We start from the raw sequence: 230686 nt of genomic DNA on the forward strand, positions 1-230686 counted from the left end.
GTTCGTCCGGCGGGTGATGACGATTTTCTGGTGACGGATATAGGCTTTCAGTATTTGGTGCAAGCCGACTTGCATCGGACGGCGCTCGTCGATAGCGACCATATTGAAGTTATAGTTCACTTGCAGATCCGTATTTTTAAGCAGATAGTTGAGGATCCCCTCTGCATTCGCTTCTTTTTTCAATTCGACGACGATCTGCAGCCCCGAGCGGTCTGATTCATCCCGCACTTCGGCGATCCCTTCGATTTTGCGGTTGATGCGGATTTCGTCCATCCGCTTCACTAGTGTCGCTTTATTGATGTCATAAGGGATTTCCGAAATGACGATCTGCTGTTTGCCGCCGCGGATGCTCTCTATGGAAGTGCGCGAACGGACGACAACTTTTCCTTTGCCGGTGTTATAGGCGTCCTTCAGGCCATCCAAGCCCTGTATGATCGCCCCGGTAGGGAAATCGGGTCCTTTTACATATTTCATGAGTGCTTGGAGCTCCGCCTCAGGGTGATCGATCAGATGCAAGGTCGCATCGATGACTTCGCCTAAATTATGCGGTGGGATATCGGTCGCGTAACCGGCGGAAATACCGGTGGCGCCGTTCACCAGAAGATTCGGGTAGCGAGCCGGCAAAACGGTCGGCTCCTGGTCAGTATCATCGAAGTTCAGCACAAAGTCTACCGTTTCCTTGTCGATGTCGCGCAACAGTTCAGCGGAAATTTTTGACAATCGGGCCTCGGTATACCGCATCGCTGCGGCTGAGTCCCCATCCATACTCCCGTTATTGCCGTGCATTTCGACCAATACTTCCCGCATCTTCCAATCCTGACTCAACCGGACCATCGCTTCATAGACACTGGAATCGCCATGCGGATGGTAATTACCGATTACATTCCCGACAGTTTTAGCCGATTTGCGGAAGCCTTTGTCCGAAGTGTTCCCGGCAACATCCATCGCGTACAGGATCCGCCTTTGGACAGGCTTCAGTCCGTCGCGGATATCAGGCAAAGCACGCTCTTGGATGATGTACTTCGAGTATCTTCCGAAGCGGTCCCCCATTACGTTTTCAAGCATCAGCTCTTTGATTTCCAGATTATCCACTATAGTTCACCACTTTCAAAATCTAACGAAATTTGCTCCATGTCATGAGCGGTCTGCTGATCCGAAAATTCCTTCTTCACTTTCTCCTGCAGATGCGCCTCCCCACTATCGGACGCTGGTGCAATGTCTTCCTCAAGAATGCTCTTATTGTCGGACATCGAAAACTCGACATGCTTCTCGATCCATTTCCTTCGCGGTTCGACTTTGTTCCCCATCAGCGTCGTTACCCGGCGCTCCGCTTGGGCCTTGTCATCGATCAGCACCCGGATCAACGTCCTGGTTTCAGGATCCATCGTGGTATCCCACAGCTGATCCGCGTTCATTTCCCCGAGCCCTTTGTACCGTTGCAGGATATAGCCCTTGCCGATGATGTCGATTTTTTCCTGCAGTTCCTTTTCGGTCCATGCGTACTGGATTTTTTCGTTCTTGCCGAAGCCCTTGGATACTTTGTATAGGGGCGGCTGCGCCAGATATATTTTCCCGGCTTCCAGCAACGGTTTCATGTAACGGTAAAAGAAAGTCAGCAACAGGATCTGAATGTGCGCACCATCCGTGTCCGCATCCGTCATGATGATGATTTTGTCGTAATTGCAATCCTTAATGTCGAAATCCGCCCCGACCCCTGCACCTACTGTGTAGATGATCGTGTTGATTTCCTCGTTCTTCAAAATATCCTGCATACTCGCGCGTTCTGTATTGATGACTTTCCCACGCAACGGGAGTATCGCCTGGAACTTGCGGTCGCGCCCTTGTTTGGCGGATCCGCCGGCGGAATCACCCTCGACCAGATACAGTTCGTTCTTTTTCGGGTTTTTGCTTTGTGCAGGCGTCAGCTTGCCGGACAACAGCGATTCGTTTTTTTGGCGTTTTTTGCCGTTTCGCGTCTCTTCACGGGCTTTACGCGCTGCATTCCTGGCCTCTCTGGCTTTGAGTGATTTTCTGGCAAGCATTTGGGCTGTTTCGCCATTTTCTGTCAAGTAAATGCTCAATTTTTCGCTGATGAGGCCATCAACGGCTGCCCGCGCTTGCGGCGTGCCTAATTTTTCCTTCGTCTGGCCTTCGAACTGGAGCAGATTCTCCGGTACGCGCAGGGACAATACTGCCGAAAGTCCTTCGCGGACATCGCTGCCTTCGAGATTCTTTTCCTTCTCTTTGATCAGGTTCATTTTTCTCGCGTATTCATTGAAGGCTTTGGTGATGGCTGTCTTTGCACCGGTTTCGTGTGTGCCACCATCCTTTGTGCGGACGTTGTTGACGAATGACAGGATCGTTTCCGAATAGCCGTCGTTGTACTGGAATGAGAACTCGATCTCGATCCCATCGGCTTCCCCGTTGAAATACACAACATCATGCAACGTATCCTTTTCTTCATTTAAGTAAGTAACGAATTCCTTGATTCCTTCTTCGAAGAAAAAAGTATCGCTTTGTTCGGTCCGCTCATCCTTCAGCGTGATGGTTAAGCCTTTCAACAAAAAGGCTGATTCCCGGAACCGTTCCGCCAGCATATCGTAGGACAGCTGCGCTGTTCCGAAAACCTCTTTGTCAGGCAAAAAATGAATCAACGAGCCGGATGCTTTAGCAGTGGTTTTTGCTTTGGTCAATTTACTGGCAGGTTTTCCGCCATCTTTGAATTTCATTGTATAGAGTGTGCTCTCCCGGATGACCGATACTTCCAGCCATTTGGAAAGGGCATTGACGACACTCGCGCCCACTCCGTGAAGACCTCCTGAAGTTTTATAGCCGCCCTGGCCGAATTTCCCTCCAGCGTGAAGCACGGTGAAAATGACTTGGATGGTTGGCACCCCTGAAGCGTGCAACCCGGTGGGCATGCCGCGTCCGTTGTCTTTGACGCTGATGCTCTGGTCTTCATGGATCGTGATGTCGATTTTATCAGCATAACCCGACAAGGCCTCATCTACCGCATTATCGACTATCTCATATACTAAATGATGCAATCCGCGGGCATCAGTCGAACCGATATACATCCCCGGCCGTTTTCTGACTGCTTCAAGACCTTCCAACACTTGGATGGAATCATCATTGTATTTATTCTCTTTATTTTGTGCCATAAAAAAACTCCTTCGTATCTGTTCTAACCGAACATCTATTCTATCATACTGTATAACTTTCACTTTGGAAAGTATAAAAAACGAGACGGAATTCTGCCTCCTATAGGAAAACTGCGGATAAAATGGTAAAATGAACTGCAATTGTATATTAACTGAGTATCAACTTAGGAGTGAAGTGAGAATGACAGCAATCGTCATCGTCCTGGCCTATCTTTTGGGTTCCATCCCGTCAGGCATTTGGATCGGAAAATATTTTTATCAAACAGACATCCGCAAATACGGCAGCGGAAACAGCGGAACGACCAACACCTTCCGCGTATTAGGAAAAAAAGCCGGCAGCATCGTCCTGATCATGGACATGCTCAAAGGCTCGGCGGCAACCTTATTGCCGATTTGGCTGGGAGTCGAAATCCATCCCTTATTGGCCGGGGTTGTTGCAGCCTTAGGGCATACGTACCCCCTTTTCGCTGGATTCAAAGGCGGCAAAGCCGTTGCCACCAGCGCGGGTATCATGTTGGCCTACAATCCGCTTTTTTTTGGGGAAGCAATCATCGCTTTCGTCATCTACCTCTACTTCTCCAGAATGGTCAGCCTATCCAGCATCCTGGTCAGTTTTACAGCGGTCGCTCTTTCCTTCTTCTTTAACGATTGGCCATTGACGCTCGTTACGATCCTTTTGACGATCTTCATCATCTATCGCCATCGTTCCAATATTTATCGGATCAGAAATGGAACGGAAAGCAAAGTGCCTTTCGGCTACAAATCGAAGAGCGCTAAAGAAAAATAACAGAATAAGGCGGGGCCGTAAATCATCGTTGATTTACGGCCCCGCCTTTTGTCAGGTCCAAAGACAAACGCTGCCTGGCCTATCAGACGACTGAATTAAAAGAAATCGACCCGATGGACATAATAACGTTTATTCCCGGGTTCAAGCGATTGGATGGCTGTTTTCCGTTCCAGTTCCCCGTCCGAATCCGACCGGTCAGCAAGTCCGCACCAAGGTTCCAAACAAACATAAGTGGCGTCTTCCTGAGGCTTCGTCCAGATGCCCAAGTATTCGAAATCCTCATAGGACATCGTGACCCCATGCTCACTTTTATCGGAAGCCAGCGTCACGGTTGTCGGTTCCGGCGTTTTGAAAATGATGGCATCATTCAAAAAGAGATCCCTTTGCAGTGGGAATTTGTTCTGTGCCACTTCAACCGTTTTGTCAGTCGCAAGGTAAGGACCATCCAGGAACAAGCGTTGGCGGGAAGTTTCCGGAGTCATTTTGATGTAGTAATCCTCGAATGTTTCCCCTTCCGTCAATGGCACATTAAAGCCCGGGTGTCCGCCGATCGAGAAATACATCTTGTTTGCATCAAGGTTCTTCACTTTGTAGCTGATCGACAATTGACTCTCGAACAATTGATAAGTCAACTGCAGTTCAAATGAAAATGGATAAACATCTTTGAAATCACCATTCGGCGCAAGGATGAAGGTAATGCTGTCAGTCAAACGCTCATGCACCGAAAATTTCGAATCGCGCGCAAATCCGTGTTGCCCCATTGTGTAAGTTTTATCGTTATGTCGGAAGGTATCATCCTTCAGGCGTCCGACAAAAGGGAACAGGATCGGCGCATGTCTGTTCCAAACTTTTTCATCAGCCTGCCAAATATATTCGATGCCGGTTTTCTTTGCGATTACACTGGTGATTTCTGCACCTTTATCTTTTACGGTTACTTTAAGGTGCTGATTTTCGATTACAAACTCCATGACATTTCCCCCTAGTTTGGCTTTACACCATTTTGCTTACTGATCATTTTTTGGATACAAAGCCCTTTTTAAAGCATCAAGCAATTCTGCAGAAACGACTCTGATGAAGGTTCCCTTCATACCGAGCGATCTCGTCTCGAGAATACCGGCTGATTCCAGTTTTCTTAAGGCGTTCACAATGACGGAACGCGTAATATTTTTTTCTGCCGCAATTTTTGATGCGGTGATGCGTTCCTCCAAGGATGGAAAAGTCTCAAAGATCGCTTTTACCGCCTCCATTTCGCTGAAAGACAGCGATTTTATGGCGATCTGGACCAGTGTGGTCACGCGCGTTGCCTCTTGCATGCGCAAATTGATGGCATGCAGCAATTCGATGCCGATAACGGTGGCACCATGTTCGGCAAGGATCAGATCGCTGCTGTCAAAAACGGGAAACAAACGCGCCAAAACCAAGCTCCCCAAGCGCTTGCCGGAAGCAAAAATCGGAACGATCGTTGTGACACCCGTAATGAACAGGTCCCTGCTCTCGATCGGAAAAGCCGTAAAATCGGATTCGATGCCGATGTTTGCGGTCGTCTGAAACAACGCTGACAGATTGTGGGCATACTGCTCCGGAAATTTCTTGTCCTCCAGCATTTGTTTGATGCGGGCATTGTTGATATCGGTCGCCTCGCTGTAACCCAGTAAATTGCCGGACAGATCGATCAGATACGTGTTGGCGCGCAGTATGTCGCCGAGCACGCTTGCCATTTCCGTAAAGGGCAAGGCCGTCGCTTCATCGCTGACGGCAACGAAGCCCCCTTCTTTTTGCAGCATGTAGTTGATCCTTCTCAACTTTTCTAATAATTCGTCCATGTTTCCCCCCTACGATCATCCATCAGAAAATATCCGCAAGGTTCATCCAACCTAAAGGGGATTTTTTTATGCTTAAAGGATATATCTTCTTAAATCTTTGTTTTCTACAATTTTCTCAAGTTTTTCATCCACGTAATGTTCCGTTATCGTGATATCTGTCCCGGGAATTTCGGAAGCTTCAAACAGCAGATCCTCCAGCAATTTCTCCATGATCGTGTGCAGTCTTCTGGCACCGATGTTATCGGTTTCCTGGTTGACTTCTGTCGCGATGACGGCCATTTTCCGGATGGCTTCCTGCGTGAAGGTGATGTTGACGTCCTCCGTTGCCAACAGCGCGATGTATTGCTTCAGCATCGCGTTATTGGGCTCTGTAAGGATGCGGACGAAATCATCTTCCGTGAGGTCGTTCAATTCCACCCGGATCGGGAAACGGCCTTGCAGTTCCGGGATCAGATCGCTTGGCTTGGAAACGTGGAACGCGCCGGATGCTATGAAGAGGATATGGTCCGTTTGGATAGCCCCATACTTAGTGGAAACTTGGCTACCTTCGACGATCGGAAGGATATCCCGTTGCACACCTTCGCGCGAAACTTCGCCTGTGTTTTGTGATTTGGAAGTGATTTTGTCGATTTCATCGATGAAGATGATGCCGTTGATTTCGGCCAGCTTCAAAGCTTCCTGCGAAATATCATCCTTGTTTACCAATTTGTCGGTTTCTTCCTGCACGAGCACCCCGATGGCATCTTCGACCAAAAGTGTCCGCTGGATCTTCTTTTTCGGCGTCATGGATTCGAATGCCGACTGCAGCATCATCATTTGTTCGTTGTTTCCGCCGCCACCTAATGGATTGGCTTGTTTTTCCTCCACTTTTATGGAGACTTCACGTTTATTCAGCAAACCTTTGCGCAATTGCTCGATGATTTCCGCTCTGCTCTGGGCGATTTCGGCAGTCACTTCTTCGGTTTCCTCTTCCTGATTTTCCGGCAGAGGCATTCCCAGGTTTTTGAACATATTTTGCCAGTCATTCATGCCTTCCTGTTTGGGCTTGGCTTTTTTGATCCCCGGCTTCATGACTTTGGCCAGGCGTTGCAATGCCGCTTCATAGGCTTTGGCATACACGTCGCCGCGTTTTTGCTTTTCGACGATCTGAAGAGCGTTCTCCACCAGGTCGCGGACCATCGATTCGACGTCGCGGCCGACATAGCCGACTTCCGTGAATTTGGTCGCCTCTACCTTAACGAAGGGTGCTTCTACCAACAGTGCCAAGCGTCTCGCCAGCTCCGTCTTCCCTACTCCGGTCGGTCCGATCATCAGGATATTTTTCGGAGTCACTTCTTTTTGCATGTCGGCGTCCAGTTGCTGTCTCCGGTAACGATTCCGCAAAGCGACAGCGATCGCTTTTTTGGCTGCGTCCTGGCCGATGATATAGCGGTCGAGCTCCTTGACGATTTCTCTGGGTGTTCTGTTGTGCTGTTCCTTCATTATATTAGCCACCTATCTAAAATTCTTCAACAATGATGTTGTCGTTAGTAAATACGCAGATTTCTGAGGCGATTTTGAGGCTTTCGTAGGCGATTTCCTTAGCGGAAAGATCGGAGCCTCTTCTTTTTAGGGCTCTTGCTGCAGCCAAGGCATAATTCCCGCCTGAGCCGATCGTAAGGATCCCGTCATCCGGTTCGATGACTTCCCCGCTTCCGGAAACAAGCAGCATCTGTTCCTTGTTCATGACGATCAGCAACGCCTCCAGCTTCTGAAGGGCACGGTCGCCGCGCCATTCCTTGGCCACCTCGATGGAGGCGCGCATCAGGTTGCCTTTGTATTGATTGAGTTTCTCTTCGAATTTGTCTTCAAGGGTGAAGGCGTCAGCTACGCCGCCAGCGAAGCCGACGATGACTTCATCATGATAGATGCGTCTGATTTTTTTGGCGGTCCCTTTCATGATGACGGATTCGCCCATCGTCACCTGGCCGTCCCCCGCCATGGCTGAACGTCCGTTGTGCTGCACTGCACAGATAGTTGTCATATGTTATTCCCCCTGTTTCTTGCTGTCCCGTTTCGCCCGCGGATGGAATTGGTTGTAATTCCGTTGCAGGGCGTCTTTCGTCACGTGTGTATAGATTTGAGTGGATGACAGGCTGGCATGTCCCAAAAGCTCCTGAACGGTCCGCATATCCGCTCCGTTATTCAACATATCGGTCGCAAAGGTATGCCGCAGCATATGCGGATGCAATGTCCCGGTCAAACCGGTTTTTTTCATGATCTGTTTCAGTATATATTCAATGCCGCCTGCCGTAAGCGGATCGCCCAAGCGATTCACAAAGAGATGGTCATGGCTGCGTTGGTGCTTTGTCATCAATTCCGACCGGGTCATTTCCAGGTATTCCTGGATGGCTGCGGCAGCATAATGCCCGAACGGCACATAGCGCTCTTTATTCCCTTTGCCGAAAATCAGAATGACGCCCAGGTCGAAGGAAATATCCTGCAGCTTGATGTTCTTGCATTCGCTGACGCGGATTCCGGTCGCATACAACAATTCAACCAACGCCCGGTTCCGATAGTCCAGTATTTCGGTCCCCTCGGCTGCGCGCAAGAGTTTTTCCAATTCTTCTTCGTACAAGTACTGCGGCAAGCGCAGCTGCTTTTTCTTGAAAGAGATATAGGATAAAGGGTTTTCATCAAGAAGGTCGTTGCGGATCAGGAAATGATAGAACCCCCTCAAGCTCGACAACGTGCGCGAAATGGTGTTTCGGCTCAGTTTTTGTTCATCCAAAAAACTCAGATACAGGCGGACATCGTACAATTGTACCGCCATCAAGTCGCTGGTTCCACTTTCTTCGAGAAAGGATTCGAATTTTTTCAGGTCAAACAGATAGGCTTTGACCGTTTCGTCGGAATAGCGCCGTTCAATTGCCAAATAGTTTATGAATCGATCGATTAATTCTTGATTAGACAAAAAAATCCCTCCAACATCTTATGACTAAATTTATCACAATGTTGGAGAGATTTCAATGTAAGCTGACGAACTTAAATCGTTTGCACGAATTCGTCCAGGGCAGCCAACGCTTTATCGGCTATCATTTGGTTTTTAAGCTGTTTATCACGGATTTTCTTGCCGCCCAACGGTTCGATGATGCCGAAGTTGGCGTTCATCGGTTGGAAGTGCTTGCTGTCTGTGTTCGTTATGTAGTGCGACATGGCACCGATCATCGTTTCTTTCGGGAAGACGACACATTCCTGCCCGCTCGCCATTCTGGCGGCATTAAGGCCCGCCAGCAAGCCGCTGGCGGCACTCTCGACATATCCTTCCACGCCGGTCATCTGGCCAGCGAAGAACAAATCGTCGCGTTTTTGGCTCTGATAAGTGGAGCGCAGAATTTTCGGAGAGTTCAGGAACGTATTCCGGTGCATAACACCATAACGCACGATTTCAGCATTTTCCAGTCCCGGGATCATCTGCAGAATCCGCTTTTGCTCTCCCCATTTCAGGTGCGTCTGGAAACCGACGATGTTGTAAAGGGAGCCGGCAGCATTGTCCTGACGGAGCTGCACAACTGCGTAAGGAATCTTTCCGGTCTTCGGATCTTCCAGCCCGACCGGTTTCATCGGACCGAACAGCAGCGTTTTTTCGCCTTTTGAGGCCATCACTTCGAAAGGCATGCAGCCATCGAAGTATTTTTCCTCCTCGAATTCCTTCAGAGGGGCCACTTCAGCAGCGATCAGTTCGCGATAGAATGATTCGAATTCCGCTTTAGACATCGGACAGTTCAGGTAGGCGGCTTCGCCATTGTCGTAACGCGACTTCAAGTATACCTTTTCCATATTGATGCTGTCTTTTTCCAGCACCGGTGCGGCGGCATCATAGAAGTATAACCCTTCCATCTCAATAAAGCTCTGGATCGATTGGCTCAATGGTTCCGAAGTCAAAGGGCCTGTCGCCACCACCGTGATCCCTTCCGGCAATGCCGTCAGTTCATCCAGATGGATTGTGATATTGGGATGGTCTTCCAATGTTTTCGTCACATAGGCTGAAAAATTGTCGCGATCGACAGCCAGTGCGCCACCCGCCGGCAGAGCGGTCGCATCTGCCGCTTTGATGATCAGGGAATTCAAATGACGCATTTCTTCCTTTATCAAACCCGCGGCGTTTGTGACTTGGTTCCCCCGCAGGGAATTGGTGCAGACCAATTCCGCGAAACCTGAGGTATGGTGGGCAGGCGTCATCTTTTTCGGTCTCATCTCATAGAGATCGACGTGGATCCCCTGCTCCGCTATTTGAAAAGCCGCCTCGCTTCCGGCCAAGCCGGCTCCGATTACGGTAACTGTTTTATCTGTCATAGTATGCCTCCATAACGTTATTTCTGTACATCTTCCTCGTATTCACAATGACTGCATTTCACTTGGATGCCGCCTTTGACCTTCTTCTCAACAAGATAATGTTGACATTTCGGGCAATCGCGGCCGATCGGTTTGTCCCATGAGATGAATTCGCACTCTGGATACTGATCGCAGCCATAGAATATCCGGTTCTTCTTGGATTTCCGTTCGATGACCTCGCCTTTATGGCATACAGGGCACGTCACGTTGATTTTCTTAACAATCGGTTTTGTGTTCCGGCATTCCGGGAAATTGCTGCAAGCATAGAACTTGCCGAATCTGCCGATTTTGATGACCATCGGATGTCCGCATAATTCGCAATCGAATCCGGCAGGTTCATCTTTGATCTCGATTTTTTCGATCTCGACTTCCGCTTTCGCCAACTCTTCGGCGAATGGTTTGTAAAAACGATCGACTACTTTGACCCATTCCATATTGCCCTCTTCGACGCTGTCCAGGTCCTGCTCCATCCCGGCAGTGAAGGAAATGTTCACGATATCCGGGAAATAAGTCGAAATCAAGCCATTGACGATCGTACCCAGTTCAGTTGGTTCGAAACGTTTTGCCGTCACTTTTACGTAATAGCGTTTCTGGATCGTTTCGATTGTAGGAGCGTAGGTCGAAGGTCTTCCGACACCGTTCTCCTCCAGAGCCTTGATGAGCGTCGCTTCCGAATAACGGGCCGGCGGTTGCGAGAAATGCTGATTCGGTTCGATGTCCTTCGAGAACACAGTATCGCCGACAGCCATTTCCGGCAGAAGGTTGTCTTTTTCTTTGGCGGTGCCTTCTACGTAGACTTTACGGTAACCGGCAAAGTTTTCTTTGGAACCCGTCGCCCGGAACATGACGTCCTCGTGCTTGAGATCGACCTTCATCGTATCGAAGACCGCTGGCGTCATCTGACTCGCCAAAAAGCGCGCCCAGATCAATTGGTACAGCTTAAACTGGTCCTTCGTCAAAAAGGCTTCGATTTCGCTTGGAACCCTTAAAACACTGGAAGGACGGATGGCTTCATGGGCATCTTGTGCCGATTGGGCCTTTTTGTTCTCGCGCTGTTTTTCGATGGCATATTCCGGGCCATATGTGCCCGTGATGTATTCGTGCGCTTCCTCTATCGAGCCGGCCGACACACGTGTCGAATCCGTTCGCATATAGGTAATCAATCCCACTGAGCCTTCTTTGCCAAGCGGAATCCCTTCATAGAGTTCCTGCGCGATCATCATCGTTTTCCGCGTACGGAAATTCAATTTGTTGGCGGCTTCCTGTTGAAGACTGGAAGTCGTGAACGGCTGAGCCGGGTTACGTTTTTGCTGTTTCTTCGTTACATCGGAAATCTCAAAAACATTGGAAGTGATCTTCTCGAAGACCGCATCCGCTTCCTCTTTGGTATTCAGCTTCAGCTTTTTCCCGCCCAAGCCATAAAAGGCTGCCTGAAAAACATGTTTGTCCTTCAGGAAAGTGCCATCAATCGTCCATGACTCCACAGGTTCGAACCCGGCAATCTCCTCTTCGCGGTTGACGATCAGTTTCAGGGCAACGGATTGGACCCGTCCGGCACTCAAACCTTTTTTGACTTTCTTCCATAGTATTGGTGAAATGGAGTATCCGACCAGACGATCCAGTATCCTTCGGGCTTGCTGGGCCGAAACAAGATCCATGTTGATTGGTCTTGGATTTTTTAGTGCTTCTCTGACTGCATCTTTGGTTACTTCATTATAAACGACGCGGATATTGTCTGCTGGGTCCAAGCCCAACAAGTGAGCGAGGTGCCACGAGATGGCTTCCCCTTCTCTATCCGGGTCGGAAGCCAGGTAAATTTTTTCTGCCTTATGACCATATTTTTTCAATTCTTTAATCAGGTCGCCTTTACCACGAATGGAGATATAATCCGGCTGATAGTCATTTTCGATATTGATTGCCATGCGACTCTTTGGTAAATCGCGCAAGTGGCCTTTGCTTGCTACCACTTTATAGTTTCTGCCAAGATACTTTTCTATCGTCTTGGCTTTGGTAGGTGATTCCACGATGACTAAATATTTATAAGCCAAAGAAACGACTCCTCTCAACGAAATATTTTGTATGTATATTTCTGTCATTTAAATCGTTTCCCATCTTATGCCATAAACTAGGTGTTTGTCAAATGGAAGTTATTTCGCGGGTGCATCAGTTCCACTGCGTTTTCATTTCTTCCAGTACGTCAGTCGCGTTCAAAACGCAAGCTGCGCCGGCCTTTATCAATTGATTGGTGCCGACACTGAGCCGGCTGGTTATATTTCCGGGAACCGCATAAACATCCCTATTTTCCTGCAAAGCCAAATTCGCGGTTATGAGGCTGCCGCTCTTTTCCGTCGCCTCGATCACCAACGTGGCCAACGAAAGGTTGGCGATCAAGCGATTGCGCATCGGAAAATGAAAACGTTCCGGTTTCGAGCCTAAAGGATATTCACTGATGACCAGCTGCTCAGCCATCATTTGCCGCTGAAGGGCGGCATTTTCCCTTGGGTAAGTAACATCCAGGCCTGACCCGATGATGCCGATTGTGGCTCCGCCGTTTCCAATGGCACCGGAATGAACCATTTGATCGATGCCTTTGGCGAGCCCGCTTACCAACGTGACGCCTTCCGCAACCAACGGCGGAATCATTTCGTCCAAGACCGCCTTTCCGTAGGCGGTCGGACTGCGGCTGCCGACGACGCTCAAACAAGGCTTCTCCAATAAACGGATATTCCCGGCACAGAACACAACGACAGGCGGCAGATAGCTGTTCAGCCAGCCTACCGGATAGCCGTTGTCCAGAATCGTCAAAACCTGGATATTTTTGATCCGATACAGCTCCTTCAGCTCTCCATAAGGCATCTTGCTGCATGCCGTCTCGAGCGCCATCTTCAACTTCTGTTGTTTGGTTTCATTGGTCATCGGCACATAACTGCTTACGATTTCTTCTATTGAATAGAAAGGATCCCTTGCCCAGGACAGGTACAGATGCTTCATAAAATTCGGCGTGCACACGCCGGTCATTGCATGATAAATCAACTTATCCCGGACCGTCAGATCCTCGCGGTTCATTTCCATAAAAAAACTCCTTTGCGTACCATCTGTTAAGATAATACGCAAGGAGTCGGATTCTGCTTTTTATGTTGTTTACTTTAATGACAGAGCGCATGCCACCCGGGAATCTTCATTGATCTCTCAGCATGCTTTTGATCGGATCAAATGTCTTTCGGTGGATAGGCGTGATGCCATGAGTATCCAAGCCGGATAAATGCAGTTGGGTGCCATAGCCGGCATTCTTCTCAAAACCGTAGTGCGGATATTGCAAGGCATATTCGGACATCAGGCGGTCACGGTATACTTTCGCGACAATGCTAGCGGCAGCGATCGAGACGGATTTGGCATCGCCCTTGATGATGGATTGCTGTTCGACCGGCAACGGCAGCTTCATGGCATCGATGAGCAGGCTGTCCGGCTCTTGCTTCAGATTGGCGATTGCCTGCATCATCGCCAGTTTCGTGGCTTGATAAATATTCACGGCGTCGATCGTTTCTGGCGAAATCAATCCGATCCCGACATCGGCAATGGCCATGATTTGATCATAAAGTTGCTCTCTTTTTTTGGCGGAGAGTTGCTTCGAATCGTTGACCGGAAGGAAAGGGAGCTCTGCCGGCAGAATGACGGCTGCAGCAACCACAGGACCGGCTAAAGGGCCTCTGCCGACTTCATCGATGCCTGCGATGGCAATACGGCCTTTCGCCTTCAGCTCTTCTTCGAAGGCCATCATTTGGATTTGCCGCTCTTTTAAGGCAAGGTCGAGTTGGTAATTCCGCTCCCAGGATTTGACAGCAGCTTGGACACCTTTGCGGGCATCGGCTCGGATCGTTTCCCAACGTTGATCTTCCAATGATTCGATTCCCTGCAATTGCTCCTTGATGGCAGCGATGCTCAGTGGTTTGTTCATTCCGCTAAGCCCTCTCCTGTCTCCGCTGCCTTTACGGGAACCTGGTCCAGCGTATATGGACCCAATTTGCCGCCACGGATGTCAAAAATGATTTTTTCGCTGGCTCGGCTGTAATCCTCACCAAAGCGCAGTTTTGTGGTCAATTCCATCAACAGGTCCGGAACGGCACCTTCAAAGTCTTTTTCGTCCACCTTATAGAACGCCTGCAATCTGCCCGGATAATGCTGCATAAAATGACGCAACGCGAATAATGCGACGTCATCCTTATGGAAGACGGTATCCTTGATCGCTCCGGTCAGGGCAAGTTTTTGCCCGATCAGCTGATCCTCAAATTTGGGCCAGAGTATCCCCGGCGTGTCCAGCAACTCGAAATCGCCGCCGATTTTCAACCATTGTTGCCCTTTGGTTACACCGGGCCGATTGCCCGTCTGCGCGCGGTTTTTCTGCATCAACTTGTTGATCAAGGTTGATTTCCCGACGTTCGGGATACCAAGGATCATCAAGCGGATGGCGCGGGGTTTGACGCCTTTATTGATCATCGCCTGCGTTTTGTGGGCCATCATCTCTTTCAGTTCTTTTTTGATGTTCTCTACATCTTTATTGTTCAGCGTCGACATCGAAACGGCCCGCTGCGCTTTCTTATCCTGCTTGAAGTATTCGACCCATTCTTTTGTGGCTGTCTTATCTGCAAGATCGGCCTTGTTAAGGACGATCAGTCTTGGTTTGTTTCCGATGATGTCATCGATCAATGGGTTTCGGCTTGATACCGGGAGGCGCGCATCCAGCAATTCAATCACCAAATCGACCAGTTTTAATTTTTCCAACGCTTCACGTTTCGCTTTTGCCATGTGGCCTGGAAACCATTGTATTAACATATTGACACTTCCTTTTCTGAGTGAATCCTTTTGCTTCCATTCAAGACAAAACACAAGTGCAAATACACTTGTGTGCGATTGTCCCTTTATTCTTCTGCACCATTGTCATCGATGATGCCTATTTTGTTCAGCGGCCACAACCTTAAATCAGCTGTTCCCTCGATCTGTGCTGCCGGGATGAACCCGAAAACACGACTGTCTTTGGACACGTTGCGGTTGTCCCCCAAGACGAAATACATATCTTCTGGGACGGTTGCTTCCCCTGTCAGGCTGAAGAGCGTGAAATCCCCGGTCAAAGCCTGATCTGAAGCTTCTCTCAGCGCCTCCAGATAGTGCTCCTCGATTTTTTCGCCGTTGATGTACAGCTCATCCTGGAAATAAGTGATTTCGTCCCCGGGCAGCCCGATGATGCGCTTCACATATTCTTCATCGGTCCCGTCAGGAGCAGGGAACACCACGATATCAAAACGATCGATTTCAGCCAATTTATTCAGGATCAGCCGGTCTCCGGTCTCCAAAGTCGGCACCATCGAATCGCCGACAACCTGGAACGGATAAAACAAATAAGTCCGGATGACAACGAACAGCACAAAGGCGATTGCCACCGAAAGGATCAGGTTCAGTGCTTCCCGCAAAAAACTGCCTCGGTTTTCTGGTTGGATTTCTTTCTTTTGATCGACCCCGAATCTTTCGTTCCTTGAAACAAAACCAGAGTCTTGGTCTTCATGATTTTTATTGCCAAATGACATCGAATCACCCTTTCTTATAAATCCAGCTGATAGTTAATTTTGAATAAAGCCAAAATCCTCAAGCGGATAGTACACCATCGCCGCTTTGCCAGCTATATCAGCCTGCGCGACAAAACCGAAGATCCGGCTGTCCCTGCTGCGCACTCTGTTGTCCCCCAACACAAAATAACTGCCTTCCGGGACCGTCTCCATTCCTGTCAAAGACAGCAAATCAAAATCCGAAGTGAAAACATCCATCCCCTGCTGCTTCTCCGTCCCCAGAAAAGACTCTTCAACAGTCTCACCATTCAGGTACAGTTGATCCTCGCTGTAAGCGATGGAATCGCCCGGCAATCCGATGACCCGCTTAATGAGCGTTTGCCCTTCTTCATTGCTGAAGATGATGATATCAAAGCGATCAATCTCTGAGAACGTCTCATATAAGAGATAGTTGCCCTGTGCCAGCGTAGGGCTCATGGAGTCGCCTTCCACTTTCAGCGGGATGAATACAAAAAAACGGATGATGATAACCAACAGCAAGGCAAAGTTGATCGCCTTCATCCAATCCCAGAGACCATCCTGCATCTTTTTATCTACTTTCATCGGTATCAACCTTTTTGGTTATAGTATGTGCTAAAACAACACTCATAGTTTAGCACATTTTACGCATAAAAAGAATCGCAACCGGTCCAAAGGCGAATATTCCAAGCAACACCAAAAAGGTTCGGCACTTCGTAAGAGCTGCCAAACCTTTCGGATTATTCGTTCCCTATCAATATTTCCACAGCCTTATCGTACTGTGTGTCGTTCTCCGTAAGGACTTCCCGCAATTGTTCGACTATCGCCAATGCCGTGTCGCCCGTTACGATACCGGTTGTTTCCAGCTCGTTTGCAGCTTGGAACGACGCTACCTGCTCGGCAGTGTCTTCATCATAGTAACCGTCCGCCTCGACTGCATAGCCGATGGCATTCAGCATCGCTTCGACATTCTTGACCTCTTCCGAGACGGTTCCTTCTTCATAGGTCGCTGTGGAATCGATGATCGTCAATGTGGCGTATTCAGGAAGTGCGACTTCGTAGTCGACTGCGATCCCTTTTTCGTGGATCCAGTTGCCGTTCGGCGTAAGCCACTTCGCTACGGTCAATTTCAATTCGCTGCTTTCGGTCAACGGATACACTGTTTGTACAGTCCCTTTGCCGAAGGTCGTTGTCCCGACCAATGGTATCTCGGAAGACTCCTGCAGCGCCCCCGCAACGATTTCCGAAGCGCTGGCGCTTCCTTCATCGACAAGCAAGACGGTTGGTTCGGTTATCTTGAAATCTCCGAACTCGCTTGCGTTGGCTACGATTTTATTTGGCTCGGCATCTTTTTCTTGCGTCTGCATGATGACGTCTCCGTCGTTAAGGAATATATTGCTGATTTTCAAAGCCTGGTCCAATAATCCGCCTGGATTCTGCCTGAAATCAAACACAAAGGATGTGACCCCCTGTGTGCGCAGATCCGTTACAGCACTGACGATATCGTCATAGGTCGGCGTTGAGAAACTGGAAACATGGACGATGCCGATTTCCGGATGTTCTTCATCGAGTTCAAATGTCACCGTTTCGATCGGAATCGTGTCCCTGATGATATTCACTTTGAAAGTCTGATCACCGCGGACTATTTCCAGAACCACTTCACTGCCCTTTTCGCCCCGGATCAAAGCGACTGCTTCACTAGCTGTCAGGCCCTGCAATGCCTGGCCATCCGAACTGAGGATGATGTCATTCGGCAAAAGCCCCGCTTTTTCGGCAGGCGAGCCTTTGATCGGTGATACAATGACGATCTGTTGATTCAAGGACATGATTTCAGCTCCGATGCCTTCGAATGAGGCGGAGATCGTCTCGTCCAAGTTATCGCTCGCTTCTGTGTTCAAGTATTGACTGTAGGGATCGCCGACCGCTTCCACCATGCCGCTCAAGGCGCCTTCGATCAGCTCTTCTTCATCGACACCTTCGACATAGTTGTTGAGCAGCGTCTGGTAGACGGCTCCGATGCGGTCCGCTGCAGCCGCATCCAACGTCGAACTGTTTGTCCCTTGGATGATCTCCTCCGTGGAGGGAAGCGTGACGCTTCTTCCGATCCACGCATACGTTCCGCCGATTGCCGCAGCAGCGACGATGAGCAAGGAAAGGAAATAGAAGGAGAGTTTGACTCCACGTTTTTTGCCGTTTTTAAGTTTATGCCCGTTGTTGCCCATTCATACTACACCTCTTTAGATTATAAGATAGATTCCAAAGCAACAAGCATCATGTCGTCGAACGTTGTTTCACGCTCTTCGGCAGTCGTTTCTTCCCCGGTCAGGATATGGTCGCTGATCGTCAACAAAGCCAATGCTTTCCGGTTGTATTTGGCGGCCAGCAGGTACAGTCCGGCAGCTTCCATTTCCACAGCCAGAACGCCATAGTCAGCCAATTTCTGTTTATCCAACTCTTCGTTGTAGAAGCGGTCCGAGGACAGGACATTGCCGACGTGGACGGATAATTTCCGTTCCTTCGCGACCATATAGGCGTTGTGCATCAGTTCAAAGTTGCAGATCGGCGCAAAGTTGACTTGACCGTTGAACGTATTGCTGACGACGCTGGAATCTGTTGTCGCGCCTTGCGCAATGACGATGTCGCGGACATGGATATCTTTTTGGATCGCCCCTGCCGAACCGACACGGATCAGATTCTGCACGTTGTACTCGGTGATCAGCTCATTGGCGTAGATCATGATCGAAGGCAAGCCCATGCCAGTGCCTTGGACAGAGACGCGCTTGCCTTTATATGTCCCTGTGTAACCAAACATGTTCCGGACCGAATTGTACTGCTCGACGTTCTCCAGATAAGTCTCCGCAATGTACTTCGCTCTTAATGGGTCGCCCGGCAACAGGACTGTTTCCGCGATTTGCCCAGGTTTTGCTGCGATGTGTGTACTCATTTCATTTCCTTCTTTCTTTATCTAATTTCTGTTCCTCTCGACGTATACGTCAAACAACTCATCAAAAACGGACATGAACTCTGTATATTCTCCACTCAACTCCAGGTAATCGGCAAGTTCGTGGTATTCGGTCATTTGCTTCGGAAACCCGATATCCTCGGAAACCCGATTCGCGAATGCTGTTTTGTCGTCTTTTTTATATGGGTCTCTATACGTGAGAATGAAAAGGTAAAAAGATTGTCTCATAAATTAGGCCTCTTTCTATTCTATCAAATTTTCTGTTGGTATGCTTACTTCAAATGAATATTCTTTCGTCCCTTTATCGATGGAAAGCAAACGGATGGCACTTTCTTTCGGCAGGTCCATGCTGGCCAAGTTCATCAGCACCGTTTCCGAATCCGCATCCAAGCTGACGAATGCAGGGAGTGTCAAAAATTGAGCCAAAAGACTCAAGGCTTCTTTTTCGGGCAAAGACAACCCGCCCAGGGAAATGCCCGTCACCTTCATCTGCAGATTGCCGTCCGTTGTCGCATGCGGCTCCCCTGATAAAGCAAACGGAATCGAAAGCCCCAGCAGCACGGTTTCACCTTTTAAAGTCACCACATCCGTGATTTCCACCGAATATCCGGCCAGGCTCTCCTCGGATTTCATATATTCGTTGGCGATGACAGCCAATTCGGCATTGCTCAAGGAAACTCCTACCGAAAGCTGATCCTCTGCTTGCGCCGTGACTTGTTCGTCAGTTGCAGTTTGAGCGGGTTGTTCCATCGTGATTTTCGAGAATAGCCAAACCACTGCGATGACCAGCACGAACGACAAGGTGATGAAAGCAATTTTCCATGGATTCGGGCTGTTTTTCACACTTCTTTGTTGATTGGTTCCCATTCTATTCGCCCCTTTCAAAATATTCCCGTGAAGCTTTCTGTCATTTTCAGGTGGGAGAGATACTGCTATTTTCTTAAATCTTACCATTTAATGTGCTATAATGCATTCAGAAGGACGTTGTTGGAGACTGTTTTTTTCTTTGGCCAAAAAACAATTGCTGACAGGCAACAAGGAGGAATGAATGTGACTACTTTTCCGCAAACAGAAGGCAGACGCAAAATCATCGTAAACGAAGTGTTGAATGCCGTAACACATGGAATCGGAACCTTGCTTAGCATCGCAGGATGCGTCTTACTCATTTTGAAAGGGTCCCAATCAGGAAACGTTACAGAAGTCGTTGCCTATGCCATTTATGGTGCTTCGATGATATTACTTTTTCTGTCGTCGACGCTCTACCACAGCTTCAGTTTGACCCGGTTTCAAAAGATTTTCCGCTACATCGATCACGCAGCCATCTATTTGTTGATTGCGGGTACGTATACGCCGTTTTGTTTGATCGCGGTCCGTAACGGCCAAAGCAGAGCCTTGTTCATTGCCGTCTGGGCAATCGCAATCATCGGCATTATCCTGAAGATCTTTTTCGTCGGAAAATTCAATCGGATTTCCACCCTCTTATACTTGGGCATGGGATGGATGGCGCTGTTCATCATTCAACCGATGTACCAGACACTCGGCCTGAACGGCATTGTGCTCATCGGCTTGGGCGGTTTGAGTTACAGTTTGGGGACTATTTTTTACTCGAACAAAAAATATGGGTTTATGCATGTCATTTGGCACCTCTTCGTTCTGGCAGGCGCCGCTTTCATGTACTTCGGTATCCTATTGTACGTCTAGAAAAATCAAAAAATACAAAAAGCGGGCTGACTCCAAAAACATCGGAGTCAGCCCTTTTTGCTTATTCCACCCGTTTGAACACTTTGAATTCATGTTCATAGCGGTTTTTGTCGTCGACAACGCCTGAGGTTGACGAGATTAATTCCCACTCGTTCCAGTCTGTTGTCGGAAAATAAGTGTCTCCGTCAAAGTCGGCATGGATGACGGTCTGGTACAGGATATCCGCGAAAGGCAGGAACAGCTCAAAGATCTCGCTGCCGCCGATGATGAAAAGCGTGTCCTCTGCATTATCCAGCGCCAATACTTCTTTGATGTCATGAAGGACAGTAACACCCGGATGCGTGTAGTCGGTTTGCCTCGTCAGGATGATGCTTTCCCTTTTCGGCAGCGGGCGTGCCCCCATCCCCTCGAACGTTTTTCTGCCCATCACGATTTTGTGGTTCAGTGTTTTCTCTTTGAAATACTTCAGATCACTCGGCAGGTGCCATGGCAACGTGCCGCCTTTTCCGATGATTCCGTTGTCGTCTTCAGCCCATAATAATGCGATCATCTTATGTTTTGCCGCGCAGCCGAGCCAACGCCCGGATCTCTCAGGAACTATGATGGAACCTGATGGCGGCAGCCTCCTTTTCCTCGATATGATGAAAAATTTATACAGCGATCGGTGCTTTGATGCCAGGGTGACTCACGTAGCCTTCCAGGACGATATCTTCTTTTTCCATTTCAAAAATGGATTTCTCCGGATGCTTCAGCACCAACTTAGGCAATGCGAAAGGCTCTCTGGAAAGCTGCAGCTCGATCTGTTCGATATGATTCAGGTAAAGATGGGCATCCCCGAATGTGTGGATGAATTCCCCGACTTCAAGACCCGTTTCATTTGCGATCAAATGCGTCAACAGGGCGTAGCTGGCTATGTTGAACGGCACCCCCAAAAAGATATCCGCGCTTCTTTGGTACAGTTGGCAGCTGAGCTTCCCATCCGTCACATAAAATTGGAACAGTGTATGGCATGGCGGCAAGGCCATCGAAGGGACGTCTTCCGGATTCCAGGCCGAAACCATCAACCTTCTCGAATCAGGGTTCGTCTTGATCATTTCGATGACATCGCTGATCTGATCGATGAATTCCCCTTGCGTCGTTTTCCAGCGGCGCCATTGGGACCCATAAATGTTGCCCAATTCGCCGTGTTTGGCTGCAAAGGCTGCATCCGTCAAAATCGCTTCCCGGAATTTGGCCATTTCGGCAGCATAGATTTCTTTGAAGCCTTCTTCCTTCAGGACCCTATGGCCGAAGTCTTCCATATCCGGCCCTGTGTAATCTGCTGATTTCACATAGCGCTCGAATGCCCACTCATCCCAGATGTGGTTGTTGTTTTCCAACAAGTATTTGATGTTCGTGTCGCCCTTCAGGAACCACAGCAGCTCGCTTTTGATGAGGCCGAAAGCGACTTTTTTGGTCGTCAGGATCGGGAAGCCTTCAGCCAGGTCGAAACGCATTTGATGGCCGAAGATGCTTTTCGTGCCGGTGCCGGTGCGGTCGTGTTTCGTTGCGCCTGTTTCCAGGACGGTTCTTGCTAAATCCAAATATTGTTTTGTCATCTTTGTTCTCCTATATACATTAATCTTTGGCGAATTGGCTGAGATATTCCCAGCGTTCCCATTTTTCGGCAAGCGCAGCTTCCGTGTTGTCCAGGTCCTGTTGCAATTGGGTCAAATTTTCAAAGTTCGAAGCATTTTCGGCCATTGCGCTCTGCAATGTCTGCCCTTGTTCCTCAAGTGCGGCAATGTCGTCCTCGATTGTTTCCCATTCTTTCTGCTCCAAGTAGGTCCATTTGGTCTTTTCCGTGACCGCATCCTGAGACGGGACAGGTGCTGCCGTTTTTTTGTTTTGCTGTTTAGCGGTTTCGCTTTCCTTTTGACTGGATACCAGCAAATATTCGCTCATGTCCCCAAAGAATACGTCCGGTTTGCCTTCATCGTTCAGGATCAACAGCTTGTCGGCCACTTTATCCAAGAAATAGCGGTCATGCGAAACAGTGATGACGGCTCCGCCGAAGCTGTTCAAGTAATCCTCCAATACCGTCAGCGTATCGATATCCAAGTCGTTCGTCGGCTCATCCATCAGCAGCACATTCGGTTTTGTCATCAGCAACTTCAGTAAGTAAAGGCGACGTTTTTCCCCTCCGGATAACGAACTGATCAGGCTGCCATGCGTTTCGCGCGGGAAGAGGAACGTTTCCAGCATCTCCTTGACGCTGACGATGATGCCGTCGCTTAATTTCACCTCTTCGGCGATCTCCTGCAGGTAATTGATGACGCGCTTGTCGTCAGGGAGCACTTCGGAAAGTTGTTTGTAGTAGGCTATTTTGACGGTCTCTCCGATGATCAGATTCCCGCTGGCAATCTCTATTTCGCCTGCCAACATATTCAGCAAGGTTGTCTTGCCTGCCCCATTTTTGCCGACGATGCCGATGCGATCGTTCGACTGGAATATATAGGAAAAATCGTTGAGGACTTGCTTGTCTCCCGCAAAAAGCGAGATATGCTCCAGATTGAAGACGCGTTTGCCCAAGCGGGAACCATCCAATTGGATTTCGAGCTTGGCATCGGTCGTGCTTTGTTGCGTGACCTTTTCCAAATCCTCAAATCGGTGGATCCGTGCCTGTTGCTTAGTCGTCCTCGCTTTGGCGCCCTTGCGCATCCATTGCAGTTCGCTCTTGTAGAGTTTCAGCTGTTTCTCATCCATTTTTTGCTGAATGGCTTCGCGTTCGCTCTTCTGGAACAAATAGTCTTCGTAGTTTCCTGTGTAGACTTCCACTCCGCCGTTCTTCAGTTCGATGATTTTCGTTACGGCATTCTCGAGGAAGTAGCGGTCATGAGTCACCAAAAGGACGGAGCCTTTGTATTGGGCGAGATAGTTTTCCAGCCAAGTGATCGAATCCATGTCAAGGTGGTTGGTCGGTTCATCCAACAACAACAGGTCCGGCGCTTGGATCAGCACCTGCGCCAAGCCAACGCGTTTCCGTTGTCCACCGGATAGCTCGCCTACTTTTTTCGTGATGTCATCCAAACCCAACCTGTTCAGGATGGATTTGATCTGAACCTCTGTTTGCCAAGCATTTTGCGCATTCATGTCAGCTTCGGCCTTGCTGTATCGGTTCTGATAATCCGGATTCAGACTGTCGTTCACCAACAATTCCAAAGCTTCCTCGTAGGCGCGGACCGTCTTGATGATGGGCGCTTCGCCTTCATAGACCGCTTCAAAAACAGTCGATTCCTTGTTCAATTGTGGTTCTTGCGCCAAGTAACCGACACGATAATCACTGGGCACGTCCAGGCTGCCGGCATCCGGAGTTTCGATTCCCGCGATGATCTCCAGCAAGGAACTCTTGCCGGTTCCGTTCTGACCGATCAGGCCGATATGTTCACCTTCACGGATCGTGAAGGATATTTTATTGAAGAGTTTCTTCATCCCGTAGGATTTTTCTAACTCAATGGCGTTAAAGTCTTTCATATGTGGCATTCATCCTTTGTTTTCAATCCATGTCGTTTTATGTTCAGGGATCTTGATAGTCTCTTGACATTGTAACATATCCGGCTGGGCTGCGGGACATTGAAGGCCCAAAAATCAAACCGTATTTCAGGAGCGCTTTTCGTTAAAAAAAATAGAGAGGTTTCCCTCTCTATTTTTACGAGTTTTATGAAATTAGAACAATCCGGTAACGACTCCGTCTTCAGTGACGTCCATGCGCAAAGCAGCCGGTTCTTTCGGCAGACCCGGCATGGTCAGGATATCCCCCGTCAACGCAACGACGAACCCGGCTCCGATTTTCGGAACAAAGGAACGGATGGTGATGTCGAAGTTTTCCGGACGGCCGATCGCTTTCTGATCATCGGACAAGGAATACTGTGTTTTTGCCATACATACAGGCAAACGGTCCCAGCCATTCTTCTTGTACTGACGCAGTTGGTTTTTGGCTTCTTTGGAGTAGATGACACTTTTGCCGCCATAAATTTTGGTGACGATCGTTTCGATTTTTTCTTCGATGCCGCTGTCTTCCGCAACATATAGGGGAACGAAAGCTTTTGTGTTTTCATCGATTGCTTTGACGACAGCGTTCGCCAACGCTTCTCCGCCTTCAGCGCCTTTTGCCCAAACCGCTGTCTGGATGCATTCGACTTCCTGCGCCGCACACAAGCTGACGACTGCTTCGATTTCCGCCGCGGTGTCGTTCGTGAATTCATTCAGCGCCACAACGACAGGCACACCATACTGTTGCATGTTTTCGATGTGCTTCTGCAGATTAGCGAAGCCGGCTTTGACCGCTTCGACATTTTCGCCGCTGTTGAGGTCTTTCACCAAGACGCCGCCATGCATCTTCAATGAGCGCACGGTCGCTACGATAACGACTGCATCCGGGCTCTTGCCTAGTTGCGGTACTTTAATGTCCATGAACTTCTCAGCACCCAAGTCGGCTCCGAAACCGGCTTCCGTAATGACGTAATCGGCTAATTTCAAGGCTGTTTTGGTTGCCAATACGCTGTTGCATCCGTGCGCGATATTGGCGAACGGTCCACCATGCACAAATGCCGGCGTATGATACAACGTTTGGACCAGATTCGGCTCCAACGCATCCTTCATCAACAAGGTCAATGCGCCTTCCACTTTCAAGTCTCTGACAGTGACCGGTGCGCGGTCAAACGTATAGCCGATGACAATGTTCCCGATCCGGTTCTTCAGATCCATTAGTGAAGTTGATAAGCATAGGATTGCCATGATTTCGCTCGCTACAGTAATATCGAAACCGTCTTGGCGGGGAACGCCTTGGATCGGTCCGCCCAACCCAATGACGATGTTGCGCAAAGCACGGTCGTTGATGTCCAATACACGCTTCCAGGTGATCCGGCGTTGATCGATGTTCAAGGCATTGCCTTGTTGGATATGGTTATCGATCAAAGCTGATAAGGTATTGTTCGTTGCTGTGATGGCATGCATGTCGCCTGTGAAATGCAGGTTGATGTCCTGCATCGGCTGCACTTGCGCGTAACCGCCGCCTGCCGCTCCGCCTTTGACACCCATCGTCGGCCCTAATGAAGGTTCGCGCATCGCGATCATGGCTTTCTTGCCGATGCGTGTCAGCGCATCGCCTAGGCCGACCGTTACGGTTGATTTGCCTTCGCCAGCCGGAGTAGGATTGATGGCAGTGACAAGGATCAACTTGCCGTCTGCCTCTTCACTCAAGGAATTGATTTTCTTGATGTCCACTTTTGCCTTGTATTTGCCGTACAGTTTCAGATCATCTTCTGTCAGGGAAAGGGTTGCCGCTACTTCTTTGATCGGAAGCATCTCATTTGCTTGAGCTATCTCGATATCCGTCTTCAAAACCATCACTCCAAATTCTTCATGTTTACATACATTTTAGCACATAGACCAAGAGAAAGAACGTGTTTTATGGCCATTCCATTGATAAAACTGCTTACATTTACGGCAAATCAAAAAATCCAGAAAGGAATTCAAAATGAAATCCCTTTCTGGATTTGAGCTTATTGGCGGATCAGGTGATCGAATGCGCCCAAAGCGGCAGTCGCTCCAGCGCCCATCGAGATGATGATTTGTTTGTACGCACTGTTTGTGCAATCTCCGGCAGCGAATATGCCTTCCAGATTGGTTGAACCATGGTTGTCGATGATGACTTCGCCACGTTCGTTCAAGGCAACGCCGGAATCCTTCAACCAAGCCGTGTTCGGAACCAAGCCGATCTGAACGAAGACACCTTCAAGGGCGATGGTGTGCTCCTCATTCGTAGCGCGGTCCACGTAGGAGATGGCTTCCACTTGATCGGTCCCGGTGATCGCTTTCGTCGCCACATTCGTTATGACTGTGACGTTCTTCAAAGCATGGACACGGTCCTGCAATACTTGATCAGCTTTCAATTCCGGCAAGAACTCGAGCACGTATACGTGTTTTGCCAAACCGGCCAAATCGATCGCCGCTTCTATGCCGGAATTGCCGCCGCCGATGACAGCGACGTCTTTCCCTGCAAACAACGGGCCATCGCAATGCGGACAGTTGGTGACGCCTTTCGTGCGGAACTCTTCCTCACCCGGGACGTTGACATTGCGCCAATGCGCGCCGACTGTAAGGATAGCGGTCTTGGCTTTGAGCACTGCCCCGTTTTCCAGTTCGACTTCAATCAGGCCTTTTTTGCGGATACTTTTGGCGCGTTGGCCTTTCATGATGTCGACCTTGTACTGATTCACATGTGCTTCCACTTGCGCCATCAGCTTCGGTCCTTCCGTGTAAGGCGTCCCGATCATATTTTCGATGCCGACAGTGTCCATGACTTGTCCACCGTAGGTCTCGACGACCATGCCGGTGTTGATGCCTTTACGGGCAGCATAGATGGCCGCGCTGTTGCCTGCGGGGCCTCCGCCTACAACCAGGACGTCGAAGATGTCCTTGTCGGAGAACTCATCCGCACTTGTCGGACCGGCGGCTTTATCGATCAATTGCTCGATCGTCATACGGCCGCTGGCAAACTCTTCCCCGTTAAGGAAAACAGTCGGAACAGCCATTATTTTCTTCGCTTCGATTTCATCCTTGAACATGCCGCCCTCGATCATAACGTGGGAGATTTTCGGGTTCAGCACAGACATGATGTTCAATGCTTGGACAACATCGGGGCAGTTATGGCACGTCAAGCTGACATAGGTTTCGAAATGGAGCTCTTTGTCGATCGCTTTGATGCGCTTGATGATGCCGTCATCCACTTTAGGTGCTCTTCCGCCTACCTGCAGCAAAGCCAGGATAAACGAAGTGAACTCATGGCCCAACGGAAGACCGGCGAACGTGATGCCGCTTTCCGTTTCCGGACGTGTGATCGTAAAACTGGGCGTACGGGTCAAGGTTGCTTTTTCGAAAGTAATCTTCTCAGACATACCGGCGATTTCCTGCAGAAACTCGCTGACTTTGCCGGAATTTTCATCCTCGCCCAGACTGGCTTTGAAAACCACATCCGATTCCAACAGTTCCAGATATTGGCCGAGTTGCCCTTTGATTTCTGTATCTAATGCCATGGGAAGCCTCCTTAAATTTTACCTACCAAGTCCAAGCTAGGTTTCAATGTTTCCGCGCCTTCTTTCCATTTCGCAGGGCAAACTTCGCCTGGATGGGTGCGGACATATTGGCCTGCACGGATTTTGTCGATCAAACCGCTTGCGTCACGGCCGATGCCGTCAGCATTGATCTCCACTGCCTGCACGATGCCGTCCGGATCGATGATGAATGTTCCGCGTTGTGCCAAGCCTTCTTCGTCCAAGACATCAAATCCGATTGAAATCGCATGCGATGGATCTCCGATCATGGTGTATTCGATTTTTCCGATGGCTGGTGAATGGTCGTGCCATGCTTTATGCGTGAAGTGTGTATCGGTTGATACGGAATAAACCTCTACTCCCAATCCTTGCAAAGTTGGATATTGGTCTTGAAGATCTTCCAATTCAGTCGGGCAAACGAAAGTGAAGTCCGCAGGGTAAAAACAGACGATGCTCCATTTTCCTTTCAGGTCTTCCGATGAAACTTCAATAAATTCACCTTTGTGATAAGCATTCGCTTTAAATTCCACTATTTCTTTTCCGATTAATGACATTTCAATTCCTCCAATTAGAATAATTATTTTAGAATAATCCCTATCAATAACTATATAGAATCCGTCATTAACGGTCAAGTTTTAACACTTGAGAACTATAATTATTTTTTCATTTTTGGAAAGAGTGGATTTCGCCATCCAAAAACCTTTGAATACATAGAGATTCCCGATTCAAAAAGTTGCCTGCCCTTCAGGTGGCTGTCATTGGAAATGTAATATTAGACGAATTCTTGCTTTATCAGAGACGGAAGCATGCCGAACAGAATAAGCGTCATTCTCAATTAGAGCTACAAATTCTCAATTGAAAAAGAACGTACCTGGATTGTATGCTTATCCAGGTACGTTCTCTAATTGTATTTATTCCAAAGAATCTGCAGACTCCCTTTTGGGTTAGTCCTCATCCATCTTCAGAACGGCCATGAAGGCTTCTTGAGGGACCTCGACGGATCCGACTTGCTTCATGCGCTTCTTGCCTTCTTTTTGTTTATCCAGCAATTTGCGCTTACGGGAAATATCTCCGCCGTAACATTTAGCCAGGACGTTTTTGCGCAATGCTTTGATGGTAGTCCGTGCCAGGATTTTGTTGCCGATCGTCGCTTGGATCGGAACTTCGAACTGTTGGCGTGGAATCAATCCGCGCAGTTTTTCTGTGATGATCTTTCCGCGGGCATAGGCGAAATCGCGATGCACGATCAAACTCAAGGCATCGACAGCTTCCCCGTTCAAGAGGATATCCATCTTGACCAGTTTGCTTGGACGGTAGCCGATCAATTCATAATCAAGGGAAGCGTAACCCTTCGTGCTTGATTTCAATCTGTCGAAGAAATCAAAGATGATTTCTGACAGGGGCATTTCATAGACGACATTGACGCGGAAATCATCCAAATAATCCATCGTGATGAAATTGCCGCGTTTCTTCTGGGCGATATCCATGACGGCACCGACATAATCGTTAGGCACCATTATGCTTGCTTTGACATACGGTTCTTCGATGCTTTCGATGGTTGTCGCATCGGGCATTTCCGAAGGGTTGTCGATCTCCAAAAATTCGCCATCGGTTTTATTGACGCGATAAATAACCGATGGAGCCGTCGTGATGATATCCAGATCGAATTCGCGCTCGATCCGTTCCTGGATGACGTCCATGTGCAGCATGCCCAAAAATCCGGTACGGAAACCGAAGCCGAGTGCTTGCGAAGATTCCGCCTCGAACTGCAGGGAAGCATCGTTCAATTGCAGTTTTTCCAAAGCTTCGCGCAAGTCATTGAAGTCCGATGCATCAACTGGATAGATACCGCAGTACACCATCGGGTTCATTTTGCGGTAGCCGGCCAAAGCTTCGCTGGCAGGATTGTTCGCCAACGTAACCGTGTCGCCGACCTGTGTATCTTGGATCGTTTTGATGCCGGCAGTCAAATAGCCGACGTCCCCGACCATCAAAAAGTCGCGCTTGATCGGTTTCGGGGAGAAAATCCCTACTTCGATGACTTCATACTCTTTGCCGTTAGCCATGAATCTGATCATGTCGCCTGGGCGGACCACACCATTTTTGATCCGGATATTCAGTACGACTCCCCGGTATGGGTCATAGATCGAGTCAAAAACCAAGGCTTGCAAAGGTGCTTCCAGATCACCTTCCGGAGCCGGGATTTTTGCGACGATTTGTTCCAGCAACTCAGGGATACCCAAGCCGATTTTCGCGCTCGCCAAAACCGCATCGCTGGCATCGATCCCGATGACATCCTCAACTTCAGCCCTGACGCGTTCAGGATCTGCGGCAGGCAAATCGATTTTGTTGATGACAGGCACGATTTCCAGGTTATTGTCCAAAGCCAAATAAACGTTGGCGAGGGTTTGGGCTTCGACCCCTTGCGCAGCATCCACTACCAGAATAGCCCCTTCGCAAGCTGCCAAACTGCGGGATACTTCATACGTAAAGTCGACGTGTCCCGGTGTGTCGATCAGGTGGAAGATGTAATCTTCTCCGTCTTCGGCCCTGTAAGTCAATTCGACGGCGTTAAGTTTTATGGTGATGCCTCGTTCTCTTTCGAGGTCCATGGAATCCAATAATTGTGCTTGCATATCACGATCGGCGACTGTATCAGTCATCTGGAGAATTCTATCCGCCAATGTGGATTTCCCATGGTCAATATGGGCAATGATGGAAAAATTTCTGATCCTTTTTTGTCGTTGTTTCATCTCTTCTAAGTTCATTATCGTTGCTCACTTTCTCTGACGTCCATTCGTTCACTTGAAAATTATACCAATCTAAAGCATTTATGACAAGACGCCGACTCAGATTGGCAAGTCTTTCTCGCTTTTGTTTGGATAATAAGCGAAAAAAGAATCCGGAGTCTCCCCACCGGATTCTTTCCCATTGAAATTTAAAAAGCATCAATGATATTTTGCAACGCTTGGATGGATTCATCAGGCAGCGGCATACTCGGGTGGGCAGCATTGAATTCTTCCAAGAAATCTTCCCGCAGCTGCATGCGTCTTCTCACCAACTTCGTATAGTCTTTGTCTTCAAAATCGGGATTGAAGCCTTCCACCGGCAGATAGCTGAGATGCGGTGCAGTACCGAATGGCACGAATGATGCTGTCCCTTCAACGACACTTTCGATAACGCCCAAGGACACTTCCTTCGGTATTTTTTTACCCATGAAAAATCCGGTATTGATGATGTAGCAGTCCACTTCTTCGTGAGCCAACAGTTCTTTGAAACCGTCATAATCCTCCACCAATGGATAGACCCGGAACGGATTTGCGAATGGCTCGATGACCAGTGTGTCGGTCGATTCACCTTTCTTCAGCGTTTCCGCAGTCGTGCGTTTCGTGGCCAGCGTCGTGCCGAAAGTTGCCGCCAAGACCGCATCATCCACCTTCACCAAAGGCGGCAAGGCATCGTCCTTCATGATCCAGTAGACAGCATTGATCGGTTCTTCGAACTTATCAACGCGGTTCGGCGTGGAATAGCGTGATTTGACTGTACGTCCGTTGCCGTTTCGGATATCTTCGGTGACCAGCACAATTTTGCCGTCGTTATCCTTTGTCACTCCCACATTCTGGACAGTAACGAAATAGTTCTGTTCAGGGTGATCGGCGGGATAATCCTGGGTTTTATCGAAATAGGAAGGTTCCAGCGCGATGGATGAGCCATCCGTCAAATCGATCAGGAAGGCATCGTCATGCAGCACTTTCACTTCATATTTGTTGTCGTGTTTCGAATGGGTCAAAGTCGATTTGCCTGACCCCGAAAGTCCGAAGAAGGAAGCGACATACGAACCGCCATCAGGCAGGCGGAAATGTTTTTGGCCACCATGGCAAGCAACAAAGCCATTGCGATGACCGGTTCCCCAAGCAAGCGTCAGTGTACCCTTTTTGAATTCACCGAAATACTGCATTCCGAGGATACAGGCCACGTTTTTATCGGGCTCGAAGATAGCCACACCGAGCGGATAATCCGGATGGCGCCAGTCTGGATCCGTGTAGATGTAGATATCGCCTTCGTTGTAAGCTTTCGAATGTGCATACATTTCCTGATATTCCGGGCTATTCCACTGGAAGTTCAATAACCAGGAGTAAAGATTGTTTTCGTTTCCTTCGGGAAAGGCGATGTGCGCTTTGATGATGAAATCTTTATCCAAGCCTACATACCCTGTCGCTTTATAATAATGGCGCAGTCTGTTTTTATAAATGACATCCATGATGATGCCTTCAAGTATTTCGTCTTCTCCTTTGTTCTCTCCGATGATCCGTTTGGCGCGGGCAGTACGGCCGATGATTCTGCCGCCGTTCTCGACAAGGACCTTGGCATCCTCCGGCAAGCCCAATTCTTTTGCATGGAGCACAGGCAGGTCGGTCACGACCACACCTGCAGCATTCAGCGCGAGTTCATAGGCTTCCGCCATGTCCGTGACTTCCTGCATGTTTTTGCCATAAAAAGCTGTTTCGACCGTTGTCCGGAATTTCGTAAGTAATGGGTTGGACTTCTTTAATTCGGATCTATTGAACGATTCTATAGTAGCCATTTAAGTCACCTCTTTTATTTGATAATTCCATTATAATCCTATTTCCCCGAAATGTAACCCCTTACATACCGAAATTAGCGAATATTTACTCTTTTTCTATAAAAAAAGTGTTGTTTGCCCTCATGTTAGTTACAAAAACTCTAACAGAATAGTCTAGGGACAAAAAAAGAACCGATGCTGTGTTGTTTCCAACGCATCGGTTCATTCAGCAAACTTATTTTTTATTTTTGAAGGCGTCCTTTACTTTATCAAAAAAATTGGCGTCATCTTCCACCAACGTATCGCCGCCTGCTGCTGCGAATGCGCGGATTGCCTCTCTTTGCTTCTCGCTAAGGTTCTTCGGTGTGACGACAGTCACTTTGACGTGCTGATCACCATTTCCGGTTCCACGCAAGCGTGGCGCCCCTTTGCCTTTCAGGCGGAAATTCGTGCCCGTTTGTGTCCCGGCAGGAATCTTCAGCTTGACTTTTCCGTGCACGGTCGGCACTTCAATCTCATCACCCAAAGCTGCTTGGGCGAAGCTGATTGGAAGCGTGTAATGGATCTCTGTCCCTTCGCGATCGAAAATATCGCTTGGTTCCACTTGGAAAACGACATAGAGATCGCCATACGGGCCGCCATTGCTGCCGACTTCGCCTTGGCCGTTCAAGCGCATCTGTTGCCCATCGTCGACGCCTGGAGGGATGGTGACTGCCACAGAGTGGTCAGTTTCGACATGCCCACGTCCGTGGCACGTTGTACATTTATCCGTGATTTCCTTGCCTGTTCCGCCGCAGACATCACAGACCGCTTGCGTCATTACGCGGCCGAAAGGCGTATTCCTTTCGACACCGACCGCTCCTGAACCATGACATTTCGAGCATGTTTTCGGTTGCGTGCCCGGTTTTGCTCCGGATCCACTGCAGGTTTTGCATTCTTCATCCCGTTTGTAACGGATGGTTTCTTTCTTACCGAAAATCGCTTCTTCGAATGTAAGGTGGATACGGTACTGTAGATCAGAACCTTGACGGGGGGCATTCGGATTCCTGCCGCGACCGCCTCCGCCGCCGAAAAAGGAATCAAAGATATCTTCAAAACCGCCTGAGAAACCGCCGAAGCCGCCGCCACCATAACCGCCGCCTGCGCCGAAGTTGGGATCGGTGCTGGCATGGCCGTATTGGTCATAGGCCGCGCGTTTATTGCCGTCACTCAAGACTTCATAAGCCTCAGCAAGCTCCTTGAATTTGTCCTCTGCGCCCGCTTCTTTGTTGATATCCGGGTGGAACTTCTTGGAAAGTTTCCGGTAAGCTTTTTTTATCTCATCGTCTGTGGCATCCTTCGACACACCCAAGACATCGTAATAATCTCTTTTCGCCATTGTTTCGCCTCCATTGATTGGCTTCATCTGAACATTTTATCTCTATACAGTGAGAGAAGCCAATGCAGTTATGCGTTGGCTTCCTCTCGTTAGAGTTGACTATTTGTCGTCTACTTCTTCAAAATCGGCATCAACGACACCGTCGTCAGTTGCTGTATCATGCGCGCCTTCTTGTTGTTGCGCTTGAGCAGCTTGCTCATAAAGTTTGACAGTCAGGTTTTGGACAAGCTCATTCAAAGCATCACGCTTCGTTTTCATCTGTTCCAAATCATTTGCTTCGACTGCTGCTTTCAGTTCGTCTCTAGCTTCTTCAGCTTTCTTCACTTCATCAGCGTCGACTTTTCCGTCAAGCTCTTTCAATGTTTTGTCAGTCTGGAAGATCAATTGATCCACTTCGTTGCGCAATTCAACTTCTTCTTTGCGCAATTTGTCTGCTTCAGCGTTAGCTTCTGCATCTTTCACCATTTTTTCGATTTCTTCGTCAGTCAGACCGGAAGAGGATTTGATGGTGATTGTTTGTTCCTTTTGAGTTCCCAAGTCTTTCGCGCGAACATTGACGATACCGTTTTTGTCGATATCGAATGATACTTCGATTTGCGGAACACCACGAGGAGCTGATGGAATATCCGTCAATTGGAAACGACCCAATGTTTTGTTGTCGTTTGCCATCGGACGCTCACCTTGCAGGACATGCACATCAACAGCTGGCTGGTTGTCGGCTGCAGTCGAGAAGACTTGTGATTTGCTAGTAGGGATTGTCGTATTGCGGTCGATCAATTTAGTGAACACGCCACCCATTGTTTCGATACCTAATGATAAAGGTGTTACGTCCAATAATACGATGTCTTTAACGTCACCGGAGATGACTCCGCCTTGGATAGCAGCGCCCATTGCGACTACTTCATCCGGGTTAACGGATTTGTTCGGCTCTTTGCCTGCTTCTTTACGGACTGCTTCGATGACTGCAGGGATACGTGTTGAACCGCCGACAAGGATGATTTCATCGATTTCGGAAGTGGACAGACCTGCATCCTTCAAAGCTTGGCGTACAGGACCTTTTGTACGTTCAACCAAGTCATACGTGATTTCATCGAATTTAGCGCGGGTAAGCGTCAATTCCATGTGCAATGGACCTGCATCGCCGGCAGTGATGAACGGCAAGCTGATTTGTGTTGAAGTTACGCCTGATAGATCTTTTTTGGCTTTTTCAGCAGCGTCCTTCAGACGTTGTTTCGCCATTTTGTCGTTGGAAAGATCGATTCCGTTTTCTTTCTTGAATTCCGCAACCAAGTAGTCGATGATTTTGTTGTCGAAGTCATCTCCGCCTAATTTGTTGTCGCCGGCTGTACTCAATACGTCGAATACGCCATCGCCCAATTCAAGGATGGAAACGTCGAATGTACCGCCGCCCAAGTCGAATACAAGGATTTTTTCGTCTTTTTCCGTTTTGTCCAAACCGTATGCCAAAGCTGCAGCAGTCGGCTCGTTGACGATACGCTCTACTTCCAGACCGGCAATTCTTCCGGCATCTTTAGTTGCTTGACGCTGGGCATCGTTGAAGTAAGCAGGGACTGTAATAACGGCTTTATCAACTTTTTCGCCTAGGTAGTCTTCTGCGTAGCCTTTCAGATATTGAAGGATCATCGCTGATACTTCTTGTGGTGTGTAGCTTTTGCCTTCCACTTCCACTTTGTAGCCAGCATCGCCCATATGGCGTTTGATTGAGCTGATTGTGTTAGGGTTTGTCACTGCTTGGCGTTTTGCGACCTCGCCCACTTGGATTTCGCCATTCTTGAATGAAACGACTGATGGTGTCGTGCGATTTCCCTCTGGATTTGGGATGATTTTAGCTTCTCCGCCTTCTAATACAGCGACAGCTGAGTTTGTTGTACCTAAGTCAATACCGATAATTTTGCTCATGATGTTATTCCCCTCTATAAGAAATTTTTATGTTTATCAATAAAATTATTCTGCCACAATAACCATTGCGGGTCTTAAAACGCGTTCTTTCAAAGTGTAGCCTTTTTGGACTACCGCAACGACTGTATCAGGCGCTTGACCTTCAGCAGCCGGCTGCATTTGAATGGATTGATGGAAATTCGGATCGAAAGGCTGGTCGATCGGATCGATTGGAGAAATCCCTTCTTTGGCGAAAGCTTCCGTGAATAGGTTCATGACCATTTCCAACCCTTTTTTCAGGTTCAAAGATTTTTCATCTTCCACTTCAATCGCTAATGCACGCTCCAGACTGTCCATCACCGGCAACAATTCCTGTGCCAATGACTGGGAACGGAATTTCGCCGCATCCTGTCTTTCTTTCGCGTTGCGCTTCTGGATATTGGCAAGTTCAGCCTGCAGGCGCAACAAGCGGTCTTCCGTTTCGGACAAGGTTGCTTTCAAGGTTTCAACCTCACTTGCTTCCGTAACCGTCTCTTGACCCTCGACAACCGTTGTATCAACGGTCGCTTGTTCCTGGTCCACTAATTCTTCGTTATTGTCCACTTCAAAATCTCCTTTGTCGTGCTTATTTGTTCAGATCATTCAAGCTATCAGAAAGTTCGTAACGCATAAATTTCATGATACTGATCATTTTTTGATAAGGCATATTGGTTGGCCCCAGTAATGCAATCAGGCCCTTACCGTTGCCGGCCGTGTCATAGGTAGCCGTGATCAGGCTAAAATTATGCAACAGCTCATTGTCCAATTCCGTTCCGATCTTGACGCCGACGCCATCGTTGGGGTTAGAAAAAAGCGCATGGATGTCCGGAGACCCATTCAGCATGCTTAAAATGGCTTTGACTTTATTCTTGTCCATCGTCGCATCCAAATGGTTCAGGAGGTTCATGCTGCCGCCTACATGGAAGCGGTCATGCTCCAACTTCGCCACGATGTCATTGAAGATCGCTGTGAAATCGATTTTTGCATCGACGTACTTCCGGATAATCACCGGAATGTCCGTTTGCAGTTTGATGAATACTTCCTGCAGCGTGCGGCCTACAAGTTCCTGATTGAAGATGTTGACGATTTTTTCTATCTCAGAGGCTGAGAAGCCTGGCGAAACAGAAAAAATCTGATTTTCCACATGCCCTTTATCAGTCACCAAGATGGCCATCACATGGCCTTCATTGAGTGCGACCAATCGGAATCCCGTCAATCGGCTGTCCTTTGTTTCGGGGCCGATCGCCAAAGCGGTATAATTCGTCAAAAAGGACAGCATTTCAGCTGATTTTTCGACGACCTGCTGCACTTCCCGGTAAGGATTCTGAAAACCATGCTTGATCGTCTGTTTGACGTCGTCAGCGACTTCTTCGCTTTCTTTGCCCAAAAGTTGATCGACATAGTAACGGTAGCCTTGGATGGACGGTATCCTGCCGGATGAAGAATGCATTTTTTCCAGGAAGCCCAGTTCTTCGATCCGCATCATTTCGTTACGGATCGTGGCGGAACTCAAGGACAAAGCTGATTCCTTAAGAAGCGTCTTCGAACCGATCGGCTCCTCGAATTCGATGTAATGCCTGACAATTAAATCCAAAATTAGCAACTGTCTTTCTGTTAACAAGATTTTCACCTCACTTTAGCACTTGACCATAATGAGTGCTAACCATAAATAAATTTATCACGGGTTACAGGCTTTGTCAACGGAATACAATCATTTTTCATAACATTATCGGCACCCCACTGGCATCGAACGCATTTCACATCAAGAAAGAACGGAATACTTCATTGCCGAGGAAAACACCTCTTTGGGTCAAGCGGATCCTGTCGCCATCGACCAGCAGCAATCCGTCCGCAACCAAATCCGCGATGACGGCAGCATACTGGTCCAACAGCGGAGTCTGGAATTTATCGGCAAAATGTTTTTGGCTGACGCCAACCATCGTACGCAGACCCAGAATCATTTCTTCTTCCATCTGTTCCTGTTTCGACAACCGCTGTTGCCGGATGATCGGCAGATTATTTTCGCGCAATGGCGCCAGATACTGCTGGATCGGTCCATGATTGTGGTAGCGGATCCCATCGATATAGCCGTGGGCACCTGCCCCGAAACCGAAATAGGACTCATTTTTCCAATAAGTGAGATTGTGCTGGGATTCATAGCCCGGCAACGCAAAGTTGGAGATTTCGTATTGATTCCTGCCGTTTTTTGACATCGTCTCGATGGCAAGGGCGTACATATCGGCCTCTGTGTCTTCCGAAGGCAACGGCAGTTTCCCCTGACGCATCAAGTTGTAGAAAACCGTTTTATTCTCGAGGATCAAAGCGTAGATCGAGTAATGCGGCAAATCCAATTCCAAGGCTTTTTTCAGACTGTCTTCAAAATCGGCCATCGTTTGGTTCGGCAGGCGGAAGATCAGATCGATGGTCATGTTTTCGAATCCGGCTCTGCGGGCATCGGCCACAGAAGTGTACACTTGCTCGGCTGTATGGATGCGGCCGATTTTTTTCAGGATGTCGTTATTGAATGATTGGACCCCCATGCTCAAACGGTTGACCCCATAATCACGCATGATCTTCAGCTTCTCGAAAGAAATACTTTCGGGATTGGCTTCCATCGTGAACTCGGCGCCTTTCGGCAAGGAATAAGTGGTTCGGATTCCGTTCAAAAGCTTCTCCAGCTGGCGCTCATTCAATGTCGTTGGTGTGCCGCCGCCGATATAGAACGTGCTGATTTCTTCTTTGGGATGTCGCTGCTTCGACAGCTGCATTTCCTTTATCAATGCATCCACATATTCATCGACCGGCTGGCCTTCCAAGAACACTTTGTTGAAATCGCAATAGAAACAGATGTGTTCGCAGAAAGGGATGTGCAAATAAGCCGCTGCCATTTAGAGTGTCACCTCATCCAATGGGTGTTCCTCAAAATAGGCGATTGTATCTGCTTCATCACTTTTAAGCTGCGCGATCAGTTGGTCGACGCCTGAAAATTTGATTTCGCTGCGGATAAAATGATGCCATCTGACAGTTACATCCTCACCGTAGATCATTTTATCGAAGTCCAGTATATATACTTCCACGGTTTTATCGCGGCCAGCTTCAAAAGTGATGTTGTGGCCGATTGAAGCCGTGCCGCGGTACCAGGTTCCGTTCACTCTGATGCTCACGATGTATACGCCGTTCCTAGGCAAGCGTGTGTGTTTTTCGGTCTGGATATTGGCAGTCGGGAAACCCAATAGTCTGCCTCGCGCATCGCCATGGATGACCGTGCCGTCGATCTGATAGATATAGCCTAAGTATGCATTCGCTTTTTCCATATTTCCCTCGGCTAATGCTTCCCGGATATGCGTGGAGCTGATTTTTTCGGCTTCGTTCTTCAATTCGGCAACTTCGATGACTTCGAAGCGGCCCTTTGCATAATTCACCAATTGCTTCATATCCGCGATTTCTCTGGGCCCATAGGTGTAATCGAAACCGGCAACGACTGCGGCAGCATGTAGGCCGCTGATGTATTGGTCGACAAATTCCTGCGGTCTCAAAGAGGCAAAGGCAGATGTGAATGAGATGACGAAGAAATAATCAACGCCCAAGCTTTCGAATATTTCGGCTTTGCGGTTGACGGTCGACAAGTACTGCATCGTTTCCGGGTTCATCTTCTGGAAAACGATGCTCGGATGATGATTGAAGCTCATGACGGCAAGTTTGAGGTTCTTCTTTTCGGCAATTTCCTTTGCCCTTTTAATCACTTCTTGATGTCCTCGATGGACGCCGTCAAAGTATCCCAACGCCAACACGACTTGCTCGTCCGGTATCAGTTTTTGGTCATAGGGATGATGTATATGCATTATTTCCATTGCTAAGGCAACTCCTTGGTGTTTATGATAGGAACATTTTTCTGGGTTTGATGAAACCGGATTTGGTCGGATGCGGTTCGTACATCGCCACGATTTTGCCCTGGTGGGTGAACAAAACGGGGGCTTCCATGGTTTCGAATGGTCCCTCTTTAGGAAGAACCGCACCATTTTTCACCTTATCCCACAGTTCATCGTCAAGCGCAATCTGATGATACGTTTCGAATACCGAGTCTATCGGCTTCAGATGCGCGTCAATTTCGTTGTTTGCCATTGCTTCAGCCACTTGCTGCAGCGTGAGGCAATCATCCTTCGTGAAGGATCCGCTCATCGTGCGCGTCAGGCTGGACATGTACGCCGGATAACCCAATGATGCGCCCAAATCGACAGCCAAGGTCCGCACATAGGTCCCTTTTCCGCAAGTTACCCGGAAGCTCCAGGACATTGTTTGCTCTTCCGCATGATAGACGGGTTCTGAAATCCGCTCGAAACTCATGACGTGGATGCTTCTTTGCGGCCTTTCGACGGTCAAACCTTTGCGGGCGTATTCGTACAGCCTTTTTCCGTTCACCTTGACCGCGGAATACATCGGAGGAACTTGGATGCTTTCGCCAACCATGGCTTCCATCGCAGCATCGATTTCAGCCAAAGACAGGTCTTGCGCAACCGGCGCCTTCGCGATCGTTTCGCCTTGGCTGTCCTCAGTCGTTGTGGCGACACCGATAGTGATTTCCCCTTCGTAAGCTTTGTCCGTGTCAGTCAAAAATTCGACGACTTTGGTGGCTTTTCCGATGCAGATCGGCAAAACGCCATCAACTTCCGGATCCAGTGTACCGGTATGCCCCACTTTTTTAGTTTTCAGTATTTTTCTAAGTTTGAATACGCAGTCGTGACTTGTCATGCCGCGTTCTTTCCATAAAGGTAATATTCCGTCCATATGTCTGTAACCTACTTTCTTCTACAACTAACCTATTATAGCATAATCTATTCTACACGAAAAAACATCAACATTAGAAGAATATGCTTACAATCATAGTGATAACTGCGTTACTTTTCCTGGAAAATCTGCTATGCTTAAGGAAATAAGACTGCAATGAAGGAGAATCATCATGCCAAACTTCAAAATTGTGACCGATTCCACAACGGAATTGTCCGCAGAAGAAATTGACAGATATGGAATCACCGTAATCCCGCTTTCATCCATGATCGATAACGTGCTGTATTACGACGGCGTCACCATAACCAAACCCGAGTTTCTTGAAAAAATGATGAACAGCAAGGAATTGCCAAAATCATCCCAACCAGCCATGGGCACATTTTTGGATAAATATAACGAATTGACGGCTGATGGCAGCGAAGTTTTGTCCATCCATGTAACCGAAACACTGAGCGGAACCGTGAATTCTGCTCACCAGGCGGCTAAACTAGCCCATGGCAAAGTCACCGTCATCGATTCGAAGTTTTGTGCCAGAGCCGCCGCCTTTCAAGTATTGGAAGCGGCCCAGTGTGCCGCTGAAGGATTGACAGTGGCGGAAGCATTGCCTCGGGTCACTGCCGTCAAGGATCGCACCCTGCTTTACATCTGCATCGTCAACCTGGAAAACATGGTCAAAGGCGGACGCATCGGAAAAACGATGGGCCGCATCACAACGCTGCTGAACATCAAAGCCAACCTGAAAATGATCGACGGCGCATTGACTACCGACATCAAAGGCCGCGGCACAAAAGCAATCGTCAAGCGCTACGAAGAGATCATCGGAGAGCTGAAGCAGAAATACCTGGATGTTGAAGCAATCGGCATCACACACGTCGGCCTGTCGGAATATTCGAACCAAATCATCGACATGCTGAAGGCTGCGTTCCCCAACGCCCAGATGTACACGTCCTACGCCAGCGCCAGCGTCATGACCCACGCCGGCCCCGAAGCCGTATCCCTCCAATTCCTGATGAAAAACAAATGAAAAAAATGCCGCTATCTCCCGAATGGGAAATAGCGGCATTTTTTGTTTTCATAGGTATAAGAAGTAGGATGTTATTCCTGTTAAAACAGTTCCCAAAGCGAAGACTACCTTGAAACTCAGGTGTTTCGTCTTATGGCGGAAGTGATGCATCCCCAGCAGTCCGCCCAGGCCGCCACCGAAAAATCCGAGCAGGAGCAGATTGCGTTCCGGTATGCGCCAAGCTTTTTGCCGCGCTTTCTTTTTATCGATGCCCATCAAAATGAATAGCACGAGGTTCGCCAGGATGAAGTAAACGAGCACTGGATTTCTCATTGTTCTCCGTATCCTTGACTTTGTCTGATGATTTCCACGATGACCGCAACGGCCTTTTCCATTGATTGGACAGACACAAATTCGTAACGTCCGTGGAAATTTTCTCCCCCGGCAAAAATATTCGGAGTGGGCAGACCCATGAAGGACAGCTTGGATCCGTCCGTCCCGCCGCGGATCGGTTCGATGATCGGGGTGATCCCCACTGACTTCATCGCTGCTTCCGCCAAATCGACTGGACGCATATCCTCTTTCAGCACTTCACCCATGTTGTAGTACTGATCGTGCATTTCGATGGTGATGCGTTCTTCAGTCAATTCCTTGTTCATGCGTTCAGCCAGCGTAAGCATGGTCGTTTTCCTGTTCTCAAAAAGCTCCTTGTCATGGTCCCTGATGATGTAGGTCATCTTGCTTTCTTCCACATTGCCTTCAATGCCCAACAGATGATAGAACCCTTCGCGCTTTTCGGTTTGTTCAGGCACTTCATTTTGCGGCAAAGCGCTATCGTACGCGATGGCCAATTTGATTGCATTCACCATCGTGTCCTTGGCAGTGCCTGGATGCACATTTTTGCCATGGATCGTCACAATAGCTTGCGCTGCATTGAAGCTTTCAAATTCAAGTTCTCCCAATGGTCCGCCATCCATCGTATAGGCAAAATCGCAGCCGAAGCCAGCCACATCAAAAAGATCAGCTCCACGGCCGATTTCCTCATCCGGTCCGAAAGCGACTTTGATGTCCCCGTGTTCCAAATTATCCGCTGCTTTTATTGTTTCCAACGCTGTGATGATTTCGGCGATGCCGGCTTTGTCGTCCGCACCCAGCAACGTTTTCCCGTCAGTAGTGATCAAAGTCTGGCCGATGTAGTTCTTCAAAGAAGGAAAGTCCTTCGGTGAAAGAATCAGCTGTGTTTCAGCATCCAAGATCAGATCGTTGCCAGCATAATGGTCCCAAATAAGCGGATTGACATGGGCTGCTTCAAAATCAGCTGTATCCATATGGGCGATGAACCCGATTACAGGGAACGCTTTTTCGGAGTTGCGCGGCAAAAGTGCCGTCACGAAGCCATTGGAAGGATTGTATTGGATATCCGAAAGTCCGATGGCTTCCAGTTCTGGAATCAAAACAGTTTTTGCGAATTCCACCTGATTTTGGGTAGAAGGCACTGTCGGGCTTTTTTCATCCGATCTTGTCTCGAATTTAACGTATTTCAAAAAACGGTCCACTAATTTTCCTTGCATTCATTGACATCCTCTCACAATTGACTGTCGAAAATGAAAGGATCCGTGTTGATTTCGGAAGCGATGACTTCCAGATCCCATTCATTTTCTTTTTTCCATACATTGAATAATTCCAATAATTTCGGTTTGCAGATCTGTTCGATGTGATGACCCGGGTCGATGACGGTCAGCCCATCAGCCTGCATATCGTGGGCCGTGTGATAGTAGACATCGCCGGTGATATAGACATCCGCACCCTTTTTGATTGCTTTCCGGTAATATTTGCCGGCATCCCCGCCGCAGATGGCAACGCGGGTGATTGTCTGATCCAAATCGGCTGCGATGAAGCGCATGCCTTCGATCTGGAAAACATCCTTCACGTACTGGATGAAGGAACGCAGCGACATCGGCAAGGCTAAATTGCCGACCCTTCCCAGACCGTATTCGCGCTGGAAATTATTGATCGTGTAGATTTCGTAGATGGGTTCTTCGTAAGGATGCGATTCATACAGCGCCTCCAATACTTCCGCCAAGTATTTGTCTTCGACGAGCATCTCAATTTTCTTCTCTTGCACCGCTTCAGGTTCATTGATGTGGCCGATGGCAGGTTTCGCGCCTTCAAGCGGCGTGAAGCGGCCAACTCCTTGCGCTTCGTAAGAGCAATGGCTGTATTCGTCGGAAATGTTCCCCGCGCCAGCATCTGTCATGGCCAAACGGACATGATTGCATTCCGCATTCGGCACGCAGACGGATATTTTTTTCACTGGCACGCGCTTCGTGACGTCCATGATTTCCACATCCAAAAGCCCCAACGCCTCAGAGAGCCAATCGTTCATCCCGTTGTTCGCATTGTCCAGATTCGTGTGGGCCGCATAGACGCTGATGTCATGTTTCAGCAGATCCACGTACATCTTTGTTTGCTTGTCTGAAACGTCCAGATTTTTTAACGGTCTGTAGATCGGCGGATGATGGGAGAAGATGAAATCGACTTGCTTCTCGATGGCCTCCTGAACGACTTCCGGACGGACATCAAGCGTCACCAATATACGGCGGACCGGACGGCTCAAGTCGCCCAGATGGAGGCCTACCGGATCCCCCTCCTCTGCCAGCCAAGTCGGAACATGCGATTCGAATAACTCGATGAATTCATAACCAGTAATGCTTTTCATGATTTCAGCACCTCTTTAATTTCATTGATTTTATTGATCACTTGCTGCTCTTTTTCGTTCAGATCATTGCTTGCTTTTTGCATGCTGTCCAATATGTATTGGCACTTGTCGATTTCGGATAACCATTTTTTGCGGAACGTTTCATTTTTTGTCTGAAGCAGGAAACGGCCGAAACTGTATTCCAGATCAGTGTAGTTTTCTGGCGTCTCTGCCTTTTCGGCAACAATGATTTCATAAATCTTTCCGTTTTCTTCCAAGATCGTTTCGTCGATGATTTTGTATTGGTGGGCAATCAACCATTCACGCAGTTTCTTTTCTCCATTATTGGGCTGAAGGATCAACCGTTCCACACCGACCAATTTATCTTTCAGTCTGCCTTTTTCCAGAATTTTGGAAATCAAGTCCCCACCCATCCCGCAGATGGTGACGACGTTTATATGATCCGTCGGCTCAATCACATCCATGCCATCGCCAAGTCTGGCGCTGACGCGATCGCCGACTCCTGATGTTCTGATTTGCTCCGCTGCCGATTCGAAGGGGCCTTTCACAACTTCCCCTGCCAATGCGTAACTGATGACGTCGCGCGCTGCCAAAACACAAGGCAAATAAGCGTGATCCGAGCCGATGTCCGCCAGTCTGGCGTTTTCCGGCACAAAACCTGCGACCGTCTCGAGTCTTACGGATAATTGTTGATTGTTCAACCTTATCCCTCCATTTCCATTTTTGCTGATAATTCTATTTTAGCATAATTCCATTTCATATATCCCATTAATCCTAACATCGTTCCGAAAAATGGCATAAGAAAAACCCGAGTGCAATACCTCGGGTTAGGGCGCTTATTACTCAAGAAAATCTTTTAATTGTTTCGAGCGGCTCGGGTGGCGCAGTTTGCGCAAAGCTTTCGCTTCGATTTGACGGATCCGCTCGCGGGTAACGCCGAATACTTTCCCCACTTGCTCCAAAGTCCGCACGTTGCCGTCATCAAGGCCGAAACGCAGACGCAGGACGTTTTCTTCACGGTCGGTCAAAGTGTCCAACACTTCCTCAAGTTGTTCCTTAAGAAGCGTTTGGGCAGTATGGTCAGCCGGACTCAGGACTTCCTGATCTTCGATGAAATCGCCTAAATGGGAATCATCTTCTTCCCCGATAGGGGTTTCCAAGGAAACGGGCTCTTGAGCGATTTTCAGGATTTCTCTGACTTTTTCAGTCGGAAGGTCCATTTCGGCACCGATTTCTTCCGGTGTCGGTTCGCGTCCCAGATCCTGCAGCAATTGTCGTTGGATACGAACCAATTTATTGATAGTTTCAACCATATGCACAGGGATACGGATTGTTCTGGCTTGGTCGGCGATGGCACGGGTGATGGCTTGACGGATCCACCAAGTTGCGTAGGTGGAGAATTTGAACCCTTTGGTGTGGTCAAATTTTTCGACAGCTTTCATCAGACCCATGTTCCCTTCCTGGATCAGATCCAAGAATTGCATCCCGCGGCCCACATAACGTTTTGCGATGGAAACGACCAGACGTAAGTTGGCTTCAGCCAATTGTTGCTTCGCTTCTTGATCGCCTTCTTTGATGCGGAGAGCCAAATTGACTTCTTCCTCTGCGTTCAGCAAAGGCACACGGCCGATTTCCTTCAGGTACATGCGGACCGGGTCGTTGATTTTCACTCCGGGAGGCACAGCCATCGGGTCTTCTTCTTCATCCTTTTTGGCTGCTGCTGGTTTTTCAGGCTTCACTGTTTCTTTGGCAAGTTGACGGGCAGTCGGACCGCCGTCTGCGTCTACGACACTGACACCGCCGTCTTCCATTTTTTGTATCAACTTATCCATTGCATCCGCGTCCAATTGGAAAGGTGTAGCTATCTTATCGGCCAATTCGTCGTAGAAGACGGACCCCAATAATTTGTGTTCTGCGATCAGCTTTTTGGTTACCTGTTCTAACGTGAAACCTTGATCATTTTTTTCGATTGCCATAAAATGATTCCTCCATTCGATGCGGGTTATTTCTTTGTTGCTTTTAATTCTTTTGAGAGGGAAACGATTTCCAACATGATTGTCTTCAGACGCTCGTTGTCATTTTTCTTTCGGGCTTCCTTCATTTCTGCCTGTTTCTTGGTCAGTTGGTCCTGAAGGGACGACTTATCGCGGATGATATGGACGAGATCCTGAATTTCCTGATAGGTGACTTCCGAATCCAATTGGAACCATTCAATCTCCGTAATCACATTTTGAAGAGCTTGATTGTTGATGCGGTCCAAAAATTGGTCGATATTCCCGACCAACCCAGTCTGCCTGAAAAACTCTTCATACAGAATGTAGATCGTCTGATAGTCATCGTGGATGAAATTGAAATTTGCGTCAATCTCATTCAGATACGACCAGACTTCCTCGAAATGAAACAGACGGTAAAGCAGTTGCTTTTCACTTTGCTCTGCCTGGCTCACTTTGCGTTTGTTCGTGCTTGGATACATTGCATGAGGGGCGGCATCATGCGGCGCGGTTCGCCTGACCGGCTCGCGTTCAGGCCGCTGCTGGAGCACTTCTTGTTGGTACCCCTTCAATTGCTTCTGCAGGATATCCACCGGAATGCTGAATTCATCCGCGATATCCTTCATGTAAAGCTCTCTTTCGATCAATGAATCCAAGGGAGCCAACGCCTTAAGCATGGTTTCGATATAAGTGATGCGATTTTTTTCGGAATCCAGGTTCAGGTTCATCTTGAGGTAGCGTGAATAGAACTGAATGACTGTTTCCCGGCTGTTTTTCAGTGCCTTGACGAATGCCTCCGGACCTTTCTGCTGGATGTATTCATCCGGATCCATACCTGCTTCCAGCGGAAAAATCGAGATATCGAAGTGCTTGTTGCGTTCCAATATTTCTATGGCGCGCTTGGTCGCTTCAACACCGGGACGATCGCCATCATAGGCAATGACTATTTTATCGGCCGTCTTCGTCAATATCCGGTTCTGTTCATCCGTCAGGCTGGTTCCCATCGAGGCGACGCCATTTTTAACCCCCGCTTGCCAAGCGGATATGACATCCATGTACCCTTCGAAAAGGATCACTTCTGAATGTCTCCGGATTTCACTGCGGGCTTTGTCGAAGTTGAAAAGGAAATCCCGTTTGTTGAACAACAGTGTTTCTGGGCTGTTAAGGTATTTTGCTTCATGGTAACCTGTGTCATCCGCAGGGGTAGCCTGCAGAATCCGGCCGGAAAAAGCGACAGTCTTTCCTTTTGCGTTCCGCAACGGGAAAATGATCCGGGCTGAGAATCGATCGAAAAGTTCGTTTTGGCCTTGCCTATCCGTGAAAATACCACTTTCCTGAAGGAGTCCTTCATCGAACGCCTTCGCTTTCAGCATTTGAAAGAGCGCCGTCCGATTGGATGGAGAAAAACCTATTTGATATTCTTTCAGTGTCTCCGGCGTGAAGCCGCGTTGGATCATGTAATCCAGCGCAGCTTGCCCCGTAACGGTATTCATGAGGACTTGATGGTAAAAAGCCGCCGCTTCCTCATGGATTTGGATCAGTTTTTCTTTCTTTGACTGCAGCGGATTATCCTGCGCATGGTTTTCGTACGAGAAATCCAACTCAATGTTGCTCAATTCGGCTGTCTTAATGACTGCTTCAACGAATGAAATACCCTCGACATCCATCAAAAAAGTAAAAACATTCCCTCCTCTTCCGCAGCTGAAACAGTGGAAAATCTGTTTTTCTTCTGCTACAGAAAAAGAGGGGGTCTTCTCGTCATGGAACGGGCAAAATCCAAAATGATTCTTGCCTCTTTTTTTTAGTTGTACATATTGGCTGACGACATCAACAATATTAGTTTCGGTTCTGATCTGCGCTAATTTTTCTTCTGAAATACGTTCTGCCAAATGTCTCCCACCTTGAAGAAATATCTTCATTTTATAAAAACGCGCATAAAGATGCAAAATAAATTTTACCACATCTGTGCAACACATGCAAATATTTTCTCAGACGGTCGTCAAAGCGGTTAAATCTGCTGTTCTCCTTGCAGAACCGGGGCTTTCACAAAAAACAGCAGTATCCCGCCGATCACGAACAGGATGATCAGGGCAAAAACCCCATCCAACGAGTTACCGGTCAGCTGCGAGATGAGTCCTACAAGCAGCGGGCCGACCACAGCCGCAAATTTCCCGAAGATGTTATAGAATCCGAAGAATTCGTTCGCTCGCTCTTTTGGGATCAGTTGTCCGAATAAGGATCGGCTCAACGCCTGCACGCCTCCTTGGGCTGTACCCACAAGCAGAGCCAAAATGATGAATGTCAGCAATGAGTCCAACTGCAAAGCGTAGATGCAGATGAAAATGTAGGTTACAATACCCACAAAAATCATGTTCTTGTTGCCGAACCGTTTGGATGCTCGGCCGTACAGGATGGAGAACGGGAAGGCCACGAACTGGACAACCAGCATGACAACGATCAGTTCATTCGAAGAGAGGCCGATGTCCGACCCGACCGCAGTCGCCATTTTGAAGATGGTCCCAACCCCGTCGATATAGAAGAAATAAGCCAACAAAAATAAAAAGGCTTGTCTGTATTCCTTGATGTTCTTCAGCGTTTCCCATAACCTGATGAAACTCTTGCGGATCACGCGCGGTTCTTTTTCGATGTAGTAGTTCTGTTTGACATTCTTCCAATAAGGGATGGTGAAGACGAACCACCAAAGCGCAGTAAGGATGAAGCCACCCTTCACGATGCCGCTCGTGCCCACCGGCAAAATGCCGGTCAATTGGAAAAAAATGAAGATGACGAAAGGGATGGAACTGCCGATATAACCCCAGCCGAATCCCGCAGAGGAAATGCGGTCCATCCGTTCATCGGTCGTCACGTCCATCAAGGAGCCGTCATAGAAGATATTCGCTCCGGAAAAACCGACAACAGACAACATGTACAGTCCCAACAGAAACAGCCAATTTGCAGCAGGCACAAATACGAACCCGATCGTTGCGAAAATACCGGCCAATGTAAAGCCCGTAAACAGCGGGTTGCGGAAGCCTTTGTAATCCGCGACAGCTCCCAGTACAGGCGCAAGCAGCGACACAACAAGAGTAGCGGCCGCATTCGCATAGCCCCAATACGCCGTCGAGTCAGCGTCCGTCAATCCGCCACTTTCCGCGATCGACTTGAAATACAAAGGGAATACCGCCGTTGTGATCATGATGGAGTATGCCGAATTCGCCCAATCCTGCATGATCCAACTTTTTTCTTCAGTCGTGTAACGGCTTAGTTTTTTTTCAGTCCCCATATTACCCTCCCCTGTCCTATTCGTTTGACGACAAGCACCTTGTCTATCCCATCATAACGAATGAACGAAGAATGGGCAACATCCAATAGTAGGATATTGCCCATTATTTTTCTCTTGTTTATCTCTATTCCTGTGCCGCTTCATCATACTCAGCCAATATTCCCTCAATGAAGGTCCAGGCTTTTTCAAAACCTTCACCCGTCTCCTTTGAGAACATGATCAAGGACTCATCACTCGGAAGATTCAAAGCTTTTTTGATGCGGTAGAAATGTTGATTCCATTTCCCACGCGGTATTTTATCGCATTTGGTGGCGATGACCGAATAAGGAAGATTATAATATTCGATGAAATCCTTCATTTGAATATCGTCTTCGGTAGGCTCGTGACGAAAATCGACAATCAAAAAGACATGTCGCAACGTATCCCTTTGCGTGAAGTACGTCTCCAACATTTGGCCCCATTTCGCCCGTTCCGTTTTCGAAACTTTCGCATAGCCGTAACCCGGAACATCCACAAAATAAAATGAATTATTGATCAAGTAGAAGTTTAAAGTCTGGGTCTTCCCTGGTTTGCTTGATGTCCGTGCCAACGCTTTGCGATTGATCAGTTTATTGATGAACGATGACTTGCCCACGTTGGACCGTCCCGCCAAGGCGATTTCAGCAAAGCCGGTGGTTGGATATTGTTTGGGATCGACCGCGCTCATTACGATTTCCGCATCTTTTACGTGCATTTATTTCCACTCCTTTTCAAAGCCGTCTGCAATTGAAACGACGCTTAAAACTATTTCTGCAACCGACTGCCCTGATTATGCGAAAAAATCCGGAAATCAGATTGGAAATTGTCTGATTCGCCGGACTTCAAACGCAAGCTCATGTTTAGTTGACCTGTTTGCCGTCTTCATCGAACAGCATCGGCGCACCGATGCCGTTCACTATGTTATCCGTTATGACGCACTTCACGACATCATCTCTGCTAGGGATATCAAACATGATGTCCAGCATGATGTTTTCGATGATGGAGCGCAATCCACGGGCACCCGTGTTTCTTTCCAGTGCCTTTTTGGCGATGGAGCGCAATGCGTCATCTTCGAATACCAATTCGACGCCATCCAACTCAAGTAATTTTTTGTATTGTTTTACCAAGGCATTTTTTGGTTGTGTCAGAATATGAACCAAATCGTCTTCTGTCAACTTTTCCAACGCAGCCATTATCGGTAAACGACCGATGAATTCAGGGATCAAACCGAATTTCAATAAATCCTCCGGTATGATCTGCTGCATGATGCTCTTGTCTTCCAAATGTTTGGCTTGAGGTGAGCCGAACCCGATGACTTTCTCGCCAAGACGCTCTTTCACGATCGTTTCGATGCCGTCAAAGGCACCCCCAACGATGAACAGGATGTTCGTCGTGTCGATTTGGATGAACTCTTGCTGCGGGTGTTTTCTGCCGCCTTGCGGTGGAACGTTCGCAACAGTTCCTTCCAAAATTTTAAGCAGCGCTTGTTGAACCCCTTCGCCACTTACGTCTCTTGTGATCGATACATTTTCACCTTTACGGGCGATTTTATCGATCTCGTCGATGTAGATGATTCCCCGTTCAGCCCGTTCGACATCGAATTCGGCAGCCTGAAGCAACTTCAAGAGGATATTTTCGACATCTTCCCCAACATAGCCGGCCTCCGTCAAACTTGTCGCGTCTGCAATCGCAAATGGGACATCCAGGATACGCGCCAATGTTTGGCCAAGGAACGTTTTACCCGAACCTGTCGGGCCTATCAAACAAATATTACTTTTTTGCAACTCTACATTATCATCTTCTGACATCATGCTCATTTGGCCGATACGCTTGTAGTGATTATAGACCGCTACAGACAGCGTCCGTTTGGCTTTTTCTTGGCCAATCACATATTCGCCCAAAATCTTTTGGATTTCCTGCGGCTTTGGCACCTCGGTGAATACGGCTTCGCTTGGTGCATAGATCTCTTCTTCGATGATCTCTTTGCATAGATCTACACACTCATTACAAATATATACATCCGGCCCCGCAATGATCTTTTTCACTTGGTCCTGAGATTTTCCGCAGAATGAACAATGTATTGTCCCGACACTTTCATCATGGAACACAATCATTCTCCTCCCTATATACTTACTTTCCGATCCAGCAGAACTTACCAGGATCCGCCAATAGTTGTTGCGCGCTGATCCTGACCGCTTTCGAACGGTTTACATCTTAACACAGAAAGGAAAAATTGAAAAAGAATATGATTCGTTTACCTTGTGGGGTTACAGCCCGAATATATCCCTGAATATAAACAGATGGGACACTGACTATGGAAGACAATGTCCCGATCTCTTTATTCTGTTTCAATTTTTCTTATTCTTCGATTGCTGAATCAGTGATGATGCTCATCGCTTTCTTCATTTGGATATCGTTAGTCAACATATCAGGGCTGACCAATCCGCGGACACGGTCTGCATCCATGTTGTATTGTTTTGCTAACTCTTCGATTTCTGCAGCGACTTCTTCTTCAGAAACGACGATGTTTTCGTCTTTGATGATTTGTTCCAACACTAGTGATGTTTTCGTGCGTTCATCAGCATCAGCTTCCATTTGGACGTGCAAGTCTTTTTCAGTAGTACCTGTGATTTGGTAGTACAATTCAGGAGAGATTCCTTGACGTTGCATATCATTCAGGAAAAGATCCATTTGACGGTGCACTTCATCGTGAACCATTACGTGCGGCAATTCAACGATTTCAGCATTTGCCACTGCTTGTCTCAAAGCCAGGTCCTGAACAGCTTCATCAGCTGCAGCCGTTTTGCTTTCTTCCAATTCCTTGCGGATTTTAGCTTTCAATTCGTCCAATGACGCTACTTCTTCGTCGACATCTTTTGCGAATTCGTCATCCAAAGCAGGTAATTGTTTTGTTTTGATTTCGTGTACGATCACTTTGAACGTAGCTTCTTTTCCTTTAAGATCTTCAGCTTGATAATCTTCAGGGAAAGTCACGACAACGTCTTTTTCTTCTCCAGCTTTAACGCCGACCAATTGTTCTTCGAAACCTGGGATGAATTGATTAGATCCCAACTCTAAAGAATGGTTTTGGTCTTTGCCGCCTTCAAAAGCCACACCGTCAACGAATCCTTCGTAGTCGATTACAGCTGTGTCGCCAAGTTCTGCGCCTTCTTCTTTAAGGACTAATTCAGCTTGACGCTCTTGTTTTTCTTTCAAGTTGTTTTCTACATCCTCATCTGTAACGACGCGGTCTTGTTTTTCAACTTTAAGATTTTTGTATTCTCCAAGCTTCACTTCAGGTTTCACTGTAACTTCAGCAGCGATGACCCAAGGTTGGCCTTTTTCCATGCTCTTGATGTCAATTTTTGGTTGAGAAACAGGATCCAATCCAGCTTCTTCGATAGCTTGTGAATAAGCATCAGGCAAAGCGCCATTCAATGCATCTTCGAATAAAGACTCCTCACCATAGATATTGTTGAATACGTGACGAGGAACTTTACCTTTACGGAATCCAGGAACGGAAACGTTCTTTTTCACTTTGTTGAAGACCTTATCCATTTCTTGTTTGATGATTTCTTCTGAAATTTCAAATGTTAAGACACCATCGTTAGTGCCTGTTTTTTCCCAGTTTGCAGTCATTTACTTTCCTCCAAAAATCTTGATTTTATTGCAATTAATTTGATATTGCACACTCTCCAATACTACACTAGAAAAGCGGTGTTGTAAACAAAAAGTGCTTAATTATTCCGTATTCGTGCAAAAAATGTGCCCGCTATCAACGCTTTGGCCTTCGATTTTAATGCTTTCTTAGATTTCTTTCAGCATATGTTTTTGGTATAATCATTCAATGGGGGTGATCGTCAGTGGCCGTAAATTATCCGAACGGCAAAAAGTTCCATGCCGAGTCGCATATACCGAAAACTGCAAAGAGGAAAGACTTCGTATACAGCAATCGGGGAATGACGCTTGAAGAAGAGATCAACAGCAGCAATGAGCATTACCTTTCATCAGGGAAAGCCGTCATCCATAAAAAGCCGACGCCTATCCAAGTCGTCAAAGTGGATTACCCCAAAAGAAGCGCAGCCGTCATAAAAGAAGCCTATTATCGGCAGTCCTCCACTACCGACTATAATGGCGTCTATAAAGGGCTATATCTTGACTTTGAGGCGAAAGAAACAAAAAATAAGACAGCCATACCTTTGAGCAACTTCCACGAGCACCAGATTGTCCACATGAAAAGGTGTATCCAACAGCAAGGAATCACGTTCGTACTGATCCGTTTTTCCTGCTTTAACCGCGTTTTCTTGCTGAACAGTTCCTATCTGATTGACTTTTGGGAGAATACATTGAATAATGGCCGTAAATCGATTCCATTGGCTTTTATTGAGGACAATGGGATCGAAGTGGCATACGGATTCAATCCCCGACTGGATTATCTGGATGCAGTGGATAAAATGCTTGAACGCACTATCAAATAATTAAGAGGTGAACCACATGCCGAATGAAGGCAATAATACACGATCACGCGCAAACAACAGGAAGAAGAACGGAACAACACAGGGCCCACGCAAAACGGCCGTGAAAGCGAAAACGAAAACGAAGGCGAAGAAAACTGGGATGCCGCTCTGGAAGAAAATTTTCTTCGGTGTTTTGGCCTTGGGGATTATCGGACTCGCTTCCGGAGCAGGCCTCTTCTTCTACTATGTTTCTTCCGCTCCCGAACTGACCGAAGAGAAGTTGGTCGGAACGGTGGCATCGACCATTTTGGACGCGGACGGAAACGAGATCAAGGAAATCGGAGGCAACGATCAGAACCGGACATTGATCACGGCTGAAGAAATCCCGCAAGTCTTGAAGGACGCCATCGTATCGATAGAGGATCAGCGTTTCTACGATCATAACGGTGTCGATCCAATCCGGATCATCGGGGCCCTGTTCGCGAACCTCCAGCAAGGCGGCATCTCGCAAGGCGGAAGCACCATCACCCAGCAATTGATAAAATTATCCTATTTTTCAACCAGTTCCGAAGACCAGACATTGGAACGAAAGGCGCAGGAAGCCTGGATGTCCATGCAGCTGGAACGCGAATATACGAAAGACGAGATTTTGGCATTCTACATCAACAAAGTCTACATGTCCAACAACGTCTACGGCATGGGCACAGCCGCTGAATACTTTTTCGGAAAATCCATCACCGATGTGACGCTCGCTGAAGCAGCCACTTTGGCGGGCATGCCGCAAGCCCCTTCACTGTATGACCCGATCAACAATCCAACGGACACGCAAGCCAGACGCGACCTTGTTCTGGACATGATGGTAGAGAACGAAAAAATCACCGCCGAGGAAAGCGCTGAAGCTAAGACTGTTCAGATAGAAGGCAGCATCATCGATCACACCGGCGATGTCAACACGTCACTGGTGATCGACCCTTATATCCAACTTGTCATCGATGAAGTCACGGAGAAAACCGGCTTGGACGTCTACGAAGGCGGACTGACGATCACGACCAACATCGATATGGATGCGCAACAACATCTGTACGATATCGTGAATACTTACGACTATATCGAATTCCCTGACGATCTGCTGCAGACCGGTGTTTCCATGGTCGATGTCAACACCGGCGCCATCCAAGCGGTCATCGGCGGGCGCAACCAGAATGTCCAGCTTGGACTCAATCGCGCCTCCACACTTGAGCGCAGCATCGGTTCGACAATGAAACCATTGGCGGTCTACGGACCGGCAATCGAATACTTGGATTACTCGACAGGCACATTGGTCGTCGACGAGGAATACAGCTACTCCGATGGCAGCGAAATAAACAACTACGACAACGAGTACAAAGGCGACCAGACCATCCGTGAAGCCTTGGTCGATTCGCGCAATATTCCGGCATTGAAGACTTTCCAGGAAGTCGGCGCGGATAACGCCTTTTCGTTCCTGCAAAAATTGGGCATCACGATCACAAACGATGACCAGGAATATTTGGTTGAATCCAATGCCATCGGCGGCGAAGCGACACCGATCGAGCTTTCTGCAGCTTATGCTGCCTTCGCCAACGGGGGCACTTACTACGAGCCTTATACGGTCCAATCCGTGACGACTGCTGAAGGCGAAGAATTCACCTTCGAACCGACCGGAACCGAAGCGATGAAGGAATCCACGGCCTACATGATCACCGACATGCTGAAGGACGTCATCACCGAAGGAACGGCTAAGAACGCCCAGATATCCGGCTTGCCTCAGGCCGGTAAAACCGGTACAACCAACTACACGGATGATGAATTGGCGGCAGTCGGCGGGACGAACGTGCCTTATGCCGCTCCTGATGCTTGGTTTGCCGGATATTCGACAAGTTACTCCATTTCGGTATGGGTCGGTTATGACAATTCCAAGGAATACGGAAACTTTTTGGATTACCAGACTCAAAGTCTGACGCGCGATATTTATCGTGAGTTGATGTCCTATGTCTCCGAGGATACCGATTATGCCGATTGGACACTGCCCGCATCGGTCAGCCAAGTCTCAATCGAAAAGTACACGGATCCGATCATGAAGCCCGGTCCAAATACGCCGAGCAGCCTGATTGCCACAGAACTTTTCGTCAAAGGAACGGAACCTACTTCCACATCCAAGAAATACGGTGTGACGTTATTGGCGCCTTCCGGATTGAAGGCCAGCTACAATACCGACAAGGACGAATTGACCGTCGAATGGGATAAATATTCAGCCAGCGGCACCGACTCCAACGCACAAGCGCAATACACGGTGACAGCAGGCGGCGCATCCGAAACGACAACAGACACCAAAGTCGTCATTGATAATCCTGACAAAGGCACAATCACGATTTCGTTGCTCGTCAAAGTCGGCTCAAGCACATCCCCTGCTTCAACCATCCAGTTGACCATCGCCGATCCGGCGCAAGAATCATCCGAAGAGGATGACGAAGATAAGGACAAGGCATCAAGCGACTCCTCATCATCATCTTCATCATCCAGCTCTTCAGCGGAAAGCGATCAAGCATCCTCCGCTGCACAAGATGACGAAGAAGCAAACCAGAATCCATAAAAAAACAGCCAGCTCCCGATAAAGGAGATGGCTGTTTTTTTATTCCGGATGCCGAAAGCTACTCAGATCCGTTTCATTTCAAACCCAAACGCTTCTGCCCTTCCTGGCACATCGAAAGCAACGGGCAAATGTCGCACTTGGGGTTTCTGGCTGTGCAATGATACCTGCCGAAGAAGATCATCTGGTGATGCGCATCGGACCATCGCTCCTTCGGAATTTTTTTCATCAGCAACTCTTCCACTTCCAGAACCGATGCTTTCTGGGGAGCGATGCGCAGTCGTTTGGATATCCGTTCCACATGGGTATCCACCGCGATCGCCGGGATATGGAAACCGACACTCATGACGACATTTGCTGTTTTGCGCCCCACTCCGGGCAACTTGGTCAATTCATCAAGAGTGCGCGGTACTTCGCCGCCAAAGTCCTCCAGCAGCATTTTGCAGCATTTTTGGATATTGGCGGCTTTGGTCCTGTATAAGCCGATCGTCCTGATTTCTTGCATGATCGACTCGAGCGGGGCCGCAACGAAAGCCTCGGGCGTGGGGAATCGGCCGAACAGGCTTGGCGTAACTTTGTTGACGGAAACGTCCGTTGCCTGGGCGCTGAGAAGCGTCGCAATCAACAGCTGAAACACGTTCCGATGAAGCAGTTCGCATTGCGCGTTCGGGAACAGCGCCGCCATCTCATCCAGTGCTTCTACAGTCTTTCTTTTCGATAACATATTTCACCCCACCTATGCGTCCGCGTCAGTGTCCAGCCAATTGTACAGCGGCACTTCCATCGGCGCATCCGTTCTTGCTTTTTCATCGAACTTGTCCTGATTGCTTTGGGGCCGCGTCGATTGCTGCTGGATCAGATCTTTTACGCTCTTGATGTTTTTCTTCTCCCAGGCCAAAAGGATGCGGTCGATGTATTTCAGGCTGTAGACGCGATTCAACACCGCTTCTTTCAAGGCTGATTCGATCAATTCAAGCGGATAGTGGTCCATGTCGATCCAGCTCGCAATGGTCTGCATCTCGATGGGCGATAAGTTCCGCCCGAATTCCTGCTCGAACATGGTCATGATATTCTTACCCTGTTGCTGGATGGGCTGTTTTTTCTCGGAACGTTCCATCAATTGGAAAAGCCGTTGGTAGATCGGATCCAAGGAATAGGAATCCTCCACTTTGCCGGCGAGATCATTTTTCGTCTCCATCAAGATCATCTGCTTCTGCATCAGATTATGCAGCAAAGAAAAGACATCCTTTTCGGCAATGCCCATATTTTCGGCAATCAGTGCCAGATTCGGAAACGGTATGTTCTTATCGATGTAAGCTTTCAGCTGCAGCACAAAGATGAATTCCGTATCCGCAAGCCCGATTCTTTTGTAGTTCTGCAGCAAAAAATTAGGGATCAGCGTCTGCCCCGATTCAATCCATTTGGTTAATTCATTGTATGACATCTTATCAAAAAACTCCTTTGGAAAAACAGAAAGTGGAACAAATAGCTGCTATTTGCCCCACTCCCATTCTGTTGTGATTAAATTCAGATTCGCGAAACGCCCTGGTTAAGGGTAGATTCTGTTCAGTAGACGAGGGAACGGAATCGACTCACGGATGTGTTCGGTTCCGGAGATCCAAGTCACCATTCTTTCGAGTCCCAATCCGAATCCGGAATGAGGCACTGAACCGTATTTGCGTAAATCCAAATACCATGAATAGTCATCTTTGCTCAGCCCGAATTTTTCGATCTGTTCGCTTAGGCGTTGGTAGTCCACTTCACGTTCGCTGCCGCCGATTATTTCTCCGTATCCTTCCGGAGCGATCATATCCGCGCACAGAACGACTTCCGGACGATCCGGATGCTCTTTCATGTAGAAAGGCTTGATCGCTTTCGGGTAATTAAGGATGAATACCGGTCTTTCCGATTGGTTTGCGATAAAGGTTTCATGAGGCGAACCGAAATCATCGCCCCAGACGATATCGTCGAATCCGTTGGCGTTCAATAAGGCCACGGCATCATCATAGCTGATGCGCTCGTACGGCAATTGCGTGTATTTTTTCAGCAATTCCTTGTCGCGCTCCAACGTATCCAAGTAGATATCACAATTGTCCAGCACCGATTGGACCAGATACGCGACATACTTTTCCTGGACTTCCAGACTTTGGTCCTGATGCATGAAAGCCATTTCCGGCTCCATCATCCAGAATTCGATCAGATGGCGGCGCGTCTTCGATTTTTCGGCACGGAATGTCGGGCCGAATGAAAATACTTTTCCGAAGGCCATCGCTGCCGCTTCCATGTACAACTGGCCACTCTGGGACAAGTATGCTTCCTCATCGAAATACTTGGTGTGGAACAGCTCGGTCGTCCCTTCAGGTGCGCTGCCGGTCAGAATCGGCGGATCGACCTTGATGAAGCCTTCTTGATTGAAGAATTCGTAAGTGGCGCGGATGATTTCGTTCCGAATCTTCATGATGGCGTGCTGTCTGGATGAACGCAGCCAGAGATGACGATGGTCCATCAGGAAATCTGTCCCGTGCTCTTTAGGTGTGATCGGATAATCTTGGCTTTCTCCCAACACTTCGATACCGGTGACGAGCAATTCGTAACCAAGCTTCGAACGGGTATCTTCTTGGATGATCCCTTTGACGATCAAAGAAGTTTCTTGCGTCAGCGATTTTGCGACGTCAAACAACTCTTCTCCGACATCATTTTTCATAACGATGCCTTGGAAATAATGAGCGCCGTCACGTAATTGCAGAAAGGCGATCTTTCCGCTGCTTCTTTTGTTGGTTACCCAAGCACCAATGGAAATCTCCTGCCCTAAATATTCTTTCGCTTGATCCATTGTGATAAGTGTCAATCTAGTCTACCCCTTTTTCCACAAAAAAAGTTTATTTTTTATGGGTTTCGATAAATTTTTTGATGCGGTCTACTGCTTCTGCGAGTAGTTCTTCTCTGACAGTATAACTTATTCTGGCGTAATCAGGGTATCCAAAACCATCGCCTGAAACCAAAGCGACATTAGCCTCTTCGATCAGAGCCAGCGTAAAGTCTTTCACTTCCTCAAAACCGCACATCTCGGCGGCTTCCTTCACATTCGGGAACAGGTAGAAGGCTCCTTGAGGTTTCGTTACCTTGAAACCAGGAATGCTTGCTACAAGCGGATAGAAAAAATTCAGTCGCGCTTCGAGTGCTGCACGCATTTCCTCAACAAAATCCTGCGGTCCGGTCAAAGCAGCCAGTGCGCCATATTGGCTCGGTCCGGCAGGATTGCTTGTCGAATGGCTGGACAGTTCAATCATTTTGCTGATGATTTCTACATTTCCGATTGCATACCCGATTCTCCAGCCTGTCATTGCGTAGGTTTTGGAAATTCCGTTGATGATGATCGTTTGGTTCTTGATTTCTTCTGAAAGTGAAGCGATTGAGATGGCTTTATTCCCGTTATAAGTCAGTCGGTAGTATATTTCATCGGCAATGATCAGGACATCGTGTTCAACCGCCCACTCGCCGATCGCCTTCAATTCTTCAGGCGTATAGATCATACCGGTAGGGTTCGACGGCGAATTCAAGAGCAAAGCAACCGTTTTTTCGGTGCGATGTTTTTCCAGGTCTTCCACAGTCAGTTTAAAGCCTTTTTCAGGCGCTGTTTCGACAAGCACGTTGACGCCACCCGCCAATTTGATTTGCTCCGTATAGCTCACCCAGTACGGCGCAGGGACGATGACTTCATCTCCGGGATTAAGAATGACCTGGAATAACGCAAACAAAGCATTTTTGGCACCTTCAGTCACGATGACTTGATTGACGGCGAAAGTGACTCCGTCATATTTCTGATGATAATCCACAATCGCTTGACGCAATGGCAGGATACCGGCAGTCGGGGTGTAGTGGTTTGCTTTGTTTGATTGGATCGCCTCTACTGCAGCATTCAGAATAGAAACGTGCGTATCGAAGTCCGGTTCCCCTACGGTCAAGTTCAGGACATCCTTCCCTTGCGCTTTCATGACGTTGACTTTAGCTGATGTCGCCAATGTCGGGGATTCGCTTATTTTTTTCATTCTCTCAGAAATTTTTACCATCTCAATCACTCCAATTTATATATTTTCTATATCTTTGAGCCATTTACCAGAAATAGCGGATATCAAATAGTAACCAATCGTATCATTTGCATTTTTGTAGGTGACTTCCCAAACCGGTTCTTCGTTCTCTATCCCCAGTCTTGCCTCCAGAATCCGTTCAGGGTTCTTGTCCGCCTGAGTGATTGACTTGGCTTCACTTTCGGTGATGACTTCCGCCGTATTCAGGATAGTGGTTTCACCGCCGTCTTTCTTGATGATGACATACAATTCTTCGTTGTTGTCATCGATGCCAGCCAGTGTGAAATACGTCTCCGATCCATTGTACCAATAAAAATCCTGGACTTTTTGGATATTGGCGTTCGTTTCCGCAATGGCGGTTGCTTCTTTTTCCGCTTGCAACATCGGCTGCTGGCTTCGGTAAAATATCGTGTAGGAGCTGACGATCATCAGGAAAAGAAGCACAATCGTCCCAACAATGACATTCTTCTTCACATCTTCCACTTCCTTATCTTTGGGTGAAATTTAATCGCAATCTCACCTAATTGTTAATGATACCTTAAACTTCATGCTGATGGAATATCCCGCCGCATTATTTTTTCAGAAATTCTTGAATTTCCACATTTATTTTTGCTTGATCGGCTACTTTTATCCCTACGCCCTCCGGAAGCATCTGTTGCATCCGTTTGGAATAAGTGCTTTTGATCAATCTGTCGTCCAGGCAAATGACGACACCTTTCGTATTTCTGGAGCGGACGAGCCTGCCTACCCCCTGTTTCAGGCGAATCATCGCTCGCGGAAGAAACTCTTCATAGAATGCCTTCTTGCCTTTATCCTGGTGAAAAGCTTGGAAGGCGGCATTTTCCGGACGATGCGGCGGGTCGAAAGGCAGCCTGGTGATCACCAGGATTTCAACGGCTTGATCGGAAAAGTCGATGCCTTCCCAGTAAGAAGCAGAGCCAAGCAAAATCGCAGCCTCGGCTGACATGAAACGATTGTGCATCCTTCTCCGGCTGCCCGAGAAACCTTGAGCGAGTATTTCCGTTCCCGGGAATCCGGAAGAGACAGCATTTTTGAGCTGGTTATGGACTTCCTCCAGCAAGCGGTTGGATGTGAACAGAACCAAAGCTTTGCCTTGTTGCGGGAGTACGATTTCCTGTAGCGTCGAAACAATCTGTCTGGCTGCTTGTTTTTCATCCAATGAGGTGATGGCAGTAATGTCTGTCGGAAGGAAGACCCGCAAGCGTTCGCTCAACTTGTAGGGTGAAGCAAAATACGCTTCCTGCAATTCGGCTTCGCCGATTTTGTTTTTGAAATAGTCGAGCGAGCCATCCACCCGGAGCGTCGAACTCAAATAAACGGTTCTGTTGAATCGCTCTTTTATTTTGGAATGGATTTCTTCCGAAAAGTCGATCTGGTTGATTTCAATCGCCAACGAAAGCAGGTCATTATCCCACGTGTAGTGCAGCACATGATACGTGCCTGCGCGCTCTTCAGAAAAATAGTGCAGGTTGATTTGGACCGCATCCAAGTCATCCAGCAGCGCCTTTGCGCGCGGACCCATAACCGGATCATTCCTCAATCCGGCTTTATCCAGGCAACGCATGGCGGCAAGCCTAGTCTCCTGTATGTATTGGAACATTTTCTTGAAGATTTTCTTCAGGCCGTTTTCAACCAGAAAATTCTCATCAAGAAAAACTTCACCCTTTTCCCCCACCTCATGGATTAGGGAACGCATCAATACTTCTTCTGAATGGGCACATTCCTGCTGCAATTGATCGATTGCGAATTCGAGGTTGAACAAATCATAGTCCAAGGAATCGCCATTCGGATCCTTCTCTATCGCCTCGCGATAATCACGCAGGAAGTAGCCGAAGCGCTTCAATCGCCGTTTCAGGATGGATAGGGCCACACTTTTCTTGTGCGCTTCCTGATAGACGCGCGGGAACTGATGCGCCTCATCGAGGATCAGGTTTATGGATTCGCAATGCTCAAAAATAGCCAAATCATCGAGGTGATGACTCAAAAAGGAATGGTTCGTGACGATCAGACTGGATTGTTCCGCTTTCTTGTTGTTGAAGGCAAAGAAATCATCGTCTGCCCACTTCCCTTTCAACGGGGGCTCGTGGCTTTCGAAGGTCAGCTTTTCCCAGAGGAAATCAAAGTTCTGCGCCTGGCTCAATTCGCTGATATCACCGGTTTCTGTCTCGGTCAACCAGACATAGATGCTCATCATGATCAAGGATTCTTTTTTGGTGAGGGCTTCCAGGGTCAATGCGGCCAACTTCTCCAGATGGACAATGTTCGTCTTCCCTTTCAATGAGCTTACCTGCAGCTCGAACGGCAGCATTTTGCGCAACCGGGTCATCTCGTTGTCCATGATCTGTTCCTGCAAAAGGAGCGTGGAGGTGCTGATAAGGACTTTGTTTGCGGGCGTTGCCTGATAAGCGGCAGGCAACAGATAGGCCAAAGTCTTCCCGATGCCCGGCGCAGCCTCGATTGCCAGATTTTGGGAAGTTTCGGCTTGGTGGAAGTCAAAAAGCGATTGCATCATCTCGATCTGCTCCGAACGGATTTCCAAACCGTGATTGCCCATCAGGCTTTTGGCCACTTCCGAGAAGTCGGAAATTTCTTTCTCCCTGTAAGCAGTCTGCTCCAAGCGTATGTCCTTTTCCTTCAGCGCCAACCCATTTTTGACGTAGATTTTCTGCGGAAGGGGCGAGCGCATCTCTTTGGCGGTCTCATAGCTTTCATAGAAAAAGGAATCGTTGTCCACTTGACAGTGCGCCGACAAGAAATTCAATTTTTCCAGCGTGACCAACGGCAAGTTGTTGGCCTTCTCCTTCAATTGGAGGAAAAGTTCCGCAGTTGCATGCGCATCGCTTGCGGCATCATGGGCACTGTCATGCGTCAGAACGAAGTGGCTTGATAAATCGCCCAACCGATAACTGGATAAGGTCGGATACAGGATTTTCGTCAACTCCACCGTGTCCATCGCGCGCAGCGAAAGCGGCGGCATGCCGACTACATGAAAGGAATTGTCCAAAAAATGGTAATCGAAATGCACGTTATGCGCCACAAAAATGCAGCCTTCCAGCGTGTTATAGATGAAATCGCAGACGTCCTCAAAATAGGGCGCCTCCTTGACGTCCTTATTCCTGATTCCTGTCAACTTCTCGATGACATCCGGTATTTTCCTGCCTGGATTGATGGTTATATTGATTTCCTGAACTATTTTGCCGGCCTGAAGCAAGGTACACCCGAATTGAATGATCCGATCCCCTCGCTTGAAGCTGGATCCCGTTGTCTCAAGATCGACAATGGCATAGGTTTTCTTCATAAAAACAATCTCCTAAATAAACAGAAGCTTCTCCTGTTCCGGTATTTCTTTCTGCAAGACTTTCCCTGAAAATATCTCATAAAAACAGGAGCCTCTCCGATCAAACTGTGCATTGTGTGCAGCTGAACTCATTATATCCTATGTCGTGGCTATTGTTACCGTAAAATCGATAATAATCGGATTTTTTTGATGGCTTGGAGGGATAGGTCGCCTACCCGGCATCACAAAAATGGACCCTCGCTTTATCAGCAAGGGCCCATTTTTTAAGATCCATTAAACGATGTCAGGATAAATATCCTTCACATTTTTATCCGGATCGATTACGATATATAATTTGTTTTCGGATGAAACGAATGAAGATTGATGTTCATTGTCGAATCCATCGGTATCCGTAGCTTTATATGGGAAGTAGATACGGTCCACTTCCACAATGACGTCGGATTTTGGGTGATCCTCATCTTGATACAGGATATCCATTTTTTCGATGTCTTGATGGCTCGCAACGCGATCGAACATGCCTTGCTCAAGCCCGCCCAAGTTGATGTCGCTCGTATTGACGTGATCCGCTTCTTGGTTAATTTCGATACGCAAAGATTCGCAAGGGTGGATTTCTTGGAAATCACTGTTTCCGATTCGGCCGTAGCTCGTTGTGACTTGTTTGATCCATAGATCTCCGATATATTCACGCTTGATCGTCCATGTTTCGCCGTTTCTAAAAATAAATCTCAAACCTGTCATTACTTTTTTCATCGAAATCACTCCTGATATATTTACTTTTTGAATATGTAACTATTTTATCATATTTTTTTAAAAGTAGGTACCAATACACTTCCGATGAGGGAAGAAAAGTAAGCTGAGCTGCTACAGACTAGCCATGAATTCATTTGCGTTGACGACTGCCCTTGTGTGCTTCGCCGATGCGATTTCATGACCTTCCGAATGGACTGAGCACTCAAAGAAATATTTGTTTCCTCTGTGTTCCGTCACCCTGACCGTCACCGTTATTTCTGCGTGGATGGGAGAGCCTTTTTTATGATGCAGATCGCAGTGTATCCCGACTGTTGTGTCGCCTTCGGAAAGATGCTCCTTAACGATTCCCATGCAGGCATTTTCGATCATGGCCAGCAATGCCGGCGTTGCCAGAACCGGCAACGTGCCCGAACCGATTTCGGAAGCCAAATCTTTTTGCCCGACGGTATAAACGGCTGCGAATGTCTCATCCAAATAAATCATCCTTCTTTTCATAATGAAATCCCGTAGCGCGGGGTGACTATTCTCCAGTTTGTTTGCCAGGACCAGCGTTTTCAATTCTTCAAATATCTCGCCCACGAAAGGACCGCCACGCTGGATGCCCAGCAAAGACAGCAGTTCTTTTCCGTCCAAGGCCAAGTCTTTCAGCGTATGGATCGGCATGGACTCATTCAATTCGATCAAATTTTCGCTCTGGTTCGGCAAACCGAATCCTTCGATGATGGCTTCTATCTGCATGGCGATTTCGATCCCTGTTTCGAACAGGAGTGGATAGTCCCAGAATTGCTGCAGGCGTTTGTTGAGTGCCTGCACGCCTATGCGTATATCCATGATTTCCTTGCGGGAACACTTCCATTGGCGCAAAAATGGCTCGATCGCTTCGTCCTTCAGATCAAGGAAATGGATCAATACAGTCCAGGCGATCGTCGTCCCTTTGAATTGCAGCGGAAACAGGGCCAAGTCGATCAATGCCTTTTCCCGATTTTGGAAGCCGGGACACATCTGGAATAAACGTGTTTCGACAAAAAATTTGATTCCGCCCTTGCGGTTCCTACCGATCAGAAGCTTGTTCCACTCTTCGCGCACGCGCTCTACCGCGATTTTTGAAAGGAGCGGATGGTACTCAATGATGGCTTCCTTCGTCGCTTGTTCGATTTCAAAATCCAACTGACTGACAAACCTGGCTGCGCGCATCATGCGCAAGGCGTCTTCCCTGAAGCGTTCTTCCGGATTGCCGACTGCCCGAATCAATTTGTTCGCCAAGTCCTCCTGCCCGTTGAAGTAATCTTTGATGTTCCCGTTGCGGTCGATCGCAATCGCATTGATCGTAAAGTCGCGCCTTTTCAGGTCGTCCTGCAGACTGCGCACATACTGGACTTTCTCTGGCCTGCGGAACTTCTCATACTTTGATTCTGTCCGAAAAGTTGTTATTTCGTATGTCTCACGCTCATGTAAAACCATCACCGTTCCATGTTGGATGCCTACATCAAAAGTGATCGGGAATATCCGCTGAATTTCTTCAGGCATGGCGCTCGATGCGATGTCGACATCCGAAATATCCAGATGCAGCAGCGTATCGCGCACACTTCCCCCAACAAAGTAGGCTTCATATCCAGCCCGTTCGATGGCTTCGATGATCGGTATCGCTTTTTGAAATTCCGGTGCGTTTATGATCATAGGAAGTTTTCCAATCCATAGATCAGACGATCGATTTCCATTACTTTTCTGCAGGAAAGGGCTACACCGTTCATGAAAGAGTCGCGGTCATATGAGTCGTGGCGGATGATCAACCCTTCCCCGGCACTGCCGAATTGCACTTGCTGGTGCGCGACCAGGCCAGGCAGGCGGACACTGTGGATTTTCATGCCGTGGTAATCTGCCCCTCTTGCGCCTTCGATCAATTCTTTCTCTTCCGGATGCCCTTGTGGATGGTCGCCTCTGACTTCGTAAATCAATTCGGCTGTTTTGATGGCTGTGCCGCTTGGCGCATCCAATTTGTTCTCATGATGCAATTCCATGATTTCCACATCCGGGAAATATTTCGCTGCTTTTGCTGCGAATTCCATCATCAATACGGCACCGATCGCAAAATTCGGGGCAATCAAGCCGCCCAGACCCAGCTCTTTAGAGTAGTTGGTCAATTCTTCAAGTTGCTCGCTGGAAAAGCCGGTCGTGCCGATTACGGGGCGCATGCCGTTTTCAAGCGCGAAACGCGTGTTGTCATAGGCTGCATCCGGTCTTGAGAAATCGATCCAAACATCCGCGTCAACTTCCTTGACGAGCGTCGCTTTGTCGCTGAACACTTTCACAAGATGGCCGGCGTATTGCGGCAATTCATCCAGCTGTTTCTCTGTCGCGAAAGGATCGTATACAGCCGCCAAAATAAAGTCTTCCTGACGCAAGACCATATTTGTGCAGGCAGTCCCCATTTTACCTTTAAATCCCGAAACTACTATTTTCATTCTACACGTTCCCTTCCGTTTAACGCCGCTGGCACGCATGTTCCGCACCCTATCCGCGTTTTATCAGATCATATTTTTTTCTTCCAACTCTTTTAATTCTTTCGTGAACTTCCTGAAGCTGGTTTCATCATATTGGATCAGCGCGATATCGATCTGTTTTTTCAAATAATGGATGCGATCCTTCACCGCCAACTTTTCCAATGATTTTTCTACGATTTCTTCCAGATCCTTATCGAAAATTTCGGAGTCTTGGAGGTACGGATTGTCCTCCAGAACACCAAAAAACGAAAGGACTTGGTAGGATTGATCAAAGAACAACTCCAGATAAAAATCCTCTTTCCAATTCAAGCGCAGATCATGGAATGCCTGCTCCGGATCTTCGAATGTCTTCCCGTCTTTATAGTACATGAAGGCATCTTTCGGATTTCCGACTACGGCAAACCCCATTCCTCTGTTCGTTGTATGGACTTCCTCAATCAGATGGATATTCTTCAACAAAATCTCATGATTGAGCAGATAATTGAGTATCCAAAGGGACTCTCTGCGCTTCAATTGATAATTCTGAATAAACCAAGAAATAAAATTTTTTTTCTCCTCCAAAGTAGGATTCATCATTTTAAAACCTCCTATCCGATGGGATGGTGACTTATTGATCTGTATCGTGCAGATCATCATGGAGTTGAAGCAACTCAGTGTTGGCCGGATAAAGAGCCAATCCTTGGTGGATGACCTCACTCAATTTTTCCCAATTGCCTTCTTCTCTCAAGAATGCTGCATATTCCAGTAAAAACGACTCATTATCGGCAAAATGCGGATAAGCCGCCATGTATTCTTTGTTTGCCGAGTCAAAGTCCTCCAAGGCATTATGGCTGGCTGCCAGCAACCAATTGTATTGCGGATCGTTGTCTTCCTGCTCTGCCCGGTCTGCAATCAAAGCAATCAATTCCTCGAACCTTTCTTGTTTCAGCAACAAGTTGCCCAGGGCCAAATGGATGCTGGCAAGATCCGGTTCAAGCGCTGCGGCTTCGCGCAAATTACGTTCCGCATCCTGCTCCCTGTTCAGTTTCAATTGCAGTTTGGCCGCTGTCGTATAAAATTCATGCTGGTAAGGATTCCGCAGGATGGCCTGCTCCATCACCGCAAGCGCTTCTTCCAACTCCAATTCAGCCTCAAGTGCATTCGCCAAATACAGATATGCGCTCAGGTAAGCATTGTCCGCTTCGAGTAATTTATTAAAAATGGTGATGGCGCGCGCATATTCCTTAAGTTGGAAATAGGTGAAGCCGAGTTGGAAATAACTGTCCGGGAAATGTTCATCGGCCGGAATTTTTTCCAGATACTGCAGGGCTGTCTCGAACGCACCGATGGCATTGTGACAGTCGCCCAGGAAAAAATTCAGCTGCGTTGCGGATGCGATTTCGCCGTTTCCGTATGAAAGTTCTTCATAGATTGGGATCGCCTTCTTGTACTCCCCGATCGAATGGTAAAGCTGCGCCAACGCATAATCCAGGATGGGTTCATCCGGCAACAGCGCCATTGCTTCAAAAATTTTCTTTTCGCTGACTTCGTACAGTCCCTGCACTTGATAAGCATCAGCCATCGTCAATAAAGCCTGAGGATACACGTCACTTTCTTTATCGATCGTTAGGAGGATATCCAAAGCTTGATCGTAATCGTCTTCGTCGATGGCGATTTCTGCCAAGGCGATATTCCACTCCTGTATATGCGGGGCAAGGTAATTCAATGCTCCATATGCCTCTTTTGCTTCACTCAAGAAGCCCAAGGCATGCATCGTTTCTGCCAATTCGGCCAAATCAGCGCTGTTGTTCTCCAGGACGGATTGCTCAACTGATTGTTTGAACAGTTGGACAGCCGCATCCAAATCATTCTTTTGAATGGCTTCTATCATTGCATGTGCTTCATTATTCATTCGTCTACTGCTCCTTCAAATACACTCTGCTTGCTGGTGCTCTTCCTTTATATTTTATCATAAAGTTCAGCATCTGTATCTATTTGTTCCTCAGGCTTTTCTCCGTCAAGGACGCACTCATCAATGTAAAAAAAAATAAAGCTGAAGCCCCGTAAGGCCCCAACTTCATTTTTACTGATTATTTAACTGCATCTTTCAATGCTTTACCTGGTTTGAATGCAGGGATTTTGCTTGCTTCGATTTGGATTTCTTCCCCAGTTTGAGGATTGCGTCCTTTACGAGCTGCACGATCACGAACTTCAAAATTACCAAAACCGATGACTTGAACTTTTTCACCGTCTTTTAATGCTTCTTGAATCACTTCAAATAATGCATCAACGCTTGCTGTAACATCCTTTTTAGTCAAGTTTGTTTTTCCAGCAACTCTTTCGATTAATTCAGCTTTGTTTGCCATGTTGTCCTTTCACCTCCTTTAAAGAAGAAGAATACATGCTTTCTTTGATAACACAACAAAACATGGAATAACTATCTTTGAGTGGTCCAAAAATAGTTCTGAAATACCGCAGTCAAGTTGAAAAGATATTTCTAATAAAGAATATCACACAAACCGTGCTACTGCAACGATTATAGTGGATTTAATGCCTTCGGGAAGGTAATTTATTTTTTTTGTCGGGCAATCAAATGGAATGGTGTCCCTTCGAAATCAAACGAATCCCGAATTCTATTTTCAAGGAAACGCTCATAAGAGAAATGCAGCAATTCCGGGTCGTTGACAAAAACAACAAATGTCGGCGGTTTTACGGCCACTTGCGTCATGTAGTATATCTTCAAACGACGGCCTTTGTCGGATGGCGTCGGATTATGCGCGACAGCATCCATCAGGACATCATTCAACAAGGATGAGGAGATACGACGGTTTTGATTTTCGCTGATTTCCTTGATTTTAGCAGGAATATTGGACAATCGCTGTTTCGTTACCGCGGAAACATACATGATAGGAGCATAAGAAAGATACTGGAATTCTTTGCGGATTTTGTCCTCGAATTCCTTCATTGTATGATTGTCTTTTTCCAAGGTGTCCCATTTGTTCACGAGAATGATGATCCCTTTGCCTGCTTCATGCGCATATCCGGCAACCTTTTTGTCCTGCTCTTGGATGCCCTCTTCCGCATTCAGCACGACCATAACGATATCCGAACGCTCGATGGCACGGATGGCACGCATGACGCTGTATTTTTCCGTGGATTCGTAGACTTTGCCTTTTTTGCGGATTCCGGCTGTATCGATCATCCGGAATTTTGCACCTTCATCATCAACGAACATCGTATCGATAGCATCGCGGGTTGTGCCTGCAATATCCGATACGATTACGCGTTCTTCTCCCAAAATGGCATTCACCAAGGAAGATTTGCCTACGTTAGGACGGCCGATAAAGCTGAAGTTGATGATGCCTTCTTCTTCCGCATTCTCTTCTTCTGATGGGAAATTCGCTACAACCGCATCAAGCAGGTCTCCAAGGCCTAAGCCGTGGCTTCCTGAAACAGGATAGGGTTCGCCTAATCCCAGACTGTAAAAATCGAATATTTCGGCGCGCATTTCCGGATTATCCACTTTGTTTACCGCCAATATGACAGGTTTATCGGATTGGTATAGGATTCTTGCGACGTTTTCATCTGCATCCGTCACACCTTCTCTGACGCATGTCAAAAAGATGATGACATCGGCTTCCTCGATCGCCACTTGCGCCTGCAATTTGATTTGGCTCATAAAAGGCTCATCCGTGATATCGATTCCGCCGGTATCGATGATGTTGAATGTTTTGCCCAACCATTCTCCTTTTGCATAAATTCTGTCGCGTGTGACACCTGAGACATCATCGACTATGGAAATTCTCTCTCCTGCCAGTCTATTGAATATTGTTGATTTTCCTACGTTTGGTCTGCCTACTATGGCTACTACTGGATTTGGCATCTAACCTCCGCCTTTCTTTTCCTCTACAACACAAAACTTTTTGGGTATTTGCTCACTGTGTATGGTTTTCTCAATGTTTTCGTCCATGTCAGTTATAACACACATCTGTTAATAATAACAACAAAAAAAGGGCATGGATGGAATTCCATGCCCTCACATGTTCATTTTCCTTGCTGATTAGGCTTCAGAATCGTCTTTCAAACCTGAAAGCTTGTCGCCTAATAAATCTGCTAATGTGAAGTTTCCGTCTGAATCGTCAGCAACATATTCTTCGGTTTTCTTCTCTTTTTTCTCTCTTTTCTCTTCAGCTGCAGGTGCCTCATTCGCAGCTTTTTCTTCCAAAGCCTTGATGCTTAAAGATAGGCGTTGCTCATCTTCTTTAGCATCCAACACTTTGACTTGGATTTCTTGGCCTTCTTGCAGCACTTCATGCGGAGTCGCAATGTGTTGATGGGAAATTTGGGAAATGTGCACCAAACCTTCAACGCCAGGGAAAACTTCCACAAATGCACCGAAGCTTGTCAAACGTTTGACAACACCAGTCAATACAGCTCCGATCGGTGCTTTTTCAGCAATCGCATTCCAAGGACCAGCCAATGTGTCTTTGATGCTTAAGGATACACGGCCATTTTCTTTGTCGATGGACAAAATTTTGACTTTGACGGATTGGCCGATCGCCAAAACGTCTCCCGGATTTTTCACATGCTCGTGGGCAATTTGAGAGATGTGGACTAAACCATCCACGCCGCCTAAATCGACGAATGCACCGAAGTTGGTCAGACGAGCGACAGTTCCTTCGACAATGTCTCCGGCTACCAATTCGTCCATCAATTTGCCTTTATTGGCTTCTTTTTCTGTTTCCACAACTGCTTTATGTGATAAAATCAGGCGGTTTTCGCTAGGTTCAAGTTCAACGATCTTGAAGGTCATTACTTTGCCTTTATAAGAACTGAAGTCTTCCACAAAATGGTCTTCTACCATTGAAGCCGGAACAAAACCTCTCACGCCGACATCCACGACCAATCCGCCTTTAACGACGTCTTTGACTGGCGCTTCGATGATTTCGTTGTTTTCGAATTTATCTTGGATATCTTTCCAAACGATTTTAGCATCAACGCGACGCTTCGAAAGTAAAAAGCTTCCATTTTCTTTATCTTTGATCTGTTTTATGACAACCAAATCCACAACGTCACCTACGTTTAGGATTTCTGTAACTTCATCGAATGGTTTTGCAGATAATTCGTTGTAAGGAATGACTCCTTCAACCCCACCCCCAATGATTCCTACGATGGCTTGTCTATCTTGGATGCTTAAAACTTCCCCCTTGACAGTATCGCCCACCTCAATGGATAATGCTTCATCCAACACATCTTGCATAGTCTGCTCAACATTATTGGACTCTTCTTCATTTAACTCTGGGTTTTCAATGTAATCTGACATGTAACTATTCCTCCTAAAAGTCTGCGGCAACCGATTGGCTAGTTCCCTTAACTCCTCGCCTTACGGCTAAGAAATTAATCCTTGACTCTATATTTTTGAAAGCGTAATACTTCATACAATCATTCTAACATCTTTGCTTAAAATCGTCTAGTATTGTTAATCCAATGTTTGTAAGGGTTTTAGGTTCGCTTCGATAATGCCGAGAATCCTCTTCACCACTTCGTCGATCTCCAGATGCGTTGAGTCCAAAACGATGGCATCATCCGCTTTTTTTAACGGTGAAATCGTCCGGGTGCTGTCCAAATGGTCGCGGCGCTTCATGTCTTCCGTCAACTCTTCCAAGGAAGTGGTCATACCCTTCGCCATGTTTTCTTTGTAGCGGCGCAACGCTCTTTCTTCGGCTGTGGCTGTCATGAATATCTTGACCTCAGCATCAGGCAACACGACAGTCCCGATGTCCCGTCCATCCATAACGACGCCGCCGGACCGTGCGATGCTTTTCTGGCGGGCAACCATCTCTTCACGCACTTTCGCAAACGACGAAACCAGCGAGACGTTTTGGGTCACTTGCTCCGATCTGATTGATTCGGTCACGTCCTCCTCATTCAGGAAAACACGTTGCATTTCGTTTTCGGCAGTCGAAAAGGTTATCCTGATTCCTTGCAACAACTTATGCAATGCCTCTTCATCATGAAGATCGCTTCCGTTGGATAAAGCCGCATAAGTCAACGTTCGGTACATCGCGCCTGTGTCCAGATAGATGTATCCCAACTTTTCCGCAACTTTTTTCGCGATGGTACTTTTTCCTGCCGATGCTGGACCATCGATGGCAATATTCATTTTTTTCACAATAAACCTCCGACTTCGTTCTGTTCGATTTCATTGAAAAAGCCGCCTTGTCAGACGGCTTTCGCTATTTAACTTTCAATGCCATACCGATTTGTGCTTCAGTGCTGCTCAACCCGTTGGCCTGCATCAATTCATCCAATGTCATCCCATGGTTCAGAGCGATCCGGTATAGGTTGTCGCCCGCTTGGATGGTGTATGAATTATTGTATACCCCGGTAGCCGTTTCCGGTTCTTCAACTGTTTCAACCGGTGTTTCGACCACTACAGGCGCTGCGCTCGAACTTGGTGTTTCCGCAATCGAAGATTCGGGCTCCACTGTGCTCTCCACAACTTCGCTCGACACTTCTTCTGAGGTCTCTTCGGAAGACGCTTCTTCACTGCTTTCGACACTGGAGCTGGCCACTCGTTTGTTGATCATCACTTGTTCAGCACTCTTGGGTGCGGGAGTATTTTGATTCTGTTTATTAAAATAGATGGTTGCAAAAGGAATAATCAGAATAGCCAAAAAGAGAAACAGCAATACTTTTAATAGAGGTGCTACTTCTTTATTTTTTGTATTTCTGGCCGAACGTGAATACTGCCGGCTCTTCAGATTTTCATCTTCGCCGAATTTACGTGACCATGGCTCTCCATTATTGCGATTGCGATTCTTTTTATCCATTCGGGTTCCTCCTATAAGTGATTCATGCTAATTGTAGCACATTTTCGCAATTTTTGGGTTAAATTTTATAAAAGAAAAAGGTCTGACAGGATTTTTTCCCATTGCGGCACTTCTGTCGTTGGAACCGTATTCCTTGTCCTGACTTCCCCCGCTAGCGATGGATCTTCGTTCCCGCAACTATCACAGCAGTATTCAGGTTTGCCGAGACTGTTTTTCCCGAAATAGGCGGAGATGTAATCCCGTCTGCATGCGTCGGTTTCGGCAAATCCCTTCATGCTCTTCAGCAAGTTTTTCTTCAGATCGTGGCGGGCGGCGATAAAACGTTTCGCTTCCGCTTTTGTGAAATTTTGACGCAGGATATGCAACAACAAGGTATGTTCGGTCGGACTCCCATATTCTGGATTGATCGCCTTGTTTTTGAGGGCACTTTCAATCGCATAATCATTCGGAAAATCGCTTTGCAGCATCTTTACTTTAAAGTTGAAGTCCGTTTCCGAATACAACAGCACCGCCGTGCTCTGTTGCCCGTCCCGCCCGGCTCTCCCGATTTCCTGCACATATTCCTCAAGCGAATTCGGCATATGGTAATGGATCACGTAGCGGATGTTCGGCTTATTGATCCCCATTCCGAATGCGCTGGTGGCGCAGATGACGTCCAACTCATCCCGAAGGAATTGATGCTGGATGGTGATCCTGTCTTCATTGGTCCGGTCGGCATGATAGGCTTCCGCGCGCAAATTTGTTTTTTTGCGGATCATGAATGCGACCGCATCAGCTTGTGCCTTGCTTGAGAAGTAAATGATGCCCGGTGATGGATATTTCTCCAAAAGTTCCAGGAGGTACTCGTTTTTCCCCTCTGGAGGCACTGCAGCGACTTTGTAGTAGATATTGGCACGGTCGACCGGTCCCTCAAATACGTTCAAGTCATTCCCGTCGATATGCAGGGAACCGATGATATCGTCCATCACGGCCGGCGTCGCTGTCGCAGTGAGCGCCAACGTCAATGGATTTCCCAATGCTTGCCTGGCTGCGCCCAAAAATAAATAATCGGAACGGAAATCCAAACCCCATTGGGAAATGCAATGCGCCTCATCGACCACAAACAAAGCGAGCGGAATCTGCTTGAGTTTGTTCAATACAACTTGGTTCTGCAGCATCTCGGGGGAAAGGAACAAAAACTTGATCTGATCCAGGTTGCTCAATAATCTTTGCCTTTCCTCGAACTGCAGCATGCTGTTCAATGAGGCCGTTCTTTTTTCACCCATGAATTTCAGATGGGCGACTTGGTCTTCCATCAAAGACAATAGCGGCGAAACGATAACGACAATCCCCTCCAAAAGGTAGCCGCTCAATTGGTATATCAAGGATTTCCCTGTTCCCGTCGGCAGAGTCGCCAACGTGTGCTTGCCTGCCAAAACGGATTGGATGGGCTCCAATTGCCCTTCCTTGAATGCCGTGTAGCCGAAATGTTTCTGAAGTTCCGATTTTAATTGTGCTTCATTCATGTTTAGCAGCAACCTCACTTCTTATTTGTATCAAGCGGGACTCGAAAAAGTTGATTTCGGGAAATACTTTTTGGATTTCCCGGTAATCGACACGAACTTTGTGTTCTACGAGTTGTTGCAGATACTGCATTTTTCCCTTATCCAAAAATCTTTGCGTCGGGAATTCCGGGTAGATCAGGGCAATTTCGGCAAAGTGATCTTGGATTGTGCTCTGTTTCAATCCCCGCATCGAAATGATTTCCTCCATGCCATGCCCGTTCCTGAAATAACCCATGGTCGTTTCAGCGCTGGCGGAAGCCAAGCCGTTTTCCTTTATCGTCATCAGCATGACCGAAGCAAGGACAGGAAATTTTTCCGGTTCCTTTTCCAATGCGCCATACAACCTCAGCCAATTTTGGTGCAGCAGTATTTTCACTTCCGCTTCCTCGAACGAGAAGAGTCCAGCCATTTGACCGGTCGTTTTCCTCAAGTGGTCAGCGCCTTCAAATTGCAGTGCAAAGAGCCCGGCCTCCCTTTCGGGCAGCCGTGACAAATAGCTACGCCATTCTTCTCCATAAGCGCGTGCAAAAGTGGCTTTATCTCCGGCATGCTGCGTAAACAAGCGCTTCATCCAAAGCTGTTCCTTCGCTTCCCTCTCAATGGGATAATAGTGTTTATTTTTATGCAGCATTTCGGAAAGGATTTGGATCAGAAACAGCATCCGGCGGCGTAAAACGCCTTGTACGAGGGCAAATTCCATTTGGGTTCCCAAAGAAAAATGCGCGTGACGGCTGAAAAAATCAGCTTTTTTCGCGCTTCCCGCTTCGGTGAGCAGAAAGCCCTCGCCATCGTTGCCGCTGATCAGACCATCCGAAGCCAAACGCTCGAGGCCTGTTTTCAACGCTGTCGGTTTCATGCCCGGCATGACAGTGAAATAGGCTTCCAGATCATATTGGCGGCACTGGAGCATGGTGGACACGGTCCGTTTGCCGATCAGGTTATAGAAAAGAGTCGCTTCCTTGATGGGGCGCTCGGTTGAAATGCAATCCAAAAAAAGATACTCTATGTATGTCAAACTTTTCATGTTATCACCACCAAATTTTTGTAAAGAAGGTTACTGTATGTATTATACCAAAGTAAATCAGGATAACTGCATCGCTTGTGGACTTTGCCAAATAATTTCGCCGGAGCTCTTCGACTACACTTCCGAAGGGATAGCTTTCACGAAAATGGATTCGAATGCGGGAAACGCACCAATACCTGCCGAACGCTTTGATGCGTTTCTGGATGCCTACCGCAAATGCCCAACCGGTGCCATCTTGCGTTCAGAATCACCATTCCCTCCAACGGAACAGTGATTCTCAGCTCTCTTTGTTGCAGGGACAATCCAAAAGAGGCTGCACCCGGAATCATCACTGATTCGGGTGCAGCCTCTTGTTTTTGAAAAGATCAATTCAGAAACCGCAAATTATTACTGAGCAAACGGAACTTTATTATGCGCCAGCCAAGGTTTCAACTTCGGCATCACCAAGAGGATGACTGCACTGACGACAAGTCCTTTGATGATATTGAAAGGCACTATGCCAGCCAATACCAACTCTTTGACAGAACCCATTTCAAAATTCAACAAGTACATGTATAACGGGGTGATGATGAACCAGTTGGCTACCGATAAGACAACCGTCAAAACCAAAGTACCCGTCAACAGCGCCAGAATGACGGCTGTTTTTGTTTTAGCTTTGTTCAATAGGTAGTAGACAGGCAAAGTGTAAGAGAGCGTCGCCAACAGACTTGCGAAGTCCCCGATTGGATAGCCCATATCCCCACCTGTTTGAAGGTAGTGCAAAACGGATCGGATGACAGCGGAGATGATTCCGCCGACTGGACCGTAAAGGAAAAATGAAAGCAGGATCGGCAAATCGCTGAAGTCGATCTTCAGATACGAAAATGCTGGAATTACCGGGAATGCGATGAACATCAGCACGAATGCCAATGCCCCAAATAGTGAAATACCGACCAATCTTTTTGTTTTGTTTTGTTGCATGTTAATGAATCCTCCCTGTTGACTGTCTCAGAGATGGGTTTCTCCAAATCCAAAAAGACCCTATCCTTATCATCCGCTAATGGACACATAAAAATAGAGCCTTTGAAATTGCAATTCAAAGAAACCCCATCTTCTTCCATCCAGACTGTACTGTCGGTACTGGAATTACACCAGTTCAGCCCGCAATGAAATATTGCGAGGTCGTGGACTTTTACCACCGGTCGGGAATTTCACCCTGCCCTGAAGACGAATCTTATTTATATTTTGTTATATATGAACTATAAGCGATGCACACGCGATTGTCAAGAATAATATCACAAATTCGAGATATTTATTTTAAGACTATCTTCGGATCGCTTTCCTCAACCCGCGCGAAATGGAAAACGGGCCAAGAAAGTCGTCCCTACACCCGGTTCGCTATGGACTTCTATTTCCCCGTCATGCGCTTCCACGATTGTCTTTACGATTGAAAGCCCGATGCCGGTTCCCTTTTGTTTCGAGTAGGTCCGCGATTTGTCGTTTTTGTAAAAACGCTCGAAAATGAAAGGCAAACTTTCCGCTTGGATGCCGATGCCGTTATCGCTGATTTCAAATACAACTTTATCCAACATGTCCTCCAAACGGACAGTGATATGGATGAATTTTTGCCGGCGCGTGCCGATTTCGGCTGAATAACGTACCGCATTGTCGATGAGATTGTAAAATACCTGATTCATTTTCTCTTCGTCAAAAGGATAGGTTTTGATGCCATCCGCAAGTTCATAAGAAAATTGGATGGCAGCTTCTTTGAAACTGTTTTCGAACCTGCCCGCCAAATGGTTGAAGAAAGTTGCGAGATCGACAGTTTGCCGGTTCAGTTCAATATACCCCGCTTGCATGCGCGACAGATCCAGAAGGTTGTTGACCATTTTGTTCATCTCGGTCGTTTCGTCCAAAATGATTTGGGCCATTTCAATTTTCTCGTCATTGCTTTCGGCGATGTTGTCGATAATGGCTTCGCTGTACCCTTTGATCATCTGCAACGGCGTCCGCAAGTCATGGGATACATTCGTGATGAAATCACCGCGGATAATATCCAATTGCCTTTCATTCGTCACATCCTGCAACACAATCAGGACGCCGGCAGTTTTTTGCAGATCGGTTTGGATGACCGGCGTCACTTTTACGTTATAATGCCGCTGGGACCAACTGAGATCCGCTTCCGATCCGGCTGTTGTGGTGAAGGCTTGCTGCACCATTTCCTTGAACTGATGCGGTATCGCTTTAGCTTCCGCATCCGGGTCCACCCTTCGCCAAAAATCCAAAAACTCTTGTCCAGGTCCATTCACTAATTTCAGATGAAAATTTTGGTCAAAGTATAGGATGCCAGCCGGCAAAGAATCAAACAGATGATTCAACAGTTCGCGTTCCTCCCTGTTCATCAGCGTCGTGGCTTGGAGAGTCTTTCCCAGTTTATTCATGGCGGTGCCCAATCCGGATATCTCATCATAGGATTCGAACGTGATCCGCTTGGAAAAATCATTCCGGGAGTATTTGAAGGCGATGTCCGTCATGACCTCCAACGGTTCGGCAACATTCCTGATCAGATACTGATAGTAGATGATCGTCCCCATCAGATAGACGGTCAACAACAACAAAGTGATGCTTTTCGCGTTCAGTTCATAGGCCTGAAATTCATCCAGCTCGTAACCGATGACGAGCATTCCGGCTTGTCCCTGCAATTCAAAAGTATGAACAAAAACCATCAAAAGCAAGGGATTATTTTCCTCGTCCTCTATGGTGATCCTGCTGAAATCATCCACGTTACTGTCGATGGCATCCAAAATTTCATCATTCGCCAGAATGTTCTCGAGAAGCAGCTCGGACTGCCCTTGCAGATCCGGGTTTTGTACAACAAAACGGTTCTGATCCGCTATCTTGATGTAATAGGACAATTCTGGATCCAGTGATTGCGCAACCTCAGCTTGGGTGAGATACACTTTGGGATCGGTCATAATCGTATCCTTGTACGCAGTGATTTTCTCCTGCAGCAGTTTATTATAAGTATCTTCGATCGAGTTCACACTGATGATTGCGTGGCCGATATACATCAAAGTCATGATGGTTACAGTCAAAAAAGTCAATAGTACCCATGATTTGAGGAATATGCTCGTCCTTTTCATTGTTTGTCGTCTGCTGCTTGGTCATCATTCGGAGAAAATTTATAACCCATCCCCCAAACGGTCACTATCATTTTCGAAACAGCTTTCGATTGCTTCAACAGCTTTTCACGCAACCGCTTGACGTGCGTGTCGACTGTGCGCAGATCCCCGAAAAATTCATATTTCCAGACTTCTTTCAAAAGAACTTCCCTCGTAAAAATTTTCTCTGGGGACTTCGAAAGATAAAGCAGCAATTCAAATTCTTTGGGCGTCAAATTGATGGCCACCTCGTCAACCAGCACTTTTCTGGCATCCGGAAAAATCTTCAGCAGCGGATATTCGATTGTGCTCGATTCCGATTCTGAAGGCTTCGTCCGCTTCAGGATGGCTGCGACCCGCAACATGACTTCCCTTGGACTGAACGGCTTCACGATGTAGTCATCCGCTCCGGACAAAAATCCTTCCACGCGATTGTTCTCTTCGCCGCGGGCAGTGATCATCATGATCGGTATTTCTTTTTCCTTGCGGACTACTTTGGCTACTTCAATGCCAGTCATCCCAGGGAGCATGATATCCAACAATACCAAATCGTAATGGTTGTTCAAGATCATTTCCACCGCTGTTGTTCCATCCTCTGCCTCGGCTGTTTCGTAGCCATCCTTTTCCAGATAGAGTTTCAATAATCTACGGATGCGTTCCTCGTCATCCACAATCAATATTTTCCCGCTGGAATTTGTCATCATGATCATCCTCTCTGATTCGATAAGAAAACTACCTTTTTGATGCCTTTTCGTTCGCAAGAGCCATGTTCTTCAGCTTCTCGATTTCAAACGCCTTAAGCTCACGGTGTTGCCCCGGTTTCAGATCGCCGAGCGTAAGGAAACCGAATGATTCCCTTTTCAGTTTTTCGACGGGACAATCAATTTTTTCGAACATTTTTTTTACTTGATGGTTCCAGCCTTCATGGATGGTCAATTCAATGATTGCTGTATTTTTTTGGGAATTGGCAGAAATCAACTTAGCTCGCGCTTTCGCAGTTTTTTTGCCGTCGATCACGATCCCGTTCTCCAATTTGTTCAGATCGGAGCGCGTAGGGATGCAACCCACTTTAGCGACATATGTTTTGTCGATGTGGTATTTCGGATGGGTCAACAGATTCGCAAATTCACCATCATTGGTCAAAAGAAGCAGGCCGGTCGTATCATAGTCCAATCTGCCGATCGGATAAATCCGCTCTTTTACATTGAAGAAATCAGTGACGACAGTCCGATCTTTATCATCTTTAACGGACGAGAGGGTATTCTTTGGTTTGTAGAACAAGTAGTAAACCGGCTGTTCACGATAAATCGGTAAACCATTGACTTCCACTCTGTCATTTTTTGAAACTTTTACGCCTAATTCCGTTACCTTGATTCCGTTTACGCTGACTGCACCAGAAGTGATCAGTTCTTCGGCTTTCCGCCGTGAAGCTATTCCTGCATGTGCAATGACTTTCTGTAATCTTTCCATTTATTCACCTATTATTCTTATTTGTTTTTGTCGATCATTCTTGTTCCGATATGATGGAATCTTTCTTAAAAAAAGCAAGTTGGTTATCTGTCTCTTCATCCGCAGGAAAATCAAAAAGATCGAAGGATTCGTTATCCTGCATCTGGAATAATTCGTCCACATTCGGCAGATCATCAATTGTGGTCAATCCGAAATAATTCATGAAATAATCGGTTGTGCCGTAAATGATCGGTCTTCCTGGTGTTTCCGAACGGCCGATTTCCTTTATCAAGCCTCTCAGCAACAGCCTTTGGACCAGTCCTGCTGACTGCACGCCTCGGATCTGATCGATTTCCATCCGCGTCAAGGGTTGCTTGTATGCGATGATCGCCAGCGTCTCCAGGGCAGCTTGCGATAAGTGGGTCGCGAATGGCGAAACGGCGTACATTTTGATGAGTTCTGCATACTCTCTTTTTGTGGCGAGTTGGTATCTTTTGCGGGTTTCGATGAGCGTCAAACCGGAGTGGATGTTGTCGTTATGACTCGCCCGCATTTCGGTCAACAGATTTTGCGCTTCCAATGGGGTGGTCTCCAATAAAGAGGTGATCTCATCCATACTCAAGCCATCATCCCCTGCCACAAACAGCAGACTCTCCAGTGCCCCTTTTTTATTCATTTGCTAAAACTCCCATATTGCGTAGTATATAAATGTCTCCATATGTGCTCTCTTGCGAAAAATTGATTTTTCTTTCTTTGACCAATTCCAGCATCGCCAAAAATGTATTCACGATCTGTGATTTGGTCTGCACTTCAAAGAAATCCGTAAAGGGCAGCCTCTGGTCAGCATCATGCGGCAGGTTCTCCAACTTCTCCATGATCCAAGTCATCGTCTGATCCACCGTGTATTGATCCTGTTCCATTCTGGCCTGAAGCGGCTTTTTCTTCTGCAGTTTTTGGTACATTTTCTGAAGCGCGGCAATCAGATCCGCCGCAGAAACTTCGCCTGGAGCAAGCGGAACTGCTTGTTGGAGGTCCTCCAGATCCGTTGCCGGCTTTGTGAAATACAAGCCGCGTTCTTGTTCCATGGTTTTCAATGCCTTGGCGGCTTCCTGGAATTGCTTGTATTCCACCAATTGTTGAATCAAGCTTTCCCTTGGATCCTCGCCCTCTTCATAAAACTCCTCTTCGAAGGTCACTTCTTTTTTCGGAAGCAACATGCGGCTTTTTATCTCCAACAGCGTCGCAGCCATCAGCAGATAATCGCCGGCGATATCCAATTTCATCTCCTGCATCGTGTCCAAGTAACGCAGATATTGAAAAGTCACTTCCGCAATCGGAATATCGAAAATATCGACTTTCAGCTCTTTGATCAAGTGCAGGAGCAGATCCAGTGGTCCCTCAAAATCCGGCAATATGAGGGTGAGTTCATTTTGTTCGCTCACAATGATCCACTCGTTTCCTCATCGTTTCGGTTCTGCTGCTTCTGGTTCCATTTGGCGATGAACGGCGCGGTTTCCAGAGTCCCGTTGATTGCGCTTGTTGGATAGTTTTGCTGCAAGCCATCCAGCAACCGATGCACGATGCCTTCCTTCCGGAAAGAAGGCGAGACAGCGATATGACGAACCAACACCATTGCTTCATGTATTTGCACACCTATCAATGCAACGATGTTATCTGTCTCTTCATCTTTCCACAAGAATAGTTTCCTATCGACATTTTCAATGTAGCTTTCCATTTCCGGCTTCAGCCTCGCTACATTTTTTAGATCTGTCACATAAGAAAGCAGACCCATAGCTATTTTTTCACATGATTGATTATAAGAAATGAACACTTCGATCTCCTTCTCACTTTGTATTTACCCCGACAGCCGTTCTGGGATGCATCATTCTGAACGGTTGCGACTCTTCGCAGCAACGTTGTGCGAGAGCGTTGTTTTCATGACCCGTCTGTTACAGGGCAGCCAATACCTTCTTCAGCAAGGCTTTGAATGTCTCTTTGACTCGGGTTGTCGTTTCGACGACTTCTTCATGATTTAGGGTCGCTTGCATGCCTGAAGCTAAATTAGTTATACAGGAAACACCAAAAATGCGCAAACCTGCATGACGCGCTACTATGGCTTCCGGCACTGTGGACATGCCGACAGCGTCAGCACCCAGCACCCGGCACATACGGATTTCTGCTGGCGTTTCATAAGTCGGACCTGTCAGTCCAAGATAAACGCCTTCCTTCAGATCCAAGCCCATCTCAGCAGCGACTTGTTTGACTGTCTCTTGATATTCGGCATCGTAGGCTTGGCTCATATCCGTGAAACGCGGCCCCTGCTCGGGATCATTCGGACCGATCAAGGGGTTTTGTCCAGTCAGATTGATGTGATCCGTGATCAGCATCAAATCCCCGGGGGTGAAGGCATAACTGATGCCTCCTGCCGCATTCGTCAGCGCCAAGGAATGGATGCCCAGATGCTTCATTACCCTGATCGGAAAAGTGACCGCTTCGAGCCCGTAGCCTTCGTAGAAATGAAAGCGCCCTTGCATGGCGATGACTTTCTTCCCGCTCAGGTTCCCGTATACAAGTTGGCCTTTATGTCCTTCAACCGTCGATACTGGGAAATAAGGGATTTCCTCATAGGGGATCGCAATCGCGTCCGTTATCTCATCAGCCAACTCACCCAAGCCTGAACCCAAAATCAACCCGAATTCAGGTTCCAATAAGCCTTTTTCTACCAAAAATTCAGCGGCTATCCGCACATTGTTTTGATCATTTGTCATATTTCCACACCTCACTAGTCCAATTCATCCAAAAAGCTGCGGCCATTTTGCGTGGCTGCCACCCGAAAATTATCGGATACGGTCGCGCCGATATCCGCAAACTTGCCTTGATCCATCTTACCGCGGCCTGCCATTTTTTTCGAATAAGCCAATAATGGAACATATTCGCGCGTATGGTCTGTTCCCGGGAACGTTGGATCATTCCCGTGATCTGCGGTGATCAACAGCAAATCATCATCCGCTAAAGCAGCCAATATTTCCGGAATGCGCGCATCAAAATCTTCAATTGCCTCAGCATACCCTTTCACATCCCGGCGATGCCCGAAGAGAGCATCGAAATCGACCAAGTTCAAGAAACTTAGGCCCCGGAAATCCTTTTCCATGACCGTCAGCAGCTGGTCGACGCCGTCCATATTGCTTTTCGTACGCACATATTCCGTGATGCCTTGGCCGTTGTAGATATCATTGATTTTGCCGATTGCGATGACATCGTAGCCGGCTTCCTTCAGATGATCCAACGTTGTTTGCCCGAATGGGTCCAAGGCGTAATCGTGCCGGTTGCTTGTGCGGGTAAAATGGCCCGGAGTCCCGATATAAGGTCTGGCGATGATCCGCCCAATCATGTAGGGATCCTCCAACGTGATTGCTCTGACATATTCGCAGATCGCGTACAGTTCCTCAAGCGGAATGATGTCTTCGTGTGCAGCAATCTGCAGCACTGGATCCGCTGAAGTGTAGACGATCAGATCACCGGTCTTCATTTGGTGCTCACCGAACTCATCCAGGATTTCGGTCCCGCTGGCCGGCTTATTTCCGATGATTTTCCGGCCTGTATGGTTTTCGATTTTCTCGATCAATTCTTGCGGGAAACCCTCAGGAAAAACGCGGAAGGGCGACTGGATGTTCAGTCCCATGATTTCCCAATGGCCTGTCATCGTATCTTTACCGACGGACTGTTCCTCGAGTTTTGTGTAGTATCCGATGGATGCGCTGTCCGGCTTGACGCCGCTCAATTCACGGATATTGCCCAAACCCAACTTTTCCAGATTGGGAATTGCCAGCCCGGCAACTTCAGCGATATGTCCAAGCGTATCCGACCCGACATCGCCGAACTTGTCGGCATCAGGGGCTTCACCGATTCCGACTGAATCCAACACGATCAAATGGATGCGATTAAATTTCATGATCTTATTCCTCCCTTATCCTCAGCGGACTTGATCCGTTACGCTTCAAGCACGAGGATGATACTTTTGATAGATTTCTGCCATTCTTTCTGTCGTTATGTGCGTATAAATCTGGGTTGTGGAAATATCGGCATGCCCCAACAGTTCCTGCACGATCCGCAGATCCGCCCCATTTTCGAGGATATGCGTCGCAAAAGAATGGCGCAGCATATGCGGCGATACATTTTTTTGGATGCCGGCATCCCGCACGGTTTGCTTCAGATTTTTCCAGATCCCTTGGCGGGTGAAGCCATTGCCATGGAAATTCAGGAACAGGAAGGCTGTTTCTTTCCTCCCATAAGCCAAAGCTGGACGACTGTCCGACAAGTATTCCGAAATCCAGAAGGCGGCTTCCTCCCCCAACGGCACGATTCTTTCTTTGTCGCCCTTCCCGATCGTTTGGATGAACCCGATATCCAGATGGATTTCGCTCATCGTAATGTGGATGAGTTCACTGACGCGAAGGCCGGTGGCATAAAGCAGTTCCAAGATGGCACGATCCCTCAGCCCCAGAACGGTTTTGACATCCGGCGCAGCCATCAAGCGTTCGATTTCGCCCATCGAAAGCACCTTCGGCAACTTTTGCTGTTTTTTCGGCAACTGGATGGTGACCATCGGATCGTTGGCGATCAAGCCTTCTTGCTTCAAGTATTGATGGAATCTCCGCAGACTGGTGATCATCCTGCCGATAGAGGCTGTCGCCAATTTTTCTTCATTCAAAAATTGAAGATACAAAAGCACATCCGGTTTTGTCGCATCCCCGAATGCGTGAATGGCATTCTTTTCCAAAAAATGGCTGTATTTTCTGAGGTCCCGCTGATAACTGATGATTGTATTGTCGGACAACCCGCGCTCGATCCTCAAATAACGCCCATATTCATTGATTTCTTCTTCCATGTCGGTAACCCATTTCATCCTTTTGAGGCTATTTGTTCCTCAGTTTTTGTTGGCATTCGCGGCAGATGCCATGGAAAGTCAAGCGATGGTCTTTTACCACGAATTGATAGCGGGCTTCTACATCTTTTTCTACCTCACCCAGCAGATCCTCGTGTATTTCCTCGATGTTGCCGCATTCGATGCACAAAAGATGATGATGGAAATGCTCATTGCTGGTCCTTCTTAAGTCGTAGCGGGATAAGCCATCTTCAAACACTACTTTGTAAGTGATGTTCAATTCGGTCAAGATTTCCAATGTACGATAGACCGTCGCAAGGCCGATATCAGGATGTTTAAGCCGCAACAGCAGGAAAATCTCCTCCGCACTGAGATGCTCCTTTTCCTTTTCCAGCAGCACGCCGACAGTCGCTTCCCGTTGTGGAGTGAGCTTGAATCCTGCCTCTTGCAATTGTTTTTTGATGGTGTTTAATGACAATTCCGTCACTGCTGTCGGCTCCTTTGAGGACAGGCTGAAGACCTAATCCTTTTTGATTAATTTTGTGTGTCCATCCTCTTGGATGATCAGTCTGGCCTTCAGCAAATGGCCCAAAGCTCTTTTGAATTGCGCTTTGCTGATGCCGAAGTATTCTTTGATCGCTTCCGGATCACTTTTGTCCCAATAAGGCAAACTGTGCGTAGGGCTCTGCTCCAGCAATACCAAAATCATGGCTGCATCTTCACTGATTGCTTCATGCGCACGCGGTTTCAGGGACAGATTCAGCATGCCGTGCTGACTGATGCCGACGACCCGCCCGCTGACGACTTCGCCCAAGCGCGGTTCAATCTCCCGCTCGGATGGGTGGATGAATCCGATGTAATCATCGTCCGTCAAGATGAACGTCCCTATTAATTTCAAACGGAAGACGGTTCCGGTAATGTCCTTGTTTTTCAATTCCTCGCCCGGAGTGCGGGAAATGGAACGGAATACCGGTTCGTCGGCGATGATGCCCCACAGACGATCTTTGCTGTCCTGCTCCAGGGCGATCAGCAGGCGGTCTCCCTTTTTCGGCCAGAGTGATTTGATGTCGGGCAAGTTATCCAAGGAAACAACAATTTCTTTGTCGTCCAGGCCGATGTCAACAAACACGCCTAAATCTTTCCGGACAGCCACAACTGTCCCCCAACCATATTGGCCCACTTGGCTTGCTGGCTCCTTCAAGGTCATGCGAAGCTGCTTGTTCATCCCTTCATACACAAATCCTTTGACAGTGTCACCTAATTGCAATGCCGTTTCTGACTCTTCTTTATCCAATCGGTAGGTGATGCCGTCTTTCTGAACGAAGACACTTTTTTCGTTCTCGTCCACGATCACACCTGTGATGATTGTACCCAGTACTTTACTCATATTTTTCCTCCAGACGGTCTTTCCGTCGCTGTATTTCTTCCATTTTATCATATCACAAAATGATTTCCAAAGCGTCGTTGTTGTGAGCTTGTTATATTTGTGATATTTATGATATATATGCATTTTATCCCATCGGCTTGCGGAGACAGATGGAAGATTATGCTCAAGCAAAGCAAATGGGTCCGAGACTCTCGTCCCAGACCCAAAGATGCTCTCTAATTTAGTTAAGCTTAGATGGTAGTAGTTGCACCACGGTAGATGATGCCGCGACGAGAATCGATCGTGATCAATTCGTTGTCTTGCACTAATGTAGTCACATTTTCTGCTCCTACGATTACCGGAATACCGCTTGCGATACCGACTACAGCAGCATGACTTGTCAAGCCGCCAGCTTCAACGATTACCGCTGCAGCTTTTTCAAATGCAGGCGTATAGTCTTTATCAGAGTTCTTCAACACTAAGATGCAGTCCTCTGTCACTTTAGCGATTGCTTCTTCAGCTGAAAGAGCCACGACAGCTTTACCGATGACAGATTTGTCGCCGATACCTTGGCCGGAAGTCAATTTCGTTCCGATCAATTGGATCTTCATCAAGTTTGTAGTGCCGCGTTCGCCTACTGGTACGCCGGCAGTGATGATGATCAAGTCGCCTTCTTTAGCGAAGTTTTCTTCTTTGGCAACTTTTGCAGCCAATTCCATCATTTCATCAGTTGAATCAGGTTTTTCGGTTACGAACGGATAAACACCCCATGAAAGGGCCAATCCACGTCTTTGACGCTCCGAGAAAGTGATTGCAACGATGTGTGATTTCGGACGGTATTTAGAGATCATGCGCGCTGTATGTCCAGACTCAGTAGCGGCAACGATTGTTTGAATGTTAAGATTGCGTGCAGTATGTCCAACTGATTGACCGATTGCTTCAGCCATATCTGTGTTGCTGTATGCTTTCAAAGCAAATGCATCTTGTCCAACGATCGCTTCTTCCGTGCGGATAGCGATTGTAGCCATTGTCGTAACAGCTTCAACCGGGTAATCACCAGCAGCTGTTTCTCCGGATAGCATAACTGCATCAGTTCCGTCGAAGATAGCGTTGGCAACGTCTCCTGCTTCAGCACGTGTAGGACGTGGGTTGCGTTGCATAGAATCCAGCATTTGAGTTGCTGTAATGACTGGTTTGCCTAAAGCGTTACATTTTTTGATCAACATTTTTTGTGCGATAGGAACTTCTTCAGTAGGGATTTCTACTCCTAAGTCACCACGGGCAACCATCAAACCTTGAGAAACTTTCAAGATTTCATCGATGTTATCAAGACCTTCTTGGTTTTCGATTTTAGGGATGATTTGGATGTGGGTTGCGTTATGTTTTTCCAAAATTTCAGTGATAGCCAATACATCACTTGCGCGACGCACGAAGCTTGCTGCGATGAAATCAACATCATTTTCGATACCGAAGATGATATCGTCAGCATCTTTTTGTGTAAGACCAGGGAAGTTTGTTTTGATACCAGGTAGATTGACGCCTTTTTTGTTTTTCAAGATGCCTGAGTTTTTGATCAAAGTAACAATTTCATTGTTCTCTTTGTCAAGTTCAGTCACTTCAAGGTCAATCAAGCCGTCATCCAATAAGATGTGGTTTCCGACAACAACATCGTTGATCAATTCTGGGTAAGTGATAGAGAATTTATCTTTCGTACCCTCAACTTCTGTCATGGAGATTCTTACTGTTTCGCCGGTGATCAACGACACGATGCCGTCCTTCATGTTGTTTGTACGGATTTCAGGCCCTTTTGTATCCAATAGGATAGCGCACATTTTGCCTGTGATTTTTGATGCTTCGCGGATGTTGACGATACGAGCGCCATGCTCTTCAAAGTCACCGTGCGAGAAGTTCAAGCGGGCAACGTTCATGCCTGCGTTCATCAATTTAACGAGTGTTTCTACAGATTCACTGGCAGGCCCGATCGTACATACAATTTTTGTCTTTTTCATAGAAAATAAGCACCTCATTTTATATTTTGTAAAACGTAATCAACTTCTGGTTAGAAAGAAATTTCTTTGTTGATTTGGTAAAGCGACAATAATGGCAAGTGTTTTTGGTTCTCAAGCGTATCGATGATATCGTTGAAAACAACTTCATCGCCCTTGACGCCCACACAGATTCCGCCTCTGCCTTCTTCCAACATTTTAACGGCATTGTAGCCGAAGATGCTTCCCAATACGCGGTCCTTCGCTGATGGGGATCCGCCTCGTTGCACGTGGCCCAAAACAGTGACGCGTGTATGGAATTCTTCGAATTTGGAAAGTTTCTCCGCAAATTCATTTCCTGACATTACGCCTTCAGCCAACATGATGATCGTATGTTTTTTGCCGCGCGCTCTGCCTTCCTGGATTTCAGCAACTACTTCTTCCATTGTAAATTCTTTCTCGGGAATGACGATGGATTCCGCGCCACTGCCGATACCAGTCCATAAAGCGATGTCGCCGGCATTTCTGCCCATTACTTCAACAACGAATGTACGGATATGGCTTGTTGCCGTATCTCTGATTCTGTCCACAGATTCCAATACTGTATTGATCGCAGTATCGAAACCAAGCGTGTAATCCGTTCCTGGAATATCGTTATCGATTGTTCCTGGGATACCGATTGTCGGGAAACCTAACTTAGTAAGCGCGGCTCCTCCACGGTAGGATCCATCTCCCCCGATTACGATCAGGCCATCGATGCCGAATTTCTTCAACTGCTCGATCCCTTTAAGCTGTCCTTCAAGTTTTGCGAACTCCGGATAGCGGGCAGAATATAAAATTGTGCCCCCACGGCTGATTGTGTCTCCGACGTCATCAATCGTCAGACGACGGAAATCTCCGGCTACCATACCTGCATAGCCATAATTGATGCCATATACTTCTAAACCGTCATAAATGCCTTTGCGCACAACGGCGCGAATGGCGGCATTCATTCCTGGTGCATCTCCACCACTTGTTAATACTGCAATACGTTTCATTAGACTTCACCTCATCAATAAAGTTAAAAACTCTCAATTTCCAAAAAAATCCGTGCATTAAATATTTTTTGAATTTGTCCTTCACTATCTTATCATCTTTTTATGAAAATGTCTTTTAATTTCACGTTTTTTTGATTGTTAAAAAAGAAACAATGAAAAATAATGGCTTCTTGTCCGGAATATCGCCACATTCGGACAAATTGTTATTACTACCGCCCGCCTCCGAGTAATTCGACACAGATAGGCTCAACCAAAACGGCTGAACACGTCTGGGCAGTTTTCGCTTTTATGAAAACAGTATATGGATATCAACTTTTCGCTTTCATTTGACAGCAACATTTCCGCTCCCAAAAATAGCCTGCAGTGATTCAAGCAGCTCGGCCGAAATGCTGACCCAGTTTTCAGCCGTCAAGCGCATCGTTTGTTTAGTGGCTTCGTTATACAGAATGACAGGATGGTCCCCTGGTTGCTTGTTCAGGATCCGATACATTTTTCCGAACAATTCAGGCATATTGTTTTCCGCAGTCAAACGGATGAAGACATTTTCCTTTTTTTGACCCATCATTTCCTGATAGGCTTCGGCATCCCAGATGTGCGTGACCAAAAAATTCGTTTTGTCGGCTTGTTTGGACCGCTCCAGCTTGCCTTCGACGACAAGCAACTGGTTTGCTTTCAGCAGTTTCATGAACCGGATATAGTACTCGGGGAAAATCGTGACGCTGATTTCGCCGGTACTGTCTGTCATGTTTGCGAATGCCATTGGATCGCCCTTCTTTGTCTGGATTCTGCGGATGTCTTTGATCAATCCCATCGTGCGCATTTTTTTGTCGTATGCCAGCTCGGTGACGTATACAACTGCACCGTTGTTGTACAATTTGCCGAATTGGTCGATCGGATGGCCCTTCAAAGAATGGCCCAGTGCAGCTTCCTCCAAATCCAGCAATTCCAACAGCGGCAATTCTTCCGTTTCGACATATTTCGGTTCCAGTATCGAAAAGAGATCGATGTTGTTTCCGCTGTAATCGATGCTGTTCAGCATACCCGGCAGCGACTCCAACAGCGTCGCGCGCGAATGCCCGAAACTGTCGAACGCCCCGCTATAGATGAGCGGCGTGATGTTTTCGTTCTTCAGCCACTTCGGATGGATCCTTCTCAAAAATTGAACGAAATCCTTGTAGTGCCCATGGGCTTGGCGTTCTTTGATGATTTCCTGGATGAAATCGCGTCTGAGGCCTTTGATCCCGCCCAAGCCGAATTGGATCGTCTGTTGCTGCAGTGCAAATTTCCAGTTGCTTGTGTTGATGTCCGGATAGGAAATGCTGATGTTGCGCCTTTTCAGTTCGATGAAATACTCCCTCATCTTATCCGAGTGTTGGTTGACGGAATTCAGCAAAGCGGCGAAAAATGCTTCCGGGAAATGCGCCTTCATGTAGGCAAGTTGGTAGGCTATGAAAGAATAGGCGACCGAATGCGAACGGTTGAACCCGTAATTGGCGAAGCGCTCGATGTAGTCGTACACTTGCTCGGCCGTCTGTTCGGAATAGCCTTGTTGCAGCGAACCTTCAATAAAGTGCCTTCTTTCTTCATCAATGGCCGATTTTTGTTTTTTGCCTATCGCTCTTCTGAGGATATCCGCTTCCCCCAAACTGAAGCCAGCCATCCGGGAAGCCACCTGCATGACCTGTTCCTGATAGACCATTACCCCGTAGGTTACCTCGAGGATCGATTTCAGATCGGGATGGAGATAATCGATTGCGGCCAACCCTTTTTTCCGCGAAATGAAGAGGTCGATCTGTTCCATCGGACCCGGTCGGTAAAGCGCATTGACGGCGGCAATATCTTCGATCGATTCCGGCCCGAGCTTGCGCAACACATTTTTTATGCCTGGGGATTCAAACTGGAACACCCCATTCGTATCCGCTTTTCGGAATATTTCGAGCGTCCGATCATCATCCATCGGTATTCCCCAAATGTTGATGCTCTCTTTGTGCGCAGCGCTGGCCAACTGTACTGCATCGTTCAGTATCGTCAGATTTTTCAGCCCCAGGAAGTCCATTTTGAGCAGGCCGATTTCCTCGATGTTGCCCATCGTGTATTGTGTCAGATACAGCTCGCTGTTTTTCTTCTGCAAAGGCACAATGTCCCTTAACGGATTGTCGCTGATGACGACGCCTGCCGCATGAGTGGAAACATGCCGCGGAACGCCTTCAATTTTTTCGGCAGTCTCATACAGGAGGCGATTCACATCCGTCGCGCTGATCAGATTCTGCAGTTCTTTCGATTTCTGTCTTGCCTCCGCCAGACTGATGCCCAATTGATTCGGGATCGCATTCGACCAGGCTTGCGCCTCCGCAACCGTTAATCCGAATACCCGTGCGGTATCCCGCAAAGACATTTTTGCGGCCAGCGTCCCAAATGTGGCTATCTGGGCGACGTGGTCCGAACCGTATTTGTCCCGGACATAATGCAGAATATCATCCCTTCGGTTATCCGGGAAATCCAAATCGATATCCGGCAGGTTGTAGCGTTCTTTGTTCAAAAACCGCTCAAACAACAGATTGTATTTGATTGGATCGACATGGGTGATGCGCAGGACGTACGACACGAGCGAACCGGCGGCAGATCCCCTGCCGGCTCCCGGCATGATTTTCGCTTTTCGGGCATACGCCATCACATCCCAAACGATAAGGAAGTAATCATCGAAGCCCATTTCATGGATGACTTCCAATTCATATGCCAAGCGTTTTTCATATGCCGCATCCGGGGCAGCGATCCGCTGACGCAACCCTTCTTCGCAGAGCCTCCTGAGGTATGCTTGGGGTGTCGTCCCGGCAGGCAGCGGGTAGCGCGGCAACAGCGACTGATGCAGCGGCAGATCGATTTCGATTTCGCCGGCAATTTTTTGGGTCGTTTCAGCCGACTCGACCAAATCAGCTTCCCGGAATTTCCTTTCGATTTCTCCGCAGGACGGCAAGTAATAGGTGCCATCCAAAGCTTCCGACTGCAGATCCACCTTTTCGTTCGCTTCGATCGCCTTCAGGACACGGCAACTGAAATTGTCGCTCGGTTCCAGATATCTGACGTCATGCATGGCTGTAGTCGGAATGTTTGTCGCCTGCGATAAATGCTTCAATTGCGGAAGGATCGGTTTCATTTTCTCGTGGAGCTGAACGCCCAAATAAAAATTGCCGTGGGTGAAGATTTTTTTCCAGGCCAAACTGGCTGCTTTGGCGTTCTCCTGATCGTTTCCGTTCAAAAAGCTTTCGATCTCGCCCTTTTCTCCTGGGGTGATGGCGATGATGCGGCTTGAATCATCCTCCAAAAGGGAAAGCAATTCCCGATCCGAAGCGTCCTGATTCCTGACCGTCGACAAAGCCATCAACCTTTTGTAGCCCTCATAATCCTTCGCCAACAAAACCAACGGAAAGGTGCGATCTTTACTGATGATTCCGGGCAAATCCAGTTGGATCCCCAGAATGGGTTGGATAGCGTACTTTTTGCAAAGTTTGAAGAAGTCGACTTGGCCATAAAGGACATTTTGGTCCGTCAATGCGATGGCCTGATATCCTTTTGCCTTGGCGCTGCGCACCAAATCCTCTATTCGGGTAGTCGTCTGCAAAAGAGAATAGGCACTGATGACCTGCAAATGCACAAAAGACATGTCTGAGACCTCCTTTTTCTAATCAATATTATCATTATAGCGTACCCGTCCTAATCCAAGAAGCGAAAAAGTCGCTGGGCAAGTAATGCTTGTCATCTCCAAAAAAAGTGATAAAATGAATTTCGAGAAGAGGTGTAAACGACATGAAATATATTGCAATCATTTTTTGGGGATTTATCTTAGGGCAAGTATCTGTTTATCTGGGCAGCGCCTTATCCGGCGGCAGCTATGACTTTATGATCGCAACCATGACGGGTATCTTTACCGCGCTGATCGTAGTTCTTGTTTCTGCGTTGATGCCGAAGACGGCCTCCCATAAATAACCGATAGTTCGTTCCAAAGACGGCATTAAAATCGAAAAAACCTTCAGGGATCAATTTCCTGAAGGTTTTTTTGGCTGAACGAACCCGTTCCGCTTTTCTCTATTTGATGAACATGGCGTCGCCGAAGCTGAAGAATCGGTACTTTTCTTTGACTGCGTGCTCGTAGGCGGACAGGACGTTGTCTCTGCCGGCAAAAGCGCTGACCAGCATGACCAAGGTCGATTTCGGCAGATGGAAATTGGTGATGATGCCTTGGACAACCTTGAATGAATAGCCTGGCGAAATGAAAATTTTGGTCCATCCGCTATCCGCTTTGATTTCCCCATCAAATTTCGTGCCGATCGTTTCCAGTGTCCGAACGGAAGTCGTGCCCACAGCGACTATTTTGCCTCCATTGGATCGGACCTCATTCAGGGTTTGCGCTGCCTCATCCGTCAGCTGGTAGAATTCCGAATGCATTTCGTGGCTGGCGATATCATCGACCGATACCGGACGGAAAGTCCCCAAGCCCACATGCAACGTCAGGTAGACAATCTTGACGCCTTTGTTGGCTACTTCCTCAAGCAATTCGGCTGTGAAATGGAGACCTGCTGTCGGGGCGGCTGCGGAGCCGACTTCTTTGGCGTAAACGGTCTGATAGCGTTCCTGATCGTCAAGCGTCTCTTTGATGTATGGCGGCAAAGGCATTTCGCCCAGCGATTCCAGTATTTCCAAAAATACGCCGGCATATTTGAAATTCAAAATGCGGCCGCCGTGATCCAACGATTGCGTCACTTCCGCCGTCAAGCGTCCGTCCCCGAAAGAGATGACTGTCCCGACTTTGACCCGTTTTCCTGGTTTGACGAGCGTCTCCCACTCATCCCCTTGGATATTGTTCAAAAGCAGGACTTCGATATGCCCGCCGGTATCCGGCTTGACGCCATGCAGTCGCGCAGGCAACACACGTGTATTGTTCAGTACCAGCGCGTCGCCTTCCTGAAGTTCCTCCACCATGTCGGTGAAATGTTTGTCCGTGATTTCTCCAGTCTTGGAGTCCAGGGCAAGAAGCCGGGATGAAGAACGATCCAGCAACGGTGTCTGGGCAATCAGCTCTTCCGGCAAATAAAAATCAAAATCACTTGTCCTCATTGATAAAATACCTCACTTATTTTTCTGTATCATACGTGATCCCCAAATGGTCATATGCCATAGGGGTCGCTACCCTGCCGCGCGGGGTGCGCTGCAGGAAGCCCAATTGGAGCAGATAGGGTTCGTACATGTCCTCTATCGTTTCCATTTCTTCGCCGATGTTGGCGGCGATCGTCGAAAGACCGACGGGGCCGCCGTTATAGAAGCGGATCATCGTCGTCAATATTTGCCGATCCAAGTCATCAAGCCCTTTGTTGTCCACGCTCAAAATGGACAAAGCCTTGTCGGCGATTTCCTTCGTGATCAGGCCATCGCGATAGACTTGGGCGAAATCGCGCACACGGCGGAGCAGCCTGTTGGCAACACGCGGGGTGCCTCTGGATCTCAAGGCGATTTCGACAGCGCCTGATTCATCGATTTTCGTGGACAAAACATCCGAAGAGCGATGGACGATCTGCCGGAGATCCTCAAGGCTGTAATATTCCATCCGCGAAACGATCCCGAACCGGTCACGCAAGGGGGCCGACAGACTGCCGGCTTTTGTCGTGGCACCGACCAGCGTGAACGGCGGCAAGGTAAAGTGGACGGGATGGGCTGTCGGCCCTTGCCCGATGATGATGTCCACATAATAATCCTCCATGGCAGAGTAAAGCACTTCTTCCACGATCCGCGGCAAGCGATGGATCTCATCGATGAAGAGGACATCCCCCGCTTCCAGTTCATTGAGCAATACCATCAGATCGCCTGGCCGCTCGATTGCGGGCCCGCTCGTGCTGTGGATGCGGACATCCAATTCGTTGGCGATGACCATCGCCAGTGTCGTTTTCCCCAACCCGGGCGGTCCGTACAGCAACACATGATCCAAGGCTTCACTTCGCGCTTTCGCGGCCTGGATATACACTTTCAGTTCATTTTTCACTTTGTCTTGGCCGATATAGTGCGCCATCATTTGCGGGCGCAATGTTTTTTCGATCAAATCTTCGGTTAGGTCTTCCGTATTTCCGGAAACGATTCTGTTTTCAGCTGTCATCTATATCACCCTTTTAAAAGTAGCTTGAATGCCGTACGAAGCACTTCTTCGGCACTGGAATAGTTTTCTTTTTCCAATAGCGGCAGTATTTTCTTCACTTCACGGTCCGAATATCCCAGCCCGGCCAAAGCCTCCAATGCTTCCGTCAAGACAGCGGACTGTGCGCCAGCGGTTTCGTGGGCCGGATGTTCTTCCATCCAATACGTATCGGGCAGCAATTCGCCGAGTTTGCCTTTCAAGTCCAAGATGATCTGCGAGGCTGTCTTTTTGCCCACACCCGGGAATTTCACCAAATACCCCACATTATCCGTTTCGATCGCTTGGATCAGGCCCAGATGATCATCGCTCGCCAATATCGACAAGCCGCTTTTCGGTCCGATTCCGGAGACGCTGATCAGTTTCAAATACAACTGCTTTTCCGTGTAGTCCTTGAAACCGAACAGTGTGATCGCATCTTCGCGGACCGCCTGATAGATGTAAAACGTTATCTCCTGGTTCAGGCTTCCGGAAAACCGGAAAGGATTCGCCACCTGCAACTGGTAGCCAATTCCACCGTTCTCCAACACTACATAGAGCGGCCCCACATAGACTAATTTACCTTTTATATATTCGTACATCATTTGGCTCCTACTCTTCATTTCCTGATTGTCATTCATTTTCTATCATAACATAAAACGGAACGGAAATGACAGCTGTTGCGTCATCTTCTGTGCGGGAACATTCGTTTGGTAGGCGCAAGCAGCAAAAAGTCCCAGGACCGGTAGCCATGGGACTTTCCTTTGTTGCTTATTCGAATAATTGTTTGTATTCAGAGTAGCCTTCCGCATCCAATTGATCGTAAGGGACGAAGCGCATCGCTGCCGAATTGATGCAATAGCGCAGACCACCCAACTCTGCTGGGCCGTCCTCAAAAACATGCCCCAGGTGGGAGTCGCCTTGAGGGCTGCGGACTTCTGTGCGTTTGCGCATCAACTTGCGGTCTTCCAGCTCTTTCAGTGTGGAAATCGGTTTTGCAAAAGAAGGCCACCCGCAGCCGGCATCGTACTTGTCGGCTGAACTGAACAGCGGCTCTCCGCTCACGACATCCACATAGATGCCTTTTTCATAAAAATCATCGTACTCGCCGGAAAAAGGTCTCTCCGTAGCTTCGTTCTGTGTCACTTCATATTGTAAAGGCGTCAGGCGCTTTAATTGTTCCTCTTTATTGTCCATCGTGATGTCAGACCCCTTTCTTTTCATTGCTCCAGTATATCAAAAAATACAAAAAAGCAGAACAAAAAAGTCTTGTTCTGCTTCGATCGCGTTCCATCAGGATTGTATCAGAATAGGTTCCCCAAAATGCTTCCCAGAATGCCGCCCAATCCGCCCGTTGTTGCTGGCGTAGTCGTTCCGGACTGCTTAGGGAAAAGATCGGTTATGTCGAAATTTTTCGTGGCTGCTTCTTCAGCTTGTTTGGAAAAGATGTCGGTCTGTTTGGCTACACCGTCGGAATCCAAGCCATCAGCATCCTTTTTGTCCGCCAACATGCCCAGAATCATCGGCGCCATGGAAGCCAAAACCTTGGAAACCTCGGATTTGCTGATGCCTGTTTGGGCAGCAATCTGATCCACGACCTTATCTTTGTCACCGAAGGCATGATCCAATATTTTATCGCCATCATCCGTATCGGCTTTCTTGACCACATCTTCGATCGAGGATACGTCTTTGGTCTGACCTTTGTGTTTTTCCAATGCATTTGATAAGGAATCTTTCCCTGCTTTTGACTCTGCGTTTTTGCTTAATGCCCGAAGGATCAAGGGAATTGCAACGACAGCCAATTTCGGCAAAATGCTTGCATCAACGCCCGTTTTGCTGCCCAAGGCCTGGATCGAACTTTCTTTGTTCAGCTCGCCCATCATTTCGGAAATGTCATTGATTTGCACCATTTTTTCCACTCCTATCTGTTATTTAACTATCCTGATTTTACAATAAATAAGCAGAAATAAGAAATGATACGCTTTCAGTGCGGGTCCTGGATCCGTTTGAACATCTTTTCCATATCCTGGTTGGAGAATTGAATCAGCACCGGCCGGCCGTGCGGGCAATTGTAGGGATTATCCGTTTGGGCAAGATCGACCAACAGTTGGCGCGCTTCTTTGTCGCTGAGGAAATGATTCGCCTTGATCGAGCGCTTGCAGCTCATCATGATGGCCGTTGCTTCCCGAAGCTTTTTGATGGAGATATCGCCTTCAGCCAAAAACATCTCCACCAGTTCCTTCAGAATGTCTTCCTCCTCACCCGGAGTGAACCAGGCAGGATGCTTTTCAACGATGAAACTGTTCTGGCCGAATGGTTCCAGGAACAGGCCCATCGATTCCAGCGCCTCCCGATTTTCCTGGATCAACTGGAATTCATTCGCCGGATAATCCAGCATGATCGGTATCAACAAACCTTGGAGATCGGTGGAAACCTTGCCGATTTCTTCACGGTAGTATTCATATTTGATGCGTTCCTGGGCAGCATGCTGGTCTATGATGTAGAGGCCATTTTCGTTCTGCGCGAACAGGTAAGTGCCGTGCATCTGGCCGAAAAAGTGCAACTCCGGGAAAGGCCGCTTGCTCGCCGGTCCCTTCTCTGCCTCCGCTTCGACTTTCTGGACGGTTTTCATGATCGGTTCTTCATGTGCAGCCGGATTTTTTGGTTCGCTGGACAGGTAAGGCGCGCTTGGTTCATTACGGTCCTGTTTTGGCTGGTCACTGAACGGAACAGCGTAAACTTCTTGTTCTTCACTTGGAAGGGGAAGGTATTCACGAGGTTCTGTCTCTGCGGAATCTGTAAAGGGCTTTATGTGTTCGTCGTTTTCATTGTGGGCCGGCCCGTTGTTCCATGCTGTCTCCAAAGAGCGGAAATCCTCATTTTCGCTTGTCGCCGGCAGCTTCGTTTCCGTTTCTTGCACGAGCTCTTGATCGAAGGGCCGGAAAGAGACGCTCAATTGCTCGGTCCGGACCGGTTCAGCCGGACTTTGGCGTTTGAATTTCAGATTTTCGATGCCGCTCGGGATGCGTTCTTCCGTCCGCAAAACAGCAGCGATTGCGCTTTGGATCAATTCCCCAAGCTCTTTTTCTTTGCTGATTCTGACTTCTTTTTTCGAAGGGTGGACATTCACATCCAACAGCAGGGAATCCGCATCCATAACGATGACGGCGAGCGGATACCTTCCGACCATCAGCTTGGATCCATAGCCATCGATGATGGCTTTGTTCAGGGCGTAATTTTTTATGAAACGCCCGTTCAGTATCAAGGTGATGTAGTTGCGGCTTGCCCGCGTCGTGTCCGGCAAGCTGATGTAGCCCTTCACTTTGAAGTCCAGATTTTCGTTCTCGATCAGTTTCATCTTCTTGGCGGTCAGTGTCCCGTAGACGCCCGCGATGGTCTGGCGCAGGTCGCCGTTGCCAGCCGTATGCAGAAGTTGGTTGCCTTCATGATGCAAACGGAAAGCGATCTCCGGATGGCTCAAGGCGATCCGGTTCATGATGTCGGTGATGTTCGACAATTCAGTCTGCAGGGAACGGATGTATTTCAGCCGGGCTGGCGTGTTGTAGAAAAGGTCTTCGACGATGATCGTCGTCCCTTTGCGGGATTTGTTCGGCCTTTCCTCTCCGATGACGCCGCCTTTTATCGACAAGTAGGTGCCGCTTTGATCAGCGACAGCCGTTTCGATCGAAACTTTGGCGACGGAAGCGATACTGGGCAAAGCTTCACCCCGAAACCCCAGCGAGTGGATGCGGAAAAGATCATCCTGCGTGTAGATTTTGCTGGTCGCGTGCCGCGTAAAGGCAAGTTTCACCTCGTCCGCCGCGATGCCGTCGCCGTTGTCGGTGACCTGCACCTTTTTTAATCCCGCCTCCTCGATGAAGACATCGATCTGCGTACTGTTCGCATCGATCGCATTCTCCACCAATTCCTTAACGACCGATGCCGGGCGTTCGATCACTTCACCGGCAGCGATTTGGTTCGTCAATATTTGGGAAAGCTCCCTGATTTTGGCCATCGTTCTCACCTACTTTTTTGCGATTTCAGCAACTTCTTCCAACTGTCTATCATCAGCATGGCTTGCATCGGTGTGCAATCCTCCAGCGCCAGGTCCGACAACTCATCCAGTATGTGCTTCTCGTTCGGGTGCATCGCGCTTTCCTGGAACAGCGCCAATTGTTCGACCGTATCATCCGGAACTGACGCGTCCGCCCCCGCATGCAGCACGTGCTGTTCATTCAATGAATTCAGGATGACTTGCGCCTCGGCGATCAATTCATGCGGCATTCCGGCCAATTTGGCCACATGCAGGCCGTAGCTTTTGTCCGCAGGTCCCTGCATCAGTTTATGCAGAAACACCAATTCTCCGTCTTTTTCGATTGCCCCTACATGGACATTTTTTGTCCCCGCCAAATCGGCTTCGAGTTGGGTCAACTCATGGTAATGCGTCGAAAACAGTGTCTTGCCTTTGATTGTGCGATCGATGTAACGCAGGATCGCTTCGGCCAAGGCCATGCCGTCATACGTTGCTGTCCCCCTGCCGATTTCGTCGAATAAGATCAGACTCTTATCGGTGGCGAATCGCAGCGCTTGGTTCGTTTCGACCATTTCGACCATGAATGTGCTCTGACCGGAATAGAGGTCATCAGCCGCGCCTATGCGGGTAAATATTTGGTCAAAGATAGGCAAATGGGCTTTCTCGGCCGGTACAAAGCAACCCATTTGGGCCAGGATGACAATCAGGGCAACCTGACGCATGTAGGTGCTCTTGCCTGACATATTCGGCCCGGTGATCAGCAGGATATGGTTGTCCTTGTCCATTGAAATGCTGTTTGGCACAAATTTATCTTTGCCGATGACGCGTTCCACAACCGGATGGCGCCCTTCTTTGATGGACAGATTGCGGTCGCTGTTGCTCAATTCGGGCTTGGAAAAATGATAGGCTTCGCTGACGTGGGCGAACGACTGCAGGACATCGATCTCCGCCACCAGTTTGGCAAGTGCCTGCAACTGTCGGCTGTATCCTTTTATCTCTTCCCGCAAGGCGACAAACAGCTCATGCTCCAATTCGACAGACTTTTCCTCAGCCTCCAAAATAAGCGTCTCTTTCTCCTTCAATGCAGGCGTGACGAAACGTTCCGCATTGGCGAGCGTTTGTTTGCGCTCATACGTGCCTTCAGGCAGCGCTGCAAGGTTCGCCTTCGTCACTTCTATGTAATAGCCAAAAATGCGGTTGTAGCCGATTTTCAGCGTTTTGATGCCGGTCTTTTCTCTTTCCTCTTTTTGCAGCATCGCTATCCAAAGCTTCCCGTTGTTCATCGCATCGCGGTAGCGATCCAATTGCTCATGGTAGCCGTCGCGGATGATGTTGCCTTCCGTGATCTGGATAGGCGGATTATCCGTGATCGCCCGCTCGATCAGTTCGATGACATCGGGGTATGCTTCCAACTTGTCGATGACATCCTGCCAAACATCCGGTTCGTCGATTGCAGCGATGGCTTGGACCAATCCTGGAATCTGCTGCAGAGAGGTTTTCAGCTGGATCAGATCGCGCCCGTTGACATTGCCTAGCGATACTCTGGCGACCAAACGTTCCAGATCATAAACCGATGTCAACGCGTCGTTGATGTCCATCCGTTCAAAGTAGTGGTTGACCAGCGACTCCACTTTCCGCTGCCTTTCGAGTATGTCGCTCAGGTTGATCAGCGGCTTTTCAAGCCACTGTTTCAGCATGCGCCCGCCCATAGCCGTTTTGGTTTCATCCAGCGTCCACAGCAGGCTGCCTTTTTTCTGCTGCGTCCGGATGGATGCGGACAACTCGAGGTTGCGCCGCGCATAGGTATCCATCTTCAGGAAAGCGTCCGTTTGATAGGCGACGGCTTTCTGAAGGTGGGACAGGCTGCGCTTCTGGGTATCCGAAAGGTAGCTCAACAACAGGACAAGTACATCTTTTTCCGACTGTTGCGGCAATTCCGCAACCAGATCGTGGAAGTCCGTTTCCGGAATCAGTTTCGCCTGAATGGAAACCAGGATTCCGAAATGTTTTTCCAACTTTTCCGTCAGACCGTCAGCTGTTTTTGAGTCCAGGACGATTTCTTTGAAAGGCAATGTCTGGAGCTCGTTGAATACGGCGTCTTCGTTGGTCAGGAGGGTGACTTTCAGCTCCCCCGTTCCGATATCGACATATCCCAGCGCATAACCGCCTGTTTCGTTCCGGAGGACACTCGCCAAATAATTATTTGTCTTGCTCTCGCTGCCGTTCTCATTCAGAAATGTTCCGGGCGTAATGACCCGCACGACTTCCCGCCGCACCATGCCTTTCGTTAGCTTGGCATCCTCCATCTGTTCGCAAACGGCGACCTTGTGCCCCATTTCCACGAGTCTCCGGATGTATTCCGCTGCAGCATGATAGGGAACCCCGCACATCGGGATCGGCTCATCGGCGTTTTTGTTGCGGCTCGTCAGCGTGATTTCCAGTAATTTTGCGGCCTTCATGGCATCATCATGGAACAATTCATAGAAATCGCCCAAGCGGTAGAACAAAAACGCATCCGGATACTGTTCTTTTATGGATAAGTATTGCTCCATCATGGGCGTATTTTTAGTCTTCTGTGGCATTCTTTCACCTCAATTAATAGATCTCTTCAGTCCTCATGCTTCATCTTTTTCGATAGCGTCATCGACGCCGCGTTGGATGATGCTGATGACATTCTCCAATAGTTCGTTGGCATCCCATAAAGCTTCGCGGTATTGTTGGACCGCTATGCTGTCCTTCAATTGCTTGTTCAGCTCCGCTAATTCAGCGGCTATTTTTTCTGCCGCTGCCGGCTTAGCGTAATGTTCAAAAGCCGCGGCTTCTTTTTGCTTGCTTTTGATGGTTTCGACCAATTGTTCCAACGCCCGATTGTCTTTTGTGTTTTCTTCGGCCTCTTGATAGCGGACGATCACTTCATTTTTTTTCAGCGTTTCGATCAGTCTGTTCAATTCTGCTTCTGCCGGGCCTTCGATAGGCAGTTCTTGGGTCAATAGAATTCCCCTCCAAATGGGCGATCTTCATTGATCACGATGTTCTCGATTTTTACGCACTTACCGGTCTGATCATTGATTTCAATATAGCACCCGGAAAGCAATTTCCTGCCTTTTTCGGGCACTTCATGCCGAATCGGCATTTGCGTCAGAAATTTCTGGATAATGATCTCTTTTTCGACGCCTAAGATGCTGTCATAAGCCCCGGTCATTCCGGCATCCGTCAGATAGCCTGTCCCGTCCGGCAAGATACGCGCATCATTTGTCTGTACATGCGTATGCGTACCGACCACAGCAGAAACGCGCCCATCCAAATACCAGCCCATCGCTTGTTTTTCGCTGGTCGTTTCGGCATGGAAATCGACAAAGATGCAATTCGTTTCTTTCCGTACCTGCTCCAGTATTTCATCCGCTTTGCGGAAAGGGTCATCCAGACTGTTCATGAAGACACGTCCGTGCAGGTTCACCACAGCCAATTTCAGTTGGTTCACTTTTATGATCGTCCAACCGATGCCAGGAGTCCCTTCCGGGAAATTAGCCGGACGGATCATCTTATTGGCCGTTCCGATGAATTCGAATATGTCACGGTTATCCCACGTATGGTTCCCCATGGTGATGACATCAACACCGGTCTGCAAAAATTCTTTGTAAATTTTTTCCGTTATGCCTCTGCCGCCAGCCGCATTTTCTCCGTTCACAATGGTCACTTGCGGACGGTAATGTTTCTTCAGTTGTGGGAGTGTATCCTGCAGCATCTGTCTGCCGATTGAACCTACGACATCCCCAATAAATAATACTTTCATCTTCAGCCTCTTCTCTAAATTCTAGTCTTTTTATAGTAACATATTTTGTCTGTTTAGATAAGCCGTTGCAACCTTGCCATCTCCCGGGATATCCATAAAAAGCAAAAAACGGGACAATAGCATGTCCCGTTTGGTATTTCATTATTTGGCATATTCAATTACTCTTGTTTCGCGTATAACCGTAACCTTGATGTGTCCCGGATAATCTAGTTCTTCTTCGATTTTCTTTCTAATCTCACGAGCTACACGAATAGCTTGAGAATCGTCAAGTTGGTCTGGCTTGACCATGACGCGGATCTCTCTTCCTGCTTGGATAGCAAAACTGCTTGCTACGCCTTCGAAACTGTTCGAAATTGCTTCCAGTTTCTCCAAACGGCGGATGTAGTTTTCCAGAGATTCACTTCTTGCGCCCGGACGAGCAGCAGATAAAGCGTCAGCAGATGCGACCAATACTGATATGATTGAGTTTGCTTCGACATCGCCATGATGTGAGGCAATTGCATTGATGACAACCGGATTTTCTTTGTATTTCTGGGCGATTTCTGCGCCGATTTCAACGTGTGAACCCTCTATTTCATGATCGAGAGCTTTTCCGATGTCATGCAACAGACCTGCACGTTTGGCCAGATTGATGTCTTCGCCTAGTTCCCCAGCCATTACGCCGCAAAGTTTTGCGACTTCGATGCTGTGGTTCAGGACATTTTGTCCATAACTAGTGCGGAAATGCAGACGTCCCAAAATTTTAATCAGATCAGGATGCAAAGAATGGATGCCAACTTCAAAAGTTGCTTGTTCGCCGATTTCTCTTATGCGTTCATCCATATCCTTACGGGCTTTCTCAACTGCTTCCTCAATTCTTGCAGGATGGATACGTCCATCTTGAATTAATTTCTCCAAAGCCATTTTCGCAATTTCTCTTCGGATAGGATCAAATCCGCTTAAAACGACAGCTTCTGGCGTATCATCGATGATCAGGTCAATACCTGTCAAGGTTTCCAAAGTCCGAATGTTTCTTCCTTCGCGGCCAATGATCCGGCCTTTCATGTCATCATTAGGCAGTGTAACAACTGAAACTGTTGCTTCCGAAACTAGATCGGCTGCACTTCTTTGAATCGCCTGCAGGATAATGTTTTTCGCATTACGATCTGCTTCATCTTTCGCTTTTTGGTCGGATTCTCTGATCATGACCGCAATTTCATGCGAAAGTTGATTTTCCGTTTCGTCCATGATGATGTTTCTTGCATCTTCACGTGATAAGGTAGCGATTCTTTCCAGTTCATGTTGTTGCTCTTCCACCAATGCTTGAATGCGATTTTCCTCAGAAACTAAAGCGTTTTGTCTTTTGACAAGATTATCCTCTTTTGACTCGATAGATTGTTCACGTTTCGAAAGACTGGTATCTTTTCTATCCAAATTTTCTTCTCTTTGGATCAATCGATTTTCTTGTTTTTGAACCTCACCGCGTCGTTCGCGCAATTCATCTTCTATTTCTGAGCGGTATTTGTGGTTCTCATCCTTCGCCTCTAACATAGCTTCTCTTTTTGTTGTTTCTGCTTCTTTACGAGCATCTTCAAGAATTTGGGAAGCGGTATTTTTGGCACCAGCTATTTCTTTTTCGTGATTCGATTTTCGATATAAATATCCGACAACGACACCAAAAATTAAAGCTATGATAGCGAAGGCTAAAGTCCATATATCCATAGTTTCACCTCCGTATCTATTTAATTTTGTTGTCAAAAAAAATGAATAAAAATTAGTTTTACAATGTGCAGAATGAAGCGATACACATAAATTCATTCTAAACGTAGAATACTGACATGTCAACGATAAAACGGTAACATAACCAAAATACATTCAAACCTGTTTCTATATTGCCCTTTTTTCCGCTTTTGAAAAAAGAAAGAGGCCCGGATTTTGGTCCCGGCCTCTTGAAAAATTTTTTTTACTCGTCCAACAGATCGACCGATTCAACCGGCTCGTTTTTTTCTTTTTCTTTTGCCTCTACCGCTTTTTTATCGCCTATGCCGTATTCGTCACGGACAAGCTTCTCGATTTCAGCTCTCATCTCTGGATGCTCAGTCAGGAATTTTTTTGCATTTTCGCGGCCTTGGCCGATGCGTTCCCCTTTGTAGGCATACCAAGCGCCACTCTTGTTGACGATATCCTTCTCTGAAGCCATATCGATGATTTCGCCGACTTGGGAAATGCCTTCCCCGTACATGATGTCCACTTCAGCTGTCCTGAATGGCGGCGCAACCTTGTTTTTTACTACTTTGATTTTTGTGCGGTTACCCATGATCTCTGTTCCGCTCTTGATCTGTTCCGCTCTTCTGACTTCCAGACGGATAGTAGCGTAAAATTTAAGCGCTCTTCCTCCTGGTGTCGTTTCCGGATTCCCGAACATGATGCCGATTTTCTCACGGACTTGGTTGATGAAGATTGCGATCGTTTTTGTTTTGTTGATCGATCCGGACAGTTTCCGTAAAGCTTGGGACATCAGACGTGCCTGCAGACCCATATGGGAGTCTCCCATTTCGCCTTCTATTTCGGCACGCGGTACCAATGCGGCAACCGAGTCGATGACCACGATGTCGACAGCCCCTGATGAAACCAAAGCATCAGCTATTTCCAGGCCTTGCTCACCTGTATCCGGTTGGGAAAGCAACAATTCGTCGATATCCACACCCAAAGCTGCAGCATATTTTGGATCCAAAGCATGTTCAGCATCGATGAAGGCAGCAACGCCGCCCTTTTTTTGCACTTCGGCAATCGCATGGAGCGCAACGGTTGTTTTACCTGATGATTCAGGACCGTACACTTCGATGATACGGCCTCTCGGATAACCGCCTACGCCCAATGCAACATCAAGAGCCAACGAACCGCTTGGTACAGTGGATATTTGCGTGTCCACCTTTTCGCCAAGTTTCATGACGGAACCTTTACCATAATTTCTTTCTATCTTTTTCAGAGCCTCATCCAAGGCTTTTTGTCTATTTTCATTTAAATTAGCCATCAATTGTTTCCTCCAAGCTTTCATTTACATGCATTAACACCACAACGTAATACTATCCTTTTCCGGACAAAAAAGCAAGAATAAAGTGAACAGATGTTCGTTTTTTATTTTTCAAAATCAGAATCCATCAAATACCGCCGAATCATATCAAACCCCTGCATGACTGCCTGTTCCCTGTTCCCGAGGCGATCGCGGGAAAATCGGAAGCCTTGGACTGCGGTGGGTCCATTTTTTTTGCTAAGGGCAATCCAGACCGTCCCGGCTGGTTTGTTCTCCAGTTGATCAGGTCCGGCAACGCCCGTGAAAGAAATGGCCAACTGAGTATCAAACAGTTCCCGCGCACGTTCCGCCATCGCCACCGCGCACTCTGGGCTGACCATTCCGTAAGTCTCGAGAATGTGTTCCGGAACGCCAAGGACCTGTTGCTTAGCGCCTTCTTGGTAAGAAACGATGCCGCCCGCGAAGACCTCGCTTATGCCGGGAACCTTGACAAGTTCGGCTTGAAAAAGCCCTCCGGTCAAACTTTCAGCCGCACTGATGGTTCTTTTGTCCTTCAACAATTTCTTCCCTACCACTTCGGCAAGGCTGGATTCGTCGCCGTCGCCGTAATAATATTCCCCGACGAGCGCTAATATTTCCGCTTTTTTTTCATCCAATAGCTGTCCGCAGATCGCCTCTGTTGCAGCGTTTGCCGTGAGCCTCAAGGTCACTTCGTATTTCCCGGCATATGGGGCTACCGTCGGGTTGGTCTGATTGCGGATCAGTTCCTCCAACACCGTTGTCAAGGTAGATTCGCCGATTCCGAAAAAGCGGAGCGTCTTCGATGAGATGACTTGCTGATCTTCATACTTGCTGGAAAGGAACGGCTTCACAAATTGCAGGAACATCTGCTCAAGTTCTCTTGGCGGTCCCGGCAGCAGCAAATAACCTTTTCCGTCCTTTTCGGTGTAGGTGCCTAACGCTTGTCCAATCGGGTTCGGGAAGACAATACCGCCCTTGAACACTAAAGCTTGAAGCTCATTGTTTGCCGTCATGCTCCTTCCCGAACGGTCGAACCATTGCCGGATATGCGCCAATCCCGCTTCATCCATGACAAGCTTTTCCTCGAGGTGCGCGGCCACGGTCTGTTTGGTCAAGTCATCCTGGGTGGGTCCGAGACCTCCTGTAAAAATCAACAGGTCGCTTCGTGATTCCGCTATTTTAATCACATCTTTTATTTTTCCGGGATTATCACCGACAACCGTTTGAAAATAGGAGTCTATGCCCAAACCGGTCAATTCCTTGGCGATGAAAGCCGCATCCGAATTCACTATTTGCCCCATCAACAATTCCGTTCCGACTGAAATGATTTCTGCGTTCATATTTAATCCCTCACATCCATAGTATTCGCTCAAACAAAACAAAAAATTCAACAGCATAAAAAAGATAAAGAAAAAGAAGGGCACAAAAGAATCGCGTTTCCTTTTGTTCGGATCGCAACCTGATGCAACCCAGCCCTTCTTATTTATAAAAACTACATAGATCCGACAAAAACGTGTTTATTCTTGACGAAATAATCCACCCCTGAGTAGATGGTGAAAATTAAGCAAAGATACAGCATGATGTCCGCAACCGGGATGCCGGTTGCCTGAAAAGGAAAGTTATCCACGAACAACAAAATGATGGCTACCATTTGTGTCGCTGTTTTGATTTTCCCCGGCCACGCTGCTGCCATGACTTCGCCTTCCTTCACAAGCAAGAGGCGCAAGCCTGTGACCGCCAACTCCCGACTGATGATGATGCTGACGACCCACGATGGAGCCAAACCTTGGCCGACAAGCACGATCAAGGCAGTGGCGACAAGCATCTTATCCGCCAATGGATCAGCAAATTTCCCGAAGTTGGTGACCAAGCCATCCCTTCTGGCGATGTAACCATCCAGCCAATCCGTAAAACTGGCGATGGCAAAAATGATGGCTCCGACAAGTTGATTGACGGCAATCTGTGATTGGGCAACCGCAAGCGTCCCCCAATCGAAAGGAACCAAGGTGATGATCATGAACAACGGAATCATCATAATCCGCAATGCTGTCAATTTATTAGGTAAATTCAACTTCTGCAACTCCTTTAATGTACCCTGCCTTATTCTACACCTCTGACGGTAAAGGATAAGGTTTGGGTCTGAATCTCTTGATGATCGGCTGGCATCGCGACAACTGTGCCATCCAGCTCGATGATTGTTGCCGGCATCACGCCGACTACCACTTCGATCTCGCTTGTGTTCAACGGTAGAGTGACCGTCAACGGGTTTTCACTGCCCACGATGCCGGAAGGCTCTTGGACGATTCCGTTCACGCTTACGCTGATCCAGGAACTGCCTCCTGCCACCGCCGAGATTTTCAACTCTGATGGCAACGACAAACTGGCGACGTCATATTCCGCATAACCATCGGCAGATGAGACCAAAGTCACCTGCGCTGTTTGTTCTGCTACAACGGCACTTTCTGCCTGCTCTGAGCCGCTGGAAACCGTCGCTTGCGATGCCATAGTCGTCTGGCTGATGTTCGAAGCCACTTCGATCTGAACCTGCTCATCGTCATCATTCAATGTAGCCCTCCAGACCACAAGTACGATGGCAATTACCGACACAGCCAACAGAAAAGTAGGCAACTGGCTCTGGACGGAGCCGCCATAATTAAAATTCGTCCTTTTTGAAGCTCTTTTAGTCTCGGAGCGACTGGGAGAAAAAGAACCGGAATCCTCCGCTTGGCTGCTCCCATGTATTTCCGGAATCACACTTGCATGATCCCCCAACAAGCGGTCGCCATCCAAGCCCACAGTATCAGCATACTGCTTGATGAAGGCACGAACATAGAAATTGCCCGGCATAATCTCAAAATCGCCTTCTTCTATCGCAATCAAATACCGCTTCTGTATTTTAGTCATCTGCTGTAGATCATCCAATGTGTATCCTTTGGAAAGTCTAGCGCTTTTTAGGATTTCCCCAATTTGAACCATATCTTCACCTGCCTTCACTTGCAAATCCCGAAGTTACCATGGATATTATACCATAAAATTCCCTCACCAGAAGTTCCAATGCTGTTTTACCTGAGCCATCCGCCGGATACGTAAATGGCCTGTCCTGTCATATAGCGACTGCCTTCCTTCAGAAGTTGGGATACCCAGAAGCTGATTTCATCCGGTTTCCCCATCCTCCCCAGAGGGATTTCTTCAAGAAGAGCCACTTTTTCATCATTTTCCAGATGAGCGTTCATTTGCGTATCGATTGCTCCCGGGCAGATGGCATTGACCGTTACCCCCAGTGAGGCTACTTCTTTGCTGTAGGCTTTCACGAAGGCAATCTGCGCCCCTTTGACGGTACTGTAGAGCACTTCGAGCCCGCTGCCCACTTCTCCATAGACGGAGCTGATGAAGACGATGCGGCCGTTGCGCGAGCGGGCGATTTTTTCCTGTAGCGCTTGGATGATCAGGATCGGCATTTTGACGTGCATTTCCCACAAGACGTCCATTTGCAGGGACGTCATATCCTGAAGCAACCCATATTCCGTCGTGCCGTGCGCAAAAACAATCGCTTGGAGCGAGAAAATATGGTCAGCAAGTGTCGAAACGCTAGCTTCATTGGTAAAATCCAGGCAAAGCGGATAAAATTCCTGTTCCGGATAGGCCGATTGCAGTTCTGCCAGCAGCAGATTGATTTTTTCTTGATTGGAATGATAATGCAGGTAAAGCGACCAGCCTGAACTGGCCAAATCCCTTGCGATGGATGTCCCGATGTCACCGGAGGCCCCCGTCACCAAAGCAGCTTTCATTGCTGTTTTGCTCCCTTCTGGAGGATCACATAGGTGCTCATGCTTTGTTCTTTGAGATAGCCCTTAGCGAACCTGCGGATGTCCTCCAGGCTGGTTTCTTCGATCAACGGAACGACTTCAAAAAGTTCCGCTCCAGAAAACAGCAGCGTGCTGTAGTGATTTGCGATGTATTCCAGGGAATTGAAAGCCTGCAATTGTTCTCCGATCATGCTCTTCTTCAGCAAATCAAATTTTTCATTCGTCAGGTTAGCATCCGTTTCCCAATCCAAGAGAATCCGTTTCAGCTTATCTTCCAGCTGTTTCGGTTCTTCCGTATCCGATTCGACAGCCATAAAATGGAAGGAACGGTCTAAATTGAAGGAGTAGCCAAAGCTGTCATCGATCAAACCGCTGTCGTAGAGGTCAATGAAATGCGTGGAGCTCCGGCCGAAAAGCAATTCCAGCAACAGCGAACCATAGATTTTGTATTTTTCGGCTTGGTTTCCGGTCACATCCGCATCCAAACCTTTCACACCAAGCATCACTTTCGGACGCTGCACATCCATTTCGATTGCTTTGTACGGAATGATGGCCTGAATCGAGGCCGGCGGCAAAGTGCGCTGGATCGGTTTGGCGGGAAGAAATGTCTTGCCGGCTTGGTTTTGTTTGATGGTTTCCATCATTTCTTCGGGAGCGAAGTTTCCGATCATCAGTATGTTCATGTTTGATGGATGATAGAACGTGTCATAACAGATTTGCAGCAATTCCGGCGAGATTGCTTGGATGCTGTCCACCGTTCCGGCTATATCGACTGAAAGCGGATGTTCGGGATAAAGGTTACGGAGCAATCCGTAAAAAAGTTGCCATCCCGGATTATCTTCATACATGCGGATTTCCTGGGCGATGATGCCTTTTTCCTTTTCGGTGCCTTCCTCCGTGAAATGCGGGTCTTGAACGAAGTCAAGTAGGCTGTTCGTATTTTCTGGGATGTTGTCCGTTGCAGAAAAGAGATAGCTTGTCCGCGTGAAGGAAGTGAAAGCATTCGCTGAAGCACCATATTTCGCAAAGTCTTCAAAAGCGTCATGGTCTTCGCCTTCAAATAATTTATGTTCAAGGAAATGTGCGATGCCGTCCGGAATTTTGATTTCCTTGTCTCCGTTTATCGGCACAAACTGGTTATCGATCGAGCCGAAATCGGTGGTGAAGATGCCATAGGTTTTGGAATACTTATTTTTCGGAATCAAAACCACCTGCAATCCGTTTTCCAATACTTCCGTATAAACGGTTTCGTTGAGTGCCTCGTAGTGTACTTTATTCATCTGTAGCCTCGCCTTTCAAGAAAAATATCGCTTGCAAAGTCATTTTTTCCGCAACAGCAACTATCTGCTCCTTCGTCACCGCATTCAAGCCAGCAATCCATTGCTCCTGCGAAAGAGGGTTTTCTATGATCAGGATATCCTGATACTGTTTCGCCAAGCTTCTGCCTTGATAATCATCATTTTGTTTGTAGTGGTTGATCAGCATGCTTTTGGTTTGAGCGATCAAGGCATCCGAGAAATCCCCTGCTTGCATATCCTGCAGTTGCGCCAGAACGATTTTCTCGACCTGATCGCGTTTATCGAACTCGATGCCGGTGCCGACAGTCATGACCCCGCGCAGAAAGTCCAACCCGCTTGAAGCCGAGTAAGCCAAACTTTCTTTTTCACGGACATTCTGAAACAGTTTCGAATGAGGGAAGCCCCCAAACAATCCATCAAAAACCAAGCCGGCAAAATAATGGTCATTCATGTAATAGACGGGTGAAGAAAAGCCGAAAAACAGCTTGCCCTGATTGATGTCTTGGGCTTCGCTTGAAGTGACGGGTTCCGTGTTCTTTGCGCGGAAATAGAATACCTCTTTTTCGGTTTCTTTCCTGTCCGAAAGCTTCTGGCCAGCCAATATATTCAATATCCGTTCAGGCGCTACATCACCCGAAACGAGGATATCCAGCTGATTCGACCCGATCATCTCTGCATAGCATTCAAACAGGCTGCCAGAGGTGATGTCCTCAAGGAAGCAAGCATCACCGATGCCTTGATAAGCTTGGTCCGTCCCCTCGAACAGCACTTGGTTCAAGCGCGTACGCGCATAAGCCGATTTGTCTTCGATCAGAGACTCGAAATAATTGTTCAGATTTTCCTTTTCCCTCAGAAAAGTCTTCTCGTGGAACTTGCCGTCCTCGGCATTGGGCCTGAAGATGATTTCTTCCAGAAAAGCGAATGCCTCTTCCAAAAGTGTATCGTCGCCTCCGATGAATTTATCATTGACGACGGATAGACTCATCGTCACGACATGCTGCTTGCCGAAGCGTTGGGATTGCGTATGCAGCGTCGCACCGTAAAGGCTGGCCATTTTCAGATCCATTTCGTTTTGGCTTGGGTACTGCTTGCTGTTCGTTTCAAGCATGTTCTTCACCAAAGACCGTTCCGTAGCAGTTTTCCCGCCGAAACTCGTCCTGAATTTGTACTGGATCAATACGGTTTTGTATTTGTCGGAAGGCTCGATATAGGCCGTAACGCCTTGCTTTAATTTATATTCCATCCATTTCACGTCCTGTAAGCTATTTTATTTGTCGATAGGGAAAACTATACTCTAGTTCAGTCTTTTTTTCAATTAAGCCATTCCTTGTCCACTCTGATCCCTTGCCTGAACCAAAAAGAAAAGGCTGACTCGTGTTGAGCCAACCCTTCTTGTCGTCGGAGATTACTTTGATTTGATGTAAGTCGTACCGTTGGCGGCTGGGCCTCTGGATTTACCGATAAAACCTACAAGCACAATGATCGTAATGACGTAAGGTGCAATCTGGAGATAGACGGAAGGGATATTCTGGATGACCGGAATATAGCTGCCGATGACTCCCAAACTCTGGGCGAAGCCGAAGAAAATCGCCGCTCCCATCACTCCGATCGGATTCCACTTGCCGAAAATCATGGCAGCCATGGCGATGAAGCCTTGACCGGCAATCGTTGATCCGGAAAAATTCAGGCTGATCGACTGGGAGACGATGGCGCCGCCCACACCGCCCAAAAATCCGGAAATCAGAACGCCAGCGTAGCGCATCACGTAGACATTGATCCCCAATGTATCCGCGGCTTGCGGGTGTTCCCCGACTGACCGCAGACGCAAGCCGAAAGTCGTCTTGAAGATGATGAAGTAGCAGACAAGCGCTGTTGCGATCGCTGCATAGGCTGGAGCTGATGTGTTCGTGAAAAATATCTGACCGATGATCGGGATATCCTTCAAGATAGGGAAACTGGTTTTCCCGAAGTTCTGGATGATGAAGGCGGTTTGGCCTTTTCCTTCATAAAGAACCTTAGTCAAGAACACCGCAAGCGCAGGGGCTAGCATATTGATGACCGTTCCGGAAACGATGTGGTTCGCTCTTAAGTTGATGGTGGCAACTGCATGGATGATCGAAAAGAAGATGCCGACTGCCCCAGCCACCAACAACGCAATCCAAGGGGTCATCTTGCCAAGATTGTCGGCGTAGTTCAGATTAAAGACTATGGCTGAGAAGGCTCCCATGACCATCGTGCCTTCCAGTCCCACGTTGACGATACCGCTCCGTTCCGAGAATGTTCCGCCAAGGCCGGTGAAGATCAAAGGCGCTGAATAGATCAAAGCCGAGGATACGATAATAGATAGAATCGCTAGCAAGTCCATCTCACGCCACCTCCTTTTTATTGACTTTGGACAGTTTGTTGACCAATAGCCGGATGATATAGCTCGCGCCGACGAAGAAGATGATCGAAGCAATCACGATATCGACGATTTCCACCGGTACACCGGACATAAGCGGCATACTCGTTCCGCCGATTTTCAGCGTGCTGAACAGAAGTGCAGCAAAGAGGATACCTACAGGACTGCCGATGCCCAACAAGGCAACGGCCATGCCATCGAATCCGACTGACGGCATCGCACCTTGAACAAACATGTTTTGGAAATTCCCCAAACCTTCCATCGCGCCCCCCAAACCTGCCAAGCCACCGCTGATCAACATGGCCAAAATGATGTTCTTTTTGGCGTTCATCCCTGCGTAATCGGCTGCATCAGGATTCAATCCGACTGAACGGAATTCGAAGCCATAAGTTGTTTTCTTCATCAGCACCCAAACCACCGCAATCATGATGAGGGCAATGAAGATACCGGCATGCAGCGTCGAATTGCGCGTCACTTCCGATAAGAACGGCACCCTTAGACTGGCATTTTCTGTGATTCTGGCTGTGGAGTCTCCGGAATCCGTCAAAACATTCCTGACGATGTGGTTGTTGATGTATAGAGCTGTATGATTCAGCATGATGGTGACAATCACTTCACTTGTATTGAAATAGGCACGCAAAACGCCGGCGATGCCCGCCCATAAAGCTCCGGCGGCAACACCCGCCAAAATGCATAAAGGCAACAATACGATTTTCGGCAATTCAGGCAGCATCTGGGCGACGCTGACGGATGCCAACCAGCCAAATAAGGTTTGGCCCGCTACACCGATGTTGAAAAACCCGGCTGTGTTGGCTACCGCAAAACCTAATGCGACCAGAATCAAAGGGGTGGCTTCACGGAGTAATTCGCCTATGTAAAATGGCGATCCGAATGCGCCCTTCAGCATGGCTGAATAACCCGCGATGGCATCATAACCGAAAGACCACATGACGATTGCGCCGATCAACAGTCCTAATATGACTGAAAGTAAAGGTACGATAATCCCTTGGATGCGAGTGGCTCCTTGTTGATTACTCATGAAGGCTTCCCTCCTCTTCTTTGTTTTTTTCCAATTCTTCCCGGGCCTTTTCCAAAGAAGATCCGGCCATCAATAAGCCCAGTTCTTGTTGAGAGGTCTCTTCCGGCTTGACGTAGGCAACGATTTCACCTTCGAACATCACGGCGATGATATCGGAGACATTCAATATTTCATCCAACTCGAAGCTCATCAGGAGGATCGCCTTATCCTTATCCCTTTGCTCGATCAGACGTTTATGGATAAATTCGATCGCACCCACATCCAATCCTCGGGTCGGTTGGGCTGCGATCAACAATGAAGGATTCCGATCGACTTCCCTGGCGATGATCGCTTTTTGTTGGTTCCCGCCGGACAATGAACCTGCCGTGGATTTTTCACTTTGGGTCCGCACATCAAACTCTTTGATCAGTTCGATGGCGTGGCTCTCGATGGCTTTATCGTTCAGGAAGCTGTTTTTGCTGTACGGTTCCTGATAATAAGTCTGCAGGGCGATGTTCTCATCCAGACGCATCGGGAGGATCAGGCCGAACTTTTGTCGGTCCTCAGGGATATGCCCCAAGCCGGCCTCGGTGATTTTGCGCGGAGCCAAGTTCGTGATGGTTTCGCCGTTCAGCTTGACGGTCCCGCTCTCGGCTTTCCGCAAGCCAGTGATGGCTTGGATCAGTTCGCTTTGGCCGTTCCCGTCGATCCCGGCGATTCCGACGATTTCGCCGGCCCTTACCGTAAGATTCAAATTACGCACGGCTTCCAGACCGCGGCTTTCCTTGACCGTCAATCCCTCAACTTCCAACACGGCCTGTTTCGGCTGGGATGGTTTTTTGACTGTGCGGAACAGAACGGAACGCCCCACCATCATATCGGCCAGCTCTTGCTGGGATGTCTGCTTCACGTCGACGGTGCCGATGCTCTTGCCCTTGCGGATTACCGTGCAACGGTCAGCAACGGCTTTGATTTCGTCCAGTTTGTGCGTGATCAGGATGATTGACTTGCCTTCTTTCGTCAATTCCCGCATGATCGACATCAATTCGTCGATTTCTTGGGGTGTCAACACTGCCGTTGGTTCGTCAAAAATGAGCACGTCCGCCCCGCGGTACAATGTTTTCAGGATTTCGACCCTTTGTTGCATCCCGACAGTGATGTCCTCGATTTTGGCGGAAGGATTGACTGCCAAACGGTATTTATTGGACAGATCCGCAATCACGTCAGCGGCTGCCTTTTTATTCAAAACGCCGAGTCTGCTCGGCTCGCTGCCTAAGATGATGTTCTCCGTAACCGTGAAGTCCTTGACCAGCATAAAATGTTGGTGCACCATTCCGATCCCCAATTTATCGGCAACACCCGGGGAACTGATTTTGACCTCCTGCCCTTTGACCTTAATGGTTCCGCTGGTCGGTTCCAAAAGTCCAGAGAGAATATTCATCAAAGTCGACTTACCCGCCCCATTTTCACCCAACAAAGCGTGAATTTCACCTTTTTTCAAGCTGAGAAAAATATCATCATTCGCTTTATAATTGCCGAAAGCTTTTGTTACGCCAATCATCTCAATGACATAATTTTCTTCTGTCATGCTGATTCCACCCCTTAGTAATATTGAATGCATGCATTCCCTCATGCAGCAGTGAGACACGCTTATAAAATATAATACCGTAAAACACCATTTCACACCTATTATAGAGTATTTCCAAAATCCTATCCACTTTTGTTTATCACGAAAATTAAACATTTGTTCCTTTTATCGGAATGGGTTTTTATTGGGGGACTACGCACGAAAAAAAAAGAGAAGCAACTCAATATCCTAACCGGAATCAAGTTGCTTCTTCAAAGATTTAAAAAAAGTGATTAGTTTTCTGGAGCTTCCGGAACAACAATCGTCCCGTCCAAAATTTTTGTTTTCGCATCTTCGACAGCAGTCAAAGTATCTGCACTCAATTGGCCGTCAGTCAGATCGACGCCTTCTTCAGCCAATCCAAAATTTTGCACTTCCCCTGCCGGGAATTCGCCGTTCATCGTCAAGTTAGCGACATCATGAGCTGCTTTGCCTACACCCTTAAGTGTCGAGGTCAATGTAAGGTTTCTTTCAGTTCCGTCATCAAGAGTCAACAAGCCTTCTTCTGTTTGGTCACGGTCAACACCGATTACCCAGATTTCTTTTGAAGGATCTGCTTTTACGATATCCTTAGCTTCCGAGAATACGCCATTGCCTGAATCTCCGGCAGCTTGATAAATGACATCGATTCCGCTTGCGTACATTGCGGCAGCTTTTGATTTCCCGCCGGCAGCATCGCCGAACGAGCCGACATATTCAACTTTTACATCTATATCAGGATTTACTGATTGTGCACCAGCTACGAAGCCAGCTTCAAAGCGATCGATTACTACACTCTCTTGTCCGCCGATGAAGCCTAATTGGTTGGTTTTGGTTGTTTTAGCAGCAGCAACACCAGCCAAGAAAGCAGCTTCATTGTCTTTGAATGATACAGAAACTGTGTTTTCGCCTTCGATGACATCATCGATGATGGCGAACATTGTATCCGGGTTCTGTGTTGCCACATCCTGCATCGCTGATTTCAACTTATATCCGATACCGAATACTAGATCAAAATTGCTGTTTACGGCAGTGTTCAAGTTCGTCACAAATTCCGAATCGGCGTTTGATTGGATATAATCATACCCATCAATTCCTTTTTCTTTGCCGTTCTCTTCGCCCCATGCAACAAGGCCTTCCCATGCGCTTTGGTTGAATGATTTGTCATCCACGCCGCCGATGTCGGTAACCATTGCGATAGTGAAGTTATCTTCCGTTCCCTCTGCTGTGCTGGAACCTGTTGCACTGCTGTCAGCCGTGTCGCCGTTGCCGCCGCAAGCTGCCAGGATTGTGCTGACACCTAACCCTAATGCCAATAAACTAACATATTTTTGCTTCTTCACCATGACCCCTCCAATAAACTTCAATTTTTTGAACTTGTAAGTACAAGCTTCCTACAAAAAATATCATATCATGTATTCTTAAAAAAATAAATAATATTGACTTGTTTTGTAATCGTTTTTTCATTTAATATCCATATATTTGTCGGAATCGCCCGGATCAAACCTCAGAATCGTAGGGTATATCCGTATCATTTTCATATATCCCTTCACTAATGTTCACTTTTCTGGGCTTGCTTCCGTCAGCCGGTCCGACGATCCCTCGAGCTTCCATCTCATCGATCAGCCGCGCTGCCCGATTATAGCCGATCCGGAATCTCCGCTGCAATTTGGAAATGCTTGCCGTTTCATCCGATCTGATGAATTCTACAGCTTCCCCGAAGAGATCATCTTCCGGTTCCTCGCTTGCAACCGCAACATTTTCGGTAGGCATCATCTCCTCGACATAGTTCGCTTCTTGCTGATTTTTGACGAAAGTGACAATGTGCTCCACTTCTTCGTCGGAAATGAACGCCCCTTGCACACGGATCGGTTTGTTCTCACCCATCGGACGGAAGAGCATATCGCCTCTGCCCAACAACTTCTCTGCTCCGGAGCCATCGATTATCGTTCTGGAATCGATTGAACTGGACACGGCAAACGCGATCCGGGAAGGAACGTTCGCTTTGATGATGCCGGTGATGACATCGACACTCGGCCGTTGCGTAGCCAAAATCATGTGGATTCCTGCAGCCCGAGCCATCTGCGCCAATCGGGTGATCGCATCTTCGACTTCATTGCTGGCCACCATCATCAAGTCGGCCAACTCATCCACGATGACCACGATGTATGGCAACGTAGGATTATTTTCCCCGTTCTCCAGATTGTATTCCACGATCAGATTGTTGTAGCCGTCGATGTTACGCATGCCGGTACCGGCAAACAATTCATATCTTCTTTCCATTTCCGTTACGACTTTATGGAGTGCTTGCGCCGCTTTGCGGGGATTCGTGACAACCGGCGTCAGCAAGTGGGGAATCCCGTTATAGACGTTCAATTCCACCATTTTCGGATCGATCATCATCATCTTCACTTCGTTCGGTTTGGCTTTCATCAAGATGCTCGTGATGATGCCGTTGATGCAGACGGATTTTCCGCTTCCGGTCGCACCCGCAATCAGGAGATGGGGCATCTTCGTCAGATTCGCGCTTTGCACGACGCCCGAGATGTCCCGGCCTAACGGTACCTCCAACAGCTTGTCCGTGTGCTTCTGACCTTCCATGACATCACGGAAGGAAACGACACTGACTTCACTGTTTGGCACTTCTATGCCGATGAAGGATTTCCCGGGTATCGGCGCTTCGATGCGGATATCTTTTGCAGCCAAAGCCAGCGCCAGATCATCGCTGAGGCTCACAATTTTACTGACCTTCACCCCGACAGCTGGTTGGATTTCATATTTCGTCACGGCAGGACCAAGGTTCGCTTTCGTAACTTTGGCCTCCACACCGAAGCTTGCGAACGTCTCTTCCAGCTTTTTGACATTTTTTTCGATTGTCGCATATTCATTCGATTGATCGATTGCTTTGATTTCATTCAATAAAGTGACCGGCGGCAAATGGTAATCCCGGTTCTCCTGCTCGGCAGTGATTTCAAACTCCAGCTCGCCGCTGCTGTCTTCCTCGCTGCTTCCTGCCGTTGTTTTTGCAAGACTGGCCTGTTGGGCTGACGCGCTCTTTTCATTGTCCGCATATTTGTGTTCGGCTGCTTTTTCAAGTTGCTTCTGGAAGCTGTCGATTTTCAGCTGAACGGGTTCGCGCTCTTTTTCGGCGAGTGTTTCTTTTTCTGATGCTTTCAAAGCTTCCGCTTCTTCCTTCATCAATTTCTTCGCGGCCGATTCGCTTTTGATTTGATTTTTGGCTTTTTCGACTATTGAAGGTTTCTTGTCGACCGGAACGCTGTTTGACCTGGTCGGTTTCTTCACTGTTTTCGAATCGATGATCGAGCTGGCCACTTTATCTTTCGTGTAAAGCACCGCCCGTTTGCTGTTGTGTCCGAAGATCAAGGCAACTTTGCGCACAACTTCCATGACATCATGCGTCGTGAAGCCGAATATGACCGCCGCACCAAAAAATACAAGCAGGCCGATGATGATGTACGTGCCCCATTGCGAAACCAAAAAATAGGTTCCGGTATAAAAGGCTGCCCCAATCAAGCCCCCGCCCATCTCTGAAGCCGTATCAGCTTGCCTGACATCGGTCAAAAAACGTGCAAGCGTAACGGACACGACTGATGCGCCCTCCGTAACGACTGTCTCAAAAGCCTGTGAATGGAGATAAAGCAACGCTGCTGAATAAAGCAGGATGCCACTGATCAGCCAGTTCTTTCTTATTTTTGGTTCTTTCCCTCTCAAAATCAGGTACAGACCATAGGCGCCGAACAGCGCCAGGCTGACCGGATAGGTTTCGCCGACAAAAAAACGGAAAAAATTCGCCAGCGCTATACCGGCAAAACCGAGTTGTCCGATCCCTAAGGCTGCACTGAAAAGAAACAGCACGCCGATAAGCTCGTAGGATATCTTCTGCCCGGTCGCCTTCTTTTTCTTTCTTGTCGTCGTCGTTCGTTTCGCCAAACATGCCAACTCCTTTTTATCATTTACTCAAAACCACTGCCCGTCTGCATAAAACAGCGGTCCATAGATTGTTCGTTTGATTACCCGTATCGGTTCATTATACTACAAAACGAACCCTTTACGAGGCTATTTTTTATCAATCCGCGCGGACAAAAAGCTTCTGTTTCCCGTCAATGCAGGCAACAGAAGCTTTTTGGAATTTGATCCGTCATTCTTGAAGAAGTTTTTTCCTGTCCTGCAGAAGCATCAGTCCATGATATAATTGCACATCATCATCGCAATTCTCACAAAACCGGATTTCTCCGTCTGACCAGTAGGCAGTCAGGTAGGTTTCCTTTGTTTTTTGGAATGGGTAGACTGCTGATAGTTTTTCAGCTGCCCGCTCATAGGCAGCGACTGCCTTCTGGAAATCGGCATAGTCTGTCGATTCCACAATGAAATCCATCCAATCTTCAAAAAACCACCAAGGTTCATATTCTCCCTCGGTCCTTATCACCTGGTACATGCTATCACCCTCTTTATTGTAAAAAGTATAGCATAGCCCGGAAAATTATTCCCGCGCAAGGTATCGGGATTGACCCTTATTGACGAAGGCTGTAAACTGGATTAAAAAGCTGCAGCGCAAGCTGATTCTAAAATTTGGAGGTAATCTGAATGAAAAAAATCAAGATGACCGTAAGTGGCCGGGTACAGGGCGTGGGATTCCGTTACATGACAAAAATGGTGGCTGACCAGATCGGCATTGCCGGCATTGTCAGGAACGAGGATGACGGAAGCGTCTATATCGAAGCCGTCGGACCTAGCGATAAGATTGACGCCTTCATCGCGGCAGTCAAACGCAGTCCCTCGCCAAGCGGAAAAGTAGATGACTTTTCCATCCTTGAAGACGCTAACATTGAGAATTACATAAGTTTTCGCGTAACCAATTGAATATATTTCCCCCTTCAGGTATAGTGGTAATGTTATCGAAAAATTGTAAAGGAACGTGAACGATGAAACTTAAAAAGAAGTTATTGCTTTCCGCGGAAATGATGGCCTTATTAGTGGTCCTGACAGGCTGCATGCAATATGATGAGAATAAAAACCCAACCGGCTTCATATACGACTATTTGGTGGTGCCAACAGGCAATTTGATCGTTATGCTGGCGGAACTGCTTAACGGCAATTATGGGCTGGCCATCATCGCCATCACAATCATTGTCCGCTTGGCCATCATGCCCTTGAACTTTAGCCAGATCAAAAAAACGATGGTGCAGCAAGAAAAAATGAAGTATATCAAACCAGAATTGGAAGATATCCAATTCCGTCAAAAAAATGCCCAGTCGCCTGAAGAAAAAGCGGCGGTTTCGCAAGAAATGATGGCCCTGTACAAAGAAAACAACATCAGCATGACAGGCGGCGTCGGTTGCTTACCGATTCTGATCCAGATGCCGATCTTTACCGCCATGTATCAAGCCGTCAATTTGACGCCGGAAATTTCTGCAAGCACATTCCTTGGCATCAACCTTGGTGTCAGCAGTCCGTTGTTGGCAATCCTGGCGGGTGTGGCCTATGTGATCCAAGGCTACGTTTCCACAATCGGCATGCCTCAGGAAACCAAATCACAGATGAAATCGATGATGCTGATGAACCCGATCATGATTCTCATGTTCTCCTGGTCTTCACCAGCGGGGTTGGCACTTTACTGGCTGGCCGGCGGTATTTTCGCTGCAGCCCAGACTGCGCTTCAAAATCACATGATCAAACCTAAAATCCAGAAGCAAGTTGAAGAAGAAATGAAGGATCGTCCGGTCAAGAAGAACGTGAAAATGGCTAAGCCGGCTTCCTCTTCAGCACCTGCGCAAGCGGTAAAAGCTTTGTCCTCCAATAATCAACAAACGGATGGCAAAAAAGGCCGCAACGCAGGCAAACAATCAAAATCTTAATTACGACTACAGAAAAGCAGGAAGCGGCTCACACATGAGCTCGCTTCCTGCTTTTTTTGATTTCATTTTTTGGGTAAGGTGCGTTCTCCTGTCGAATGCCTACAATTCCTCATCCGGCACATAATTCTTCAGAATCGGCAACTGGATGCGGAAAACAGACCCGTGTCCCAATACGCTTTCGACGGTGATGTCGCCTTTATAGCCTTCCAATAATTCTTTCGCGATCGACAGGCCCAAACCGTTCCCGCCTTTATTCCGTGATCTGGCTTTATCGACGCGGTAAAAACGCGAAAAAATCTTCTGTTGATCTTCCTGGGACATCCCCTCGCCAAAATCTTGGATGGCAATCTGGACATAGGACATGGATTCGGAAATCGAAAGATGGATTTCATGCCGGTCAGTCGAATACTTAACGGCGTTGTCCATCAATATCACTAAGATTTGCTCAAAATGGTTGCGATAGATGTTCACATAGATTTCGCGATTCAGATCATCATCCAGATTGAACACGAAATCCGGATAGAGCATCTTAAAATTATGGAACGTATGCAGCACGACATTCCGGATCGGCGTCACTTCATTTTTGTAATGGATTTCGACCTGCTCCGCACGGGAAAGATCTAGCATCTCCTGAACCAAAGTCTTCATTCTCTGGATTTCGGTCAAGGATGCGGCAAGTGATTCATCAAGAATTTGCGGATCTTCCTTACCCCAACGGTTCAGCAATTTCAGATGACCCTCGACAATGGCTGTGGGGGTGCGAAGTTCATGCGAAACGTCTTCCACAAACTGCTTTTGCTGGGTGACGTACAGCGCCATCTTATCCAGGAGGCCGTTGATGTGGACAGAAAGGTCGGTAAATTCGTCCTTGCTTTTGGATATTTTGATGCGGGTTTCCGACAACGTATCCTCTTCTATCGCATCCATCGTGTCCACCATCTGTTTGATGGGCTTGAAGAAGTAAATCGCGATGCCGTAGCCTGCAGCCGCCGACAAAACGAGCACGATTGCCGTGACTAACCAGAAATACCGCGTCATCTGTGAGACGATTTTATGATAATCATTCAATCGGAAAACGATCTGGACATACCCCAACAGGAAGGAGTCCTCCTGGCTGAGGATCGGACTGCCTGCGACAAATGCTTCAAGATCGTTCAGTTTTGTCTCGCGCAAATATGTATCGGGATTTTTGATGAATGTCGTATAGCTCTTCTGCGTCTCATAGAGCAACTGTCCATCTGTATCGAATACGCGTATGTTAGCCCCTCTGTCCTTGAGATCCTCCAAAAACGGGTAGTTTCCTACAGATTGGAGACCCTTCGTCACGGTGGAAACAGAAATTTTCTCGAACATGCTTTCGACGCTGTTGACGGACAGCTTCGTATCGATCTCAGACAGCGCGGTTTGGACCGAAGACAGCAGATTCTCGGCATCATCTTTTTGTTCGTCGTATTGATAGCCTTTGTAGACATTCAGCATCAGCAAGGCGGACAGAAAGTACAGCAGGAAGAAAGCTATACTTAAAAGAAAACCCCATTTCCACCGAATGGACTTGGGATTTCCTCTTTTTTTGGTTGGCATATAATTGATTCTGCGCATAGTATTATGAGCGCATGACGTATCCGGTGCCACGAACCGTTTGGATATAACTTTCTTGGCCGGCTACATCGATTTTATTGCGCAGATATCGGATATATACATCCACTACGTTTGTTTCCACTTCTGTTTTGTATCCCCATACTTTATTCAGCAAGACATCCCTTGAAAGGACAACGTTGATGTTTTCCATCAGGATCAACAATAATTCGTATTCGCGTTTGGTCAATTCGATGTGCTCGTCGCCACGACGCACGACGCGGTTTTCTTTTTCGATCGTCAAATCACGATAGGTGACGGTCGTTTGCTTCACCTTGCGTTGCTCTTCTTCGATGTCGATGCGGCGCAATAAAGCACGGACCCTTGCCAAAAGCTCTTCGATGGCAAATGGTTTCACGATATAATCATCGGCTCCGTGGTCCAAACCGGATACACGATCGATGACGGAGTCGCGGGCGGTCATGATGATGATCGGCGTATCTTTGACCGGACGCAAACGGCGGCAAACTTCGATGCCGTTCAATTCAGGAAGCATCAGATCCAAAAGGATGACATCCCAGTCCTGGTTCATGGCAGCTTCAAGACCGGCTCTGCCGTTGTAGCAAATTTCCGTTTCGTAGCCTTCGTGTTTTAACTCAAGCTCGATGAAGCGCGCCAGATTTTTTTCATCTTCAATAATCAATATTCTTTGTTTGTCTTTATTTTCCATAGAATTCTCCCCTAATGTCTCATTTGAATAATAACAACATGCCATTACAATTTCATTTTATTTTAACATACTGTCGGGAATTAGTCTTAATTAAATGATCCTGATAGTAAAATGTCATCCGAAGCACGGCTTCGGATGACATAAGTGTAGGCCACAATGGCGCTATATCGCTTTAGTCTTGTGGAACTTCCACTTCTTTATCCCACTCGAAGTGATAAGAACCAGCTTTGTCTGTGCGTTCATACGTATGCGCTCCAAAGTAGTCGCGTTGCGCTTGAATGATGTTTGCAGGCAATACAGCTGAACGGTAAGAATCGAAATAAGCTACTGCAGATGAGAATGTCGGTACAGGAACGCCTGCAACCACAGCCGTAGCAACCACTTCACGTACAGCTCCCTGGTATTGTTTCGTGATTTCCACGAAGTAGTCATCCAACAACAAGTTCTGCAGTTCAGGATTCTTCCCGTAAGCATCGGTAATGTTCTGCAGGAATTGCGCACGGATGATGCAGCCTGCACGCCAAATTTTAGCGATCTCGCCATAATTCAGATCCCAATCATTTTCTTCGCTGGCAACGCGCATTTGAGCGAATCCTTGCGCGTAGCTCATGATTTTGCTGAAGTACAGTGCCTTGCGGATACTCTCCACAAATGCTGCTTTATCAAGACCCTCTTTAGCTGTAGCAGCAGGGCCAGTCAGAATTTCGCTGGCAGCGACACGTTCTGTCTTCAAAGCGGAAATGTAACGGGCAAAAACGGATTCGGTGATCAACGGCAACGGAACACCCAAGTCCAATGCGCTTTGGGAAGTCCATTTACCCGTGCCTTTATTGCCGGCGCGGTCCAAGATGATTTCGACCATTGGTTTTCCTGTTTCAGGATCGTATTTAGTCAAGATGTCAGCCGTGATGTCGATCAGGAAGCTGTCCAACTCGCCTTTGTTCCATTCGATGAAGACTGCAGCAATTTCTTCCACTGACATGCCAAGGTACTTGTGCATGATGTCATAGGCTTCTGCAATCAATTGCATATCCCCGTACTCGATTCCGTTGTGGACCATCTTAACGAAATGTCCTGCGCCACCTTTTCCGATGTAAGCTACACAGGGTTCGCCATCCGGAGCTTTAGCGGAAATCTGTTCCAAAATCGGTGCAACCAAATCGTATGCGTCGCGTTGTCCGCCCGGCATGATTGACGGGCCTTTCAATGCGCCTTCTTCACCACCGGAAACGCCTGTTCCGATGAAATTGATGCCTGAGTTTTCCAATTCTTTGCTGCGGCGGATCGTATCTTTGTAGAAAGTATTCCCTCCGTCGATCAGGATATCACCTTTATCCAAATGAGGCAGCAACGATTGGATCGTTTTGTCGGTTGCTTCCCCAGCTTTTACCATCATCATAATTTTTCTTGGTTTTTCCAAAGACTCGACAAATTCTTCAATCGTATAAGTAGGAACCAGTTTCTTTTCTGGATTTTCTGCGATCACTTGCTCAGTCTTCGAACCTGAACGGTTGAATACAGATACGGAATAACCTCTGCTTTCAATGTTCAATGCTAGATTTTTGCCCATTACGGCCATACCGACAACGCCAATTTGCTGTTTTGACATAAATAAATACTCCCTTCATGATGAACACATCATTTTATAATCTTAATCCTAACAAAAATTCACCTAAATGGAAAGCAAACAATCGAAAATAATGGCTTTCTTTTCTTTTACCTGATTCCCCAACGTTTACTTTTAGATGTTATTGTTGTAAACTATGCCATGTAAAAAACAAAAGGTGGGAATAATGTTGATAAAGAAAACTGGCGCTACCTCTTCAAAATTCAATAAATTCAGTAAATTCATCATCTGGATCATGTTGCTGGCCATGGTCGGCGGAACGATTCTTTCAGTCTTGTACTCCTTGTTCATAAATATTTAAGAAACGCCATTCAAAAAGGTTCCCGGAATCCACTAGCTGATTCCGGGAACCTTTTTTGCATGACTCAGATGCCTTTTTTGACTTTTCCGTCCCAGCCGGCATAGCCGCCCTTCAGGATGAAAATGTTTTTGTAGCCATTTTTTTTCAAAATCGCGGCGCAGCGTCCGCTCAACATGGAATTTTGATCATACAGATAAATCGGTTGATCTTTGCGGATTTCTTGGTAGCGCTGTTTGAAAGCAGAATAAGCGATATTTCTCGCTCCCAATATGTGGCCTGCATCGAACTCTGTTCTTTCACGGACATCGATCAATTGCGCTTTACGCAGGTCTTTTCTGAACTCCTCTGCAGTCAGCGTCGTCGCCGCATTCTTTCTTTGGAAATAAAAATAAGCTTGATAAATGGCATATCCGATGATGAATATCCATAATGCGATATTAAAAATATCAATTCCAGTTAAATTCAAATAAATCCACCCTTTCCATACTCTTGCTCTCATATTTTACACTTGTGGAAGGCGCATTGCTAGCGTTTTAACGACTTTTTTTCTATTCCGTCAATTGTATCCAGCCCTTGCGTTCCACATCGTACAGATACTCATAACGCTTTCCGTAAAGCACGTAGGTCCCATCCGGCGATGCCGAAATCGGATCCATTCGCTCGACTTCAGTCAGCACTTCTGAAGCGTTGGCGGAAAAATCGACCTTTGCAAGTTCGAAACTGATGCCGGCAACGCTCTCCGGCTCCTGTTTCGGGAGGACAGCAAACGTTTCATCCGAGTCATTCCCTTTTGTAAATTCCGGGATGACAAGTCCGGTTCCATCGGGGATGCGCGGCAGGGTAACATAGCCTTGGGTAATCAGAAGCGGATAGTAGGAAATGACAAGCAACTCTTCCTCGTTGAAATTTGAAGGGGTCACTACCCATACGGTTTCGCCTTCCAGTCCGTAAGCGAGTATTTCCTGTTCGATGACCGTATCTTTGCCGGGAAATCGAATGTCACTCAATATCAGCACAGAAGCGCCATCAGTCCCAGTTTTTTTGTGGAGGTACATGTTTTCTGAATACCAAACCGGCATTTCTTCAGTGATCGATAATTCTATCCATGCCTCATTGGAAGACAAATCCCAAAGGTAATTTACCAGGCTACCCGCTGTTTTATGGACGGAAACAAACAACTTGCCTTCGTTGGTCGGATTCCAGGAAACGCCCGACACAAGCCCTTCGGAAAAATGAAAATCGGCAAGCGATTTCCCTGACTTGTCGATCACCATAATGTTATTTCCTTGTTGCGTTGCGACCTGGACCAGCATCCGCTGGCCGTTTGCGGAAAGCGCAGCAAAAACAAGCCGGTCTGAAAAAGCCCGGATCAGCTGTTCTTCCCCCGTGAGTAGGTCATGGCTGTACAAACCGTTTTCTCCATTTGATTCCAATGCGACAAGAATAGTTTTGTCGTCCAGCCAGCCCACAGCATAAAGGAATTCATCCTTGGAAATCGTTGAAAGGCTGCTGCCGGAGGAAGGATCCGGCTCATTTGCGTCAGGCTGGTCGGGATATGTCAACCGTTGGGTACAGGCTGCCAGAATCAGAACACTTGAGAGTGAGAGAATAAACCATGCTAGTCCTCTTTTCCCCATGCCACCCTCCATCCTCCCGCATTTTCTTTTCCCGAAAATGTTCAGGCTCTATTTGCTGATCTCCGTCAGTGCAAGATAAGCTGCTCCAACTATTCCGGCATCATTTCCAAGTGCGGCTAATTTGATATGCGTAGTTTTCTTGACGTTCGGGAATGAGAATTCAGCAAAATAGGTTCTCACTTGCTCCAAAAGGTATTCCCCGGCTGCGGATACACCGCCACCGATGACGATATAAGCCGGATTCAAAAGATTGCCGATATGGCTGCAGGCCAAACCAAGATAATAGGCAGCGCGATCGACTACAAGAACTGCCAACTCGTCTCCTTCTTTCGCCAAATCAAAAATCATTTTTGAAGTGATCTCCTGGCCGTCGTCGATGATGAATTTGAGCTGCGAGTTGCCGGCATATTCTTCCGCATGTTTACGGGCCAATTTGACGACGCCTGTCGCGCTGGCAACAGTCTCCAAACAGCCTTTCTTCCCGCACGTACAATCAAATCCGCCCGGCTCGACAGTCATATGGCCAATTTCGCCGCCGGAACCTGCAGTACCATGGATAAGATTACCCTCCGCAATGATTCCCCCGCCGACACCTGTGCCAAGTGTCACAAATACGACGTCGCGATCATCCGCACCGGCGCCTCGCCATTTTTCCCCAAGTGCGGCAACGTTTGCATCATTATCAATAAAAATAGGGATGCCGATTTCCCGCACGATCGCTTCACGCACAGGCTGCGGCGTTTTCCAGTTCAGGTTGAAGGCCCCCTCGACGGTACCCGCTTCACGGTCCACCGCTCCCGGCGATCCCATGCCGATCGCCTGAAAGTCCTCAGCAGTCATTTGGTAGAGATCCAGATGATGTTTGATCGAAGCTATGATATCAGGTACGATGTGTGTCCCCTCATCATTTATGTTCGTAGGGATGCTCCATTTTTGCTGGATAACGCCTTCTGCTGTTAAAATAGCCAATTTCACTGAAGTGCCGCCTAAATCAATACCGATAAATTTTTTATACACGTCATTGCCTCCAATTGTTCAATTTGTATCTAGTATAACGCAAAACCGGTCCGCATTAAACCCAAATAAGCAAAGAATATAGCGCTCACAAAATAAATGACCAGAAAAAGAAGCCTAAGCCCATTTTTGCTTTTGGCTGTGCGCGGCATCGCGATGAACACGGCCGAAAGCGCCCCTCCCAGTGCCCCTCCAAGATGCCCGAAATTATCGACTGCTGAGGAAAAAAATCCGAAGAAGAAATTCAGGAAAATCAGCATCGTAAAATTCCTGGCCATTAACTGGATCCCAGCGTTGTGCGGAAACTGACGGCCCAGAACGATGGCTGCGGCAAACAACCCAAATAGGGAGGTACTTGCGCCGGCTGAAATCGAATCATTGAAGGCGAAACTCATGAGGTTCCCCATCAAGCCACTCAGGAGATAAATCAGCGCAAAACGCAAAGAGCCATAGAGAATCTCCATCTGCGTACCCAAATAATACAGGGTGATGCTGTTCACCAGAATGTGCGTGAAGCCTATATGGATGAACATGGGCGCAATCAAACGCCACCATTCCCCTTGCGCGATGGCTGGGTTGAATTTGGCGCCGAACAGGATAAGCGTCAGTACGTTGGTGCTTCCCCCGTTCACGGTCATCAGCAGGAAAATGACGATCTGAATGGCCAAGAACAAGTGTGTTACAGAGAACTGATCCGGTAAATAGGATCTTTTGGTATTATATGCCCGCATCGTGACACTCCCTTCCATTATTATCCTATTTTATACTAGAATGCTGTCGTCAACAACTTTTGGACTGGCACATCAAATGCTTCGATTTCCCAATGAGGATCCTTGAACAATTGGAATGGGAAAAGCACCGACAAGGTGTGCCCATTGTATGCAGCCAGATAGCGGTCATAATAGCCGCCGCCGAACCCTACGCGGTAACCCGTTTCCGAAAACGCCAATCCGGGGACAAGCAGCAGATCGATTGCTTCAGGCGGGACCGGATTACGCTTGTCGACAGGTTCCATGATGCCGAATTTGCTCCTTGACATGGCAGTATCCGGCAAGTATTCATGAAAAGTCATCACGCGGTCCTTGCCGGAATAGGGAACGACCATCCGCTTGCCTTCTTCAAGCCCCGTTTGGATGATTTTATGCGTATCGATTTCCGGAAAATTGGACCAGGTGACTCCGACTGTCTTTGCGGCATGCCACTCGTCGCTGTTGCAGACTGCTGTCGTCAACTCTTGCTCCATCCGGATCCGATCTTGCGACGGCAAATCCCTCAATCTCCCCAGCATCTCTTTTCTTATTTGTTCTTTCATCAGAAGCCCTCCTTAAGCGGTCTCCCGCACGCCGTTTCTACTCTGTAAAATATCCTTCCGGATAAAATAAAAAAACAACAGGATATCCTGTTGTCGTTTTAATTATTTTGTTTCACGATGCAAAGTCACGCGTCTTTCACGTGGACAATATTTTTTCACTTCAAGACGGTCCGGGTTGTTACGTTTGTTTTTCTTTGATAAGTAATTACGTTCTTTACACTCCGTACATTCCAATGTAATATTTAACCGCATATTCTTCCCTCCAAACATAAAAAAATTGAAGATCGAATCATCTTCTGCGTTTCTCATTGTATCACTTATGGAAAAATTATGCCACTTTTTTTTGAACAACTTCTGCGCAAGTCCAATTTTTTGAGCTTTAAGCCAATAAAATCCCAGATAAGGTTGCAGAAACAAGCGAATTTCATTAGAATGTTATCAGGCGTCAAAAAGAAGAATTGAGGTGACAAAGATGGAACAATGGACCATCGTGATTGTCTTACTGACAATCGCAATCATATTGCTGTTTGCATCATTTTTCGTTAAGGATAATGATCGCAAATTCGCCGATGAGATGAGTGAATACACATTACAATTAACGGAAGAAATCCATGAATTGAAGCAACGACTCATCGCTGTGGAGGAAGAATTGGGAAAAGAAGCACCCGTTTCCGAAGATTCGCAGACCGTCAAAAAAGTACACAATCTGACTAAGCAACACATCATCACTTTGTATACAAGCGGAAGAACGTTTGATGAGATTGCAGAGCAACTGTCCGTCCCTATCACCACCGTGCAACTCGTTGTCGATAACTACATAGAGCAATCAATCGTATAGAGGAGAAAATAAAGTGAACAAACAAAAGCTTCGTTTTATATCCATCGGTTTTTTGTTGTCTGCCGTTCTGTTGGCCGGCTTCCAGCTCTTCTACCCGGAAGCACTACCTGGCAGCACCTTCAACGGAGAAGCAACTGCCGATTCAACGGATTATCAAGAGAAATATGAAAGTACATTGGCGGAATTGGAGTTGCAGAAGCAACTGAATGAAGCAACAACAAGCAGCGCTCCTGCCGAGGGAGCTGCAGTGGCCTCCAGTGCTCCTGCGGAAACAGCGGACATCGCCGAAAGTTCAGCTGTCCCTGCCGCGAACACACCCGTCACGTTTGTCATCACTTCCGGACAACCGACGTCCGTCGTCATCGACAATCTGGTCAGTGCGGGACTCATTACCGATCGGGCTGTCTTTGAACAGTACCTGAACGACCGGAATCTTGTCACGAAAATAAATATCGGTGAGTACCAATTGTCCCAGGACATGGGCTATGAAGTCATCGCCGATATGATCACACTGGAATAATGACCCAGCCTGCAAAAAAGAAGGTGCCGGAACAAGGATTGCAATTTCCTTGTTCCGGCACCTTCTTTGTGTCCATTTGGAAGCCGTCAGCCGATGGTGCTTCCGAGCTGGCCGGTTATTCCGCTGGCGTTGCGTAATCCCCTGTATTGAAGTAGGCATCAAAAACTTTCTTGGCTATCGGTGTAGCCCGACCCGTTTCCGATCTGAGATAAGGGACCACAACGGTTACGGTGATTTCCGGATTGTCGAATGGCGCATAACCGACGAAGGTGGAGTTGAAGACACTTTCACCCTTCAGATTGTCATTGTTGCCGTCATAGAAAGCCTCTGCCGTACCTGTCTTGGCGGCAACGTTGTTCGAGTCCTTCCCGAAGGTCGAATATGCGGTTCCGGTCGCGCTGTGGGTTACTTGGTAAAATCCTTGTTGGACACGCTCCATCGCTTCCGCGTCGACGTCGACCTGATTCATTACTTTAGTCTCCAGTGTCGTTTCCAAGGCTCCCAGCGATCCGTTCGCATCCGTGCTCCGGATTTCCGAAACCAGTTGGGGAGCGTAGCGGGTGCCGCCGTTGGCAATGGTATTGACGTATTGCGACAATTGCAGGGTCGTGTAAAGATCGTACTGTCCAAATGATTGGTCGATTACGTTTACTGCTCCTTGACTGAACCCGGTCAGTCCGCTACCTTCGTTCGGCAAGTCGATCCCCGTCTTCACACCCAACCCGAACTGGGCAAAGTAGCTGCGCAGTTCGTCGATCAGATCTGCGGAAATATTCAAGGTGCCTCCCGATTCATAGGATGATTGTCCCCCCATCAGCATCGCCAATTTGATCATGTAAACGTTCGATGAGCGGGCTAACGCCTCGATGTCGTTTATGGCCACTTGGTTGCCGACGGTCGGGTTGAAAACTGATTTTTTCAGATTTGAACCTTGGAATTGCAGCGGTTCATCGACGAGGACATTGTTGTCCGTGCTGATGACACCGCTCATGTATCCTGTCAGCACCATCGCGCCCTTCACAGCCGAACCCATCCCGTAACTGGAATTGATGACGCCCAATGCATCATCCACAATTTCATTGGATGTCGAAATTTGCTTCCCGGTCATGCCCAGAATTTCACCTGTATTCGGATCCGATGCCACTATGTAAATCCGATCGTTATAAGGATCGACATTGCTGTTCAGGAAATCCGTCGCGATCTGTTCGATTTCCTTCTGAAAATCAATATCGATGGTCAAAACCAGGTTATCCCCGGCTTTTCCTTCGTAGGATTCCTCCCGCGTCACAACCTCGCCTGATTGATCCGTGATTGTTTCCCATTGTGATTTCGTGCCTGAGAGCACCGATTCGTATTCTTGCTCCAAATAGGAGTTTCCGACGCGGTCGTTTCTGGCGTACCCTTTTGCCAAATAGGTGGCGACTTTGTCGCTCGGCAAACCGATTTTCTCGCTGGTCACCCCACCCAAAATACTCTTCAGCAAGTCGGATTCCGGATAAATCCTGACCCAATCCGTGGCGACATCGACTCCGGACAAACCAGACAGATTTTCGCTCACCTGTGCCAATTCTCCATCCGAGACATCCTTATTTTTTATGCTGGTGGTCGACAAGGCATACGCGCTGTTCATCCGCTTGAAAATAGCGGCAATTTCTTTTTCTTCATCCGAATAGGCGATATCTTCCGCCGTTATTTTTGCGAGCTCTACTTCATACAAGTCGGAACCCGGCAACAACTTTTCATCATCCGACAGACGCTCCAGCATGACTTCGTTGTTTACGGCTATCCAGTAATCCTTCAGATCGCGCTCTGTCAGTTCATCACTGCTGACGTTTATCAGACCAGCCAAGGAAGAGGCGACCTTCGCCATTTCCTTGGCCGTCGTGTTTGCTCCTCTGGTGTAGGTTATGGAATGTTGCGGTTCATTGCCTACAAGGATGTTGCCGTCTCTGTCATATATCAAACCGCGCGGCACTGATTCCGTCACAAGTGTCGTTTCTGTGCGTTTCACGATGGCTTCGAATTCATCTCCGCGAACGATCTGCAGGTATCCCAACCGGAATATCACCGCAGAAAACAGCGAGAACACGATAAAAAAGAGCAGGTTCAAGCGAAATGGGATATGCGATTTTCTCTTTCTTTTGCTTTGGGTATTATCTTCCAATTTTACACCTTCCTAAAACCATAGTTCGACAACCTATTATAGCAAAAAAAGCATGCATTACAAACGACGCAATAAATATTTAAAGATGTGCCTTTGTTGGATGCGCCCAGACAACCTCGGATTCTTCATAAAACCAGCGGGATATGCTAAAATAGCAGAAGCACTTGTGAAATTTTAGCTTCAACTATCCAGAGCGTTCACTCATTGTCAGGCAACTCTGCAGGAACGCCACAAAAATTTCATATTAAGGAGGAATGTGCAGCATGCTGAAGCGTTTCACAACCCTATCCCCGCAAAAAAATATGCTTTTCCTTTCGTTCTTACTGCCCTTTTTTGTGATGATGGTCATTTATGCCACCATGGGCGTTTATCCTTTCGGCAACAGCACATTGCTGACGGTCGATCTCGGCCAGCAATATGTGGATTTTTTCAGTTATTACCGCACTACCTTATTGTCCGATCCTTCCGCCCTTTTCTTTTCGTTCACAAAATCATTCGGCGGCGAGATGCTGGGGCTTTGGGCTTACTATCTGATGAGTCCGTTTAATCTCATTTTTCTGCTTTTCCCGCAGTCTCAGTTGCCCTTGGCGGTGACCATCTTGATCCTGATGAAGGTTTCGGCGTCAGGACTGACTTTTGCTCATCTGTTGATTTCCCGGTTCGAAGGCAAAGGCTTATTGGTTCCATCTTTCGCAGTGAGCTATGCCTTGATGGGTTACGTCATCGTCAATCAATTGAACGTCATGTGGCTGGACGGGATCGTTTTCCTGCCTCTGATCATTCTTGGTTTGGAGAAACTGCTGTCGGGTGAAAGCGGTCTGTACTACAGCTTATTTCTCGGAGTGATGCTGATTTCCAATTATTACATCGGATTCATGATTTGTGTTTTCTTGGTCTTCTATTACCTTTTCGCATTTTCCAGACTAGAAGTTGTCGGCCCGAGCAACCTGAAGGCGCAGCTGAAGCACTTCTTCACCCAATCAGGCCGATTCACCGGTTATTCCTTTCTGGGGGCCGGTTTTGCCGCCGTCCTGCTGCTGCCCACCTTTTATTCGCTCTTGGGAAGCAAGGCAAGCTATGCCAACAACCTGATCGATTGGAGTTTCGCCTATGATCCTTTCGAAGTCGTTTCGAAGTTTTATGTCGGAGCGTTCAATTTTGAGCAGATGCCCAGCGGACATCCCAATCTCTTTATCGGCACTGTCGCTCTGACTGCGTACATCTATTATTTTTTTCATCCCGCCTTCTCAAAAAAAGAACGGTTCACCTCATTTGCGCTGACCGCCCTCTTTTTTCTGGCAATGAACGTACAGTTTCTGAATAAAATTTGGCATGCCGGACAATACCCGATCTGGTACCCTTACCGTTTTTCGTTCACCGTTTGTTTCTTTTTCCTGCTGAACGGTTTTCGGGCGTTGCGTTCCTATCGTCCTTTTCCCTTTTCGCTGGCCTGCTGTCTTTTGATCGCCAATGCAGCCACTGCCATCTATGTGCTGAAAAAGGATTTTGAATTTCTGGAGCCTGTCCAAGTATTGATCAGTGCAGTCATTTCTGTCCTTGTCCTGGTGTTGCTGATGCTCAGGGACCAGCCCCGAAAATGGCTGACCTACGCTTTGCTTTTCGTGGTCACTGCAGAGATGACGGCAAATGCAGCCATCGACCTGTTTCGGTTGGGCTACGTCAAGCAGGACGAATTTTCCGATTATCAAACGAATCTGAATACGATGCTGGCGGATGTGCGCACACCCGAAGACACTTTCTACCGGATCGAAAAAACGTTCCAACGCTCCAAAAACGACAGCTTCCAAGCCAATTATGCAGGAATCAATCATTTCAGCTCCACTTTCGAAAAAGAGATTCCCGCCTTGTTCGGATCATTGGGCTTTCCGGACGGTAACGGGTTTATCGTTTACTCAACCGGGACTTTGTTTACGGATGCGCTTTTCGGTGTGAAATACTTCATCCAGGACAAGAAGTTGCCGGAAACATTTTATGACCTCAATGACGGCGTGTACCGGTTGAAACGCAACTCCACCCGCCCGGATTTGATCCAATACAACCCTTATTCCGAGACCGACCGAACGACCACCTTTGAAAATCCATACGCGTTGTCATTGGCATTCGGGGTTTCCGCAAGTGTATTGGATCTCGAGTTGATCGAGGATCAGCCCATATTGATGCAGGAACAGCTTTTGGACGCCTTCAACAATCAGGAAAGCATCGAGCCATATTTTTCATTGCGTCCGTTCGATTCCAACGTCTTCCAGAATGTGACATCCGCTGCCGATGATGCGCAGAACACAACCTACTATCGGTCTGTGGATGGGGCAATCTCAAGGATCGAATTCCAGTTCACCCCTGCCAGCGACAATCCTTATTATCTGATTCTGGATGCCGGCATCGACGACGATGACGCAAACCTTTATGTGAATAATGTGAAGCTGGATTACTATACGACCTATCGCAACGATCAGGTCATCAACATCGCAAGCAACCAGCAGGGTGAAAACGTCACTTTCACAATCGAACTGCTCGAGGACTCGATACGGGTACAGGACCTGAAACTTTACGAATTGAACAAAGCTCTGTTCGAGGAAACCATTTCAGCGCGACAAGCGGAAGGCATGACGATCACCTCGTTCAGCCAGACGCACATCACAGGTTCGGTCACGATCGAGGCTGAAGATGAAATATTGTTGACGACGATCCCCTACAGCGAAGGCTGGGAGGTGACGATCGATGGGGCAACTGCAGAAACAACCACCGCTCTGAACGGCTTGCTGGCGGTGCCGATCAGCGCAGGCAAACATGCCCTCGCATTGACGTACCGCACCCCTTATCTGATGACCGGCTTGTCCATCAGCGGGGTTTCAATCGTTGGCGCCTTATTATTGAGAAAATATCGCAAAAAGAAATGAGAAGAACGGCTGGGAGCAAAATCCCGGCCGCTCTTCTCATTTTTTCGTTATTTAGGGAACCATGGGAAAAATCTCATGATTCCTCTTCACACATATAAGAAATCGCCACAGTGCCGACACCGGCACTCATTCCGACGATTGTAGAAATGTTCATGATGTACTCCGGTTCCTTGCCGAGCAAGGCGACGCTGCGCTTCCGATATGCTTCAGCTTTTTCGGGATTATTGGCATGCACAATCGCATATCTCGAAATCTTCTCCTGTACATTCACTTTTTCCAGCAATCGGAACAGCTTCTTTTCATTCCCTTTTTCGCTGAACGCCTTCTCGGCTATCGACCCTTTGCCTTCTGCATCGATGGATACGACCGGTTTGAGATTGATTGTCATCGCCGCGATCCCGGAAACTTTACTTAACCGCCCGGATCTCACCATGTATTTCAAGTTGTTCACGCTGACGAAGATATTTGTCCGGTTCCGCAAGTGTTCAATCGCTCCGACGATTTCATCAAATGGCGTTTCCGCCGCGATCATTTCCGCCGCTTTCATGACAAGCAACCCTTCCGCACCCGAATTCCGCTTCGAATCGATCACGGCGATTTTTTTGCCTTCGTGCAGTTTTTTCGAGACGGCATTCTGGAACACGCTGTTGGTTCCGCTCTGCTCTTTTGCGACAGTCAAAATGATGACTTTGTCGTAATGGGAGAGCACCGTTTCAAGATATTTCTCGACAACAATCGGATTCGGTTGTGAACTTTTCGGGTATTCGATGGCTTCTTCCAACAAAGGATAGAAAAGTTCCGGCGTCATCGTCACCTTATCGAGATAGGAGGTGTTGTCAAAATTCAGGTTGAGCGGCAACATATGCACTTGATAGTGATCGAGCATTGCCTGCGGAATGTCCGCTATCGAGTCCGTGATCAATGCAGTGTCGTATTTCCGGTCAAAGGCGGATTCGTTCTGCCTGATCATATCGTCCGCCTTCTGCTGCAAGATGATGCCTTTTTTGCGCAAAACCTGGAATACTTGCTCCGGCGCATTGGCGTGGATATGGATTCTGGCTTTGTGGTTGTTGCCTGCCACAATCAAGGAATCCCCGTAGAGTGCCAGTTCCGCCTTCAATGCTTCCAGATCAAGCGCATCCCCTGACAACAGCGCTTCGGTACAGTAGCGATGGTGGATCTCGCCTTGGCTGTGGATCAATTCCTCATTGAAAGAAAGATCTTCCGGTTCAGCGCTGACTTCCATGTCCACCTTTCCGGTGCGCAAAAAAGTCGCAAATCCTTGCAGAAAATAGACAAATCCTTTTGCGCCGGAATCGACGACTTTGGAATCCTGGAGCACTTTCAAGCGGGATGTCGTCGCTTCCAAAGATTTGTTGGCCGTAATCAGCGATTTTGAGAACAATTCGGAGAAATTAGCCGAAAGGTCTTTATGGCTGTAGACCGCATCCGCCCATTCCCGGATGACGGTGATGATTGTCCCTTCCACCGGCTCGGAAATGGCCTGATAGGCATAAGGAACCGCATTTTTGACCGTTTCCGCAAACGAAGGGATAGTTATCGTCTCCTCATCCAGCAGGCTGAGAAAGATCCCGTTGATGTATTGGGCAATGATGATGCCGGAGTTTCCCCTGGCCCCAGTCAAAGCGGCATCGGCTATGCTGTTCATCGTTTCCTTTACGGATCCGGAAATTTTCGCCTCCAAGATGATCGCATGCATGGTTGAAGATAGGTTGCTGCCGGTATCCCCGTCAGCGACCGGAAACACATTGATTTCGTTCAGGCTGTTTTTGTTTTTTATGACCTCCTGTGCGCCCGACACAAAAGAATAGTAAAGCTTTTCGCTGTCCAATTTTGAAATGTCCATTGGTCTTCCCCCGTCCGCTCTTAGGCTTATTTGGTTGCTCACAAAAATCTTTGTGCCGCAACATACGTGATGCCGGCAGTTGCCGCATTCAAGAAAGTCCCCCAAGCCAAATCAATCACTGTGATCATGATCGGCCAATCTTTCAAAGTGGCCAGATTGGTCAAGTCATACGTCGCATACGCAATCAATCCGAAAAAGCCGCCAGCCAAAATGGCATATTGCAGGCTTTCCTTCAAAAGGGCCGGATGAATCACAAAAAACACGAGGCCGCCTATGAACAATAGATAAAAAATCAGCGCCGCCACCCAGTTGACGGTCGGAGCCATGAGGTGGCCCAAATATTTGCTGTAAATATTTTTGGATAAAACTCCCAGCCAGACAATATCCACTAAAAAGAACACAAAAAATGTCAGGAAATACAATTTGATGCTGTCCATCATTTATTCCTCCCTTTCCGTAATCCGTTATGGTTTCAGCTTCCGACTCTTTCCGTCAAAATGCCGTCTTTCATTACATAAACTTTATCACAATAGTCTATCAAACGCTCATCATGTGTCACCATGATCGTAGCCTTTTTCTTCATCTTTGTTTCCCTCGCCAAGATCTCCACCACTTCGAATGCTTTTTGCGTATCCAGACTGGCAGTCGGTTCATCCGCAAGAATGACAGCAGGGTCATGGTAGAGGGCGCGGGCGATGGCAACTCGTTGCCGCTGGCCGCCGGAGAGGTCACTCGGAAATTTGTTTTTCAATTCGAAGATACCCAATTCTTTCAATAAGTCATCCCGTTTTTGTTTGTCCACTTTGCTGCGTTCGACTTTATTGGCCAAGTGAAGCTGATCCTGGACAGTCAGAAACGGGACCAGATTGGAGGCTTGGAGTATGAAGCCGATTTCCTCGAACCGCAATTTTGCCCGTTTTTTCTCGCTCACATCACTGAATGGATTGCCGTTTATCAGCACCCGCCCTTCGGAAGGGGTCTGCAAACCACCCGTAATGGTCAAAAATGTACTTTTACCCGATCCACTCGGCCCGATGATTGCAACAAATTCTCCGGCTTCAACAGCAAGATTGGTCGATTTCAATGCGTCGATCCTTAATTCGCCTTCCCCGAATGAACGGGATACGTCTATCAATTCGATTAATTTCATATGCTCACTCCTATCCGATTGCTTTCAATGGATCGATTTTGACTACTGCCCTTACTGAAAATGCGCCGCCGACCATAGCCATGATGACCAACAAAGCCGCAATGATCACAAGGAAATTCAGGTTCGTTTGGTAAGGGACGGCTGCCGGCAACACCATTGCCGTTGCGCCCGTCAACAATAACCCGATGCCTACTCCGATAGCGGCCAATAAAAACGTTTGGATAACTACAGATTTTGCGATATAGCCACTCGAAATCCCTTGCGCTTTCATCACACCGAACATGCTGGTTTTCTGCATAGTCAGCACATAGATGAAGATGCCGATCACGACGGCAGCGATGACGATCAGAAAGCCGATCATCAGTCCGAACGTCAACACTTGCGCAGTGTAGCCCGGAATTTCACTGATGTAGTCCGCTATCGAATAGATTTTCAAGTCCGCACTTCCAGTGTCCACTTCTGCGATGGCATCTCCATTGTCCCTTACGACAATGGCACTGACGCGCCCTTCATCCGATTCGTCGATTTGCTCGAAGCGGACTTCCTGATAGGAACTGACCGTTGTGTAAAGCACGGGTGCGACGCTGAATCTGGCATCTTCCGTAAACCCGACAACCGTCACTTCTTTGTCGGACCCCGCAAGCTGCAGGATATCGCCCAATTCGATGCCCTCTTCTTCCTTCAGGCTGATGTCGGCGACGACCTCATCATCGTTTTGGAACGAATCCCCTTCGACCACTTCAGGCATCAGGAATTGATCCGCTTCGATTCCGAAGAAAGTCGTATCGATTTTGGCATCATCACCTGATGTTCCTTTTTTGTTGACGACACTCGGTGCTATTCCGATTACTGCAGCCTCATCCGCCGCAACCTCATCGATTGCGCCTTTCGGAAGCATCGACATGTTGATGTTTGTATTCGATTCGTCCGTCAGAATGATGCCGTCAGCATCCCATTTATCTACGCTGGTCCGGTTGTCCTGGGCCAAACCATAGGCAAGACCCACCAAAAAGAACACCAAGTAGGACACCAGCACCATGACGCCGATGATCAGCGAAAACCTTGTTTTTGCATGCTTAATTTCTTTCCAAGCTAAGAACATTTTTGCAACTCCTTCATTTCTTCTGTTATTTTATCCATCGTTGACAAAAAAATAGATTGATCCCTCAAATAGGATGTCTGTCCAGTCCTAGCTCGCACCGGTATCTCCTTGTTTCATCGCGCTGTTCAGTATTTTCAACTGCTTCATCAAAAACAAGCCATCGATGCCCTCAAGGTTGCAGGCATTCACTTCGGACAAAATCGCCAAATTGATCGCCTTCTTTGAAGTGACGCCTTTTTCACTCAATGAAACGATTGTAGCGCGCTTATCCAAAAGGGACGGTTCCTTCGTGAGCCAACCCTGTTTCTCAAGACGGTTCAATATTGGGTTCAACGTTCCGATCCCCATCCCTAAGCGTTCCCCGATGTGTTTGATCAATGTATTGTCCTCATCCCATAGAGCGAGCAAAACGAGGTACTGCGGGAATGTCAAATGGAAATCTTTCAATGCACGGTTATACATTTTGCCGAAACCATTTGCAGCCCGATAGACCTCGAAACAAAGCTGATCCTCAAGCGGCCTTTCAAAAATAGATTCATCCATCCGAAACTGCCTCCTTTCCGAATTTACTTCAATAATCAATATACATCTTACAAGATATATATTAAGCGATAGAATCTGGAAAGTAAAACAATCGCACTTGGAAGTGCCGCAAACTGAAAAAATCCCGAAATAACAATATTACGATAGCATAAAAAAAAGGACTCAGAGCGGGTGCCCTGAATCCTTTAAGTGGATTGCAATAACTTTATTGCTTATTTTGCGGCGGCTAAACGGCTGTTGACTTCATCCCAGTTCACAAGGTTCCAGAATGCTTTGATGTACTCAGGACGCACGTTCTTGTAGTTCAAGTAATAAGCGTGTTCCCATACGTCAAGGCCCAAAATCGGCGTTTTGCCTTCGCTGATCGGCGAATCTTGGTTTGGTGTGGAGGTGATTTCCAATTTACCATCGGAAACTACCAGCCAAGCCCATCCGGATCCGAAACGGCCTGCAGCAGCTGCAGAGAATTTTTCTTTCATGGCATCAAAACTGCCGAATGCTTCTTCAATTCCGTCCTTGACAGCTCCTGTAGGTTCTCCGCCTGCATTAGGCGCCAAAACTGTCCAGAATAAGCTGTGGTTTGCATGTCCGCCGCCGTTGTTGCGGACAGCCGTACGGATGTCCTCCGGAACGCTGTTCAAGTCAGCCAATAATTCCTCAATCGTTTTTTCAGCCAACTCAGGGTGTTTCTCCAATGCTGCGTTCACGTTTGTGATGTAAGCGTTGTGGTGTTTCTCATGATGCAAATGCATCGTTTCCTCATCGATATATGGTGTCAAAGCGTCGTACGCGTAAGGTAATGCTGGTAATGTAAAAGCCATGTTAAATTCCTCCTAAAATAGTTTAGTGATTTCTGACTGATTTCACTGTATCATCAATTGCTCACTTTATCAAAAATAAAGCCTCGAAGCCGTAGCAATTTTTGATTGCTAAATGTATCCATTTTCGATAGACTGGACAAGTATGATGCAGAAAGCGGTGATCACAATCTCAATCGTTAGTTTAGTCAAAGACAGTTTTATGGATCCAAAGCAATTGTTGGGTGCCAAAACATTAAAAAAAGGCCCTGCCTTTTTGCTCTTCATCTTGCTCTCACTGACCGTCAGCATCCCCCTGTTTCTGGATGGGTATGCCACGCTGCAAAAATTTTCGGCAGATGCGGGCGTGATAGCGGACAAAATACCTTCATTCACTATTTCGGACAGCGAATTGCAGTTGGAGAATCCCTCGGAAAGAGGTTTCATTTATAAAACCGACACAGTCCTGTTGGCTTTCGATAGTCAGGAAGTTTACACGCAGAGAGAAATCGAAAAAGAAATGTCCTCACCTGTTTTGATTTTGAGTCTCGTATTTTCAAAGGATGCCTTCACACTCTACGCTCAAGACGTCCCATTCAGGTTGCCCTATGAGCAGTCAGATGACCTTACGGACCAGTCGTTCAAAAAGTTGCTGGGCAATTTTTCCAGCGATCGGCTTTTTTCCGGCGTGATCATGCTCTTGTTCAGCCTTTTCATTTCTTCGTTCAGTGTGCTTCTGACGCTGTTGATTATCGCGCTGTTCGCGAATGTATTGACAGGATTCATGCGGAAAAAACTCCCGTTCCGCGAAATATTAAGGATGGCGCTGATTGCCTCCGTCGTCCCGGTGGTTTTCTTTAGCCTATTGAACGGATTCGGCCTCTACCCTATGATTCAGGATGAAGCGATTGCCCTCATCGGTATTTTCTATTTCTACAGAGCCCTTAAAGAATAGCCGGACAGCCGCAACTTTTCGGCAATGTCCGTTTCCTGCCTAAAAAGAGGCCGCAGCAAGATGATCTTTCGATCATCTGCTGCGGCCTCTTTTTTTCTTATTTTTTACCCGTGGTTGCGGGTTTTGCTTGCTCTTCGTTTGCGTTTCTGTTGGCTGGCGATATTTTCTTTCAATTTGCGTTTGTAGCCAGGCTTCACTTGTTTCTTAGCCTTGTTTACCATTCCGCGGATGCGGTGATCGGGTTCCAATTGACTCGGAGCGTTTCTCATCTCACGGCGTTTTCTTTCGTAAGTTTCAACAAGTTGATCTTTTTCGATAGCGACTGGTTTGAAAACAACCCCATACTTCTCCAGATCATCGATTGCTTTTTCTTCACCCGGCGCGTACAAAGTGATAGCAGTTCCTTTTAAGTTGCTGCGTCCCGTTCTGCCCGTACGGTGTACGAAGAATTCCATGTCCTTCGGCAATTCATAGTTGATGACGTGTGAAACGCCTTCGATATCGATGCCGCGTGCCGCCAAATCGGTAGCCACCATGAATTGGTACTCCAGATTATGGACTCTTCTCATGATGCGTTTGCGTTCACGAGCCGGCACATCGCCATGCAAGACTGCCGGCTGGATGCCACGTTGTCTCAGTCCATCAGCGATTTCCTCGGCATTTTGTTTTGTATTGGCAAAAATCAATGCCAGATATGGTTCTCCCATCGTCAACACTTGATACAGAACATCAATTTTTGCTTGTCCTTTAGTGGACAGCAACAGATTATCGATTGCCGGTGCAATGATATGTTCCGGTTTCAACTGGACAACGACAGGGTTTTCGACGTATTTCTTCAAGAAACCCTTCAGTTTCTCTGGAATCGTAGCGGAGAATACCAGCATCTGGAGTTTCTCCGGCAAGCGGCCGGCAATCTGATCGACATCATGCAGGAAGCCCAGATCCAGTGTCATATCCGCTTCGTCAATGACCATTTTGGATGCGGTATGGATCTTCAGAGCTTGCTCATTGATCAGATCAAGAATTCTGCCGGGAGTCCCGATGACGATATGCGGTTGGTTGTTGACCAGTTTCGACATTTGACGTTTCTTGTCTGTGCCGCCTACGTAGCTGACGATACGGATTTCCTCGGGCGCATTTGAGATCAGTTGACTAGCTGTCTGATACAGTTGTTCAGCTAGCTCACGGCTAGGTGAAGTGATGACAACTTGGACTTCATTTTTTGATGGATCGATGGCATCGATCAAAGGCAGCAAGAAGCTATGGCTTTTCCCTGTCCCTGTCTGCGATTGACCAATCACACTCTTGCCGGTTCGAATGATCGGGATAATTTGTTTTTGGATATCGGTCGGTTCTTTGAAATTCAATTTGCTGATTGCCTCCAGCAAAAATGGCTTCAATTGAAAGTCTTTAAATTCCACGTTTACACCTCTTGTTTTTCTTCTGCGTATTTTATGCCTTACCATTATAACACATGCGCAAGGTTTAAACCTTAATTTCAAATAAGAATTTGAAAACCAAGCGCTTAAATTTATTATCAATATATTTATACACACTGACGAAAGCACCCCGGCAAAGATGCCGTCAACATGAAAACAGACGCTTTCTTTCATTGCCAACCGTAAATGATAATAGTATAATGATATAATGAATAGAATCTAATCATAATAAAAGGGGGGCATGTAATGATTACCCAAAATACTGCTCTGTTCACTATTTTCGGAGCAACAGGTGATTTGGCTCACCGTAAACTGTATCCATCATTATTTCGCTTATACAAAAAAGGATTCATCAAAGATAATTTTGCCGTTATCGGAACAGCGCGACGAGACTGGTCCGATGAACATTTCCGTGAAGTGGTCCTGGATTCCATCAAAGATTTGACTGAGGATAAGGAAGAAGCTGTTTCTTTCGCAGCCCATTTCTATTACATCGCCCACAACGTCAACGACTCGGAACACTACGCCAAATTGAAGGTCTTGTCCGAATCCTTGGATGCCAAGTATTCGCTGTCAGGTAACCGCGTTTTCTATCTGGCGATGTCTCCTGAATTTTTCGGCATCATTGCCGAAAAACTGAAGGAACAAAAGCTGATCACGGAAGACGGCTTCAACCGTTTGATCATCGAGAAGCCTTTCGGACGCGATTTCGAATCCGCGGATGCGCTGAACACTAAGCTGCGCAAATCCTTTGACGAAAACCAAATTTTCCGTATCGATCATTATTTGGGCAAAGAAATGGTACAAAACATCTCTGCTGTCCGATTCTCGAATATGATTTTCGAATCACTGTGGAACAACAAATACATCGATAACGTTCAGATCACCCTATCCGAGACAGTGGGCGTTGAGGAACGCGGCGCTTATTACGATAACAATGGCGCTTTGCGCGATATGGTGCAAAATCATATCCTTCAGATCGTTGCCTTGTTGGTTATGGAACCGCCGCTGTCCTTGCAAGGCGAAGATGTCCGTTCCGAGAAAATTAAAGCTCTTCGTTCCCTGCGTCTGTATAACACACCTGAAGAGGTCAACCGCAACTTTATCCGGGCCCAGTACGCTGGAAACCCGGCAAAAGCGTTGCAAGCCTACCGGGAGGAACCTAACGTCGATCCTGCTTCATCAAGCGAAACCTTTGTGGCCGGCAAAATTTTGGTCGATAATTTCCGTTGGAAAGGCGTTCCTTTCTACATCCGGACCGGCAAACAAATGGCTTCAAAAGAAACATACATCCATATCCAGTTCAAGCACGTATCGATGAACATCTTCCCTACGGAAGGCGTCGACGAAATCGCTGAACCGAATGTACTGACCATCCATGTTTCACCGCTGGAAGGCTTCTCCTTACGCCTGAACGCCAAACGGGTCGGTCAAGGAACCGAGATGAAGAATATCCGCATGCACCACATCTATGATGAGGAAACGCAAGCAAACAGCCCTGAAGCCTATGAACGCCTCTTACTGGATTGCCTGAACGGCGACCCGACAAACTTTTCCCATTGGGATGAAGTCGCACAATCTTGGCGCTTCGTTGATGAGATCCGCAAAGTTTGGGACGCCCAAGAAGATTGTACGGATACCCTTTTCGCGTATGAGAGCCACTCAATGGGACCCAAAGAAAGTGACACTTTGCTTGAGCAGGACGGATTCCGCTGGACTGAATTCAACTGGAGTCAAAGTTACAAAGAAAAACAGGAAAACGAATAAAACTAAAGGCCGGACAAAAGCGAAACGACGCTTTTGTCCGGCCTTTTTCGATTCAAGTCTGTTTCATCAATGCGTGTTCTGCCATTCGATCGCAAGCTCTTCCAATTCCAAAATGATGTCGTTTATCTCCGCCTCATCCTTCGCGTTCGCTCCGCTCGCAAGCGGGTGCCCGCCTCCGCCATGCCGTTTGGCGACCTCATTGATGATCGGACCTTTTGAGCGCAGTCTGCAGCGGTACGTGCCGTTCGGTTGCTCCACAAATATCCCCCAACATAAAACGCCCTCTACGGTGCCCGGCAAAGGGACAACCGGAGCGGTGTCGCTGTCGACCGCACCGAATTTCCCAAGTATTTCTTGGGAGAGGATGATGCTGGCTACCCCGACATCATTGATCGTCAAACTCTGCAGGACGAACCCTGACAAATTGGCCGTTTTCAAGGAATTCGTGTTCATCATTTGACTGATATCCGAAGCAGAAAAATCAAACTGCATCAATTTCGAGGCTATCTCCATCGTCACTGCTGTAGTCGCCGGATAGAGGAATCTGCCCGTATCGCCGACGATGCCGGCATATAATAGCCGCGCCGCTGCAGCGTTCATCGGCAGCGCACCCTCAGTTGAAAAGGAAATCTTTGCGATGATCTCGCTGCTGCTGCTGGCGTGCGTCTCCACAAGGCAAATATCTCCGTAGGTGTCTTCATTCGGATGGTGATCGATTTTGATCAGATAATCACCTTTGACAAAGCGTTTGTCGCTGACTCTTGGCTGATTCGCTGTGTCCGTGACAATCACCAAGGCACCTTCGTAGGCCTCATCCGGAATGCTGTCCATGCTGCCGAGGTAAGAAAGGCTGTCTTCATTTTCGCCGACAACGAATACTTTTTTCTCAGGGTAGGCTTGCCTGATCAAGCTGGCGAGACCATTCTGCGAACCCAACGCATCTGGATCCGGACGCAGGTGCCGGTGGATGATGATGGTTGCGTACTCTTGAATTTTACTGACTATATCTGCATAAATCGGTTTTTCCACTTGCTGACCTCCTACGATTTTTCCATCAGTTGGCAAATGACGATTGCTTTGCTGACCAGTGAATTTTCTAAATATACTTCGACATCCAATTTGGATGACCTTCTGCCCAATTCCAATATTTTTGAGCGTATCTCGATGACGCTGTCTATCTGGATCATCTTCAATTGATAGATGTCCATCTGCTCGATGACAGCATTCCGTTTCTGTAAGGTATACAAGATTTTTTTGGTTGTGCTCGCCAACACCTCGCTCAGCACCCCGAACGACACAGTCCCGAGACTGTTCGTCATTTGCGGTGTGATCCGGAAGCGATAAGCGGGTAGGCCGTCTCCTTCTTCAGAACTGGTCAAGGATAGGTTTTCTACGACTTGGTCCTCGATCGTGTTGCCGACTTGCGGCTGCCGCTGCGCCAACTGCATGGCCTTCATGACATCCTGACGTGAAATGATGCCGAGCAGCTGCAGGTTATCTTTCACAACTGGCATCACTTCCAATCCATCCCAGATCATCCGGTGCGCCACGCTCGCCACACTCATGTGCGTTTTTGCGACTATCGGATCTCGGGTCATTACCCGTTCAAGCGAAAGCGTATCTGCTTTTCCAAGGATGTCCTTCGCCGTGATGATGCCCACAAGACGCATATTATGATTGACGATTGGGAAACGCGAGTGGGTGCTTTCGGTATTGAGATTGCGGTATTGGAACACGGTGTCGTCCAATGAGAGGAATTTCGTCTCATCAATCGGGGTGTAGATGTCGTCCACCAGCATAATTTCCTTTTTGATCAGTTGGTCCGTCATGGCACGGTTGATCATTGTCGCTACGGTAAAGGTGTCATAGGTCGTGCGCAGTATCGGCATTTCGACCTGATCAGCCAAATGGACGATGCTTTCATCCGTATCGAACCCCCCCGTAATGAGCACTGCTGCGCCTTTTTCCAATGCGAATTCCTGGATATCATTCCGGTTACCGACGATCATAAGTGATCCGGGTGAAATGTAGCGTTCCATCGCTTCGCGTTGCATAGCGCCGATGATGAATTTGCTCAAAGTCTTGTCCAGGCCTTTCTTGCCTCCCAAAATATCCCCATCGATGATTTTGCAGATCTGGCCGAAAGTCAGCGTTTCGATATTCTCTTTCGACTTGCGTTCGATTCGGATGGTGCCTACCCGCTCGATGGTTGAAACCAATCCGATGTTCTCGGCATCCTTGATGGCGCGGTAAGCTGTGCCTTCAGACATGTTCAAATTTTTGGCTATCGTGCGGACGGAAAGTTTTTCCCCGACCGGCAGCGTTTCGATGTATTGGATGATTTGCTCGTGTTTCGTTGCCATAGTGTACTCCCTTGCTTTCTCTATTGTAATGAAATGAAATCTCCCGGTTGCATGATGAGTCCGATGCCATCATCCAGAAGGGACAGAAAATCATTCGGATCCTGCTTGATCAGCGGAAACGTGTTGTAGTGGATTGGAACTGCAATTCGGTCCCGCTGTTTCAATGCATGAGCAGGATTACCCGTGAAAAGATATCCTCGTGCGGTTCCTCACCTTTCTCTGTGACAAAAAACTGTATTATTCAGTGTCCATCGTATCATGAAACAGTTTATTAGTACAACGAAAAGCGAGCGATATTATTTTGTTCTGCATACATAAAAAAAGGCCTTCCGCACAGAAGGCCTTTCAACGGATTATTCATCATCCTAAAGCGACGTCAAGGATCATCATGACTGTGAAGCCGACCATAAGTCCCATCGTGGCAATATCGCTGTTGCCGTTCGTTTGCGACTCCGGTATCAGTTCCTCGACTACAACGAAGATCATGGCCCCGGCAGCGAACGCGAGCGCGTAAGGTAAAATCGCGCTCATCGATATGACGGCGGCTGCCCCGATGACGGCCGCAATCGGTTCAACGATGGCAGAAAGTTGGCCGTAATTGAAGGCCTTCAGCCTGCTGTTTCCATCAGCCCGGATCGGCATGGACAAGGCTGATCCTTCCGGTATGTTCTGGATGCCGATACCGATCGCCAGACCGATGGCACTCAATAGCGTATTGTCCTCGGAAATGCCGGCTGCGACCGCTCCAAAACCGACTCCGACGGCCAAGCCTTCGGGAATGTTATGGATCGTGATGGCCAAGAACAACAACAGATTGCGGGAAGCTTGGGTCTGCGGACCTTCCCGGTGTTCCATCGGTTCACCCAAGTGCAGATGGGGAACGATTTTGTCCGTCATGCGCAGGAACACGCCGCCCAACAAAAAACCGATCGCCGCCGGAACCCACGACAAGCCACCGTAGCCGCTCTCTTCGGCATGGGAAATGGATGGAGCCAATAATGACCAAAATGATGCCGCTATCATGACCCCGGCAGCGAAGCCGCTCATGACGTCAAGGACTTTGCGGTTGACGGATTTGAAGAAAAACACAAATGAGGCACCTATGATGGTACAACCCCAAGTGAACAATCCCGCTATGAACGCTTGCATAATTGGATTTAATTGACTGAATGACTCTAACATGATTTTTATCTCCCCTTTATAATGAAATGATGAATGATTTCTGCTACAGATGCGTCGTGTCCCATAATGGCAACTGAATGTTCTCGTAGTGGATCGGGTCGAGCTGTGTTACGGTTATCCCCAATAAACGCACGTGCCGTTCGATCGTGCCGTTGTCCAACCAAAGTTCCCAGGCATGACGGAAAATATCCTCTGCTTGGGAAAAATGATCGATACGGGTTTTTCTTCTGGTTATCGTGTCGAAATCGGCGTAGCGGATCTTCAACACAATCGACCGCCCGTGCAGCTTGTTGGTGTGAAGAGCTCCTTGGACAGCCAGAGCGATTTGCTTCAGTTCCACCCTGACCTGTTCCTCATCCGTCAGGAACTGCGTAAAGGTGTGTTCTTTCCCGATCGATTTCCTTTCCCGTTCAGGCTCCACCGCGCGGTTGTCGATGCCTCTGACCCGTTGGTAGAGGATATAGCCGTGCTTCCCGAATTGTGAAAGCAATTCACTTTGATCAAAAAGATAGAGATCCTCCCCGGAATGGATACCCAACAGTTTCATCTTTTCGACTGTCTTCTTGCCGACGCCATAAAACTTTTCAATTGGCAATCCCTGCAAAAAGCGGACTGCATCATTTGGTGTGATCACAGTCATGCCAGCCGGTTTCTGGAAGTCGGAAGCAATCTTTGCAATGAACTTATTGTAGGAAACACCGGCCGAGCAAGTCAGACCCGTTTCCTGCCAGACTTCCCTTTGGATTTTCCTGGCAATCACTGTCGCACTGGACAGATTCTGTTTGTTCTTTGTGACATCCAGATAGGCTTCATCCAACGACAACGGTTCTATCAAATCGGTGTAGCGCGCGAATATTCCCCGGATCTGTTGGGAAACAATCTTGTAATGGCTCATGCGCGGAGGAATGAAGATGGCTTCCGGGCAGAGTTCAAAAGCCTTCTGCGCACTCATCGCTGAATGGATGCCGAATTTCCTGGCGGCATAATTGGCTGTAGTCACGACCCCTTTGCGACCGGTATCTCTCGGATGATTCGCAATGACGATCGGTTTGCCGCGATGTTCCGGATGATCCCTTTCCTCGATTGAAGCGTAGAAGGCATCCATATCCACGTGGATGATTTTTCTGCTTTTATCATTTTCGGGTTCCTTAAAGGTCAACATCCCAATCTGCATACTGTTCTCCTTGTTTTGAACTGCTTTATTGAACGTGAATTTTACTTGCCGCTTTGAAACTGATTTGGTAAGACTGATGATTCTGGGACTGAAAAGTATACGGACCTTCATACGGCTCCACGTTTGTCAACAGATAGGGCACGCTTAACTTTACATCCTTGTTGAGCAAATACGCCAGAAATTCCTGATCGTCATCAACTTCCCTGATGATGAAGCGGCTGCCGACTTCCAGCTCGATCAATGGTTTGCTTTCATAAACCTCGATCCGGCCGTCTTTGTCGGGTATCACGCCCCCATGCGGATCATATTTAGGAAAACCTAGATAGGCATCCAGCCTATCGATCAAGCGATCCGATGAGACATGCTCCAACAATTCCGCTTCGTCATGTACCTCATCCCAGTTGAAATCCAATTTTTCCGAAAGGAACACTTCCCAAAGGCGATGTTTCCGGATCAGCTTATTTGCGATCAATTGGCCTTTGTCGGTGATCTGCACCCCTTGGTACGGGATGTGGCTGATCAGGCCATCCTTGAGCAACTTTACGGACATTTCAGTGACAGAAGCGGCAGATACGGATAAAGCCTGACCGATCTGCTTGTTATTGACAAGCTGTTTGTCTCCACCCAATTCCATGATTACTTTCAGATAATCCTCTTTGTGCGGCGTCATGCGCTCCCTCCTCTTTTTAGGCTAACCTAAACTATATTTTATATTATACGACAAATCCGCTTGATTACAAGCCTAAAACCCACAATATTCGGTAGGCCACACGCCCATTATCTGATCATAAAATTTTTTTGAGCAACAAAAAAAGCCGGGAGCGTGTCCCGGCTTTCCTTATCTACTATTAACCTTTGTAGGCTGCGTAGATGATTTCTTTCAATTCTGAGATCAGTGGTTGTTTAGGGTTAGCTGTTGTACATTGATCTTCGAATGCCAATTCAGCTAAGCGGTCCGCATCGCGATCAAGCATTTCATCAGTGATGCCTTGATCCTTGAAGTTCATCTTGATGCCGATGTCTTGTCCTAATTTAGTGATTTCAGTCGCCAAAGCTTCGACCAATTCAGCTGTCGTGTTACCTTTGAAGCCTAGGTAGCGAGCGATTTCAGCGTAGTCTTCGTCTGCACGGAAGTACTCGTATTTAGCCCACAACGCATGTTTTTGCGGATCGATTGCATTGTAGCGGATGATATGCGGTAACAGGATAGCGTTCGTACGGCCGTGGATCAGATCCCATTGTCCGCCGATTTTGTGTGCGATCGAGTGGGAAATACCCAGGAACGCATTCGCGAAGGCCATACCAGCCATAGTAGAAGCATTGTGCATTTTTTCGCGAGACTCTTGATCGCCGTAGTTGTATGAGTTTCTAAGGTTTTCGAATACCAGTTTGATGGCTTGTAAGCTCAAACCTTTAGTGTAGTCGTTTGCCAATACGGAAACAAAAGATTCGATGGCATGCGTCAATACGTCCATACCAGTATCTGCAGTTACAGATTTAGGAACACTGTATACGAATTGTGGATCCACGATGGCAATATCCGGAGTCAATGCGTAATCAGCCAATGGGTACTTGATGTGTGTTTCGCTGTCTGTGATAACCGCGAATGGCGTTACTTCCGAACCAGTACCTGATGTGGTAGGGATGCAGACAAGTTTCGCTTTTTCCATGTCCTTGATCTTGTAAGTACGTTTGCGGATATCCAAGAATTTTTGTTTAGCGCCGAAGAAGTCGCTTTCTGGGTGCTCATAGAACAACCACATCGCTTTGGCAGCATCCATTGGAGAACCTCCGCCGATTGCGATGATTGTATCCGGTTTGAAGTCGCGCATTTTTTCAGTACCACGGTTTACAGTGTTTGTTGTCGGGTTAGGTTCAACATCTGAGAAGATTGCGTAAGATACTTTGTTGTTGCGTTGTTTCAATTGTTCGATGACTACATCCACATAGCCGAATTTGACCATGCCGTCGTCGCAGACGATGAAGACTCTTTCGACATCTTTCATGTCACGTAAGTATCTAACTGAATTTTCTTCGAAGTAAACCTTCTCTGGCAATTTAATCCACTGCATGTTATTTCTCCTTTTAGCAACAGTTTTCACGTTCAATAAATCTAATGCAGAAACGTTATGAGAAACTGAGTTTCTGCCGTAAGATCCGCAACCCAAAGTTAATGAAGCGATATTATTGTTGTACAAGTCACCGATACCAGCTTGAGAAGATGGAGAGTTGATAAGAACGCGGCAAGCTTTCATTTCTTTTCCGAATTGCTCAATCAAATCATTGCGGCGAGTATGCAGTGAAGCCGAGTGACCTAAGCCACCCAAATCAAGCATTTGTTTGCATAGTTCGAAGCCATGCTCTGTGCTGTCTGATTTCATCATAGCCAATACTGGAGATAATTTTTCTCTTGACATTGGGTATTCTGCTCCGACGCCAGGTAATTCAGCGATCAACATTTTTGTGTTTGCAGGAACGTTCAATCCAGCCAATTCAGCGATTTTACGAGCGTGCATACCGACAACATTCGGTCTCACGCCAGTTTTGGCATCGTTCATCACGACGTCTTCCAATTGTTGAATTTCTTCAGGTTTAGCGAAGTATACATTGTGCAATTGGAATTCTTTTTTGACTTCATCATAGATTTCGCTGTCGACGATTGCAGCTTGTTCTGAAGCACAGATCATACCGTTGTCGAACGTTTTTGAAACGATGATGTCGTTTACAGCGCGTTTAACGTTTGCTGATTTTTCGATGTAAGCCGGAACGTTACCAGGACCAACTCCCAATGCTGGTTTACCAGTAGAATAAGCAGCTTTAACCATTGCAGCTCCACCTGTAGCCAATACGACAGCAACTTCTGGATGGTTGATCAATTCAGCTGTTTTTTCCATTGATACGCCTTCTACCCATTGGATACAGTCAGCAGGTGCGCCTGCTTTGATGGCAGCATCGTAAACAACTTTTGCAGTTGCAGCTGAACATTTTTCTGCGCTTGGGTGGAAAGAGAAGATGATCGGGTTTCTTGTTTTCATACAGATCATTGCTTTGAAGATTGTTGTCGAAGTTGGGTTGGTTGTTGGGATGATACCGGCAACAACGCCTACAGGAGCGGCAACCTTCATGATTTGATCAACTTTATTGTCTTCGATGATTCCGACTGTTTTATTTTTTCTGATTGAATGCCAAATGTTTTCAGCGGCATACATGTTTTTGATACATTTATCTTCATAAACGCCTCGGCCTGTTTCTTCAACTGCCATTTTTGCAAGTGGCATATGTTGCTCCATTGCAGCTAATGCCATTTCGTGGACGATGTGGTCGACTTGTTCTTGGGTATAATCTTCAAATAGAGTCAAAGCTTTTTGGGCTTTTCCAGTGTAGTTGCTGATTTCTTCTTTTGCAGTCATCATGGGTTTTTTCTCCTCTAAAACTACTTTTTCTTTACTCATGTGAGATCCTCCTAAAAATGTATGTTATCCTTTTCACATGCTTATTATATTTCATGGAATTTCGTTTGTAAAGCGGATAAATGTGATTTTCTTCACTTATTTCCCATACAAGCCCTGTAAGCGTGTTCATCAAAGCTTTTTATCACTACTAGTTTTCACAAATAGTTATTGGAAACATTCTATTTCTCAACCTTTTGATTGTGAAATTATTATCATTGTTCGGAATCCGCACTGAAAAATGTTTTTTTGAAATAATTTTTAGAACGAAAATAAATATGGTCGTTTAACGTCCCTATCTGATCGATCTCCGCAATCCCAACGCACTCACCTCGCATAAATCCGCTTACTAATTGTCGAATCCGACTGAATCCGCGATTAACTTTGGATATTCCAGCGATAAAATTATTTCACTCGATTTTAAGGGCTGAAATCGTCCCGGTTACATGTTGCCGCCCAAAAAACGGATCCTTGCGGCACTGCTTGTACCACAAACCCAGAATAACTTTTACAAAAAAAGCACAATACTCTGAAGTATTGTACTTTTCGCGTGGAACGATTCACAGGAAATCATCAAAATTTATTTCATCCAATGAGGAGACCTTATAGACTTGGGCTTCCAAAGCAACAAAGTCGAAGTAGTGGTTTACCGTCGTCTTCATGATATCCCGGATTTGTTGGTAATAATGCGGAGGGACGGTATGCTTCCAAGAAAATTCCTTGAAATAGCGATAGATATCGTCGACTTGGATGTTCTCGTAGCCCAATTGATTGAACTCAGTTGCTTTTAGTTTGAACCAAGGCTCCAATTGATCATATTGCTTCTCTGATAAATTCGGCAAACGCCGTCCCTCCTTTCCGATGAATCAAATCGCTTTACTCTTCGCTTTTGTCCTCTTGTTCTTGCTCTGATTCGGTTGCTGAATAATCTTCGACAATCGCATCATCCGTTGTGATTGTGGCAACCTTTGAAATACGTGAAATAGAGCGTTTTTCAAAAGTCAGGAAGATCCCTTCGCAATCCAATACGACTGTGTTATCAGCGGAATTGATCTCTTCGACAATTCCGTGCAGGCCGCCGATGGTGACTACTCTATCCCCTGGCTTGATTTGACTCAGCATATCTTGCGTTTTTTGCGCTTGTTTCTTTTGTGGTCTGATCAGGATGAAATACATTACGCCGAACAGCACCCCATAAAAGGCAATCATGATTACTGTATCCATACATTTTCCTCCATCTGTGGATTATTTTTATCTATCATCCACTTTACCAAACTTTAGGATAGACTACCACCCAAAACCTAAAACTTCTTCGGATTTTCAACGTTGAAGCCATATTCTTCCACGAACGCTTCCCGGAATTCCAACAGATTGTCATCCATGATGGCTTGGCGCACATTTTTCATCAGGTTTATCAGGAAATGGAGATTATGATACGAGGTCAAGCGCAAGCCAAATGTTTCATCAGCTTTGATTAAATGACGAATGTACGCACGTGTATAGTTTTTGCATGTGTAGCAATCGCATTTTTCATCCAATGGACGGAAATCCCGTTCGTATTTCGCATTTTTGATGACCAAACGACCGCTGCTTGTCATGCAAGTGCCGTTCCGCGCTATACGGGTAGGCAAGACGCAGTCGAACATATCGATTCCGCGAATCACTCCATCGATCAAGGAATCCGGCGCACCTACGCCCATCAAATACCTCGGTTTGTTCTCGGGCATGACTGGCGTCAGGTAATCAAGTACACCATTCATCTCTTCTTTCGTTTCGCCGACCGAAAGTCCACCAATCGAATAGCCTGGAAAATCCAAGGAAATCAGTTCTTTGGCGCTCTGCAGCCTTAAATCCTTATAGCCTGCTCCTTGGATGATTCCGAACAAGCCTTGTTGATCGGGCTTTTTGTGGGCTTCAAGGCCACGCTCTGCCCATCTGGTCGTCCTTTCGACCGATGCTTTGATGTAATCATAGCTTTCGCTGTAAGGAGGGCATTCATCAAAACTCATGATGATGTCGGCACCCAGTTGATTTTCGATGTGGATCGCTTTTTCCGGTGACAGGAACATTTTCGAACCGTTCAGATGATTCCGGAAATGTACGCCAGCCTCGGTGATCTGTCTGTTCTGACTTAATGAGAAGACTTGGAAGCCGCCTGAATCGGTCAAGATCCCTCTGTCCCAATTCATGAATTTATGCAGGCCTCCTGCCTCTTCCACCAAGTCTGAGCCCGGTCTGAGCCATAGGTGATAAGTATTGCTCAGAATGATCTGAGAACCCATCGCCTTCAATTCTTCAGGAGACATCGTCTTCACGGTGGCCAAAGTCCCTACCGGCATGAACATGGGAGTCTGAAAAGTGCCGTGGGGGGTGATGATTTCTCCCAAGCGTGCACCAGTATGTTTTTCTTTTTTGATAAGGCGATAACGAATCGCTGGTTCAGTCAATGTATTCACTTCTTTCCTATAGATATCCGGCAATCAGTATACCACAGTCGCACACTATTTTCTTGTATTCGCTACGAAAAAATGCAATCCGGATGCTTCGGATTGCATTTCTGATTCATAAGGATATAGGCAAAAGCAGGTTCACCAAGATTGGATCTTTTTGTGATCAGCGCTAATGGTTTTTGTTACTTCGTCCCCAACGCCGCACGGATATTCGATGCTGGCGGGCACAGAGTCCTGGAACAACGACAAAAGACGGCGCATATCCACCAACCCTGATTCCAGCCCGGATAAAACTATTCCTTTGTCAGTAATGGCAACGTTCTTGAGGTGGATGTAGGTTACTGCATCGCGCATCTGCTCTGCCGCAACGAAAGGATCGCTGTCGATATAAACGAAATTGCCCGTGTCAAAAGTCAGTCCGATGTCCAATGAGGCTTTGCGGGCTTCAGCAATGAAACCCATCAGGACTGCCGGACTGCCCTTCTCAGCGCTCTGGTCATTTTCGATCGTCAAATGAATGGGATACGCCTTCAACAATTCCCTGAATTCTTCAGCAAGCTTGGCTGTGAATCCCCGGAATTCCCCTAAAGTCAGTTTCAGCTGGACTGCGTTCAATAGGGCGGCTTCCTCAAAATAACTACCTAACTGTCCGTTCAACACACCTGCTGTGAACAGTTCTGCCGGAACGGAATAGAACACCTTCAAGCCAGAATCCGAGGCTTGCTGAGCTATTTCCTTCATTTCCGTTTTGCCGGACAGGATGTATTCTCTTCTGACTTCCACAATCGGGAAGCCCATTTCCTTGATTTCCTTCAATATTTCTTTTTGTTCCACTTTATTGTCCGCAGATCTATGCATGTACGCTAAAGTGTTCAATCCAAACTCTCTTGCCATCCATCTGTCTCCTTCAATTTCCTATTTGCGGTCAAAGTCCGGCCTATCGAGTATTTCTTTGGCAATGACGGCTCGCATCAGTGCTTTTTGATTGCCGGAATGATTTTTCTTGTTATGAATGGTGGATTTCTCCATTCTTTTGGCGGTTTTCAATTCTTTGGTGTCTTCAGAAAAGAAATTGAAGTCATCAGCCAACCCCACGGTCGGATCCATATTATAGTCCGTAAACTCTTGTACTTCATCGATTTCATCCGCAGGTTCCGTGTCATTTTGGTCGCTGCCTGTTTTTGGCGCATTCGCCCGCAACAGCAACTGCCACAAATTTTCGCGGTTAACGAAAATCAGGATTTCCCTCCGCCAATTTCTGTTGGTCAAAATCCGGCTGACTTCCCGCAGGTATTTTTCGGGCAGACGCTCCTGGAAAAAGCCGTAGACCTGTTCAGGCTTCAATGTAGCCAGTTTTTTGATCAGTTGCTTCGCATTCTCATTTCCGGCACCATCAAACGACTGGCGAACTGTCTGCTGCAGGGCAGCTGCTTGGGAGGTGCCCGCTCGAAGTCTGGCGTTCTCCGCTAGACGATTTATCCTTTTGACTATCGAGATGAGCACAGAGAGAAAGAACACCAGGAAAAGAATCGGCAACAGGATTGGTAAAAGAAAGGTTAGGCTAGTCATTCCGGTTCGCTTCTATCTGCCGGAAACTCTGAAATGCTGCTCCTCATTTCAGTATCCGCTATGATATTTTTCATTTTATAATAATCCATCACACCTATGTTACCGTTGCGCAGTGCTTCAGCCAACGCCAAAGGAACCTCCGCTTCGGCTTCGACCACTTTCGCCCGCATCCTTTGCACTTCAGCAATCATTTCCTGTTCTTCAGCGACCGCAAAAGCACGGCGTTCTTCCGCTTTCGCTTGGGCCACACGCTTATCTGCCTCCGCTTGCTCCGCCTGCAATTTTGCGCCCACGTTACGGCCGACGTCAACATCCGCGATATCGATGGACAGTATCTCAAAGGCAGTACCCGAATCCAGTCCTTTTTTCAGGATCGTTTGGGAAATGGAGTCCGGATTTTCCAAGACGGAAGTGTGCATCCTAGCAGAGCCGACGGTTGTGACGATCCCCTCGCCGACACGGGCGATGATCGTTTCTTCACCAGCACCACCGACCAATCGTTCAATGTTGGCACGTACCGTTACTTTGGCTTTGGCTTTTACTTCAATCCCGTTCATGGCGACACCCGCGATGATCGGTGTTTCGATGACTTTTGGGTTAACGCTCATTTTCACTGCTTCCAATACATTACGACCGGCCAAATCGATGGCAGCCGCTTTTTCAAAACCTAAATCGATATCGGCACGCTGCGCTGCAATCAGCGCATCGATGACCATATTGACATCTCCGCCAGCAAGATGATGTGCCTCCAATTCATTTATATCAATTATCAGTCCCGCTTTTGTGGCTTTTATCATCGGCTGCACAATCATGGAAGGAACCACCCGGCGCAAGCGCATGCCGACGAGATTTGAAATTTTGACTTTCACTCCCGAAAAGTAAGCCGTGATCCATAGACCAACCGGCACAAAGCGGAAAAACAAAGATAAAAACAGTACGACAAACACTGCAATAAAGATGAGTCCTATCAATCCTTCTGTCATTCTCCATCCAACTCCTTAACTGTAATTTTGACCCCTTCAACCTGGATAACCTGAATCTGTTTCCCTTCCAATATGACCTTACCGTCACTGACTACGTCGAGCACTACACCTCCGATAGTGACTTTTCCGGCCGGCCGCAACGTCGTCGTGGCTGTGCCGATCATTCCCAAGAATTCGGAATAGTCTTTGCTGGACGAATACCCGCGATCCCGATTAAGGGAAGTATCCAAAATCAATTTGCTGCGGTCCGGCAGGAATTTATAGCCTTTTTTCAACAGCACCGACGTCGCCACACCGGAAATGATGATCGCCAAGCTGACATCCAGCACACTTTCCAAAATACGTTCATTGTTCAAAAACAGGCCAGCCGCGACCATCAGGAAACCCGCGATCCCCACCAGCCCGAAATCGGGTATGAACAATTCAACCACCAACAACATGATCCCGAACAGGAACAGCAGCAAAGTCAGCCAGTTCCCGCTCCCGAAATACAGAAAATACAACAAAAAGCTCAGGACGGCCGCACCTCCGAAGACATAATACTTCGAAGTGAACAGCATAAAAACCAGACACAGAAACCCAATGACCAAAAACAGCAAAATGAACGCCTCCTTCGGCTTTGTTCCGATAAAAACAGCAAACAGTCATACCCTAGAAGATAACAATAAGAAAATTTATATTATCATTTTACCGCAAATACAGAAATAACAAAAGGAAATCCCTTTCAGGACTTCCTCTCTGCTTAATGACTTGTCAAATTATTGTTGAAATTCAGCAAGATCGACGGTCTGGAATCCGACTTGATTCCCTACCAAAGTCACCGTCACCGCCTGATTCTCATGGATATCACCCTTTATGATGGCGCGCGCCAAAGGATTCTCGATCTCAGCTGAGATGAATCTTCTGAGCGGCCGCGCTCCGTAAATCGGATCGTAAGCATTCTCGGCTATCCAGGCGGCAACTTCATCAGAAACGGAGAGCTGGATCTGTTTGTCCGCCAACCGATTCGATAATTCCTTGACCATTTTGACGATGATCTGTTTGACATCCGCTTTGCTTAATGGCGTAAAGAGGATGGTGTCATCGATCCTGTTCAAAAATTCAGGCTTGAACGATCCTTTCAATACTTTCATGACTTCATTGGCCACTTCCCCCGGGATGGTTCCATCGGATTGGACGCCTTCCAGTAGGAGTTGCGACCCGATGTTGCTGGTCATGATCAGCACTGTGTTTTTGAAATCGACCACGCGGCCCTTCGAATCGGTCAAGCGCCCGTCATCCAATACTTGCAGCAGAATGTTGAAGACATCCGGATGCGCCTTCTCGATTTCATCCAAGAGAATGATCGTATAGGGGCTTCGGCGGACTGCTTCCGTCAATTGGCCGCCTTCTTCGTAACCGACATATCCAGGGGGTGCCCCGATGAGCCGGGAAACCGAAAATTTTTCCATGTATTCACTCATATCGAGCCGCACCATATGTTCATCGGAGTCAAACAAATTTTCCGCCAAGGCCTTCGCCAATTCCGTTTTCCCGACCCCTGTAGGCCCCAGAAACAAGAAGGATCCGATAGGCCGGTTAGGCGACTGCAGACCGGCACGCGAACGCAGAACGGCATTCGTGACGCTCTCCACTGCTTCCTCTTGGCCGATGACCCGTTTATGCAACGTTTCCTCCAATTTCAGGAGTTTATCCCTTTCCCCCTCAACCAGCTTCGTCACCGGGATGCCGGTCATCCGTCCCACCACTGTCGCGATTTCGTTCTCGGTGACCGATTCTTGGACAAGGTTGCCTTCTTTGCCTCTCCGGGTTGCATTCTCTTTTTCGAGAGCCGCCAATTCCTTTTCCATCTGCGGGATGCTGCCGTGGCGCAAAACTGCCGCACGTTCCAGGTCATAGTCTGCTTCTGCATCCTCCAACTGCCTGCGCGCGTCCTCCAGGTCCTCCCGTTTGGCACGCAGCTTTTCGACCTCTTCCTTTTCGTTTCCCCATTTCATGCGCAACTCATTTGATTCTTCGCGCAGGTCTGCCAACTCGACTTGCAGAGTCGCCAATCTTTTCTTGCTCTGATCGTCGGATTCCTTCTTCAGGGCTGCCTCTTCGATCTCCAGTTGCATCAGTTTGCGGCTCACCTGATCCAACTCGGTGGGCATCGAATTCATTTCCACTTTTATGTTCGCGCAAGCCTCATCGACAAGGTCGATTGCTTTATCCGGCAGAAACCGGTCGGTGATGTAACGATCGGATAAGGTCGCGGCCGCAACAAGGGCATTGTCATGGATGTTGACGCTGTGGTGGATTTCATACCGTTCCTTCAATCCCCTCAAGATGCTGATTGTGTCGGCAACTGTCGGTTCTTTCACCAATACCTTCTGGAATCTTCGCTCCAGAGCCTTGTCCTTCTCCAGATTTTGGCGGTATTCGTCCAGAGTGGTCGCTCCGATGCAGTGCAATTCTCCTCTGGCCAACATAGGTTTCAGCAGATTACCGGCATCCATGCTCCCCTCGGTTTTCCCTGCTCCGACGATCGTATGGATCTCATCAATGAAAAGGATGATGCGGCCGTCGCTTTTCTTCACTTCCTTCAATACCGCTTTCAGGCGTTCTTCAAATTCTCCGCGGTACTTGGCTCCCGCAATCAATGAGCCCATATCCAACGAAAAGATTGTTTTGTCCTTCAGATTATCCGGCACATCTTTTTTCACGATCCGCTGGGCCAAACCTTCCACGATGGCTGTCTTGCCGACGCCCGGTTCACCGATCAGGATCGGGTTATTTTTTGTTTTGCGCGACAAAATGCGGATAACATCCCTGATTTCTTCGTCCCGGCCGATGACCGGATCCTGTTTTCCGCTCCTTACCGCCTGTACAAGGTCTACGCCGTACTTTTCCAATGCTTCATATTGATCTTCCTGATTTTGCGAAGTCACGCGTTCTCCCCCTCTCATGTCCTTGATTTTTTCAGCGATCATTTTTTCCGTCAGGCCTTGATTTCCCAAGAATTTGGTTAAAGGATGATTTTTCAGTGTCATCAAACTCAAAAGCACCGTATCCGTGGAGATGAAATCATCCTTCAACTCCAACCGCTTGCGGTCTGCTTCCAGAAAGAGATTGTACAGATTCTGGCTGAATGTTTGCCCGTACTGGACGGACGTGCCCTCAATCACCACTGATTTATCCAGTTCCTTATCAACGGCTGATTCAAATGCATCGATTGCCACCCCTGAATCGATATAAAAATTGCGAGCAAAACTATCCGGCTGCAGAAATATTTTCCACAAATGGGCGACATCGATGGTCTGGTGCTTGCGCACCATTGCGATACGTTGCGCTTCTGCGATTGCCTGCTGCAGGGCTGTCGTCATTTTTTCCATTTCCATGCTAGGACCTCCTCAAAAAATCTGTTGGTATTATGCTTTATAGGACAAGTATACGACTATGGTCAGTATTGGTCAAATAATAACCTGAAAAAAAAAGAACAACAAAGGTGATTTCCTTTGTTGCTCTTTTCATCATCGGATTCCTAACGCGATGCGTGCATATCGGGACATTCTGTCTGTCGTCCAGGCAGGATACCACACCAATTTCACTTGCGTTTCGGTTACTTCAGGAACGTCTTTCAAAGCACGATGAATTTCATCGGTGATGACATCCGCCAATGGGCAGCCCATCGTTGTGAGTGTCATTTTGATCAGGCAGAAGCCATCCTGTTCCAATTCCACTTCATAGATCAAACCTAAATTGACGATATCTATCCCTAATTCCGGATCTATCACTTGCTCAAGCGCCGCCAGGACGCGTTCTTTTATGCTTTCCAATTCTTCTTGCGAATATTGGGGATTTATCTCTTCAGTCATTGCATACACCTCTAACCTTTCTGGATTAATTTGATGATAACAGTTTGTGTATAGAAATTCAATGCTAATATACGTTCCCCAAAAACGCAGCCATTTCCTCAAAAATAGCGTAAGGAACCCGATGCCCTGCGCCTTCCGTGGACCGGAAGCAAATGTTATCCGCAAAAGCTTCCTCGCTGATGGAGTTGACGAACTGAGCCATCTGTTCGTACGGGACGCTTTCGTCGGCCGTTCCGTGCCAGATGTAAAATGGCGTGTCCACGAGCGATTCCGGATGTTCTTTGAGGCTCAGGCTTTCAAAAGGCGCCATCAAGGTTTTGACTTTCTCGTCATCAATCGGCGGCAACCCTTCCACCCAGCGGGACTTCAATGCCCAATGGGACAAACCGATCGGATCCGGACTGCCCATCAGACAGGCTGCCGAATGGATCCAAGGGTATTGCGTCAAAGCGATGCAAGTCGTGATGCCACCCATGGAAAGACCCGTGACCGAAACCTTGTCTCTTTTTGCCAAGCCCGCTTCGACATAGGCTCCCACAAGGTCAGGAAGTTCCTTGATGTTTTGCAGGACTACCGACCAAAACTCTGCCGCCGGTTCGCCAGCATAGGCTTCATCTTTGCGTTCGCCATGACGATAGGCATCGGGGATGATCACGCGCATGCCGTTGCCGGCTAATGCGTAGCCGGGCTCCAAGCCTCGCTCTTTTTGGTTCGTGATGCCATGATAAAAGAACGCGAGCGGAATGGACTCGGTTTTCTTGTCTTCTTCAACGATTTCCAGAATCGGTATATTATTTATGATTTTTCTTTCGATTACGATCAATTGGATCCCTCTTTTTCAGCTCTGATCGACTGCTATAGGCAAAAATATTTTTCCAGATAGATTGCCAAGCCGTCCTCATGATTCGTATGCGTCGTTACATCGTCGGCAATATTCTTTAATGCCGTGATCCCATTCTGCATGACGACACCGTGACCAGCATAGCGGATCATTTCCATATCGTTGTCCTCGTCACCGAAGGCAAGGATATCTTCCCGCTTGATGCCGTAGTTATTCGCGACTACTTCAACGCCAAGCGCTTTTTGGACGCCGGCAGAGACGATTTCAAGACAGGGCATCGTGCCACCCCACGTACGGATTTCGATGGCATTCCCATAACGCGCCAAAATCCGGTCACGGATGGCTTCTAAATTCCGTTCGTGCGAAAACACATTCATGGAAGTAGGATTTTCCGACAGCGTATCCTTCGAAGTGATCTGCGTCGCCAGCAAATTTTTCGGGAAATATTCGTTTGACGGCAGCGTTGCGGTGGATGCGAAAAGCTTGTTCTTGCCTTCTATGCAGATAAAATCGATTCCCATCTCTTCACGTTGTTCGATCAGGTCCATCGCAAAATCTTTGTTGAGCGTCTTGTGGTAATAATTGCTCCAATTGCTGTCATGGGGATTATGGCATAAGGCACCGTTGAAGTTCACCAACGGAGTGGTCATCTTGAGCGTCTCATAAAATTCTTTGCTGTTTCTGTAAGGGCGGCCAGTTGCGATCATGACCAGATGATCATCCTTTTGCAACCTTGCCAGCACATTTTTGGTCCGATCGCTCAACAACGACTGATTGTTGAGTGTGGTTCCATCCAAATCTAAAGCGATTAATTTTTGTTTCATCTTCTTGATAGTACCTCCTGCGGTTTCCGCCCCCCAGAGACGAATACTCATTCGATCCCAAGCGACGGAAATTTGCTTTTTAACTCTGCTGTCATGATTCTTGCGATATTCGATCCCATCACAAGCATATCATAAAGTGGTTTGACATCATTTGTCGTGCGGCCCAATAGTCGAAGGAAAATTTCCCCATCGCCAGCCAGGCAAAGTGTATAATAAAAAGTCTTGGTTTGGTTCAATTCATTGATCAGTTCCAAAAGCTTCACTTTATCAGCGTAATTATTCAGGTAAGCCAATTTTCTGTAGCTGATCTGAAAATCACTTTCGGCCTCATCTTTGGCGATGACTACACCGAACGGCAAGGAATGTTCTTTATCGAGATTGAATTTTCCTTGATACAAATACTGACCATTTTGGATGGGATGGCTTTTCAGTGGCATGCCTTTTTCTTGGAATTTTTGATCAAGCGCTGCTAATATCGTCAAAACTATCACTCTTTTCATATATGGTGCTACAAGTATAGCACATTTTTCCCAAGAAATACGCTCATCACGGTATACAAAAAAGGTCCGGAACCGAAGTCCAGACCTTTCCATATGTCATGCGGAATATTAACGACGTTTTTCTCTGATACGAGCAGCTTTTCCGTGTAATGCGCGCAAGTAATAAAGTTTTGCACGACGCACTTTACCGAAGCGAACAACTTCGATTTGAGCTACACGAGGTGTGTGCAATGGGAATGTACGTTCCACACCGACACCGTTGGAAATTTTACGTACTGTATAAGTTTCGCTGATTCCGAATCCGCGACGTTTGATGACTACGCCCTCGAATAATTGGATACGTTCTCTTGTTCCTTCGACTACGCGAGCGTGGACGCGGACAGTGTCTCCAGGACGGAATGTAGGGATATCACTACGTAATTGTCCTTGTGTAATTGCTTCAATCAATGGTAATTGACTCATGTTTTTTTCTCCTTCCAACCGACATTCATACACAATCTTTCAGCACAGCGGAATATCGTATTATGGAGCAGTCTCTCTGCTCACCTGTAGAATTCTACCACAATAATTTTGACGTGTAAAGTATTTTTCGTTTACATTGTTTGAATTTTAAAGTGCACTATTGCGCTTGATTATCCGTCTTTTCTTCCAGCAGTATCTCAGCCAACCAAGCTTGCTGTTTTTTCGACAAAGTGATCTTTTCCAACATTTCCGGACGTCTCAGCCAGGTTTTGCGCAAAGATTCTTTTTCTTGCCAATCGGCGATTTTCTGATGGTTGCCGCTGAAAAGCACTTCAGGGACGACATCCCCCCGGAAATCGCGCGGTCGCGTATATTGGGGATGCTCGAGCAACCCGGTCGAGAAAGAATCGGTCTTGTTCGATTGCTCATTGCCCAATACTGCCGGCAACAGCCGGACCGTCGCATCAATCATGACCATCGCGCCCAGTTCGCCGCCCGTCAGAACATAATCACCGATCGAAACTTCATCCGTCACATGTTGCTTGATGCGTTCATCGAAGCCCTCGTAATGGCCGCAGATGAAGACAATGTGCTCTTCTTCGGCAAACTCTTCCGCCAGTTCCTGATTGAAGGTTTTTCCGGATGGATCCAAAAGGACAATCCTTTTTTTGGTTTCGGGAGACTGGACATCGATGTCCGTCAGCGCGTCCACGATCGGCTGCGCCCGCAGCAACATGCCTGCCCCGCCGCCGAAAGGATAATCATCGACGGAATTGTGCTTATTTTCGGAATAATCGCGGAAGTTCGTGCAAGTGATCGAAACACGACCACCCTCGATCGCCTTTCCGATGATCGATTCGGACAAAGGACCTTCGAACATCGCCGGAAACAACGTCAATACATCTATCTTCATCAGTCCATCATTCCTTCTAGAATGTGGATTGTGACCTGTTTATCTTCCAAAGATACCTTTTCCACTACGGAAGCGATATACGGAACCAATAAATCTTTTCGGCCTGGTTTGGATACAACCCACACATCATTCGCCCCAAGCGGCAAGATTTCTTTGATGATACCCAATTCTTCGCCGGCATCACTGACGACGGACAATCCGATGATCTCATGATAATAGAACTCATGATCCGAAAGGTCCTCCAACTGTGATTCCGAAACCCGCAGGATTCCCCCTCTGAACGGCTCAACCTCTTCGATCCGATTATATCCCTCGAATGTCAGCATATTGAAATTCTTATGCACGCGGTGGCTGGCTACCTTCAGAGTGATTGGCTCACTGTTTTCGCGGAACAAGTAGAGCGTAGCCCCTTTTTTGTAGCGTTCATCCGCAAAATCAGTGCTGGAAATGACACGCACTTCACCTTTAAGCCCTTGCGTATTCACAACTTTTCCGACATCATAAAATTTTTCCATTTTTCACCTCTCCTTACATAGATCATACTGTAAACGTTTCTGTACATAATAAAATAGAAGGGATAAGTGCTACAATTGTATCATCATCCGCTTCTATCTATTCGCTATTAAGTTAGGCATCCACCGAACGGAAAAGACCGGATCCGCAATTGAAGCGGATTATTCGGCCCCTTCGATCACAAGGCGGACACGTTTTGTGCCTTTGGTTCTGACACTGTATACAATTGTACGGATCGCTCTGGCGACACGTCCCTGTTTCCCGATCACACGGCCGACATCCTCGGCATCAAGATGCAAGTGATATTCCATGAACTCACTTGTCTCTTTGATTTCGATGGACATCTTGTCATCGTGGACGATCAAAGGTTTGACAATTGCCAGGATTAAATCTGAAATTTCAGGCATTTAAACCACCCTTTTATTTAGCTAACTTAGAGTCGTGGAATTTTTTCATAATACCTTGTTGAGAAAGTAAGTTACGAACTGTATCAGAAGGTTGTGCACCTTCAGCTAACCATTTCAAAACTAACTCTTCGTCAAATTTAACTTCAGCTGGTTCAACAACTGGATTGTATGTACCTACTTTTTCGATGAAACGTCCATCACGTGGAGAACGTGAATCAGCTACAACGACGCGGTAAAACGGGTTTCTTTTAGAACCCATACGTTTTAAACGAATTTTAACTGCCATTTATATAACACCTCCATATATCTATATCTCACATTTTTATATATTACCAGTTTTCCATTTGCTTGTAAAGTGTTTTCTCTTTACACTTGAAATTATTTTTTCTTTTTCTTCTTTTTGTTCATCCGTCTGGCCATTTGCTGCATGGCCATCTTGCCCATTTTGCCTTTCGGGCCTTGTCCAAGGAGGCCTTCCATCCCTGCAAAATTGCCTTTGGACATCTTGTTCATCATTTCCCTGGATTCGTTGAACTGCTTGATCAGACGGTTGACTTCCGCCAACGATCTTGCGGAACCTTTCGAGATCCGTCTGCGTCTGCTCTGCGACAGCAGCTCAGGGTTTTCGCGTTCAGCGGGCGTCATCGAAAGCACGATTGCCTTCATGTGGGCCACATCTTTGGGATCGATCTTCATTTTGTCCAGTCCCGGAACGTTGCTCATGCCCGGGATCATCTTCAGGAGGTCTTCAAGCGGCCCCATGTTGGTGACTTGATCCATCTGCTCGATGAAATCATTGAAGTTGAAGGTGTTCTCGCGGATTTTTTCGGCCATTTCTGCCGCTTTTGTCTCATCAAAATCTTGTTGCGCGCGTTCGATCAACGTCATCAGATCGCCCATGCCCAGGATTCGGGAAGCCATGCGTTCAGGGTAGAATGGTTCAAAGTCTTCCAGTTTTTCGCCTTGGCCCGTAAATTTGATAGGCTTTCCGGTTACGGAACGGATGGATAGCGCTGCCCCGCCGCGTGTGTCCCCGTCCAATTTGGTAAGGATGACACCGGTTATGCCGAGCTGTTCATTGAAGGATTGCGCTACGTTGACAGCGTCCTGACCGGTCATGGCATCCACCGTAAACAGGATTTCGGTAGGATTGACGGCAGCTTTGATGTTTTTCAACTCTGTCATCAACACTTCATCCACATGCAGTCGTCCCGCCGTATCGATGATGACCAGATCGCGTCCATCGAGTTTGGCTTGTTCAACGGCCTGCTTCGCTATATCGACCGGATTGGCTTCGGTACCCAATGCGTACACCGGGAAATCCAATTGTTTGCCCAAGGTCTGCAACTGATTGATCGCTGCTGGACGATAGACGTCGGCTGCGACCAGCATCGGGCGTTTGTTTTCTTTTTTCTTCATGTAATTGGCCAGTTTCCCGGCAGTGGTGGTCTTACCGGCACCCTGCAGACCGACCAGCATTACGACAGTCGGTGGCTTGGCAGAGAATTGGAATGGCTCCTGCTGCCCGCCCATCAATTCCGTCAGTTCTTCGTTGACGATTTTGATGACTTGCTGTGTCGGTGAAAGCGACTCGAGTACATCCGAACCTAACGCTCGTTCATTCACTTTTTTGACGAATTCTTTCACGACTTTAAAATTCACGTCAGCTTCCAGCAAAGCCAGACGTACTTCACGCATCATTTCCTTCAGATCGGCTTCCGTAATTTTACCTTTTTTGCCGATTTTGGTCATCGCGCCTTGGAGACGCTCGGATAACCCTTCAAATGCCATATTTGCCACTTCCTTACTGTTTATTCGTCTTTGTCATCCAGTTCTTCCAGATTGTTGATCAAGCTCTGTAAAGTTCTGTCTGCGGGATAGGTTTCTTCGGCGTAGTTCGCCAATTCGTCCAATTTTTTGTTTCGGAGGCTATAGTTTTGCGCCAATTTCAATTTCTGTTCATAATCCATCAGAATTTTTTCGGTGCGCTTGATATTATCGTATACTGCCTGCCGGCTGATCGCGAATTCTTCAGCGATCTCGCCCAACGAATAGTCATCGCCATAATACAAAGAAAGATAGCCTTTCTGTTTGTTCGTCAACAGGACATTATAGAATTCATAAAGAGTATTCATATTATTGGTTTTTTCCAGCTCCATCAGAATACCTTCCTTCTCGTACGGATTGTCAAGAAAAAAACTTTACACTTCACTAGATTACCGATTTTGCTGAGCTTAGTCAACCATAAATTGCACTGAAGCGGTGTTGCCTCAACAAAAAGTAAGGTCAGGCCGGCAATCGCATCGGGATTGCCGGCCTGACCATGCTGCTGTCGCCTTTTGCTTATGAAGCGCGCCTCATCGGTATGGACAAACCGCTTCGTTATTTTTTCTCAAGCAGGTCTTTTACCAGTCCGTAGATGTACTGTTCCGGATCGAACACCTGCAGATCATCCAAGCCTTCACCCAGACCGACGAATTTGACGGGTATGTCCATTTCCTGGCGGATCGCGAGGATGACGCCGCCTTTCGCCGTGCCATCCAACTTCGTCAGGATCAAGCCGGTGACATCCGTCGTCTCCTTGAATTGCTTGGCCTGTATCAAAGCGTTCTGGCCCGTCGTGGCATCAAGCACCAACAACGTTTCGGTTGCGCCGCCGGGGATTTCCCTGGCGATGATCCGATTGATCTTCTCCAATTCCTTCATCAGGTTCACTTTGTTCTGCAGTCGCCCTGCTGTATCGATCAGCAAATAATCGTAGTTCTCTTCTTTGGCTTGCTTCAACGCATCGTAAACGACGGAAGCGGGATCGCTTTTTGCATCGCTTGTCACGACCGGCACACCGACACGTTGCCCCCAAACCTCCAGCTGTTCGATAGCGCCGGCTCGGAAAGTATCCCCGGCCGCCAACAGGACGCTGTTGCCTTGGTTCTTCAACTGATAAGCGTACTTGCCGATGGTCGTCGTTTTCCCCACGCCGTTTACGCCCACAAACAGGATGACGGTCGGCCCATCTTCATTTATTTTGATGGTAGGCAATTCCGTCTGGCCTTTTTCATAGATTTCGACCATTTTTTCGATGATGACATTCTTCACTTGTTCTCCGGTGCGCACGTTCTTCATCTTGACTTCATCACGCAGCACATCCGAAAGTGCCAGCGTCATATCAAACCCGACGTCTGCGGATATCAGCGTTTCCTCCAAGTCGTCAAAAAAATCTTCATCCACCTCTCTGAAGCCGGCGAACAGTTCATTCATCTTATCCGAAAAGCTTTTGCGCGTCTTCTCCATGCCTTTGTCGAATTTGTCGATGACGATCTTATTTTCTTCGGTTACCGGTGTCTGAACGACATCTTCACCTGTAAATGCGCGTTTTATTCGATCAAATAATCCCATCTGAACACTTCCTCTCTTGTGGCAGCCTGTTTTTATGCCAAGACGAACGTTTCGATTGCGTGTGCGACGCCATCTTCCCCGTTAGTCTTCGTGACGAAGCTCGCCCGTTCCTTGATTTTATCGGGAGCGTTGCCCATCGCGACGCTTACGCCCGCAAAATCCAGCATCGCCAAATCGTTCTCTTCATCTCCGCAAGCCATGACCTCATCGGCAGTGATGCCCAAATGATCGCATAAAGCCGCGATGCCGTTGCCTTTGTCGACTTCGGGATGCATGACTTCAAAAAGAAGCGGACGTGATTTCATCATCGAATATTTGCTGTAGAAGTCCGCCGGTATTTTGGCGATTGCTTCATCCAAAACAGCAGGTGCGATACAAAAAACAACTTTATTGAACGCATGCTGCGCTTGAAAGTCTTCGATCTTTTTTTCAACGAATGGCAAGCTCGAGCTCTGCAGGCTCTTGTACAAGGACTCCCGGCCTTGCGGATATTCCGGTTCGTATACTGACTCCAGATCCAGCATGTTCATCGGGATGTTCAGTTCTTTGCTCAGCTCATAGAGTTCCACAATCTGTCCGTAGTTCAGCACTTTTTGGGAAATGATTTCCGATGTTTTGTTCTTTTGCACCAAGCCGCCGTTATAGGTGATCGAGTAATCTTCTGCTTGAAGCAGGTCCAGTTCATCCACATAAGCCTTGATGCCCATAAGCGGGCGTCCCGTACAAAGGACAATCTTCACGCCGGCTTCCCGGGCGCGGTGGATCGCCTGTTTATTCGCATCGCTGATTTTTTTGTCAGGATTCAGCAACGTGCCATCCAAGTCGAGTGCTATCAATTTAATCATTTATCTTCATCCCCTTAACCTATGTCTTCGTAATCTTCAAATTTGACTGATGCCAGGCGGGATACGCCGGAATCCTGCATGGTCACACCGTACAATGCATCCGCTTCTTCCATCGTGCCTTTGCGATGGGTGATCACGATGAACTGGGTCAATTCGGTTGATGCTGCCAGATATTTCCCGAAACGGGATACATTCGCTTCATCCAAGGCAGCCTCCACTTCATCCAAAATGCAGAACGGCACCGGTTTGACCTCGATGATGGCGAACAGGAGCGCAATCGCCGTGAAGGCTTTTTCCCCTCCGGAGAGCAGGCTGAGCTGCTGGAGCTTCTTGCCTGGCGGCTGCGCGACAATTTCAATGCCAGTTTCCAGCAGGTCATTCGGATCCGTCAGCTCCAGCGTCGCTTTGCCGCCGCCGAATAATTTCGGGAAGGTTTTTTCGAATTGCTTTTTGATCTGGATGAAAGTCTCCTTGAAACGCAAGCGGACTTCATCATCCATTTCGTTCATCGTGTTCAGAAGGTTCCCTCGGGCGGACAGCAAGTCCGTCTGCTGTTCCGAAAGGAAAGTGAACCTTTCGGAAATGCGGTCATATTCCTCGATCGCACCCATATTGATCGGACCCAGCTCTTCGATGTCCTTTTTCAGCTGTTTCACTTGGCGGGCTGCCTCTTCGGGCTCCTGGGTCAATTGATGGTCCTGTTTCGCGGCTTCAAAGCTGAGATCGTACTCCTCGCTCAAATGCGCAAGGTGATGGTCGATGGCGATTTCATAGCGCCCGGCATTCGTTTCCAGCTTGGCGTGCTCACTCCATAATTTTTGGAGATTTTTGTTTTTTTCGTTCTGTTCGGTTTCCTGAACGGCACGATTTTGTTCGGTTTGCTTTTTCCGCTCCCGCAACTGTCTCAAATCTGCATCGAATCCAGCTTTTTCTGCAGTCGTGGACTTCAGCTGCGTCGTGATTTCTTGGATGGTCAGCGTCTCCGTATCGGCCAGCTTGGCGACTTGATCTTGTTTGCCTTTCAGCGAGCTGATGGCTTCCTGCTCCGTTTGGATGCGTTCAGTCGTCAGCTTCACATCACGCCGCAATTGTTTTTCCTGCTCCTGCAGGACCGCAAGCTCTTGGTCTGCTTGCTGCCGGTTTGACTGGACGTCCTGCAGCAGCTTCAAGCGCTCCTCTTCATCCAGGCTGGATTCCGCTATATCCTTCTGAAGCTGGTCGATTTCGCTGTTGAGGACGAGCAAATTTTGTTGGGCTTGGGCCAATCGCGTTTGTCTGTCCTCTTTCTCTTCATAGAACATGCGCTTTTCATACTCATGTGCGGCCGACTCTTTTTCTTTCGTTGCGATTTCAGCTGTCACTTGCTGCAGGGAAGTTTCCCTTTGCTGCAGTTCGAACTGTTTGATGGTCGCTTTTTGGCGCTTATCATCCAGTTCCTCCTGCAGGCTTTGTTGCTGCAGCGACCATTTCTCTTGCTCCCGCTTCAGCTGATTGTATTGGACGGACAACTGTTGCACATAGTCGGTCAGCTTGTTCAGATTGTTTTTGCGGGCCAATAAGGATGCCTCTTGTTGACGCCTTGTCGCGCCACCCGTCATCGAGCCGCCAGCATGGATGACATCCCCTTCAAGGGTTACGATCCGATAACGGCTCTGCAATTTCTTGGAAATCTGCAAACCGTCCTGGATATTTGAAGCTACGATCGTTGTCCCCAACAAGCTGCTGACGATCGCATTGTACATTTCCTCATGGCCGATCAGCTCATTCGCGAAGCCGATATAGCCGGGACTGTTCGCCAATGTCGTCCGCACAGCCGTTGGCAAAGACTTGCCTTGGATGACTGTCATCGGCAGGAAAGTGGCGCGTCCCAAGTGTTGGGCTTTCAGAATGCCGATGCATTGGGATGCCGTGCGTTCATCTGCCACCACGATGTGTTGCATCGTGGCTCCCAGAGCGATCTCGATGGCTAAGGTGTATTTTTCGGGAACTTGGATCAACTCGGCGACGGGTCCGCGGATACCCGGAACGCTTTCCCTTCTCCTCAGCATTTCCTTTACGCCTTGATAATAACTGGCATAACTGTCGTCCAACTCCTGCTGGCTCTCACGCCGGGCTTCCGCCTGCTGCAGATTCCGGGTTACGGTATCGAGCTCTGCGTTCAGTTGTTGGAGTTTGGAGACGAGCTGGAAGCTATTTTGTTTGCAGTCCTGCAGTTCCGATTCCAGATTGGCATTCTCTTCAACAAACCGGACGTATTCCTCATTCAAAGATTGCTGTTTCGCCTTCAATTGGCGCAGATTCTTCCTGAGTTCGTCGCCTTTCGAAAGGAAACGGTGCTCCTGTTCGGTTGCGAGCGTCATTTCTTTTTCCAGATGGACGGTTGTGTTCCGGTTGCTGGATTGTTCCTGCAGCCGGTTGATGTAATCGTTCCGGAGTTGCTGGACAAGCTCCGCCTTGTTTTGCGTCAGTTGGGCTTCTTTTTCGGAAAGGCTCGCTCTTTTTTCCGAAAGTTCCTTCCTCGCTTCCACTTTCCCCGCAAGCTCAGCCCGCAAGGTCGCCAGATTAGCTTTTTCCGTCTTGATCAGCGCCTCTTTTTCAGCGATGATCTGGGCTTGCTCTTCTTGATTCTTTGAAGAGTACATCGCCCGTTGCTGGAAAACCTGCTTTTGTCCTTCCAGCTGTTCCAATTTCTGGATGACAGTGACGTAACCGGTCTGCAGTGTTTCCAACTGTTCGTCGCAAACATCCAACTTTTGTTTCAGTTCCTGCAAAGCAGCCTGCGTGTTCGCAAGCGAGCGTTCTTCCGTGCTGATTTTCCGGTCATACTCGGCCAGCTCGCGTTTGCTCATTTGCCACTGCGCATTCAGCCGCTCAATTTCGGAAGCGGTCAAAGCGATTTCGATCTCGCTTAATGACGCTTTTTTATCCTTGTATGCCAAAGCCGTTTTCCGTTGGATTTCCAGCGGAGCGAGTTGGCTGTTGATTTCGTGCAGGATGTCCTCGATCCGGTTCAGATGCTCTTCCGTTTGGGAAAGCTTCCGTTCGGCGCTCGTTTTGCGATTTTTGTATCTGGCTACCCCGGCAGCCTCTTCAAGGATGATCCTTCTGTCCTCGGGTTTATTCTGAAAAATCTGTTCCACTTTCCCTTGCGAAATCATGGAAAAAGAGTCTTTTCCGATGCCCGAATCCATCAGTAATTCTGTTATGTCTTTCAATCTGCATGGTTTTTTGTTGATGAAACAGTCACTGTCGCCATTGCGGTTGTATCTCCTGGTGATGCTCACTTCGCTGAATTCCAGCGGCAGGAATCCGTCCTCGTTGTTCAGGATGAGGGTAACTTCGGCAATGTTGACAGGTTTGCGTGTCTGCGATCCGGCAAAAACGATGTCGTCCATTTTTTTCCCGCGCAGATTTTTTGCGGATTGTTCCCCCAATACCCAGCGGACAGCTTCCGAAAGGTTGCTCTTGCCGCTTCCGTTCGGCCCTACTACTGCTGTCACACCTTCATCAAATTCGATTACGGTTTTGTCGGCGAATGATTTGAAACCCGACATTTCTATTCTTTCAAGATGCAAAGAAAACATCCTTTCCGGTGAAACTTGCTTTTCATTTTGTTAGAGATTCCAGAGCGTTCTGTGCCGCTTTCTGTTCGGCGGCCTTTTTGCTTGGTCCTTGTCCCTGGCCCAGCACTTTTCCGAAAGCCCGCACTTCCACGTCAAACTGCTTTGCATGCGCAGGACCGTCTTCGTTCAGGAGGATATATTGGATATCCACGTCCCCATTCTTTTGCAGTTCTTCCTGGAGGCTGGTCTTGTAATCCATCACATGTGAAAAAGCATCCTCGTTTAACTTCGTGATCATGACTTGGTTAATGAATTTTCTGGCGGCTTCGATTCCTTGGTCCAGGTATACGGCTCCGATGAACGCTTCGAATACATCACACAGCAAAGCCGGACGCTGCCTTCCGCCCATATTCTCTTCCCCTTTACCCAAACGGATATAGGAATCGAAATGACAGTCCTTCGCGAAAGCGGACAGGCTTGGTTCGCAGACGATCTGCGCACGCAGACGGGTCATTTTGCCTTCATGCCACGTATCATAGGTATGAAACAAATAATCGGAGATGACGACTTCCAAAACCGCGTCGCCCAAAAATTCCAATCGCTCATTGTCCTGCAATGCCAGATGACGATGCTCATTCACATAAGATGAATGGGTAAATGCTTCATGCAAAAGTTTCTCATTCCTGAAAACGATCGAGAAATCAGTTGCTATTTGTTTGACTATTTTTTCCAATTCGTTCCCTCCTTTCTTGAATGGACTCCTTGCTGTCAAGGTACTTTTGAAAATAGAGTCCTTTTTCATTATACGACAAATGCGTGCCATAAGCACGCAAATTTCGTTCTCGAACAGTCTGCCGCTGTTCATGCTAAAAGAGGCCTGGACAAAAGTCCGGGCCTCTTCCTCATTTCTGGTAAATAAACGGAACGCGCCTTAACGGACCGGTTCTTCTGATGTCAGTTCGATGGTTTCCCATCCTCTGGTTGCCCCATAGCGGATATTGAAGTTCTTGACGCGGTTATTGACGGCAAAAATCTGCGTACGCCAGAAAGTCGGGATGACAGGCGCTTCCTCGAACAGCAACGCTTGCCATTCTTGATAGATCCCCGTCCGCGCATTTTCGTCCATGGCAACCGCAGCGTTGATCTGATCCAACAAAGCATCATTCTTTTCGTTGGTCCAACGGGTGTAGTTAAGAGCACTGCTACGACCGAACATTTCGGTCGGATTGGGATCCATGCCTGTCCCCCAGGTTGCCTGATAGACATCAATAGCCGGACTGTCGGATGCAAGCATGTCATGGAACTTCTGATATTCAATCAATCTTCCTGTGGCGAGCGAGACATCCAAACCGATTTCTTCCCATTGTTGGATATAGTAGGCAACTACCGTTTCCGTTGCGTCTCCCCCTGCAACAGCCGCAAAGTTGATTTCGAGCGGCTCTCCGTCCGGTGTTTCCCGAAAACCGTCGCCGTCCCTGTCCAGATATCCAGCCTCATCCAGCAGACTTGAGGCCTTCACAGGATCGTAACTGAAGCCAACCGCCTCATCATCACTGAATTCTTCGAACGCTGGGGGAACCATAGCGTTTGCGGGCTGCCGCAACCCATCGAAAAGGACCGCAGCGACAAATGCGTTGTCCAGCGCATATGCCATCGCTTGCCGCAATGCCGCATCCGCCATTTTCGAACTCAGATTAAGGCTGTTGTCGCCTGATTCAACGTCTTGGGATCCCAGTTTGAACCCGATGTAAGTTGTCGCCAATTCTTCTCTGCCCAGCAAGGTTATATTGTCGAAATCTTTGTATCTTTCGTAAGAACTTGCCGGCATGACAGCGACGTCGTAATTTCCCGCTTCCATTTCGGATACGATCGTTGCCGAACCGACTGCTTCAACAAGGATATTATCCAACTTCGGTTTCCCTTTCCAATAATATTCATTGGCTTCGAAAAGGACCGACTCGCCCGGAATGATCGCCTTGACCCGGAAAGGGCCCGTCCCTACAGGTTGTTCCCGCAGTTGGGACGAACTCATCATTTCAGCTACAGGGACACGTTCCAGTTGGTGCCTAGGCAGCGGTTGGCTCCATAAGGCTCCTCCCGCTTGCAAAAGGGACGGATTCAATTCTTCGAAAGCGATGGTGAGGTGCGTATCATCCAAAACCTCGATACCGACAATCGAATCAGTTGTGCCTTCATGGTATTCGGTCATGCCCACGACATTCGCAAAGGCCTCCCCATAAAGGGAACCGGCATAGTCCGGATGCCCGATCACCTCATAGGCATAAAGGATATCGTCGACCGTAAGTGCCGCTCCGTCCGACCACTTCAGGTTATCCCGCATAGTGATCGACACTGTTTTCAAATTTTCATTGAGAACAAAAGTGGCCATGCCATCTTGCGTAAGCTGAAACTCCTCATCATACGAAAAAATGGATTCATGTGAAAAACCCATGAGTTCCTCATCATAAGCATCCTCTGAAAAAACAGGGTTGAAGACACCCTGGAAGGAGGATTCGGCGACTAGAGCATATTTCAACACTCCGCCGGCGATGGCGGGGGCATCGCTGTTCATGACAGTGTCGAATTCCTGTATGACAGCTGACGAACCAGGCAAGTCCCCGTCCGTTTCCAATAGAACCTCCTTGTTTCCACAGCCGGCCAGCAGCGCAGCAAACAAGAAGGGAACGATCATTTTATTCAGCATAGCTCAGCCTCCTTATTATGCTTGCATTTGTTTAGCATCCGCCGCACGCCGCAATGCCTGTCCGACATAAATGATGCACAACAACACTGCAAAGATGAGTGTGGCTGCTGGTAACCATACCCATACATAGTTCTCAAAAACTGCGGGAGAAATGGCATAGCGCAGCAAATTGCCTATACTCGGCACGCCGGGCGGCAAGCCTAAGCCCAGAAAACTCAAGCTTGTCTCCATCCCGATATTCCTTGCCAAAGACATAGTCGTATTGATGATGATCAGTGAACTTAAATTAGGCAGGATTTCACGGAACATGATCAGCAAGTCGTTTGTCCCTGCAGTTTTGGATGCCCGCACATAGTCATGTTTGGCCTCCGCACGCGTCCGGTTACGAAAAACCTTTGATTTCCCTGCCCAGCTGAATGCGCTCATCAGCAATATGAACGTAATGAGATTGTATTCCGATACGATGGATACCAGCACGAGAACCAACACGCTTGCCGGAAGAACCATGATGGATTCAATGGAGCGCATAAGCAGGCCATCCAGGAAACCACCGTAATAGCCGGACAGCAGACCCAAACCGATCCCGATGAATCCGGTCAAGACTGTCACGGCGGTCCCGGCCAGCAGCGAGGTGCGCGCTCCCAGCAACAGCTGGCCCAGCACATCCCGTCCCGCTTCATCCGTCCCCAACAGATGGTTTTTACCCGGCGAAGCATACCTGTTCAACAGATCCACCTGCATGACTTGACTCTCATCAAAAAAAATGGAGCCCACAAAGACCAGCAACAAGAGCAAAACGAGCGTACCCAAAGCAACGACCGCCCACTTGTCTTTTCGGAATTCTCCAAGCATGCCGCGGAAATCGACAACCGTTTTTGTTTCCTCATTCACTTCGTGGCTCAAACGGTTCTCGCCTACCGCAACGGAGGCAAGCTCCGTTTTCAACTCTTCCATTCTGCCTGCTTTCTTTTCTTCCTCCGTATTCAACATATCCCCCCTTTCCTCTTGCTATCTCACCCTGACGCGCGGATCCACAATGGTCAAAATGACGTCAGACACTAATGTGCCAATCAAAGCAGCCAGCCCATAAAACAACAACAAGGCAACGATGACACTGAAATCGCGTGATTCTAAAGAACTGATGAACAATCGGCCGATTCCCGGGTAGGAGAAGATATATTCGATAAAAATGCTGCTCCCTATGAAACCGGTTATGTCATAGCCCAACAGAGAAGTTACCGGCATACTCGCGTTCCTGAAGATGTGCCTCCGATACACCATGCTCTCCGGAACGCCTTTTGAGCGGGCTGTCAGTACATAATCCTCTTGCTTTGCCTCGATGATACCCGACCTTAAACGTTGGATGTTGCCAGCGGATGCCGAGAGGGCAAAAGCCAGCGCCGGCAACGCTAAGTGGTGGAGCCTATTCCAAAGAGAGGCAAATACACTCTGCGTTTCCGGCAACAAGGGCATCCCCCGCGTCGGAAACAATTGCAGTTGAAATCCAAAAAGCCAAACCAGCAACAAGGCAACAATGAAGATCGGTAAGGCAAAACTGATGCTGTTCAAAAACCGAATGACTTTATCACCCAACGAACCGTTAAAACGCCCTGCATAAATGCCAAGCGGAACAGCGATCAGATACGACAACACGAGCGAGGCCATCGCCAACCAGAGTGTGTTGCCAAGCCTTGCACCAACAAGAACACCCACAGGCATCCGGTAAGTGTAACTGAGCCCGAAATCCCCTCCGAGCATATTTGCGATCCATTCCAGATAGCGAATGTACCAAGGCCCATCCAGGACTGCGCCCGCTTGGATCGCGTCAATGCTGCTCTGATCCATCCCGGGAATGATCAGCCCAGTCAGCGGATCTCCGGGCATCCATTGCGCCAGTGCAAACACCAACAGACTGAACGCCAACAGTTGCGGAATGATAAAGAAGAAGCGTTTCAGAATTCTGTTCCACATCGTTAACGCTCTCCTTTCGATTGTTTACCGGCAATCCGATGCGTTTCCGACAACGGGATCAAATCCCCAACGCGATCGTCCTTTGCCAGATAACTCTCCATGCTTTGTCTGTATTCTGATTCTATTTCCCGCCGCAAACGCTTGTGCAACTCCCGGTTGCCCGGATCCAAGTTCGGGATTGCGGAAAGGAGCCTTTTCGTGTAGATGTGCTGCGGGTTGAGATAGATGTCCTGCCTGTCTCCGTATTCCACGAACCTTCCTCGGTACATGATGGCCAATTCATCGCACATCTGCTTCACGACGCCCAGATCATGGGAAATGAACAGATAGCTGAGTTTGTATTGTTCTTGGATGCGTTTCATGTAATTCAGCACTTGCGCCTGAACGGAAAGGTCCAATACTGAAACGGGTTCATCAGCTATGACAAATTTTGGCCGCAGCGCAACCGCCCGTGCCAATGCAATGCGTTGCCTTTGTCCGCCAGTGAATTCGTGAGGATACTTCCGCAGCGACTCTTCCGGTAAACCGACCATTTCCAGCAGTTCCAGCACGCGTTTTTTTTCTTCCTGCTGGGAAAGCTGCTCAAAATTGTGCAAAGGTTCGGAAATGATCTGTCCAATTTGTTTTTTCGGATTCAGACTCGCACCCGAATCTTGAAAAATCATCTGGACATTGCGTTTGTGGGCTGATTTCCGCTTGCCTATCGCAGCGGTTACGTCAGTGCCTTCATAAATGATTTGGCCGGCAGTGATCCGCTCCAATCCGACGATCGCTCTTCCGACAGTTGATTTTCCGGACCCTGATTCGCCCACCAGACCGTAATTTTTCCCTTCTTCCAAGGACAGACTGATGCCGTCGACGGCTGCAAGGCTCTTTTTGCTGGATAAGAAGCCGCTCTTGAGCGGGTAGTGAACCTTCAAATCTTTGATTTCCAAAAGCCCCATCTTATTCACTCTCCCCTTCAAAACGGAAGGACTCATGGCACGTGCACCTGACAAAATGCCCTTTAGAAATCTCGTGCATTTTGGGTGATTGTTCATGTGCGGAAAACGGGATCCATGGAATCCGTCCGGCAAAACGACAGCCCTGTTTAGGTAACTGCTGCAAGGAAGGGACATCCCCTTGAATCATATAGAGTTCCCCGGAATCCGATCCGAGGGCGCCATTCGCTTGCGGCATCGAACGCAACAAAGAACGGGTATACGGATGTTTCGGATCCGTGAACAGTTCAACGACCCCGGCTGTTTCGACAATCTGGCCCGCGTACATGACGGCTACTCTGTCCGCAATCTCGGCTACGACACCCAAATCATGGGTGATCAGGATGATTCCGGCACCCGTGTCGTCCCTCACTTCGCTCAACAGATCCAACATTTGAGCTTGAACAGTGACATCCAAAGAGGTCGTCGGTTCATCCGCGATGATGATCGGCGGATTGCAGGCAACAGCAATGGCAATGCCGACCCGCTGACGCGCTTCCCCGGACAGCTCATGCGGGTAGCGCACGGCTGTCCCTTCCGGATCCTCCAGCTTAACTTGAACCAACAATTCGCCCACACGCAGCGCACGTTCCTCTTTTGTCATCCTGGTATGATAAAGCAGCACTTCTTCTATCTGTTCACTCACCGTCATCAAAGGATTGAGGGCCGAAAGGGGATCTTGAAAAACCATCCCGATATCGTTTCCTCTTATGCGGTTATAGAGCGTCTCATTCAAATCGATGAGATTCAGGTTCTGATAGATGATCTCTCCCGAAATCCGCGTGTTCGCCTTATTATGGAGTCCGACGATCGTTGTTGCGAGGGTACTTTTCCCGCAGCCTGACTCTCCGACAATCGCCAAAATTTCACTTTTTTCCAGACTGAAGGAAACATCGTCGACTGCATCGTAATAGTTATCCTGCATCCGGAATGCGGTGTGCAATGCGTTTATCTCCAGCAAAGGTCTTCCAAGTCCCATCGTGCGCCTCCTCTCATGCTTATATAACAAACTTGATGAAATATCTCCTAACATTATACGGTTAAGCACATGCAAAAACAACCGCTATTTCATTCACTTTTAATGCATTTCATATTTTTGCCATAATCAGCCCTCTTGGCCTGAAAAAAAAGCAACATTGGCATTTGAAAACCGTCAACGTTGCTTCTGTCGTTAAATTATTGCGATCCTTTTTTTTGAGAATCGATGTAGTCGACCGCATCTCCTACTGTGATTATCCTCTCAGCATCTTCATCGGAAATCTGTACAGCAAAGACATCTTCCAGTTCCATAACGAGTTCAACAATATCCAATGAATCCGCTCCAAGATCGTTGTGGAAAGTCAACTCTCTCGTAACCTTTGCTTCATCGACACCGAATCGTTCAATAACCATCTTGGCTACTCGCTCAAAAGTAGTTGTATCTGCCAAGCGTTACACCTCCATTATCGTTCCATAACCAATTACATCACATTTATTGAAAATATTTTGTAAAGGCTCACATCTATTTTACCCATACGCTAATCTTTTGTCTATATTTTTTTATTCCTGCTCAGTTTTGCTTACGGGCTGGGCATTCATTTCATCAAAGTGCTTCACGACATCATCGATGACGTGGGAACTGATGATTTTACGGATTTGCTTCACTGTGTGGTAGACAGCGACTTTATCCGCAGATCCATGCGTCTTGACGACCGGCGCCCGCAATCCGAACAGCACGGCACCCCCATGCTTCGAATAATCCATCGTATCTTTGATTTCCGAAAAGGAATCCTTGATCAGCATTCCGCCGATTTTTGTCTTCAGACCGCCTGAAAGCAATTGGGTTTTGATCAACTTCAGCAAGGACATTGCCGTTCCTTCCATCGTCTTCAGGACAGCATTCCCGGTGAAGCCATCCGTAACGACGACATCCGCATCGCCGAGCAAAATTTCCCGCGCTTCAATATTGCCTGTGAAATTGAGTTCGGGGTCCTCTTCCAACAACACATAGGCTTTTTTGGACAGTTCGCTGCCCTTCGTTGCTTCGGAACCATTGTTCAACAAAGCGATCCTTGGGTTTTCGATGCCTTGCACAAACTTGGCGTAATACGACCCCAAAAGGCCGAACTGGTAGATGTTTTCCGGTTTGCAGTCGGCATTTGCGCCTGCATCCATCAACAGGAACTGTCCATTCTCTTTGCCGATGACCGGCAGAATCGGCATCAAACCGGGTCTGTCGATCCCTTTGATCCGGCCGATGATCAATAATCCGGCTGCCAAAAGCGCACCGGTATTCCCTGCCGAGAATAAAGCGTCGGCTTCTTTGTTCTTGACTGCTTGAGCAGCAAGCACCATTGAAGCTTGTTTTTTTCTGCGGATTGCTTTGACGGGTTCGTCGTCGCTCTCGATTTTTTCGGTCGTATGCACGATTGTGATTTTCCCATCTTCGGCAAATTGATCCCCTAAAGCCTTGCGTATTTTGGCTTCGTCACCAAAAAGCAAAAACTCTAGATCATTAAATTCTTTGGCAGCCATTAAAATGCCCTCTACTATTGCTTGGGGCGCAAAATCCCCGCCCATCGCATCGACAGCGATTTTCATAGATTGTATACCTCACTTTTGTTAGTTTCACTGTAATCTCTTTAACTTCTCTTTTTCGCGTTCGACTGCTTCCCGCAAACTTTCGTAGGCTGGGTTGCTTTCAAAGTCTTGTTCGCGTGTGATTTGGATAGCGTCATTGTGCGCAATATCCAGGATGACGGCATCCCGCACGATATCTCCGGATTTGAAATCGGGCAAGCCTGATTGTTTGTTTCCGAAAAGATCACCCGGTCCGCGCAGTTCCAAATCCCGTTGGCTCAGGTAGAAACCGTCAGTCGACTCCACCATGATTCGCATGCGTTCCTTGCCGTTATCGGTTTTTGGATCGGCAACCAGCACACAATAGGATTCTTTGTCTCCCCGGCCCACTCGACCGCGCAACTGGTGGAGCTGGGATAATCCGAATCGGTCGGCATCTTGGATGACCATCACTGTTGCATTCGGCACGTTCAGGCCGACCTCGATGACTGTCGTCGATACAAGGACCTGCAGCTCGTTGTTTTGGAAACGGCGCATAATCTGATCCTTTTCTTCGGACTTGAGACGGCCGTGCAACAGACCGATTTGGTATTCCCCTTTGTAATAGGCCGTCACGGCTTGATGCACATCTTCCGCATTCTTGACATCCAGCGACTCGGATTTCTCGATCAGAGGCGTGATGATGTACGCCTGTTGTCCATTATCCATCTGTTTCCGGATGAACTCAAGTACATTTTCGATCTTGTCCGATTTGTTCCAAATCGTTTTGATCGGTTTTCTGCCGTCAGGCATCTGGTCAAGCACCGAAACATCCATTTCGCCCATCGTGGTTATCGCCAACGTCCTCGGGATCGGCGTGGCAGTCATGTACAATACATTCGGGTTGTTCCCCTTTTCGTTCAGCTTATGCCTTTGTTGGACACCGAAGCGGTGCTGCTCATCGGTGATGACCAGGCCCAGGTCGGAAAAAACGACATCTTCTTGGATCAGTGCGTGCGTCCCGATGAGGATATGCAAGTCCCCTACTGCAAGCCGGTTCAACAATTCTTTTCGGTCCTTTGCCTTCGTGCTGCCGGTAAGCAGGGCGACGGAGACATCGGTATATTCGAACAGGCTCTGCAAGGTGCGATAGTGCTGTTCTGCCAAAATCTCAGTGGGAACCATGAAAGCCCCTTGGTACCCGCCCAGGACGGTAGCCATCAGGGCGATCACCGCTACGATCGTTTTGCCGCTTCCGACGTCCCCTTGCAACAGACGGTTCATTTCATAAGCTTTGCGCAAATCCCGGCATATTTCGTTGACGACCTTCTTTTGCCCATCCGTAAGTTCAAACGGCAAAGTCGCTATGAATCCCTTCAGCTTGTCCACATCATAAAGGATCGGAATGCCTCGGTTATTCGTTTTGCGGCTCAGCTGCAGCATTTGCAGGCGCACCTGATAAAGGAAAAACTCCTGATAGATGATTTGCCGTCTCGCTTGCTCTGATTCTTCATCATTTTTGGGAAAGTGCATCGCCCGAATGGCTTCCCTATGGCTCATCAGATGATACGTCTGCAGCAAATGTTGCGGAAGTATCTCGGGAATGACCGGGGAATAAAGTTCAATCGCCTGTTTGATCAGATTCAGGATGGTCTGCTGCTTGATCGTCTTGTTGACGTGATAAATGGCGGCATAATCATCCTGGCCGTTCGAACTCCCGAGGATCTTCATCCCAGCCAAACTTTGGCGTGCGCGTTCCCATTTACCGAAGATCGCAACCTCATCCTCAAGCATGATTTTTTGTTTCAGGTAAGGCTGATTGAAGAATGTTACCGAGATGATGGCATCTTCGATGGCTAATTTGAATGATAACCTGCTTTTTTTAAAACCGTAATGATGGACGACCGGAGCCGTCACGACTTGTCCTTTCAGCGTCACTTTGTCCGAATCCTCGATTTCGTCCAATGTTTTGACTTTTATGTCCTCATAACGGAAAGGAAAATGTGTGATCAGATCATAGATCGTATCGATGCCCAACGAATGCAGCGCCTCAACCCTTTTCGGTCCTACATGGGGCAACTCCCCGACTGGATCATAAATATCCAATTGCTTGTTGTCTTCCGCTTCCATCCGTTCGCCTCCTTTCTTCCGGGAGCAGGACAGTTTTTTGACCAACCGTTTTTGAAAAAGAAAAGCTGAACAGAGAAACTCGTTCAGCTTTTTCAGATTATTCTACAGAAAGAAGATAACTGTATACCGGTTGATTTCCTTCTTGCACTTCCACTTCCAAAAAGTCATATTCCGCTTCGATGACCGCTGCAATCTCTTTGCTTTCGTTCTCATCGCTGTCTTCCCCGAAGATGATGGTGACGATTTCGCTGTCATCCGTGATCATTTTTTTCAGGGTTTCTATCGTTGCGGCTTTTCTGTCCTTGTCGGCCGTCAGGATTTTCCCGTCGACGATTCCCATGAAGTCGTCCTTGGTGATGGCCAATCCGTCTATGACTGTGTCGCGAACGGCACTCGTGATCTGTCCGCTGACAACATTCTCCAGTTCGGCAGTCATGTTGGCTTTATTGGTTTCCAAGTCCACTGATTCATTGAAGGCAAGCATAGCTGTCAGACCTTGCGAGATCGTCTTCGAAGCCACTACAACCACATCCGCATCAGAAACCTCGGCAGCCTGATCTGCAGCCATGAAAATATTTTTGTTGTTCGGCAAAATGATTGTTTTTTCGGCGTTTGTGCTTTCGATCGCCTTAAGGATGTCTTCCGTGCTTGGATTCATCGTTTGTCCGCCATTGATGATTGTGGAGACGCCCATGCTCTTGAACAGGGCATGCACACCTTTGCCGGCAGCAACAGCTATCACACCGTAAGGAACTTTTTCAAGTTTTTTGGAAGGCGCATCGGCTTTTTCCAGGACTGCATCATGCTGCATGCGCATATTGTCCACTTTTATTTTCATCAGTGAACCGAATTTTTGGCCGTAGTTCATGACTTCCCCAGGATATTCGGTATGCACATGGACCTTCACGATTTCATCATCCGCGACGACTAATAGGGAATCCCCGATTTCGTTCAGATGATTACGGAATGTATCATAGTCAAAGGTGTCCGTCACGGTTTCGCCTTCGCCTAATTTGACCATGATTTCTGTACAATAACCGAATTCAATATCTTCTGTCGCAATGGAGTGCGAAACGTTATGATAATTTTCCTGGTGAGCGATTTCGGTCACATCCGCTTGTATGATGACCTTTTCGGCGGAAGGCACTTTTTCGCCGGTCAAGGATTCCATGAACCCTTCATAAATGTATACAAGGCCTTGTCCGCCGCTGTCGACGACGCCGACCTCTTTCAATACCGGCAACAGATCCGGTGTCTTATCCAATGCGATCTGCGCGACTTTAAGGACTGTTCCCATCAATTCGATGATGTCATCCGTATGTTCGGCTTTTTTCACACCGGCTTTGGCGGATTCGCGCGCAACCGTCAAAATGGTGCCTTCCACAGGTTTCATGACCGCTTTATAGGCTGTCTCGACGCCGTGGGAAAAAGCTTCAGCAAAATCAGCAGTATTCAAGGTTGTTTTTCCTTCAATCGCCTTCGAAAAGCCACGGAACAGCTGGGATAAAATGACGCCTGAGTTTCCTCTGGCCCCCATCAATAAGCCTTTAGCCAAGTCCGATCCTAATTGATCTATTTTTGTAGCATTCGACAGCCTGACGCGTTCAGCTCCGGATGTGAATGATAAATTCATGTTTGTGCCCGTGTCTCCATCCGGAACGGGGAACACGTTCAAAGAATTCACATATTCTGCATTCTCACTAAGACGTTCGGCGCCGATTGCGACCATCGCCTTAAAGTCTTCCGCTGTTAGTTGAGTTTTCTTCACCTTATAGTCCTCCTTCACCATATAAAACATGGTGATCTGTAATCTTTAGTCCTTTAATACTCTTACGCCTTGGACGAACACATTCACTGTATTTGCGGAAAAGCCCAACATCATTTCAAGATTATATTTGACTTGTGTTTGAACATTCCGGCAAATTTCAGAAATTTTTGTTCCGTAGAGTACAATGATATAAACATCAACAGCTACTCCATTTTCTTCTTGGCGAATCACGGCACCGCGTGAATAGTTCTCTTTTTTCAATATTTCACTGATATTATCTCTGATTTGATTTTTGCTGGCCATGCCGACAACTCCATAATTATCCGTTGCGGCGCCGCCCACTACCGTAGCGATCACGTCGTTCGATAAGTCAACCATCCCATATTGTGTTTGGATTTTAACTGCCATTTATAATAGCCTCCTTAATGTATGCACACAATCGTTAATTACAAATTATGATAGCATATTTTATACAAAAGAAATAACTTTTTGCGATTAAATTTCTCATTTCCGATCGATTTACGGCAATTCTGACTTTTTTCCGAAATATTTTCAGCGTTTTCTCATCTCCCCTTCCTCCCTTTTTTAGGATGGCCAAATGCGGCTATTTGATGAGGACGGGATAAAAAAAACAGCTGTCAAGTATTTTTCCTTTAAAACAGTTGCATTCACTTTTGAATTATGATAAATTAATCAAGTGTATGAATTGGAAAGAAGCTTTGCTTCTGTAACAGCAAAGGAGGAAAGAAAATGTCAAAAGAATGTTTCGTAACAGGACGTAAAAGCCGTTCAGGTAATAACCGTTCCCACGCTATGAACTACACAAAACGTACTTTCAAGCCAAACTTACAAAAAGTTCGTATCTTAGTCGATGGAAAACCTAAAAAAGTATGGGTTTCAGCTCGAGCTTTGAAATCTGGTAAAGTTGAAAGAGTATAAAAATATAGATGAGCCCAGGGACCATGCCATGATTCCAGCTCATCTTTTTTTTATTCAGAAAATCTATTATGTCCAAAGTAAAGGAAAGAGGCCGCGGCCTCTTTCCTTATTTGGGTTTGTCAGCACTTTGGATGACGGCCAGAACACCGGATTCAAAAGAAAAATGCATCACGGCCTCTTCAAACTCATTGCTGACCAAAGCTATCGGGTAATCGTAATCTTTTCCGTTCAAAGGATAGACAACTCCCGTCAGGGTCAATTTCTTGATGGGGGTCATGCCGATGAACGACAAATATTTTTTATCCGTTTCTTTTTCCAGCATATAACTGCCGGGCATATAAAACCGCAAGGTATTATGCCGATCCATTAGGCTGATTCTGCCTGCCATGCCTTTCACGACCGGATGGAACGCCAACCACAGATTGCTCATCAGATGGTCCAAACGCCCTCCGAAGGCACCCAGAAGAATGATTTCTTCCGGATTGAACGTTCCGATCGCATAGGCAATGGCCGCCTCGGTATCCGTTTCATCTTTTTGCGCAGGCAGGATGCGGCAGACGCGGCTTTTCTTTTTGATTTCTTCCAGTTCATGCGGGGTGACGGAATCAAAATCGCCGATGGCCGCATCGAAATCAGTGAGCAGCCCGGCAAGCGTCAACGCTCCGCGGTCCGCACCGATCAACCGATGACTTTCCGAAAAACGGTGGATCAAGGCGGCGACATCCGTCTGGTCGCCGCCGACCACAATCACCACTTTCTCAGACCGCATTATGGCAAGCGTCCTTCAATCGGCTGATGGCCGCTGCTGGATTTTCATCGTCATAAATGTAGGAACCGGCTACGAATACATCCGCACCTGCCTGAATGCACTTGACGATCGTCTCATGGGTAATGCCGCCATCGACTTCGATTTCGTAATGATAGCCATGCTTTTCGCGCAAGGTAGCCAGCTCTTGGATTTTGTCCAAAGTGCTTTCGATGAAGCCTTGGCCCCCAAAGCCCGGGTTGACGGTCATGACGAGCACCATATCGACATCGCCCAATACAGGTTTTATGACGTCTACGCTTGTGCCCGGATTGATGACGACGCCGGCTGAAATATTTTCATTTTTGATCATCTGGATCGCGCCATGGATGTGGGCAGTAGCTTCCGCGTGAATCGTGATGATATCCGCGCCGGCCCTGGCGAAAGCCGGGATCAAATTTTCAGGTGTGTTCACCATCAAATGGCAATCCAACGGCAATTTTGTGTGCGGCCTGATTGCCTGGACAACATTTGGGCCCAAAGTCAAATTGGCAACAAATTGGCCGTCCATGGCGTCGATGTGGATATAATCGGCACCAGCTTGTTCAACCAACTTGACGTCCCGCTCTAAATTCGCGAAATCAGCACTTAATATGGATGGAGCAATTTTCATTTTCACACGCACCTTATCTCTTATTTTTTTTTGTGTACATCGGTTTGCGGCCGACGATTTCCTCATGGAACTGCAGATAGTGTTCATATCTGTATGGGGCAACCTCTCCGGAGGCAACGGCCTCTTTCACCCGGCAATTCGGCTCGTTGATGTGCATGCAGCCGCCGAATCGGCATTGATCGTGCAGCGCTTCAAAGTCCGGGAAAAAGGAAGGCAGATCGACCGCTTCAATGTCGATCAAGTCGATTGTACTGAAACCAGGGGTATCGGCAATCAGAGCCTCCCCAACAGGATGCAACTCGACATGCCGCGTCGTATGGCGGCCCCTGCCCAAAGCGGTCGAGATTTCACCTGTCAGCAAATCCAATTCAGGCATCAGTTGATTCAACAAAGTGGATTTCCCGGCGCCGGATTGGCCCATAAACACCGCCATCCCTTTGCCCATGGTCCTGACCAGCTCCTCCAAAGACGAGGCTCCTTCAGGATAATCCGATAAGATCATTTTGTATCCGATCGATTCATAATAGGTTTTGTACTGAAGCATGTCCGTCTTAGCTTTTTCATCCAACAGATCAATTTTCGTAACGTAGATGATGGGACTGATGTTGTTTGCTTCCAGATAAACCAGGAAACGATCCACCAGATAGGAAGAAAAATCGGGTTCGATCGCCGACATCACAATGACGCCAAAATCGACATTTGCCACAGTCGGGCGAATCAATTCATTTTTCCTTGGGTAGATGTCCAGCAGAACGCCCTCCGTTAAGTTGTCACTTTCGAAATCGACAAAATCCCCAATAAGCGGAGCCATGTTTTTCACGCGGAAGTTCCCTCTCCCTCTCGTCTGATACGTTTGACCATCCACATACACATAATAAAATCCGCTTATTGCTTTCCTGACTTGTCCTTTTTGCAAATCGACAACGCCTCCTAGTTTAGTTCTTTCTCTCTATTCTACACTGTTCTACAAAAAAATGACAAACCATTTTGATGTTTGTCATTTTTTGTAGCCTATTTGTTTCTATTGTGTTAGTTCAGAAGCTTCGTTGATGACTTCGCCATCCCTTTCGATCCGGTAGGAAGCGGAACTGCCTTCCAGAATACGGAAATTCAACGTCACGACCTCATCCGCCGCTATATCGAACTCACGGAATACGTCACTGAGGGCATGATCTTCGTCCTCTATGTAGATGACGATATGGTTCGGCTCATCGGAAGAACTGCTGCTGGCCGCATTGCTGGCCGCGTTTTCACTGCCTTGACTGTTGCTGCTCTCAGAAGCGGGTTCCGACACGGCTGCTGCGAGATAAGGAATCGTAATGGTGCGGCTGAATGAAACAACCTGCGGCTCTTCAGGACCTATCGAAATCACCACACTCAAGGCATCACCGGATACAAAAGCGGATCCGCCTGCCAGACTTTGGCTTACGACCAGACCTGCTGCAATCGTATCTGAATAAGCTTCAGTGACCGTCAATGCGAGCCCGTATTGCCCTGCATAATCCTCGACGCTTTTCCGCGTATATCCCGATAGATCGCGCATCGTATAGGATTCATTTCCGTCGCTCACCAGAAACGACAGCGTAGTTTCGCTTGGTCTCACTTCCGCGCCAGGCTCTAAGCTTTGGCTGATGATATTGCCTGCAGCGACCTCGCTGCTGAATTCGTGTGTCCTTTCGATCGTAAAGCCTTCTTTACGCAAGTCTTCCAGAACACTTTCATATTCTTGGTCTTCATAGTCGAGAAGCGTGAACAATTCCTCGCCCAGACTGATGACCAGGTCGATTTCAGCACCGGCTTCAACAGCTGCACCGATTTTTGGTGACGTTTCAATGACAGCATCTTCTTCGACTTCATCGCTGTATTCTTCCGTTATATCCCCCAAAACCAATCCTGCGTCTTCCAATGCGAGGCGTGCGCTGGATTGATCCATATTGGACACATCCGGAACAGTCAGCGCATCTGCTTCCTGGTTATTGTAAAAGAAGAGGAAAACGCTGGTGATCAGACCCAAAAGCAACACGCCGAAGAGAACGAATGTCCAGTTCTTTCGTTTTTTCTTGCCTCCAGCTACCTCTCGCCCTGACTCGTATTCGTGGATCGGTTCAGCTTTCACGCCCGGGGGCGGCGAAACGATCGTGTTCCCGCTGTCCGCATTCGCCACTACTTCAGCGGATAGGGGGGTGAGTACTTTGGTTTCCTGCAACAGCGATACCGGCATAAACGGTGCTTCGTGCAAGCGTTCCTCATTCAGGCAAGTATCGAGATCCGCCATCATTTCTTCACAGGTAGCGTAACGGTCCAGCGGTTCTTTCGCCGTGGCCTTCAGAATGACATTTTCCAAACTTTGAGGAATCTCCGGATGGCTTTCCCGGATGAAAGGCATCGGTTCCTGAAAATGCTTCAGGGCGACGCTGACAGCCGACTCCCCATCGAAAGGAACCTTCCCGCTGAGCAATTCATAAAGGACAATCCCTAAAGCGTAGATGTCTGATTTTGAAGTGGCCATACTGCCTCTTGCTTGCTCCGGAGACAAGTAATGAACGGAGCCCAACAGCGTATTCGTCTGGGTGATCGATGTTTCCGACAGCGCAACCGCAATGCCGAAATCGGTAATTTTGATGCGATCCTGATTATCGATCAGAATATTTTGTGGCTTGATGTCCCTATGGATGATCCGGTTTTTGTGGGCCAATGCCACAGCCGACAAAACTTGGTGCATGATATGGATCGACTTCTCCGGCGAAACCCTGCCTTGAATGTCGATGTATTTTTTCAGATCCGTGCCATCGATGAATTCCATCACGATGTATTGCAATTCATCTTCTTCATCCACATCATATACACCTACGATGTTGGGATGGATCAATTGCGTGGCTGAGAGGGCTTCACGTTGGAAACGGCGCAGGGCGTCCTTGTTGTTGCGGAAGTCAAAGCGCAATACTTTGATGGCGACCGGGCGATCCAGAATCAGATCATGGCCCAGGTAAACGTTCGCCATCCCGCCGCTTCCGATATGCCGGACGATTTTATAGCGGCCGCCTAATTTCTTTCCTGCCTCCACTGCGGTTCCCCCTCTCTATCCGTAAAATCAGCCAAAAGGGCTGTGATGTTGTCCAGGCCGCCAGCCTCATTCGCTTTATCGACCAAGGAAAGGACTTTTTCTCCAAGAGGAAGCCAATCCTTCAGAACTTGGGCGATCTCTTCATCATCCATCATGTTGGTCAACCCATCGGAGCAAAGCAACAACAGATCCCCCTGCACAAGCGGCATGGCCATGATATCGATATCCAGTTTCCGGGAAACGCCCAAGGAGCGCGTCAAAATGTTCTTTCTTGGATGATGCTGGGCTTCTTCAGGGGTTATTTCCCCTGATTTAATGAATTCATTCACCAAGGAATGGTCTTCCGTTATTTGACGGAGTTTATAATTTCTGTAGACATAAGCCCGACTGTCGCCGATATTGGCAATAATGATTTCCTTGCCCACGACGGCCGCCGCCACCAAAGTCGTACCCATTCCATCCAGGTCGCTGTAATCCAACGATTTTTGAAAAACCAGATCATTGACGCGCTGGATGTTGGCGATCAGCCAACTAGACAATTCTTCGCTGTTCGTGAAACGGGATCCTTTCCAGGCTGCACCCAGATGGGATACCCCCATTTCGCTGGCGACGTCGCCAGCCTTATGGCCACCCATGCCATCGCATACGATCATGAGCGGCTGCTGGGCTTCATTCACGAAATAACCCACATAATCTTGATTGATTGCTCTATTTTTGCCTCTATCACTCTTGAAGGCTATTTGCATTCTTTCCCCTCAATTCTTTCTTATCATTTACCTTTTTACCATACAGCTGATGAAGAATCCATCAGTTCCGTAATCATGCGGATATATCTGCACAAATCCTTCAGGAGTGAAAGATTTTTTATCCAAATAATCGGAGTGTATCGGGACGATTGCAAATTCGGCATGATTTTCAATGAATGTCTGGACAGTCATTTGATTCTCTTCTTCAGTAAGTGTACATGTACTGTACACCAAACGTCCACCTTTTTTTAGCAACGAACTTACAGAGTCCAGTATCCGAAGTTGTTCGTGATGCAAGTCCAAAAAGTCCTGCGCATTTTTCACATATTTGATATCCGGCTTCCTGCGCATCAACCCCAACCCCGAACAGGGGGCATCGACGAAAATGACATCAAAGGATTCCGGTGCAAATGCTTTGCCTGCTTCTTTCGCATCCATCACGCGGGTTTCGATGCGATCGGACACATGCAGACGCTCGGCATTTTGGTTGATCAAGCATATCTTGTGCTCATACATATCCAAGGCGATGACTTTGCCGTTTTCCGAAGCCGAGAGATAACTGGCCATGTGCGTCGTCTTCCCACCCGGTGCAGCACAGCTGTCCAAAACCAGAAAATCCTTTTCCAGCTCTCCGACCGGTGCGACCAATTGACTCGATTCGTCCTGAATCGTAAGGACGCCCTCTTTGAATAGCGGGGAGTCAACGATTTTTCCGCCGCGGATCCGGATGCCCGAAGGTGAAACCGGACTTGGGACCACATCGTAACCCTCTGTTTGCAACAGTTCAAGAGCTTCTTCCCGGGACATTGCCTGTGACTGCAATCTGACCGATACAAAGGGATCTTCCAATAAGGAAAAAGCCATTTTTTCGGTCTCCTCGACACCGATTTTTTCAATGAAATAGGCGACGAGCCACTTCGGCAAGCTGGCCCCTACGCTGATGCGTTTCTTGGCATTGCTGATCGATTTCCAATCGCGCAGCCCATTCCGCTGCACATTCCGCAATACGCCGTTCACATAACTGGCGATGCCCGCATGGCCCTTAGCTTTAGCTATCTCAACCGCATCGAAAAGGACGGCATGATCCGGAACCTTCGTCAAATAGACCATCTGATAGGCGGAGACACGCAATAAATTAGTGACCCAAGAAAGTTGTTTTTTGGGATCTTTGATGTATGCCGAAAGGCCATAATCCAAAGTCATTTTCCGCTGGATGACGCCATAGACAATCTCAGTCAATAGGCCGGCATCTTTTGGTGACAACTTTTCGGATTGGATGACTTTGTTCAGCAACAGATTGGAATACGCGCCTTCATTCTCTACGCTCTCCAATATATCGACAGCCAGATAACGGACCGTATGCTTGATTTTGTTTTTAAGTTTATTGTCCATCTGTATCAAACCTTGTACCTTCTTGGATTTCGCAGGCGCTGCCCCTCAAGTAATCCGCTGCTGACATGCGTTTTTTCCCTGCAGGTTGGAGTTCCGTCATTTTGAAGACGGTGCCCGCTCCGCAGGCTACATAAAGGGCTTCCTTGTCTGTTGCAAACACTGTTCCGGGTTCATCGTTCGTAGTGAGTTCGACGGCCTGTCCAGCCCATACTTTGATCCTTTGCCCGTCCAAAAGCGTATGCGCCACTGGCCATGGACGCATGCCCCGGACTTGGCAGGCCACTTGTGCGGCCGTTTTGGACCAATCGATGCGTTCCTCTTCACGCTTGATGTTCGGCGAAAAGGTGGCTGCGGATTCATCCTGTTCTTGCGGCACGAGTTTGCCTTGGAAAAAATCAGGCAATGTATCGATCAACAGATTTTTGCCCAGTTCGCTCAACTTCAGGAACATCGTCCCAACATCATCTGCCTCGGTGATGGGTATGGCTCTCTGCGCCAAAACAGCCCCGGCATCCATTTTTTTCTCCATGTACATGATTGAGACCCCTGTTTCTTTTTCCCCGTTGATGATGGCGTAATGCACTGGTGCGCCACCGCGATACTTCGGCAACAAAGAAGCATGCACATTGATGGAGCGGAAACGCGGAGCATTCAGCAGCTTGACCGGCAGAAATTGCCCATAAGCCGCTGTAACGATCAAGTCCGGCTTCGAGGCAATCAGTTCATCCATTTCTGGTGAACCGGATATTTTTTCCGGCTGATAGACCGGCAGACCATGCTTCAGTGCGGCTTCCTTCACCGGGGAAGGAGTCAATATTTTCTTTCTGCCTACCGGGCGGTCCGGTTGTGTGACAACCGCAATCACCTCGTAACCACGCTGCAATAAAGCCTCTAAAATGGGCACTGAAAATTCCGGGGTGCCCATAAAAATGATTTTTTTCATTTGTATACCTCCTAGAAGAAATTGACCGGCTCTGAATCGATCGAAATATAGAGACCGCGCGCATTTTCTTTTTGTGACTCATCCAAAATCTGTTTCAACGCCGGATGTAGTTTGGTTTCCTGTTTGTATTTCACTAATATCTGAAAATAATAGCGGTTGTTCACTCTCGCGATGGACCCTTTCGATGGCCCGAGCATGATCGTGTCAGGCTCAAGTTTTTTTTGAAGGATCTCATGGATTTCATAAATTTTCTTTTGCGCTTTCTTTTCATCAGGGTTGCTTACGGTTATGAGCGCCGTATAAAAATACGGCGGATAACCCGCTTTATGCCTGAGCGACATCTCGGTACGGTAAAAGCCTTCGTAGTTGTGCTGTTGGGCAAAAAGGATGGCGTAATGATCCGGATTGTAGGATTGCACGATTACTTCACCGGACAACTCGGCGCGACCCGCGCGTCCGCTGACTTGAGCCAGCAGCTGGAACGTCCTTTCCGAAGACCGGAAATCCGGCAAGCCCAATGAAGTATCCGCATTGATGACGCCGACCAACGTGATGTTCGGAAAGTCCAATCCCTTCGCGATCATCTGCGTGCCCAGCAAGATGTCGGCCTCCCCTCTTCCGAATGCCGACAGGATAGCCTCATGGCCGCCTTTCTTGCGGGTGGTGTCCACATCCATGCGCAAAATGCGCGCATCAGGGAAGAGCGCCTGCAGTTCTTCCTCGATTTTTTGGGTTCCCGTACCGTAATAACGGAAATTGTGGCCCTTGCATTTCGGACAGGTGTTGGGGATTTCTTCCTCATGTCCACAGTAATGGCACTTCATCGTTTTGCTGTCCATATGCAAAGTCAGACTGATGTCGCAGTTCGGGCACTCGAGGACGAAGCCGCAATCCCGGCACATGATGAAAGAGGAATAGCCTCTTTTGTTCAGCATCAGCACAATCTGCTGTTTCTTCTGCAGCCGATCCGTGATCTTTTCCTGCAGCACCATGGAAAAGCTGCTGCGGTTGTTCGCTTTGAATTCGTCACGCATATCGACAATTTCGACCTCGGGCAGCGCCCGTTGATTGAAGCGTCCCTTCAATTCAACCAATGTGTAAACTTTTTTTTGCGCCCTGGCCCGCGACTCCAGCGAAGGCGTGGCGCTTCCCAGCACAACCGGGCAATGATTATGCTTCCCGCGCCAGATCGCTATGTTCCGGGCATGATACTTCGGATTTTCGTCCTGCTTGTAGGTGCTCTCGTGTTCTTCATCCATAATGATGATGCCGAGATTCTCAACCGGGGCAAAAATGGAAGAACGCGCCCCGACTACGACATCGGCATCGCCGCGGTGGATTTTGCGCCACTCGTCGTATTTCTCCCCCGATGACAACGCACTGTGCATCACTGCCACCCGGTTTCCGAAGCGGCTCTTGAAGTGGTTGACCATCTGCGGAGTCAAAGCGATTTCGGGGACAAGCATCAAGGCGGTCTTGCCTTGTTTGATCACTTCAGCGATCAATTGAAGGTAGACTTCGGTCTTTCCGCTTCCCGTAACGCCTTGCAGCAGAAAAATCTCGTGCCGATTTTCCATGATGCTGGCACTCATCGTCCGGAAAGCTGCCGTTTGTTCGTCCGAAAGGGGCAGCGCTTCGGTTTGTTTGAACTGTCTATCCTTAAAGGGATCCCGGAGAATTTCCCGGTCTGCCGCTTTGAGCCAGCCTTTCTCTACGCCGGCCCGGATCGTGCTTGAACCGATGTCGAATTGATCCTTGTATTCCTTGGACGTCAGCGGGGTTCCGTTCATGGACATGATTGCCGCCAACAAGGCTTGCTGTTGCTTGGCTGATTTTTTCAGGCTGCGGTATGCGTCTTCCAGACTATCCATTTCCAGATCGGAATAATAGACCTGCACCGTTTTTGCCTTCGCCTGGTTTTTGAGGATGTAATTGACTTCAATCTTCCCGGCTCGTTTCAATTCGATCAGTTGCGGCAAAATGCCGCGGTCGAGGGCATTTTCCCAACTCATTTTGCTTTTCCCTTGAAAAAGTCCGTAGAAGGTCTCCTCGTCCAATTCATCGATGATCTCAATTTCTTTTTCGTACTTCGCCTTCATCAAAGGCGGCAACATCGTCTGGTAACAATGGATCCGATAGGCATAAACGGTTTCCGCCATTTCCTCGCCCAACAGAAGCAGCTCTTCGGTCAATGCCGGCTCGATATCCAATGGTTGGATGATTTCTTTCAGTTCCCCTTCAAAATCGGTGTGATCAGAAATTTCCGTTATGAACCCTTGGATGATGCGCTTGTTGAAAGGCACCTCAACGCGCATGCCCTTGCCTAATTTATGCTCCATAGCAGGAGGGATCGCATAATCAAAGGGACGATTGGTCTGCATTGCAGGTATATCGACAATCACTTTTGCAATTTGCAAATAAAGCCCTCCCCTTCATATTCTAACCATTATATTACTAAATTATGCCGATAAAGTCTTCCCCGAGATTTTCGGCATCAAAAAAATAAAACTACTGATTTTGAAGTTCAAAAACAGTAGTCTTTTTTCATTCCTATTCTATTATCTTTCAGGGATGATGGATTTTGGATCGATTTCCAATTCGCCGGCAACTACTTCTTCCAGCGCACGTCCGACATTCTTGAATGACTGGTAAGTGTCCAATAAAGGCTCGGAGCGATCATGCAATTGATGCGCTCTTTTGCTTGAAAGAATGACCATTGAATATTTTGAATCCACTTGCTCCAACAATTTATCGATCGAAGGATATAACATCATAATATTTTACTCCCTTTCATCCGCACAGATGGTATCCAGAATCCGTGAAACTTTCAAGTGTTCGCTTTGGATGATGCCAAGCACTTTCTGTACCGCATTCTCTACTGTGTCGTTTTCTACCGCATAATCATAATACCGCATCAAACTAAGCTCTTCAATAGCCTTTTCCATTCTTTGCTTGATGATCGGCGACTCGTCCGTCCCGCGATTTACGATCCGTGATTCCAATTCGGTCATATCGGGAGGGGTCAAGAAGATGAATATCCCTTCAGGCATCCGTTCCTTCACTTGCATGGCACCTTGAACTTCGATCTCCAGAAAAATATCTTTTCCCGTATCCAACGTTCTTCTTACATAGTCGATTGGCGTACCATAGTAATTACCAACGTACTCGGTATATTCCAACAGTTCATTATCGGCGATCATTCTCTCGAATTCTTCTCTTTCCTTGAAGAAATAATCTTTGCCATCCACTTCCCCTTCGCGCGCTTTGCGGGTCGTAGCGGAAATTGAATATATGAACTCCCGTTCACCACGAGAAAAAATTGCTTGTCTCACAGTCCCTTTGCCTACTCCCGAAGGTCCGGATAAGACAATCAACAATCCTTTTTCTGTCATTTAATGCCCACCATCCAATTATATTTTTACAGCATCGTACAGCCTAATGAGGCATTCCGTTTATTATTTCATAGTTTAACACAATTTCGTCAAGGTTAAAACCTTTACTGGAGTCTTCCGCCAACATTTTGTTAGTTACCGTTTTCAGCAACGGCACTCCTGAATGGGACGCGGTTGCCTCACGAAAGCGCCGGAAAGACAAAAAAGAACAAGACAAGGATATCCCTGTCTTGTTCTTGGGGCATCATGAAGCGCCCATGTCTTTGACTTTCATCATTCGGACGATGCTGGAGCGCTCGTTCTCCTCGAGTTTCATTTGGATGTAACGGATCGTCTCCTGCAACTGCGGGATCATTTTGTATTCCAACGCATTTACGCGCCTTCTTGTCTTTTCGATCTCATCGGCAAGAAGTTGGCATGTTTTTTCGATTTCCGATAATTTAAGCAATTTCGGAAGGATATCTTCGATCTTTTTGATCGCATCATCCAGTTCACCGTTTGAGTTTACGTAGCCGTACTGCAAATCCGTTGATTTATCGTCTTTGTCGGCTATCGAAAAGTTCATTTGGGGGACGACGACACTCATGATATTTTTTTCTTGGATGTCCAATTCAACCGCCGTAGCGGGTACAGCGAATAATTCTTCAATGAAAGCCTCATTCAGAAGCGACTTCGCTACCACGAAAGAACGCATGGAGGCGGTCAGTTCTTTTTCGACTTCATCCCTAAGGATGTTGTTTTCGCGGATCAGATTGATGAATTGACGCATCAGTTCATCTTGCTTGTCCTTCAGCAGCTTATGGCCGCGGGTGGATAGCACCAGACGCGATTTCAAGTTGGACAGTTCCATCCGGGTTGGCTTTACATTCAATCTAGCCATGGACGATCACTCTCCCTTCGGCATAAACTCATCGATCATATCACTCTTGATTCTCTTAAGTTCCGTTACCGGCAGGATGGACAACAGTTCCCAACCCAAAGCCAAACTCTCTTCGATCGTACGGTTCGTGTAGAATCCTTGATTGATGTATTCTTCTTCGAAACGTTTTGTGAACTGCACATACAGTTTGTCTGTCTTGGACAAGGCGGACTCCCCTAGGATGATAGCCAATTCTTTTGCCTGTTTTCCTTTTGCGTATGCCGCAAACAATTGGTTCATGGTCGGGGCATGGTCTTTTCTTGTCTTGCCTTCACCGGTACCTTTGTCTTTCAGACGGGAAAGCGAAGGCAACACGTTGATAGGCGGCTTGATGCCTGAATTGTTCAACTCACGCGAAAGGATGATCTGGCCTTCCGTGATGTACCCCGTCAAATCAGGAATTGGATGCGTAATGTCATCCTCCGGCATGGAAAGGATCGGAATTTGCGTCACGGAGCCTTTTTTGCCGATGATACGGCCTGCACGTTCATACAACGCGGCAAGGTTCGTATACAAATACCCAGGATAACCACGACGACCAGGCACTTCACGACGGGCTGCCGAAATTTCACGCAAAGCCTCACAATAGTTGGTCATGTCAGTCATGATGACCAGGACATGCATGTCCTTTTCGTAGGCCAGATATTCCGCGACCGTCAAAGCCATTTTTGGTGTGGCAATACGTTCGATGGCTGGGTCGTTCGCCAAGTTGATGAACATGACTGAGCGATCGATCGCCCCTGTCTTGCGGAAATCTTCCATGAAATATTCTTTTTCTTCAAAAGTGATCCCCATGGCTGCAAATACAACCGCAAATTTTTCATCGCTGTTCAAAACCGTCGCTTGACGGGCGATTTGTGCAGCCAATTCTTTATGCGGCAAACCTGAACCGGAGAAAACAGGAAGTTTTTGTCCTCTTACGAGTGTATTCAGATGGTCGATGGCGGAAATACCCGTTTGAATGAACTCATCCGGATAGTCACGTGCTACAGGGTTGATTGCCTGTCCGTTCACATCCAAGTTCATTTCCGGGATGATTTCCGGACCGCCATCAATCGGATTGCCCATCCCATCGAACACACGGCCTACCATGTCCTCAGAAACAGCTATGGAAAGAGGTTTTCCTCGGAAGCGGACTTTGGTGTCTTTGATGTTGATTCCGCTTGGGCCTTCAAATATTTGCACCATCGCTTTATCTTTGCTGACTTCCAAAACTTGACCATGGCGGATTTCGCCGTTTTGCATTTGGATTTCAACCAATTCGTCGTATTTGACTCCCTCAATCTGCTCTACAACCATCAAAGGGCCTACAACTTCGGTTACTGTTTTATATTCCTTAAGCATGGTGCGTCATCCCTCCTTCCGCAACAATTTCATGCAATCTTTTCTTCATGTCTGCCTTGATGTTTTCCATTTCGGCAAGATTTTCTTCCCTGATGTATTTACTTCTTGCGATCCGGTCACGCAATTCAACCGTGCCCTCTATGATTTCATTGAAGTACGCGCCTAAACGCATCGCTTCACGTGCTTCTGATTCAAAGTCCAGAATCATATCCAGCATCGCCAATTGCTTGTTGCGGGAAGTGTAAGTATCGACATCATCGAAAGCGTTCTGCTGCAGATAGTCCTCACGCAGCGATTCCGCGACTGCCATTGTCATGCGGTCTTTTTCGGACAAGGATTCGATACCGACCAAACGGACGATTTCTTCCAATTCCGATTCTTCCTGCAGAAGGTTCATCGCATGCTGAACCATCTCTGACCATTTTGTCTGTAAGGCATTATTCAGATATTCCCCGACTTCGGTATTGTAAAGGGAATAGGAAGTCAGCCAGTTCATGGATGGGAAATGTCTTTTTTGTGCCAAATTGGCATCCAGCGCCCAGAAAACTTTAACGACGCGCAATGTATTTTGGGTTACCGGTTCAGAGGTATCACCACCAGGAGGTGATACCGCTCCAATGGCCGTTATGCTTCCTTCACGATCTTCCGACCCCAAAGCCAACACTCGTCCTGCCCGTTCATAATACTCTGCTACACGGCTTCCTAGGTAGGCTGGATAGCCTTCATCACCAGGCATCTCTTCCAGACGACCCGACATTTCGCGCAAGGCTTCTGCCCAACGGGATGTCGAGTCAGCCATGATCGCTACACTGTAACCCATGTCACGGAAATATTCCGCGATCGTGATGCCTGTATAGATGGATGCTTCACGCGCCGCAACCGGCATGTTGGAGGTATTGGCGATAAGGATCGTACGCTCCATCAATGATTCGCCCGTATTCGGATCGATCAATTCCGGAAATTCATTCAATACGTCCGTCATTTCATTACCGCGTTCGCCGCAACCGACATAAATTACGATGTCCACATCACTGTATTTTGCGATTTGGTGCTGTACGACAGTTTTCCCTGCTCCAAAAGGTCCAGGAACAGCGGCTGCTCCACCTTTTGTGATCGGGAAGAACGTATCGATGACCCGTTGGCCGGTAACCATCGGCGTGTGCGGGTTCATTTTTTGCTTGAATGGACGTCCACGACGGACTGGCCATGTTTGCAGCATAGTCATTTCTTTCGGGCCATTTTCGGTTTCGATGACATATGCCGTGTCATCCAAAGTGTAGCTGCCGTCCTGGATGGCAGTCAGCTTACCGGAGATGCCGTAAGGAACCATGATCCGGTGCTCGATGACTTTCGTCTCCTGCACGGTACCGACAATATCACCGGCTATGACGTGATCGCCGACTTTCTTCGTAGCTTTGAATTCCCAGACGTTTTCTCTATTCAACGGTGGGATATCCGTCCCACGCACCAAATAGTTGCTTTCGGTGATTTCACGGAACGTATGCAAAGGACGCTGGATCCCGTCAAACATCTGCGACAGGATGCCTGGTCCCAATTCGACCGACAAAGCTTCCCCTGTTGTGATTACCGGTTCTCCAGGACCAATACCGGAAGTCTCCTCGTAAACTTGAATGGATGCGACATCATTACGCATCTCGATGATTTCGCCGATCAATCCCAATTCGCCGACGCGGCAAATATCTTGGATGTTCGCTTCTTCCATTCCTTCCGCCATAACTAAAGGTCCGGAAACTTTTATTATATTTCCATTTTTCAAAAAAGTCCCCTCCAAATTATAAGATATTCTGTCCAACTGCTTTTTCCACATTCTCCTGAATGCGGCTTTTCCCGATATTCAACGTACCTTTATGGTTCGGAATCAGGATGATGGCTGGTTGGACACTGCTGTCATACCTGCTCACTGTATCAGGTATCTCTTTTGCCATTTCTTCCGTCAGATAAATGATCCCATAATTCTCCATCGCCAGGCGATCTACCGTTTCACGGGCAGTCTGGGCATTATGGCATGCAAATACTGCGAAGCCCAAAATCTTAAAAGGAAGGATGGAATCTTTGTCTCCCACAACTGCAATATTATGAGCCATATACAGGTCGCATCCTCTCTCTCAATATTTGTTCATCTATCTGATTGTCTTTGCCCACCAAAATCAAGCGGATATTGGTGACTTCCTTCTCTTTGGCAAACAGATAACCCAACAAGGGAATCGGACCAAACGGTTGGTATAAGCCTTCCGCAATCAATTCATAGGTCAGTTCATCCACGAGTTTATCCAGCTTCTGTGTGTCCACTTCATTTGTTGTATCGGAAATCATATTGGATAAGCGCGTGCCGTATTCTTTGCTGAAATAATGCTTGCGCATGACCGCGCTTGGTCCGTTGATCGATTCTTCAATCAAATCGCGTTTCGAAATCGAACCTGAACTGGATAGGACCGTATAGAGAAAACCGCGGGGCTTACTTTGTTTCAGGCTTCGGATCATAGTCGAAAGATTATAGAGATCGATTATGCCGTCCACCATTTTCGTGATGCTCGGATGTTGGAGCTCGTTGCTGATGGAGCGCAGATGCCTGAAATAGTAAGTATCCATAAAGATAGTGGCCGCTTCGATGCGATGACCTTCATCGAAATCGCGGATCGCTTCTTGAACCCCTTCTATCAGAATCGGATGTTCGTCGTTGCCGTCGCCGGTTTCGACCAATTTTTTCAGACTGCCTATGGAATATTTGCCGATAGGTATCAACAGCTGTTCCAGATCTTCGCCCGAAAAACGTTGTTTCAACAACACTTTCAGGTTGTGATAGGTATAGCGCAACGCGAATAATTCCACAATCTCAGAAACAGGCGTGATGCTGAACAAGTCCTGATAGACTTCCGCCAGATGTTTCATGAGAAAAACTTCGAAATTTTTGTTCACCAGTGTTTCCTTCTCGTCAAACTCATAACCGGTACCTTTCAGAACATCCAAGGCATCTTTTAAAGAAGAGGCTTTCAGCATCCGATCGTAATCCGCTTCCGCCAATAGGTTTAATTCATAGGTGCGAAGTATCGTATTGACGCCTTTGTAATCAATCTCTTGCATAGTGCCCCTCCTTTACTTTTCGTCTTGGAATGCTAAAGTCGCCAGCTCTGCTGCAAAGTCGTTCTTTACATCTTCGATCAAATCATCAAAGCAATAGTTGTAGTCGACTCCGCCTTCCTGCAGGATGAATCCGGCTTTATTCGGAATGGACTCCTCAGAAATCTTGACAGCCGGATATTTGACCAACAGCTGCTGCAACTCTTTCCCCTTAAAGTGGGCGATCGATTTTGCACCCGGAACAATGCTGTAGGCTTTCGAATCACCAGCCTGAGCAAGCACACCGTTCAGGAATTGCGCAAAATGGGTTTCATCCCACGTGTTCATTTTTTCTAAAGCCTGCTGGAAGACCGATTTCAGGATGACCTGTTTCTCTTTCAAAACAGCATTGCGCTCTTTATTCTTCAATGTTTGTTGCTCACGGTCAAAATCATTGGCAACTTTTTTCAAAATGGCAGCTTTGCGCGCCTTTTGTTGTTCAACCAGAGTCAATCTGCTTTCTTCTATCTTTGCGACAGAAATTTTTTCAGCATCCTCCAGCTTGCTTTGTCCTTTTGCTTTTGTCTTGTTCAGAATCTGTTCAGACAAGGATTGTAGATCTTTCACGCTTTCTCATCTCCTTACTTTTTCTTCAATTCTTTTGGAGCTTTTGAGAATTAAGCGTTCAATACCATCAAGAATGAGATAACGAATCCTAAGATCGCATACGTTTCAACCATGGCAGCATAGATGATTCCTTTTGTATTTTGGTCTTCTCTCTTCGCCAAGATCTGCAGACCCGCTGTAGATACACGGCCTTGTGCGATACCTGAAGTCAAACCAGTGATAGCAATCGGCAGTCCGGCCATCAGATAGTACAAACCTTGTGCAACAGTCATTTCAGGTGACATTTGCAGATAGATCAGGAAGCCGATAACGAAACCGTACAATCCTTGCGTACCTGGCAACAGTTGCAAAATCAATGATTTACCAAATTTCTCCGGTTGTTCCTTAATCAGGCCAGCCGCAGCTTCACCTGTCATACCAACCCCTTTAGCCGAACCCGTACCAGCCAATCCAACCGCCAAAGCGACGCCTAAAGCCGCGAACATCATACCACCATTGTTGTCGATGAAATATTGTAACCATGTCATATTTTCCATTTTATAATTCCTCCAGTAGCTAAGCTTCTTTTTTATTTTTTATGTAAATGTATTTTTCTTCTGTCTTCAACGGCTTCAAAGCTTTTCCGCCGCCTTCATAAAATTTCCCGAAAAATTCGACGAACACAAGTCGCGCGCCATGAACATAGGCGCTCAGCATGGACAAACCAAAGTTAACGCTGTGGAGTAGCACAAACAAAACCGCGCCAATCGTGAACCTTGCCCCTACCGGCAAGAAGTCGATGATCATGTTGAAGGCAACCGCAATACTGCCACCAGCCACACCTAGCGCCATCAAACGTGTGTAACTGACCATGTCGCCAATATATCCGGTGATTCCATAAAGATTATACAATCCGGCACCTACGCCCAACGCTTTGTTATCGGATGCCATAGCTGTAGCAAGCACGATCGCGACCGCACTTGTGATGGCAACTGCAGCACCAACGGTCACAAGAATCTGACTAGGAAAAAGCATCTGTCCGAACAGGATGAAGATAAGGCCCACAAATATACCCAACCATCCGATGCTGTCGGAAATCGCACCAAGCGGATTTTTTTCGCGCAAGGACAGATAGGCTTTGATCCCCAAACCGAACATGATCTGAACAATACCGAACACTACCGATATCAACAGGATCGTATTGGCGTCATTGCTCGTGGACAGAAGCACAAACGGCAATTGAATCCCGAAGAAAGAGCCGTAGACCAATCCCCACAATATGGCTGGGTAGGACAGGATATGAAAGAACAGCAGATTGGTGCGCATGCTTTTATTGAAGTTCAGGAACTTCAATGCCAGTAATGTTCCGATAAGGAGCAACAGACCGTATCCGACATCCGCAATCATCATTCCGAAGAACAAAAGATAGAAAGGCGTCAATAGTGGTGTTGGGTCTATTTCGTCATATTTTGGCAAACTGTACATGGCCGTAATATTCTCAAACGGAGTGACCAGCTTATTGTTCTTCAAAACGGTTGGAATGACCGAAACATCCGAACCATCAACATCATCAACCGTCAGTGCGTACTCATTCTCAGCGACAGTATTCGTCAACGCCAGCTTGATTTCTTTGACTTTATCTTCCTCAAGCCATCCTTGGATAACGAAGAGATGTTTCTCATTGACCAGCAATTGCTGGCTTTTGATCCGCTGCAGTTTTGCATAATAAAACTCGGACAGTAGCATTAACTGCCACTCTTCTGCTTTCATGTCGGAAAGATCCGCCAACAACTGTTTGTTTGCTTCACGGTTATCCTGAATGCGGCTTTGAACATCCGCCAATGCCTCTGCAGGCGGCAAATCATACTCATACGTTAAAGGTTGGAAATGATTGCTGTCCAACAAAGCGTTTACATCAATAACTTTTGACGGATCATAGAAAATCACCGCTCCAAATGAATCTTTGTTCTGGAAGATTTCTTCCGTATAGACCAAGGGATTGGAAGTCACGTTTGTGATGTAATCGTTGGAGAGCGTCTGAGGAATCGTGCCCACTTTGACCGCGATGTGTTCGAATGCTGCTGTATCTCTCGGATTGAATGATAATTTTTTCCATAAAAGCAGGAAATCCTCTTGTTCATAAAGATGTTTCTTAGAATCTTCGAGTTTCTTCTGTTCGGCTTTCAGACCCAACACTTTATCCAGAACATTGTCGGAAGAAAATTCGCCCACAGCCTTTTCCAGTTCTTCCAAAGACAAGGATTGTCTAGGGATTGTATACTGTTTGATCAAAGACTCTTTCTTCAGATACGACTTCAAGAAAGATAAGGCTTCCGTGACATTTTCCAGATAACTTTCGGTCTTCTTGATGTTTTGCTCAATTGACTCTCGTTCTTTAGGCGATAAGGATTGCAAATTTTCTTTTGCAGCAGGCAAATCGATGACTTCTAAGCTTTGCAATGTCTGGATAGCCGTCAATAGCTGCTCTTTTTTTTCGTGAAAAGAAATGAGAGTAACTTTTTTCATTTTAGCGATTGCCATATTTCCTCATCACCTCCCCAATTACGGCATTCACAAGTTCTTCTTCTTTCGCTTTAAACCGAGTCTGCAACTTCTCGATTTCCGATTTTTCACTTTCTGCGGAAGCGTTCTTGAGAATTGCCAGTTGCTCTGATTTTTTCGCAAGTTCTTCGGATTGAAAAGTAGCTAATTCCTTTTCGATATTCCTTTTCATTTCGCCTATTTTATCTTGCGTGTTCTGTTCCAGTTTGCGCAGCTTGTTCTGGTAATCCAATTCCAGATCAGTTGCTTCCTGCTCAATCTTTTTTACTTCATCAAATATTTGCATCTTTCATTCCACCTCCGTCCCTCATTTGATTGTCCTTAGGAAAAAAATTTTTCCAATCAGTATTTTCATTATACAGTTATTGTAACGGCCGTTCAAATCTATTTGAACGCGAATTCCAGCGTTTTCAACAATCACTGCAGATTATCTAATAGGAAGAAACTTTCTTAAATTTTCTCAAAATGTTAAATGAACATTTTGTGAACAAAACGCCCTAGAAGCATGCCTCGATGCAGACAATCCTCAAGGAATCTCTTTTGTGGCCTGTTTTTTCCGGTGGTTCCTCCCAGTAATGTGAGCAATTTTTGCCTCCTTCAAAATCAATAGATGGCCAACACGTTCTTTCCATGCCGCTATTTTACTTGATAAAGGGGAGTTATTGGGCCATTTGCGGCCGAAACAACAAAACTGCAGGCTGAGTTGCACGTCTGCTTTCCTGAAATTTTTTTGAGCGCAAAATAAATAGCTTGCAAAAAAGAACAGATGTTCTTATAATAGGGATACAAGACAAACACATGTTCGGAGGAACCAATATGCAAAACTACATCTATCCGGTATCCAATAATAATGAAACTCCATCCAAAAAATCATACCTGCGCCCACTACCATCCGTCCAATCCATCAATGAAGCTATCCTGGATAAAGTGATGCCGATTCATCAGGTTGTCCGTTTCGCTAATCAAGCCTTTGAAAATCATACCCCCGTGTATGTTGTGATCGAAGAAAAACAGGGACCGAAATCATATACAAGAACACTGGTATGGGGCAAGTTCAATTCCCGCGTAACCCCAAAAAGGCAGGTTATGTTCACAACCGCCGATAAAAAAGTGACTTATCTGCTGAACATCAGCCAAATATTGGCCATCCAACTTGGTTGATTTCCATCAGTTGATGATATATCCATAGACAAAAAGGAGAAGTACAAGGCACCCCGTCTTTTAACGGAATGCCTTGTACTTCTCTTTTTTTCATCTCAATTCCCTAAAGTATCGGCGACAGCAATCTGGAAAAAGCCTGCTTGAATTTCCGGCCCTTTGATTGTTTTGCGAAGTAATCATGGGTTGCGCGTATGCACTCCTCCTGGTCTTCTTCAAAATTTGCGATCAGTTCTTCGGCCACTTCACGATCATAAATAAAGGCATTGATCTCAAAATTCAGTTTGAAGCTACGTACATCCATATTTGCCGTGCCTAACGATACAATTTCATCGTCGACCACGATCACTTTTGAATGCAGGAAACCGTTCTGGTACATATAGACTTCGGCACCGTATTCTATGATGTCTTTGGCAAAATATTCCGTTGCCCGATAGACGAAAGGATGATCCGGCTTCGAAGGGATCATGATTTTGACGCTTACACCGGATAAGGCCGCGATTTTGAGCATTTCGTGCAGACTCTCGTCAGGTATAAAATAAGGTGTTTGTATATAGATCGATTCTTTGGCTTGGCTGATCATCTTCAGGAAACCCATTTTGATGGTCTGATCTTCGTCATCCGGCCCGCTTGCCACAATCTGCATGGCAGTATCGCCTTTTTTATCGGCAATCGGGAAATAGGCCTCTGCATAATCTTTCCGATTCTTTGGCTTGGCAACCGCATTCCAATCCATGAAGAATCGGCTTTGAAGCGTCAGGACGGCATTGCCTTCTATCTTCATATGCGTGTCCCGCCATTCGCCGAGTTCTCCTTTCCCCAAATACTCGTCGCCGATATTGAAACCGCCAAGATAAGCAACTTTGGCGTCCACCACCATTATTTTGCGGTGATTCCGATAATTCATCCGCAAGTTGACGAAAGGTATTTTTGACCCAAAAAATACTTCCGTCTTTCCGCCTAATTTTTCAAGGTTTTTGAAAAATCTTGGGTCGTTCCCTCTGCAACCCATCGCGTCGTAAACGACTAGAACTTCCACACCGGCTGCTGCCCTGTCTTCCAAAGCCGCCAGAATGCGTTTCCCCAACTCATCTGAGCGAAAAGTGTAATAAAGCATATGCACATGGTCTTCAGCTTTGTAGATGTCCTGAACGAGCGCATCAAACACACCTTCGCCGGTCTTGAATATTTCAAGTTTGTTCCCTTTAGTCAAAATGGATTCATCACTTTCCAGGAACAGGATGGCTGTTTTTTGTGCATAGTCGGTATCGACCAAACCTTGCGCCAGATCCTCATCCTCCAGCATCTCAATCTGGACCTTCGCCAACTGGGACATGCCCAAGCTTTTTTGCGTGCGCATATCATAGATGTTTTCTTTTGACATCTTTTTCCCTATAAAGAGATAGATGATGAAACCGGCCACCGGCAGCAGGTTTAAAGTCAGCAACCATGCCCAGGTGGCAGCGACGTCTCTTTTTTCCTTGAAGACGGTGATGATTGCACCGATTGTATTTAAAATGATGATTGCCGTAAATATCATTGACCAAATACTCATATAACCACTCCAAATCAACATAATGACAAAACATGTTACCCACTAATGATAGCACACGAGCCCACAAAAACAGAAAGGCGAAGTCCGGATAATTAAAATCCGTCCTTCGCCTTCTATTTTTTAATCATTTAATAGTTTCGATTTTTCTTTTCTGCTCAGGAAACGGCTGCCTTTTGGAATGTACGCTTTAGGAGCGAATTTTGCGATCAACACCAGAACGACTGCGCTGACGGCAAAAGTTGCCGCAAACGAAAGCGCCTGTCCCGGAAGGAAATGCGCAAAGGCAGAAACACCAGCAGGAACTGCTTCCTCGCTGAGGAATATGTCCGAGATCAGCGCCCAGACAAAATAGACAAGCGTTCCGAAAAAGGATGCCGTCACTATATTCAAAGCTGCATTCGGGAAACGTTTATTGTTCAATGTGCGTTGCGTGAATTTCGCGAAAAAACCGGCGATGCCCACGAAAACGAACGGTGCCGCTTGGTTCAGGATATCTGCGGCAACATCCGCCCCCTCTCCTTTGAGCGCAAACAAAGCGAGGCCGGTCAGTGTTCCTGAAACCAGTCCAAGCAATATTCCTCTGCGGAGGGAAATGAAAAGCAACGGCAACAAAGCAAAAACAACAGTGTATTCTCCAAATGGCATGGCCACATATGCCAAGGCGATTGCGAGGACAGCAAACAGAACTGCCTCGATCCAAGCCTTCGTACTATTAGAACCCATAAAGATGAATCTCTCCTTTTCAACAACGATCCGTTTCATTGCCTTTCCGGCAAACGGGCATCAGCTCTTCTTCTGATAATTGGATGCTTCCATGATGATCGGTAAAATGACCGGTTTGCGCTTCGTCTTTTCAAAAAGATAACGGCTCAACGAATCACGTATCTCTTGTTTTAACTTGGCCCAATCAAAGTCTTTCGTATGCAGATTGTCTTCCACTACTTCCCGGACGATATTCGAACTTTCCTTGACAAGCTCTTCGCTCGCTTTCATGTAGACGAAACCACGCGAAACGATTTCCGGACCCGACAAAATTTTGTTCAATCTTCTGGAGATCGTCACAACGACAACGAAGATGCCATCTTCCGACAACAGTTTGCGGTCGCGCAAGACAATATTGCCGATATCGCCGACGCCGATTCCATCGATCAGTACATTCCCGGCTGGGACTTGTCCCGTCATATGCATACGGCCTTTCGAATATTCGATGACGTCACCTTTTCCGGGGATGAATATGTTTTTGAACGGAATGCCGACTTCATTCGCCAACTGGGCATGTGCAGCCTGCATCCGGTACTCGCCTTGGACAGGCACGAAATACATAGGTCTTAGCAGGTTGATCATCAATTTCAGATCGTTCGGCGAAGCATGTCCGGATGCTTTGTATGTTCCCGATATTTCCCGCACGGACGCACCGGCGCGGTAAATCAAATTCTTGGTTTTTGCGACTGTTGTTTCCATCGCTGTGGAAGGCGTAGTCGTGATGTAAACCAAATCGCCCTCTTTAAGGTTCACTTGCTTGTGTCTGCCTTTGGACATCCGTTGCAATGCTTCCAACGGTTCCCCGCTATTGCCGGTTTCCAGCACCAAGACTTGCCCATCACGGTAATCATTGATGTTTTTCACATTCACAAGCAGATCTGGAGTCGGCAAGACCAGTTTTCCTAGTTTCATGGCGACATCGACTGTTTGAACCAAAGTCGGTCCTGTCAAAAAGATCTTACGGTTAGCTTGGAGAGCGACATCAAAAACTTGCTGAATGCGCAAAATGTTGCTTGCAACACAGGACACGATGATGCGTCCCTCAGCATTGATGAAGGTATCAAGCATTTCTTCCTCAATCTTGCGGTCACTGACATTTTCCGTTGTTGATTCGGCATCTCCGGAATCGCTCAACAGCGCCAATACTTTGCCTTCGCCGATATCCGTAATTTTGCCGTAATCGGTCCGATACATCGGGGATGCGCTTTGATCAAACTTGAAATCGCCTGTATAGACGACACTGCCTTCTTCCGTCTTCACACAGATCCCTACAGAATCAGGGATGGTATGCGTGGTTCTGAAGAACCGGACGCTGGTATTTTCAAATTCAATTTCAGTGTTCTCATCGATGACGTGGTAATCCTCAAAGCCAGTTGCCAATCCGGTTGATTCAACCGCCAGTTTTGCCAACGCGATCGTCAAACCTGTACCGAACACGGGTGCATCGATATTCTGCAATAAATAAGGCAATGCGCCTACGGCATCCGCATGACCATGCGTCAGGAAAATACCCGCTATCTTATTTTTGTTTTCCTCCAGGTACGTGAAATCAGGGATGACAACATCAATTCCCAACAATTCGTTTTCCGGATAGAGCAGACCGCAATCCAATACAAAAATTAAATCGTCCACTTCCACTAAATACATGTTTTTACCGCTTTCTCTCACACCTCCGAGAGAAATTATTCTTACTTTACTCATTGTACCACCTCTTATTTTTCAGCTTTCTATGCTGTTATCTATATTGATCGTTTGAATGCCTTCCTCCGTATTTTCGTCCCTGAAAATCAGCACTGCTGCTTTGCCGAACTGTCTTCAGGGTCTACAAGCGAATGCGTTTTCTTCGCATCCGGCTAAACGTGACCGATATCCTCTCTGTTATATTATACATGATTATCGGCAAAATTGTAGCATTTGCTTCAGTTTCTGTTGCGGTTTTCTGAAAGTGCAAAAAAGACCTGCCAAAAGGAACGGACCGGGAACGATGTTTAACCAAACACCCTCCCCGGTCCATCCTTTGACAGGCCCTGTCATATCCGATTCTTCAGTTGACGCGGCTTTGCTCATCCGTACTCAAAAATTCTACAGTAGGCCCATTTCGATCATTTTTTCAGCGATCTGCACAGAGTTCCAAGCAGCGCCCTTCAACAGGTTATCCGAAACCACCCACATATGGAATCCATTATCGACATCCACATCCTTACGGATACGTCCGACAAATGTTTCATTCTTTCCGACTGATTCGCGGGCGGTAGGATAGACTTGATTAGCTGTATCATCCTGAAGCACAACCCCTGGAGCATCTTTCAGCACTTCCCAGATATCTGCGACAGTAACGTTTTTATCGTCTACTTCAAAATAGACGGATTCCGAGTGTCCGGACATTACAGGGATGCGCACACAGGTTGCAGAGACTTTGATGTCCTTGTCGCCCATGATTTTTTTGGTTTCATTGATCATTTTCCACTCTTCATACGTGTAGCCGCCTTCGCTGAACACATCGATCTGCGGTAAAGCATTGAATGCGATCGGGAAATGTTTCTTATCGCCACCACAAGGCAGGATATTCGCGACCGGCTCTTCACCGTTCAGGACAGCTTGGGTTTGAGCTTTCAATTCTTCCAAAGCATGCAGGCCAGCTCCGCTTACCGCTTGGTAAGTGGAAACGATGACGCGATCCAAACCAAATTTTTCGCGGATCGGTTGCAAAGCCACCACCATCTGAATAGTGGAGCAATTTGGATTAGCGATCAGCCCTTTGTGTTTGCGCAAGTCTTCCGGATTCACTTCAGGAACAACCAATGGCGTTTCCGGATCCATACGAAAAGCACTCGTATTGTCGATGACGATGGCTCCAGCTTTGATTGCTGCAGGGGAGAATTGTTTCGTGATGCCGCCCCCAGCGCTGAACAAGGCAATATCGATGCCTTCAAATGAGTCATCAGTCGTTTCTTCAATCTGCAGTTCCTGTCCTCGGAAAGTCTTAACTTTGCCTACAGACCGTTTAGAAGCCAACAACTTCAAACTTTTTATCGGAAAAGAAGCGTCCTCCAACAAGCCCAGCATTTTTTCTCCAACAGCACCTGTAGCACCTACAATGGCAACATTATACTCTTTCATCATTGATCCCTCACTCATTCATTTTCTGTATTATCAATTTTTTAGGATTTGGATATCCTTCACTTAAGCATTTTACCATACTTTATTAGAATTTTTTAATCTATTTTTTAATTACCCAAAAAAACATTCCAAGCCGAAACCCCGCCTGGGCTCTCTGTTTGGAATGCTGAATGTTGACTATTTTGTTGTTTCCGATGATTTCGCGGATTTTCTGGATGCAATAAATGAACTGGGTTTCTTAATCCAAACGGACTCTTCCGTCCTCCTGCAGAATGGATTCGATTTTTTTCTGGATTTCTTCCCTGCTGTGCACACTCGCGTTTTCGCATTCGAATGCTTCATCCCCACAAATCATGCACGTTCTCGGATCATAGCCTATTTCCATTCGCTGCACCTCGATCATCTTGCCTTCTTCCAGATAAAACACGCTTATCGTGAACAGCTGGCCGAGCAAACTGCCGTCTTCTATCATGATGGCGGCTTGCTTCACAGCAGTCGGATAGGTATCGACGACGACAAAGTATTCCGGCCCTGTATCCAAATCCATCAATTTTTCATAGGTGACTTTCCATTTATTTGTCTGGATTGCATTTTTGACTTCTTGGATGCCGATTTCAGAAATCTGCCTTACGACGGCATTATATTTGACTGGTCCGGGAATATTGCATTTAAGGGAAATCAACGTCTGATTTGCGTTCGTCTTGCTGATTTCCTCTTCAAAAAAGGCACGTTGTTCCCTTGAGGCCAACACTTCCTTGAGCGTCGGCATTTGACCTTGCGAGAAAATAGATTCTGGCACCATTGCACTCATCCTTTACTGTTTTATTTTGTTCTCTGATAATACCATTATTTGTTACAAAAGCTTACATGGAAGCTTCGCGATGTCCGCAACTTTGCTGTAAAAGAGTCCTGGAGGCGAAATCGGAGCCATTATTTGACTTGGCTGCTGCTTGCACACAAGCGAATAATGAAACCACAAAAACATTTAAAGCGCTTACATTAACAAGGACGATATACTCGGAAAATATATCCATAAAATGTAGCCATAAAAATTTGTTTCTCTTTACACTATAATAACGCTTTTATGGAAAAAATTCATTGATTTAATATTAAAATCTATTATTAATCAATATTACTCTATTTGTCAGGATTATTAGAATAATTGTGGCAGGCTTTCTTACAGGCTCGGGCCTTAACTACCATCAGCAAAAAGAACAGGCATCGCCTTTTTGTGAAGGTTATGCCTGTTCTTTGCGTAAAGTATTATTCTGTTATGAGCAGTTTACTTTTCTTCCTTAGTCAGTAGTGCTTTACGGGAAAGATTGATTCTGCCTTGTCTGTCGACTTCGATGACCTTGACTTTGACTTTGTCGCCGATGGCTAGGACATCTTCGACTTCTTTGACACGTTCGTTAGCCAATTCGGATATGTGGACCATACCGTCTTTGCCTTTTGTGATTCCGACGAATGCGCCGAATTTTTCGATGCGTTTTACAGTACCCTCGTAAATTTCGCCGACCTTCACTTCATGTGTCAACTCTTCGATGATTTGTTTAGCGCGGGCAATCATCGCCGTATCAGCCGAAGCGATGCTCACGTTACCATCTTGATCGATGTCGATCTTCACGCCGGTTTCTTCGATGATGCTGTTGATCGTATCTCCACCCTTACCGATGACGACTTTGATCTTATCAGGTTTGATTTGCATCATTTCGATCTTCGGCGCATATTGGGACAATTCTTCGCGAGGAGCTGCAATCGTGCTTGTCAGCTCAGCAAGGATTTCCATCCGCGCTTTTTTCGCTTGCATCAATGCTTCAGTCAGGATTTGTTCTGTGATCCCTTGGATTTTGATGTCCATCTGCAACGCAGTGATGCCTTCGCTTGTTCCGGCAACTTTGAAGTCCATGTCGCCCAGGTGGTCTTCAAGTCCTTGGATGTCCGTCAAGACTGTGTAGTTTTCGCCTTCCATCACTAAGCCCATCGCGATACCCGCTACTGGTGCTTTGATCGGTACACCCGCGTCCATCATTGCCAGCGTGCTGGCGCAGATGCTTGCTTGTGAAGAGGACCCGTTGGATTCCAATACTTCCGAAACTAAACGGATTGTGTAAGGGAACTCGGCTTCAGTCGGGATGACTTGTTTCAATGCGCGTTCACCCAAAGCACCATGGCCGATTTCGCGGCGTCCAGGGCTTCCTGCTCTGCCGGTGCTGCCAACCGAGAATTGTGGGAAGTTGTAATGGTGGATGAATCGTTTGCTGTCTACCATGCCCAGACCATCGATGATCTGATGTTCGCCCAGTGGAGCCAATGTACAAGTGGACAATGCTTGCGTCTGTCCACGCGTGAACAATCCGGAACCGTGTACGCGCGGCAATAAGCCGACTTCTGAAGCTAACGGACGGATCTCGTCGATTTTACGGCCATCAGGGCGGATTTTATCGACTGTGATCAAACGGCGCACTTCGTCTTTTTCCATGTCTTCCACGATTTGGCGGACTTCTTTGGAGATTTGGGCAAAGTTGGCGTCATCCAGATACTTTTCGTTGAAGAACACGATTGCTTCAGCTTTCACATCTTCAATAGCGGCTTCACGAGCCAATTTCTCTTCTGTCATGATGGCTGCCGTCATGTTTTCGCCATAAGCAGCGGTAACTTCGGCTACAAGTTCAGGATTCAAAGACAAAAGTTTGACTGTCATTTTTTCCTTGCCGACTTCGGCTACGATTTTATCTTGGAAATCGCATAATTCCTGGATTGCTTTGTGGCCGAACATCAATGCCCCAAGCATGTCTTCTTCATTAACCATTGCAGCACTGCTCTCAACCATGTTGATGGCGACTCTCGAACCAGCAACGGTCAACTCGATATCGGAAGCTTCATTTTGTGGAGCGGTTGGATTCAAAACATATTCGCCATCCACACGGCCAACATTGACTCCAGCGATCGGTCCAAAAAATGGAATGTCGGAAATCGCCAATGCCAATGAAGAACCGAACATAGCAGCCATTTCCGGCGCACAATCCTGTTCAACGGACATGACAACGTTTGTGATCTGCACTTCGTTGCGGAATCCTTCAGGGAACATCGGGCGGATCGGACGGTCGATCAAACGAGCCGTCAACGTTGCGTTTTCGCTTGGGCGGCCTTCACGCTTGATGAATCCTCCAGGTATTTTACCGACTGAATACATTTTTTCTTCATAGTTCACAGTCAATGGAAAGAAATCGGTGTCTTTTGGTTCTCTTGAACCTACAGCAGCCGTCAATACGACAGTATCTCCGTATCTCACCAATACCGCACCGTTGGCTTGCTTAGCCAATTGGCCGATTTCGACTTGCAGTAAACGACCTGCCCAGTCCATTTGGAACACTTTTTTTTCTGACATGTTATCATTCTCCTTTTGCGATGCTTCCCATCTACCAACTACTAAACAAATGTCAACCTACTGATGACTATAAGCTCACATTTGTATAGTAGCGGTCTGTAGAGCGGGAGCCTCATTCCATTATAGCTGATTGCTCAGCATTTTTGCACTCATTGTCCAAAAAATCCCAAAAAATAAGCGAGATTCACAGTGGAATCTCGCTTCATATATCTTAGCCACGAAATTAACGACGTAAGCCTAATTTTTGGATTAGTTCACGGTAGCGGGGAACGTCTTTGTTACGCAAGTAAGCCAACAAGTTACGACGGTGTCCAACTTTTTTCATTAAACCACGGTAAGAATGGTGGTCTTTTTTGTGAACGCGTGCGTGCTCGTTCAAGTGGTTGATTTCATACGTAAGAACTGCGATTTGCACTTCAGGGGATCCAGTATCTCCTTCGTGAATAGCGTATTCTTTGATGATTTCATTTTTAAGTTCTTTTGAAATTGCCATTTTTTTCACCTCTTTCATAAAGTTACCTTTAACTGAGTAAAACGTTGGTGATTCGTTTAACCAAGTTGAAGGTCGTATATATAATACATGGAACAGTTTATCCTAATTCCTTACCGATTGCAAGTAAAAATCACTTTTTTATAAACCTTTGTATTCGGCTTTCAACTCCAATACCATGTCACGGATTTCTGCCGCTTTTTCAAAATTGAGGGCTTTGGCGGCTTCCCGCATTTCCCTATCCAGTTGATCGAGAGCTTCGCGGCGTTGTTCCATCGTCATCGCCTTATAGACGCTCAAAATGCTGACATCCCCTTCTGCATCTTCAGGTGTATGCGAGATGCTGATGCGGTCACGGACTTCTTTGATGATTGTAGTCGGTGTGATGCCATGCTTGATGTTGTAGGCTTCCTGCGTCGCACGGCGCCTGTTCGTTTCAAAGATGGCCCGCTCCATGGAATCCGTTATGCGGTCCGCATACATGATGACTTTCCCGTTCTCATTGCGGGCTGCTCTTCCGATCGTCTGGACAAGCGAGCGCTCGCTACGCAGGAAGCCTTCTTTGTCGGCATCCAAGATGGCGACAAGCGAAACCTCAGGAACATCCAACCCTTCCCGCAATAGATTGATGCCGATCAATACATCAAATTCTCCCAATCGGAGATTGCGGATGATTTCCGCCCGCTCCATCGTTTTGATTTCGCTGTGCAGATAATTGACTTTGATGCCGACTTCCTTCAGATAATCCGTCAAGTCTTCCGACATCTTCTTCGTCAAAGTAGTGATGAATACCCGTTCATTGCGTTCGACACGCAAATTGATTTCACTGATCAGATCATCGATTTGCCCTTTAATCGGGCGCACTTCCACAATCGGATCCAACAAGCCGGTTGGACGGATGATCTGTTGGGCAACATAAGGGCTTTGTTCATATTCGTAAGGGCCCGGTGTCGCTGAAATATAAAGGATCTGGTTGACCCGTTCCTCGAATTCCTTCAACATCAACGGGCGATTATCCAAGGTGCTCGGCAGACGGAAGCCGTATGCCACCAGCTGTTCTTTCCGCGAACGGTCCCCGTTGTACATGCCGCGTATTTGCGACATCGTGATGTGCGACTCGTCGATGACTGTCAAATAATCATCCGGGAAAAAATCAAGCAGCGTGTATGGCGGCTCTCCAGGAGCGCGCCCATCCATGTGTCTGGAATAGTTTTCGATTCCGTTGCAGTAGCCCATTTCCATCAACATTTCCATGTCGTAGTTGGTTCGCTGTTCCAAGCGTTGGGCTTCCAGCAGTTTATTTTCTTCGCGCAGCACCTTAAGGCGATCCTTCAGTTCTGCCCTGATCATGTCGACTGCATGCAAGGTCTTCTCTTCATTTGCCACGAAGTGAGTGGCCGGGAAAATGGGGAAATGTTCGACGTCGTTCTTGATTTCTCCGGTCAGCACATCGACTTCCCTGATCCGATCGATCTCATCCCCAAAAAATTCGACACGGATGGCCTCGTTGTCGCGTGATGCAAGAAAAATTTCGACCACATCCCCGCGCACACGGAACGAGCCACGCCGAAAATCGATATCATTGCGTTCAAACTGCATTTCCACCAGCCTGCGCAGCAGTTCATTCCGTTCCATCTCCATCCCTTGCCGCAACGATAAGGTATGCTCTTTATAGTCCAAGGGATTCACCAGACCATAGATGCAGGATACGGAAGCCACAACAATTACGTCACGTCTTTCCAGCAAGGAACTGGTTGCGGAATGACGCAGTTTGTCGATTTCATCGTTTACGCTGGATTCTTTCTCTATATAAGTGTCGCTGGAGGGAACATACGCTTCGGGTTGATAATAATCATAATAACTCACAAAATATTCGACGGCGTTGTTCGGGAAAAATTCCTTCAACTCGCCATACAATTGCCCGGCCAACGTTTTGTTGTGTGCAATGACGAGCGTCGGCTTGTTCACTGCCTGGATGACGTTCGCTACCGTAAAAGTCTTACCGGTCCCAGTCGCGCCCAACAATGTTTGCGCCCGTCTGCCCAGATTCAACCCATCGACGAGCTCTTTGATGGCTTCCGGCTGATCACCGCTGGGCTGGTACGGGGAAACTAATTCAAAATGATCTTTCATATTGACGATTCACCTCTTCACTTACTGTTACAACTATTTTACCACCCAAACATACTTTCGTACACTTTGGAGCTTTCGGCATCCCCGCGCATGATTTTTACCCGAAAATTTCAAAATATGTGACTCGAAATTCAGGGTCGTTGGGATTAAAAAGGGAATCTCTTTCTTTTTTTATTGCACAACCCTCAAAAATTATGTATAATATGGCATGTTGGCAAAACAGCCTAATAGTTATAGAAATAAGGAAAGAGGGGTGAACCCAATGCCAAATATCGATTCAGCAATCAAACGTGTTCGCACTAGCGAAAAAGCTAACCTACAAAACAACGCTCAAAAGAGTGCTATGCGTTCAACTATCAAGAAATTTGAAGCTGCAGTAGCAGAAGGCGCTGAAAATAGCGAAGAATTATTGAAGGCAGCAGTTAAATCTATCGATTCAGCAGCTTCTAAAAACTTAATTCATCAAAACAAAGCGTCTCGCGACATTTCTCGTTTAACTAAAAAATTAGCTAAATAATTTTTTGATTTAAGAGACTTCAAAACGAAAGGCCGAAGACACACCAGTTTAGCTGGTGCGTCTTCGGCCTTTTTCGTATGATTGTTTTACTGTTTTGGGATTGCGTTTGCATAGCGGATCAGAAACAGCTCGAATTGGATTTCCTTCAAGCCTTGTCCTGTCTTCATGTTGTATTCCGTCTCGACCAATCCCTGAAAAGCATCCGCCAGGACTTTTTCGGAAAGGTTCCTCACTTGTTGGGAAGCAAGTTTCACACGATAAGGATGGATCTTCAATACTTTGGTGATGTCGGTTTGTTGATACCCATTTTTTGAGAGCAGCTTCACTTGCAGCAACAGTCGGAATTGCCCCAGCAGGATAGCGTTGATTTTGATCGGTTCCTCTTTTTGGAGCAACAGATCCCGATAGATCTGGATGGCCAGATACGTGTTCTTGTTCAGAACCTGCGTCACCAATTCAAAAATATTTTGTTCCAGATTTCGCGGGATCAAGTCGATCACCATCTGTTTTGTGAGTTTCTTGTCTTCAGATCCGGCGAGAAACAGCTTAGGCAGCTCCCTCATTCCCCGCGACAGTTGATTTTCGATCCGCTCGTAAAATAGCTCGAGTGCGTCGCGATCCATCTGATAGCCTTCATTTTTTATCATATCCCCCAAAAATTTGCGGGCTTCTTTTTCCGCTAAAGGAGAAACATCCACAGTGACGGCCTTCTTAGCCAAGAGTTTCGATATTTTTTTTCTGCTGTCCAATTTTTCGTAAGGCGCAAAAATAGCCAGAATTGTTGAGGGCGACGGGTTCTCCAGATAACCCTCCAGCCAACCAAGATCATGCTCCAGCCCATTTTTAGGTTTTTCGGCCGTCAAAAACAGCGGGTTTTCGATGATGACCAAACGTCTTTCCCCAAAAAAAGGCAGCGACTCCGCATCTTCAAGAGCCCGATCCAACAAAGTCCCATCCATATTGAATATGCCGACATTCAAATCCTTGTCGGCTTCTTCAACCACCGTACGCAGCAACAGCTGCTTCGCTTCTTCTATAAAAAAATCTTCTTTGCCCAAAAATAAATAGACCGGCTGAAGCTGACCTTTTTTTATTTTGGACATCTCCGTTGTATAATTCACGCTTGGACCACCATTCATCATTTTTATTTTTTGTTCTCCAAAATGGTTCGCCATTCTGTTTCTTCTGACCCATACAGGAAGTGGATAGCGCCCTGTCGATCCGTGCGAAATATAGGGATATTCCGCAATTCCAGGCGTTCCAGTATTTCCGCATCCGGATGACCATACCGGTTCTGTTTCCCTGCGGATATCAAGGCTAATTCAGGTTGGACATGATCCAAAAAGCCTTCCGAACTGGATGTTGCGCTCCCGTGGTGGCCAATTTTCAGGATATCGGTTTTCAAATCAGGATAAGTGCGCATCAGCAAATCTTCCCCTTCTTCTCCAAGATCGCCCGTGAACAGCCAATCCAAACCGCCTATGCTTGCTTGGATGACCAATGAGTCCTCATTTCCGCCTTCGCCCGGCGCTAAAGGTGCCAGGATGTGAAAAACAAAATCAGTATCAATCTCTAGGTCGACCTTGCCCAATAAAGGGAATAGCGCCACTTGATGTTGACTTTGCAGTTCAAGAAGCACTGCGGCGAACGCCGCATTCCCTTCCGCTCCTTTAGGGAAATAAACCGCATCGATCGGCAACCCTTCAGCGAGTTCCCGCAACGAACCGACATGATCCTGATCGGCATGTGTGAGAAAGACCTTGTCCAATTTTTTCACGCCTTCGGCTTTCATGATCGACACCAGCTTTTCTCCTGCTGTGGTCGCTGTTTCCCGGACTTGCCAGGCTTCATTTTCAAAAGTCAGCATGCCACCCGTATCTATCAGAACGGCCCGACGATGAAAGGGCGTTATAATCAGAATGGCATCCCCCTGCCCCACATCAAGCATGACGACTTTTCCGGAAGGATCAAGCTGATGGGCGAAAGAAAACAAACCGACAGCAACCATCAGGAAACAGAGCACGCGGATATCCTTTTGTTTCTTTTCAACGCTCAGCAAGAGCAGAATCAAGGCAATCCAGACCAGCGCAAAATAAACGGCCGGCGGCCTCCCTGTAACGAGTGACGCAAAATCCAAATCCGCGGCTGCTCCAGCGAAGTTTTCCAATAAGGTGAGCAACTTATCGGACACGGCGCAGAGCAATCCCAGCAACGGGGTTCCCGGGAAAAAAAGCACTGCGAAGAACAACAACCAAAACAGCGGAAAAAGCAACCAAGAAAAAAAGAACGAAAAGATCACATTCACAAAGATCCCGAGCCACGAGACCTCAAAAAAATGATAGGCGACGATAGGAAAGGATGCCAATGTCATCAGGGCCGTCAAACAGATGTCCTTCAATAGCCCGTTCATTTTCCATTCCGAACTGACCGGAGTCACGAAATACAATAACCCGGCCAAAAGATAGCTCAATTGGAAACTTGCCGAATAGATCAGCAGCGGATTGTAAAAAACAGCAATCATCACAGTAAGTGCGAAGGCATCCTTCGCTTCAACCCGATGGCCGGTGATTTTCCCCATCAAAAGGATAAAATGCGTACAGATAGCCCGGAACACACCGATTCCCCACCCGGTCAACACACCATAAGCGATCAAAAAAATAACCAGCAGCTTATCCGTGGTCTCATGGCTGACTTTCATCCGCAGCAGGATAAAGCGCATCTGGGACAGCAACAGCTGGATATGCATACCGGAGATGGAAAAAAGATGCAATAAACCGATCCCACGATAGGCATCCAAAGTATCCCCCGCAATGGCATGCGACTGATTGAATAACATGGTTTGGATGTAGTCGGTCGTCTGGACAGCAGGCAACTTTTCCAACATCAAGATGATGGATCTCCTGATGCTGCTGGGCCAGGACCGGAAAGAACGATCCTCGCTCCGGAACTGCATCGCTTCGACCGTGACGACCCAATGGATGCTTTTCGCATTCAGATAATCTTCAAAATCAAATTGGTGCAGATTCCGCTCAGCTTCCGGCTCCTCCAGCTGGACTGTGGCAACGACCCGCTGGGGAAATCGCTGTTGTTCCCAGTTGAACTTTTCTTCTTCCGTTTCGATCGTGTAATAGAAATAAACGGTTTCTTTCTTGCCTTCCGATTGCAGCAGGGCTTCCCCTGTCAACAAATCGCCGTTGATCCGCATATCGTTCGGGTCCAACTGCAGCGCAGCTGTTCTGATCGATTCCGCTTCCTGAGCAGAGAACGCAGATGCGCTTGACCAGTCGTGGACCAGCAAGCTCAAAAAACTTGCGGTCACCACCGCGGCAGCAATGACGTTCAAAACCTTGGATCGCATAAAGAAAAGGCGCGCAAAAAGGGCAAACAGCAGTACCCATGCAAAAATGTTGGTTCCGTCAAACCCGATAATGGTCACCGGGAAGACGAGCAAGGCAGGCAAAAGCAGATAGCCTTTAATGGTCAGTCGTCATGATGCCCGCAACAAGCAGCAGAGCCATCATCTGATTGTTCTTTTCGTTTCAGTAATTGAGAAAAATAATCCGGATCGAGGGGGACTTGTTCATACGGAATGTCCATTGCATCCAAAAGATGGACAGCGTAGGAGTCATTATGATAGTCTTCCAAATAGTAGATTTTCTTGATCCCGGCCTGCAAAATCATTTTCGTGCATTGCAGGCAAGGAAAATGCGTCACATATATTTCCGCATCCTGGGTCTGGGCGCCGAATTTGGCGCACTGCAGGATTGCATTCATTTCCGCGTGGATGGTGCGGACACAGTGCCCATTCACAACATAGCAGCCCTCATCGATGCAGTGGACATCGCCGGAAACACTTCCGTTGTATCCTCCGGCTATGATGCGTTTGTCTCTGACGATTGTGGCACCGACCTCCAAGCGTTTGCAAGTGCTCCTCAGCGAGAGCAGCACGCTTTGTGCCATAAAATATTGATTCCAAGGAATTCTTTCCATGCAGTAACCTCCATCCATATATAAAATTAAGTATACAAGAGCCGCCCCCTTGATTCAATTTTATTTTGCTCCGACCGTGATTAGATTTTCAAACCCCTCGAAGGTTTTTTCACCGATTCCTGAAACTTCCATTATTTCCTCGATCGTCTGGAAAGAGCCGTTCTCCTCTCGGTACGCGATGATGAGCGCAGCCTTTTTTTCACCAATGCCATTCAATGTCTGCAGCAATACCGCATCTGCCGTATTGATGTCCACTTTTTCGGTTCCAGCCGCCCCATTTCCACTCTCTTGTTCGACCAGCGGATTTTCCGTCACTGCAATCGGCCGCTCCGCTTCTTCCCCGATTGCAGGAATATAGATCACCATCTGATCCGTCACGCGCTGGGACAGATTCACTGTGTCTGCAGCAGCCGTTTCACTCAAGCCACCCGCCAAATCAATGATGTCAATGACGCGCATATCGGCCTCAGCCCGGTATACACCCGGATTTTTTACGGCACCTTTGATGTCGACGATGATGATTTCCTGGATCGGCTCCGACTCTTCCGGCTGCTCTGGCGACTGATTCGACTCAGCAGAGCTTGCCGCCAGATAGGTTTCATCCAACTGCAGCTCCCCTGTGCCGGTTTCTGCCGTATTGCCATATATCAATCTGCCCAAGCCAAAGAGACATACGGCGATAAACATAAACAAAACGGCAACTCTGATCACTTCCTGTTTATGGCAAGCAAGCCATTCCCGAATAGCATCCAAGCTATCCCTCCTTTCGCATCCATTGACAACATACGCGAAAAGGCGCAGGAACATTCAGCAGTCCGAAAAAATGATCCATCTGGTCGCCAAACAAAAAGGTTGGGAAAAGAACCAGCGGCTCCTCTCCCAACCTTATGCAAATGCTCGATTCATTCCGATATTTTTTTACCCTTGAACGCGCTGTCCTGGAATTTCTGAAGGATAGCGGCGTTGATGTTGGCAGGCACCAAGGTGGATACATCCCCGCCGAACATCGCTACTTCCTTGATCAAGCTGGAACTGAGGTAGCGATAGTTTTCCGAAGACAACAGGATTACAGTCTCCAGATCCGGGGCCTGCAATTTGTTCATCGAGGCAATGCTGTGTTCATACTCGAAGTCCTTTACGTTTCGGACCCCGCGCAAAAGTGCGCAGGCACCGACATCCCTTGCCATTTCGATCGTAAGCCCACCTGTATGGCGGATGACACGGACCTGTTGAAAGTCACGCAAAGCTTCGGCAACCAACTGGATTCTTTGCTCACCGTCAAATAATGATTGTTTGGATGTGTTGGTCGACACTGCAACAACGATTTCGTCGAAAACAATGGCTGCACGGGAAAGCGTATCGATGTGCCCGTTCGTCAAAGGGTCGAAACTCCCCGCAAATAGCGCTGTTTTTTTCATGGAATCAACCTTCCTGATTGTAGTCGAACATTTCGATAGCGATGGTCCCATAAACGGCACGCTTCCATTTCCCGTACGGGCCGATCTGTTCAGGCAACGTGTTCTCCTTTGCCATTTCACAGACAAATACGGTTTCTTCGTTGACTAACTGCAAAGCGATCATTTCAGTGATGTCAGCCACTGTCTTTTCTTCAGCATACGGCGGATCAAGAAAGACCAAAGAAAATTGCGTGTTCGGGTTTTCCGAGGCGAAGACACGCAGATTTTTCCGCGCATCCCCTGCATAAACAGTGAATTTCTCCGCTTCCTTTGTGACAGCGATGTTTTCCTTGATCGTATCAAGCGCTTTTCGGTTCTTTTCGAACAACACCGCTCTGTCGATCCCGCGGGAAACTGCTTCAATCGACAAGCCGCCGCTGCCTGCAAACATATCCAGGCTGATTCCGCCATCAAAGAACGGACCGATGATATTGAACAAGGACTCTTTGACTTTGTCCGTTGTTGGGCGTGTATTGCTGCCAGGAACGCTTTTCAATCTGCGCCCTTTGTATTCTCCTGCGATAACTCGCATCTGTCCTCACCTACAAACAAATATTTTTTATTTCGATATGCATTCTAAAAAGAATAAGTCTTCGTTTCAAAAGCGGACACGTTGTATTCCGCTTCAGGATTACTGCGATCTTTCCTGTCAGGAAGAGCATTCTTCAGGGTCATGTCGATTTCAGGACGATGCGACAATTCGACTTTCCTGACAAAATGCAGACTGTTCAATTTCTCTGCTGTAGCCTGTGCCTCTTCTTGGTCGACGTACAATAAGACATACTTCATTCTGTTGGAAACATAATGGATATAGCCGTATCTTTTCAAATTTTTGATCTGTCTCAAGGTATAGACCCAGACGACGATGCCCTGCCTTTTGGTGACTTCTAAACTCATATGTTTACCCCCTACTGGAAATATGTATCTGACAAGCTGCAGGCATGTTTGATTCCCCTGATTGAAAAAATGGGTCCCCTGCAGAAACCAATATATTCGGTGAAATGGCATGCGCCAATCGCTCGGAAACCTTGTCCAAAAGCAGTTGTAATTCACGTTCCGCTGTCCGAAAGCGATAGACGGATTCATCCAAGTCCATGATCCGCTTCGCCTTGTAAACGCGTTGTTTGATTTCCGCATAATCCGGTGCAAAGTCAGGGTAGGCTTCGACCCGTTCGTATGCCTCTTTCGCTTCATTGAATGCCCTTATCTTAGCGTTGGCCTCTTCATTTTTTGCCAGAAGACGCTTTGCTTCCTTATAAGATGACATAGTTTCTCCGCTGCAGATTGCTTCCACAAGCCGGAATGTTTGGTCTTCCAACGCAAAGTACGCTTCATTGATGATCATCTTATTCCCCTGCCTCGTATGTTGATAATGTCTACTTTGTAGTATAGCTTGAAACAACGGGCGACTCAACCGTTTTTTATGGACCTACAGACTGTTCGCTCAAAAGGATCAATTGGTAATGCTCGTTGGCCGCGACGGAGTAGTGCGTCAGATAGTCATTAAAAATCACGTTATCCACTTGCAGCAACTTCAGGAAGAGCGCAGGAACACTGTAGCCTTCGTCATCAAAAACAAAGGCCGTCCGCTTATCCGGGGCAACTTCCGCTAATTTTTTCTCGATGCGTTGATCAGATAACGTGAAGGCTGCCGTAAAATCGTTGACTCCTGCTTCACTCGGCATAAGTTCGAGCGCAGCCGAAAGCAACTCTTCGGATTCCTGGAACATCGCCAAACCTCTGCGTTCCCGCAGTACGCCCAACATGCTTTTGATTTGCAGGACATTTTCCTCATCCGCAGCTACGCTTCGCTCCCAGTCGTCACGTCCGACTTCATAGGATTCGTCTGAGACGACAGGATAATATTCCAAATCCAGCAGCGCCTCATTCGAAAGGAAGTACATCCCATAAACCGTTTCTGTCACGTCATCAAACAGCAAAATCACAAAGCTGTCATTCTCGAACTGAATCAACGGCGTCAATTTTTGTTGTTTTTTGGACAATGCCAGTTCATAAGGCGTATCACCGACAGTAAGCTGAAAATCCCGTGCCAGGTAACCCTCATCGAGTACATTTTCCTGCGTCATGCCGATTGTGTACATGCCCGTTTCGATTTTGTTCCCCAAAATATACAGGGAGCGGATGATATTATCCTTGACGCCTATTTGGATATAGTCCGCAGCATTTGTTCCGAATACCCACCACTCACCATCTCCGTAGGCTTTGCCGACGCGAATCGGCTCCCCGTGCCTAGCCGTGTAGGCGGCAATGGGCTGACCGATGTAAGATTCATAGCCCGTAACCGGCAAAGGATACCCTTCATTTTCATCAATGGATGCTTGCTCGTTCCTCACGATGCTTGCAGGCGGCGTGGTTCGTTCCCCATTGTCCACATAGAGAGGGAGCGCATAGGCTATGAAAGTGAACAAAATGAAAAGTGATGCTACTTTGATGGAAAATTTCATCCCTATCCCTCCTTGTGATTTCTGAACGTAAGATGGTATGGAATACCACGATAAATCCTATTATACTCTATTTTTGCTCGATACGAAAAGCTTTCCGGCAGCTGATGCTCCGAGGCATCCGCAGGTTACGGAAGCGAAGTACCCATTCAAAAAAAAGAGCCGGATTCCCGGCTCTTCTTCCTGCTTATTTTGGTTGTTTGGAAATCTGATCGTTGATGTACATATTGTTGACCAGTCCGACGGAAACGGCAGATACCAACAAACTGGATCCTCCGTAGCTGACGAACGGAAAGGTGACTCCGGTCAATGGCATCATTCCGGTCGCACCCCCAACATTGATGACTCCCTGAACCAGGAACATAGTGCCGATTCCGATACAGACCAGTTGGGCAAACGGATCTTTGATTTTGATCGCATCCTTAAAGATACGATAGACCATATAGAAAAACAGCACCAAAACGAA

At 47.5% G+C, this 230686-nt stretch carries 210 protein-coding genes and 1 riboswitch (2 of these 211 running past the window's edge); of the genes, 18 read left to right on the top strand and 192 right to left on the bottom strand.

Going from position 1 to position 230686, the window contains the following annotated elements; all coding sequences use genetic code 11:
- Positions 1-1065: the beginning of a DNA topoisomerase IV subunit A gene (parC, locus tag PH235_RS01340; RefSeq protein WP_272161029.1), read on the bottom strand. 1371 nt of this gene lie to the left of the window's left edge; 1065 of the gene's 2436 nt are visible here — the first part of the coding sequence; it begins with the start codon at positions 1063-1065; the stop codon falls past the left edge of the window.
- Between the two features lie 26 nt (positions 1066-1091).
- Positions 1092-3161 (bottom strand): DNA topoisomerase IV subunit B, encoded by a 2070-nt coding sequence (parE, locus tag PH235_RS01345; RefSeq protein WP_272160689.1) that lies wholly within the window; start codon positions 3159-3161, stop codon positions 1092-1094.
- A gap of 181 nt (positions 3162-3342) precedes the next feature.
- Here parE and plsY point away from each other — a divergent pair, with 181 nt between their 5' ends.
- Positions 3343-3948 (top strand): glycerol-3-phosphate 1-O-acyltransferase PlsY, encoded by a 606-nt coding sequence (plsY, locus tag PH235_RS01350; protein WP_272160690.1) that lies wholly within the window; start codon positions 3343-3345, stop codon positions 3946-3948.
- 95 nt (positions 3949-4043) lie between these two features.
- On the opposite strand, the gene PH235_RS01355 is transcribed toward plsY, so the two are convergent.
- The 16 genes from PH235_RS01355 to PH235_RS01430 form a co-directional block, all read right to left on the bottom strand.
- Entirely contained in the window at positions 4044-4916 is an 873-nt protein-coding gene (locus tag PH235_RS01355; RefSeq protein WP_272160691.1) for an aldose 1-epimerase family protein, read from the bottom strand.
- A 36-nt stretch (positions 4917-4952) separates the two neighbouring features.
- Positions 4953-5771 carry a GTP-sensing pleiotropic transcriptional regulator CodY gene (gene codY / locus PH235_RS01360; RefSeq protein ID WP_272160692.1) on the bottom strand — a complete coding sequence of 273 codons (819 nt, stop codon included), beginning with the start codon at positions 5769-5771 and terminating at the stop codon, positions 4953-4955.
- A gap of 72 nt (positions 5772-5843) precedes the next feature.
- The gene (hslU, locus tag PH235_RS01365) at positions 5844-7253 is read right to left on the bottom strand and encodes an ATP-dependent protease ATPase subunit HslU (protein WP_272160693.1); all 1410 of its coding nucleotides are present in this window, start codon (positions 7251-7253) and stop codon (positions 5844-5846) included.
- A 16-nt stretch (positions 7254-7269) separates the two neighbouring features.
- Positions 7270-7794 carry an HslVU peptidase proteolytic subunit gene (gene hslV, locus PH235_RS01370; protein WP_086628001.1) on the bottom strand — a complete coding sequence of 175 codons (525 nt, stop codon included), beginning with the start codon at positions 7792-7794 and terminating at the stop codon, positions 7270-7272.
- A gap of 3 nt (positions 7795-7797) precedes the next feature.
- Positions 7798-8724: a tyrosine recombinase XerC gene (gene xerC / locus PH235_RS01375; protein ID WP_119092979.1), complete on the bottom strand. Its 927-nt coding sequence runs from the start codon at positions 8722-8724 to the stop codon at positions 7798-7800.
- A gap of 71 nt (positions 8725-8795) precedes the next feature.
- Positions 8796-10106, bottom strand: coding sequence for a methylenetetrahydrofolate--tRNA-(uracil(54)-C(5))-methyltransferase (FADH(2)-oxidizing) TrmFO (trmFO, locus tag PH235_RS01380; protein ID WP_272160694.1), 1311 nt, complete (start codon positions 10104-10106; stop codon positions 8796-8798).
- Positions 10107-10123: 17 nt separating this feature from the next.
- Positions 10124-12193, bottom strand: coding sequence for a type I DNA topoisomerase (gene topA / locus PH235_RS01385; RefSeq protein ID WP_272160695.1), 2070 nt, complete (start codon positions 12191-12193; stop codon positions 10124-10126).
- 115 nt (positions 12194-12308) lie between these two features.
- Positions 12309-13217: a DNA-processing protein DprA gene (dprA, locus tag PH235_RS01390; protein WP_272160696.1), complete on the bottom strand. Its 909-nt coding sequence runs from the start codon at positions 13215-13217 to the stop codon at positions 12309-12311.
- 106 nt (positions 13218-13323) lie between these two features.
- Complete coding sequence (locus PH235_RS01395; RefSeq protein WP_272160697.1) at positions 13324-14100, bottom strand: ribonuclease HII; 777 nt, start codon at positions 14098-14100, stop codon at positions 13324-13326.
- Positions 14097-14975 (bottom strand): ribosome biogenesis GTPase YlqF, encoded by an 879-nt coding sequence (ylqF, locus tag PH235_RS01400; RefSeq protein WP_119092984.1) that lies wholly within the window; start codon positions 14973-14975, stop codon positions 14097-14099. The genes PH235_RS01395 and ylqF overlap by 4 nt, the downstream gene beginning before the upstream one ends.
- A gap of 86 nt (positions 14976-15061) precedes the next feature.
- Positions 15062-15724 (bottom strand): signal peptidase I, encoded by a 663-nt coding sequence (gene lepB / locus PH235_RS01405; protein ID WP_272160698.1) that lies wholly within the window; start codon positions 15722-15724, stop codon positions 15062-15064.
- A gap of 33 nt (positions 15725-15757) precedes the next feature.
- Positions 15758-16306: a signal peptidase I gene (gene lepB, locus PH235_RS01410; RefSeq protein WP_272160699.1), complete on the bottom strand. Its 549-nt coding sequence runs from the start codon at positions 16304-16306 to the stop codon at positions 15758-15760.
- A 155-nt stretch (positions 16307-16461) separates the two neighbouring features.
- On the bottom strand, positions 16462-17943 hold the full coding sequence (locus tag PH235_RS01415) for a S41 family peptidase (protein ID WP_272160700.1): 1482 nt from the start codon (positions 17941-17943) through the stop codon (positions 16462-16464).
- 20 nt (positions 17944-17963) lie between these two features.
- On the bottom strand, positions 17964-18665 hold the full coding sequence (gene deoD, locus PH235_RS01420; protein WP_086628011.1) for a purine-nucleoside phosphorylase: 702 nt from the start codon (positions 18663-18665) through the stop codon (positions 17964-17966).
- A gap of 21 nt (positions 18666-18686) precedes the next feature.
- A complete protein-coding gene (locus tag PH235_RS01425; RefSeq protein WP_272160701.1) occupies positions 18687-18911 on the bottom strand; it encodes a YozE family protein in 225 nt (74 codons plus the stop codon).
- Positions 18912-18926: 15 nt separating this feature from the next.
- On the bottom strand, positions 18927-19550 hold the full coding sequence (locus PH235_RS01430) for a YpmS family protein (protein WP_272160702.1): 624 nt from the start codon (positions 19548-19550) through the stop codon (positions 18927-18929).
- A 183-nt stretch (positions 19551-19733) separates the two neighbouring features.
- Here PH235_RS01430 and trhA point away from each other — a divergent pair, with 183 nt between their 5' ends.
- Entirely contained in the window at positions 19734-20384 is a 651-nt protein-coding gene (gene trhA, locus PH235_RS01435) for a PAQR family membrane homeostasis protein TrhA (protein WP_272160703.1), read from the top strand.
- Positions 20385-20445: 61 nt separating this feature from the next.
- On the opposite strand, the gene PH235_RS01440 is transcribed toward trhA, so the two are convergent.
- The 15 genes from PH235_RS01440 to truB form a co-directional block, all read right to left on the bottom strand.
- Positions 20446-20934, bottom strand: a complete 489-nt coding sequence (locus PH235_RS01440) for a dihydrofolate reductase (RefSeq protein WP_272160704.1) — start codon at positions 20932-20934, stop codon at positions 20446-20448.
- 100 nt (positions 20935-21034) lie between these two features.
- Positions 21035-21982 carry a thymidylate synthase gene (locus PH235_RS01445; RefSeq protein ID WP_272160705.1) on the bottom strand — a complete coding sequence of 316 codons (948 nt, stop codon included), beginning with the start codon at positions 21980-21982 and terminating at the stop codon, positions 21035-21037.
- A 19-nt stretch (positions 21983-22001) separates the two neighbouring features.
- Positions 22002-23897: an ABC-F family ATP-binding cassette domain-containing protein gene (locus PH235_RS01450; protein WP_272160706.1), complete on the bottom strand. Its 1896-nt coding sequence runs from the start codon at positions 23895-23897 to the stop codon at positions 22002-22004.
- A 192-nt stretch (positions 23898-24089) separates the two neighbouring features.
- A complete protein-coding gene (locus tag PH235_RS01455) occupies positions 24090-25766 on the bottom strand; it encodes a formate--tetrahydrofolate ligase (protein WP_272160707.1) in 1677 nt (558 codons plus the stop codon).
- Between the two features lie 161 nt (positions 25767-25927).
- Positions 25928-27460: an alkyl hydroperoxide reductase subunit F gene (gene ahpF, locus PH235_RS01460; protein WP_272160708.1), complete on the bottom strand. Its 1533-nt coding sequence runs from the start codon at positions 27458-27460 to the stop codon at positions 25928-25930.
- 11 nt (positions 27461-27471) lie between these two features.
- A complete protein-coding gene (ahpC, locus tag PH235_RS01465) occupies positions 27472-28032 on the bottom strand; it encodes an alkyl hydroperoxide reductase subunit C (protein WP_272160709.1) in 561 nt (186 codons plus the stop codon).
- A 390-nt stretch (positions 28033-28422) separates the two neighbouring features.
- Positions 28423-30246, bottom strand: coding sequence for a translation elongation factor 4 (gene lepA / locus PH235_RS01470; protein ID WP_107995341.1), 1824 nt, complete (start codon positions 30244-30246; stop codon positions 28423-28425).
- A 170-nt stretch (positions 30247-30416) separates the two neighbouring features.
- On the bottom strand, positions 30417-32063 hold the full coding sequence (locus PH235_RS01475) for a phosphoenolpyruvate carboxykinase (ATP) (RefSeq protein ID WP_272160710.1): 1647 nt from the start codon (positions 32061-32063) through the stop codon (positions 30417-30419).
- Between the two features lie 214 nt (positions 32064-32277).
- Positions 32278-33420, bottom strand: coding sequence for a molecular chaperone DnaJ (gene dnaJ / locus PH235_RS01480; protein WP_272160711.1), 1143 nt, complete (start codon positions 33418-33420; stop codon positions 32278-32280).
- 99 nt (positions 33421-33519) lie between these two features.
- Entirely contained in the window at positions 33520-35340 is a 1821-nt protein-coding gene (dnaK, locus tag PH235_RS01485) for a molecular chaperone DnaK (RefSeq protein WP_272160712.1), read from the bottom strand.
- A gap of 45 nt (positions 35341-35385) precedes the next feature.
- Positions 35386-35922 carry a nucleotide exchange factor GrpE gene (gene grpE / locus PH235_RS01490; protein WP_272160713.1) on the bottom strand — a complete coding sequence of 179 codons (537 nt, stop codon included), beginning with the start codon at positions 35920-35922 and terminating at the stop codon, positions 35386-35388.
- Between the two features lie 22 nt (positions 35923-35944).
- Positions 35945-36979 carry a heat-inducible transcriptional repressor HrcA gene (gene hrcA / locus PH235_RS01495; RefSeq protein ID WP_272160714.1) on the bottom strand — a complete coding sequence of 345 codons (1035 nt, stop codon included), beginning with the start codon at positions 36977-36979 and terminating at the stop codon, positions 35945-35947.
- A 136-nt stretch (positions 36980-37115) separates the two neighbouring features.
- Complete coding sequence (hemW, locus tag PH235_RS01500; RefSeq protein ID WP_272160715.1) at positions 37116-38246, bottom strand: radical SAM family heme chaperone HemW; 1131 nt, start codon at positions 38244-38246, stop codon at positions 37116-37118.
- The gene (gene ribF / locus PH235_RS01505; protein ID WP_272160716.1) at positions 38247-39209 is read right to left on the bottom strand and encodes a riboflavin biosynthesis protein RibF; all 963 of its coding nucleotides are present in this window, start codon (positions 39207-39209) and stop codon (positions 38247-38249) included. It abuts the gene before it with no gap.
- Between the two features lie 22 nt (positions 39210-39231).
- A complete protein-coding gene (truB, locus tag PH235_RS01510) occupies positions 39232-40143 on the bottom strand; it encodes a tRNA pseudouridine(55) synthase TruB (RefSeq protein ID WP_272160717.1) in 912 nt (303 codons plus the stop codon).
- A 172-nt stretch (positions 40144-40315) separates the two neighbouring features.
- On the opposite strand from truB, the gene PH235_RS01515 reads away from it, so the two are divergent.
- Entirely contained in the window at positions 40316-41167 is an 852-nt protein-coding gene (locus PH235_RS01515) for a DegV family protein (RefSeq protein ID WP_272160718.1), read from the top strand.
- 48 nt (positions 41168-41215) lie between these two features.
- Here PH235_RS01515 and PH235_RS01520 read toward each other — a convergent pair whose 3' ends face one another.
- From PH235_RS01520 to tig, 10 genes are all read right to left on the bottom strand, one after another.
- The gene (locus PH235_RS01520) at positions 41216-41479 is read right to left on the bottom strand and encodes a DUF1294 domain-containing protein (protein ID WP_272160719.1); all 264 of its coding nucleotides are present in this window, start codon (positions 41477-41479) and stop codon (positions 41216-41218) included.
- Positions 41476-42717 carry a peptidase T gene (pepT, locus tag PH235_RS01525; RefSeq protein WP_272160720.1) on the bottom strand — a complete coding sequence of 414 codons (1242 nt, stop codon included), beginning with the start codon at positions 42715-42717 and terminating at the stop codon, positions 41476-41478. Before pepT ends, PH235_RS01520 begins: the two co-directional genes overlap by 4 nt.
- A 14-nt stretch (positions 42718-42731) precedes the next feature.
- On the bottom strand, positions 42732-43865 hold the full coding sequence (locus PH235_RS01530) for a Nif3-like dinuclear metal center hexameric protein (RefSeq protein ID WP_272160721.1): 1134 nt from the start codon (positions 43863-43865) through the stop codon (positions 42732-42734).
- A complete protein-coding gene (locus PH235_RS01535) occupies positions 43862-44566 on the bottom strand; it encodes a tRNA (adenine(22)-N(1))-methyltransferase (protein ID WP_272160722.1) in 705 nt (234 codons plus the stop codon). Before PH235_RS01535 ends, PH235_RS01530 begins: the two co-directional genes overlap by 4 nt.
- A 138-nt stretch (positions 44567-44704) precedes the next feature.
- On the bottom strand, positions 44705-45841 hold the full coding sequence (gene rpoD / locus PH235_RS01540) for an RNA polymerase sigma factor RpoD (RefSeq protein WP_086628032.1): 1137 nt from the start codon (positions 45839-45841) through the stop codon (positions 44705-44707).
- A 26-nt stretch (positions 45842-45867) separates the two neighbouring features.
- Complete coding sequence (gene dnaG, locus PH235_RS01545; protein ID WP_272160723.1) at positions 45868-47745, bottom strand: DNA primase; 1878 nt, start codon at positions 47743-47745, stop codon at positions 45868-45870.
- A 119-nt stretch (positions 47746-47864) separates the two neighbouring features.
- Positions 47865-49139: an MFS transporter gene (locus PH235_RS01550; RefSeq protein ID WP_272160724.1), complete on the bottom strand. Its 1275-nt coding sequence runs from the start codon at positions 49137-49139 to the stop codon at positions 47865-47867.
- A gap of 124 nt (positions 49140-49263) precedes the next feature.
- A complete protein-coding gene (gene yihA / locus PH235_RS01555) occupies positions 49264-49872 on the bottom strand; it encodes a ribosome biogenesis GTP-binding protein YihA/YsxC (protein ID WP_086628034.1) in 609 nt (202 codons plus the stop codon).
- Positions 49873-50017: 145 nt separating this feature from the next.
- Positions 50018-51271 carry an ATP-dependent Clp protease ATP-binding subunit ClpX gene (gene clpX, locus PH235_RS01560; RefSeq protein ID WP_272160725.1) on the bottom strand — a complete coding sequence of 418 codons (1254 nt, stop codon included), beginning with the start codon at positions 51269-51271 and terminating at the stop codon, positions 50018-50020.
- Positions 51272-51515: 244 nt separating this feature from the next.
- Complete coding sequence (gene tig / locus PH235_RS01565; RefSeq protein WP_272160726.1) at positions 51516-52796, bottom strand: trigger factor; 1281 nt, start codon at positions 52794-52796, stop codon at positions 51516-51518.
- 224 nt (positions 52797-53020) lie between these two features.
- Between tig and recU the strand changes: the two genes are divergently transcribed.
- Together recU and PH235_RS01575 are read left to right on the top strand one after the other, a co-directional pair.
- The gene (gene recU, locus PH235_RS01570; RefSeq protein WP_086985094.1) at positions 53021-53635 is read left to right on the top strand and encodes a Holliday junction resolvase RecU; all 615 of its coding nucleotides are present in this window, start codon (positions 53021-53023) and stop codon (positions 53633-53635) included.
- 16 nt (positions 53636-53651) lie between these two features.
- Positions 53652-56225 carry a PBP1A family penicillin-binding protein gene (locus PH235_RS01575; RefSeq protein WP_272160727.1) on the top strand — a complete coding sequence of 858 codons (2574 nt, stop codon included), beginning with the start codon at positions 53652-53654 and terminating at the stop codon, positions 56223-56225.
- 73 nt (positions 56226-56298) lie between these two features.
- Here the strand turns inward: PH235_RS01575 and nth are convergent, their stop codons facing one another.
- From nth to PH235_RS01665, 18 genes are all read right to left on the bottom strand, one after another.
- Entirely contained in the window at positions 56299-56946 is a 648-nt protein-coding gene (gene nth, locus PH235_RS01580; RefSeq protein ID WP_272160728.1) for an endonuclease III, read from the bottom strand.
- Positions 56947-56958: 12 nt separating this feature from the next.
- Positions 56959-57666 (bottom strand): DnaD domain-containing protein, encoded by a 708-nt coding sequence (locus PH235_RS01585; RefSeq protein WP_272160729.1) that lies wholly within the window; start codon positions 57664-57666, stop codon positions 56959-56961.
- Positions 57667-57771: 105 nt separating this feature from the next.
- Positions 57772-59055 (bottom strand): asparagine--tRNA ligase, encoded by a 1284-nt coding sequence (asnS, locus tag PH235_RS01590; RefSeq protein ID WP_272161030.1) that lies wholly within the window; start codon positions 59053-59055, stop codon positions 57772-57774.
- 46 nt (positions 59056-59101) lie between these two features.
- Positions 59102-60292: a pyridoxal phosphate-dependent aminotransferase gene (locus PH235_RS01595; RefSeq protein ID WP_272160730.1), complete on the bottom strand. Its 1191-nt coding sequence runs from the start codon at positions 60290-60292 to the stop codon at positions 59102-59104.
- A 15-nt stretch (positions 60293-60307) separates the two neighbouring features.
- Positions 60308-60784, bottom strand: coding sequence for a cell wall elongation regulator TseB-like domain-containing protein (locus tag PH235_RS01600; protein ID WP_106448609.1), 477 nt, complete (start codon positions 60782-60784; stop codon positions 60308-60310).
- A gap of 97 nt (positions 60785-60881) precedes the next feature.
- Positions 60882-63629 carry a helicase C-terminal domain-containing protein gene (locus PH235_RS01605; RefSeq protein ID WP_272160731.1) on the bottom strand — a complete coding sequence of 916 codons (2748 nt, stop codon included), beginning with the start codon at positions 63627-63629 and terminating at the stop codon, positions 60882-60884.
- A 273-nt stretch (positions 63630-63902) separates the two neighbouring features.
- Positions 63903-64379 (bottom strand): hypothetical protein, encoded by a 477-nt coding sequence (locus PH235_RS01610; RefSeq protein WP_272160732.1) that lies wholly within the window; start codon positions 64377-64379, stop codon positions 63903-63905.
- A gap of 111 nt (positions 64380-64490) precedes the next feature.
- Complete coding sequence (locus PH235_RS01615) at positions 64491-66056, bottom strand: CCA tRNA nucleotidyltransferase (RefSeq protein WP_272160733.1); 1566 nt, start codon at positions 66054-66056, stop codon at positions 64491-64493.
- Positions 66053-66841: a 4-hydroxy-tetrahydrodipicolinate reductase gene (gene dapB / locus PH235_RS01620; protein ID WP_272160734.1), complete on the bottom strand. Its 789-nt coding sequence runs from the start codon at positions 66839-66841 to the stop codon at positions 66053-66055. Before dapB ends, PH235_RS01615 begins: the two co-directional genes overlap by 4 nt.
- 63 nt (positions 66842-66904) lie before the next feature.
- Positions 66905-67456, bottom strand: a complete 552-nt coding sequence (locus tag PH235_RS01625; protein ID WP_107995371.1) for a YpiB family protein — start codon at positions 67454-67456, stop codon at positions 66905-66907.
- Positions 67457-67487: 31 nt separating this feature from the next.
- Positions 67488-68771 carry a tetratricopeptide repeat protein gene (locus tag PH235_RS01630; RefSeq protein ID WP_272160735.1) on the bottom strand — a complete coding sequence of 428 codons (1284 nt, stop codon included), beginning with the start codon at positions 68769-68771 and terminating at the stop codon, positions 67488-67490.
- 178 nt (positions 68772-68949) lie between these two features.
- Positions 68950-69225 (bottom strand): HU family DNA-binding protein, encoded by a 276-nt coding sequence (locus PH235_RS01635; protein WP_068560639.1) that lies wholly within the window; start codon positions 69223-69225, stop codon positions 68950-68952.
- A gap of 203 nt (positions 69226-69428) precedes the next feature.
- Positions 69429-70742 (bottom strand): ribosome biogenesis GTPase Der, encoded by a 1314-nt coding sequence (gene der / locus PH235_RS01640; RefSeq protein ID WP_272160736.1) that lies wholly within the window; start codon positions 70740-70742, stop codon positions 69429-69431.
- A gap of 177 nt (positions 70743-70919) precedes the next feature.
- Entirely contained in the window at positions 70920-72182 is a 1263-nt protein-coding gene (gene rpsA, locus PH235_RS01645) for a 30S ribosomal protein S1 (protein WP_106448617.1), read from the bottom strand.
- Positions 72183-72338: 156 nt separating this feature from the next.
- On the bottom strand, positions 72339-73034 hold the full coding sequence (gene cmk / locus PH235_RS01650) for a (d)CMP kinase (protein WP_272161031.1): 696 nt from the start codon (positions 73032-73034) through the stop codon (positions 72339-72341).
- 61 nt (positions 73035-73095) lie between these two features.
- Positions 73096-73692 carry a LysM peptidoglycan-binding domain-containing protein gene (locus PH235_RS01655; RefSeq protein ID WP_272160737.1) on the bottom strand — a complete coding sequence of 199 codons (597 nt, stop codon included), beginning with the start codon at positions 73690-73692 and terminating at the stop codon, positions 73096-73098.
- A gap of 65 nt (positions 73693-73757) precedes the next feature.
- Entirely contained in the window at positions 73758-75197 is a 1440-nt protein-coding gene (locus tag PH235_RS01660) for a RecQ family ATP-dependent DNA helicase (protein WP_272160738.1), read from the bottom strand.
- A complete protein-coding gene (locus PH235_RS01665) occupies positions 75190-76260 on the bottom strand; it encodes a helix-turn-helix domain-containing protein (RefSeq protein WP_272160739.1) in 1071 nt (356 codons plus the stop codon). Before PH235_RS01665 ends, PH235_RS01660 begins: the two co-directional genes overlap by 8 nt.
- Before the next feature lie 37 nt (positions 76261-76297).
- Between PH235_RS01665 and PH235_RS01670 the strand changes: the two genes are divergently transcribed.
- Positions 76298-76534: a ferredoxin gene (locus PH235_RS01670; protein ID WP_272160740.1), complete on the top strand. Its 237-nt coding sequence runs from the start codon at positions 76298-76300 to the stop codon at positions 76532-76534.
- 113 nt (positions 76535-76647) lie between these two features.
- Here PH235_RS01670 and PH235_RS01675 read toward each other — a convergent pair whose 3' ends face one another.
- From PH235_RS01675 to dnaE, 15 genes are all read right to left on the bottom strand, one after another.
- Positions 76648-77220, bottom strand: a complete 573-nt coding sequence (locus tag PH235_RS01675) for an ECF transporter S component (protein WP_272160741.1) — start codon at positions 77218-77220, stop codon at positions 76648-76650.
- A gap of 124 nt (positions 77221-77344) precedes the next feature.
- Positions 77345-77472: riboswitch (FMN riboswitch) on the bottom strand.
- A 110-nt stretch (positions 77473-77582) separates the two neighbouring features.
- Complete coding sequence (locus tag PH235_RS01680) at positions 77583-79382, bottom strand: sensor histidine kinase (protein WP_272160742.1); 1800 nt, start codon at positions 79380-79382, stop codon at positions 77583-77585.
- Positions 79379-80104 (bottom strand): response regulator transcription factor, encoded by a 726-nt coding sequence (locus tag PH235_RS01685; protein WP_334223627.1) that lies wholly within the window; start codon positions 80102-80104, stop codon positions 79379-79381. The genes PH235_RS01680 and PH235_RS01685 overlap by 4 nt, the downstream gene beginning before the upstream one ends.
- 28 nt (positions 80105-80132) lie before the next feature.
- Positions 80133-80870 (bottom strand): pseudouridine synthase, encoded by a 738-nt coding sequence (locus tag PH235_RS01690; protein WP_106448625.1) that lies wholly within the window; start codon positions 80868-80870, stop codon positions 80133-80135.
- A 34-nt stretch (positions 80871-80904) separates the two neighbouring features.
- Positions 80905-81525, bottom strand: a complete 621-nt coding sequence (scpB, locus tag PH235_RS01695; protein ID WP_272160743.1) for an SMC-Scp complex subunit ScpB — start codon at positions 81523-81525, stop codon at positions 80905-80907.
- Complete coding sequence (locus PH235_RS01700) at positions 81518-82291, bottom strand: segregation/condensation protein A (protein ID WP_272160744.1); 774 nt, start codon at positions 82289-82291, stop codon at positions 81518-81520. Before PH235_RS01700 ends, scpB begins: the two co-directional genes overlap by 8 nt.
- Positions 82288-82680 (bottom strand): GNAT family N-acetyltransferase, encoded by a 393-nt coding sequence (locus tag PH235_RS01705; RefSeq protein WP_233442738.1) that lies wholly within the window; start codon positions 82678-82680, stop codon positions 82288-82290. Before PH235_RS01705 ends, PH235_RS01700 begins: the two co-directional genes overlap by 4 nt.
- Positions 82681-82798: 118 nt before the next feature.
- Positions 82799-83617, bottom strand: coding sequence for a purine-nucleoside phosphorylase (locus tag PH235_RS01710; RefSeq protein ID WP_272160745.1), 819 nt, complete (start codon positions 83615-83617; stop codon positions 82799-82801).
- Between the two features lie 14 nt (positions 83618-83631).
- Complete coding sequence (gene deoB / locus PH235_RS01715; protein ID WP_272160746.1) at positions 83632-84801, bottom strand: phosphopentomutase; 1170 nt, start codon at positions 84799-84801, stop codon at positions 83632-83634.
- Between the two features lie 45 nt (positions 84802-84846).
- Positions 84847-85737, bottom strand: a complete 891-nt coding sequence (xerD, locus tag PH235_RS01720; protein WP_272160747.1) for a site-specific tyrosine recombinase XerD — start codon at positions 85735-85737, stop codon at positions 84847-84849.
- A 28-nt stretch (positions 85738-85765) separates the two neighbouring features.
- Complete coding sequence (fur, locus tag PH235_RS01725; protein ID WP_106448631.1) at positions 85766-86221, bottom strand: ferric iron uptake transcriptional regulator; 456 nt, start codon at positions 86219-86221, stop codon at positions 85766-85768.
- A 33-nt stretch (positions 86222-86254) separates the two neighbouring features.
- Positions 86255-87121, bottom strand: a complete 867-nt coding sequence (locus PH235_RS01730) for a CvfB family protein (protein WP_272160748.1) — start codon at positions 87119-87121, stop codon at positions 86255-86257.
- Positions 87122-87351: 230 nt separating this feature from the next.
- Positions 87352-89109, bottom strand: a complete 1758-nt coding sequence (gene pyk / locus PH235_RS01735) for a pyruvate kinase (RefSeq protein ID WP_108032358.1) — start codon at positions 89107-89109, stop codon at positions 87352-87354.
- Between the two features lie 50 nt (positions 89110-89159).
- Positions 89160-90122 (bottom strand): 6-phosphofructokinase, encoded by a 963-nt coding sequence (pfkA, locus tag PH235_RS01740; protein ID WP_106448634.1) that lies wholly within the window; start codon positions 90120-90122, stop codon positions 89160-89162.
- A gap of 322 nt (positions 90123-90444) precedes the next feature.
- The gene (gene dnaE / locus PH235_RS01745; protein WP_272160749.1) at positions 90445-93783 is read right to left on the bottom strand and encodes a DNA polymerase III subunit alpha; all 3339 of its coding nucleotides are present in this window, start codon (positions 93781-93783) and stop codon (positions 90445-90447) included.
- 143 nt (positions 93784-93926) lie between these two features.
- Here dnaE and PH235_RS01750 point away from each other — a divergent pair, with 143 nt between their 5' ends.
- Complete coding sequence (locus PH235_RS01750; RefSeq protein ID WP_068560596.1) at positions 93927-94106, top strand: YjzD family protein; 180 nt, start codon at positions 93927-93929, stop codon at positions 94104-94106.
- 99 nt (positions 94107-94205) lie between these two features.
- Here the strand turns inward: PH235_RS01750 and queA are convergent, their stop codons facing one another.
- From queA to PH235_RS01865, 23 genes are all read right to left on the bottom strand, one after another.
- Positions 94206-95234 carry a tRNA preQ1(34) S-adenosylmethionine ribosyltransferase-isomerase QueA gene (gene queA / locus PH235_RS01755; protein ID WP_272160750.1) on the bottom strand — a complete coding sequence of 343 codons (1029 nt, stop codon included), beginning with the start codon at positions 95232-95234 and terminating at the stop codon, positions 94206-94208.
- 16 nt (positions 95235-95250) lie between these two features.
- Complete coding sequence (gene ruvB, locus PH235_RS01760; protein WP_272160751.1) at positions 95251-96264, bottom strand: Holliday junction branch migration DNA helicase RuvB; 1014 nt, start codon at positions 96262-96264, stop codon at positions 95251-95253.
- A gap of 5 nt (positions 96265-96269) precedes the next feature.
- On the bottom strand, positions 96270-96881 hold the full coding sequence (gene ruvA / locus PH235_RS01765; protein ID WP_272160752.1) for a Holliday junction branch migration protein RuvA: 612 nt from the start codon (positions 96879-96881) through the stop codon (positions 96270-96272).
- 169 nt (positions 96882-97050) lie between these two features.
- Positions 97051-97476: a peptide-methionine (R)-S-oxide reductase MsrB gene (msrB, locus tag PH235_RS01770; RefSeq protein ID WP_086628073.1), complete on the bottom strand. Its 426-nt coding sequence runs from the start codon at positions 97474-97476 to the stop codon at positions 97051-97053.
- A gap of 107 nt (positions 97477-97583) precedes the next feature.
- Positions 97584-98189: a DUF937 domain-containing protein gene (locus PH235_RS01775; protein WP_272160753.1), complete on the bottom strand. Its 606-nt coding sequence runs from the start codon at positions 98187-98189 to the stop codon at positions 97584-97586.
- A gap of 74 nt (positions 98190-98263) precedes the next feature.
- On the bottom strand, positions 98264-100294 hold the full coding sequence (mutL, locus tag PH235_RS01780; protein WP_272160754.1) for a DNA mismatch repair endonuclease MutL: 2031 nt from the start codon (positions 100292-100294) through the stop codon (positions 98264-98266).
- Positions 100295-100299: 5 nt separating this feature from the next.
- Entirely contained in the window at positions 100300-102894 is a 2595-nt protein-coding gene (gene mutS / locus PH235_RS01785) for a DNA mismatch repair protein MutS (RefSeq protein WP_272160755.1), read from the bottom strand.
- 33 nt (positions 102895-102927) lie between these two features.
- On the bottom strand, positions 102928-103302 hold the full coding sequence (locus PH235_RS01790) for a YlbF family regulator (protein WP_272160756.1): 375 nt from the start codon (positions 103300-103302) through the stop codon (positions 102928-102930).
- Positions 103299-104105 (bottom strand): TIGR00282 family metallophosphoesterase, encoded by an 807-nt coding sequence (locus tag PH235_RS01795; RefSeq protein ID WP_272160757.1) that lies wholly within the window; start codon positions 104103-104105, stop codon positions 103299-103301. Before PH235_RS01795 ends, PH235_RS01790 begins: the two co-directional genes overlap by 4 nt.
- Before the next feature lie 141 nt (positions 104106-104246).
- On the bottom strand, positions 104247-105806 hold the full coding sequence (rny, locus tag PH235_RS01800) for a ribonuclease Y (RefSeq protein ID WP_086628079.1): 1560 nt from the start codon (positions 105804-105806) through the stop codon (positions 104247-104249).
- 241 nt (positions 105807-106047) lie between these two features.
- The gene (gene recA, locus PH235_RS01805) at positions 106048-107118 is read right to left on the bottom strand and encodes a recombinase RecA (RefSeq protein ID WP_086628080.1); all 1071 of its coding nucleotides are present in this window, start codon (positions 107116-107118) and stop codon (positions 106048-106050) included.
- A 104-nt stretch (positions 107119-107222) separates the two neighbouring features.
- On the bottom strand, positions 107223-108479 hold the full coding sequence (locus PH235_RS01810) for a competence/damage-inducible protein A (protein ID WP_272160758.1): 1257 nt from the start codon (positions 108477-108479) through the stop codon (positions 107223-107225).
- 152 nt (positions 108480-108631) lie between these two features.
- Positions 108632-109210 carry a CDP-diacylglycerol--glycerol-3-phosphate 3-phosphatidyltransferase gene (pgsA, locus tag PH235_RS01815; protein WP_272160759.1) on the bottom strand — a complete coding sequence of 193 codons (579 nt, stop codon included), beginning with the start codon at positions 109208-109210 and terminating at the stop codon, positions 108632-108634.
- Positions 109211-109239: 29 nt separating this feature from the next.
- Positions 109240-110115: a helix-turn-helix domain-containing protein gene (locus PH235_RS01820; RefSeq protein ID WP_272160760.1), complete on the bottom strand. Its 876-nt coding sequence runs from the start codon at positions 110113-110115 to the stop codon at positions 109240-109242.
- Between the two features lie 86 nt (positions 110116-110201).
- A complete protein-coding gene (ymfI, locus tag PH235_RS01825) occupies positions 110202-110927 on the bottom strand; it encodes an elongation factor P 5-aminopentanone reductase (RefSeq protein WP_272160761.1) in 726 nt (241 codons plus the stop codon).
- The gene (gene yfmH / locus PH235_RS01830; protein WP_272160762.1) at positions 110924-112225 is read right to left on the bottom strand and encodes an EF-P 5-aminopentanol modification-associated protein YfmH; all 1302 of its coding nucleotides are present in this window, start codon (positions 112223-112225) and stop codon (positions 110924-110926) included. Before yfmH ends, ymfI begins: the two co-directional genes overlap by 4 nt.
- Positions 112218-113486 (bottom strand): EF-P 5-aminopentanol modification-associated protein YfmF, encoded by a 1269-nt coding sequence (gene yfmF / locus PH235_RS01835; RefSeq protein ID WP_272160763.1) that lies wholly within the window; start codon positions 113484-113486, stop codon positions 112218-112220. The genes yfmH and yfmF overlap by 8 nt, the downstream gene beginning before the upstream one ends.
- Before the next feature lie 162 nt (positions 113487-113648).
- On the bottom strand, positions 113649-114608 hold the full coding sequence (locus PH235_RS01840) for an ABC transporter permease (RefSeq protein ID WP_108032338.1): 960 nt from the start codon (positions 114606-114608) through the stop codon (positions 113649-113651).
- 1 nt (position 114609) lies between these two features.
- Entirely contained in the window at positions 114610-115683 is a 1074-nt protein-coding gene (locus PH235_RS01845; RefSeq protein WP_272160764.1) for an ABC transporter permease, read from the bottom strand.
- Entirely contained in the window at positions 115676-117250 is a 1575-nt protein-coding gene (locus PH235_RS01850) for an ABC transporter ATP-binding protein (protein WP_272160765.1), read from the bottom strand. Before PH235_RS01850 ends, PH235_RS01845 begins: the two co-directional genes overlap by 8 nt.
- 272 nt (positions 117251-117522) lie before the next feature.
- The gene (locus PH235_RS01855) at positions 117523-118611 is read right to left on the bottom strand and encodes a BMP family lipoprotein (RefSeq protein ID WP_443080830.1); all 1089 of its coding nucleotides are present in this window, start codon (positions 118609-118611) and stop codon (positions 117523-117525) included.
- Positions 118612-118768: 157 nt separating this feature from the next.
- On the bottom strand, positions 118769-121219 hold the full coding sequence (locus PH235_RS01860) for a DNA translocase FtsK (RefSeq protein WP_272160767.1): 2451 nt from the start codon (positions 121217-121219) through the stop codon (positions 118769-118771).
- A gap of 208 nt (positions 121220-121427) precedes the next feature.
- Positions 121428-121724, bottom strand: a complete 297-nt coding sequence (locus PH235_RS01865) for a DUF1033 family protein (RefSeq protein WP_272160768.1) — start codon at positions 121722-121724, stop codon at positions 121428-121430.
- A 149-nt stretch (positions 121725-121873) separates the two neighbouring features.
- Between PH235_RS01865 and PH235_RS01870 the strand changes: the two genes are divergently transcribed.
- Both PH235_RS01870 and yidC read left to right on the top strand, forming a co-directional pair.
- Positions 121874-122149 carry an acylphosphatase gene (locus PH235_RS01870; RefSeq protein WP_272160769.1) on the top strand — a complete coding sequence of 92 codons (276 nt, stop codon included), beginning with the start codon at positions 121874-121876 and terminating at the stop codon, positions 122147-122149.
- Between the two features lie 62 nt (positions 122150-122211).
- The gene (yidC, locus tag PH235_RS01875) at positions 122212-123144 is read left to right on the top strand and encodes a membrane protein insertase YidC (RefSeq protein ID WP_272160770.1); all 933 of its coding nucleotides are present in this window, start codon (positions 122212-122214) and stop codon (positions 123142-123144) included.
- A gap of 99 nt (positions 123145-123243) precedes the next feature.
- Here the strand turns inward: yidC and PH235_RS01880 are convergent, their stop codons facing one another.
- The 3 genes from PH235_RS01880 to gndA form a co-directional block, all read right to left on the bottom strand.
- Positions 123244-124725, bottom strand: a complete 1482-nt coding sequence (locus tag PH235_RS01880) for a HAMP domain-containing sensor histidine kinase (protein WP_272160771.1) — start codon at positions 124723-124725, stop codon at positions 123244-123246.
- Positions 124726-124747: 22 nt separating this feature from the next.
- A complete protein-coding gene (locus tag PH235_RS01885) occupies positions 124748-125449 on the bottom strand; it encodes a response regulator transcription factor (protein ID WP_272160772.1) in 702 nt (233 codons plus the stop codon).
- A 172-nt stretch (positions 125450-125621) separates the two neighbouring features.
- On the bottom strand, positions 125622-127058 hold the full coding sequence (gene gndA / locus PH235_RS01890; RefSeq protein WP_272160773.1) for an NADP-dependent phosphogluconate dehydrogenase: 1437 nt from the start codon (positions 127056-127058) through the stop codon (positions 125622-125624).
- A gap of 184 nt (positions 127059-127242) precedes the next feature.
- On the opposite strand from gndA, the gene PH235_RS01895 reads away from it, so the two are divergent.
- Positions 127243-127377, top strand: coding sequence for a DUF4044 domain-containing protein (locus PH235_RS01895; RefSeq protein ID WP_272160774.1), 135 nt, complete (start codon positions 127243-127245; stop codon positions 127375-127377).
- 64 nt (positions 127378-127441) lie between these two features.
- Here PH235_RS01895 and PH235_RS01900 read toward each other — a convergent pair whose 3' ends face one another.
- The 6 genes from PH235_RS01900 to rpmG form a co-directional block, all read right to left on the bottom strand.
- Positions 127442-127876, bottom strand: coding sequence for a rhodanese-like domain-containing protein (locus PH235_RS01900; protein ID WP_443080822.1), 435 nt, complete (start codon positions 127874-127876; stop codon positions 127442-127444).
- Positions 127877-127925: 49 nt separating this feature from the next.
- Positions 127926-129014: a hypothetical protein gene (locus tag PH235_RS01905; RefSeq protein WP_272160775.1), complete on the bottom strand. Its 1089-nt coding sequence runs from the start codon at positions 129012-129014 to the stop codon at positions 127926-127928.
- 48 nt (positions 129015-129062) lie between these two features.
- On the bottom strand, positions 129063-130031 hold the full coding sequence (locus tag PH235_RS01910) for an ROK family glucokinase (protein ID WP_272160776.1): 969 nt from the start codon (positions 130029-130031) through the stop codon (positions 129063-129065).
- Between the two features lie 29 nt (positions 130032-130060).
- Positions 130061-130759 (bottom strand): rhomboid family intramembrane serine protease, encoded by a 699-nt coding sequence (locus PH235_RS01915; protein WP_272160777.1) that lies wholly within the window; start codon positions 130757-130759, stop codon positions 130061-130063.
- Positions 130760-130794: 35 nt separating this feature from the next.
- Positions 130795-131340 carry a 5-formyltetrahydrofolate cyclo-ligase gene (locus PH235_RS01920; RefSeq protein WP_272160778.1) on the bottom strand — a complete coding sequence of 182 codons (546 nt, stop codon included), beginning with the start codon at positions 131338-131340 and terminating at the stop codon, positions 130795-130797.
- Between the two features lie 102 nt (positions 131341-131442).
- The gene (gene rpmG / locus PH235_RS01925; RefSeq protein WP_068560829.1) at positions 131443-131592 is read right to left on the bottom strand and encodes a 50S ribosomal protein L33; all 150 of its coding nucleotides are present in this window, start codon (positions 131590-131592) and stop codon (positions 131443-131445) included.
- Between the two features lie 220 nt (positions 131593-131812).
- Between rpmG and PH235_RS01930 the strand changes: the two genes are divergently transcribed.
- Together PH235_RS01930 and PH235_RS01935 are read left to right on the top strand one after the other, a co-directional pair.
- Complete coding sequence (locus tag PH235_RS01930) at positions 131813-132178, top strand: DUF6115 domain-containing protein (protein WP_443080831.1); 366 nt, start codon at positions 131813-131815, stop codon at positions 132176-132178.
- A gap of 13 nt (positions 132179-132191) precedes the next feature.
- Positions 132192-132698 carry a hypothetical protein gene (locus tag PH235_RS01935; RefSeq protein ID WP_272160780.1) on the top strand — a complete coding sequence of 169 codons (507 nt, stop codon included), beginning with the start codon at positions 132192-132194 and terminating at the stop codon, positions 132696-132698.
- Between the two features lie 115 nt (positions 132699-132813).
- On the opposite strand, the gene PH235_RS01940 is transcribed toward PH235_RS01935, so the two are convergent.
- Entirely contained in the window at positions 132814-134862 is a 2049-nt protein-coding gene (locus PH235_RS01940) for a peptidoglycan D,D-transpeptidase FtsI family protein (protein ID WP_272160781.1), read from the bottom strand.
- A 263-nt stretch (positions 134863-135125) separates the two neighbouring features.
- On the opposite strand from PH235_RS01940, the gene PH235_RS01945 reads away from it, so the two are divergent.
- The gene (locus PH235_RS01945; RefSeq protein ID WP_272160782.1) at positions 135126-137780 is read left to right on the top strand and encodes a YfhO family protein; all 2655 of its coding nucleotides are present in this window, start codon (positions 135126-135128) and stop codon (positions 137778-137780) included.
- A 73-nt stretch (positions 137781-137853) separates the two neighbouring features.
- Here the strand turns inward: PH235_RS01945 and PH235_RS01950 are convergent, their stop codons facing one another.
- The 6 genes from PH235_RS01950 to PH235_RS01975 form a co-directional block, all read right to left on the bottom strand.
- On the bottom strand, positions 137854-139647 hold the full coding sequence (locus tag PH235_RS01950) for a DAK2 domain-containing protein (RefSeq protein WP_272160783.1): 1794 nt from the start codon (positions 139645-139647) through the stop codon (positions 137854-137856).
- A gap of 38 nt (positions 139648-139685) precedes the next feature.
- Positions 139686-140084 (bottom strand): DUF2177 family protein, encoded by a 399-nt coding sequence (locus PH235_RS01955; RefSeq protein WP_272160784.1) that lies wholly within the window; start codon positions 140082-140084, stop codon positions 139686-139688.
- 35 nt (positions 140085-140119) lie between these two features.
- A complete protein-coding gene (locus tag PH235_RS01960) occupies positions 140120-140797 on the bottom strand; it encodes an ABC transporter ATP-binding protein (RefSeq protein ID WP_272160785.1) in 678 nt (225 codons plus the stop codon).
- A 10-nt stretch (positions 140798-140807) separates the two neighbouring features.
- Entirely contained in the window at positions 140808-141899 is a 1092-nt protein-coding gene (locus PH235_RS01965) for an ABC transporter permease (protein WP_272160786.1), read from the bottom strand.
- Between the two features lie 87 nt (positions 141900-141986).
- Entirely contained in the window at positions 141987-142442 is a 456-nt protein-coding gene (locus PH235_RS01970) for a MarR family winged helix-turn-helix transcriptional regulator (RefSeq protein ID WP_272160787.1), read from the bottom strand.
- A 212-nt stretch (positions 142443-142654) separates the two neighbouring features.
- Positions 142655-143263, bottom strand: coding sequence for a superoxide dismutase (locus PH235_RS01975; RefSeq protein WP_272160788.1), 609 nt, complete (start codon positions 143261-143263; stop codon positions 142655-142657).
- A gap of 142 nt (positions 143264-143405) precedes the next feature.
- Between PH235_RS01975 and PH235_RS01980 the strand changes: the two genes are divergently transcribed.
- Entirely contained in the window at positions 143406-144194 is a 789-nt protein-coding gene (locus PH235_RS01980) for a DUF1189 family protein (protein WP_272160789.1), read from the top strand.
- 104 nt (positions 144195-144298) lie between these two features.
- Here PH235_RS01980 and PH235_RS01985 read toward each other — a convergent pair whose 3' ends face one another.
- Positions 144299-145615, bottom strand: a complete 1317-nt coding sequence (locus PH235_RS01985; protein WP_443080823.1) for a DEAD/DEAH box helicase — start codon at positions 145613-145615, stop codon at positions 144299-144301.
- A 264-nt stretch (positions 145616-145879) separates the two neighbouring features.
- Between PH235_RS01985 and zwf the strand changes: the two genes are divergently transcribed.
- A complete protein-coding gene (gene zwf / locus PH235_RS01990; protein ID WP_272160791.1) occupies positions 145880-147400 on the top strand; it encodes a glucose-6-phosphate dehydrogenase in 1521 nt (506 codons plus the stop codon).
- A gap of 66 nt (positions 147401-147466) precedes the next feature.
- Here zwf and PH235_RS01995 read toward each other — a convergent pair whose 3' ends face one another.
- From PH235_RS01995 to PH235_RS02185, 39 genes are all read right to left on the bottom strand, one after another.
- Complete coding sequence (locus PH235_RS01995) at positions 147467-148429, bottom strand: DHH family phosphoesterase (protein ID WP_272160792.1); 963 nt, start codon at positions 148427-148429, stop codon at positions 147467-147469.
- An 11-nt stretch (positions 148430-148440) separates the two neighbouring features.
- Positions 148441-149763, bottom strand: coding sequence for a DRTGG domain-containing protein (locus PH235_RS02000; RefSeq protein WP_272160793.1), 1323 nt, complete (start codon positions 149761-149763; stop codon positions 148441-148443).
- A gap of 360 nt (positions 149764-150123) precedes the next feature.
- Positions 150124-150945 (bottom strand): ZIP family metal transporter, encoded by an 822-nt coding sequence (locus PH235_RS02005; RefSeq protein WP_272160794.1) that lies wholly within the window; start codon positions 150943-150945, stop codon positions 150124-150126.
- A gap of 43 nt (positions 150946-150988) precedes the next feature.
- Positions 150989-152119: a DNA polymerase IV gene (gene dinB / locus PH235_RS02010; RefSeq protein ID WP_272160795.1), complete on the bottom strand. Its 1131-nt coding sequence runs from the start codon at positions 152117-152119 to the stop codon at positions 150989-150991.
- A gap of 25 nt (positions 152120-152144) precedes the next feature.
- Complete coding sequence (locus PH235_RS02015; protein ID WP_272160796.1) at positions 152145-152789, bottom strand: metal-dependent transcriptional regulator; 645 nt, start codon at positions 152787-152789, stop codon at positions 152145-152147.
- Positions 152790-152967: 178 nt separating this feature from the next.
- Positions 152968-155571: a bifunctional acetaldehyde-CoA/alcohol dehydrogenase gene (gene adhE / locus PH235_RS02020; protein ID WP_272160797.1), complete on the bottom strand. Its 2604-nt coding sequence runs from the start codon at positions 155569-155571 to the stop codon at positions 152968-152970.
- Between the two features lie 557 nt (positions 155572-156128).
- Entirely contained in the window at positions 156129-156410 is a 282-nt protein-coding gene (locus PH235_RS02025) for a post-transcriptional regulator (RefSeq protein WP_272160798.1), read from the bottom strand.
- Positions 156411-156444: 34 nt separating this feature from the next.
- Positions 156445-156792: a preprotein translocase subunit YajC gene (gene yajC, locus PH235_RS02030; RefSeq protein ID WP_108033845.1), complete on the bottom strand. Its 348-nt coding sequence runs from the start codon at positions 156790-156792 to the stop codon at positions 156445-156447.
- A 77-nt stretch (positions 156793-156869) separates the two neighbouring features.
- Entirely contained in the window at positions 156870-158015 is a 1146-nt protein-coding gene (tgt, locus tag PH235_RS02035) for a tRNA guanosine(34) transglycosylase Tgt (RefSeq protein WP_272160799.1), read from the bottom strand.
- A gap of 141 nt (positions 158016-158156) precedes the next feature.
- A complete protein-coding gene (locus PH235_RS02040; RefSeq protein WP_272160800.1) occupies positions 158157-158912 on the bottom strand; it encodes a sugar phosphate isomerase/epimerase family protein in 756 nt (251 codons plus the stop codon).
- 21 nt (positions 158913-158933) lie between these two features.
- On the bottom strand, positions 158934-159587 hold the full coding sequence (locus PH235_RS02045) for a hypothetical protein (protein ID WP_272160801.1): 654 nt from the start codon (positions 159585-159587) through the stop codon (positions 158934-158936).
- Entirely contained in the window at positions 159584-160570 is a 987-nt protein-coding gene (floA, locus tag PH235_RS02050; protein ID WP_272160802.1) for a flotillin-like protein FloA, read from the bottom strand. The genes PH235_RS02045 and floA overlap by 4 nt, the downstream gene beginning before the upstream one ends.
- Positions 160567-161169 (bottom strand): NfeD family protein, encoded by a 603-nt coding sequence (locus PH235_RS02055; protein ID WP_272160803.1) that lies wholly within the window; start codon positions 161167-161169, stop codon positions 160567-160569. Before PH235_RS02055 ends, floA begins: the two co-directional genes overlap by 4 nt.
- A 159-nt stretch (positions 161170-161328) precedes the next feature.
- Positions 161329-163950 (bottom strand): ATP-dependent chaperone ClpB, encoded by a 2622-nt coding sequence (gene clpB, locus PH235_RS02060; RefSeq protein ID WP_272160804.1) that lies wholly within the window; start codon positions 163948-163950, stop codon positions 161329-161331.
- Between the two features lie 132 nt (positions 163951-164082).
- Complete coding sequence (locus tag PH235_RS02065) at positions 164083-164427, bottom strand: metal-sulfur cluster assembly factor (RefSeq protein WP_272160805.1); 345 nt, start codon at positions 164425-164427, stop codon at positions 164083-164085.
- Between the two features lie 64 nt (positions 164428-164491).
- Positions 164492-165250, bottom strand: a complete 759-nt coding sequence (locus PH235_RS02070; RefSeq protein WP_272160806.1) for a prolyl oligopeptidase family serine peptidase — start codon at positions 165248-165250, stop codon at positions 164492-164494.
- A gap of 32 nt (positions 165251-165282) precedes the next feature.
- Positions 165283-166092: a Cof-type HAD-IIB family hydrolase gene (locus PH235_RS02075; RefSeq protein WP_272160807.1), complete on the bottom strand. Its 810-nt coding sequence runs from the start codon at positions 166090-166092 to the stop codon at positions 165283-165285.
- Positions 166093-166139: 47 nt separating this feature from the next.
- Positions 166140-166574, bottom strand: coding sequence for a hypothetical protein (locus PH235_RS02080; protein ID WP_272160808.1), 435 nt, complete (start codon positions 166572-166574; stop codon positions 166140-166142).
- Between the two features lie 126 nt (positions 166575-166700).
- Positions 166701-167054 (bottom strand): 50S ribosomal protein L19, encoded by a 354-nt coding sequence (rplS, locus tag PH235_RS02085; RefSeq protein WP_106448696.1) that lies wholly within the window; start codon positions 167052-167054, stop codon positions 166701-166703.
- A gap of 157 nt (positions 167055-167211) precedes the next feature.
- Positions 167212-167967, bottom strand: a complete 756-nt coding sequence (gene trmD / locus PH235_RS02090; RefSeq protein ID WP_272160809.1) for a tRNA (guanosine(37)-N1)-methyltransferase TrmD — start codon at positions 167965-167967, stop codon at positions 167212-167214.
- Positions 167967-168482, bottom strand: a complete 516-nt coding sequence (gene rimM, locus PH235_RS02095; RefSeq protein ID WP_140185937.1) for a ribosome maturation factor RimM — start codon at positions 168480-168482, stop codon at positions 167967-167969. Before rimM ends, trmD begins: the two co-directional genes overlap by 1 nt.
- A 159-nt stretch (positions 168483-168641) precedes the next feature.
- On the bottom strand, positions 168642-168887 hold the full coding sequence (locus tag PH235_RS02100) for a KH domain-containing protein (protein ID WP_086628136.1): 246 nt from the start codon (positions 168885-168887) through the stop codon (positions 168642-168644).
- A 13-nt stretch (positions 168888-168900) separates the two neighbouring features.
- Complete coding sequence (gene rpsP / locus PH235_RS02105; protein ID WP_068560440.1) at positions 168901-169173, bottom strand: 30S ribosomal protein S16; 273 nt, start codon at positions 169171-169173, stop codon at positions 168901-168903.
- A 92-nt stretch (positions 169174-169265) separates the two neighbouring features.
- Positions 169266-170678: a signal recognition particle protein gene (ffh, locus tag PH235_RS02110; protein WP_106448699.1), complete on the bottom strand. Its 1413-nt coding sequence runs from the start codon at positions 170676-170678 to the stop codon at positions 169266-169268.
- Between the two features lie 20 nt (positions 170679-170698).
- Entirely contained in the window at positions 170699-171046 is a 348-nt protein-coding gene (locus PH235_RS02115) for a putative DNA-binding protein (RefSeq protein ID WP_272160810.1), read from the bottom strand.
- 223 nt (positions 171047-171269) lie between these two features.
- The gene (ftsY, locus tag PH235_RS02120) at positions 171270-172283 is read right to left on the bottom strand and encodes a signal recognition particle-docking protein FtsY (RefSeq protein ID WP_108033715.1); all 1014 of its coding nucleotides are present in this window, start codon (positions 172281-172283) and stop codon (positions 171270-171272) included.
- A 32-nt stretch (positions 172284-172315) separates the two neighbouring features.
- Entirely contained in the window at positions 172316-173128 is an 813-nt protein-coding gene (gene yidA / locus PH235_RS02125) for a sugar-phosphatase (protein ID WP_272160811.1), read from the bottom strand.
- A 14-nt stretch (positions 173129-173142) separates the two neighbouring features.
- Complete coding sequence (smc, locus tag PH235_RS02130) at positions 173143-176703, bottom strand: chromosome segregation protein SMC (protein WP_443080825.1); 3561 nt, start codon at positions 176701-176703, stop codon at positions 173143-173145.
- Between the two features lie 31 nt (positions 176704-176734).
- Positions 176735-177424 (bottom strand): ribonuclease III, encoded by a 690-nt coding sequence (gene rnc / locus PH235_RS02135; protein ID WP_272160813.1) that lies wholly within the window; start codon positions 177422-177424, stop codon positions 176735-176737.
- Between the two features lie 198 nt (positions 177425-177622).
- Positions 177623-179395: an oligopeptide ABC transporter substrate-binding protein gene (locus tag PH235_RS02140; protein ID WP_272160814.1), complete on the bottom strand. Its 1773-nt coding sequence runs from the start codon at positions 179393-179395 to the stop codon at positions 177623-177625.
- Positions 179396-179410: 15 nt separating this feature from the next.
- Positions 179411-180247 (bottom strand): ABC transporter permease, encoded by an 837-nt coding sequence (locus PH235_RS02145; protein ID WP_443080832.1) that lies wholly within the window; start codon positions 180245-180247, stop codon positions 179411-179413.
- A 156-nt stretch (positions 180248-180403) separates the two neighbouring features.
- Positions 180404-181366 carry an ABC transporter permease gene (locus tag PH235_RS02150; protein WP_272160816.1) on the bottom strand — a complete coding sequence of 321 codons (963 nt, stop codon included), beginning with the start codon at positions 181364-181366 and terminating at the stop codon, positions 180404-180406.
- A gap of 2 nt (positions 181367-181368) precedes the next feature.
- The gene (locus tag PH235_RS02155; protein ID WP_272160817.1) at positions 181369-182310 is read right to left on the bottom strand and encodes an ATP-binding cassette domain-containing protein; all 942 of its coding nucleotides are present in this window, start codon (positions 182308-182310) and stop codon (positions 181369-181371) included.
- Position 182311: 1 nt separating this feature from the next.
- Entirely contained in the window at positions 182312-183325 is a 1014-nt protein-coding gene (locus PH235_RS02160; RefSeq protein WP_272160818.1) for an ABC transporter ATP-binding protein, read from the bottom strand.
- A gap of 197 nt (positions 183326-183522) precedes the next feature.
- Positions 183523-183774 carry an acyl carrier protein gene (gene acpP / locus PH235_RS02165; RefSeq protein ID WP_272160819.1) on the bottom strand — a complete coding sequence of 84 codons (252 nt, stop codon included), beginning with the start codon at positions 183772-183774 and terminating at the stop codon, positions 183523-183525.
- A gap of 111 nt (positions 183775-183885) precedes the next feature.
- Entirely contained in the window at positions 183886-184926 is a 1041-nt protein-coding gene (plsX, locus tag PH235_RS02170; RefSeq protein WP_272160820.1) for a phosphate acyltransferase PlsX, read from the bottom strand.
- Positions 184927-184953: 27 nt separating this feature from the next.
- Positions 184954-187014 (bottom strand): ATP-dependent DNA helicase RecG, encoded by a 2061-nt coding sequence (gene recG, locus PH235_RS02175; protein ID WP_272160821.1) that lies wholly within the window; start codon positions 187012-187014, stop codon positions 184954-184956.
- 97 nt (positions 187015-187111) lie between these two features.
- Positions 187112-188782, bottom strand: coding sequence for a DAK2 domain-containing protein (locus PH235_RS02180; RefSeq protein WP_272160822.1), 1671 nt, complete (start codon positions 188780-188782; stop codon positions 187112-187114).
- A 45-nt stretch (positions 188783-188827) separates the two neighbouring features.
- Complete coding sequence (locus tag PH235_RS02185; protein WP_086941655.1) at positions 188828-189190, bottom strand: Asp23/Gls24 family envelope stress response protein; 363 nt, start codon at positions 189188-189190, stop codon at positions 188828-188830.
- Between the two features lie 342 nt (positions 189191-189532).
- Between PH235_RS02185 and rpmB the strand changes: the two genes are divergently transcribed.
- Positions 189533-189721 (top strand): 50S ribosomal protein L28, encoded by a 189-nt coding sequence (gene rpmB, locus PH235_RS02190; RefSeq protein ID WP_068562155.1) that lies wholly within the window; start codon positions 189533-189535, stop codon positions 189719-189721.
- A 106-nt stretch (positions 189722-189827) separates the two neighbouring features.
- Here rpmB and PH235_RS02195 read toward each other — a convergent pair whose 3' ends face one another.
- The 19 genes from PH235_RS02195 to PH235_RS02285 all read right to left on the bottom strand — a co-directional run bounded on the left by PH235_RS02195 (position 189828) and on the right by PH235_RS02285 (position 209471).
- Entirely contained in the window at positions 189828-190490 is a 663-nt protein-coding gene (locus tag PH235_RS02195; protein WP_272160823.1) for a thiamine diphosphokinase, read from the bottom strand.
- Positions 190480-191139 carry a ribulose-phosphate 3-epimerase gene (rpe, locus tag PH235_RS02200; protein ID WP_272160824.1) on the bottom strand — a complete coding sequence of 220 codons (660 nt, stop codon included), beginning with the start codon at positions 191137-191139 and terminating at the stop codon, positions 190480-190482. The genes PH235_RS02195 and rpe overlap by 11 nt, the downstream gene beginning before the upstream one ends.
- Positions 191140-191152: 13 nt before the next feature.
- The gene (gene rsgA / locus PH235_RS02205; RefSeq protein WP_272160825.1) at positions 191153-192055 is read right to left on the bottom strand and encodes a ribosome small subunit-dependent GTPase A; all 903 of its coding nucleotides are present in this window, start codon (positions 192053-192055) and stop codon (positions 191153-191155) included.
- A gap of 105 nt (positions 192056-192160) precedes the next feature.
- Positions 192161-194203: a Stk1 family PASTA domain-containing Ser/Thr kinase gene (gene pknB / locus PH235_RS02210; RefSeq protein ID WP_272160826.1), complete on the bottom strand. Its 2043-nt coding sequence runs from the start codon at positions 194201-194203 to the stop codon at positions 192161-192163.
- Positions 194182-194949 carry a Stp1/IreP family PP2C-type Ser/Thr phosphatase gene (locus PH235_RS02215; protein ID WP_272160827.1) on the bottom strand — a complete coding sequence of 256 codons (768 nt, stop codon included), beginning with the start codon at positions 194947-194949 and terminating at the stop codon, positions 194182-194184. Before PH235_RS02215 ends, pknB begins: the two co-directional genes overlap by 22 nt.
- Positions 194950-194976: 27 nt before the next feature.
- Positions 194977-196341 (bottom strand): 16S rRNA (cytosine(967)-C(5))-methyltransferase RsmB, encoded by a 1365-nt coding sequence (gene rsmB, locus PH235_RS02220; RefSeq protein ID WP_272160828.1) that lies wholly within the window; start codon positions 196339-196341, stop codon positions 194977-194979.
- Positions 196331-197284, bottom strand: coding sequence for a methionyl-tRNA formyltransferase (gene fmt, locus PH235_RS02225; protein ID WP_272160829.1), 954 nt, complete (start codon positions 197282-197284; stop codon positions 196331-196333). Before fmt ends, rsmB begins: the two co-directional genes overlap by 11 nt.
- Positions 197285-197295: 11 nt before the next feature.
- On the bottom strand, positions 197296-199701 hold the full coding sequence (gene priA / locus PH235_RS02230; RefSeq protein ID WP_272160830.1) for a primosomal protein N': 2406 nt from the start codon (positions 199699-199701) through the stop codon (positions 197296-197298).
- A 141-nt stretch (positions 199702-199842) separates the two neighbouring features.
- Positions 199843-200058, bottom strand: a complete 216-nt coding sequence (gene rpoZ, locus PH235_RS02235; RefSeq protein ID WP_086628158.1) for a DNA-directed RNA polymerase subunit omega — start codon at positions 200056-200058, stop codon at positions 199843-199845.
- Between the two features lie 6 nt (positions 200059-200064).
- A complete protein-coding gene (gene gmk, locus PH235_RS02240) occupies positions 200065-200676 on the bottom strand; it encodes a guanylate kinase (RefSeq protein WP_068562164.1) in 612 nt (203 codons plus the stop codon).
- A 244-nt stretch (positions 200677-200920) separates the two neighbouring features.
- Positions 200921-201556, bottom strand: coding sequence for a V-type ATP synthase subunit D (locus PH235_RS02245; protein ID WP_108031473.1), 636 nt, complete (start codon positions 201554-201556; stop codon positions 200921-200923).
- A gap of 6 nt (positions 201557-201562) precedes the next feature.
- Positions 201563-202939: a V-type ATP synthase subunit B gene (locus PH235_RS02250; RefSeq protein WP_272160831.1), complete on the bottom strand. Its 1377-nt coding sequence runs from the start codon at positions 202937-202939 to the stop codon at positions 201563-201565.
- The gene (locus PH235_RS02255; protein ID WP_272160832.1) at positions 202932-204716 is read right to left on the bottom strand and encodes a V-type ATP synthase subunit A; all 1785 of its coding nucleotides are present in this window, start codon (positions 204714-204716) and stop codon (positions 202932-202934) included. The genes PH235_RS02250 and PH235_RS02255 overlap by 8 nt, the downstream gene beginning before the upstream one ends.
- 16 nt (positions 204717-204732) lie before the next feature.
- A complete protein-coding gene (locus PH235_RS02260) occupies positions 204733-205044 on the bottom strand; it encodes a V-type ATP synthase subunit F (RefSeq protein ID WP_086985312.1) in 312 nt (103 codons plus the stop codon).
- Positions 205034-206041 carry a V-type ATPase subunit gene (locus tag PH235_RS02265; RefSeq protein WP_272160833.1) on the bottom strand — a complete coding sequence of 336 codons (1008 nt, stop codon included), beginning with the start codon at positions 206039-206041 and terminating at the stop codon, positions 205034-205036. The genes PH235_RS02260 and PH235_RS02265 overlap by 11 nt, the downstream gene beginning before the upstream one ends.
- A 12-nt stretch (positions 206042-206053) precedes the next feature.
- Positions 206054-206644, bottom strand: coding sequence for a V-type ATP synthase subunit E (locus tag PH235_RS02270; protein WP_272160834.1), 591 nt, complete (start codon positions 206642-206644; stop codon positions 206054-206056).
- A 50-nt stretch (positions 206645-206694) separates the two neighbouring features.
- A complete protein-coding gene (locus PH235_RS02275; RefSeq protein ID WP_425445653.1) occupies positions 206695-207171 on the bottom strand; it encodes a V-type ATP synthase subunit K in 477 nt (158 codons plus the stop codon).
- Positions 207172-207199: 28 nt separating this feature from the next.
- Positions 207200-209164: a V-type ATP synthase subunit I gene (locus PH235_RS02280; protein WP_272160835.1), complete on the bottom strand. Its 1965-nt coding sequence runs from the start codon at positions 209162-209164 to the stop codon at positions 207200-207202.
- Positions 209151-209471: a hypothetical protein gene (locus tag PH235_RS02285; protein WP_086628168.1), complete on the bottom strand. Its 321-nt coding sequence runs from the start codon at positions 209469-209471 to the stop codon at positions 209151-209153. Before PH235_RS02285 ends, PH235_RS02280 begins: the two co-directional genes overlap by 14 nt.
- A gap of 530 nt (positions 209472-210001) precedes the next feature.
- Here PH235_RS02285 and PH235_RS02290 point away from each other — a divergent pair.
- Positions 210002-210346 (top strand): hypothetical protein, encoded by a 345-nt coding sequence (locus tag PH235_RS02290; protein WP_272160836.1) that lies wholly within the window; start codon positions 210002-210004, stop codon positions 210344-210346.
- Positions 210347-210449: 103 nt separating this feature from the next.
- On the opposite strand, the gene cls is transcribed toward PH235_RS02290, so the two are convergent.
- The 8 genes from cls to uvrB form a co-directional block, all read right to left on the bottom strand.
- Complete coding sequence (gene cls / locus PH235_RS02295) at positions 210450-211898, bottom strand: cardiolipin synthase (RefSeq protein ID WP_272160837.1); 1449 nt, start codon at positions 211896-211898, stop codon at positions 210450-210452.
- A 120-nt stretch (positions 211899-212018) separates the two neighbouring features.
- Positions 212019-212621 (bottom strand): energy-coupled thiamine transporter ThiT, encoded by a 603-nt coding sequence (locus PH235_RS02300; protein WP_272160838.1) that lies wholly within the window; start codon positions 212619-212621, stop codon positions 212019-212021.
- Positions 212622-212681: 60 nt separating this feature from the next.
- A complete protein-coding gene (locus PH235_RS02305) occupies positions 212682-214361 on the bottom strand; it encodes a ribonuclease J (protein WP_272160839.1) in 1680 nt (559 codons plus the stop codon).
- 381 nt (positions 214362-214742) lie between these two features.
- Complete coding sequence (locus tag PH235_RS02310) at positions 214743-215783, bottom strand: aspartate-semialdehyde dehydrogenase (RefSeq protein WP_272160840.1); 1041 nt, start codon at positions 215781-215783, stop codon at positions 214743-214745.
- Positions 215784-216018: 235 nt separating this feature from the next.
- Entirely contained in the window at positions 216019-216582 is a 564-nt protein-coding gene (gene citX, locus PH235_RS02315) for a citrate lyase holo-[acyl-carrier protein] synthase (RefSeq protein WP_272160841.1), read from the bottom strand.
- 480 nt (positions 216583-217062) lie between these two features.
- Positions 217063-219171, bottom strand: coding sequence for a polyribonucleotide nucleotidyltransferase (gene pnp, locus PH235_RS02320; protein WP_272160842.1), 2109 nt, complete (start codon positions 219169-219171; stop codon positions 217063-217065).
- 223 nt (positions 219172-219394) lie between these two features.
- Complete coding sequence (gene rpsO, locus PH235_RS02325) at positions 219395-219664, bottom strand: 30S ribosomal protein S15 (protein WP_086628176.1); 270 nt, start codon at positions 219662-219664, stop codon at positions 219395-219397.
- A gap of 138 nt (positions 219665-219802) precedes the next feature.
- Positions 219803-221794 carry an excinuclease ABC subunit UvrB gene (gene uvrB, locus PH235_RS02330; protein WP_108031459.1) on the bottom strand — a complete coding sequence of 664 codons (1992 nt, stop codon included), beginning with the start codon at positions 221792-221794 and terminating at the stop codon, positions 219803-219805.
- Between the two features lie 262 nt (positions 221795-222056).
- Here uvrB and rpsT point away from each other — a divergent pair, with 262 nt between their 5' ends.
- On the top strand, positions 222057-222311 hold the full coding sequence (rpsT, locus tag PH235_RS02335) for a 30S ribosomal protein S20 (RefSeq protein WP_106448735.1): 255 nt from the start codon (positions 222057-222059) through the stop codon (positions 222309-222311).
- Between the two features lie 86 nt (positions 222312-222397).
- Here the strand turns inward: rpsT and holA are convergent, their stop codons facing one another.
- The 10 genes from holA to ftsW all read right to left on the bottom strand — a co-directional run.
- Positions 222398-223432, bottom strand: coding sequence for a DNA polymerase III subunit delta (holA, locus tag PH235_RS02340; protein ID WP_272160843.1), 1035 nt, complete (start codon positions 223430-223432; stop codon positions 222398-222400).
- A 23-nt stretch (positions 223433-223455) separates the two neighbouring features.
- Entirely contained in the window at positions 223456-225771 is a 2316-nt protein-coding gene (locus PH235_RS02345; protein WP_272160844.1) for a DNA internalization-related competence protein ComEC/Rec2, read from the bottom strand.
- Positions 225772-225791: 20 nt separating this feature from the next.
- Positions 225792-226301: a ComE operon protein 2 gene (locus PH235_RS02350; protein WP_106448737.1), complete on the bottom strand. Its 510-nt coding sequence runs from the start codon at positions 226299-226301 to the stop codon at positions 225792-225794.
- 60 nt (positions 226302-226361) lie between these two features.
- A complete protein-coding gene (locus tag PH235_RS02355; RefSeq protein ID WP_272160845.1) occupies positions 226362-227054 on the bottom strand; it encodes a helix-hairpin-helix domain-containing protein in 693 nt (230 codons plus the stop codon).
- A gap of 149 nt (positions 227055-227203) precedes the next feature.
- Positions 227204-227719: a pantetheine-phosphate adenylyltransferase gene (coaD, locus tag PH235_RS02360; protein ID WP_272160846.1), complete on the bottom strand. Its 516-nt coding sequence runs from the start codon at positions 227717-227719 to the stop codon at positions 227204-227206.
- Positions 227720-227723: 4 nt separating this feature from the next.
- Entirely contained in the window at positions 227724-228290 is a 567-nt protein-coding gene (gene rsmD / locus PH235_RS02365; RefSeq protein WP_272160847.1) for a 16S rRNA (guanine(966)-N(2))-methyltransferase RsmD, read from the bottom strand.
- A 44-nt stretch (positions 228291-228334) separates the two neighbouring features.
- On the bottom strand, positions 228335-228655 hold the full coding sequence (locus tag PH235_RS02370; RefSeq protein WP_107995846.1) for a YlbG family protein: 321 nt from the start codon (positions 228653-228655) through the stop codon (positions 228335-228337).
- A gap of 4 nt (positions 228656-228659) precedes the next feature.
- Positions 228660-229103 (bottom strand): YlbF family regulator, encoded by a 444-nt coding sequence (locus PH235_RS02375; RefSeq protein WP_272160849.1) that lies wholly within the window; start codon positions 229101-229103, stop codon positions 228660-228662.
- Between the two features lie 76 nt (positions 229104-229179).
- The gene (locus PH235_RS02380; RefSeq protein ID WP_272160850.1) at positions 229180-230223 is read right to left on the bottom strand and encodes a CAP-associated domain-containing protein; all 1044 of its coding nucleotides are present in this window, start codon (positions 230221-230223) and stop codon (positions 229180-229182) included.
- 184 nt (positions 230224-230407) lie between these two features.
- Positions 230408-230686, bottom strand: the 3' portion of a protein-coding gene (gene ftsW / locus PH235_RS02385) for a putative lipid II flippase FtsW (protein WP_272160852.1). The gene runs 891 nt beyond the window's last position; the window shows 279 of its 1170 coding nt (coding positions 892-1170); its start codon lies beyond the right edge, outside the window; the stop codon is at positions 230408-230410.

The organism is Trichococcus sp. K1Tr (genome assembly GCF_028309625.1).
Classification (GTDB): Bacteria; Bacillota; Bacilli; order Lactobacillales; family Aerococcaceae; genus Trichococcus.

Bases quoted from the DNA above. Each gene is read 5' to 3' on its own strand.
- rpe (WP_272160824.1), bottom strand. From the start codon at position 191,139: ATGAAAATTGCTCCATCCATATTAAGTGCTGATTTCGCGAATTTAGAG.
- PH235_RS01960 (WP_272160785.1), bottom strand. From the start codon at position 140,797: ATGAAATTAATCGAATTGATAGACGTATCCCGTTCATTCGGGGAAGGC.
- dprA (WP_272160696.1), bottom strand. From the start codon at position 13,217: ATGGAAATGAACCGCGAGGATCTGACGGTCCGGGATAAGTTGATTTAT.
- PH235_RS02140 (WP_272160814.1), bottom strand. From the start codon at position 179,395: ATGCTGAATAAAATGATCGTTCCCTTCTTGTTTGCTGCGCTGCTGGCC.
- rpsT (WP_106448735.1), top strand. From the start codon at position 222,057: ATGCCAAATATCGATTCAGCAATCAAACGTGTTCGCACTAGCGAAAAA.
- PH235_RS01775 (WP_272160753.1), bottom strand. From the start codon at position 98,189: ATGGTGCAAATCAATGACATTTCCGAAATGATGGGCGAGCTGAACAAA.
- PH235_RS01515 (WP_272160718.1), top strand. From the start codon at position 40,316: ATGCCAAACTTCAAAATTGTGACCGATTCCACAACGGAATTGTCCGCA.
- PH235_RS01870 (WP_272160769.1), top strand. From the start codon at position 121,874: ATGAAAAAAATCAAGATGACCGTAAGTGGCCGGGTACAGGGCGTGGGA.
- tig (WP_272160726.1), bottom strand. From the start codon at position 52,796: ATGACTGCAAACTGGGAAAAAACAGGCACTAACGATGGTGTCTTAACA.
- PH235_RS02005 (WP_272160794.1), bottom strand. From the start codon at position 150,945: ATGTTAGAGTCATTCAGTCAATTAAATCCAATTATGCAAGCGTTCATA.
- rpsA (WP_106448617.1), bottom strand. From the start codon at position 72,182: ATGTCAGATTACATTGAAAACCCAGAGTTAAATGAAGAAGAGTCCAAT.
- PH235_RS01615 (WP_272160733.1), bottom strand. From the start codon at position 66,056: ATGATCATAAACGCACCGGAATTTCAAAAAGCGATACCGATCATCGAA.
- deoB (WP_272160746.1), bottom strand. From the start codon at position 84,801: ATGAAATTTAATCGCATCCATTTGATCGTGTTGGATTCAGTCGGAATC.
- PH235_RS01630 (WP_272160735.1), bottom strand. From the start codon at position 68,771: ATGAATAATGAAGCACATGCAATGATAGAAGCCATTCAAAAGAATGAT.
- queA (WP_272160750.1), bottom strand. From the start codon at position 95,234: ATGAGGACAAGTGATTTTGATTTTTATTTGCCGGAAGAGCTGATTGCC.
- PH235_RS02160 (WP_272160818.1), bottom strand. From the start codon at position 183,325: ATGGGACTTGGAAGACCTTTGCTGGAGATAAACGCATTGCACACCGCA.
- dnaK (WP_272160712.1), bottom strand. From the start codon at position 35,340: ATGAGCAAAATTATCGGTATTGACTTAGGTACAACAAACTCAGCTGTC.
- parE (WP_272160689.1), bottom strand. From the start codon at position 3,161: ATGGCACAAAATAAAGAGAATAAATACAATGATGATTCCATCCAAGTG.
- PH235_RS01680 (WP_272160742.1), bottom strand. From the start codon at position 79,382: ATGAAAAGGACGAGCATATTCCTCAAATCATGGGTACTATTGACTTTT.
- PH235_RS01690 (WP_106448625.1), bottom strand. From the start codon at position 80,870: ATGGAAAGATTACAGAAAGTCATTGCACATGCAGGAATAGCTTCACGG.
- rpsO (WP_086628176.1), bottom strand. From the start codon at position 219,664: ATGGCAATTTCAAAAGAACTTAAAAATGAAATCATCAAAGAATACGCT.
- PH235_RS02370 (WP_107995846.1), bottom strand. From the start codon at position 228,655: ATGAGTTTAGAAGTCACCAAAAGGCAGGGCATCGTCGTCTGGGTCTAT.
- pyk (WP_108032358.1), bottom strand. From the start codon at position 89,109: ATGAAAAAGACAAAAATTGTATGTACGATCGGGCCTGCCAGTGAATCT.
- yihA (WP_086628034.1), bottom strand. From the start codon at position 49,872: ATGCACGTAAAAGATGCGGAAATCGTAATGAGCGCGGTCGATCCCAAA.
- PH235_RS02075 (WP_272160807.1), bottom strand. From the start codon at position 166,092: ATGAAACAAAAATTAATCGCTTTAGATTTGGATGGAACCACACTCAAC.
- PH235_RS01395 (WP_272160697.1), bottom strand. From the start codon at position 14,100: ATGAACAAACCACTGAGCATCGCTGCCATCAAGGAGCAATTGCAGGGA.
- PH235_RS02265 (WP_272160833.1), bottom strand. From the start codon at position 206,041: ATGCAAGAGATTGATTACAAAGGCGTCAATACGATACTTCGCACCTAT.
- recA (WP_086628080.1), bottom strand. From the start codon at position 107,118: ATGGCTAATTTAAATGAAAATAGACAAAAAGCCTTGGATGAGGCTCTG.
- PH235_RS01520 (WP_272160719.1), bottom strand. From the start codon at position 41,479: ATGAGAAATCCAGTGCTCGTTTACTTCATCCTGGCGAACCTCGTGCTA.
- PH235_RS01950 (WP_272160783.1), bottom strand. From the start codon at position 139,647: ATGGACATTTCAAAATTGGACAGCGAAAAGCTTTACTATTCTTTTGTG.
- rny (WP_086628079.1), bottom strand. From the start codon at position 105,806: ATGGATATATGGACTTTAGCCTTCGCTATCATAGCTTTAATTTTTGGT.
- scpB (WP_272160743.1), bottom strand. From the start codon at position 81,525: ATGAATAAAAAAGGGGCACTGGAGAGTCTGCTGTTTGTGGCAGGGGAT.
- clpB (WP_272160804.1), bottom strand. From the start codon at position 163,950: ATGGAAATGGAAAAAATGACGACAGCCCTGCAGCAGGCAATCGCAGAA.
- PH235_RS02380 (WP_272160850.1), bottom strand. From the start codon at position 230,223: ATGAAATTTTCCATCAAAGTAGCATCACTTTTCATTTTGTTCACTTTC.
- PH235_RS01955 (WP_272160784.1), bottom strand. From the start codon at position 140,084: ATGGACAGCATCAAATTGTATTTCCTGACATTTTTTGTGTTCTTTTTA.
- plsY (WP_272160690.1), top strand. From the start codon at position 3,343: ATGACAGCAATCGTCATCGTCCTGGCCTATCTTTTGGGTTCCATCCCG.
- yfmF (WP_272160763.1), bottom strand. From the start codon at position 113,486: ATGGAATATAAATTAAAGCAAGGCGTTACGGCCTATATCGAGCCTTCC.
- PH235_RS02145 (WP_443080832.1), bottom strand. From the start codon at position 180,247: ATGCTTGGAGAATTCCGAAAAGACAAGTGGGCGGTCGTTGCTTTGGGT.
- dnaJ (WP_272160711.1), bottom strand. From the start codon at position 33,420: ATGGCGAAAAGAGATTATTACGATGTCTTGGGTGTGTCGAAGGATGCC.
- PH235_RS02310 (WP_272160840.1), bottom strand. From the start codon at position 215,783: ATGATGAAAGAGTATAATGTTGCCATTGTAGGTGCTACAGGTGCTGTT.
- PH235_RS01655 (WP_272160737.1), bottom strand. From the start codon at position 73,692: ATGGATAAAAAGAATCGCAATCGCAATAATGGAGAGCCATGGTCACGT.
- pnp (WP_272160842.1), bottom strand. From the start codon at position 219,171: ATGTCAGAAAAAAAAGTGTTCCAAATGGACTGGGCAGGTCGTTTACTG.
- PH235_RS02375 (WP_272160849.1), bottom strand. From the start codon at position 229,103: ATGATCATCAATGAAGCGTACTTTGCGTTGGAAGACCAAACATTCCGG.
- rpoD (WP_086628032.1), bottom strand. From the start codon at position 45,841: ATGGCAATCGAAAAAAATGATCAAGGTTTCACGTTAGAACAGGTAACC.
- deoD (WP_086628011.1), bottom strand. From the start codon at position 18,665: ATGAGTACACACATCGCAGCAAAACCTGGGCAAATCGCGGAAACAGTC.
- PH235_RS01675 (WP_272160741.1), bottom strand. From the start codon at position 77,220: ATGCAACAAAACAAAACAAAAAGATTGGTCGGTATTTCACTATTTGGG.
- PH235_RS02185 (WP_086941655.1), bottom strand. From the start codon at position 189,190: ATGGCAGTTAAAATCCAAACACAATATGGGATGGTTGACTTATCGAAC.
- PH235_RS01605 (WP_272160731.1), bottom strand. From the start codon at position 63,629: ATGAAGAAAACCTATGCCATTGTCGATCTTGAGACAACGGGATCCAGC.
- rpmB (WP_068562155.1), top strand. From the start codon at position 189,533: ATGTCAAAAGAATGTTTCGTAACAGGACGTAAAAGCCGTTCAGGTAAT.
- PH235_RS01795 (WP_272160757.1), bottom strand. From the start codon at position 104,105: ATGAAAGTATTATTTATTGGGGATGTCGTAGGTTCAATCGGCAGACAG.
- rsmD (WP_272160847.1), bottom strand. From the start codon at position 228,290: ATGCGAGTTATCGCAGGAGAATACAAAGGGCGCAGATTGAAAAGCGTT.
- yidA (WP_272160811.1), bottom strand. From the start codon at position 173,128: ATGATTAAATTGATAGCACTCGACTTGGATGGCACGTTGCTGAATCCT.
- rplS (WP_106448696.1), bottom strand. From the start codon at position 167,054: ATGAGTCAATTACCATTGATTGAAGCAATTACACAAGGACAATTACGT.
- PH235_RS01880 (WP_272160771.1), bottom strand. From the start codon at position 124,725: ATGCCAACCAAAAAAAGAGGAAATCCCAAGTCCATTCGGTGGAAATGG.
- PH235_RS01970 (WP_272160787.1), bottom strand. From the start codon at position 142,442: ATGGATGAATCTATTTTTGAAAGGCCGCTTGAGGATCAGCTTTGTTTC.
- mutS (WP_272160755.1), bottom strand. From the start codon at position 102,894: ATGCCACAGAAGACTAAAAATACGCCCATGATGGAGCAATACTTATCC.
- PH235_RS01865 (WP_272160768.1), bottom strand. From the start codon at position 121,724: ATGTACCAGGTGATAAGGACCGAGGGAGAATATGAACCTTGGTGGTTT.
- uvrB (WP_108031459.1), bottom strand. From the start codon at position 221,794: ATGAAAGATCATTTTGAATTAGTTTCCCCGTACCAGCCCAGCGGTGAT.
- msrB (WP_086628073.1), bottom strand. From the start codon at position 97,476: ATGGACAATAAAGAGGAACAATTAAAGCGCCTGACGCCTTTACAATAT.
- PH235_RS01900 (WP_443080822.1), bottom strand. From the start codon at position 127,876: ATGAGAGCAAGAGTATGGAAAGGGTGGATTTATTTGAATTTAACTGGA.
- ffh (WP_106448699.1), bottom strand. From the start codon at position 170,678: ATGGCATTTGAAGGGTTATCCGAGCGTCTCCAAGGCGCGATGACCAAA.
- zwf (WP_272160791.1), top strand. From the start codon at position 145,880: ATGATTACCCAAAATACTGCTCTGTTCACTATTTTCGGAGCAACAGGT.
- PH235_RS01635 (WP_068560639.1), bottom strand. From the start codon at position 69,225: ATGGCAAACAAAGCTGAATTAATCGAAAGAGTTGCTGGAAAAACAAAC.
- yidC (WP_272160770.1), top strand. From the start codon at position 122,212: ATGAAACTTAAAAAGAAGTTATTGCTTTCCGCGGAAATGATGGCCTTA.
- cls (WP_272160837.1), bottom strand. From the start codon at position 211,898: ATGAGTATTTGGTCAATGATATTTACGGCAATCATCATTTTAAATACA.
- trmFO (WP_272160694.1), bottom strand. From the start codon at position 10,106: ATGACAGATAAAACAGTTACCGTAATCGGAGCCGGCTTGGCCGGAAGC.
- ruvA (WP_272160752.1), bottom strand. From the start codon at position 96,881: ATGTACGAATATATAAAAGGTAAATTAGTCTATGTGGGGCCGCTCTAT.
- PH235_RS01840 (WP_108032338.1), bottom strand. From the start codon at position 114,608: ATGGACTTGCTAGCGATTCTATCTATTATCGTATCCTCGGCTTTGATC.
- PH235_RS01440 (WP_272160704.1), bottom strand. From the start codon at position 20,934: ATGATCGCATTATTATGGGCTGAAGACGACAACGGAATCATCGGAAAA.
- recG (WP_272160821.1), bottom strand. From the start codon at position 187,014: ATGGAAGCGGAAGACAACAAGCAATTGGATATTTATGATCCAGTCGGG.
- PH235_RS01895 (WP_272160774.1), top strand. From the start codon at position 127,243: ATGTTGATAAAGAAAACTGGCGCTACCTCTTCAAAATTCAATAAATTC.
- PH235_RS01930 (WP_443080831.1), top strand. From the start codon at position 131,813: ATGGAACAATGGACCATCGTGATTGTCTTACTGACAATCGCAATCATA.
- hslU (WP_272160693.1), bottom strand. From the start codon at position 7,253: ATGAAGGAACAGCACAACAGAACACCCAGAGAAATCGTCAAGGAGCTC.
- PH235_RS02260 (WP_086985312.1), bottom strand. From the start codon at position 205,044: ATGGCTCATAATATTGCAGTTGTGGGAGACAAAGATTCCATCCTTCCT.
- plsX (WP_272160820.1), bottom strand. From the start codon at position 184,926: ATGAAAATCGCTGTCGATGCGATGGGCGGGGATTTTGCGCCCCAAGCA.
- pepT (WP_272160720.1), bottom strand. From the start codon at position 42,717: ATGCAAGGAAAATTAGTGGACCGTTTTTTGAAATACGTTAAATTCGAG.
- lepB (WP_272160699.1), bottom strand. From the start codon at position 16,306: ATGAAAGTAGATAAAAAGATGCAGGATGGTCTCTGGGATTGGATGAAG.
- codY (WP_272160692.1), bottom strand. From the start codon at position 5,771: ATGGACGAATTATTAGAAAAGTTGAGAAGGATCAACTACATGCTGCAA.
- PH235_RS02065 (WP_272160805.1), bottom strand. From the start codon at position 164,427: ATGACTGAAGAGATAAATCCCCAATATTCGCAAGAAGAATTGGAAAGC.
- PH235_RS02280 (WP_272160835.1), bottom strand. From the start codon at position 209,164: ATGGCAATCGCTAAAATGAAAAAAGTTACTCTCATTTCTTTTCACGAA.
- xerD (WP_272160747.1), bottom strand. From the start codon at position 85,737: ATGGAAGAAGAAATCAATGAATATGGGCGTTATTTGAGGATCGAGCGC.
- citX (WP_272160841.1), bottom strand. From the start codon at position 216,582: ATGGTGCCAGAATCTATTTTCTCGCAAGGTCAAATGCCGACGCTCAAG.
- rpoZ (WP_086628158.1), bottom strand. From the start codon at position 200,058: ATGATGTTATATCCTTCGATCGATAAATTGTTGGAGCAAGTGGATTCA.
- pfkA (WP_106448634.1), bottom strand. From the start codon at position 90,122: ATGAAACGTATTGCAGTATTAACAAGTGGTGGAGATGCACCAGGAATG.
- clpX (WP_272160725.1), bottom strand. From the start codon at position 51,271: ATGATTGTGTTCCATGATGAAAGTGTCGGGACAATACATTGTTCATTC.
- PH235_RS02215 (WP_272160827.1), bottom strand. From the start codon at position 194,949: ATGCAAATAGCCTTCAAGAGTGATAGAGGCAAAAATAGAGCAATCAAT.
- ylqF (WP_119092984.1), bottom strand. From the start codon at position 14,975: ATGTTAATACAATGGTTTCCAGGCCACATGGCAAAAGCGAAACGTGAA.
- PH235_RS01945 (WP_272160782.1), top strand. From the start codon at position 135,126: ATGCTGAAGCGTTTCACAACCCTATCCCCGCAAAAAAATATGCTTTTC.
- PH235_RS01425 (WP_272160701.1), bottom strand. From the start codon at position 18,911: ATGAGACAATCTTTTTACCTTTTCATTCTCACGTATAGAGACCCATAT.
- ruvB (WP_272160751.1), bottom strand. From the start codon at position 96,264: ATGACAGCTGAAAACAGAATCGTTTCCGGAAATACGGAAGACCTAACC.
- mutL (WP_272160754.1), bottom strand. From the start codon at position 100,294: ATGGCCAAAATCAGGGAGCTTTCCCAAATATTGACGAACCAAATCGCT.
- PH235_RS01660 (WP_272160738.1), bottom strand. From the start codon at position 75,197: ATGAATGAAGCACAATTAAAATCGGAACTTCAGAAACATTTCGGCTAC.
- ribF (WP_272160716.1), bottom strand. From the start codon at position 39,209: ATGGAAATAATGCATATACATCATCCCTATGACCAAAAACTGATACCG.
- PH235_RS01665 (WP_272160739.1), bottom strand. From the start codon at position 76,260: ATGAAAAGTTTGACATACATAGAGTATCTTTTTTTGGATTGCATTTCA.
- PH235_RS01965 (WP_272160786.1), bottom strand. From the start codon at position 141,899: ATGTTCTTAGCTTGGAAAGAAATTAAGCATGCAAAAACAAGGTTTTCG.
- PH235_RS01415 (WP_272160700.1), bottom strand. From the start codon at position 17,943: ATGGGCAACAACGGGCATAAACTTAAAAACGGCAAAAAACGTGGAGTC.
- PH235_RS01980 (WP_272160789.1), top strand. From the start codon at position 143,406: ATGATGCAGAAAGCGGTGATCACAATCTCAATCGTTAGTTTAGTCAAA.
- fmt (WP_272160829.1), bottom strand. From the start codon at position 197,284: ATGAAAAAAATCATTTTTATGGGCACCCCGGAATTTTCAGTGCCCATT.
- PH235_RS02000 (WP_272160793.1), bottom strand. From the start codon at position 149,763: ATGGCAACGAAACACGAGCAAATCATCCAATACATCGAAACGCTGCCG.
- PH235_RS02155 (WP_272160817.1), bottom strand. From the start codon at position 182,310: ATGGGGCTTTTGGAAATCAAAGATTTGAAGGTTCACTACCCGCTCAAG.
- PH235_RS02245 (WP_108031473.1), bottom strand. From the start codon at position 201,556: ATGGCTAGATTGAATGTAAAGCCAACCCGGATGGAACTGTCCAACTTG.
- PH235_RS01610 (WP_272160732.1), bottom strand. From the start codon at position 64,379: ATGAAAAAAGTAATGACAGGTTTGAGATTTATTTTTAGAAACGGCGAA.
- rpsP (WP_068560440.1), bottom strand. From the start codon at position 169,173: ATGGCAGTTAAAATTCGTTTAAAACGTATGGGTTCTAAAAGAAACCCG.
- PH235_RS01670 (WP_272160740.1), top strand. From the start codon at position 76,298: ATGTATTATACCAAAGTAAATCAGGATAACTGCATCGCTTGTGGACTT.
- PH235_RS01585 (WP_272160729.1), bottom strand. From the start codon at position 57,666: ATGTCATACAATGAATTAACCAAATGGATTGAATCGGGGCAGACGCTG.
- ahpC (WP_272160709.1), bottom strand. From the start codon at position 28,032: ATGTCATTAATCGGAAAAGAAATAGTGGAATTTAAAGCGAATGCTTAT.
- PH235_RS01920 (WP_272160778.1), bottom strand. From the start codon at position 131,340: ATGAAAGAACAAATAAGAAAAGAGATGCTGGGGAGATTGAGGGATTTG.
- ymfI (WP_272160761.1), bottom strand. From the start codon at position 110,927: ATGAAAGCTGCTTTGGTGACGGGGGCCTCCGGTGACATCGGGACATCC.
- PH235_RS02300 (WP_272160838.1), bottom strand. From the start codon at position 212,621: ATGGGTTCTAATAGTACGAAGGCTTGGATCGAGGCAGTTCTGTTTGCT.
- PH235_RS01625 (WP_107995371.1), bottom strand. From the start codon at position 67,456: ATGATGAATCCTACTTTGGAGGAGAAAAAAAATTTTATTTCTTGGTTT.
- PH235_RS01975 (WP_272160788.1), bottom strand. From the start codon at position 143,263: ATGGCTTTTACATTACCAGCATTACCTTACGCGTACGACGCTTTGACA.
- yfmH (WP_272160762.1), bottom strand. From the start codon at position 112,225: ATGAATAAAGTACACTACGAGGCACTCAACGAAACCGTTTATACGGAA.
- ftsY (WP_108033715.1), bottom strand. From the start codon at position 172,283: ATGGGATTATTTGATCGAATAAAACGCGCATTTACAGGTGAAGATGTC.
- PH235_RS01430 (WP_272160702.1), bottom strand. From the start codon at position 19,550: ATGGGAACCAATCAACAAAGAAGTGTGAAAAACAGCCCGAATCCATGG.
- PH235_RS01810 (WP_272160758.1), bottom strand. From the start codon at position 108,479: ATGAACGCAGAAATCATTTCAGTCGGAACGGAATTGTTGATGGGGCAA.
- PH235_RS01550 (WP_272160724.1), bottom strand. From the start codon at position 49,139: ATGGGGACTGAAAAAAAACTAAGCCGTTACACGACTGAAGAAAAAAGT.
- PH235_RS02250 (WP_272160831.1), bottom strand. From the start codon at position 202,939: ATGCTTAAGGAATATAAAACAGTAACCGAAGTTGTAGGCCCTTTGATG.
- PH235_RS02285 (WP_086628168.1), bottom strand. From the start codon at position 209,471: ATGCAAATATTTGATGAAGTAAAAAAGATTGAGCAGGAAGCAACTGAT.
- PH235_RS02040 (WP_272160800.1), bottom strand. From the start codon at position 158,912: ATGGCAAGAGAGTTTGGATTGAACACTTTAGCGTACATGCATAGATCT.
- gmk (WP_068562164.1), bottom strand. From the start codon at position 200,676: ATGACAGAAAAAGGATTGTTGATTGTCTTATCCGGACCTTCGGGAGTA.
- PH235_RS02015 (WP_272160796.1), bottom strand. From the start codon at position 152,789: ATGACGCCGCACAAAGAGGATTATCTGAAAGTAATCATGGAATTGGGT.
- PH235_RS02290 (WP_272160836.1), top strand. From the start codon at position 210,002: ATGCAAAACTACATCTATCCGGTATCCAATAATAATGAAACTCCATCC.
- hslV (WP_086628001.1), bottom strand. From the start codon at position 7,794: ATGACAACTATCTGTGCAGTGCAGCACAACGGACGTTCAGCCATGGCG.
- PH235_RS02350 (WP_106448737.1), bottom strand. From the start codon at position 226,301: ATGGAAAGAATTCCTTGGAATCAATATTTTATGGCACAAAGCGTGCTG.
- PH235_RS02100 (WP_086628136.1), bottom strand. From the start codon at position 168,887: ATGCCTGAAATTTCAGATTTAATCCTGGCAATTGTCAAACCTTTGATC.
- coaD (WP_272160846.1), bottom strand. From the start codon at position 227,719: ATGAAAAAAACAGCGCTATTTGCGGGGAGTTTCGACCCTTTGACGAAC.
- PH235_RS01450 (WP_272160706.1), bottom strand. From the start codon at position 23,897: ATGAAAGACTTTAACGCCATTGAGTTAGAAAAATCCTACGGGATGAAG.
- PH235_RS01845 (WP_272160764.1), bottom strand. From the start codon at position 115,683: ATGAGTAATCAACAAGGAGCCACTCGCATCCAAGGGATTATCGTACCT.
- asnS (WP_272161030.1), bottom strand. From the start codon at position 59,055: ATGGATCAAGCGAAAGAATATTTAGGGCAGGAGATTTCCATTGGTGCT.
- PH235_RS01850 (WP_272160765.1), bottom strand. From the start codon at position 117,250: ATGACAGAAGAAAATTATGTCATTGAGATGATTGGCGTAACAAAAGCT.
- PH235_RS01575 (WP_272160727.1), top strand. From the start codon at position 53,652: ATGCCGAATGAAGGCAATAATACACGATCACGCGCAAACAACAGGAAG.
- dapB (WP_272160734.1), bottom strand. From the start codon at position 66,841: ATGAAAATAGTAGTTTCGGGATTTAAAGGTAAAATGGGGACTGCCTGC.
- dinB (WP_272160795.1), bottom strand. From the start codon at position 152,119: ATGCAGATTGGGATGTTGACCTTTAAGGAACCCGAAAATGATAAAAGC.
- PH235_RS02275 (WP_425445653.1), bottom strand. From the start codon at position 207,171: ATGACATGGTTACAATATTTCATCGACAACAATGGTGGTATGATGTTC.
- PH235_RS01475 (WP_272160710.1), bottom strand. From the start codon at position 32,063: ATGGCTACTATAGAATCGTTCAATAGATCCGAATTAAAGAAGTCCAAC.
- PH235_RS01915 (WP_272160777.1), bottom strand. From the start codon at position 130,759: ATGCGGGCATATAATACCAAAAGATCCTATTTACCGGATCAGTTCTCT.
- PH235_RS02115 (WP_272160810.1), bottom strand. From the start codon at position 171,046: ATGGAGCTGGAAAAAACCAATAATATGAATACTCTTTATGAATTCTAT.
- der (WP_272160736.1), bottom strand. From the start codon at position 70,742: ATGCCAAATCCAGTAGTAGCCATAGTAGGCAGACCAAACGTAGGAAAA.
- PH235_RS02195 (WP_272160823.1), bottom strand. From the start codon at position 190,490: ATGCGGTCTGAGAAAGTGGTGATTGTGGTCGGCGGCGACCAGACGGAT.
- floA (WP_272160802.1), bottom strand. From the start codon at position 160,570: ATGACAGAAGGATTGATAGGACTCATCTTTATTGCAGTGTTTGTCGTA.
- PH235_RS01710 (WP_272160745.1), bottom strand. From the start codon at position 83,617: ATGACAAATGATCAAAACAATGTGCGGATAGCCGCTGAATTTTTGGTA.
- PH235_RS02305 (WP_272160839.1), bottom strand. From the start codon at position 214,361: ATGAGTAAAGTAAGAATAATTTCTCTCGGAGGTGTGAGAGAAAGCGGT.
- rpmG (WP_068560829.1), bottom strand. From the start codon at position 131,592: ATGCGGTTAAATATTACATTGGAATGTACGGAGTGTAAAGAACGTAAT.
- dnaE (WP_272160749.1), bottom strand. From the start codon at position 93,783: ATGTCTTTTGTGCATTTGCAGGTCATCAGTGCCTATTCTCTTTTGCAG.
- rimM (WP_140185937.1), bottom strand. From the start codon at position 168,482: ATGGAAAAATTTTATGATGTCGGAAAAGTTGTGAATACGCAAGGGCTT.
- PH235_RS01595 (WP_272160730.1), bottom strand. From the start codon at position 60,292: ATGGTAAAAATTTCTGAGAGAATGAAAAAAATAAGCGAATCCCCGACA.
- adhE (WP_272160797.1), bottom strand. From the start codon at position 155,571: ATGAGTAAAGAAAAAGTAGTTTTAGAGGAGAAAAAACCCATGATGACT.
- PH235_RS02045 (WP_272160801.1), bottom strand. From the start codon at position 159,587: ATGACTAGCCTAACCTTTCTTTTACCAATCCTGTTGCCGATTCTTTTC.
- rsmB (WP_272160828.1), bottom strand. From the start codon at position 196,341: ATGGACAATAAACTTAAAAACAAAATCAAGCATACGGTCCGTTATCTG.
- gndA (WP_272160773.1), bottom strand. From the start codon at position 127,058: ATGTCAAAACAGCAAATTGGCGTTGTCGGTATGGCCGTAATGGGCAAA.
- PH235_RS01885 (WP_272160772.1), bottom strand. From the start codon at position 125,449: ATGGAAAATAAAGACAAACAAAGAATATTGATTATTGAAGATGAAAAA.
- truB (WP_272160717.1), bottom strand. From the start codon at position 40,143: ATGGACGGAATATTACCTTTATGGAAAGAACGCGGCATGACAAGTCAC.
- trmD (WP_272160809.1), bottom strand. From the start codon at position 167,967: ATGAAGATAGATGTATTGACGTTGTTTCCGGCGATGTTCGAAGGTCCT.
- nth (WP_272160728.1), bottom strand. From the start codon at position 56,946: ATGTTATCGAAAAGAAAGACTGTAGAAGCACTGGATGAGATGGCGGCG.
- PH235_RS01530 (WP_272160721.1), bottom strand. From the start codon at position 43,865: ATGAAAAGCATTACTGGTTATGAATTCATCGAGTTATTCGAATCGCAT.
- lepB (WP_272160698.1), bottom strand. From the start codon at position 15,724: ATGTCATTTGGCAATAAAAATCATGAAGACCAAGACTCTGGTTTTGTT.
- PH235_RS02150 (WP_272160816.1), bottom strand. From the start codon at position 181,366: ATGTGGAACAGAATTCTGAAACGCTTCTTCTTTATCATTCCGCAACTG.
- ahpF (WP_272160708.1), bottom strand. From the start codon at position 27,460: ATGGCATTAGATACAGAAATCAAAGGGCAACTCGGCCAATATCTGGAA.
- PH235_RS01750 (WP_068560596.1), top strand. From the start codon at position 93,927: ATGAAATATATTGCAATCATTTTTTGGGGATTTATCTTAGGGCAAGTA.
- PH235_RS01905 (WP_272160775.1), bottom strand. From the start codon at position 129,014: ATGGGGAAAAGAGGACTAGCATGGTTTATTCTCTCACTCTCAAGTGTT.
- PH235_RS01685 (WP_334223627.1), bottom strand. From the start codon at position 80,104: ATGATGACAAATTCCAGCGGGAAAATATTGATTGTGGATGACGAGGAA.
- yajC (WP_108033845.1), bottom strand. From the start codon at position 156,792: ATGGATACAGTAATCATGATTGCCTTTTATGGGGTGCTGTTCGGCGTA.
- PH235_RS01445 (WP_272160705.1), bottom strand. From the start codon at position 21,982: ATGACAAAACAATATTTGGATTTAGCAAGAACCGTCCTGGAAACAGGC.
- PH235_RS01730 (WP_272160748.1), bottom strand. From the start codon at position 87,121: ATGAGTAAAGTACTGGGTACAATCATCACAGGTGTGATCGTGGACGAG.
- PH235_RS01820 (WP_272160760.1), bottom strand. From the start codon at position 110,115: ATGGTTCAAATTGGGGAAATCCTAAAAAGCGCTAGACTTTCCAAAGGA.
- hemW (WP_272160715.1), bottom strand. From the start codon at position 38,246: ATGGCAGCGGCTTATTTGCACATCCCTTTCTGCGAACACATCTGTTTC.
- lepA (WP_107995341.1), bottom strand. From the start codon at position 30,246: ATGAACTTAGAAGAGATGAAACAACGACAAAAAAGGATCAGAAATTTT.
- PH235_RS01355 (WP_272160691.1), bottom strand. From the start codon at position 4,916: ATGGAGTTTGTAATCGAAAATCAGCACCTTAAAGTAACCGTAAAAGAT.